The following is a 227,788-nucleotide window of genomic DNA, read 5'->3' on the forward strand; positions in this document are numbered from 1 at the left end:
ATCCACATTGGCACCCAGATCCAGCATGATCGTGGCCCCGCCCTTCTGGTTCGGAATGGACGTGGCAATGGCTGGGCGATCAATCCCATCCAGAGTTTTGAGTACGTAGCGCGAAATTGCCATCCATGCGCCGGTGTTGCCCGCGGAAATGCAGGCATCAGCTATCCCGTCCTTGACGGACTGGGCAGCCACACGCATGGAGGAGTCTTTTTTGCGGCGCAAGGCCACCTCAACCGAATCGGCCATGGTGACAACTTCGGATGCGGGAAGAATGTCGTACCAGGAGGTATCGACATTACCTTGCGCACGCAATGTTTGCTCGATGGCCTGAGGCTCGCCAACCAATAAGCAGTGCACATCCGGATAGCGCTTGGCAAAAAGAAGCGCTGCAGGGACAGTGACGGATAAACCGATATCGCCGCCCATGCAATCGATGGCAATACGTATTTTTTTGTTAGACATCAAGCATGCAACCTATGTTGCTTGCAACGACAAAGAGACTATTACTCGTCGTTCTTTGTTTTCAGCACTTTACGGCCACGATAGATGCCGTTGGGGCTGATGTGGTGACGCAGGTGCAATTCACCGGTCGTAGGCTCGATAGCCGTCGAAGGACCAGTAAGCGCGTCGTGCGAACGACGCATGTTACGCCGGGACGGGCTCTTTTTATTCTGCTGAACAGCCATGATGACTCCTGTAGATGGACAACCCCGAATAAATGGGTGCAGCCCGAAAAAATTAATGAATTAGTAACAACAATCAAGACTTCTTGAGCGAACCCAATACGGCAAACGGTGACGGCCGCTCAAAGGCGGACTCGTCCAGGTCGTCCGATTTGGCTTCCATGGACAGGGACTGAGCCTCGGGACAAACCTCATGGCGCGGCACATAGGGCACGCTGAGAATCAGTTCATCCTCGACCAAGCCCAAGACATCCAGGTGGCCTTCGCACAAGATGCGATCAGGACCTTCGGCATCGTCATCATCCAGCTCAAGCTCGGCCTCGCTTGCCACAATCTGTACTTCGTTAGAAATATCGATGGGCCACTCGAAGGGCTTTACACAGCGCTGGCATTCCAGAATGACACTGCCTTTGGCCTGCACATGCACAAAACGGCGCCGGACAGAATCTTCCCGACCCGACACGCTCCAGTCAATGCGCAAATCGCCTTGATCGGGCAAATCGGACACCAGACGAGACAAATCTTCCACCCGCACCTGGCCCGCCATTTCCTGGGGAGCGCGAGCAAGGTTCAAAGTGTCGATATACAGTGTCGTCATAAGTATGCTCAGGGCATCAAACCGCGGCTTAACCAAGATTTGGATACCGCGTATTTGCTTTGCTTGTTTGCTGCTTGTTTACGGCTTATGTGCATTACGTGCATTTACTGCTTTGGTATCGCCTAAAGCTCTACCATTTTTTCTTGCACTGCTTTTTCCTGCCCTTCGTTATTCAAGCCTGTAAAACATGACCCGCTTATCGCCAAGCCCGCCCACAGCCATTTCAATAACGAAGAAAACATTAGATAATACCGTGCTAAACACAAGGCAGTCAAACCAAAGCACAGCTAAAACACACCATGCGTCTCATCCTTGCATCAAGCTCAGTCTATCGCCGCGCTATGTTAGCGCGTTTGGGCCTGCCTTTCACCTGTCAGTCCCCGGACATTGATGAAACCCCCTTGCCCGGAGAAGATCCGGCTGCGCTCAGCCTGCGGCTGGCACGGGAAAAAGCCGCCCGGGTCAGCCAGCTCAACCCGGGTGCGCTGGTTATTGGCTCCGATCAGGTCGCTACGTCCGGCAAAGATGCCATTGGCAAGCCCGGCGACCATGCTGGCGCGCAAAAGCAGCTACGACGGTTGAGTGGCCAGAACATCGATTTCCATAGTGCCTTGTGCGTCACAGACGGGAAGGAATTTCTCTGCCGCGATATTGTTACCAATTGTCGCTTTCGCGCCTTGAACGATGAGGAGATCGAGTATTACCTGCAACAAGAAAAACCCTATGACACTGCCGGCAGCGCCAAAGCGGAAGGGCTGGGAATTGGCCTGATGGAATCGATGCGTTCCGATGACCCCACCGCTATTATTGGCCTGCCCCTGATCGAGCTGTGTACCTTGCTGCGCCACTTTGGTCTGAACCCCTTGCTCCCCCACCCTTTCCCCCTTTCCGTTTAGGACCGCCCCCTCATGCCCCAAGTCGCCCCTCTGCATCTGATCCCCGTCGGCTTAAGCGAGAGCCCGATCAGTGGCTGGCTGCCTGCCGATGTCAAGGCGCTGACGCGCGAGCTGACCGTCTTTATTGCTGAGAACGCCAAAACTGCCCGCGCTTTCTTGAAGCTGGTCGAGCCCGCCGTGCCCCTGCAGGAAATCACGATCCACACCCTGGACAAGCGGGGCAACAAGCCAGGCGAAATGCGCGAATGGCTGAAACCAGCCCTGCAGGGCCAGGCCATCGGTCTGGTTTCGGAAGCCGGATGCCCCGCGGTGGCCGACCCCGGCGCGCTGGTGGTGGCCATGGCCCACGAGATGAAAATCCCTGTGCGTCCGCATGTCGGCCCCTCCTCCATTCTGCTCAGCCTGATGGCCAGCGGCCTGGACGGCCAGCAGTTTGTCTTTCACGGCTACGCGCCCGTCGATAGCAGCGCACGGGCCAAGCAGCTCAAGCAATGGGAAAGCCAGTCCCAAAGCCTGAAACAAACGCAGATCCTGATCGAAACACCCTATCGCAACCAGGCCATGTACAGCACCTTGCTGCAGTCTTTGAAACCCACAACGCGTTTATGCCTGGCTCGTGACTTGACCGGCTCGCGTGAGCTGATCCAGACCGCCACGATAGAGCAGTGGCGTGAGCGTCAGCCGCCTGATCTGGACAAAACCCCCTGCATCTTCCTGTTCCTGGCGGGCCGTTGACATGAGAGCCCTCTCTCGCGCCCTGCGCATCGGCGTAATCAGTCTGACTGCGTTGCTGGCTGCCTGTGGCAGCAGCGGCCCTTTTAAATTCGACGACAGCTACAGCGCTCAGGGTCAGAACAGTCGTGTTCGCTATCTGGTCCTGCATTACACGGCAGGCGATCACGCCACCTCCCTGAAGGTCCTGACGCAGCGGGATGTCAGCGCCCATTATCTAGTGAGCGACGAACGCCGTCCTACCGTCTACCGTCTGGTTCCCGAAGAGCGGCGCGCCTGGCATGCGGGCGTGGGTTCCTGGTACGGCTTCACAGACCTGAACACCGGCTCGATAGGCATCGAAATCGTCAATATGGGCCGTCTGCCCGACGGCCGTTGGGCGCCCTACACGCGCTCCCAAATCGAGGCTCTGAAGGTACTGATTAAAGATCTGGCCCAACGACATGGCGTCACCCCACGCAATATCATCGGTCACAGTGACGCCGCCCCTCAGCGCAAACTAGACCCGGGCCCTCATTTCCCTTGGAAGGAGCTGGCCCAGGCAGGTATAGGCCGCTGGTACAACGAAGCCCAGGCCCGCGCACTGCAAGCACAGTACGCCACCCGCCCCTTGCCGTCTGCTGCCCAGACCCAGGCCCTGCTGCGCAAGGCAGGTTATGACACCCCGGACAGCGGCGTTTTTGACAAAGCCACGCAGAATGTCATTGCCGCCTTCCAGATGCACTATCGTCCCGCACGCTATGACGGTTTGCTGGACGCAGAGACCGCCGCCATTTTGCAAAGCCTGAACTGATAAAAAAACAGGTAATGAGCACAAAGCCCATTACCTGTTTTTCTGTTGATCTACTTCTTTTACTTCGCAGGCTGATTCAATACAGGCCAACGACGCAAGATCAGCAGCCCCACCAGTATCAGACCGTAGACATACACTTCCACCACGTCATTTTTACCGATCCGAATCAGGTAGAAATGCAAAACGGATAGTGCCGCTGCCAAAAACACCGTCTGATGCAAACGGCCCCAGCCACGACCCAAACGCTTTTGCCAGCCATGGGTGGACGTCAAAGTCAGCAGCAAAAGAATGACGGTAGCGATCAGGCCAATCGCAATCAAGGGCCGCTGCACAATATCCTGCCACATGGACAGCCAATTGCCTGATCGATCCCACCAGGCCCAGGCCAGCGTATGCAAGGCCACATAAAAGAAACTGAACAAGCCCAGCATACGCCGCCAACGCACCAGAGCCGGTTGCGCCAGCAAACGTCGTACCGGGCTTAAGGCAAGCGTCACCAACAGCAGCACAAAGGCCCAGGTTCCACTGGATCGGGTCAGAAACTCGGCTGGATTGGCACTCAGCCCGTTGTTAAAACCAAGCCATACCCAGCGCCCCAACGGAAACAAGCCCAATAGGAACACCAACGGCTTGAGCCTGTCCAACTGCGCGGCTTTCCAGGTCTTCATCAGTAATAACGCCTCAAATCCATATTGGCATACAAACTGGCCACATCCTCGGCATAACCGTTAAAGGGCAACGTCGCTTTCTTGGTGGCAAAAAAACCGGAACCAATCACCCGCTCTGTTGCCTGACTCCATCGCGGGTGAGGAACATCCGGGTTCACATTGGCGTAAAAGCCGTATTCATGCGGCGCAACTTTCATCCAGCTGGACTCGGGCATGGTGTCGGTCAGGGTAATTCGCACCAAGGACTTGGCCGACTTGAAACCATATTTCCACGGCACAATCAGCCGCACCGGCGCCCCGTTCTGTACCGGCAGGCTTTTGCCATACAAGCCGGTCGCCAATAAGGTCAGGGGGTGCATGGCTTCGTCCAATCGCAACGCTTCCACATAGGGCCAGTCCAGAATCCGGGAACGCAGGCCCGGCATGGTTTCCGGCTCCGCTGCCGTTTCAAACCGCACAAAGCGAGCCGACCCCATGGGCGAGGCCTGCTTTAACAGGGCCGACAGGGAATACCCCACCCAGGGCACCACCATGGACCAGGCTTCGACACAGCGCAGGCGATAAATACGCTCTTCCAAAGGAGCCAGCTTCAAGATCTGGTCCATATCCAAAGTCAGCGGTTTGTGCACCAACCCATCAACCTGCACGGTCCAGGGCTCGGTCTTGAACTGACCGGACTGGCGGGAGGGGTCTTCCTTGCCCGTGCCAAATTCATAGAAATTATTGTACGTGGTGACATCGGCCTCGCTGGTGGGCGTTTCATCCAACTTCCAGCGTTGGGAAGGGTTAAACGACAAGGCCTGCCCCACAGGGACAGCCTGGGCCAGCCCGGGCAAACCGGCCGCCAGGGCCAAAGCACCCGGCGCCTGCAAAAACAAGCGACGTCGAGCCCGCCACACCGATTCATCTGTAATTTCAGAGGGCTGTATGGGCTGCGAGCGTGATTTGAACATTTCCATCTCCTGAAACTATCGGGCAAGATGGCTTTCACACCCGCTTGCCGCCTTTTAAGTACGTGCCAACAACCAGTCGCGCATTTGCGCCACATTATCAACCATGACCGTAGGTTCGGCTTTGGCCAGAGTCTGTGGGTCGTGCGCGCCATAGGTCACCGCCACGCTATCCATGCCGGCATTGGCCGCCATGTGAATATCGTGCACGGTATCGCCCACCATCAAGACCTGTTCGGGCTCCAGCATCAATTCCGCCAGCAATTGATGCAGCATTTCCGGATCAGGCTTGCTGCGGGTTTCATCCGCACAACGGGTGGCGTCAAAAAAAGTGCTGAGATTGACCTGCTGCAGCACTCTGTCCAGACCTTGACGACTTTTTCCCGTTGCTACCCCTAAGGCAATCTGACGGCCACGAAGTTCACCCATGAAAGGCAAAATTCCATCAAAAAGTTTGATATGCGGGTCGCGCTGCATAAAGTGATGACGGTAACGCTCCAGAAACAGCGGCATTTGCTCGGCCGTCAGGTCCGGCACGGCGCGGTACAGAGCGCTTTCCAGGGACAAACCAATCACCCAGCTGGCTTGCTGGATCGAGGGCACGGGCAACTCCAGATCCGCACTGGCCAACTGAATGGAGCTGGCTATGGAGTACGTGGAATCCATAACAGTGCCATCCCAATCAAACAGAACGGCGGCATAACGCGTCATAACGACTTCTCCAAACGCTCAAGAACCGCCTGACAGGCGGCAGGTAAAGGAGCCTCCAGAACCAGAGGCTGTCCGGTGACAGGGTGATTGAACTCCAGGCGCCCCGAATGCAGGAACATGCGTTTGAAGCCCTGTCGGGCGAACTGGTCGCGAATGGCATCGTCGCCATACTTATCGTCGCCCACTATCGGAAAGCCCGAATGGGCCAGATGCACCCGAATCTGGTGAGTGCGCCCGGTCTTCAGCTCCGCCTGCACCAAGGAAAAGCGGCCAAAGCGGCGCTGCATGGTGATGATGGTGTGAGCCGGCTTGCCTGTTGGGTCCACCCTGACACGCCGCTCTCCGCTTTCCGTCAGCCAACGCAACAAGGGGAGACGAATATGCTGACGATCATTCACCCAATCGCCTTGCACCAGAGCCCAATAAAACTTGCGGGCCCGGATTTCGCGAAACATGTCGTGCAATCCCACCAATGCTGCCCGACGTTTGGCAATAATCAGCAAACCCGACGTCTCCCGGTCCAGCCGATGGGCCAGCTCCAGAAAAGGCTCCTGGGGTCGTGCGGCGCGCAGTTGCTCAATCACGCCAAAGGACACACCGCTGCCGCCGTGCACGGCCACTCCGGCAGGCTTGTCGATCACCATCAGGTGTTCGTCTTCAAAAACGACCGGAAAGACCGCCGCAGGGACATGGCGTGGCTGCTCGGGCTCGGGCAGCCGCAAGGGCGGAATCCGCACCATATCGCCCTCTTGCAAGCGATAGTCGCTGCTGATGCGGCCTTTATTCACCCGCACCTGACCGCCGCGGATCGCTTTATAAATGTGGCTTTTTGGCACCCCTTTGCATTCGCGTATCAAAAAATTGTCTATACGCTGACCCGCCCGCGTTTCATCAATGCGTAACATTCGCACTTGGGGGACAGATCTTTGTGATTCATGAGGTTTGCACATAACAAAAAGGGGCATATAATCGCTTCAGCCTATGGAAGCTGAGACTGGGTCCAGCGTAGAGATGCAAAGGGTGCGTCTCCGTTGGATGACCAAGGACTGATAATTGTATCCTTGAGTTCCAGCTTCCGGGTCATAAGGTCGCCGGGGTGAGTCCGAAATAGCGAAAGTCGTGTGGCAAGAAGGCCCGCTTTCCAAGAGATGTTTTCCTCCCGCGTGCGGCGCTGAATTCCTGCACAGATTGTCCCGCTCTTTTGCACCAGCCGCGTGATTCATGCGGCTGCCGTTCCCCCAGCAATTTTATATTCGTCAAACACATACCGTGACTCTGACCCCTCTGCTGATTGAACTTCGCGCTCTGGCGCGACTCGTGCCTCCCAGACTATAAGCCGGTAGGCCGATTTTGCCTGCCTGCACCAAACTGATGCAGCTATAGCGCTACACACCTGTGACCCGCGGTCGTGCGCCGATATTTCGGTGCTCCATGACAACGGAGATCCACACTCATGAAACGCATGTTGTTCAATGCGACGCATCAAGAAGAACTACGCGTCGCCATTGTCGACGGTCAAAAACTCATTGACCTCGACATCGAAACAGCCGGGCGCGAACAGCGCAAAGGCAATATTTACAAAGGGGTCATCACCCGCATCGAACCTGGCCTGGAGGCCTGCTTCGTCAGTTACGGCGAAGAGCGTCACGGCTTTCTGCCTTTCAAGGAAGTTGCTCGCAGCTACTTCAAGGAAGGGGTTGATGTACGCAGCGCACGCATCCAGGATGCACTGGTCGAAGGCCAGGAATTAATCATCCAGGTTGAGAAAGAAGAACGCGGCAACAAAGGCGCAGCCCTGACCACGTTCATTTCGCTGGCAGGTCGTTATCTGGTCCTGATGCCCAACAACCCTCGCGGGGGTGGCGTATCGCGTCGCGTAGAAGGCGAAGACCGCCAGGAACTGCGCGAAGCCATGGACCAGCTGGACATCCCGCAGGGCATGAGCATCATTGCCCGCACCGCAGGTATCGGCCGCAGCGTCGAAGAGCTGCAGTGGGACCTGAACTACCTGATGCAGTTGTGGACCGCCATTGACGGCGCGGCCCGCGACAATGCTGCCCCCATCCTGATCTATCTGGAATCCAGCCTGGTCATCCGGGCGATCCGCGATTACTTCTCGCCCGACATTGGCGAAATCCTGATCGATACGGACGAAATTCACGAGCAGGCCGCCGCTTTCATGAGCGTGGTCATGCCCGACAATCTGCATCGCGTGAAGATGTACCGCGATGACATCCCTCTGTTCTCGCGCTTTCAGATTGAGCACCAGATCGAGACCGCCTACTCGCGTACTGTGCAGTTGCCCTCGGGCGGTGCCGTCGTTATCGATCATACGGAAGCGCTGGTAGCCATTGACGTGAACTCGGCGCGCTCCACACGTGGCGCCGATATTGAAGAAACCGCCCTGCGCACCAACCAGGAAGCCGCGGACGAAGTGGCCCGCCAGTTGCGTCTGCGTGACCTGGGCGGCCTGATTGTCATCGACTTCATCGACATGGAAGACAGCAAGAACCAACGTGCTGTCGAGCAACGCCTGCGCGATGCGCTGCACCTGGACCGCGCTCGTGTCCAGATGGGCAAGATCTCACGTTTTGGCCTCATGGAACTGTCGCGTCAGCGCCTGCGCCCAGCACTGAATGAAGGCTCCCACATCACTTGCCCGCGTTGCACCGGCACCGGCGTGATTCGTGATGCCGAATCCAGCGCCCTGCACGTGCTGCGTCTGCTGCAGGAAGAGGCCATGAAAGAAGGCACCGCCGCCCTGCACGCTCAAGTGCCGGTGGATGTCGCGACTTTCCTGCTTAACGAAAAGCGCGCTGACATCACCAAGATCGAGTCGCGTCTGAACATTGCCCTGATCCTGATTCCGAACAAGAATCTGGAAACGCCGCACCACATCATTGAGCGCCTGCGCCATGATGACCCGCGCCTGGACGAACTGCGCAGCAGCTATGAGCTGGTACAGCAGCCAGAACAGCAGGACAGCCTGGTGCCCCACCGCAGCCACGAAATCAAGCCTCGTCCGGAAGCCCTGGTCAAGAGCACAACACATGCCCAGCCTGCTCCCATGAGCAAGCCTGCTGCTGCGGCAGCCGCTGCAACCGCCGCGACTTCCGTTGCCAGCGACGACAAGCCCGGCTTGCTCAAACGCCTGCTCAACTGGCTATCCGGCAAACCCGCCGAGCCTGTGACCGAAACCACCAAAACCGAAAGTGACAAGTCCCCCTCGGGTCGTCGCCAGGGTCGCTCCGGCCAAGCCAATGCCGGCCGAGGCCAAGGTGGACGTGGTCGTCGCCAGGCGAATCGTCCAGAGGCAGCTCAGGAAGAAAAAGTCAGCACGGAAAGCGCCAGCAGCACGACACGCGGTCGCCGCCGTCAGGCATCGGCTGGCACCGAGTCCGCTCTGGAAACGCCTCAAAACACCAACGTCAGCACACCCCCCGCCACTGCCGAAGAAGGCAGCAGCAACAGCCGCAACCCGCGTAACCGACGTGGCCGTGGTCGTCAGCGCCGAGAAGAAGGCAATGCGGAAAACATCGAGCTGAACAAAGATGACAACACCACGGACGCTCAGCCAGAGCAAGCGCTTGCCGCCGCGGCTGTTGCCAGCGTTGCCGCCGTGGCCGCCAGCAAGCAAGAAGCACCAGCCCGCGCTGAACAGCAGATTGAGGTCGACACAAGTGATACGGGCGACAACCCGGATGCTGAAACAGACGAAAGCAGCGAAAACAGCGCCCTGGACCCAGAGCGCAAACGTCGTCGTCGTCGCAGCCGCCGTGGACGTCGCAACACAGACGCGAACGCCGTAGCTGAAAACGAAGAGAACAACGAAGAAGGCAGCACCAGCGCCTACGTTGCTCACGAAACGCCCAGCTTCAATCCCGCAGCTCTGGATGCCCAGGAACAAGCCGCTGCTCAGACTGCAACGGCTGAGCCTGAACAGCCCCAAACAGCGAAAGAAGCACCTGCCGTCCAAGAAGCCGCCCCTGTCGCCGTGGAAGCCGCACAGGAAGCTCCTGTCGCTGCCCAGGCTGCCCAACAAGCTGAAGAGGTCGTCACGACACAAGCTGTCACTGTTGAAACCGCTCCCGCTCAGGAAGAGCTTGCTGCCGCTCAGGCCGAAGTAGCCCCAGAAGTTCCTGCCGCAGCCGAAACCGTTGCTCCTGTGCAAGCAGAAGCCGCTGCCGAAGCTGCTACAGCAGAAGTCGCCCAAGCTCCAGCTGAAGTCGTAGAAACAGCCGCCGCTCCTGCTCAAACCCAAGCCGTGACAGACGCTCCCGCCGTTGACGCTGCTCCGGTAGACACTGCCGCCGCAGAAACTGCTACTGCCCAGGAAGAAACGACTGCTCCAGCCGCCGAAGCAGCTCCAGAAGCTCCTGCAGCTGAAGAGGTCACCGCTCCTGTACAAACAGAAGCTGCTGCCGAACCAGCCAAAGCAGAAGTTACTGAAGCTCCAGCTGAAGCCATGGAAACAGCAGCTATCCCTGCACAGGTTCAGCCCACAGCTGAAACGCCAGTCGTCGAAACCTCTCCAGTGGAATCTGCAGCCGTAGAGACTCGCGTAGAGACTCAAGCTGCTGCAGAAAAAGCCCCTGCTGCTGAGCAAGCGCCGAAACCCGCTGCCGCTCCCCTGGAGGCCGTGCTGAACGCAGCAGGCATCGAACTGGTAGAAACTGCTCGCTCGGCAACACAGGACGACTACCAGCCCGCGCCCGTGCGCCTGGGTCGCCCACGCAAGCAACGTGCTGCAGAAACCGAGAACAGCGAACCGCTGCAACAGGTCGAAACGCAGTAAACAGCAAGACTAAAAACGCCGCCCTCTAGGGCGGCGTTTTTTTATGTCTGTTTGATCTGAAGACGGCAGGCACTCGGCATCCTTCTCCTTCTCCTTCTCCTTCTCCTTCTTCTTCCTGCTACTCCGAGCCGCTCCCGCAACAGCCACTACTCTCTCTCACTCAGGTTCCAGCCCAGGCCCATCTGCCTCAGTCTTGTACTCGACATTCAATCCGCCTTGGCCTTGGCCTCAAGCCCATAACGCTTTCAACTCCAGCGACAAACAACGCCGAAAATAGACGTAAAGAGAGAAAACAAAGCTAAAGCCAACAGCGCAGAAAAACGTACGCAGTTACACAGACGAACGAGGTATATCCCCAAACACGGGCACAGAACGAGACAGGACAGTTGCAGTTGCAGTTGCAGTTGCAGTTGCAGTTGCAGTTGCAGTTGCAGTTGCAGTTGCAGTTGCAGATAGCTTACACAGCCCTCTACTTGAGCCCTCCGCGATACTTCTTTTTTCCTGGGATGGGGGAACACGGCCCTGGTGCGAGTCAGGGCTTTAGCCGCGGTCTATTGAGCGATTCAGGATGCAAGCCCAGTGCTGTTTGGGCCAGGCGCTTGTACTGGGTACGGGGGACCCAGTACCTGGCGAGTTCAGTGGACGCCTGGACTGTTCCATCGCCAAGGGTACCCGTGCGCAGCGCGGGCCAAAGCCCCGCTCCAGGATCGTGCTCCCCCACCCTAAGAAAACCAAACCAATCTCGCCCCGAAGTCTTAACCAAGAAGCCCGAATCCAAAAAAGACAAACTTTTCTACAAAAAATACCAAATCACAGCAGGCAATAAAAAACGCCACCTGACTCCAGATGGCGTTTCCCCCTAAGCTCAAAGCCGTAGCAGTCAAGGATGGCGCGACACAGCCTCCGCCGGCTGACGAGTCAGCAAAGCCAACAACTCCGCCAACTCACGCTGCAATTCGCGTCGATCCACCACCATATCGATAGCGCCCTTTTCCAGCAGGAACTCGGCACGCTGGAAACCCTCTGGCAGCTTCTCACGCACTGTCTGCTCAATCACACGCGGACCCGCGAAACCGATTAAGGCGTTAGGCTCGGCAATCACCACATCGCCCATAAAGGCGAAACTGGCCGACACGCCACCCATGGTAGGATCAGTCAGAATGCTGATGAACGGCAAACCCGCCTCAGACAGTTCCGCCAAAATCGCCGTGGTCTTGGCCATCTGCATTAGCGAGAACAAACTCTCCTGCATTCGCGCACCACCCGAAGCAGCCACACAAATAAAGGGGCTGCGATTGGCTATGGCAGCCTGCACCCCACGCGTGAAGCGCTCGCCAACCACCGAACCCATGGAACCGCCCATGTATTCAAACTCGAAGCAGGCGACCACCGCGGGCACAGACAAGATCGTGCCGCCCATGACTACCATGGCTTCAGTTTCACCCGTTTGCTTGGTCGCCTCGGAAACACGCTCCGTATACTTGCGTGAATCACGGAACTTCAAGGGGTCCATAGGACGAGTATTGGAACCAATCTCGGTCTGGCCTTCGGGGTCCAGCAAGGATTTGATCCGGGCCCGAGCACCAATACGCATGTGATGGCTGCACTTGGGGCAGACATTCAACGTGGCCTGGAGATCTTCCTTATAGAGCACAGACTCGCACGACGGACATTTCACCCACAGCCCTTCGGGCACGCGACGGCTGCTTTCAGGGTTACGGTTAATTCGCGGCGGGAGTATTTTCTCGATCCAGCTCATTGTTAGATCCTGTTTTCGCTTGGCCGGCGCGAGGCCCACCAAGCTCTTTATTCTGAAAAAAAGCGCCTGTTCATCAAGAACAGGCAGATGATTCTATACGCGGAATAGGTATTTGGGCTAATTATCCAGCGCCTGGCGTATCTGCGCGAGCCATTGACCAGCTGCCGCTACTGCTGCCGCATCAATGTCCTTTTGCGCTTTGCCAGCATTTTCCTGCACCGCCTGCTCCATGGTCTGGATCAGCTTGGAACCGATGACCACCGCGTCCGCCGTGCGGGCAATCGCCCGGGCGCTTTCGGCGTCACGAATCCCAAAACCCACCCCGACCGGAATTTTGACGTGCTGACGTATCCGCTGCAAGTGCATTTCCACATCAGCCACATCAATCTGGGCTGAACCGGTCACCCCTTTGAGGGATACATAATACACATAGCCTTGGGCCAACTCCGCCACCTTGGCGATGCGTTCGTCCGTGGAAGTGGGCGAGAGCAGGAAAATGGTATCAACGCCCTGCTCGGTCAGCAAACGGGTGAAATCCTCGGACTCTTCGGGGGGATAATCCACCGTCAGCACCCCGTCCACCCCGGCCTCGCCCGCCATGACGGCAAACTCGGCCTGACCAATGCGCTCAATCGGGTTGGCGTATCCCATCAGCACCACCGGAGTGTCCTGGTCGATCAGACGAAACTGCTGCACGATCTCCAGCACTTTGCGCAGACCCACGCCGCGGCTGATCGCCCGTTCGGCCGCCTGCTGAATCACCGGGCCATCGGCTGTGGGATCAGAAAAGGGCACGCCCAGTTCAATGACGTCCGCACCTGCCTGACGCAAGGCATGCATCAACGCCACCGTCGCAGGCACCGAGGGATCACCGGCCGTAATATAAGGGACCAGGGCGCAGCGCCCGTTCAACCCGTCAAACGTCTTTTTCAGACGCACATTACTCGACATATCAGTTCCCGATTGCTTACAGTGTCAAGCCGCCGTACTCGGCGACCGTGTGCATGTCTTTATCGCCACGACCGGACAAGCTCACCAGGATAATCTTGTCTTTAGGCAGGGTCGGGGCGATACGAGCCGCATGAGCCAAGGCGTGCGAAGACTCGAGCGCCGGCATGATGCCTTCGATGCGGCAGCAATCGTGAAACGCTTTCAGGGCATCTTCATCGGTGCAGGTGGCATATTGGGCACGGCCGCAGTCCTTCAACCACGCGTGCTCAGGACCGACACCGGGGTAATCCAGGCCCGCCGACACCGAGTGCGTGGGCATGACGTTACCGTCATCATCCTGCAGTACATAGGTGCGGTTACCGTGCAACACGCCCACCATGCCCTTGTTCAGGGAGGCCGAATGTTCCAGCGTGTCCAGACCACGCCCAGCCGCTTCCACCCCGATCAGCTCGACATTCTTGTGCTCGATATAAGGGTAGAAAATGCCCATGGCATTGGAGCCACCGCCTACCGAAGCCAGCACATAATCGGGCTGGCGACCGGCATCCTGAGGCATCTGCTCCACACACTCGTTACCAATCACGCACTGGAAGTCGCGCACCATCATCGGATAAGGATGAGGCCCGGCAACCGTGCCAATAATGTAGAAAGTATTGCTGATGTTGGTAACCCAGTCGCGCATGGCTTCGTTCAGCGCATCTTTCAGAGTGCGCGAACCCGATTCCACGGGGACCACGGTCGCACCGAGCAGTTTCATGCGGTACACGTTGGACGCTTGACGACGCACGTCCTCGCTTCCCATATAAACCACGCATTCCAGCCCATAGCGGGCAGCGACCGTCGCCGTTGCCACGCCATGCTGGCCTGCTCCGGTTTCCGCAATAATGCGTGGCTTGCCCATACGGCGGGCCAGCAGAATCTGTCCAATACAGTTGTTGATCTTGTGTGCGCCAGTGTGATTGAGATCTTCGCGCTTGAACCAGATCTGAGCTCCACCTAGTTGCTCCGACCATCGACGGGCATGGTACACGGGGCTGGGACGACCAACAAAGTGCTTGAGCTCATAGTGAAACTCATGCAAAAACTCAGGATCGTTCCGATACTGTTCGTAGGCTGCTTTCAACTCGTCCAGGGCGTGGACCAGCGTTTCAGCGACAAACGAACCTCCAAACTGACCAAAATGTCCATCCGGGTCGGGCAAGGTATAGGTTTTCAAAGCTCGCTCTCTTGATTGACAAGAACAATCGCGGGCACAACGCCCGCGAGGTGTAGGTTGACTGATTTTAGCAGTTCAGGACGAGTAGCGGCGGGCGCTGACCCCCGATAACTCGTTCAAGGCCGCCAACGCCTTTTGAATTTGCTCGCCATCACGCACTTCAATCGTAAATATCATGCGCGTCAACGAGCGACGACTCAAGGTATTAATACCGGTCACGTTCAAACGCAAGCGGGCAAACACTTCCGACAGATCACGCAACAGGCTGGGGTGTTCCTGCGCCTCAATGGCCAGATCCACCGGATATTGCGTATCTCCCGTGTCGCCCCAATCCACACTGATCGCCCGTTCAGGCTGTCGCTCGGCCAGTTCCTGATAGGACTTGCAGTCAGCACGGTGTATGGACACTCCGCGCCCCCGGGTCACAAAGCCAGCAATCAGGTCCGGAGGAGCAGGACGACAGCAACGGGCCAGTTGCGTCATCAGCGAATCGACTCCCACCACCAATACACCGCTTTTTCCGGTTTTCGAGACACTTTCCCGGGCCGCGTCAAACACACGCTGAACAGGTTCCTCTTCCTGCACATCCTCACGGAACAAGGCGTCCACCTGCCGCAGACTGAACTCATCCTTGGCCACCGCAACATACAAGTCATCTGCCTTGGCAAAGCCCAGCTGTTGCGCCATCTGCTCCAGGTTCACGGCAGTGCGGCCCAACCTTTGCAGCTCTTTTTCGACCATGCTCTGGCCTTGGGAGATGCGCTGCTGCAACTCAATCGCATTAAACCAGGCCCGCACTTTGGAGCGCGAGCGTGGGCTGGCCAAAAAGCCCAGTTGCACATTTAGCCAATCACGCGATGGCCCTCCCGACTTGGCGGCCACAATCTCTACGGTTTGCCCTGTCGACAAACGGGTGGATAAAGGCACCATCTGCCCATCAACCCGCGCCCCCCGACAACGGTGACCCAAGTCGGTATGCAAGTAATAGGCAAAATCGACCGGGGTTGCACCCACAGGCAACTCAATGACACGGGCCTGTGGCGTCAACACATAAATATGTTCGTCCTCCTGCGCCTTCAAGGGGCGAGCCAGCGCCTCCTTTTTGCTGACAGGCGCATTGTCTGCCGCAGAGCCAGCTGACTCCGTGCGACTGTCAGGCAGAGACTCCGAGGCACTCGCGTTGGAGGTAGCCGCTTCCCTGTCCCAGGCCAGCAGTTGGCGCATCCAGGCAATCTTGCGGTCATCCTCGCCATCGGCCGTCTGCTGCCCGCCTTGCGCCCCCGCCTCCTTGTAACGCCAGTGAGCCGCCATCCCGTACTCTGCAAACTGATGCATTTCACGCGTGCGGATCTGAATCTCAAAGCAACGGCCCTGCGCGTCCGCAATCACGGTATGCAAGGAGCGGTAACCATTGGGCTTGGGCCGGGAGATGTAGTCGTCAAACTCCTCGGGCACAGGGGTCCACAGGGAATGCACCACCGCCAGGGTGTGATAGCAACTGCGTTCATCCTCGACAATGACGCGCAAGGCACGCAGATCAAACAGCTGCTCGAAATCCAGATGCTTGTTACGCATCTTGTTCCAGATACTGAAGATATGCTTGGGCCGGCCAGACACCTCGGCCACAATATGCTCGCGCTTTAGGGCTGCCAACAATTGGTCTCGCACCTGAGCAATCAAAGTCTCACGCTCTACGCGCTTGTCTTCCAGACGGCCTGCAATGTCCTTGTAGACCTCGGGGTTCAGGAAACGAAAGGCCAGGTCCTCCATTTCCCATTTGATCTGCCAGATACCCAGACGATTGGCCAGCGGCGTATACAGCTCCAGCGTTTCACGGGCAAACCCGACCGGACAAACTGTTTTGGACTGCCGATACCAGCGCAAGGACTGCAGCCGCGAGGCCAGACGCATCAACACAATACGCAAGTCGGCCGCCATCGCCAGCAACATCTTGCGCTTCATTTCTTTCTGATCGCCGCCGCCCGTCTGTTCCTTGGCCTGGCCGGTAATCGAGCCCAGTCGATACAGAGCACGCGAGCCTCGCACCAATGTCATGACTTCGGTGCCAAAGGCTTTTTGAACCGGGTCCTGCTTGACCTCCGGCCCCGGGGCCGGGGTCACGGCCAGCAAGGCACTGGCACGGGTTTGAGCGTCCACGCCCAGACCCGCCAAAATAAGCGCCACCTGAGCGCAATGACTGTCCAAGGGCTCGCCGGTGCTGCCAGTCAGATCCAGCAATACAGGCCCCGCCCAGTCGGCTGCCGCCTGCAAGAGCATGCGCCCTGCCTCATCCAGTCCGTGGCTGGCTTGCGCGAACCATAGCGGGGTAAAGGCCGACTCGGCCGTAGGGGGAGAAGCGGTGTGATTCATGTGGGTTACGTCGATGTGGCCACTCAGCGCGAAGAGGGCTCTCTATACTGTAGCCGCTAGTCTATCACCGCGAGTAAGAGCTTATGAGTCTGAACACATGCCGTCAGCTTCTGATGATCTGGCATTCCCGTACTGGCGCCGCCCGCCAGTTGGCCGAACAGGCCGAAGAAGGCGCGCTGGAGGTGCTCAGGGAGCTGGACATGACCGATCACCTCCGTATCAAACGTGTGCATTGCGATCGCGTGCAGGCACAGGATTTACGCGATTCACAGGCCTACCTGTTCTGCGCCCCCGAGAATCTGGCCAGCCTGAGTGGGGCCATGAAAGAGTGTCTGGACCGGAACTACTACGAGGTGCTGGATCAGCTGAATGGGCGCCCCTATTCCGCCTTCATCAGCGCAGGTAGCGATGGGCAAGGTGCGCAACGACAACTGGAACGGATTTGCACAGGCTGGCGGCTGGAGCTGGTCGCCCCCATCCGTATCTTCAATTTCCACGCCCAGACGCCAGAAAGCATTCTGGCCCCCAAATCTTTGAGTAATGAACAAATTGCCCAAGCCCGTGAAGCCGGCGGGCATCTGGCGGCTTTGCTGTGTCTATGAAAAAAGCCCTCTGCCTGGGCAGAGGGCTTTGATTCGACGGATTCGCTTGGCAGCCTTATCGTCTTGTCGTTCAAGCGCCTTATCGCGTGGTAAGACGCTCGCTACAGGAACCACTCTTTGTACCGCCTTGCCTGCGTTACCGGAGGCACTGTATCCACAGAACCCGCGGCAATCAGCACGCGCTCAAGCCGGTGGCAGTTGGAAAACCTGTCGCAAGTAAGCCAGATAGGCCGGATCATCACACATGGTCTTTTCAGGAGCATCGGACACTTTCGCCACAGGCTGACCATTGCAACGCACCATCTTCATGACGATCTGCAAAGGCTCATGCCCCAGATCATTGGTCAGATTGGTCCCGATCCCGAACGACACTTTGCACCGACCGGCAAAACGCAGGGCCAGTTCAATCGCCTTGGGGATAGTCAAACCATCGGAAAACACCAAGGTCTTGGTGCGCGGATCGGTACGGTTGGCTTGATAGTGCGCCAGCAAACGCTCGCCCCAGATGAAGGGGTCGCCCGAGTCGTGACGGGCACCATCAAACAGTTTGCAGAAATACATATCAAAATCGCGCAGGAAAGCATCCATGCCGTACACGTCCGACAAAGCGATACCCAGGTCACCACGGTACTCTTTCGCCCATACCTCCAGGGCGAACGTCTGCGAGTCCCGCAAGCGCGGACCCAGGGCCTGACAGGCCTGCAAGTACTCGTGACCCATGGTGCCCAGGGGCGTCACCCCGTACTTCATGGCCAGCCAGACATTGCTGGTACCGGCAAAATGCGGCTTCATCTGCTCGATCATGGTGGTGACCACTTCTTCGTGCCACTGCTTGGAAAAGCGGCGGCGCGTGCCATAGTCAGCCACACGAAAATCGCTTAACGCCGGATCATCCACCACCAGACGCATCTTGGATTGCAGGCGCTCGCGCCCTTCTGTCCAAGGCGGTTGCGGACATTCGTTGCGAAAGTAGACCTCGTTCACAATGGCCAGCACGGGGATCTCAAACAGAATTGTGTGCAACCAGGGGCCCTGCACCGAGATCTCGATCTCGCCGGGCACTTCGCCTGCCTGCACCTGAATGCAGCGTTCAGGCAAATGAAACAGACCCAGGAAATCCACAAAATCGCTTTTGATAAAGCGCAGGCTCCGCAAATAGTCCAGCTCAGCGTCTGAAAAACGCAACTGACACAGCGCATGAATTTCCGCCCGGATCTGGTCCAGATACTGGCTCAAATTAATATTGGGAGTACGGCATTTGTAGCGGTACTCCACGTGCGCAGCCGGGAAATGATGCAAAACAACCTGCATCATGGAAAACTTGTACAGGTCCGTATCAAGTAAAGAGGTAATGATCATCACAAACCTACCGATTTTGATTGCGCAACCATAGCACGGGCGCCCGTTCTTGCGTACCGCTATCTAGCGGAACAGCTATTGCGCCATCTCAATAAGCAAGACGCCGAATATTCGTTAAAATCGAAAGATTCGATTTAAATCCCATTTTTATCGTTCAGGCCCTGTGCGTTGTGGCGCACCCAGACACGGACCCTTCCGTGATTAACCGCCTTAGCGATACCGCAGGAGTGTTACTGAAATGACCCACGTCGTCACCGAAAACTGTATCAAGTGCAAATTCACCGACTGTGTGGATGTGTGCCCCGTCGACTGTTTTCGTGAAGGCCCGAACTTTCTGGTGATTGACCCGGACGAGTGCATCGACTGCGCCGTCTGTATTCCCGAATGCCCGGCCAATGCTATTTTTGCCGAAGAAGATGTGCCGCAGGACCAGGTTCCCTTCATTGCGCTGAACGCCGAACTCAGCCCCATTTTTGGCAGCATCAACCGCTCCAAAAAACCACTGGAGGATGCTGACGACTGGAACGGTGTGGAGAACAAACTACAGTATCTGGAGCGTTAAGCCCAGCACGCTCCCTCTACCAGCCTGAGCAGGTGGCTGAGTTCATGTCCAGCCACGCTTGCGCCTAATCCCGCCTTTTGATAAAAATCTTGCTGCATTGCAGCAAGGGGAAAATCCCAAGTCCAGAGGAACGGTAAACATCGTATTGTTTCCCACAGGAAATAAGCATATACATTCCTCTGTATCAAACCTGGCAACACCAAGGCGCACTCTATGCTTTACGATCTGCACGAACTCCAGCGGGCTTTTCTGGCTCCGCTGGCCGCCTTTACCGGCACCAGCTCCCAATGGTTCTCCAATCCCTACAGTCCACTGGCCTATACCCCCCTGTCGCGCCAACTGGCGGCGGCCTCTGAACTGGTACACCGTATCGGCAAGGATTACGAAAAGCCCGCCTGGGGCCTGAGCGAAACCCAGATTGACGGCCAAGCCGTCGCCGTACGCGAAACCGTGCGTCTGGACAAACCTTTTTGCAGACTGATCCATTTCGAGCGCGATCATCCCAAGGCCGATCAGGACCCCATCGTCTTGCTGGTAGCGCCGCTCTCCGGCCACCACGCCACCTTGCTGCGTGAGACTGTACGGGCGCTGCTGCCCGACCATCGCGTGTATGTCACCGACTGGATTGATGCACGCATGGTGCCCCGCTCCGCCGGCCCCTTTCATCTGGACGACTACGTCCTGTATGTGCAGGAGTTCATCCAGACACTGGGGCCGACTGTCCATGTCATGTCCGTCTGTCAGCCCACTGTGCCGGTACTGGCCGCGGTGTCACTGATGGCCAGCCGTCGCTCAGCGGTCATGCCCCGCAGCATGATCATGATGGGCGGTCCCATCGACACCCGTCAGTCCCCCACGGAGGTCAATCGTCTGGCCACCACCAAGTCCTACTCTTGGTTCGAGAACAATCTGATTCATCGCGTGCCGGCTAAATACCCCGGCGCGCATCGTCGTGTGTATCCCGGTTTTCTGCAGCATGCCGGTTTTGTAGCCATGAATCCGGATCGCCATGTCAGTTCCCACTACGACTTCTATCAGCATCTGATCAAGGGCGACGACGATGACGCCCAGGCGCACCGCCGTTTCTACGACGAGTACAATGCGGTGCTGGATATGCCTGCCGAGTTCTATCTGGACACCATACGCATCGTGTTCCAGGAGCACCGCCTGCCTAAAGGTCAATGGCATGTCCATGGCGAACAAGTTCGTCCTCAGGATATTGAAGGCGTGGCTCTGTTCACCATCGAAGGCGAGCTGGACGACATTTCGGGGCAGGGTCAAACCCATTCTGCCCAAGGACTGTGCTCGAAAATCGCGCCTGCCCTCAAGCAACAATTTACTGCGCCCAACTGTGGCCATTACGGGATTTTCTCCGGAAGCCGCTGGCGCACGCTGATCTGTCCTAAAATCAGGGACTTCATCCGTCAGCACAACTGATTATCTGGCTTAAGCCGTTTCCAACGGGGCCGGAAGGCCCCGTTTTTGTATTCATGTCCGACACTTTGATACGGCGCATTGACGCCCTGCTTCCCCAGACCCAGTGCACCCGCTGTGGTTACGACGCCTGTCTGCCCTATGCCCAAGCCATTGCGCTTGAGGGTGAGGCCATCAATCGCTGCCCGCCTGGCGGGCAGGAAGGCGTACAGGCCCTGGCCGAGCTGCTGGGTCGTGCCCCCCTGCCTCTGGACCCGGATTGTGGGGAATTCACCGGGCCCAGCCGGGCGGTGATTATCGAAGAACACTGTATTGGTTGCACGCTTTGCATTCAGGCCTGCCCGGTAGATGCCATTATCGGCGCCAACAAACTGATGCATACCGTACTGGCCGACCGCTGCACCGGTTGTGAGCTGTGCGTCCCTCCCTGCCCGGTAGACTGCATCAGCATGGTGCCTACCGACGAATGGAGCAAGGAGCAGGCTGCCCAGGCCCGCCAGGACACGGAGCAACGTCGCGAACGCCTGCTGGCCCGCCACAAAGAAAGCTCGGACCTGGCCGCCCGTACGTTGGCCAACAAGCCGGTACTGGCCAACCATGCCGACCAGGCCGACAAACGGGAGGCCTCCATCGCCTCTGCGCTAGCCCGTGCCCGTGCCCGGCGCGCCAGCAAAACCGCCGGTGAGACCACTCCATGAATGCCGCCAAGCGCTACGAGATTTTCAGCCGTTTTCAGGCAGCCAACCCCAAACCCACCACCGAACTGGAATACGCTGACACGTTTCAACTGTTGATCGCGGTTATTTTGTCCGCGCAAGCCACAGACCGTTCGGTCAATTTGGCAACCGCCCGCTTTTTTCCGGAACATGGCACACCCGAGGGTATTCTCGCGATGGGCGAGGAAGGGCTACGCGAAGCCATCAAGACGATCGGCCTGTACAAAACCAAGGCTGCCAACGTCATCAAAACCTGCAAGATTTTGCTGGAACAACATCAAGGCCAGGTGCCCTGCGACCGCGCCGCTCTGGAAGCCCTCCCTGGCGTGGGCCGCAAAACCGCGAATGTTGTTCTGAACACTGCTTTTGGCTTGCCCACCATTGCTGTGGATACCCATATTTTCCGCGTCGCGAACCGCACAGGGATTGCACCGGGAAAAAATGTGGTGGAAGTGGAAAAAAAGCTGGAACGACTGATTCCCAAACCTTTTTTGCTGGATGCTCATCACTGGCTGATTCTGCACGGCCGTTATATCTGTGTTGCTCGCAAGCCCAAGTGTCCCCAGTGCGGGATAGCGGATCTGTGCGACTTCAAGCCCAAAACCGTTAACACTTAAGTAACAGATCAGTGGTTTGCCAACATTTGTTTACCAATCTGTGAAATAAAGCAAACCATCCTATGACAAACCCGCATGGTTTTGCGGGGCCAGGGCTCTCATACTGAAACGCATAAAGGACTCTGCCTAGCGTTTGCGAGAAATAACATCACCGCAGTCAAAGGCAAAGGACGCGTAACGGGTTCCTGCGCTGATCAGCCAACGTACAGGCCCATTTTGACGACTCACGACAAGGAGCGTTCTCATGATGCAGGCTGCCCTGGATATTGAGAATCTGTACGCTTGGCACCGAGAGTTTCCGCTCTTGCGCGGATTGAATCTACAGGTTGCCTCCGGCGAGATATGCACCGTCTTGAGCCGCAACCGGGCTGGCCGCAGCGCCATGTTACGTGCCATCGTGGGCTTGACGGACAGCCGTCGAGGCTCCATCCGCATTCAAGGCACCGAATCCATTCATCTGAGCCAACATCAGCTGGTGGATCTGGGGGTGGGCTACAGCCCTTATGAGCAAAGCATTTTTACGGGGCTAAGTTGTGAGGAAAACCTCCTGCTGCCTCCGGCTATCGGCACGACCTTGGGCGGCGGGATGTCGTTGATGCAAATTTATGAGCTGCTGCCCAGCCTGGAGCAGCGTCGGCATCATATGGCCACTCAGCTATCGACGGGCGAACAAAAAATATTGGCGATTGCCCGACTGCTACGCACAGGGGTCAACCTGCTGCTACTGGACAAAGTCTCGGAAGGTCTGGCGCCGGTGCAGGCCCAGACCTTGATCAAACTCATCTGTACCCTGCGCGACGGAGGCTACACCGTCGTACTGGCCGAGCAATGCCCCCAATTCTCTGCTGCCTTCAGCGACCGCTTCTATGTATTGGAGCATGGGCAGATCGTAGAACGATTTACACGTAGCGAGCTGAGCCACAAATACGAAACCTTGCATGCCCTCCTGGGTGACTGAGGCATTGGGCCAGTGTCTTGCCCCATATTGGGCCACCACCGCCGCTTGCCGGCCCTTCTCGCAAGTTGACCGCCCTGCCCCAGCCATGCCCTCAGGCAAAAGCTGAAAAAAAGCACTTAAGCCACGGGGTTTTTTATTTCCAGCGGTTTACCAAGTGATGCAAAAAAAACACACGAGGCTTGAATTGGCCTCAGATGATTTCCGCTTCCTTGATCTACAACAAGGTCAGGCAGTCAACTACTTCTGAAGCTTGCTTTGGATCAAGTCCGGGCCCTCTGGCCTCATGCACTCTGTAGGCTTTACACACACCTACGGAGCTCCTATGAAATCCCGCTACTTGTTTCCCGGTCTGCACCTGTCCTTGCTGGCTGCTGGGCTGGCCGCTGTTCTGTATGCCCCTCAAGGCCAAACACATGAAGCGGGTGATTTCTTGCTCAAGGGCGGCGTGACCTGGGTGTCCCCCAAATCCAACAATGGCACGGTTGCAGATGGCACCGTCAAGCTGGACGTGGGCAACAACGCCCGCCCCAGCTTCTCGCTGACCTACATGGCTACCCGCAATATTGGTGTTGAGCTGCTGGGCGCATTCCCCTTCCAGCACAATATCGACAGCAATCTGGGACGTATTGGCAAAACCAAGCACTTGCCCCCTACCCTGAGCCTGCAATATCACTTTCTGCCTGACAGCGACTTCCAACCCTATGTCGGCGTGGGCGTGAACTACACCATGTTCTTTGACACCGAATCGCGCGGTGCGCTGGCCGGTTCCGACCTGAAACTGAAAAACAGCTGGGGGTTTGCAGCCCAGGTCGGCGTGGATTACAAGCTGGACAAGAACTGGTTCCTGAATGCCGATGTGCGTTACATCAGCATCCGTCCCGACGTGCAACTGAACGGCCAGTCCATTGGCAAAGCCAAGCTGGACCCCGTGGTTGCCACCATCGGGGTCGGCTACCGCTTCTAAGCGTTCGCCTCTTCCTGCTCGCGTTTGCCCTGCCCCAAGCCCAGATAGCTTTCTATCACTCGGGGATTATGAGCCAGGTCAGACGCGGGCCCTTGCAGCACCACATCGCCCGTCTCCAGAACATAACCGTAGTCAGCCACTTGCAAAGCGGCACGCGCATTTTGCTCGACCAGCAAGATGGCCACACCGGTACTACGCAGTCGGGCGATGATCATGAAGATTTCCCGCACCACACGCGGCGCCAAGCCCAGGCTGGGCTCATCGAGCATCAGGACTTTGGGTTGCGCCATCAAGGCACGTCCCACCGCCAGCATTTGTCGCTCACCGCCTGACAAGGTCCCGGCCAGCTGCGTACGACGCTCTTTCAGGCGTGGGAACAAGGTATAGACCTTGTCCATGGTGTCACGCCATCCCGCTTGACGAGCCCGATACAGACGAAAGCCGCCCAGCAGAAGATTGTCCTCGACCGTCATGCTGCCAAACAATTCGCGGCGCTCGGGCACCAGGGAAATACCGGCCGCCACGCGACGCTCCACTTCCCAATGACTGATCTCCTGGCCCTCGTACTGTACCGAACCGGTGCTGCGTCCCACGCTGGGCAAAGAGCCCATCATGGAATTGAGCAAGGTGGACTTGCCCGCGCCATTGGCGCCGATCACCGTCACAATGCTACCTGCCCGCACGTCCAGGCTGGCCCCCGTCACCGCGGTGACCTTGCCGTATTGAGCGGCCAGATTGTCTACTTTCAGGATAATGTCTTTCGATTGTGCCGAACTCATAGCGCTGCTCCTGCCGAGGCGGGCTCATTGACCTGGTCCAGATCCAGGTCGTCATCAATACCACCCAGGTAGGCTTCCAGCACGGCTGGATTTTCCTGAATTTCCTTGGGCAACCCTTCGGCCAGCTTGGTGCCAAAATCCATGACAACCAGCTTGTCCGTCAAATTCATGACAAAGTCCATGTCATGCTCAACCAGCAAAATACTCATGCCTTCACTGCGTAACTGACTCAGCACTTTGGCCAGCTCCTGCTTTTCTTTGTAGCGCAGGCCCGCGGCAGGCTCGTCCAGCAGCAAAAGCAGCGGATCAGAGGCCAGGGCACGCGCAATTTCCAAAATACGCTGTTGACCCAGGGCCAGATTACCCGCCTCTTCGTACAGGTAGTCGCCCAGGCCCACCCGCTGCAGTTGCACCGCCGCTTCATGCAAAAGTTCCGCTTCACTACGACGCTCGGTATGCAGGACAGCGGACACCACGCCCACATTCCGACGCAAGTGAGCGCCCAATGCCACGTTCTCCAGAACCGTCATGGTAGGCAGCAATTGCACATGCTGGAACGTACGGCCCACACCGAGGCGGGAAATCTCGCGTGCAGGCTTGCCATCAATGCGTTGCCCCAGGAAGCTGACCTGTCCACTGGTGGCCGACAGCACGCCGGTAATCAGGTTAAAGGTCGTACTCTTGCCCGCACCGTTAGGACCGATCAGGCCCATGATCTGACCAGCATTCAAGGTGAAGCTGATGTCGTTCACGGCGACCAGACCACCGAACTCCTTGCGGATCTTGTTCACTTCCAGAACTAGCGAACCGGCCTGAGGACGCTCACGCTGAGGCAAAGCTTCGGCTTGTGGAGGAGCTGCCTGATTGCGCTTCTGTGCACCGAAGACCTGTTCCCAGACCTTGTGCAGGATGGGCCACAAACCGTCACGGGCGTACTGCAGAATAAGAACCATCAGGATACCGAAGACGATCAGCTCGAAGTTGATGTCGGTATTGAGCAGTTTAGGCAGCCAGTTCTGCAATTGATCTTTCAGGCTCAGCACCAGGGCCGAACCCAGAACAGCTCCCCAGACACTGCCTGCGCCCCCCAAGACGGCCATGAACAGGTACTCAATGCCGTAGTTCAGGCCAAAGGGGCTGGGCGATACCGCGCGCTGGTAGTGGGCATAGAGCCAACCGGATACGCAAGCCAGCAAGGCGGCATAAACGAACACAATGACCTTGTAGTTGGCCATGTTCACGCCAAAGGACTCGGCCATGCCGCTGCCATGCTTCAAAGCCCGAATGGCACGTCCAGGACGGGAATTGAGCAAGTTGCGTGTGCCCCACATGGCCAGCAAGGCAAAAGCCCAGATCAGGTAGTAAATATCCCGCCCCGAAGACAGGGAAATACCGAAGAACTCCAAAGGAGCAATACCGGAAATACCGTCGTACTGACCCAGAAACTCCAGGTTGCCAAACAGGTAGTACAAGGCCAGACCCCACGCCAAGGTACACAGGGGCAGGAAGTGGCCGGACAAGCGCAGGGTGATCGCGCCCAGAATGTAGGCCACCATCATGGTAATGGCCATGCCAATCAACAGGTTGAACCAGGGCGACCAGCCCAGGCGAGCGGTCAGATAAGCCGTGGTGTACGCGCCCAGACCCACAAACGCAGCCTGACCAAACGAAGTCAGGCCACCCACGCCCGTCAACAGTACCAGACCCAGCACGACCAAGCTGGTCAAGCCAATGTAGTTAAGCTGGGTAATCCAGAATTCGGGCGTTGCGCCCAACTGCGGCAAAATCAACAGAACCGCGATAAACAATAGCGTCAGCAAGTGTCTCATGTGATTTACTCCTCATCATCCACGTGCTTGCTACCGAAGGAGCGCCACAACAACACCGGTATCACCATGGTAAATACAATGACTTCTTTATAGGCACTGGCCCAGAAAGAGGAAAACGCTTCCAGAACCCCCAGGAACAAGGCGCCCAACAGGGTAACGGGATAACTGATCAGACCACCGAAGATCGCGGCCACAAAGCCCTTGAGACCGATCAAAAAGCCGGTGTCGTAGTAAATGGTCGTTACCGGAGCGATCAACATGCCCGAGAACGCACCGATGGCCGCCGCCAGGGTGAAGGTCAGCGAGCCGGACATGTTGGTACTGATCCCCACCAGACGGGCACCGCGACGATTGACGGCCGTGGCACGCAAAGCGCGACCATAAAGGGTCTTGCCAAAAAAACCCCACAAGGCCAGGATCAGCAACACGCAGGCCCCCATCACGAAGAAGGTCTGCGCCGACCAGCTCACCGCCCCCAGGGACACTTCACCTTCCATGAAGGGAGGCGTACGCCAGCCTTCGGGGCCAAAGAACACCAGACCCAGGCCCGTCAAGGCAAAGTGAACGGCTACCGAGGTAATCAGCAGCACCAGCACGCTGGCCTCGGCAATCGGCTGATAAACCAGTCGATACACCATCGGTCCCAGCGGGATCACAACGGCCAGCGAGAACAGCACGGCCACCCACAGGGGCAACTGCGCGCTGACAATGGCAGGAGCGGCAAAATAAACCGCTACGGGAATGACGATATTTACCAGGAATTTGCGCGGCATACCGCTCAGGCTGCGGCTGCGCAAGGCAGAGAGCAGCTCCAGCAAAAACACCAGAGCACCGGCGATCAACAGCAAAATAACGGTTCCCGGCATGCGGCCATTGACCACAAAGGCCAGGGTCAAGGCGCCAAAGGTGACGAATTCACCTTGCGGGATGAAAATGACGCGGGTAACCAGGAAAACCAGAACCAGGGCAAGCCCGAGCAAGGCATAGATGGCACCATTCAATATGCCATCCTGCAACAAAATTAAAGCGATGGTGGTATCCATGTCGGACAACATCCTGTACAACAAAAAGGGCGGAGGGCTTACGCAAACGCAGGCCTGTAGCGGGAACGGGTGCCAGAACCTTCCAGCACCCGCCTCGGAAAAAACCGGCTATTGAGCCGGTTTTTGCCTGTCAGATATTACAGATCAGGCTGATAGGTCCATTTACCGTCGACCACTTTCACAATGACGTGGGCCCGTTTATCCAGACCAGCGTGGTCGGTGGCCGACATATTGAACACACCTTGGGAAGCCGCCAGTTCCTTGGTCTGCTCCAGTGCGTCACGCAGGGCGGCGCGGAACTCGGGGGTGCCGGGCTTGGCACCCGACTGCAAGGCTTGCGGAATGGCTGCGGTCACCAGCAAACCGGCATCCCACAGGTGACCACCAAACGTGTTGATCGAGCCTGCGCCATACTTGGCCTCATATTTTTCCTTGTATTCCATGGCGGTCTTTTTAACCGGGCTGCTGTCAGGCAACTGTTCGGCAACCAGCAAGGGACCGGCGGGCAAGATCATGTCGTTACAGTCTTTGCCGCAGACGCGCAGCACATCACTGTTGGCTGCCCCGTGGGTCTGGTAAATGATGCCGGCATAGCCACGGCCCTTGAGCTCGCGCTGGGGCAAGGCAACCGGCGTGCCCGAGCCGGCAATCAAAATGGCATCGGGCTTGGTGCCCAGCAGCTTGAGCACTTGTCCGGTCACGCTGGTGTCATTGCGACCATAGCGCTCGGCACCCAGCACCTTGATGCCTTTGGCCTGGGCGGCCTCGGTGATCACATTCAGCCAACCATCACCATAGGCGTCGTTGTAGCCGATAAACCCGAGAGTCTTGACGTCCTGCTTGACCATGGCCTCGGCCAGGGCGCCCGCCATCAACTGGTCGTTCTGAGGCGTCTTGAACACCCAGGTGCGAGCGCCTTCAACCGGCTCAACAATCTTGGCGTTGGCAGCCACACTAATCATGGGAGTCTTGGTTTCGCCGGCCACATCCACCATGGCCAAGGAACCCGGTGTCACGGATGTACCGATCACCACGTCCACTTTGTCATCGGTGATGAGCTTGCGCATATTGCGTACAGCCACCGTAGTGTCTGTGGCATCATCCAGCACAATGTATTCGACTTTCTGTCCGGCCACTTCGGTAGGCAGCAGGCTGACCGTATTGCGCTCAGGAATCCCCAGCGAGGCCGCCGGTCCTGTTGCAGCCACCGTCACCCCCACTTTGATCTGCGCGGACACCGCCACGGGCAGACTCAAAGCCAGGGCTGCAGCCAATGTCGTGAGGCGCCCAGTAGTAATGCAGTTCATCCTTTTCTCCCAATATTTGTTCATTGTTGTGGACCGGATTAACGGTCAAAAAATCGTAATACAGATAATCAACAGCACATACCAGAAACGTATCAAGTCACACGGATTTCAGATATTGGTGTTTACCTTAAATATTAAAAGTTTAAATAGTGCACTAACTAAACGGATTGCTGACAGTTCAGGTGGTGCCAACAGGGGTTTTCCTGGTCAGGCAAGCGCAAGACCTTGCACTTTGGAACCCTCTGTTCCAAACACGCTCTAATTGTCGATTACTATGTAGGAATGCGCCTCCTGTAGGCATTGATCTGTTTTTCATAAGGCAGCACACGTGAAAAAAGTACATAAAACCGAGGCTGAGTGGCGCGCCCAGCTCAGCCCTGAAGAATTCTATGTCACCCGTCAGAAAGGCACCGAACGCCCTTTTACAGGCCGCTACTGGGACACCACGACGGCCGGCATCTATCGCTGCGTCGGTTGTGGCACCCCCCTGTTTGCTTCGGACACCAAGTTTGATGCCGGTTGCGGCTGGCCCAGCTACTTTACGCCCCTGAACCCGGACAATGTGCGCGAAGAACTCGACACCAGTCACGGCATGCGTCGTACCGAAGTGCTATGCAATGTCTGCGACGCGCATTTGGGCCACGTCTTTGAAGACGGCCCCCCGCCCACTGGGCTACGATACTGCATCAATTCCCTGTCCCTGACCTTTGAACCTGACGCATGAAGAAGCTTTTATTCGATCTGTTCCCGCTGGTTCTGTTCTTTCTGGCCTTTCGCTTCTCCGATATCTATGTGGCAACGGGTGTGGCCATGGCCGCCTCGATTTTGCAAATCGTATGGCTCAAGCTCACCAGCAAGGCCATCGAGACCTCGCACTGGATCAATCTGGCCGTGATTGTGGTCTTTGGAGGTGCCACCCTGTTTTTCCATAACGATGTCTTCATTCGCTGGAAACCCACGGTGCTGTACTGGATTTTCGCGCTGGTGCTGCTGGGCGGGCGCTACCTGATGCATCGCAACCTGATGCAAAAATTCATGGGCACCCATCTGGTACTGCCAGGCCATGTCTGGGACAAATTAAACCTGGTCTGGGCGAGCTTTTTCGTCGCTATGGGACTGGTCAATCTGTTCGTTGCCTTTTCGGGCCACTTTACCGAGTCCCAGTGGGTCAACTTCAAGGCTTTCGGCCTGCTTGGCTTGATGCTGGTGTTTGTCGTTGCCCAATCCTTGTGGCTGGGTCGCTACCTGCAAGACTCCTCGGACAACTCCACTCCCCCAAAATCCTGATTTCGCCATGACAGACGCACTTGCCTCCCTCATTCACGAACGGCTCCAGGCCCTGGAGCCTTCGGAGCTGGACATCATCAACGAATCCCATCTGCATGCGGGCCACGCTGGCGCACAAGGTGGTGCCAGCCACTTTCGGGTCATCATCGCCTCGAAACAATTTGATGGAATTTCAACACTGGCACGACACAGACTTGTGTATGATCGCGTCCACGATCTAATGCCTTTCCCTATTCACGCATTGGCTATTCAAGCCAAACCCACCGCTTAAGGATGCTCATGAAACGTATTGCCGCATTTGCCTTGACCTGCGCCCTGGCTGCTCCCGTCTATGCACAGACGATTGCCACCGTAAACGGCAAAAACATCACGCAAAAAGACCTGGATCAGTTCGTCGCCGTTCTGGTCGAGCAAGGCGCCAAAGACTCGCCCGAGCTGCGTGAGCAGGTCAAACAGGAAATGGTCAACCGCCTGGCCGTGGTGCAAGCCGCTGAGAAGGCCGGTATCGACAAGACCAACCAAGTCCAGCAAGAGCTGGAACTGGCCCGCCAGAGCATTCTGGTCCGTGCCCTGATGGCGGATTACCTGAAGAAGAACCCCGTCACCGAAGCTGACCTGACCAAGGAATACAACACCATCAAGGCGATGGAAGAGGGTCAGCAGGAATACAAAGTACGCCACATTCTGGTCAAGGACGAAGCCGCTGCCAAGGACTTGCTGGCCAAGATCAAGTCCAAGAAAATCAGCTTTGCGGACGCTGCTAAAAAAGACTCCATTGATACCGGTAGCGGCCAGCAAGGCGGTGATCTGGGCTGGGCACCAAGCTCCACCTACGTGCCCGAGTTTGCCCAGGCTATAGAAAAAATGAAGAAAGGCGAACTGAGCGCAGCCCCCGTGCAGTCTCAGTTTGGCTGGCATATCATTCAGGTGGACGATGCCCGTCCCGTGACCTTCCCGGCGATGGCGGAAGTCAAGCCTCAGCTGGAAGAGATGATGCGTCAGCGCAAGCTGGCCGAATACCAGCAAAAAATCCTTAAAGAAGCCAACATCAAGTAATGGCCTCAACCACCGCTTTGTCTGCTCGATAAAGCGGCTGTCAGGAAAAACAACGATGGCGCCTCCAGGGCGCCATCGTTGTTATTGATCACAGCAAGGCTCACGCGCTTTTTCAGACTTGTAGTCCAGGCTCGCTTGCCCTGGGCTGATCACCGCCAGCTTGAAACAAGGAGTAAGGCATCACGAGGCCTACCTGCGTTTGCCCCGACCCTAGTCCCCAGCCAGTAAAGCCAGGAACTGAGCCTCGTCCAGAATGGTCACGCCCAATTCCTGTGCCTTGGTGAGCTTGGAGCCAGCCTCGGCACCGGCCAGGACAAAGGCGGTCTTTTTGGAGACCGATCCACTGGCCTTGCCGCCGGCCTCCAAGACGCGGCGTGTCGCCTCATCACGGCTCATGCTGGGCAATGTGCCCGTGATGACAACCGTTTTGCCCGCCAAGGGCAAATTGGCACTATTTGCGCGAGCCTGCGCCTGTTGGGGGCTCACTCCCGCTGCCAGCAAGGCGTCCAGCGCCTCACGATTATGCGGCTCCTGAAAAAAATGCCGTACAGAAGCAGCTACGACAGGGCCAACTTCATTGACCTGCAACAGCGCCTCTTCATCGGCCTGCTCCAAGGCCTGCAAGGTGCCAAAATGCTGGGCCAGGTCTCGGGCCGTCGTCTCCCCAACATGGCGGATACCCAAGGCGTAAATCAGACGATTCAAGGCTGGCTCCCGCACCTTGTTGATCGCTTCAATCAGATTCTCGGCAGACTTGCGTCCCATACGCTCGAGCAGGACAAGCTTCTCGACCTTCAATTTGAAAATATCGGCCAAGGTATGGACCAGTCCGGTTTCCACCAACTGATCCACCAGTTTTTCCCCCAGGCCTTCAATATCCAGAGCTTTGCGACTGGCCGCGTGAATCAGGGTCTGCTTGCGTTGAGCGGGGCAAATCAGGCCGCCTGTGCAACGCCAGGCAGACTCACCCTCCAGCCGCTCCAGGGCGGAATGGCATGCCGGACACTCCTTGACCATTTCAAACGGCACACTGTCTTGCGGACGCTGTTCCAGCACCACAGCGACGACCTCCGGAATCACGTCACCGGCTCGGCGTACCACGACCGTATCGCCAGCGCGCACATCTTTGCGACGCACCTCATCTTCGTTATGCAAGGTGGCATTGGTCACCGTAACCCCGCCCACGAAAACCGGTTTCAAACGCGCCACAGGAGTCACCACCCCGGTGCGGCCGACCTGAAACTCAATATTTTCCACGCGCGTCATTTCTTCTTGCGCAGGGAACTTATGAGCGACGGCAAAGCGCGGGGCGCGCGCCACATAACCCAGTACGCGCTGCGCGGCCAGGGAATTGACTTTATAAACCACACCATCAATTTCAAAGGGCAGGCCGGAGCGACGCTCCTGAGTCTGGGTATAAAAATCCAGCAGGCCCTGTACCCCCTTCACAAGCTTACGATCGCGACTCAGGGGCAAGCCCAGACTCTCGAGCCAGTCCATCATGCCTGACTGGGTATCACGAGGCAGCCCGTCTCCCGTCACGTCCGCAAACAAGGTATTTTGCGGCTGATTCGTAAGTGGCAGGGGGCTGATTTCACCCCATCCATAGGCAAAAAAACGCAAAGGCCTTTTCGCCGTGACTTTGGGGTCCAATTGGCGCAGGCTGCCTGCCGCGGCATTGCGCGGGTTGACAAAGACTTTCTCGCCACGCTTGAGCTGACTCTCGTTCAGACGTTCAAAGTCCGCCCGGTTCATCAGGACTTCACCACGCACTTCCAGCACGGCCGGCAATTGCGCAGCATCGCCACGCAAACGCAAGGGAATGGATTTGACGGTGCGAATATTGCTGGTGACGTCCTCGCCTGTGGTGCCATCACCCCGCGTCGATGCCTGCACCAACAAGCCTTGCTCATAGCGCAGACTGATCGCCAGGCCATCAAATTTGTATTCCGCCAGATAATCAACCCGACGATCCAGGCCCACCATACCAGCCTCGACAAGCGTGTCGGCAACCCGTTTGTCAAATGCCTGGACTTCCTCATCCTCAAAGGCGTTGCCTAAAGAGAGCATGGGAACGGCATGCTGGACCGTCGCAAAGCCATCCAAGGGAGCCGCGCCCACGCGCTGCGTGGGAGAATCCGGGGTAATCCACTCCGGGTGCGCGGCCTCCAGCGCCAGCAGCTCGTTCATCAGTGCGTCATATTGCGCATCCGAAATGCTGGGCGCATCCTGAATGTAATAGGCCCAGTTATGCTGGGCCAGTTCTTCACGTAACTGCTGTACTCGCTTCAAACTCACGAAAAAATCCTGCCTGTACGTTCCTGACCTGCTGTGAAGCCTGCTTGCTCCAGACGCTCGTACAAGGTACGTAGTTGTTCATCAATATTCTGATCCGTGCTCTCGGGCAAGGGGCGGCCCTGGTCATCGAGCACCACACCATCCAAACGGCTGGCCAGATCGCGGGCCACGGTTGCCATTCTGCTGAAGGCGTGATCGTCCGCCGGGCTGTTGGGCAAGTCCAGCAGCAGGTCGATGCGCTCGATGCTGGCGGACTGAATATCCTTGGGCTGGACGCCGTCAAACATGGCCGTGAACCGGGGCTGGCCGGAATCGGCCAGCCAGGCCAGCTGCTGGCCAAACGGCAAGAAGCCCGCGTCCTTGACCATTTGAATGACGGACGAGGCCGGCAGGGGCCCAGGCAAACGCACCGACACGCCGACCAGCGCGTCCAGATCGGCGCAGGTATTGTCCAGGGCGGCCGCACGACGCAGCACCTCATCCTGCTCAGGACCCTCTACCGAGCCGTCAAACTGTTGCGCCAGACCCTGCGCAGCCATCCAGACCTGCGACCACTCAATGGCCGACAGGGGGCCGCTGCGATTGGCCAGCAAAACGGCAATCTGCATGCTGGCGTAGGATTCGCCCGCACGCAAACGGGCACGGTGCCCTCCCCCTTCGCATTCGGCAAAATAACGCACTGGTTTGGCGCCAGTACGCGACACAGCCTGTAGGGCCTGGGCCAAATCCTGGGCATCCACGGGCTGACTGAAACTGATGTCAATCACGGCCTCAGTGGTGCAGTCCACTTCGGACGGATCATGGTCCCCCTCGGTAGAGGCAGGATCACTGCCACGTCCCATGCTGGGCTCGCGCCGCTCCAATTCGCTGAGCTGGCTCATCAGAGGATCGGTGTCCCCGTCCGGGAATTGGCTTTGCATCTGCTGGCGCACCCGGCGGTCTTGCCACCAGTTAAAGACCACCACGAGCAAGATGAGCAAAATGCCCAATAAAATCAGTGCGATTTGCAAATCACTCATTGTCAGTTCCGTCGAATCAACACTACCGGATTAAAAAAAACAGGCTTACACATTGCTCATTTGCATGGCCGCGTCCACATCCACCGCCACGATACGGGACACACCTTGTTCTTGCATGGTGACACCAATCAGTTGCTTTGCCATCTGCATGGCAATTTTATTGTGAGAAATAAACAAAAACTGAGTTTGGTCACTCATACTGGCCACCAGATTGGCATAGCGTTCCGTATTGGCATCGTCCAGCGGCGCATCCACTTCGTCCAGCAAGCAAAATGGCGCGGGATTCAGTTTAAAGAAGGCAAAAACCAAGGCCGTCGCGGTCAATGCCTTTTCACCGCCAGAGAGCAAATGAATCGTGCTATTGCGTTTGCCCGGTGGCTGCGCCATCACTTGGACCCCCGCTTCCAGCACTTCGTCGCCCACCATCGTCAGTTTAGCCTCTCCACCACCAAATAGCCGTGGGAAAAGCTCGCCAAAGTGCTGATTAACGATGTTGAATGTTTCCATGAGCAACTGGCGCGTCTCGCGATCGATCTTGCGTATGGCGTCCTCCAGCGTCTCGATGGCATCACTCAGATCCTTGTGCTGCGCATCCAGGTAGGTCTTGCGTTCCTGGGCAGTGGTCAGCTCTTCAAGGGCGGCCAGGTTGACCGGCCCCAGGCTTTCAATCTGGCGTGAAATACGTTGCACTTCCGACTGCAGCCAGCCCACGCGTTGCCATTCTGGTGTTTTTTCCTGTAACAAGCTCCATAGCTCGGAACGGTTTACCTTTCGGCTGTCCAGTTGTTCTGCAAACTGCTCGACCGCCAGGCGCGAGGCTTGTTCCTGCAACTGCAATTCGGTGACCTGCTCACGCAAGGGGCCCAGATTCTTTTCGTGCTCGGCACGGGCCTGCTCATGTTCTCGTAATTGAGCAGCCAGCGTATCGAGCTGGATTTTTGCCAGTCGAACCGCCTCTTCACGCTCGGCGCGCAATTCCAGCGCGTCCTGCAACCCGGCTTGTGCGGCAGAAGCATCCAGATCCAGCAGCTCGCCTTGCAAGCCCTCCAACTGACCGACAGTGCGCTGTGCCTGCTCCTGCGCCAGGGCCAGATTGCGCTCCAACTCGGCCATACGCTGCACCAAGGCGCGCTCGGCAAACTGGGCGTCCTGTACCGCGCGTTCACGCTCATGCACCGTACGCCGGGCCTGCTCGGCCAGCTCCGCGCCCTGCTCGCCATCCATCTGCGCCTGGGCAAACGCCCCCTGATGCTCGGCCAGTTCTTCGTCCAAGGCTTCAAAACGGGCCTCGAATTCCTCACGGTTCGCCTGCAGCTCTTCACGCTGTACCGCCAACTCCTCCAGCTCCTCGTTGATTCGAGAACCTCGCTCCTGCGATTGCTGAGCTTGTTGCGCCAGCTTGGAATACTCCAGTTGCACATCGTGCATGCGGGCCGTCAGCTCACCGACACGGGCCCGGGCGGGAACCAAACCATTGCGAACCTGCTGCAAAGCCATTTCGGCCTGGGTGCTGGCATGCCCAAGCTCATCCACAATCAGTTGGGCACCACGCAGCTCACGCTCCAGATGAGCAATCTCCTGCTGGCGCGCCAACATACCCGCCTGCTCAGAGTCGGGGGCATAAAAGCGAATACTGTAGCGATCCACCACATGACCATCCCGCACCACGATGGCCATTTGATCCGTCAATTGCTCACGCAAGCTCAAGGCCTGCTTCAAATCTGGGCAGACATAAATCTGCTGTAACCAGTTGTCCAGCAAACTGCGTAAACCGCCGTCCTGCTGCCGCAAAACCGAGCTCAACAAGGGCAGGTCCAAGCCCGCCTTGCCTGACACCCCCGCCTCAGGCAACTGATAAAAACTTAAACGGGCCGGAGGGGCATCACTGGCAAACGCTGCGGCCATATCCAGCCGACGCAGCTCCAACGCCGTCATGCGCTCGCGCAGGACCGATTCCAGCGCCGTTTCCCAACCTTTTTCCACGTCCAGGCTTTGCCAGAGCCGCTTCATGCTCTCCAGCCCATGCTTGGCCAGCCAGGGCTCCAACGTTCCCTTGCGAGCCACATCCTCCTGCAGACGGCTCAGGGCCAGATGGCGTGCCTCCAGACGAGCCATATCCTGCCCGCCTTGCAAGGCCTGTTGCTGGGCTTGCTTGCGCTCTTCTTCGAGCCGGGGCAACTGAGCCTCCAGATGCTGCATGTGTTCCTGGGCCTGCTGCAGCTGGCTCTGCAGCATGTTCAGATCACCTTGCAAACGCTCCAGATTGTCCGGGTCCGGGGCATTGAGTTCGCGCAGCTCTTGCCTGAGGCGTTCCTGACGCTGCTCCAGCCCCTGAATCTGCCGGTCGGCATCGCGTTGGGATTGTGCCGCCAGCGCCAGGTTTTGTTCCAGACGAGCCAGGACCATACGCATTTCGTCACGACGCTGAGCCTGCTCGCGTACATGCTGCTCCAGTTCGGGCAAGGCGGCTTGAGCCTCTTCCAGCAGAATCTGCAGCTCTTCCAGCTTTACCGCTGCTTCTTCGCGCTGCTGCTCGCTGTTTTCCAACTCCTGCTGACAGTGCTCCTGCTGCTCGATCCAGTCATGCTGCTGTTGCTCCAGCTGTTCACGACGTTGAGCCATGCGGCTGCGCGAATCGAGCACATGACGGATTTCCGCCTCCAGGCTGGACACTTGGGAACCCGCTTCGTAAAGCTGGCTTTGCGCCAGATGCAAGGCGTCGCCCGCCTGCAAATGAGCCTGTCGTTGCGACTCCAGGGTCGCTTCGGCATGGCGCAAACCGGCAATGGATTGTTCCAACTTGGTCTGAGCCTGCTCAATGGCCAGAAATCGGGCTTTCTGATCGCTCTGCGCGTTGGACTCTTTCAAGAGCCACAATACATTTTGCTTGAGTTCACCGTCTTGCTGCAGATCGCGATATTGACGGGCCACTTCCGCCTGGGCCTGCAGTTTTTCCAACTGCGCATCCAGCTCCCGCTGAATATCCTCAACACGCAGCAGATTTTCACGAGTGTCGCGCAAACGGCTTTCCGTTTCGCGACGGCGCTCCTTGTAGCGCGACACGCCCGCCGCTTCTTCCAGAAATACACGCAGTTCTTCGGGCTTGGCTTCAATCAGGCGGTTAATCATCCCCTGCCCAATGATCGCGTAACCCCGCGCGCCCAGCCCAGTACCCAAAAAGATGTCATGAATGTCACGCCGGCGAACGGCTTGATTATTCAAAAAATAGCTGCTGGTGCCGTCCCGGCTCAGAACACGCCGTACCGAGATTTCGGCATAGGTGCTCCACTGGCCCGAGGCGCGCCCTTCGGAATTATCGAAAACCAGCTCAACCGAAGCTCGCCCAGCCGGTTTGCGTTGCGAGGAGCCATTGAAAATCACGTCCTGCATGGACTCGCCACGCAGTTCTGACGCTTTGCTCTCGCCCAGCACCCAACGCACCGCGTCGATGATATTGGATTTTCCACAGCCGTTGGGCCCGACCACCCCGACCAACTGACTGGGAGTTGGAATGGAAGTCGGGTCCACAAAGGATTTGAAACCGGCTAGTTTGATCTGGGTTAAACGCACAGGGTAGAAATCAGCTCAGAAAAGACCACTTTTGAACAAGCGCACAGGCGCATTTCGATCTGCCTGGCATTGCGAGTCGTATGATACCGCAGCACCTGCCGCCCACAGCAAAGACACGGAAAAAACAAATGAAAACCACCGCAGGATCAGCGAGGTGATAAGGCAGTAAACTAATTGCTGCCGTCAAGACCGGTTTACCCTGCCCGCTCAAGCAGCCAGACGCTGCAGGCCGAGCTCTTACAATGGCGCTTTGCCCGTATCGGCCCGGTCTGAAAATTCGAGCATAGAGACAGGCGCAATGAATTTTCTAATACCACTGCCCCCGCAGTCCCTGTTATTCTTGCTCCCCATCTCTGTTCGTAAATTTCGCACCGGCTCAGGCTTTGTCAAGAAACTCAGGGCGAGCAGCCCACGGCAAGCTTGTTCTGTCTGATAGCTGGCTTTGATTCGTGCCCGTGGTCCGGCGACCGCAGTTTGGCGCACACGCATTCGGGATGTATTTTGAATAAAGGATTTTATCTGGTCATGGCCGCGCAGGCATTGTCGTCAGTTGCCGACAATGCCTTGTTGATTGCCGCCATCGCCCTGATCGCAGACCTTCACGGGCCAATCTGGATGGTCCCCATGATGAAATGGTGGTTTGCGCTGTCCTATGTGCTATTGGCCGCGTTTGTGGGAGCCTTTGCCGACTCGTATCCCAAAGGCCGGGTCATGTTCGCCACCAACGCCATCAAGCTGATAGGGTGCATGCTGATGTTCTGCCATCAGTACTTTGGGATGAGCGACTCCCAGCAACTGGTGCTGGTCTTTGTGTCCTACACCCTGGTTGGCGTGGGAGCGGCCGCCTACTCACCAGCCAAGTATGGCATCGTGACCGAAATGCTCAAGCCTGAACAACTGGTCAAAGGCAACAGCTGGATCGAAGGCCTGACAGTCCTATCCATTATCGCAGGCACCGTACTAGGCGGCATCCTGATCAATCCTTCCATTGCAGGCGCCCTGGCCGAACACCCGTTGATTGCCTCCCTGGCGCAGACCCGTGCCGAAGTTGCCATCCTGCTTATTTCCCTGATTTATCTGGCGGCAGCCCTGTGCAATTTGCTCATTCCCCGCACCAATATCCACTATCCACCACAACAGAAAAATCCCGTCCTGCTGCTCAAGGAATTTCGTACCTATGTACAAATTCTGTGGCGTGACAAGCTGGGCCAGATTTCGCTGGCGGTCACCACCTTGTTCTGGGGCGCTGGCGCAACCTTGCAATTCATTGTGATCGAGTGGGGGGCACAGCATCTGGGCTACCGCCTGGATCAGGCTTCGGTTCTGATGGGGGTGGCGGCATTGGGAACCGTCTTTGGCGCGATTTTTGCCGCTCGGGTTCCCTTGAAAAAATCGCTGGCAGTCCTGCCCGTGGGCGTGGCGATGGGCTTTGTCGTGTTGCTCATGCCGCTGGTCCACGAAAAATGGGCTGTCTATACCCTGCTGATGGCTATTGGCGGTCTATCGGGCTTTTTCGTGGTACCCATGAATGCGCTGTTGCAACATCGTGGTCACGTCATGCTCTCGGCAGGCCACTCGATTGCGGTCCAGAATTTCAACGAACAGCTCAATATTCTGTTCATGCTGGCGCTATACAGCCTGCTGCTATGGCTGCGCTTGCCGATCAATTACATCATTGTGTTTTTTGGCCTGCTGGTGGCATCCCTGATGACCGTCTTTATCATGTGGAAAAACGCTAATCTGCGTGAACATCCTGAGCTGGAAGCCTGCATTGGACAGGAAGGTCATGGCCAAGCCCTGACGGCAAAATAAAGAGGTACAGGCAGAGCGCCCTGGGCCTGCCGCTGCGTGGCGGCGACCCGCTCAGGGCTGAGCCTGCAACTGCCGTAACAAGGACAGATCCCGCCAGGCGTTGGCCTTGTGCTGCGGGCGCAGCAAGAGCGAAGCAGGATGGTAAGTCACCACCAAAGGCACGCTACGGCCCAGCGTGTCGGTGTAACTCAGGATCTGACCGCGCAAAGTTTCCAGATCCTGCTCGCAACCACTAAGCGCCATTGCGGCCACATGACCGACCGCCAGCAAACGTCGCGGCTGCACCAGACGAATCTGCGCATCCAGAAAGGCCCGACATGCAGCCAGCTCCTCCGGGGCGGGAGGACGATTTCCCAGTGGGCGGCACTTGACCAAATGCGCTTTATAAATCGAGGCGTTAGGAATGGCGCTGTTGAGCATGGCCTGCAACAACAGCCCTGCCTTGCCATCAAAAGGCTGTGCGCTACGATCATCGCTGGTCCCTGGTGCTTCGCCCACAATCATCCAGTCGGGTTCGGCCACCAGCTCTGACCCAAAGACGACCTGCGCACGACCAGTATGCAGGCCACACTCCTGGCATGCCTGTGCCTGCTCCAACAAGCTGGCCATATCCCGCGCCTTCTCGGGCTGAATCAGCACGGCAGGGCGCTGAACCACCTCTTCGACTGGCACGGGAGCCGCTGGTCGGGCCCCCGATTTACGCAATACCGCCAAAGCCTGATCACGCGCTGACAGCGCATCGCTGGCTGCGCCGGAAACAGCGGCCACCGGCACAGGGCGGTCAGCAGGTGGAACCGCCCGCTCAAGTGCGGGGGCCGCAGCCGACGTACCGACTGGCGGCGCAGGTGCTAGCGCTTGAACGGCAGGCTGGGCCTGGGGCAAACGGGCCAGAAAGGCGCGCTCCAGCCCCAGCTCCAACAACCAGCTACGCTGTAAGGGGGAGATAGGCTGAAAGTCGATCATGCCTCTGCCTTATCGGCCAGGCTCAAGCTCATCAAGACCGCGTCTTCCCGCACGCCTTCTTTGAAAGGGTAATAGTTTTTACGCACGCCATCGGGCTTGAAACCATACTTCTCATACAAACCGATTGCTGCTGCATTTGAGGCCCGCACTTCCAGAACGAGCCGCTCCACTGCGCGCTGTCGTGCCCATTGGAGACCGTCATCGAGCAACTGGCGCGCCAGACCTTGCCGCTGCTGCTCAGGAGCGACCCCGATCAGCAACAGCTCGATCATGTCCGGGGCCTGCAGCCAAATGGCATAGCCCTGTACCTGCCCCTGCTTATGGATGATCCGGCAGCAATACGCTGTGTTACCCAAGGCATCCGTCACGTTGCCCGCCGTCCAGGGGTGGCTTTCCACGCGCCGTTCTATATCCAGCACGGCCGACACATGCCCGGGCTGCATGGCTTCAATTTGCCAGGGCTGATCCAAAGCGGCCGGGTTGCCGCCCAAGCCCTGCTCGCGCTCCGAAATGGTGTAGGCGACTTTTTCGCGCACATACAACGGCATGGCCAGATCAGGAGCAATACCCTTCCCCTGGTCCAGATCATGCAGGGCCAGGCGTGCAACACTGGCGCTTGTCGCGCGCCATGCCGGCCCGACCTGCCAATCGTGCGCCCGTACAGCCGATGTCAGATCGGGGAACTGCTGCAAGGCATCTCCCACCACCAGAATCTGCTGGTGTCTCGCAATCACGCCCTCGGCCTGCAAACGGGCAATCCAATCAGTAAGCTGGGCGGCATCCAGCAACACCGGGCTTTGCTGCACGGTCCAGGCCGTCTGAGCCGACCAACTGTAGACGGCTGCATACACCTCCTGCATGCGCGCATCCTGCGCCACCACATAGGCTGTATTTTCGACCGGTGAACCACTGGCGGCCGCCGCCAGGAGAGAAGACACGGGCAAGACGGGCAGACCCAGCGCAAAGGCCATGCCCTGAGCGACGCCGCAAGCCACGCGCAGACCGGTAAAACCGCCCGGACCCTGCCCGAACGCAATGGCACTTAAGGCCTGCCGGTCAAGGCCGGCCTGCTCCAGCAACTGCTCGGCCATCGGCAAAAGCCGTTCAGCATGATCACCACTGCCCTCGTGGCTCAGCCCCACAAGCGAGATACCCGCAGGTGTGCGAGACAACAAGGTCAGTTCACAGAGATTGGAGGAAGTCTCCAGGGCAAGAATATGTGCATCCATCACGCTATTTTAGTTTAAGCGGACTGAAAATAGGCGGCTCTGAATACACGGGCAAGGACAAAGCCCGGTTCGAAGCAGTCCGGGACACCTTGTTTGGCGGACGGGCGTTTTATAGACCAGAGCCAAAACGACCAATGAGACTATTTGCTGCCGTACAATCTCGCCGAAGAATGTGCCAAACCTGCCACAAGGCGCATAAATAGTACAAAACACTTAATGTGTAATATTTTTCTACACCCCCCTATACGCGCTTTCTGATGCCTGTTACATTTTCGCTATGAATACGCCGACCCCCCCCCTCACCCGCAAAATCCTTGTCGTTGACGACGATCCACGCTTGCGCGATTTGTTGCGCCGCTATCTGTCTGAACAAGGGTTCAACGTCTTCGTTGCCGAAGACGGTAAAGAAATGGCCAAACTCTGGCAACGCGAGCATTTCGATCTGCTGGTATTGGATCTGATGCTGCCCGGCGAAGATGGCCTGTCCATCTGTCGTCGGCTGCGCGGCGGACACGACAATACTCCAATCATCATGCTCACGGCCAAGGCCGAGGAAATCGACCGCATCGTGGGCCTGGAGATGGGTGCTGATGACTACCTCATCAAACCGTTCAACCCCCGCGAATTGCTGGCCCGTGTCAACGCTATCTTGCGACGCCGTGGTACCGAGGAACACCCCGGCGCACCTAGTCAGGAAAATGAATCGATCGAGTTCGGCCCGTATGTGCTGAACCTGTCCACACGCACACTGACCCGCAACAACGAAGTTGTCCCGATCACCACGGGCGAGTTCTCGGTGCTGAAGGTGTTTGCCCGCCATCCCAAGATCCCCCTGTCACGCGACAAACTGATGGAGCTGGCTCGTGGTCGCGAATATGAAGCCTTTGACCGCAGCCTTGACGTGCAGATTTCGCGTCTGCGCAAGCTGATCGAACCCAATGCCTCCAAACCCGTGTTTATCCAAACGGTGTGGGGCCTGGGCTACGTGTTCGTTCCAGACGGCGGTAACTGACCTTGTCTTCCGGTCAGCAAGAGGGGCGGCCCACCACGGCCGCCCAACGCCGAGCAAGAAAAAACTCGAGTATCCGGCTAGGTTTATTCAGCCGGTCTTTTTTATTGCTTGCCGCGTTAATGCTCGTCAGCCTGGGTGCCTGGCTGCAAGTATTCTTCAGTATGGAAGAAGGACCGCGTGCTGCCCAAATGGCGCAGCGCGTGGCATCCATTGTCAGCATCACCCGCTCGGCTCTGGTGTACGCGCCCCCGGCGGTACGCCCCGCCCTGCTGCTGGATCTGGCCACCAAGGAAAGTCTGCGCGTCCAGCCACGCGAGAACACCGACGAACTTGAACCCTTGCCACGCTCCAATTACTGGCAGCACGTCTCTACCGAAGTGCGTGGCGCACTGGGCAGCCAGACCCTGATCATGTGGTCGGTCAACAGCGTGCCAGGCATCTGGGTTTCCTTTGATATCAATGAAGACCAGTATTGGCTGGTTTTTGACCGCGAACAGTTAAGCCTGACTGCCGGCGTGGAGTGGCTGGGCTGGGGTGCCACCGCCCTGTTGCTGGCCTTGATCGGTGCCGCGGTCAGTGTGCGTTTCGTGAACCGGCCTTTGGCCCAGTTGGCCAAGGTGGCCCAGCAACTGGCCCGTGGCGAGACTCCCAGCACGCTTCCTGAAAAAGGCCCAGTTGAAATCCGCGACATGAATATCGCGTTTAACCGCATGGCTCGGGACATCCGCCAGACAGAGGCGGATAGGGAAATCATGCTGGCCGGTATTTCGCACGACTTGCGCACACCGCTGGCGCGCATGCGTCTGGAAATTGAATTAAGCCAGGTATCGGACGAAACCCGCGCCGCCATTGACGAGGACCTGGCCCAGATCGACCACAGTATTGGTCAATTGATGGAATATGCCCGTCCCGCTACGGCTGTCCCTGAACATGGCATTGATGTTTCGGCCGTGCTCAATGACGTCTACGAACGCGAACGCACGCATACCGAATCGCTGGGTGGGATTTTGACGGCCTCCGTCGAACCCAATCTGTATGCCCGCATCAGCGCCCACGACCTGAAACGTATCGTCTCCAACCTGATCGAAAACGCCCGTCGTTACGGACGCAGTCCCGAAGATGACCGGGCACGCATTGAGCTGTCTGCCCATCAGCACGGCAATATTCTGGTCATTGCCGTCAAGGATCAGGGCGCCGGTATTGCCAAAGGCGACATCCAGCGCCTGCTACGGCCCTTCTCCCGGGGTGTATCCGCGCGTACGGGGGTCAGTGGTGCCGGTTTGGGATTGGCGATTGTGGAACGTCTCTTGGGCCAGGTAGGTGGGCACTTTGAGCTTATCAGCGCCCCCTCTGAAGGCCTGACAGCCCGCATTCAATTGCCCCGCATCCGCGCCAGTCGTAATGCACCAGGAACACAAGGCGATAAAGACACCAAAAACGCCTGAACCCACCGGGCCTTGGGTTGAAGGCCGCCTGCTTTTTGCCCAAGGCTTTCTTCAACCCTAGGTCCGATCAGGCTCGATACAGCAAGGCGACTGAAGTCACCGCGATCCCTTCCTGGCGCCCCACAAAGCCAATGGCCTCGTTTGTTTTACCCTTGATATTCACACTGCCGGGTTCCAGTTGCAGATCGGCCTCGATATTGGCCACCATCGCCGCAGCATGGGGAGCGATCTTGGGTTTTTGCGCATGAATCGTGGCATCCACATTCCCTACCAACCAGCCCGCAGCACGTACCTGTTCATAAGCCTGACGCAGCAGCACGCGGCTATCGGCACCCTTGTATTTCAGATCGGTGTCGGGGAAATGGCGGCCAATATCCCCCAGGCCCGCAGCACCCAGGATGGCATCGGTAATGGCATGCAGCAAGGCATCGGCATCCGAATGCCCCATCAAGCCATGCGTATGCGGGATGGTGACACCGCCCAGAATCAAGGGTCGGCCTTCGCACAGCACATGCACATCAAAACCTTGTCCTACGCGAATCGGCATGCTCATAACCATTTCTCCATCAGTTCAAAATCTTCAGGCCAGGTGACTTTAAAATTCCGCGCCGAACCCAAGATTAATAAGGGTCGGCTACCCGCCAATTCCATGGCGCTGGCTTCATCCGTCACCGCAAAACCCTGTTCTTTAGCCACCTGCAAGGCCTCACGCAAGGCGTGGGCGGGAAACAGCTGGGGAGTCTGCGCTAGCCACAGCCCGTCCCTGTCCACCGTTTCCTGTACCGCGACCGGCTCGGTGGGGGTTGCGCGCTTGACCGTATCAGCAACGGGTAAAGCCAGCAAACCACCGCGTCGCGCTTGCAAGCAGGTATCAATCAGGCGCGCCAGGACTTGCTTGGGCAAACCGGGGCGCGCAGCATCATGAACCAGAACCCAGGCTTGCTCGTCCTTATCCAGGCTCTGCAAGGTATTGAGCACCGTTTCAGCCCGCATTTGCCCACCACAAGGCAGACAGACCGTACGCGGCAAATCTTGCAGTGCGTCGGCGGCCCAGATGTCACCGGGGGCCACAGCCACCCGCACCTGGCTGATACGTTCATCGGCCAGCAAAGCCTGTACCGAGCGGCGCAACATGGGCTGCCCGCCCAGCAAACGGTATTGCTTGGGCAAGCCTTGTGCCTTCGTGGCAGAATCCAGGGCGCGCGAGCCGATGCCGGCAGCTGGAACAATTGCAATCAAGGTAGTCTTCATAGGTGGGTGATTTTATAATGACAATCCTGATGGAAACCGAAAAACAGCACTCCCTGTCCCTGCCCAGCACCCAAGATGTGCTGGCTGCCCTACGTCCTGGTCAACGCTACACGCAACCCATGCCTCCGGGCTCCGGGGATGCCTGCCTGATTGCCGACCTGGCCCGCCAGCATAAAGCGCCTATTCTGGTGCTTTGCGCCGACCCCTTGACTGCCCAAAGGCTGGCCGAGGAAATCCTGTTGTTTGGCCCCGCCCTGCGCGTGCGCCAGTTGCCGGACTGGGAAACGCTGCCCTACGATAGCTTCTCCCCTCATCAGGACCTGATCTCAGAGCGCCTGCGCACCTTGCATGCCTTGACCATGCACGAAGTCGATGTACTGACCGTCCCGGTCACAACCGCCCTGTATCGGCTGGCGCCACCTTCTTTTCTGGCGGCCTATACCTTTTCCTTCCGTCAGGGTGATGAACTGGATGAAGCTCAGCTACGCGCCCAGTTGATGCTGGCCAATTACACGCACATGACCCAAGTCAGTGCCCCGGGCGAATTCAGCATCCGCGGCGGTCTGATTGACCTGTTTCCAATGGGTTCCGTGCTGCCCTACCGTCTGGACCTGTTCGACAACGAGATCGAAAGCATACGCAGCTTTGATATCGATACCCAGCGCAGCCTCTATCCGGTCAAGGAAATTCAGCTATTACCCGGTCGCGAGTTCCCCATGGACGAAGAAGCGCGCACCCAGTTTCGGGCCCGTTTCCGCGAGTTCTTTGAGGGTGATCCGTCGCGCGCCCTGCCCTATAAGGACGTAGGCAACGGCATTGCCTTTGCGGGCATTGAATACTACCTGCCGCTGTTCTTTGAAGAAACGGCGACCTTGATGGACTACGTGCCAGAAGGCAGCCTGGTGATCACGCACGGGGACGCGCAAAACGCCATCGCCCGATTCCAAAGTGATACGCACAGCCGCTTCTCGTTCCTGAAGAACGACCGTGAACGCCCGATCCTGCCACCTGAAAGCCTGTTTCTGTCCGATGAGCAGTTTTTCAATGGCATCAAGCCTTTCTGCCGTCTGAGCCTGAGTGCTCAGGCCGACAATCAGCCGATTGCTCACCCGGACTTTGAAGCCTTGCCCGTCGTGGCGGTCAACCGACGGGATAAAGACCCGCTGGCCCAACTGCGGCAAGAAGTCCTGGACCCGAGAAATCGCACCGTCTTGTGCGCCGACTCGGCTGGCCGGCGGGAAACACTGCTGCAAATGCTGCGCGAGCACAATCTGACGCCCGCGTCAGACTGCCAGAACCTGACGGATTTTCTGCAGTCAGACGCGGCTTTTGCCTTGGTCGTTGCGCCCTTGTCTCGCGGCTTTGCCCTGATTCATGACAATCTGAGCCTGCTCACCGAAAATGATCTCTACCCTACCCAGACACGCACGCAAAGCAGCCGCCGCCGCAACGAACGCAGCAGCGATGTCGAGGCCATGGTGCGGGACTTGTCCGAGCTGCGTGAAGGTGACCCGGTAGTCCATGCCGAGCATGGCATTGGCCGCTATTGCGGCCTGAAAGAAATGGATTTGGGTGAAGGCCCGGTCGAATTTCTGCATCTGGAGTACGCCAAAGGCAGCACACTTTATGTTCCCGTTGCTCAGTTGCATGTGATCGCCCGCTACAGCGGCGCCGATCCCGAGCATGCCCCGCTGCATCAACTGGGCTCGGGTCAATGGGACAAGGCCCGCCGTCGTGCCGCCAAGCAAGCACGCGACAGTGCGGCTGAGCTGCTGGCCCTGTACGCCCAGCGAGCCGCCCGTGAAGGTTTCAAATTCAAGCTGCCCCTCAATGACTACCAGGCCTTCTCCGAAGGTTTTGGTTTTGAAGAAACCCCGGATCAGGCCGCCGCCATCGAAGCGGTCATCAACGATATGACGTCCGGCCAGCCCATGGATCGTCTGGTCTGCGGGGATGTGGGTTTTGGCAAGACCGAGGTTGCGCTGCGCGCTGCCTTCCTGGCGGTAGCCAATGGCAAACAGGTAGCCTTGCTCTGCCCGACCACCTTGTTGGCCGAGCAGCATGCCCAAACCTTCTCGGATCGCTTTGCCGACTGGCCCATCCGGGTTGCCGAGCTGTCCCGCTTTCGTTCCACGAAACAAACCCAGGCCGCCATCGCAGGACTTCAGGACGGCAGTGTGGATATTGTCATTGGAACGCACAAGATCCTGTCGCCCGATGTGCGCTTCAAGCATCTGGGCCTGGTCATCATCGACGAAGAACACCGTTTCGGCGTGCGCCAGAAAGAGGCCTTGAAGCAGCTACGTGCCGAAGTCGATATCCTGACCCTGACCGCAACCCCTATTCCACGCACCCTGGGCATGTCCCTGGAAGGCATACGGGACTTTTCCGTGATTGCCACAGCGCCACAAAAACGTCTGGCAATCAAAACCTTTGTCCGTCGTGAAGATGGCAGCACCATACGCGAAGCGCTGCTGCGCGAACTGAAACGCGGGGGTCAGGTCTACTTCCTGCACAACGAAGTCGAGACCATCCATAACCGTCGTGCCCGGTTGGAGGAATTGGTCCCGGAAGCCAGCATTGCCGTGGCCCATGGTCAAATGCCTGAGCGCGAGCTGGAAGCCGTCATGAAAGGCTTCTATCAAAAGCGCTACAACGTACTGCTATGTACCACCATTATTGAAACCGGCATTGATGTACCCACGGCCAATACCATCGTCATTCACCGTGCCGATCGTCTGGGTCTGGCACAGCTGCACCAGTTGCGTGGCCGCGTTGGCCGCTCCCACCACCAGGCCTATGCCTATTTGCTCACCCCAGGTGAGGACGCCATCACCAGCAATGCGAAAAAACGGCTGGAAGCGATTCAAGCCATGGAAGAGCTGGGTGCAGGCTTTTTCCTGGCCATGCACGATCTGGAAATTCGAGGTGCGGGGGAAGTGTTGGGCGAATCCCAGTCCGGCGACATTCAGGAAGTAGGCTATTCCATGTATGCGGATATGCTCAATACGGCCGTCAAAGCCCTGAAAGCGGGGGAGGAACCTGACCTGGATTCGCCCTTCGCCTTGCAATGCGAGGTCAATCTGCATACCTCCGCCCTGCTGCCCGCCAACTACTGCCCCGATGTCAATGCCCGTCTGGGGCACTACAAGACGCTCTCGCACGCCCGCACTGAGGACGACCTGATCCACATTCATGAAGAGCTGATCGACCGCTACGGCCTGCTGCCGGAGGCCGGCGAGAACCTGCTGGCCGTGCATCGTTTGCGCATCAAGGCCGAGCCCTTAGGTATTGTGAAGATTGATGCCAGTGAATCACAGGCGACGATTCAGTTTTCCTCCAAACCCAATGTAGATGCCGTCAGCATTATTGAACTGGTGCAGAAGAACAAACAGGTTCGACTGGCCGGCCCGGACAAACTGAAGATTGATATCACCAAAGGTGAAGAAATCAAGAATCGCATTCAGGCCGTACGCAATGTCTTGAACAGCTTGCGCCAAGAGAAGTAAGCCTTAATCGTCACGCTGGATGCAAAAAGAGCGCTGGACAAAGACAGCGCTCTTTTATGTTTGACCGTAACGCCCCTGACTGATGCATTTAGGCCTGCGAACCGAAACTTCTCAATACAGCCCCACTCCGGGTGCGGATGGACTGAAGCTAACATCCACCCTCCGATTTTGTAGCGCCAAACCACGCTGACGGTTCGTGTCCCTCACACGTCCAAACGGAACCAGTTCAATACGGCATCCAAGGGAGAATGATTCAAGGCAAAGCGGGCCTGCTCCTGCACGACAGGTTTGGCACGGTAAGCGACCGAGTACTTGGCCTTGGACATCATGGGCAGATCATTGGCCCCATCACCGATTGCAATACACTGCTCGGGGCTTGCCCCCAGATCGGCAGCCAACTCCTGCAAGAAGCGCGCCTTGGCCTGCCCATCCACAATGGCACCCAAGACTTTGCCAGTCAATTTACCGTCCACCACTTCCAAGGTATTGGAGTGGGCAAAACTCAGGCTGAAGCGATCTTTCATGCGCTCCGTAAAGAAAGTGAAGCCGCCCGACACCAGCAAGGTCTTCACGCCGTGCGCATGCGCGGTTGCGATCAGGCGCTCAGCCCCGGGATTGGGCTGCAAACGCTCTTCATAAACACGGCTCAGATCGCTGACCGGCACCCCTTCCAGAAACGCCACTCGACGAACCAGGCTTTCGGAAAAATCCTTGATCTCGCCCCGCATCGCCGCTTCAGTAATCGTGGCAACCTGCTCTTTGCGGCCCGCCATATCGGCAATCTCGTCAATGCATTCGATATTGATCAGCGTGGAATCCATGTCCATAGCCAACACGCGCATATCCTTGAGGCGATCGATCTGCTCCAGAAAGGCAAAGTCCATCGCGCCGCTCTTGCACAGGGTCTGCACGTCAGCACACTGCGAGGCATCCGCACCCAGAACGCGGACTGCAGTGGGGCCCAGTTCCTGCACGCCATCGGCTTGCACCACTGCCGCAATTTTTTCGATGATGGCGCTGTCAAGGCGCGGCCCTTGAAGAATGAGATGAGACATCAGATCGTCCACAAAGCAAAAATACAGCACAGGCACTGTGCCAAAAAACCAGTATTGTAGCCTGCCAACGGTCAGTCACAGCCTGGCCTTCACGCATCCCTGTCAGTTTTCAGTCTGAACTCATCCTGCTACGATAAACGCTATTGCGAAATGACCGAGGACGCCCTCCATGTACATCTGGCCCAACCATAGCTTGCTCGATCTGCTCCACATCGAACACCCCATTGTCCAATCTCCCATGGCCGGTGCCCAAGACAGCGAGTTGGCCATCGCAGTCGCTCGTGCCGGTGGCCTTGGCTCCCTGGCTTGCGCCATGCTCAGCCCGGACCAGATTCGTGAACAAGTGGCGCTATTTCGGCAAGCCGTCTCAGCGCCCATCAATCTGAACTTTTTTTGCCATGAAGATCTGCGTTTGGAGCCAGAGGCCCTGCAGGAATGGCGCTTGCGACTGATGCCCTACTACAAGGAATATGGGCTGGACCCGAACCAGGAGCTGCCCAAGGCGGCACGCGCGCCTTTCTCGCCGGTTCATGCTGAACTGGTGGAAGCGATCCGGCCCGAGGTGGTCAGCTTCCATTTTGGCCTGCCCACCGCTGACCTGGTTGAGCGCGTCAAAAAATCCGGCGCTTTGGTCATGTCCAGTGCCACTACCACCGCCGAAGCTGTCTGGCTGCAAGAACACGGTGCCGATATCATCATCGCCCAAGGCGTCGAAGCAGGCGGCCACCGCGGCATGTTTCTTGATAATAAAGTTCATACTCAAGTGGGCACCCTGTCTTTGGTTCCTCAGATTGCCGACGCCGTAAGCATTCCTGTCATCGCGGCTGGCGGCATTGCCGACGGACGGGGCATTGCGGCAGCGCTGGCCTTAGGAGCCTGTGCCGCCCAGATTGGGACCGCCTACCTGTTCTGCCCTGAGTCCAAGATCAGCCCACTACACCGTGAGGCCTTGGGACAGAGCCGCTCGGATGGAACAGCGCTGACCAATCTATTCTCCGGCCGCCCCGCCCGCAGTATCCGCACTCGTCTGATGGACGAAATCGGCCCATTAAGTGACAGCGCTCCTGTGTTTCCTCATGCTGGTTCCGCGCTGAGCCCCTTGCGTATCGAAGCGGAGAAACAAGGCCGCAGCGAGTTCACCTCTCTGTGGAGCGGTCAAAGCGCAGCATTGGGCCGCGCACTGCCTGCTGAGCAATTAACCTTGGTACTGGCTCAAGAAGCTCAGGGCGTATGTAAACGTCTGGGTTTGGCCGGCGCGACTCATGCCCCCCTGGATCAGCCCTGATTAAGGCCAGACCTTGCGACCTGAAGGGCCAGGCCCCCGTCCACACTGGCCGACAGACGGACTAAGTCACACATCCGAGACCTCCCAAAAAAAAACCTCGCAAATAGTTTTGCGAGGTTTTTTTTTACACGTGCCAGTCTTAGTCAAATTTACCCTTGGGATGACGCATCAAGTAGCGATACACAAAGCCGGGGTAGGCCATGACCAAAAACAAAGCGAAAGTAATGGTGTAAAACACCCAGGTCTGCTTGAACGGATTACCAATGCTGGCTTCAAAGGCAAAACCAAATGCCCCCACGATACCGTACAAGGCGCACACCTCCAGAAGGCGGGACAGAAAGCCCTTGGAGATCTTTTGATGACGAGCACGCCACGCGGGAAAGAAAAACAAAGCAGCCGCTAACGCTAAGCCTAGAAGCAGCTTGCCTACCATGAGCGGCAAGGAATTCAGACCCGAGCTGGACGCAATCAAGGTGTAAATGCCCAGTCCCAAAGCCGCCAGGACAAGCAGATACACCAGACCGACTATCAGTTGCAGCCAGGGCGAAAGACCAGACCGTTCGCCCGGCAAGGACCAAGGCAATACCAGCAAGGGCTTTTCCACGAGAAACGGCAGATTAGCCGTTATCACGGAAAGAACAATCAAGACCCAGATGGAAAGGCTTTGGTCCATGGGGCTACCTATTTAAAACTGCAAGGAAGACTGGATCACGCGGATGCAGGTATCCATCAGACCGCCGGGCAACAAACCCAGGCCGATAATCAGCACACCATTTACCAGCATGACCAGCTTGGTCAACAAACCGGTTGCCACCGGATGCTCTTCCCCTTCGGGCTCGTCGAAGTAAACCACCTTCACAACGCGCAAATAGTAGAAGGCGCCGATCAAGGACATGATCACGGCAAACACGGCCAGCCAGATATAACCTGCGCCCACCACCGCCTGCAGCACACTGAGCTTGGCGGCAAAACCGGCCAGCGGAGGAATGCCAGCCAGGGAGAACATGGACAACAGCCAGACCAATGCCAGGCCGGGATTGCGACGGTTCAGACCTTTGAGATCGCTGATGTTTTCACATTCAAAACCGCGACGGCTCAGGATCAGAATCAGACCGAAGGTGCTCAGCGTGGTCAGCACGTAGATCACCACGTAGAACAGCGAGGCACCATAGGCTTGAGAGTGAGTCTCGCCGTCAAACACGCCTGCCAGCAAGCCCAGGAAAATGAAACCCATGTGCGAAATGGTCGAATACGCAAGCATACGCTTGAGATTCTTTTGCATGATCGCAGTCAGGTTACCCAAGGCCAGCGACAGCACAGCCATGATCAGCAACATAGGCTGCCAATCCACGGCAATACCGTGCAGGGCTTCAACCAGGAAACGCATGGTTACCGCAAACGCAGCCAGTTTGGGAGCAGCACCGATAATCAGGGTGACCGTGGTCGGAGCGCCTTGATAGACGTCCGGTGTCCACATGTGGAAAGGAGCGGCCGTCAATTTGAAAGCCAGACCTGCCACCACAAACACCACACCGAAGACCAGCGCCAGACGCTCGGCCTGACCATTGGCAATCACTTCAGCAATGCGTGGGAACTCCAGATGACCGGTAGCGCCAAAAATCATGGACATACCGTACAGCAAGATACCCGATGCCAACGCACCCAGAACGAAGTACTTGAGCGCTGCTTCGATGGACTGACGATGTTCGCGACGCAAGGCAACCAGTGCGTACAGCGCGAAGGACATCAACTCCACACCCAGATAGGCGGTCAACATGCTGTTGGCCGAAATCATGATCATCTGGCCCAGCAGAGCCATCAGAGTCAGGGTATAGAGCTCACCGCCACGCTCCATCATGTCACGCTGTTCAGCGTACTCACGACCGTAAATCAGGGTAGCGGCCACAGCGGCACACGAGAGCAGCTTCAGGAAGTGCGCCATTTCGTCAACGACGAACAGACCACCGAACGAGACGCCGTTCACACCCTTGGACCATTGCCAGGCCACACTGGCCGCAACCACGGCAAGCGTCAGCAGGCTAAGAACAAAGGTCGAGTGGCGCTGTTTGTGTGTGCTGAACGCATCAAAAATCAGCACACACGAAGCCAGAACCAGGAGCAGGATCTCGGGCAAAGCCAGAGAAAAGTTAAAGGTAGTATCCATAGTGATTCGGCCTACAGTTTCGAGATGGAGACGTGTTGCAGCAACGCTTCAACCGAAACGTGCATGACCTCGGTGAATGGCTTGGGATACACACCCATGCCCAACACCGCAATCGCCATTACGCCAAGAACGAAGAACTCACGGCCGCTCAGATCGCTCATGCCAGCCACCTTGTCATTACCCACGGGGCCAAAAGCCACGCGCTTGAGCATCCACAACGAGTAGGATGCACCGGTAATCAAAGCAGTGGCTGTCAACAAACCGATCCAGAAGTTGTATTCGACCGCACCCATGATGACGGTGAACTCACCGATAAACCCGCTGGTGCCAGGCAAACCACTATTGGCCATGGAGAACAGCACGAAGAAGGTGACAAAGCGCGGCATAACCTTGACCACACCACCGTAATCGGCAATCTGGCGGCTATGCAGGCGGTCGTACAAGACACCAATACACAGGAACATGGCGCCAGAGACAAAACCGTGCGAGATCATTTGCATGATCGCACCTTCCATCCCCGTGGTGTTGAACACGAAAAAGCCCAGCGTGACAAAACCCATGTGAGCCACAGAGGAATACGCCACCAGCTTTTTCATGTCGTCCTGAACAATGGCAACCAGACCGATATAGATCACCGCGACCAGGGACAGGGCAATGATGATGCCGGCCAGACCTTGGGAGGCATCAGGCGCAATCGGCAGGGAAAAGCGCAGGAAGCCGTAAGCACCCAGTTTCAGCATGATGGCAGCCAGAACCACGGAACCGCCCGTGGGCGCCTCCACGTGAGCATCGGGCAACCAGGTGTGAACGGGCCACATAGGCACTTTCACGGCAAACGCCATGAACAGCGCAGCAAAGATCATCACCTGCGTGGTGTAATCCAGCGGCACTTTGTGCCAGGTCAGGATATCGAAGGTACCGCCAGACACATTCCACAAATAGATGAATGCAATCAGCGTCAGCAAGGAACCCAGCAGGGTGTACAGGAAGAACTTGACCGAGGCATAAACGCGGTTGGGGCCACCCCAGATACCGATGATCAGATACATCGGGATCAGCGTGGCTTCAAAGAACACGTAAAACAGCAAGCCATCCAGAGCCGCGAACACACCTACCATCAGACCCGACAGGATCAGGAAGGCGCCCATGTACTGGGCCACACGGCTGGTGATCACCTGCCAGCCCGCCAGCACCACAATCACAGTGATGAAGGCGGTCAGCAGAACAAACCACATGGAAATCCCGTCCACGCCAAGGTGGTAATTCACCTTGAAGGCGTCAATCCAGGGAGCCAGTTCGACAAACTGCATGTCAGCCGTGGCGGGATTAAAGCCCGTGTACAGAGGAATCGTGACAATCAGACCGGCAATCGAACCCAGCAGCGCCAGCCAGCGGGTGAAGGTGGGACGATCATCACGCCCCAGAGCCAGCACCAACAGGCCAGCGACGATAGGTACGAAAATCGCCAGCGTTAACCAAGGAAGAGTAGAAGACGCCATATCGCTAGCCATTTACCGAACTCGCCAGTACAAAAAAGGTTAAGAGCGCCAGAATCCCGAGGATCATGGCAAAGGCATAGTGGTAGACATAGCCGGACTGGATATGACGGCTGATTGCAGCCACCCAGCCCACCACGCGCGCACTACCATTGACCACCAGGCCGTCGATCAGGCCGCGGTCAGCACCTTTCCAAAGGCCCGTACCCAGGCAGCGAACGCCGCGAGACAGCACCTGCTCGTTGAACCAGTCAACGTAGTACTTGTTCTCCAGGATACGGTAGATAAAAGAGCAGTTCTTCTTGATGGCTGCAGGCAAGGCAGGATTGACCAGGTACATGTACCAGGCCACCACCGCACCAGCCACAACCAGCCAGAATGGCAAGGTCACAAAGCCGTGCAGAGCGTAAGCCATCCAGTCAGTCCAATGGCTGGCCAGGGTCGCCATGGCAGGATGATCCGGCAGAACCGTCACAATACCGTCAAAGTAGCCACCGAACAGCAAAGGTTCAACGAACCAGATACCGGCGAAAATGGACGGAATGGCCAGCAGAACCAAAGGCAGTGTCACCACCCAAGGCGACTCGTGCGGATCACCACCATGAGCGTGATGATCGTCATGACCATGATGCTCATCGTGCTTGACGTCACGGAAGCGCTCTTTGCCGTGGAAAACCAGGAAGTACAGACGGAAGGAGTACAGCGAAGTGACGAACACACCGATCAGTGTGGCGTAGTAAGCGTAGGTCGAACCCCAGATACCGGCGTCGCCTGCCGCTTCGATGATGTGCTCTTTCGAGTAGAAGCCCGAGAAGAACGGCGTGCCCACCAGAGCCAGCGTACCGATCAGGAACGTCAGCCAGGTGATTGGCATGTACTTGCGCAGACCACCCATGTTGCGGATGTCCTGATCGTGATGCATGCCAATGATGACCGAACCAGCACCCAGGAACAGCAAGGCTTTGAAGAACGCGTGCGTCATCAGGTGGAACACCGCCGCCGAGTAGGCCGACGCCCCCAGAGCCACGGTCATGTAACCCAGCTGGGACAAGGTGGAGTAAGCCACAACACGCTTGACGTCGTTCTGGATAATACCCAGCAGGCCCAGGAACAAGGCACCCGTAGCACCGATCACGATAATGAAGGACAAGGCGGTCGTCGACTGCTCAAAGACAGGCGAGAAACGGGCCACCATGAAGATACCGGCCGTCACCATGGTCGCGGCGTGAATCAGCGCCGAGATAGGAGTGGGACCTTCCATGGAATCTGGCAACCAGCTGTGCAAAGGCACCTGAGCCGACTTACCCATGGCACCCACAAACAGGGCCAGGGCGGCCACCGTCAGCAATTGCCAGTCAGTACCGGGGAATGTCAGGGTACTCAGTTCCTGAACCTTGGCGAACACGTCGCTGTAGTTCATCGAACCGGTGTAGGCATAGAGCAGACCGATACCCAGGGCAAAGCCGAAGTCACCCACACGGTTGACCAGAAAGGCCTTCATGTTGGCAAAAATAGCGGTCTTGCGCTCGTACCAGAAACCGATCAGCAGGTAGGACACCAGACCCACTGCTTCCCAACCGAAGAACAGCTGCAGCATGTTGTTGGACATGACCAGCATCAGCATCGAGAAGGTAAACAGCGAGATGTAGGAGAAAAAGCGCTGATAGCCCGGATCGTCCTTCATGTAGCCAATGGTGTAGATGTGAACCATCAGCGACACGGACGTCACCACGACCATCATCAGGGCGGTGAGCTTGTCGATCAGAAAACCGATATCCCACTGGATGCTGCCAATGGTGATCCAGGTGTAGACCGGACCATTGAACGTCTGGCCTTCCAGGACCTGCAGCAAGACCATGACCGAGCCGATAAAGGAAATCAGCACGCCCGCGATCGTGATCAGGTGAGCGCCTGTCTTGCCGACAAATCGACCCAGAAAGCCGGTACCGAACAAACCGGCTAGCGCCGAGCCCACCAGGGGAGCAAGCGCAATCGTTAAGTAAAGATTTATGGAGTTCATTAGTGTGCTATCCCATCAACCCTTGAGCTGGTCGAGATCCTGGACATTGATCGAATTAAGGTTACGGAACAACAGAACCAGAATTGCAAGACCAATGGCCGCCTCGGCCGCAGCGACCGTCAGGACGAAAAAGACAAACACCTGACCTGCCTCATTGCCCATCCACGTGGAGAAGGCCACGAAATTCATGTTGGCCGACAAAAGAATCAGCTCAACAGACATGAGCAAAACAATCAGGTTGCGACGGTTCAGGAAAAAGCCAAACAGGCCAATCGTGAACAGCACAGCGCCCAGGACCAAATAGTGCGCAAGCGTCAGCGTCATCATCATTTGTCTCCTGGCACGACAGCGTCAGCCGAACTGGACACCGACGGCTTTTCGGTTTGAGAAGGAATGGAAACCATGCGCAGACGGTCTTTCGAGCGAACCTTGACCTGTTCGCTGGAAACGGTGCGTTTGACGCCTTCACGTTTACGCATCGTCAGTGCAATGGCCGAGATCATGCCAACCAGCAGCACAATACCGCCCAGCAAAACAGCCAGGACGTACTGGGAATACATCAGCTCGCCAATAACGCGCGTGTTGTTGTAATCCGCAGCCACGGCTGCAGCAGGGGCAGTGGTGAACCACAGCTTGGTCAGCACAAAGCCCATTTCCAGAACCATGATGGCGCCGATCAACAGCCCCATAGGCACGTAAGCCTTGAATTTCTGGGCAGCGGACTCCTGACGCACATCCAGCATCATGATGACGAACAGGAACATCACCATCACGGCACCCACGTAGACCACAACCAGCAGCAGGCCCAGGAACTCGGCCCCCATCGTGATCCACATCATGGCAGCGGTGAAGAACACCAGAATCAAATGCAATACGGCTGTAACCGGGTTCTTGGCGGCGATCACGCGATACGCGGCCACCACCATCACCAGCGCCAGCACATAAAACAGAACAGTAGTAAATAACATGAGTGTAGAGCTCCGGCCTTAGCGATAAGGTGCATCTGCGGCACGACGACGAGCGATCTCGTCTTCGTAGCGGTCACCGATAGCCAGCAGCATGTCCTTGGTGTAGTACAAATCGCCGCGTTTTTCACCGTGGTATTCGTGAATATGCGTTTCCACGATCGAATCGACCGGGCAGCTTTCCTCACAGAAACCACAGAAAATACACTTGGCCAGATCGATGTCATAACGTGTGGTGCGGCGGGTGCCGTCCTCGCGCTCTGCCGATTCGATGGAGATGGCCATGGCGGGACAGACGGCCTCGCACAGTTTGCAGGCGATGCAGCGCTCCTCGCCGTTCTCGTAGCGACGCAAAGCGTGCAGACCGCGAAAACGTGGCGAAGCGGGCGTGGTCTCAACGGGGTAACGCAGCGTCACTTTACGCTTGAAAAAATACTTCCCCGTCAGGCGCATGCCTTTGAGCATCTCGGACAGCATCAGGCTGCCGAAGAAATCTTTGATTGCTTCCATAATCTTGCCCCTTAGCCTTAATGCCAGATGTTCCATGGCGTCTGCATCCAGATCGCCACAATAACCAGCCAAACACCGGTCAGCGGGATAAATACTTTCCAGCCCAAACGCATGATCTGGTCATAGCGGTAACGTGGGAACGTCGCACGGAACCAGATGAACATGGAGACGACGACAAAAGTCTTCAGCCCCAGCCACAACCACCCCGGAACCCAGGTGAAGGGAGCGAACTCGACAATCGGAGTCCAGCCACCCAAGAACATGATGGACGCCAGCGCCGACAGGAAAATCATGTTGGCGTACTCACCCAGGAAGAACAGAGCGAAACCCGTACCGGAGTACTCCACCATGGGACCGGCCACAATTTCCGATTCGCCTTCCACCACGTCAAAGGGGTGACGGTTGGTTTCAGCAACAGCGGAAATCACGTAGATCACAAACAGTGGCAGCAAGGGCAGCCAGTTCCAGGACAGGAAGTTCAAGCCCTTGTCCGCAAAATAACCCTGGGTCTGACCGACCACGATGCCCGACAGATTCAAGGTGCCGGAAACCAGCAACACCGTGATCAACACAAAACCGATGGCCAGTTCGTAGGACAGCACCTGAGCAGCTGCACGCAGACCACCCAGCAAGGCGTACTTGGAGTTGGATGCCCAACCCGCCACGATCACACCATACACACCCAGCGAGGTGATCGCCAGAATGTAGAGCAGACCGGCGTTCACGTCAGACAGCACCACATCGGGGCTAAAAGGAATCACAGCCCAGGCGGCCAGAGCGGGCATCAGCGTCACGACGGGTGCCAGCAGGTACAGGACCTTGTTGGACTTCGCAGGAACGATCAGCTCTTTGGTCAGAAGTTTGAAAACGTCAGCAAAAGGCTGCAGCAGGCCGCGGTAACCGACACGGGTCGGTCCCAGACGAACGTGCATGAAGCCAATCATCTTGCGTTCCCAGTAGGTCAGGTAGGCAACACACAGAATGACGGGCACCGCAATAGCGACAACCTTCAGCAGCGTCCACACCACATACCATGCGTCCGGACCCAGCAGGTCCGTACCGTAGCTATTGATGGCAGAGAGAAAATCCATGTTATGCACGCTCCACTGTCAATTGACCGAATGCACTACCCAAAGCGGCAGTTTCAGAAAAAGCGGTGGCAACACGCACCGAGTTCAATGCCACGGTGTCATCCAGTTGAGCAGGCAAGCTGACTTCGCCTTGCGACGAACGAACCTTCACCAGATCACCGTCAACCAGACCCAACTGAGCCAGGGTGGCAGCAGCCATACGAGCTGTGGGCGGTGCCGAAGCCGGTGTTTGCTGAAGCGGAGCCGAACGACGTACCAGCGCATCGCTACGGTAAATAGGCACATCAGCCACACGCTCCAGGCCACTGCCTTCAGGCAGAACGCTGGCAGCCAGATTGATCTGATTGGACAGACGCGATTCCACACCGGCAGCCATGACAGAGTCACGCACCGACTCGGAGGTTTCGTCATCGAAACCGTCCAGCTGGAACAGATTGCCCAACACACGCAAAACTTTCCAGGCAGGACGTGTATCACCCACGGGAGCGGCTGCCCCCTTGAAGCTTTGTACACGGCCTTCGGCGTTGACAAAGGTGCCAGAGGTTTCAGTGAAGGGAGACACGGGCAACATTACATCGGCCCACTGCTCGGCAGCGGAACGATACGATGTCAGCGCCACCGAGAACGTAGCGGACTTCAATGTCTCGACAGCACGTTCGCCCAGATCGCTGTCCAGAGCAGGCTCAACGTTCAGAACCAGATAAGCACGCAAGGTTTGAGCCAGCATTTGCTCGGCGGTCAAGCCACCCTTGCCCGGTACGGCGTTAGCCAGATAACCACCCACGGTATTACCACCCGCAGTCAGGAAACCCAGCTTGGCACCGCTAGCCTGTGCAATCGCATGAGCGTTGGCCGCAATCACGCTGGCCTGATCCGAGTTGACCGCCATATTGCCCAGCAGGACAGCGACACGCTCGCCAGACACCAGGCTGTCAGCGATCTGCTGAGCCTCAGCAGACACCTGCACGCTTTCCAGACCAGCAGGAACCGCAGTCTCCTTGGCCTTGGCAACCGCAACCAGCACTTGAGCCAGAGAATTGGCCAACTGGCTTGGAGCCACGGTCATACGACCAGCAATCGCGTTGAACAATGGATTATCGGCAGCCGAATCGATAAAAGAAACCTGTGCCCCCCGTTTGACAGCCTGGCGCAGACGCTGAGCCATCAAGGGATGATCTTTACGCAGGAAGGAGCCCACAACAAGAACGCGATCCAGCTCGTTCAAGGCAGTCAGAGGCATACCCAACCAAGGTACACCGGCCAAGGCGCCATCCAGACGGGCATCGGTCTGACGCAGACGGAAGTCTACGTTTTCAGTACCCAGAGCACGGCCCAGACGAGCCAGCAAAGCCAGTTCTTCAGTGGTGGAAGTCGCCGAACCAATACAGCCCAACTGATCCGCACCAAACTTCTCGCGCACAGCGTTCATGCCAGCCACAATGGTCTGCATGGCGTCGTTCCAGGAGGCCTCGCGCCACTGGCCGTCATCACCACGCACCATGGGACGGGTCAGACGATCTTCGGTATACAGGCCTTCGTACGAGAAACGGTCACGGTCGCTGATCCAGCATTCGTTGACTTCCTCGTTCTCGAAAGGAACGACACGCAGCACTTTGTCCATCTTGGCCTGCAGCACCAGGTTGGCACCCACGCTGTCGTGCGGGCTAACGCTGCGACGACGGGCCAATTCCCAGGTACGGGCATTGAAGCGGAACGGCTTGGACAGCAAGGCGCCAACGGGGCAAACGTCAATCATGTTGCCCGACAGCTCGGACTCCACTGCGCGACCCACAAAGGTCGTGATCTCGGCGTGTTCGCCTCGGTTGAGCATGCCAACCTCTTGCACACCGGCGATTTCTTCGCCTGTACGAACACAACGCGTGCAATGAATGCAACGCTGCATGGCATCCGTGGAGATCAGCGGGCCCATGGACTTGGCAGCCACAACGCGCTTCTCTTCCTTGTAGCGCGACTCGGAGCCACCGTAACCCACGGCCAGATCCTGCAGTTGACACTCTCCCCCCTGGTCGCAGACAGGGCAATCCAGAGGGTGATTGATCAACAGAAACTCCATGACGCTCTTTTGAGCGGCAATGGCTTTTTCCGAACGAGTACGCACAACCATGCCGTTGGTGACGGGAGTGGCACAAGCAGGCAAAGGCTTGGGCGCTTTTTCCACATCCACCAAACACATGCGGCAGTTGGCGGCAATACTCAGTTTTTTGTGATAACAGAAGTGCGGCACGTAGACCCCGGCGTCATGGGCAGCCTGAATGACCATGCTGCCTTCCGGGGCGTCAACTTTAATGCCATCGATGGTGAGTTCTACCATTACGTTGTCCTGGCCTACAAATATTGAGGCACCACACAGCCTTTATGCTCGATGTGGTGTGCGAACTCGTCGCGGAAATGCTTAACGAAACTGCGCACCGGCATGGCAGCAGCATCACCCAGGGCGCAAATGGTGCGCCCCATGATGTTATGTGCGATGTCGTCGAGCATGTCCAGATCTTCCGGACGACCTTGACCGTTCTCGATACGATGCACCATACGCCACAACCAGCCTGTGCCTTCCCGGCACGGCGTACACTGGCCGCAACTTTCGTGATAGTAAAAATAGGACAGACGCAGCAGGGACTTGACCATGCAACGTGTCTCATCCATCACAATGACGGCACCCGATCCCAACATGGAACCCGCCTTGGCAATCGAGTCGTAGTCCAGATTGGTGGCCATCATGATGTCAGCCGGCAAAACAGGCGAACTGGACCCACCCGGGATCACCGCCTTCAGTTTGCGACCATCACGCATGCCGCCAGCCAATTCCAGCAAGGTGGCAAACGGTGTCCCCAGAGGCACTTCGTAGTTACCGGGACGCTCTACGTCACCGGTAATGGAGAAGATCTTGGTACCGCCAGCGTTGGGGATACCTACTTCCAGGTATTCCTGACCACTGTTGCGCAAAATCCAGGGAACGGCCGCAAAGGTTTCGGTGTTATTGATGGTCGTTGGCTTGCCATACAGACCAAAGCTGGCGGGAAAGGGAGGTTTGAAACGGGGCTGACCCTTCTTGCCTTCCAGAGACTCCAGCAAAGCGGTTTCTTCACCGCAAATGTAGGCGCCATAACCGTGGAACGCATGCAGCTGAAAGCTGAAGTCCGAACCCAGGATCTTGTCACCCAGGAAACCGGCCGCACGGGCCTGCTCCAGCGCTTCTTCAAAACGCTGATAAATTTCGAAGACCTCACCGTGGATGTAGTTATAGCCAACGGTAATGCCCATGGCATAAGCCGCAATAGCCATGCCTTCGATCACGATATGCGGGTTGAAACGCAAAATGTCGCGGTCTTTGAAAGTACCTGGCTCGCCCTCGTCCGAGTTGCAGACCAGGTACTTCTGGCCTGGCAGGCTGCGGGGCATGAAGCTCCACTTCAGACCCGACGGGAAACCTGCGCCACCACGACCGCGCAAGGCCGAGGTCTTGACCTCTGCGATCACGTCTTCAGGCTTCATGCCGGTGGTCAGCACCTTGCGCAAGGCTTCGTAGCCACCGCGCTTGACGTAATCTTCCAGGCCCCAGTTATCGCCATTCAAGCCAGCCAGAATCTGCGGCTGGATGTGACGATCATGAAAAATCATGCTGCGCGACAGGTCGCCACCAGGGTTGGGTTCCAGTCCCTGTGCGAACTTGCGCAGAATGTCCGGTGCAATCATGCCGATTCTCCGTATGTCTTCAATTCTTCGAGCATGGCATCAATGCGCTCGGCTTCCATGCGCACGCACATGTGCTGATTGTTCAGCAACATGACGGGCGAATCACCACATGAACCCATGCACTCCCCCATGATCAGGGAGAACTGGCCATCTGCCGTGGTTTCACCGTAATCGATACCCAGCTTCTCTTTCAGGTACTCGCCGGCCTTGACGCCATCACGCAGCGCACAGGGCAAGTTGGTGCAAACGGAAATGGTGACGCGGCCAACGGGTTTGGTGTGGAACATGTTGTAGAAGGTCGCAACCTCCTGCACGGCAATAGGCTCCACGCCAATGTATTGGGCAACATCCTCGATAATTTCTGGCGATACCCAGCCTTTTTCCTGCTGGGCGATGGCCAGAGAGGCCATGATGGCAGAGCGACGTTGATCTGCCGGGAACTTGCTCAGTTCCTTATCTATCTGTTGGTAGGCTTTTTCGGAAAGCAACATAATTCGGTTCCGTTTTTCCAGGCGCGACCTTAACGGTCGATCTCGCCAAACACAATGTCCTGCGTGCCGATGATCGTGACCGCGTCGGCAATCATGTGACCGCGGCTCATTTCATCGAGGGCCTGCAAGTGGACGAAGCCCGGAGCACGGATCTTCATGCGGTAAGGCTTGTTACCACCGTCAGATACCAGATAAATGCCAAACTCGCCCTTGGGATGCTCCACACCGGCATACACTTCGCCAGTAGGCACGTGCATACCTTCGGAGAACAGTTTGAAATGGTGGATCAAATCCTCCATCCCGGTTTTCATGCGTTCGCGCGAGGGTGGCGCCACTTTGTGGTTATCCGTGATGACAGGGCCGGGATTGTTGCGCAGCCACTGGACACACTGACGGATGATGCGATTGCTCTCGCGCATTTCAGCGATACGAACCAGATAGCGGTCGTAAGAGTCACCGTTGCGACCCACGGGAATATCAAATTCGACGCGATCGTACACTTCATAGGGCTGCATCTTGCGCAGATCCCACTCCACGCCCGAACCACGCAGCATGGGGCCGGTAAAGCCCAGCGCCTTGGCACGATCGGGATCGACCACGCCCACACCCACCAGCCGCTGCTTCCAGATACGGTTATCCGTCAGCAGGGTCTCGTACTCGTCCACACAGGCTGGGAAGCGATTGGTGAAGTCCTCAATGAAGTCCAGCAGCGAACCCGAACGGGCTTCGTTCATGGCCTTCAATTCTTTGTCGGAACGGTACTTATTGGCCTTGTACTGAGGCATCGTGCCGGGCAAGTCGCGGTACACACCACCTGGACGGTAGTAAGCGGCGTGCAACCGAGCGCCAGAGACTGCTTCATAGCAGTCCATCAGATCTTCGCGTTCGCGGAAAGCGTACAGGAACACCGCCATCGCACCCACGTCCAGCGCATGCGAACCGACCGACATCAGGTGGTTCAGAATGCGGGTGATTTCGTCAAACATGACGCGGATGTACTGAGCGCGCAAAGGAACCTCTACGCCCACCAGACGTTCCACGGCCATGCAGTAGGCGTGTTCGTTAACCATCATGGACACGTAGTCCAGACGATCCATGTAAGGCAGGGTTTGCAGGAAAGTGCGGTGCTCGGCCAGCTTCTCGGTGGCGCGGTGCAACAGACCAATATGGGGGTCGGCACGCTGAATAACTTCGCCGTCCAACTCGAGCACCAAACGCAACACGCCGTGCGCAGCCGGGTGCTGAGGACCAAAGTTCAGGGTGTAGTTTTGAATTTCTGCCATGATGCTTATCGCCCAATTCCGTAATCATCCTCGCGCACCACTCGCGGCGTGATCTCACGCGGCTCAATGGTGACGGGCTGGTAAATGACCCGCTTCTGCTCGGTGTCATAGCGCATTTCGACGTAACCGGAGATGGGGAAGTCTTTGCGGAACGGGTGACCGATAAAACCATAGTCGGTCAGAATGCGACGCAGATCAGGGTGGTTCTCGAAAATAATGCCGTACAGGTCGAACGCCTCGCGCTCGAACCAGTTCACCGAAGGCCAGACCTCGAACAGGGTCGGCAATGTTGGAAAATCATCGTTGGGCACAAAGCAGCGCACACGCAGGCGCCAATTGTGCTTCAAGGACATCAGGTGCAGCACAACGGCAAAGCGATGAGGGAACTGACCCGCAGCCGCCTGATAGGTAGGCGCTTTCCAGGCGGAGTAATCAATCCCGCACAGGTCAATACAGGTTTCAAAGCGCAAATCAGCATGGTCGCGCAGCAAGGTGCAGGTATCAACCCACGCATCAGCCGGCACTTCCAAAGTGAGCTCATTGCGCGCTTGCGTCAACGCAGCCTGCTCGCCCAGGATGGAGAGCAGGTTGGTTTTTAAAGTTTCTAGCCGTGTCATAGTCTTGTTTAGCCTGTTCTAACCGTTCAGCGTGCGATGGTATTGGTCAAGCGGATCTTGTTCTGCATTTGCAGCAAGCCGTAAACCAAGGCTTCAGCGGTCGGAGGACAGCCCGGCACATACACGTCCACCGGAACGATGCGATCACAACCGCGCACAACCGAATAGGAGTAGTGGTAGTAGCCGCCACCATTGGCACAGGAGCCCATGGATACGACCCAGCGTGGCTCGGCCATCTGGTCGTACACCTTGCGCAAGGCAGGCGCCATCTTGTTGCACAGGGTACCCGCCACAATCATCAAGTCAGACTGACGTGGGCTGGGACGGAAAATAATGCCAAATTGGTCCAGGTCATAACGAGCCGCACCAGCGTGCATCATTTCCACTGCACAACAGGCCAGACCAAATGTCATGGGCCACATAGACCCTGTTTTTGCCCAGTTCAGAAACTTGTCTGCACTGGTCGTCACAAAACCTTCTTTGAGAATGCCGTCGATAGCCATAGTAGTTGCCTTTTGCCGGATCAGAGCCAGGGAAGACCCGGCCTGTCCTGTTGCTGACCAAACCCGCTGTCATCAAGACGCATCCTCGTGCCCCTTATGCCCAGCAGCAGACGCGAAAACCCTCAGGCGGGTTCTCTGTGGATGGGTTACTCCCAGTCCAGAGCGCCTTTTTTCCATTCGTAGATAAAACCGACCGTCAAAACGGCCAGAAACGCCATAACGGTCCAGAAACCAACCAGGCCTACTGTTCCATTGGCCATGGCCCAGGGAAACAGAAAAGCGATTTCCAGATCGAACATGATGAACAGAATCGCGATCAGGTAGTAACGGATATCCACCTTCATGCGCGAATCGCCGAATGCTTCAAAACCGCATTCGTAAGGAGAGAGCTTTTCAGCATCGGGCCGGTTGGGACCGAGCACTCGACCGACCAAAAGTAGCGCCAGGCCAATCCCAGTGGCAACGATGATAAATAGCAAAACGGGAAAGTACTCTTGCAGGTTCATGCAAAGCATCCAATCGCAGTAAATAAACTCTTGGATTGTAGCATTTTGAGAGCACAGTTTTGGGGGATAACCCCAAAGCATTACATCTATGCGCGGGTGTTGCACCCACGCCGCAAAAACCGTCAGCTACCTGACCAAAAACCCTTCAACTATTGATTATTTATTCTATTAAGGGTTGCGATTTAAGATCATGATTACCCATCTTACTCCGTTTTGTAAGGAAAATGTCAGCAATTAGGCATTAGAAAACAAATTTTCCTTATTAATTTGTAAGCAAGAAGAACACAGCAGATGCCTGTCGGCCCCAAAAGCTCCACTCCAACATCCAGCACAAAATACACTCAAGCCCGATATAGCCCGGCATGCACACCCAAAGCTTTCGGCCAGCCCAAAACCTGCCGTCTACGCATATCCTTCCACACATCCAAACTCGCAGCCGCAGCTCAAACCTACCGCAGCCGGCAACCGACTTCCCATGCGCGCACCCTCCTACAAACCAGCAATAAAAAAGCCATCCCGAAGGATGGCTTTTTTTACTTCTGCAGTTCAGGCAAGTCCTAAGACCTGCCCTTCGCAACGCGTAGACATGCTACGCGAAACGATTAGAACTGGTGACGCAGACCAACGCCGACCAGAGTCGACTTGCCGTCTGGCAAGAAGTGAACGTTCTTGGCGTAGGAACCAATTGCGTACACGTTGGTGCGCTTGCTCAGTGGGTGGCTGTAACCCAGGCTGAAAGTGTGCTGTTTCTTCATTTCCCACGAAGCACCGGTGTTAGCCAATGCGTCTGGAGCCGAACGAGGATCAGCCATCGTCCAGGAACCCATCACAGTACCGGCACCAACTGGAGCGGACAAGCCGACCAGGTAGGTGTTAACTTTCAGGCCTTTCAGGTTGCTGGTGTCAATGCCAACACCGCTGAAGGACTGAGCTTCGAACAGACCGTCACGAGTTTGACCGAAAGCCAAGTGAGCTTTCACAACTTCAAAGTCGTAGCTACCGCCGATGTTCCAGGACTTGACAGTGTCGCCGCCAGTCACAGGAGCACCAACTGCAGCGCGGTTTTCACGAGTCTTGTACTGATCGTATGTCAGAGCAACACCGATAGGGCCGTTAGCGTAACGCAGACCGGTAGTGATACCGCGCTGGTTGCGCTCCAGACCATCTTCAGGGCTTACGCTGTTGGTGATCTTGTACTCTTCAGGACCATTGGTGTTGAAGGAGTAACCAACGCCGAACTGGAAGCCGGAGAAGTTAGGGGTTTGGTACATGACCATGTTGTCGTAACGAACGGTGTTAGCAGCTGTGAAAGCAGCACCGATGTTAGCTTGGTCGAAACCACCGCCGAATGGATCGGCTACGCCTGGCAGGTACTTGGAGGCGATGTTAGTTTGACGACCGAAGTCCAGTTGACCCCAGCTGTCACCAGCCAGACCCAAAGTGGCTTGACGACCGAACAGACGGTCACCTTGCTTGTGGGTACCGGTACCCAGATCGAAACCGCTTTCCAGAACGAACACAGCACGCAGGCCATCACCCAGATCTTCAGAACCCTTCAGGCCCCAACGGTTGCCGGACTGGATGCCATTGATCATGCCGGTTTTCTTCTGGCTGATAGACTCCATACCATCACGGTTAGAAGCATAAGAATCAACACCTTTGAACTTCTGGTAACCGATACCACCGTCCAGAATACCGTACAGGGTGACAGACGTTTCTGCGTGTGCGACGCCAGCGAAGCCGGCCATCAGAGCAGCAGCGAGCAGAGTCTTTTTCATGTAAGAAATCTCCGTAGATTTGAGTAAATCAGAGCAGCCCAACTACAACAGTGCTGCTGCTCTTTCTAACTCCGCGATGGGAAGTTAACGTTATTGCATCAAAATTCCCGTCGCTTGACTACGAAAGCCTTCGGAAACGTGAATCTTTGTGCACAGGCTGTTGGCTATACACAACAAAAACCTGTTTAAAGAGGCTTTCCTGGCCGCTTTGAGTGAAGGCGACAATTAGCGGGCTAAGCCGGAAATCATCTTAAGAACTTGCTTTAAGTCCTTACAGCAATGCATCGCCAATACTGGATTCTGACAAAATAGAGCCGACCCCGCCAGAAAGCGCAACCACCCACCCACGCCCCCATCACCTCTCCAGCAAAGCCTCCATCCAAGACATCGGGTTTTCAGCTTTTCCATAATGCGGGAATTTTTACGAGGGCCAGCCTGACCGCTATCAAATGAGCCAGGAAAGCGGTGAGACGAGTCCAAATCGCTCCACATTCCACACCCTCACCCCCACCGCACCGACAGCCTGGCGTCAAAAAAAGCAAAAAAAAACCTGTCCTTTTCAGGATCAGGTTTTATTTCAAAGCCGCACAAGCGCACAGCTTTTTGTTTGGTGCCGACGACGAGACTCGAACTCGTACAGCTTTCGCCACTACCCCCTCAAGATAGCGTGTCTACCAATTCCACCACGTCGGCAAGCAATCAAGACAGCGATATTAGCACGATAAAAGTGAGACTGTCAGCACAAAACAGCCTAAAACACTTAAAAAACCCGGTACTGGGGCATATTTCACACAATCAGCCATAAACAACAAAGCCCGCCTTGAGGGCGGGCTTTGTCTGCTTACTTTTCAAACTGCCTTGTGATCTTTCCAGCCTCTTATAGAGAGAGACCAAATGCTCACAAGCCAGTCGCATTTACTTGGCCGCAGGAGTCGCGGGCACTTCCTGACTTTCCGAAGCTGCTGGAGGCACAGCCGCCGGTACGGAGGCTGCAGGCGCGGGCGCTGGAACTGAGGCTGCCCCCGTTGGAGCCGCACCCGGCACAGAGGATTCGTAACCTTGCATCACACCTGCGTCTGCCTTTTGCGCAGGATGGTGAGCCACCCATGCCAAACCGCCAGTAGAAGCAAAAAAGACGATAGCCGCCCATTTCGTCATACGCGACAGGAAGTTGGCCGCACCCGCAGCGCCAAAAACGCTACCTGCGGAACCACCACCAAAAGCAGATCCCATATCTGCGCCCTTACCCTGCTGCAACAGAACCAGACCAATAATCAACAGCGAGGAGATAACCTGCACCGCCATCAGAACGGAAGACATCCAATCTTGCATTTAAAGACTCCAGACCCTTTAAGCGGCCACAATACGTAAAAATTCTTGCGCATCCAAAGATGCACCACCCACCAAGGCACCATCAATATCCGGCATGGCAAATAGCTCAGCGGCGTTATCCGCCTTCACACTGCCACCATACAAAATGCGCACCTGATCCGATTCCATATAGGCACGAATCTGTTGGTGCATTTGCTGCGCTTGCTGCGGCGAAGCCGTCAGACCCGTGCCAATAGCCCACACGGGCTCATAAGCCAACACCAGACGAGACACGATCTGCGCGCCCAGCGCTTTAATCGGTTCGAGCTGGTCTTGTACCACGCAGACCTCCTGCCCTGCCTGGCGATCAGCTAACTGCTCACCAACACAGACTATCGGCGTCACGCCCGCATCCAAGGCAGCCAACACCTTGGCCGCAACCTGAGCGCTACTTTCCTGATGATACTGCCGACGCTCAGAATGCCCGACAATGACCCAGCGGCAACCGATATCGGCCAGCATCGCTGCCGAAATTTCCCCGGTGTAAGCTCCCTTGGCATGAACACTCACATCCTGAGCACCGACAGCAATAGCCGATCCTTTCAGGATACTCACCGCCTGAGGCAAATACACGTAAGGAACGCATACAAGCACATCACACTCTGCCTGCATCTCAGGCCGAACAAGCAGTTCTTGCAGCAGACGGCTGTTGCCATCAAGCGAGCCATTTAATTTCCAATTGCCCGCAACCAGTCGTTTACGCGAAGAATGTACGCTCATTGCTCCCTTGATGCCAGTCAGAAAGTTACACCAACGCCTACAAATCAAGGCGCAGCTAACCGGCTATTGTAGCGCGAGCCAATCCTTTACGCGCATCTTTAGCTGAAAATTCCTTTCTTCAGCGCTAGAAAACGGGTGGCCGTGCCACCCTTTGCTGCTTTTAGGGAACAAGAATGATCTTGCCAACCTGCTCACCCGCCTCCATCATGGCGTGCGCCTCACTGGCTTTCTCCAGGGGGAAAGTAGCGTGAATCAACGGTCGTACCCGCCCGGCCTCGAGCAAAGGCCAGACATGCGTCCTCAGGGCCCGCGCCAACTGGGCCTTGAACGTAACGGGCCGAGAACGCAGGGTAGAGCCGGTAATCGTCAGGCGTCGGCGCAAAATCTCACCACAATTAATGGTCGCCTTCACGCCACCCAACATCGCAATAATGACGATGCGGCCATCGTCCGCCAAGCAAGCCAGATCGCGATTGATATAGTCACCGGCGACCATATCCAAAATCACATCTACGCCACGGCCTTCTGTTTTGCCTTTAATGACTTCTTCGTAAACCTGTGTTTTGTAGTTGATACCAATTCCGCCGAGACGATTGATGGCTTGCACACGCTCATCGCTGCCCGCCGTGGCATAAACCTTATGCCCTAGCGCCACAGCAAGCTGAATGGCGGTGGTTCCAATACCACTTGCTCCACCGTGAACCAGCAAGGTTTCGCCTGCGCTTAACTGCCCACGCTCAAATACATTGCTCCAGACTGTAAAAAAGGTCTCGGGCAAACCGGCCGCCTCCAGCACACTGAAGCCGGCGGGCACCGGCAAACACTGCTCTACCGGGACCACGCAGTACTCGGCATAGCCGCCACCGCTTACCAGCGCACACACCCGATCACCTATCTTGAACTCACTACCCTGCAGATCGCCGGACACGATTTCACCCGCTACTTCAAGCCCTGGAATATCAGAAGCCCCAGCAGGTGGCGGATAGGCGCCGGCACGTTGCAACACATCAGGCCGATTGACACCCGCCGCCAACACCTTGACCAATACCTCCCCGGCACCCGCCTGCGGCATCGGTCGCTCGCCAATTCGCAATACTTCTGGTTTTCCAAACTCGGTAATTTCCACTGCTCGCATGCCTGCTCCCTGTGATATCTCTACTATTTGCTTATCGCGGCCCGGATAGAAAACACCATGCGGCCACCATACCTGCTGCAATCTATCATATGCGCCGCTACAGGTGCCCGGCTTCGTAGAGGAAAACCGATTATTTCCATGACGTTGGCGAATTTATACGTTACACTTTAAGGCTTTCCTGGCCGCGGTGCTTAAAGGCACTAGTATGCGTCCAGTAAAAGTGCGATTGATAGGAAGCGTGCCAGAGCGGTTGAATGGACCGGTCTTGAAAACCGGCGATGGGGTAACCCATCCGTGAGTTCGAATCTCACCGCTTCCGCCATCAACTCCCGCTGCATCCATGGCGGAATTGGTAGACGCAAGGGACTTAAAATCCCTCGATCCTTGATCGTGCCGGTTCGATTCCGGCTGGATGCACCATATATTCTCGATAGTGGCGGATATCTTCGCCCGCGATAAAAGCATCCGTTTTTATTCGCTCATGGCCTCTGTCCAGTCATAAAAAACCCGCCCTAAAGCGGGTTTTTTTATGTCGACTCCCGGCCGAAAGCCAAGCCTGCGATGCAGGCACTTAGCAAGCACTACTTCAAGCAGCAGCCGCTCACCCCCAATGTCCTCCCCTGCCCGCATCGTACACACCAAGGCTGGCCCTTGCTAAGCCCCATGCAATACAGGCACAACAAAAAGCAGGGATGCCGCCAGCAACCTCCCACTAACTGCTACTGCTACTGCATCAATAATGTAGTCACCCAGACTTCCGGCACTGCACAGCACGTGCTGCCTTTGCTCTGTCTTACAGATGGCCGGGCACAAAAAAACCCGCCTTTGAGCGGGTTTTTCTTTCACCAAACAGCAGACTCTATCAAGAAGCAGCAGGAGCAGCCGGGCCGCCTTGAGCTTCAATGCCACCAATAGCCTTGATCGACAGACGCAGACGACCTTTCTCATCAGCCTCAATGATCTTGACCTTCACAATCTGGCCGACTTTCAGTACGTCATTGATATTGGCAATACGGTAGTTGGCAATCTCAGAGATATGCAGCAAACCGTCACGACCTGGCAGAACCTGAACGATCGCACCAAAATCCAGCAAGCGCATCACTGGGCCTTCGTATTCCTGACCCACTTCAACTTCAGCCGTCAGTTCTTTGATACGACGCTCCGCTTCGCGAGCCTTGTCCAGATCAGCGCTGGCGATGGTAATCGTACCGTCGTCCGAAATATCGATCTGCGTGCCCGTCTCTTCGGTCAGAGCGCGGATGGTGGCACCACCCTTACCAATCACGTCACGAATCTTCTCGGGGTTGATCTTCACGGTCAACATGCGAGGAGCAAATTCGGACATCTCGGTACGGGAACCGTCGATGGACTCTTTCATCTTGCCCAGGATGTGCATACGGCCTTCATGGGCCTGAGCCAATGCAACCTGCATGATTTCCTTGGTAATGCCCTGGATCTTGATGTCCATCTGCAAAGCAGTAATACCTTTCTCGGTACCGGCCACCTTGAAGTCCATATCACCCAGGTGATCCTCGTCGCCCAGAATGTCGGTCAGTACGGCAAACTTGTTGCCTTCCTTGATCAGACCCATGGCCACACCCGCCACGTGATCTTGCACCGGAACACCCGCATCCATCATGGACAGAGAGCCACCGCACACGGACGCCATAGAAGACGAACCGTTGGATTCGGTGATCTCGGACACCACGCGGATGGAGTACTGGAAATCCTCAGCTGCTGGCAGCAAAGGGGTCAGAGCACGTTTGGCCAGACGACCGTGACCAATCTCACGACGCTTGGGGGCACCGAAACGGCCGGCTTCGCCGGTAGCGAAAGGAGGCATGTTGTAGTGCATCATGAAGCGATCGCGGTACTCACCCATGATCGAGTCAATAATTTGCTCATCTTGCTTGGTGCCCAGCGTCGTCACCACCAAAGCCTGGGTTTCGCCACGCGTAAACAAGGCGCTACCGTGAGCACGAGGCAATACGCCCAAACGGATGCTGATAGGACGAACAGTGCGGGTATCGCGACCGTCAATACGGGACTCGCCACTCAAGATGCGCGAGCGCACAATCTTGCTTTCCAGATCAAACAGCATGTTTTCAACAGCCACCATGTCAGGCTGTTCCTGACCGTTAGCCTCTGCTTGAGCCAGAACGGTTTCTTTGGCGTGGGCGTATACCGCGCGAAGCTGCTCCGTGCGAGCCTGTTTTTCACGCGTTTGATACGCTTGCTTCAAACCTTCCTCGGCAGCGGCGCTAACCGAAGCCAATAGGCTTTCGTTGACAGCAGCCGGCTGCCAATCCCACTCGGGCTTACCTGCTTCCTCAACCAACTCATGAATGCAGTTGATGGCAGCTTGCATTTGCTCATGAGCAAACACCACACCGCCCAGCATGACTTCCTCAGACAATTGCTTGGCTTCGGACTCAACCATCAAGACAGCTTGTTCGGTACCGGCAACCACCAGATCCAGATCCGAAGACTTCAGCTGAGTGGCCGATGGATTCAGCACATACTGACCATCGATGTAACCAACGCGCGCCGCGCCCACCGGACCATTGAAAGGAATACCCGAGATGGCCAGAGCAGCGGACGCGCCAATCATGGCAGCGATGTCTGGGTCAATTTCAGGGTTGACCGATACGGTGTGAATGATGACCTGAACTTCGTTGTAGAAGCCCTCGGGGAAAAGAGGACGCAAGGGGCGATCGATCAGGCGGGAGATCAGGATCTCGCGCTCGGACTGACGACCTTCACGCTTGAAAAAACCACCGGGAATTTTGCCGGCAGAGTAGGTTTTTTCAACGTAATCCACGGTCAAAGGAAAAAAGTCCTGACCGGCTTTCGCTTTGCTGGCGCCCACAACGGTGGCCAGCACAACAGTATCTTCGATGGAAACCAGCACGGCACCTGACGCCTGACGTGCGATTTCTCCGGTTTCCAGCACAACGGTGTGCTCACCGTACTGGAAAGACTTGGTGACTTTATTGAACATTAGGAGAATCCTTACAATAAAAAAACCGTGCACACAGCGAAACCAGTTCGCCGAATGCACGGTTGTTTAGCGGGGAGCCAGCCCCGGTATCACTTACGCAGACCGAGTTTTTCGATCAAAGCACGGTAAGCGTCTGGATTACGACCTTTCAGGTAATCCAGCAATTTGCGACGACGGCTAACCATGCGCAACAGACCACGACGGGAGTGGTGATCTTTGTTGTGAGCCTTGAAGTGGCCGGTCAATTCGTTGATGCGAGCGGTCAGCAAAGCCACTTGCACTTCTGGGGAGCCTGTATCGCCTTGTTTACGCTGAAACTCGGAAACGATATCGACTTTTTTGATATCTGCAACTGCCATTTTATATAGCCTCTAAGACTTGCGTTAGGACCGAGGTGCCCTAACGTGTTGAAAATGAAATTGAGTACACCGGCCCAACGGGCCCGTGCAAGCAAACGATTATAACGAAAAACCAGGATCAGCGTTAAGCATTTCGCCTTGCGCCTCCACTGAAGCCGACAACTTTAGTTGTTTCCACGCCGTAGTCGCGCCAAGGCACGGGCACGACGCCAACGCCAGGCCATCACAAACCATCCCGACAGCCCGTACAGGCAGAACAGACCAAACAGAAAGACGGGCGGATCGGTCGACACAAATACAAAGACCAGCACAAACAGCAACATGCCCCAAAATGGAACGCTGCGGCTGATGGCAAAGGACTTGCCGCTATAAAACGGCGCGTTGGATACCATGGCCAGGCCGGCGTAAATAGTCAGACCAAAGGCTACCCAGGGGATCACATTGACTTGCAGCGACAATTTATTGTCCACGGCCAGCCAGACAAAACCGGCTACCAGCGCGGCGGCGGCCGGACTGGGTAGACCTTGAAAGAAACGCTTGTCGACCACTTCAATATTGGTGTTGAAACGAGCCAGACGCAAGGCGCCACCCGCCACATAGATAAAGGCGGCCAACCATCCCCAGCGTCCCAAGCCCTGCATGGCCCAAACATACATGACCAGCGCAGGAGCCGCACCAAAAGAGATCATGTCTGCCATGGAGTCATACTGCTCGCCAAAAGCAGACTGCGTATTGGTCAGCCGAGCAACCCGCCCATCCATCCCATCGAACACCAAGGCCAGGAAAATGGCGATGGCCGCCGCTTCAAAGCGACCGTTCATCGCTTGCACAACGGCATAAAAGCCCGCAAACAAATTGGCGGTGGTAAAGGCGTTGGGCAAAAGATAGATGCTACGCCGACGACGGGTTTCATCATTGAGCAAATTGGGCATAATTTATGCTTTAAGAGTTGTTGCTAAAGACTGAACACTCGAATGTAGCATTGTCCACAAGGCTACAGAGCGCAAATAGTTCAAGCAAATATAAGCCAGGACAAGCAAAAAAGACCGAGAGGCCTGCGACCAGGGCGTTCGCGAAGAACGAGTAGATTTTATCGAACTCGCTTGCGCAGCACGCTGACAAGGACGCGATGCTCACAGCAAGAGCACTGCATTTTATCGCGCAGTCATCAATACAGCCACAAGACAAGGACACAACGCGGGTATGCCTCCCTTGGCCTGGGCAGCCGCGCTGCGCGCCCAACGCGTCCTGCAATAAAAAAACCGGCTGACGCCGCGAGACGTCAGCCGGTTCAGGTTCAAGACCAGAGCAGACTAGGCGCCTGCCCCGATATCAAACTTAGTTCTTGGACTTATCGACCAATTTGTTGGCCGCAATCCAAGGCATCATGGAGCGCAGCTTGCTACCCACTTGCTCAATCTGCGATTCGGCATTGATACGACGACGCGAGATCAAGGTAGGAGCGCCGGCGGCGTTTTCCAGGATGAAGTTCTTGGCATAAACGCCGGTCTGGATGTCTTCCAGGCACTTGCGCATAGCCTTGCGGGTTTCTTCGGTAACAATCTTCGGACCGGTCTCGTACTCGCCGTATTCAGCGTTGTTGGAGATCGAGTAGTTCATGTTGGCGATACCGCCTTCGTAGATCAGGTCCACGATCAGCTTGAGCTCGTGCAAGCACTCGAAGTAAGCCATTTCAGGCGCGTAACCCGCTTCTACCAGCGTATCGAAGCCTGCTTTGATCAGCTCAACTGCACCGCCGCACAGAACAGCCTGTTCACCGAACAAGTCGGTTTCGGTTTCTTCGCGGAAGTTGGTTTCGATGATACCGGCACGACCACCGCCGTTAGCCGATGCGTAGGACAGAGCCACGTCGCGAGCAGCGCCGGTCTTGTCCTGGTAAACAGCGATCAGGTGAGGAACGCCGCCGCCTTGGCTGTAGGTGCCACGAACCGTGTGACCAGGAGCCTTGGGAGCAATCATGATGACGTCGATATCGTCACGGGGCACAACCTGGCCGTAGTGAACGTTAAAGCCGTGAGCAAATGCCAGAGCGGCGCCAGGCTTGATGTTCTCGGCAACCTGGTTGCGGTAAACCTCAGCAATGTTTTCGTCGGGCAACAAGATCATGACGACGTCAGCGCTCTTGACGGCTTCGGCCACTTCCTGAACTTTCAGGCCAGCGTTCTCGGCTTTGCTCCAGGAAGCGCCGCCTTTGCGCAGACCCACAACCACATTCACGCCGGACTCGTGCAGGTTCAGGGCGTGGGCGTGGCCTTGCGAACCGTAGCCGATGATGGCAACGGTCTTGCCTTTGATCAGGGAAAGATCACAATCCTTGTCGTAGAAAACTTTCATTTCAGGTGCTCCAAATTTAATAATTTCGCTTAAACAGCAATTCGAGAATGGCCGCTCATGCAGCAGCGGCACAAAAAGGACCTTGACTCATTACTTTCAGAACGGGGACACCGGCGTCTACACAGCACCAAACTGTGCATACCCTTTATAAGGCGCTGCCGTGAACGGCAGCCCCTTGAATAAAAGCGGTCATTCTGTCCTGAAAGAGCCTTGGCTTACAGCTTTAAGACACGCTCGCCACGGCTGACACCAGAGACCCCGGTGCGCACTGTTTCAAGAATGGCCGTGCGATCCAGCGCATTAATGAAAGCAGCAATTTTGTCTTGAACACCGGTCAGTTCGATGGTGTATGTCTTGTCCGTCACATCGATGATGCGGCCACGGAAAATATCCGCCATGCGCTTCATCTCTTCACGTTCCTTGCCGACAGCCCGCACCTTGATGAGCATCAGTTCACGCTCGATGTGAGGGCCTTCGGACAGATCCACCACCTTGACCACGTCAACCAGACGGTTCAAGTGCTTGGTGATCTGCTCGATGACGTCGTCCGCCCCTCGCGTCACGATGGTCATGCGAGACAGGGTGTCGTCCTCGGTAGGAGCAACTGTCAAGGTCTCGATGTTATAGCCACGAGCCGAAAACAGGCCAACCACACGGGACAGTGCGCCGGGCTCGTTTTCCAGAAGGATAGAAATGACGTGTTTCATGATTCTCTCCTTACAGATCGTCAGGGCCCAAGAGCATTTCTGTCAGGCCACGGCCTGCTTTCACCATCGGGAACACGTTTTCGGTTTGGTCCGTGATGAAGTTCAGAAATACCAGGCGGTCTTTGTGCGTGGTGAAGGCTTCGCGAATAGCGGGGACCACATCGGCTGGCTTGTCGATTTCCAGACCCACGTGACCGTAGCTTTCCACCAGTTTGACAAAGTCAGGCAATGCATCCACGTAGGACTCGGAATAGCGCGAGCCGTAATCGATCTGTTGCCACTGGCGCACCATGCCCAGATAACGATTGTTCAGACAAAGAATCTTGGGACTCAAGCGGTACTGTTTACACGTAGACAGTTCCTGGATATTCATCTGGATGGAGCCTTCACCGGTAATGACGGCAACATCCTGGCCTGGATTGGCCATCTGCACACCCATTGCGTAAGGCAAGCCCACGCCCATCGTGCCCAGGCCACCGGAATTGATCCAGCGACGAGGCTTATTGAATTTGTAGTACTGCGCCGCCCACATCTGGTGCTGACCCACATCGGAAGTCACGAATGCGTTGCCGCCCGTCACTTCCCACAGGGATTCCACCACAAATTGCGGCTTGATCAGTTCGTCCGACTTGGCGTAGGCCAGCGAGTTCTTGCCCCGCCAGACATTGATCTGCTTCCACCAGTCGTTCAGGGAAGGCTGGTGCTGCGATTCCTGACGGCTTTGCGCATACAGCTCATTGAACTCGGTCAGCACGTCTTTGACACAGCCCACAATCGGCACATCCACTTTCACGCGCTTGGAGATCACGGAAGGATCAATATCGATATGAATGATCTTGCGCGGATTCTGACCGAAATGACGGGTATTGCCGATCACGCGGTCATCAAACCGCGCACCGACAGCGACCAGCACGTCGCAATGCTGCATGGTCATGTTGGCTTCATAGGTACCGTGCATGCCGGGCATGCCGATGTACTGGTCGGCCGTGCCGGGATAGGCACCCAGACCCATCAAGGTCGTGGTGCAGGGTGCGCCACTGAGCTTGACCAGGTCATTGAGTTCGCTTTCTGCATTACCCAGCACCACGCCACCACCCACGTAGATCAGCGGGCGCTCGGCGCTGTTGAGAATCTGGACAGCCTTTTTGATTTGCCCCTGATGGCCCTTGGTCACCGGCGCATAGGAGCGCATCTTGACCTCGCCACGCTTGGGCGTGTACTTGCACGTTGCGGTCGTAATATCTTTGGGGATATCAATCAGCACGGGGCCTGGACGGCCGGTAGTGGCAATAAAGAATGCCTTGCGAATGGTATCGGCCAGATCACGGACATCGCGCACCAGAAAGTTGTGCTTGACGCAGGGACGGGTAATGCCAATGGCATCACATTCCTGGAAAGCATCTTCGCCAATGGCCTGCGTGCTGACCTGACCACTGATGATGACCATCGGAATGGAATCCAGGTACGCGGTCGCAATACCGGTCACGGCATTGGTGACGCCCGGGCCACTGGTTACCAGTGCCACGCCAACTTTCTGGGACGAACGGGAATAGGCATCCGCAGCATGAACAGCGGCCTGTTCATGACGCACAAGAATGTGCTGGAAGCGGTCCTGCTTGAAGATTGCGTCGTAAATATAGAGAACGGCACCACCCGGGTATCCGAAAACGTGTTCTACGCCTTCGTCCGCGAGCGTGCGCACAACAATATCTGCGCCATTTAATTCAGACATGAGTTTTCCTTTCAGTCTTGCTCTGCAATATCGATCGACCACGACGGTCCGAGCTTGAACCGATGTCAGCAACATGATCTGGCGCTTCATGGTCCACAGGACCACACCACCCAGACACATTACCGTCCGGCCTGCACTCTTCGACACCCAGTGCGTGCACACAAAAACGTATGCGTTAGCTTGAAACGGAAGTCCTGGCATCCCACGCTTGTGACGCGGCCAGCAACAAAGTTTTTAGGCGCAAAAAACCGGGCGGATGGCCCGGTTAACAGTGCCTCGCTACAATTTGCTCGGATACGGAGCAAAAACACCTGGTTACTTTACCTTGCCTGCACAAAGCGAGCAACTGTGATTGTTGGTAAAGTGCAAAAAAACAGGCTTAAAGCGGGCATACGTAAAACGATATACTGTCTACCTATGACGAGCTGTCCGGGTATTTTATGGCATCGCCCATTCCACAATTAAAACAATTCCTGTATAGCCACTACTTTTTCGGTGGACTGCGCCAGTCCATCGGGGTACTGCTGCCGGTCATTATTTTGGGCCGGTTTTTTGGTCACTATGACATCGGGGTCATTGCGTCCATGGGCGCGACCTGCGTTGCCATCATTGACCAGCCCGGCGGCCCGCGCCGCTACCGCAACAATGAAATGCTCGGCGGTATTGCCTTGGGCACGGTCACCGTGGGCCTGACCGGCTTAGCCTCCAGTTCCCCTTTGCTGCTGGTGCTGTGCGTCCCCTTGCTCTGCTTTCTGTACAGCATGTTTTCTGTCTTTGGTCGCCGCGGCGGGCTGATCGGTTTTGCTGCCCTGCTGCTGATGACCTTGACGATGCGCTTTCCCATGCAGCCTCATGAAGTGCTGGCGCACACCCTTTACTCGTTTGCCGGCGGCCTGTCCTATTATCTGTTCAGCACGCTGTTTCGACGCTTGTTCTGGTATCGGGAAGAACGTCAGACTCTGGCTGTTGCACTGTTTGCCACCGCTGAGTACATGGAAGCCCGATCACAGTTCTATGACTCCAGCTCGGATCTGGACGCTTGCTATCGGCGGCTGATCAACCTTCAATCCAATATGACCGAAAAGCATCAGGCGGCCCGCGATGTGGTACTGCGCGAACTGCCACGCGGTCATGGGCGGGGAGATCATCACCGCAAGGCGTTGCTGACCATCTTTCTGAACATGGTCAGCATTCTGGACTCGCTGGTTGCCACGTACACCGACTACACCGTCCTGCGCCGCCAGCTTTCCGACAGCGATTTTATGGTTTTTGCGCGTGACGGCTTGCACAAGCTGTCGCTGGATATTGGCCGCATCGCCATGAATGTTTCACGCAGCGCTCGCACAACCCGTCGCTCCAGCGTCAAAGCGGAAATCCGCGCCATGGAATACGAGCTGGAGAAATACAAACGTCAGGGTATGTCTCAATCCGACCCCGAAACGTATGCCCTGTTAGTCCAGGTGCTGCGCCGCATGCGCAACCTGAACCGGATCGTCGACAGCATGGCCAGCCTGTCACACAGAGCCAGCCAGAATCTTCCGGTCGACCAGTACCTGAACAAATCACTCAGCCGCATGCTGTCGCGCGAAGAGCTGCGTCTGGGCATGCTGACCAGTAATCTCAAGCTGAAGTCCTCGCACTTCCGCTATGCAGCACGCGTCAGCATCGCCTCCATCGTGGCCCTGGGAATTGGTGCTCTTAGCGCTCACTTCCAAAGCGAACTGGGCCTGGTCAGTGCCCTGACCGCTCACAGTTACTGGATCATCCTGACAATTCTGGTGATCATGAAACCGGGCTTTGCCATCACCCGTCAACGTAATGGCTGGCGGCTGTTTGGCACGATACTGGGCTGTGCGGCGGCCTTTCTGCTGCTCAAGCTCACCGATAACCGTGAGCTGTATCTGATTGCCATGTTGCTGGCCTATCTGCTTGGCAACAGTCTGGTTCAATTGAACTTCTTGTTATCCGCCCTGTTCAATACCATTTTTGTCATTCTGTCCTTCCAGTTCCTGTCTACAGGCGGCTCTTTCATTATTGGAGAGCGCCTGGTCGATACGCTGATCGGTTGCGGCATTGCCATGGCGGCCAGTTACTTGCTCCCGAACTGGGAATCCACGGCTATGACGGGCCTGGCACGCGCAGCCTTGGCCGCCAATAAAGAGTTCTGGCGGGCCGGTCTGGAGTTCGCTCGCCTGAGTCGTCTGCACAACCAGAACCTCAGAAATGATAAAGCGGGCGAACCCACGATGACAGAGGCTCAGAAAGCTCAGGTGGATCTGGATTTGATGGAAGCCGACACCGCCTGGCAGGTGGCGAACAAGAATGTTCACATTGCCTTCAGCAACTTTGCCTCAGCCTTCTATCGCATGATGGACGAACCTGTCAGCCGACAAGCCAATGTGTCCCTGCTGAACAATCTGCTGATTCAGAACCATGTGCTGGCCTCGCAGATCAGCGCCGCGGCCCCGCTTCTGGCTAATTTGAGCCAGATTCCGCCAGGCATCCAAAACGCTCTGGATGCGATTGGTGCACTCATCAACGATCAGGATGCAGACCCGCCCGCCTCCATCGAAACGGAAGGCGAACTGGCCATGCTGGCCTACCCAATCCGTCAAATGAGCAAGGCAGCCCAGTTGATTCGCCAGGATATGAGAGGGCTGGAATACAGTGCTGGCCCACAGCTGCCACCCGAGCGCAAGCAGGAGCTGAACCAGCAAGGGGCTTGATGACCATGCCCCGCTTACCTAAGGAACTCACTGTCAGAGCCGAATAAACAAAAGCACAGAGCACAAAGCACAAAGCACAAAGCACAAAGCACAAGAGCATAGGGCGCGAAGCCCTCATCTGGTCGCAGCACTAAAAAGAAAAAGGCAAGGCGCAATACATGGCCTTGCCTTTCCTTTTCATCTCTGCAACACCGCTGATCCGCTAACGAGCTGCCCCTACGGCGCAAGCCATAAATCTATCTGCGCATCAAGCCTTGGCGTCCTGCTCGGAGCGACGAAACACCAGCTTGTCCTCGCTGGAGAGCTCAGGCTGGAACACATAGCCTTCACGATCAAAGGCCTTCAAAGCCTCTACCGTTTGAACACGATTATCAATCACAAAGCGGGCCATCAAACCACGCGCTTTCTTGGCATAAAAACTGATGATCTTCCAGACGCCATTCTTCTCGTCCTGGAAAACACACTGCACCACGCGAGCTCGCAGGGATTTTTGATCCACCGCCTTGAAATACTCTTCCGACGCAAGGTTCAAGACAACAGGATCAGCATCACCTTCCTGACGCTCGTTCAGATAATTGGCAATACGGCTTCCCCAATAAGCGTACAAATTCGCACCACCGGGATTCTTCAAACGAGTGCCCATTTCCAAACGATAGGGCCGCATCAAGTCCAAAGGACGCAAGGCTCCATAAAGCCCACTCAAGATCACGATGTGATCCTGAGCCCACTTGAGTTCCTTGTCCGACAAATCCGTGGCAGCCAAGCCCTCATACACATCGCCGTTAAACGCCAAAATAGCCTGTCGTGCGTTGGAGCGGTCAAACTTGGGCTCCCACTCCTGATAGCGCTGAACGTTCAGGCGTGCCAGATCGTCACTCAGCTTCATCAGGCCCGCTATATCCTCTTCGGACTGAGTGCGCAAAATATCAATCAAGCCTTGCGCCTGCTCCACAAACAAGGGTTGGGTTTCCAGCTGTGTACGTACAGGAGAATCGTAATCCAGCTTCTTGGCTGGCGAGAGCAATAACAACATGCGCCTATATCCTTTCTAACCAAACAGATAAAGGGAGCCCCCTTTATCTGCCATGAACAAAAAACGCGCTGACCGCGATTAACGCGCCGTCCAGCCACCATCCAGGCTGAGCGTCGTCCCCGTCATCTGATCTGCAGCAGCCGAACACAGGAACACCGCCGCCCCACCCAATTGCTCGGGCGTCACAAACTGCAGGGAAGGCTGCTTCTCTGCCAGCAACTCGCGAGCAGCGGCTTCAATATCCATGCCTTTTTGCTGACTGATGGCCTCAATCTGCTTTTCCACCAGCGGTGTGCGGACCCACCCGGGACAAATCGCATTGCACGTAATGCCCTTGCCGGCATTTTCCAGCGCCGTCACTTTGGTCAGCCCAACAACGCCATGCTTGGCCGCCACATACGCCGACTTATTCACCGAGGCCACCAAACCATGGGCCGAAGCGATATTGATGATACGTCCCCACCCCTGCTTTTGCATGATGGGCAAGGCAGCAGCCGTACCATGAAAGACAGCAGACAGGTTCAGCGCAATAATGGCGTTCCATTTGTCGACAGGAAAGTCCTCAATGGTTGCTGTGTACTGGATGCCAGCGTTATTGACCAGAATATCCAGGCCACCCAGGGCTTGCGCGGCCTTGGCAACAAAGTCACGTGTCGCCTGGGCGTCACTCAGGTCCGCATTCAGATAATAGGCGTGGATGCCGAATCTGGACTCCAGAGAACTGCGCTCGCGCTCGATATCTTCAGGCTGACCAAAACCGTTGATCACCACATCCGCACCTGCTTTTGCCAATTCGGTGGCCATGGCCAGACCAATACCACTGGTCGATCCCGTTACGATCGCTTTTTTACCTTTCAGCATAGATACCTCGTGAGTATGGACAACAGAGAACTGAAACCTCAAGTGTACTCGCCGCTCTGCATGGCCGGACAAGACGTCAGGAGAGTTTTGTCCGAGCTGAGCGCCCACCCCGCGGGGCGACAGATAGCCCCGTAACACCGGAGTAATCTGTGCTCACGTGGGCATCGACACAGGTCATGTCTGCCCAATCGGAACGGAGAACCCGCGTTTCGGCAGGCAATTGCCCGTCAGACAGCCATACGTTTCCCACTTTAACGCCGCAACATGACAGGCAACTGGCCAACAAAACCGACAAGGCAAATAGAAAACAAAAAAGCCCTTGAATAATCAAGGGCTTTTAAAATTCTAAGTGGCGGACAGGGTGGGATTCGAACCCACGGTACGCTTGCACGTACGCCTGATTTCGAGTCTTGCCACATATAAAGCCAAGCAAATAAATCCCTTATTTATCAATACCCTCTGGCGCCATCCGTTTTCCATTTACTAGCAAATGCCTTGGTTTTATGCCTCTTATAGTCACAAAAAAGTCACAACCACTAAGCTCCCACACGACTCATATATAGCCCGCCCTAGAGCGGGCTTTTTTGCGTCCGCGCTCTTTACGCGAGGACGGCCCTTTTCTATTTCCGACACAGCCGCACCCACGTCTCGGCCTCCGTCTCAACATATCGCAGCACCCGAATCGGCGTGACATCAATCTCAGCATCTGAGCGCCACTGAAACGGACGCTGTGCAGCAGCGCAATAACTACCGCCCTTTGGTGTCGCGCATCCGCTGACGAGCGCGATTACGCACAGCATCATCATCCAGGCGCTCAATCGTTTCAGCTGCATCACGTCCTACCTCCACGGCAGACAGATCCGCCTTTGTTTGTTGCTGCCTTGCCTGTGCCCTGCCCTGGCGCCGTCCGACCTGCAGCAGCGCCAGTGCGGCCAAGATCAGGCCGCCCAGTAGACCCAGCCAGCCTGCCACCTTTCCCCATAGTGCTTTAAACAATGGCGGCTCCTGTCTTAATGGCTTCCGCTCCAGATGCGCCTAAGAATCGCGCACGGTCTGCAGCACGACGACGACGCAGGCCCAGCAGTACCTTGCCGCCTGACTTGTTCCAGCGCGGGAATTGCTCAGCAGCACCGGCCTGGTCGCCGGCATTGAACAAGCGGACCAGCGTGGAACCTTGAAATGCTTCCACGCCGATGTTGTAGGCCAGATCCACCATGGCATCGAGCTGGGCCTGGGTCGCAGGACGGGTCAGTGCGTTCAGAACACCAGGCACGAACTCATGGGCCAGCCGGCGCTGCAGACGTTGGTCGGCCTCAGCCTGAGTGATGCGCAGGCCCTGACCGACGTCAGGCCCGGTGTCGCCCCAGCCGATGGTCCACACCTTGCCGTCGGCATCCCAGTAGGCTTCCAGCCGGCAGCTCTCGAAATACCGCAGGATGGCCAGGCCGTCGGCGGACATGCCCGTCGGTGAAGCCTTCTGTGGCTCTGGTGTGGCCTGCTCTGCTTTCTGTGGCCGAAAAAAAAGGGCCAGAAGGCCCGAGATAAGACTCAACAACAATTTCATTCTGTTTTTCCTCCAATGGCGCCTTCGCGCAGTTCAGTCATTACTTCGAACAGGTCAGCCTTGCGCCGCTTGTCGAAAAAGTTAAAAGCCCAGCGCACAACAGCCCAGCCCGGCAGCCCACATGCGAACGCTAATCCAAGCATGGCCACCAGACCTACCGGGTTGTTCGCCCAGTGGTGCAGCTCGTAGTGCTGAATCACCGCGGCCCCGCCTGAGATCGAGGCCACCACCGTGCTGATCACCCCCACAATCCATTCGGACTGCGTGCGCGGCCGCAGAATACACATCACCACCAGCGTAGCCAAGCCTGCCCCGATGGCACCCATGCCTGCTATTCCTCCCATCGCCTTCCAGACGGCCAAACCAGCCGCCGATGTTCCCGTGCTTGTCGGTTCCAAGTCCTTCCCCTTGTGTAATACGGTCGGCATGGCTGTCTCCCGTGAAGCGCCGCGATTGCGGCAGACGTAAAAAAGGCCGCCCTGCTGGCGACTGTAAAAATCCACAGTTGAAACAATTGTCTGTACGGCCTACAACGCAGATTTACCTATGAACGCCACCCGCCAGCGCCGTCTATCCCGCTCCTGCCCCACCCTCGCCGAGGCCATGGAACGCTATCTGCTGGAGGTGTCGACCCTAAAAAAATCCGCCTATCAGGAACGATCCCTGGTTCGCGCCTGGACCGGCACGCTGCTGGCCGGCCGCAACATAGCCAGAATCACGCAGCAAGATCTGCAACGCATCCGCGATGACTGGATGCAAGAGCGGGCGCCGGCAACCGTTAACCGTCGTATGGCGCTGCTATCACATCTATTCACCGTGGCGCGCAAAGACTGGGGCTACAGCTGGCTGGCCAACCCCGTCCAGCTCGTGCGGCGGCCGGCAGTCAATGACGCGCGCGACCGCCGCCTATTCACCCAGATCCGTCTATATGGTGTGAGTCCCGACGAATGCCCACGTTCTGAAATCGACTGGATCCTGAAACACACCCGCTCTGAGTGCCTGCCCACCATAGTGGCGCTGGCCGTAGAGACCGGCATGCGCCGCTCGGAAATCGTCACGCTGACCCGCGAACAGATCGACCTGACCCACGGCGTCATCACCCTGCAGGACACCAAAAACGGCGACACTCGGTACGTGCCGCTGACGCCATTCGCCCGCGACGCGCTGCGTAAATGGCTGGTCGGCAAACCGCTGCGCGGCCGCATATTCGACGTGTCAGCCGGATCCGTCAGCCGGGCATTTGCCCGCGCCCGTGAGCGCGCGCGCCGCGCCTATGACGCCCTATGCCGACAGTACGGCCGCCGCCCCGTGCGCGCCTATTTCCTGGATCTGCGCCTGCACGATCTGCGGCATGAAGCCACGTCCAGGCTGGCCGACGTATTCCCAGCGCATGAGCTGGCCAAGGTGACCGGCCACCGAGACACCCGCATGCTGCAGCGGTATTTCCATCCGCGCGGGCGAGATCTCGCGCAGAAACTCATGCGTAGCAAGCTCGGCCGCGCGCAGGCCGAGCAACTACGCTTGGCCGCCTGATTCCGGCCAGACGACCGCTTTAACGGCTTTGGCGGTCTTTGCGGCATAGATCTGGTCCCGCAGCCGCTGGCGCGTACCGACCAGTTGCTGGCTCGACCGCAGGAACAGTTGCGCCTGATCCAGAGTTTTCTGTCGCATATCCTCGACAGCGATGCCCCGGGCAGCGGCTAGGCCATCCAGATAGGGAGTGGGCGCGGTCTGGTCTGCGGCCCACGCCAGTGCCTCGGCCTGCTGGACTGGCCAAGTCAAGCGCTCGGCCTCGGGGTAACCCGTGGTCAGGGCGACGGCCGCCTGCTCAAACCCTGCATTCACCAGGGCCAACTGCAGCTCGCGCAGATCACTCAGTGTGGGTTCTGGCGCCGCCGGTGCATCGGTGCTGAGCCAGGCAGGCAGCGGGCCCAGGCCGTCGTATTCCTGCCCGTTGTGCACTGTGCCCAGGCTGTATTCGCCGTCGGCCGTGTACAGCGTTGCCTGCCGGTTGTCATCCACCAGCTCCCAGGAACCAGTGCCAGCATCACCATATTCGAGTGCATGCAGGTCAACAATTGAGACCCAGCGCGCCACCTGGCCTACTGGGACGTCGGCAGGCGGTGCTACGGCCACGTCGCCAAAGCCCTTGTCGGCATAGAGGGACTGGCCGTTGAGCACGCCCAGGGCATCAGTTTGAAAATTCGGCATACAAAAACTCCTGGCCACATGCGTGGCTGATTGAAAAAAGAAAAGTGGTTATGGGACTGCAAATGCGCGAGCATTGGGCAGTTTGCAAGACGACGCTATCCGAAACATTAAAGGTACTTACGGCAATGCTGCATGGAGAGATCAAAGCAACTCTTTGGGGGGGCGCTGACACGGGAGGCTCCCTTGGACCATTATCAGCAGCGATGTTCCCAGCCCAGGGGCACAGAAACTCGTTCCACAGCAAATGGGCACACCCGCGCATTCAAATCTGCTGCGCGAGTTGTTCCAAATCGACTGACGTTGATGGGCCGTGTTTCAGCCGCGCTTCACCCACGATTCAGATTTGAATGCCCGGGGGATCAATGCCACTGTGTTGAGGATCCCGAGTTTCGGCTCCCCAGTAGTAGGCCGGAGTAATTACCTGCTGTACCAGTTTTTAAAACGTCATGAATGCCCCCGACGACGCCGCCGTTCGCCCGGAAATAAACGCTGTGACCATGCCTGCGTTTTAGCGCGTCATTTGGACTGCTACCCGAGTCCCCGTGCATTTGCAGAGGGATGGCCACTTCGCTGCAAATGCGAGGGGCTTGGGCTCAGTCACAGAGCGATGCGCTTTCCGATCACACACTCATGACACGGTCGGCCTATGCAGGCTCAACGTTGCTCGTAAATATGGCGTTCCCGGCAAAACGCGCATTACAGGAATCGGAGCAGCTGCAAGCACTGGATCGACGGGGGTCGAAACACGTCCCAGCAATGTTGCTTACACCCGCGCATTCAAATTTGAATGCGCGGGTAAAAAGCTACGTTAATTGGACGTGTTTCGGTGCCGCCTGTGATCTGTTGTTGCCAGCGCGATCCGATGCCTGTAATGACCGGGATCGCCGTGTGACTGTGATAGCCCGGTTCCACTGCATTGTTGCGACCGTGCATGAGTGTGTGATCGGAATGCGTCGCCTGGCGCTTCCCAAGCCCCTCGCATTTGCAGCGAGTGGCCTCCCTCTGCAAATGCGAGGAGTCATTTTGCAGGCAAATCCCTCGCAGTTTAAAACGGGACGTGGCCACCTCGCAGGCAAATGGGTTGACATCAGGGCTTTCAACGCTGCACGGCCCGCGACGCGTCGTCGTTGCATTCATGACGTTTTAAAACACTGGTACAAGGGATCCATTACTTACTCCGGCCCTATGTGCATGTTGATCAGGGCATGGAGCCGAAACTGGCTCGCGCTCGGCACAAGTTCGGCGACAAAGCGATTCAAATCTGAATCGTGGGTGAAGCGCGCGGTGTTGACAGGGCGATTTCAGATTTCGCATGGGTGCAACGCCGTATTTTGTGGTCGAGCATTTTTCAGTGCCCTGGGCTGGGAACATCGCTGCTGATAATGGTCCGTGGAGCCTCCGTGTCAGCTGCCCACCTGCCACAGCTGCTGCTGCGCTGAACGCGCTGTTGCACCCACGAGTTGCTTTGATCGACGTCATGATAAATTGCCCCAAAGTCTGAATCGAAAGCATCTTTGTCGCTCCAGACTGCGCACTGCCTAGTGCTCTCGCATTTGCAGTGTCAGCGTCAGTTCCAGTCGCGCGGATGAACTGATCGCGCAAATCGGGCATGCGCACATTGCTGCCGGAGATCACTGAAAACCGGAACGCGCCCTTGGTCCACGCGCCCGAGGCGACCATGTGACCGTTGGACTCTGCCCACGCAATCAGGGCTTGGAACCGGGGATTGGTGCGGTCCACGGTCTGGCCGATTGCATCCACCTCGTCCGGACGCGGGCTGGTGGACGTGCCCCAGACGAATCGGCCCACGTTCGGGCTGACATACCCCGTGAACGTGCCCACCGTCTGCCAGTGCAGGATCTGCTGGCGGTCGATCACGTAGACCAGCGGGCCGACGTTGTCGGCCGGCGCTGTCAGGTAAATCGGCATTGCCAGAGCACGAATGGCTTTGAGCACCTGGCCGTTATCTACCTCACTCGGCGTAAAGCCTGCAGCATCAATTATCCCCAGCAACTCGTCCATCAGGCTATTTGCCCACGCTGCAGAAATCCACGAACCAGGCGTTCCGGTCACGGGGTTCGCGTCAGCAAACTTCCCGCCTACCAGTCCGATGCCGGGCAGGCTTTTTGGATAATCCATGTACGTCTTCCTCAAGAATAATCAAAAAACACGACGGTATGCGCCGGCGCGTAGCGTCGAATCACGCACTCAACAATGTCGGTCTCATTGGCCCCAAAACGGTCTCCAAATTGAGCGCTACCGAACAAAGGCTCTTTGGCGCGCAGAGCCCCCAACCGAACAACCCACACAAACTGACAACCCCAGCCGCCAAACTGGCTGCTGCCAAACCGCGACAGCCCAAACCGCGGGGTGCGCCACTCTTCGATCTGGGTATCGGGATAGCCCAATCGCTGCGCCATTTCCTGAAAATAAAGAGGATCCTGTCGCCCGACGTCCGAGAAACGCCGCAGCACCTCGCGCAGCCGCCCGCTCGGAGAGGCAGTATTTCCCTGGCACTCGTCGGGCAAACCCATGACGCGCTCCCAATCGGAGAGCAGCTCGCGCAGCGTGCCAGGGAACATTTCAGACAGCAAATCAGCCGCCCGTGCATCGACCCGCGCCAACTCGGCGGCAATGGCATCAGCCACAATCGCGGGCATCGGATATAACTCAGGATCCCAAGCCGGGCCAGGCGGGAGCAGCTGTAGCAGCTGCTCCCGGTAATCCTGCGCAGTCCTCACACCCATGTCAGCCCTCCGAATACCGGCAGCTCCTGCGGCTGGGGCACAACGTCGGCAGCCGGAGACAGCAGTTTGTGATCTGTTTCCCCTGGAACGTTGCTGATGGTGGCGGCCACATGTGTACGATACAAACGCGTTCCTAGATCGGCCTCCGCCATATGCAGTTCGCGCAGCGCCTCTTCGACTTTGCCGCGCAGCGCATCGCCATCGGGAAACAGTTGGATTTGGTAATGCACTGGCAACAACGTGGGCGCCAACACATGAATCTCTGCTGTCACCGGACGCTTACTTTGAATGTGGGCCAGCACCGCCGCCAGCTCGGCCGCATCTGGAACAATGTTGTCGTCGTCATCACGAACAACGAACACGCCGACCGTCCCCGGCCCGAGCCATGCTCGCCGCACCCATGCCCGTGTGATTCCCGGAACCTCCGTCGCCCAGGTGACATAATCGTCCGGATCACCGCCGTGAGGCTGAATGCGAAATGCCCGTACAACTCGCCGCCGCCAGCGCTCCAGCAGCTCCAGATCCGTCCCGCCGGCCAGGCCAGGCGCCTCGACCACCGCACGATCAATGACGCCAGGCGCCGGGGAGATGGCCACCAGCTGCGTGCCCGCCGCCAAATTGCCTGCAGCGCCTGGAATGATGGCCTCAACGGGCACACGCGTGACGCCAGACAGCAGCGTGTCCTGCGTCACGCGCACCTGCACGCCGGCCCGCGTTTGCCAGAGCATGCCTGTCGGGACAAAAACGCCATCAGCCCCAGTTGCTTCGATCGCTCCCTGCGCCGACGTTGCGGGCGTGCGCGGCACGCCCTTGAGGTCAGCCCAGCGCGCCAGCATGTCTTCATCGCAACTATCGGGCAGGATCTGCTTGGACTGCCAGGCCAGCAGGCCGTACAGCCCGAATGCGCCGGCCGCCATCACGCGGGCCAGGACTGCACTATCAGAACGGCGCAGCACCCCGTCCACCCCTGCCCGTGCAAGGTCTTCGCCAGCACGCTGCACCAGGGCCGGCAGTGTTGGAATTTCAAACGGCATTGATCACCCCCACCACATCGTCAAATTGCATTTGCCGTTGCCCATCGTCCAGGGTCAACGTCACGAATAGATCAAGGCGCGATACGCCTTGGCGCTCAAAGCGGGCCACTACCCGCTGCGCGACGCCATCCTCTACCATCCATGCCAGCGCCTCGTCGGCATACCGCTGGGCATCCTGCATGGTCTGTGCTGTGAGCGAGCGGCGCCGCAGCAACCAGAGCCTGGAACCGATACGATCCTGCGGCCGATCCGGGTAGGCGTCCCCCCAATAGCCATGGCGTTCATCGTCATCGACTGGATCTGACGGCTCAGCGCGCCGCCAGGTGAACAGGCTGATCACGACGGCACGCTCCAACTGATCTGCCGAGGCCAATAAATCGCGAATGTTCATTCCATCCTCTGATTGGGTTTATCGGTCGGCCCGCCGTTGTCGTTCTCGGGGTGATCGTGCCCGTTGAACGTGTCCCGCATCGCGCTCATCGTGCCGACGCCGTCGCGGATCTCGCCAGTTGCCTCAATGTCCCCGGTGACGATCACCTTGGGGGCATTGAGCGTGACGCTGGTGGAACAATTAAAAACCGCCTCTGGGGCGGTGACTTCAATCTTGGTGCCGGCAGTGATGCTGATCACCCTGCCCTGCTGGAGACGGATCTCGTCCCCCTCATGGCTGAACAAACAAACCTCGCCGCGCTGCAGGCCGACAGGCCGGTATCGCCGGTCCGTCACGATAAACGCCACACAATGAGAGCGGTTGCCGCCAATAAACCCCAACACGGCCTCGGCACCCGGCAGCGGGTGCGAGGTGAATCCGTACGGCTCCACATGCTCCACGGCATCCTTCACCTCGCCGGCTGTCAGGCGCACCTGTAGCCCCTGCAGCTTGCGGGCCGCATCGACCAGAGACAGCGTCCCACGCGCAATAAAGTTCAGAATTTTCATGATTTATCCCAGTCAGCCGGCAACAGGTACTCGAACGAATCGCCACCCCTCTTGCCCTTCTTCTGCTTTTTCGGCGCCTTAGGCTCAGGCGAATACGCACCAGGCGGCGCCACCCGCAACGAGACGCGTCTGCCGCGCTCATCAAGCGTGTAAACCACCTTGCCAATCAGCATCTCCCTGTCGAACCCGATCATGGCGTCGCGCACCGGCACGAACATATTGGGCAGCCAGAGCCGCCCGTCGCTTTGACGCCAGCCCTGCAGCTCATAGTCCGTTGCCAAGGCTCGCCCCATCCGGCTCTCGCGCTCCCAGGCGGCGCGCTTGGCGGCGATGGCAGCGCTGACCTGGCCTTGCGGTTGCACGGTCAGATTCCGATAGCGGTCTACACGATCATCCCCCGCCACGCTCTGCACCTCGGCCGCCTCGACACCGAACGCCTCATCGGTGCCGGCCTGCTGACCAATGCACTCGTACGTTGAATACACGCCTGAAAAGTCCAGCGGCGCCGATGCTCCCAACACATTCACGCCCAGTTCAATCGCATCGGTCGCTCGGCCCGCCGATCCCAGCGCCGCCAGCACTACGCGCCCGTGGGCATCGTCCGTAGAAAGCAGCGCCGACTGTTCCAGCAGCCGGTCAATCGAGGCAAAAACTGTCTCCCCCGGCTCCGTTTGATGGTCCGCTATCGTCAGCCCATCCCCGGCCTGGTCAACCACGCTCAGTCCGTAGGGCGCTGCCAGAGCGGCGACAACCGCCGCCACGGTCTGGCCGCGCCACTGGCCACGAGCCGCGCTGCAATCGACTAGGTCCGAGGTCAGGGAGCGGCCAGCAACGCCAACCGTGATATGTCGTGCGTCGTACTCGATAGGGGTGGCATAGGCATAGCCCGTCAACACCAAGTCCGGGCCTATCCTGACCTCGCAGCGTGAGCCGTGGCGAATCCGCGCGGGTGCCTCGCCGCTGCCGGGCCAGCGCCAGGTCACTCCCAGCCTGAAATCCCGTGCCTGCTGCTCGATGCCGGCTGTAATCTCAACCGATTTCCAGCCCCCGTACTCCATGCCGTCCGCCACCAGAGTCACGCGGTCCATGTCCTCTGCTGTCATCTCAGCCCCTTGGCAATAGCAATTCAGTGGCAGGCACAAACCCAGGATGACGTACGCCGTTACGTGCAACGATGTCCCCCACCCTGGCCGCGTCCCCATAACGTCGATACGCCAGCACCAGCGCCGGTATAGGCTCCGGATTGCTGTAGCGCGTCAACACATCGCCTTGACGCGCCACGGCAGTCAAATGCCGGGTAGCGGCCACGCGGGCCTGGGCGATCACCTCGTAATGCGTCGTTGGCGACTGCTCGGCCAAGGCCCAGAGCGATTCCGATATGCCATCGCGCACCTGCAGCACATCGTCTGCCACCGGCAGCTCCACGCGATCACCGCCCGTCAGCCCATCCACCACCTGACCCAGCGTCCCCGAGTCCACCGCAACTCCGCCCTGTTTCATCCCGTCCACGGCCACCTGCCCGGCACGGGTGACGCTGATGGTCTTGGACGGCAACGCAGCCGTACCGCGCACGGCATCAACCGCCACCGCATCCTGCACGAGCGAGCGCACGGCTGCCACAAACACCCGATTGGCCGCGCCGCTGGGCAGGAGCGTGCCGCCCAGGCGCTGCGCCGCATCAGCACGGTCAGCCAGTCCGAACAGCGACATGACGCCCTGGGCTCGTGAGTAGAACCCGCCAAACAGCGAACGCGCACCACCGATAATGCCGAACACCGCATCGGCGAACGCCCCAGGCCCTGCCATGACCGAATCGAAAACACGCTGGGCAGATCCCAGCACGCCGGACACCGAGCCATACACGTCCTGAACAACCTCCAGCACCTGCCCGATGGGCGTCAATACCGCGTCCAGGCTGATCTGCGACAGGTCGATGCTCTCCAGCGCCGCCGTGAAACGCTCCAGTGCAGACGTCTGCACAGCATCGGCGGCACTGTTCAGTGTGGACGCCGCATCAGCACCGGCCACCGGATACGATGGCTCGGCCTCGCCTTCCACAAACACCAGCTCAAACTGCACCATTCCTTGCGTGCGCCGGTCGTGCGAATAGGTGCAGTCGATGCACGTGGCGGTGATGCTGCCGGTCCAGGGCAGGATCAGCTCGCCCGAACCCGGCTGCTCGATCACCTCCAGCAGCGCGTCACGCTGGCTCAGGCAGTCATCGCCCGCGACAAACGCCGTGATGCGAACCTCTTTGGTGCGCTTGCCCAGCGCCTCCACCAGCGGGGTATCGCGCTGGGGGTACTCATGCACCTGCGTGCGCTGCCCAGCGGGCGCCGAGTCCCGCAACACCTCGAACGCCACCCCACGAAATGAGGCGGCCTGTTTTTGATCTCGCCAGCTCATCCGCTCGCTCCTGCCATTGACCGCAGGCCAATGTCCTGACGGACGTTCAGGCCTGGTTGATTGGTGCGCGCTGGCTCTGCCCTCATGCCAGCCGGCGCATTCTCAAACCGGATTACCATTTCCCCATCCAGGCGCGTCTCTCGACCTGGCGCTGCCAGCGCCGGCGCTGGTTTTGCCGGCGCCTCATCACCCAGACCAACGGCATTTTTCAACCAGCCCACGCCGCTATCCCAGGTGTTTGAAACCGACTCGCCGACGGAGGCGGCCGCGCCCTTGGCGGCATCGACCCCCTTCATGATGGGCTCTATAAACCCCGATACCCGATCCCACAAATCCTTGAACCAGGCCACAATCGGCTCCCAGTTCTTGATGATGATTCCCAGTGGGCTCCAGTTCAGGAATGCGCCCTGCATCCAGTCCCAGATCGCCTGGGCTGGCGCCTGGACTTGCGCCCACAGCCCAACAAACCAGGCTGTGATGGGCTCCCAGTTTTTGATCACCAGGCCCAACGGCGTCCAGTTCAGGAACGTGTTTTTCATCCAGTCCCACACTGCTTGGGCTGGGGCTTGAACCTTCGCCCACAGGTTTTTAAACCACGCGCTGACTGGCTCCCAGTTGGCGATCAGGAACCCTGCTGCCAGGGCTATACCCCGTATGAGCATGCCCAGCGGCGACATCGTCATGACACCGGACATGATTTTGATTGCCCAGGTCACACCGACCACGGCCAACCGCATGCCCACGAATGCCGCCGCCGCACCGACCAACCCTTTAATCAACCAGGGATTGGCCTGCGCCAACGCGGTAACCTGATCAATCATCGGCCCAACGTAGGCAATGAACAAATTGATCGGCGGCAACAAGACATTACCAATCGCCATGCCCAGCGCTGTGACGCGATTCCACAGCAGCTGGATGCTGTTGGCCGTCGTTTTTGATCGGGCCTCGTATTCCTTTTCCATGGAGCCGGCGTATTCGGTTGCATCCGCCACCATCTCAAAGTTCTTTTTGAGCAGCCCCAAGTTATCCAGCATCGGCGCAATAGCCGTGATCGACTCCTTGCCGAACAACTGTTGCAAAACGCCGGCCTGCTTGGACGCATCGACTTTACTGATGGCCGTCAACACCTTGAGCATCGTGCCCTTTGCGTCCTTTTGCATTCCCACCGAGATCTGCTCAGCATTCAGCCGCAGTGCCTTGAACACCTGCTGCTGCGTCTTGGTGGCCGCCCGTCCCGAGGTCATGGCCAGCATGAAGTTTTTAATGCCGGTCGCCGCCTCTTCCTGGCCGACACCCACACCGGCCAGCGTCGAACCCATGGCGGCAATCTCGCCAGCGGCTAGGCCAGCGACCGCACCCAGCGGCCCGATGCGCGTCACGATATTGCTGATCTGCTGGGCCGTCGCTGCCCCGTTGTTGGAGAGGTGATTGATTTTGTCGGCCAGCGCCACCACTTCGACCTGTCCTAGCTTGAAAGACGTGCGCCACTTGGCCATGGTGTCGCCAGATTCCTCCGCCGTCTGGTCGAACGCGATACCCATCTTGACGGCGTCCTGGGCGAAGGCCTGCAGCTCGTCCCGCGCAATCCCAGACTGCCCACCTGCCGCCACGATGGCGGCAATGTCTTTGGCCGCCATCGGCAGCTTGGTCGACATTTTGGTGATGTCCTGCCCCATCTGAGCGAACTGTTCAGGCGTGTCAAAATCGACCACCTTGCGCACATCGGCCATCGAGGATTCAAACTCGATAGCCGCGCGCGTAGCCGCAAAAAAAGGGGCCGCAATGGCCCCCCCTTTCACAACGTCCATCAGGTTGATGGGTTGCCCCAAACCGCTGTTGAGCAGCCCGCGCCGGAAATTCATAGCATTGGCACGGGCCTTTTGCAGAGTGGGCGAGAGTTTATCGACCCCCGTGATCAAGGCCTTTAATTGAAACTCGCGGGCCATAGCTACTCCTTCATTTCGTTCGCAACCCGATGCGCCTGGTCGGTCATTTCAAACACATCGGACAGCGGCCGATCCATGACCGCAAAGGGATCCAGCCGCCAGAAATAGGCGGCCGAGTAGGCGTAATCAATCAGGCCTGAGACTGTGCTGCCGGGTCCGAGTCCTGACTGATAAAAAAACCGACTACCGCCCATGCCAGCTCGTGAAAGTCCCGCATCTCCAACTGATCCACCGCCGACTCAGGCACCTCGCCCAGACGCGCGATGTACCGCGCGCACACATCCAGCAGCGGACGCGGCACGGGGTCTTCAGAGGCAAACGAATAGGGCAACGACTTCAGCGCCCGTACATCGGCCACCGTCGGCTCACGTAGCCGCAGCTCCGTGTGCTCTTTGCCGTAGGCATTGATAGGGGTGGACAATGTCTGCACCGTCAGCAATTTCACATCGCTCATTGCCAGACCCCCTTAACACCGTTGAATTCCAACGTGACTTTGCCGTCGTCCCCGGTGCTGGTCGTCTCGCCGACCATGTAGGCCCCCGTCAGCACGTAGGTTTTGCCGTTGCGGAACTCAGCCTGGACGGTCATGTCCGTGCCGTTGGCGATCACATCGACCGGGAAATCCGCCGTGTGCAATGCCTCGACCTTCACGTACGGCACGCGGTCGCGCTCGGTGAAATAGCCTGGCGCGCCCTCGATGGTCTCGCGGACCACATCGCCAATGGGGCATTCCACGCCGCCAGTGATCACCAACTGTTGGCCGTCCACCTTGACGTAGACGGTCCCTGCTACTTTCTGGCCCATGTCCAGCTCCCAAAGAAAAGGCCCGCTCAATGGCGGGCCTGGGTTCAATCAAAGGTGACGCGGTGGCTATGCCGCCATCGTGTCGGGATACTGCAGGCGGAACTCGTTGCGCAGCGCGACGATGCGCAGCTGGTTCACGTAGTCAGGCGGGAACAGAACATTGACCCGGTTCGGGTTTGTTTCGTCGCGCTCCACGATCAGATAACGTGCGAACAGTTGCAGGTTCTCCACCAGGCCCAAGCGCTCCATGCGCTCGTACTCGGCGATCAGTTCGCCGCGGATGGTTTTAGGTGTGACAATCGACTGGCCAGGCCCGAAGCGGGTGCCGTCGTCGGCCAGTTTGTGACGCGCAAACTTGCTGGTTATGACCGCCTCCAGGCGGCGCAGAATCGCCGCAGACTGGTGCATCGTCTCACTGTCCAGATAGCTGTCATCGGGCTGGCCGAACGCATTTTTCTGGTACAGGGTGACTGCACGCTGGATCCGCTGATACCCGCCCTCGTAATACGACGTGGCCACACCCGCCCACAGCAACGAGTTATTCTCCAGCAGGCCAAAACGGCGACCCTCTGGCGCCGGCATGCAGCTGAGCAGCGCACCCGTCTGCGTGGGCCGCGCCGGATCCGCTGCAATGAACACAGCTGTTCGCCCGGCAAAGTCAGCCACCCACCGCCACACTGAGGTGGGGGCCTCGGGCTCGACAGCGGCGACCGTCATATGCTGGTCATTGGTAGCACCGCGACCGAAAGCCACCAACTGCCCCATCGTGCCGCGCCGAGCCGAATACACGTGCCCGTAGATCTTTTTGAGCCACGCCCAGCGGCCAGAGGTGTCATCCATCAACGCCTGGAAGGCCGCCAGCGAACCGGCGTCGGTGAACGGATGGGTGATGAACTCGAACGGCTCATCGCCCAGCAACGCCAGCGCGACGTCCAGATCTGGCACCCCTACACCACCTGCCATGGCAGTAACCGTGACGGTCAGACCCGACGGCACAACCTCTCCGCCCGCCGAGCCGCGCAGATTGACTGCCAGGCGCAAATCATTGCCCAGCTCGCCGGAAAATTTCGAAGTGACGGTCACAACACCAGCAGCAGCTGCAGCCGTTACAGGCAGCGCCGCCGCGTTGATAGCCGCAGCCAGGGCCGTAGCTACATCTGCGGCGGCCTGGCCGCTGGCTACCGTCACCGCCACCCGCGCGTCACCCACATAGGCCGACAGCACGCCGGCAGCCGACGCGGTGCCCGTGACGGTAAATTTACCAGTCGCCTTGGCTCCTGCGACCTTGACCGGCAGGATCCAGATTTCCCCCATCGCATCGACGCGCCGGCTGGCCACGTGCATTTCATGCAGCATCGAGCCACGGCCCGCAATCGCGGCAACCTCGTCGGACGAAGACGGCAATTGCAGAGCCGACACGGTGGTCACGTCGTCATTGACCGCCCCGATGAGCAGGCGCCGCAGTTGCGTCGCGCCGCTGTTTGCCTGGCTGTTGTCCATCTCCGCGTAGAAAAGCGGCGCGCGCAGGTCATTGGGGATTTGATTCATGCTGACCGCCATGTCAACGCTCCTTTTTGCCCGCTGCTGGGGCATCGTCTTGCTTGGCCATCACGTCGCCATCAAACAGGCGCCGCATCCAATACTGCGTTTTGGGAACTTCCCAGCCTGCGCCAGTCAGCACCACCCCGCGCTCGGGGTCCAGCACCATCCGGCCCTCCACCGGCACCACGTGCATTTTTTTCATCACACATCCTCTTGAAGTTTGAATTCAGTCCGGCCATCCGGCCCTGGCTTTTGCAGATTGGGATCTGCGATGGGATCAATCACATCCACGCTGATGTTCAAGCGTTTCAGTGACGGGAGCTGCGCCAGTTCATACTCCTGCCAGGTTTGAGGGAGGGTGTCCGCCGGCAGCCCGTTTGCATACCCCACGGTCAGCTCAGCGGAAAACGTCATGCCGTAATAGGTCACAGCGCGGTTCATGTCGATAATTTCGCCGCCCTCGTACTCGATAGGCTCGTACTCATCGCCAGGCCGCCAACCCAGCAAGGACCGCCAGACCTCGGCACGTAGGTCATGCAGCGCATCTGCGGTTGCATCACCCCGTTCGTTGCTCGCCGTCGCCATCATCAGCACAACCGTGAAGCGGTCGATAACCTCCTGCACGGCCAGGTTCTGGGCAATTGGAGGCCTGGCCTCGTCGTCGGCCGGCATCACCACCAAAGCCGGCACAACGACCTTGACCTGCTCACGGTCAGGCTTGAAATCGATGGCGACAAACACCCTCCTGTCGAAAGACGGGCAGTAGTTGCGCAAATGACCTACAACATCGGACAGTTTCATTTCAACGCCTCGTTCAGTGAGGCCCGCAGGCGCTGCATAATGGCGCCCTCCTGCTCAGCCAGTGCATCAGCAATCCAGTTGCCCCTGGAGCGCAGACCGCGCTTTGTGCCGTAGTGCAGGAAGGCCGGATAGAAACCTTCCCCGCGCGGATCCTTCTCCCACTTACTGGCGGGTGCCGGCATCTGGTGCTGGACTTTTGCGTAGAACCCGCCCGAACCCAGACGTACCTTGATCGACTTGGCCATCCGCCCCGTGCGCCGGCCCGGATACTCATTGCTACCGCCGCGCTTGGAAATTTTCTTTCGGGAAGCCTTTGCGACCATACGGCCAGAATCGCGGAACGCCTTACGCATAGGACCGCGCTTGAACTGCATCTGGCTAATGTTTTCAAACCCTTGCAGGCCGAGCATCGCTTGCATCGCAGACGTTTTCATATCAACTCTCCATCACCCATCTCTTCCAGATCCAGCACCAAGAACTTTCGTTTTCCACGAAGCGGTGCTGCGCGGCGCACAAAGTACACGCGGCCCGAATGGTAGATTTCATGCTGATTTGTGATTCCGTCGATATAGCGCACAAGACAGCGGTGGGTTATACGCTCATCGGTCTGCACGGTGGCGGCCCAGACGGCTGTTCCCACGGGCACAAGGGAGGCCCAGCGCCGAATGGGGTCCAACCGCTGCTCAACCACCCCCGCATACCCCACTGGAATGTCCAAACGCCATCGGATCTGAACACGTTTATCCAGCTCGCCTACCAAGGGGTCGGGGAATACGGGCGCACCTATTCGAGATCCTGTTCTCATGCGCCTAGCCCCACTCGATAGAAATGCAAGAACTGCGACACAGCCGGGTTGTCGTATATGCGCGCATCAACCATGGCGCCTTCCCTGTTTTCAAACAAATCGGCCACAACCATCAGCAGCGCCGCCACTACTGACGCAGGGACTTCGGCCACTGTGCCGTCGGGGTTTAACCAGGGGACAGGTCGCCCCAGATAGTTGCTGGCATAATCAACGGCTGAATGGCTCATTTGAATTAACCGCTGGTCCTGTGCGTCCTCGTCCGGCTCCATGTAGAGATGCTGCTTGATCAGCTCCAAGGGTAAAAAGTCTAGTTCCCGCATTTGCGCCCCCTTCCTTTTCTCACTTTTGATCGGCACCAGCGGCTGCAGCGGAAGTCCGCTTTCCGCGTCGGGGAGAGCCAGCATTCGGCGCAGCGCCCGCCTCGGCATCATCGTCAACAGCGACAGCTAAGCCCTTATCGACCAACTGGTTGCCAATCCGATCAGATACGTCGAACACATCGCCCCGGCGCTTGGTGCCGTCATGCTCAAACGAGAAAATCGCTTTTACTTTCATATCGATTCCTTGAAGGCTGTGGCGGCCTGATAAAGCGCCGCCCCGCGCTTATCAGCCGCCCGCACCCGGAACTGCGTCAATTCCCTCAAAGCTGCCCTTCACGAACGCCTGAGGGCGGCGCACTTCCAAGCCGACGCGCTCCTCGCAAAGAATGGTCACCATGTTCTTGATCACGTTGTCGCGGTCCTCCAGCGACACCATGATGCTGACATCCTCGCGGTCCCAGCCCTGAACAGCGAGGCCGCCGCCGAAGGCACCCACCAGAAACTCGCTCACCTCCATGGCCTGGGTGGGTACGACGTTGCGACCCCACAGGCCCGGCAGGTTTTGAGCGCGCGGATTGGCGAACAGATAGCCGTTGTCATCGGTCTTGGTCAGCTCGATGGCTGCCCAGTCCAGGGGGCTAATCACGATGGCATCGGCCCAATACTCGGACAGCTCTACCTGCAAAAGCGCGAGGCGCAGACGGTCGATTCGCGTCTCTGCCTGTACCAGAACACCAGGATTCGCATAGGACGAAGCCTGGGTGTAAATGCCGTCGATGTTCAGGCCTACGCCGCTGCCCTTGAGCAGTTGCCCTTCTTCCTTAAGCTTCAAGCCGTAGCGAAGGCGGCCGTCCACGTAGGATTGCAACATCGGAGCATCAGCAAACACCTGGCGGGAAGCGTGAATCCAGTGAGCGATGGTCGTCACCGGCGCCTGGTAGGGCTCAAAGGTGATATTCGACTCGGGCTTACCGCCGCTCGGGTTCTCGCCCACTGGCGCCGCATTGTTAGTGAACACGAGCTCACGCACAGCTTCAATACTGTTGGAGCTGGTCCGCCCCCAGCTGATGAGGTCGCGCACGACCAGCCGCTGCAGAGCGGGAGATTGGATGCCGGGCTGGCGGTCGGGCACGATGAGGCCGCCCGCCGAACCAGCGCCCGAACCGATGGCGGCTTGCACCGGCATACGGAACGACCCTCGCGGGTTGCCGGCGAATGCCCGGAAATCCTCGCTCGCGGCGATCTGCTCGCCCATGGATTGCGGGCCGGCGGTCACGCCGCCACCGTTCTGAACCTTTGCAAGCAGTTGCTCGGCGGTGGCCAGGCGGGCCTGCAGCTCGCCCTGGGTCGTCAGGGTCTTGTCGATGTCGGCACGCAGCTGCTGGTCGAGCGCACCGCGCGCCTTCATATCAGCGTCGGCTTTCTCGGCCATCGCCTTGAGCTGGTCGCCAACAGTTTTCAGGCTAGCGTTGATCTGTTCGATCTGATGTTCGGGGTTCGCCATTGTTGGCTCCTATTTCAAAATGTTGGTTAGAGATGCGGCCAAAGCGGCCGTCGTGCTGAGGGCGGCTGAATCGCTCAAGCCGCGTCCGGTGGCATCAGGCGCACCGCCGCCAGTCGAATCTCTCAGACTGGACTTGAAATCAGAAATAAGGCGCTGAGCCTCGCTACGGGGCAGCCCTGATGCACGCATAGCTGCCTCGATGCGTCGTACAGCACTGGCCTGGGCGGCTCCTTCGCCTTTGCCCACCTGGTCAGCAGCCAGCATTTCATCGGCATAGCCCTGCTCGATGGCCTGCGTGCCGCCGAACCACGTTTCGCCATCCATCTGGCGGCGCACGTCGGCAACATCCTGGCCAGTGCGCGAGGCGTAGATGTCCGCCATGGCTGCGTCGAATGGCTCCATCCAGTCGGCAATCTCGCGCAGGTCTAGGCGATTTCCCTGGGCAATCAGCCAGCCGTTGTGGACCATGAAGAACCCAGCGCGCGCAATCTGGATGGTGTCACCAGCCATCGCAATGACAGACGCCGAAGACGCCGCCAGCCCCACCACCTTGGTAGTAATGTGGCCCTGGTGTTCCCGCAGAAGGTTGTAGATGGCCAAGCCCTCGAATAGGTCGCCCCCGGGACTGTTGATATTGACCGTCACCGGCCCCGCCCCCATGGAGCGCAGCGCTCCTGCAATGCGCTTGGCGGTTACGCCTTCGCCGGTCCACCAGTCATAGCCAATTACGTCATAGACACTGATAGTTCGGTCTCCCTGGTCCTCCACCGCCGCCCGCACACCAGCGTCCCAGCGATCAAGCGCACGAGGCGACAAATAGGAATTGACGGCAGCAGAAGGCCGCCCAGCCGGCGCTGCCGGCAGGTTCTTGATACTCATAAGGGATACCTCAGGTGTCGGCCGTCGCGGCCATCATGTCTTTCAACCAGGCCGCCATCGCATTACGGGCGTTCTGATCTGCTGTATTGCTGCCCAGCGAGTCAAGCGGGGCTAACGCCGTCTGAACGGTCAGCACGGCAGCATTACCTCCCATCGGAGGCCGGTCCTCAAGAGCCCGCACCTCGTCGCGGGTCAGGATGCCGTTATTAACCATGACACTGTAGAACGCTGCGCGCGCGGCGCTGTCAGCCCGCAACAGGCCTTCTACATTGAACTTCGGGTAATAACGAAGGCGCTCCGCGGGCGTCAGCAGGTCCTTCATGATGGACTGCTCGATTCGCTTGAGCCAAGGCCCCAGCGTGAAAACCAGGAAGCCGATCATCTGCTGCTCAATGCCGGTCCCCCAACTGGTGGACTTCTCGCTATGCCCAACCATGAACGGCGGCACACGAAACCAGCGGCATATTTCCTCGACGCTGAAGGCGCGAGACTCAAGCATCTGCGCATCCTTCGGATTAATGCCCAGCGTACCCACTTCCATATCGGCTTCAAGGATCGCCGGCTTGCCCGCGTTGATTGCGCCGGACAAACGACCCTCGATGGTTTCCCGAGCCTCTTTTCTCTGTTCAGGCTTCAGTACCTTTGGGTACTTAAACCACGTCGTAGGCATCAGGCCGCGCTTAAACGTGCCCGCCGCAGCCTCATCGGTAGCCAGAGCTGCGCCGAACACTTGCGCGCCGTACTGAATAACAGAGACTCCCGTCTTGCCATCCAAGGACCAGCCAGGAACGGTCCAAATGCGAGAGGCTGGAATCACCCTCTGCTTGCCTGTTTCTTCGGTGTAGCGGTACTCCTTCGTGCCGTCTATCTTGCGGGCTGTCGACAGACGCGCTGGATCCAGGAACTGCAGGCCGACCACGCGATCGCCCACCATCAGCTTTTCGCAACGGGCATTGCCGCGAAGTAGCATTGCCGCCACCACCGCCTCCCAAAACACGGATGAGATCGTGTCTGCATTCGGCTGGCTACCGATGATGAAGTTCAGCGGATGCTGGGGAGCAGGTCGCTTGCCGGAGCTGGTGCGCTCGTGCATACCAAGCGGCAGCGTGCCGATGGTCTCGGAGATTAGGCGAGCGCAGGCCCATACTGCCGACAACTGCAGGATATTCCGGTCATTGACATTCACCCCCGCCGAGCTGCTAGCCCCGAGTCGCGCCCAAGCGTCTACGTCGGTGAGGCCGAACGGGGCGCCCAGCCAGCCGAGCACTGCCGCCCGTACCCGGCCAATCTTTTGCGCTTTCTGTTTCATCCAATCACCGCGTCATTGAAAAAGTCAGAGAGGTCTTCGCCCTCATCCACCGCCGTCGCCAGACCTATAGCCATCAGCAACGCCGCCATGTCGTCAATCTTGTCTGCCGACCGCTTCCGATCCGGAGCCATGCTCAGGTTCACATCGCGGCGCGCAACCAGGTTGGATGCGCACCAGGCCAGAACCGGGTCTCCGCCATGTGCCAACTTGCCGCTGACATACGCCCGCTCCAATGCCTGCATGGCCGGGTGGTAGCTCTTTGTCCCCTGGACAAACTGCACCATAGGCACCTGAGCCGCCACCAGTCGGTTCACCAAATCCGCGGCGTTCCAGTTGTCGTAGGCAATGGCTTCAACTTGAAACCGCTCCACCGCAGCCAGAACATCGCGCTCGATCACCGAGTAATCAGTGACGTCACCCTCGGTTTGAATCAGGTGCCCTGCCTCAACCCAGCCAGCATATGGAACGGTGGCCCGCTCAGTGCGCTGCGCCACCGCATCGGCCGGAACCCAGCGCCAGCCATGCGTGTACCAGACGCCTTCAACGAGCCACACCAGGCGAAATGCAGCAATGTCGATGGTACTGGCCAAGTCCAAACCGCCCCAGCAGGGGTAGCCCTCCAGCCACTCCAAGTCCACCGATCCGCCGCACTTGGCCCACTTCGTGAGGTCGATCCAGCCGTTTGCCGTCGACGCGGGCCGGTTCAATCGCTTAATGCGAAATTCGGCCAGTTTGGACGGCATCTGCTTGGCCTCGACCGCCTCCTTTCGAATTGCCGCCTTCAAATGCGGGTTCACATCGAGCAGCGGATTAGCCTTGATCCACTTGGACTCATCGAACTCATCGTCCTGCTTGATGCGCGCCGATTTGTCTTCGTTGTCCAGGGCGTAGTACAGCGCCAAGAAGTGGTCCGCCTGGTTGCCCAGCAGCCCTCGAAGCAACGAGAACACAAAGGCGCGGATTTCTGCCCACGGCCCCGCATTCGTATATCCCTCTGTGGTCGTGAAAAGCCACAGCGGATTGGCGCGGGCGCCGGCTGCCGACTGCAACACGTTCAGCAGGTCCGGCGTCTTATGAGCGTGGATTTCGTCCAAGCCTACGTGTGAAGGATTCAAGCCGTCTTGCGTGGACGCTTTCGCATGTAACGCCTTATAGCTGCTCCCCGTCTCCACCCGGCTGATTGACTTCGCCCAGGTCTGCAACCCAAACGCCTCGGCCAAGTCCGGCGTCTTTTCCACCATGCGCTTGGACACGCGAAAAATAATGCTGGCCTGGTCGAACGTCGTGGCCGCGCTTATCACCTGAGCGCCGTCCTCCGGCTCGCAACACAGGCAATACAGCAAAATGGCCGACGCAAGCGTCGACTTCGCGTTCTTGCGTGCCACCGCAAACAGCGCTGACGTAAAACGGCGGGGATAGAACTTGTCGGCATCGCCCCAGCCTTCAACGAAAACCGCGTCGCGTCGCCGAAAGCCGAAGAGCTGCACCACGAAGAAAATGTGGCTTGGGTGCAGAATGATGGTCGGCGCCTCCCATTTGCCTTCGACGTGCGGCAGCTTCTCGATGAAATCGCAGGCGTCATTGGCATGCCATTCGTCAAAGAAAAATGGAGTGCTTTTACGCTTGGAGCGTTTCAGGTCATCCAGAAAGCGTTGCGCAGCGGCCCGAATCCAGCGCCCATGCTTCTTGCGCGCCTTGTCGGCCACAGCGGCCTTTGCATAGTCGATGGCAATGGCGACGTAATCACGATGCGCGCTTTCTGCCATTGCTAGCAAACTTATTGCCTGCAGCTTCGCGCTCTGCCGGCTTGACCTTCCCCTGAGCAACAGGAGTCAGGCCAAACTCGCCAACCAGCGCCCGATACTGCGCCAGCATGTGGCCGGTGGGCGTCTCGCCCGCCATCCAGAGCTGGACCAGCTTGCCATGCAGCGCGCACAGCATACCCAGAGGGCCTAGCCCCGCCTCCGTCAACAAACGATTGGAATGCAAGATCTGCGCCAGCCGGGCCCATTCAGCCTCGGCATGTCGATTCGGCAGCCATTCAGGCGCCGGAGGAATATCCGACACCAGAGGCAGATCGACCGGATCGCCCCCTTTTCTGTCGGGGCGGTCCGTGCCCGCCACCACCTTCAGCGCGGCGGGCTTTCTCGGATTCGCCATGATTGTGTTCCTCAAAAAAACCAGTTTTTCTCAACTGACGGCGTAAAAAAAAGGCTGGGCGTCGGGTGTCCAGCAAAATCGCTCAAACTTTCGACCCACCCCTCCTATTCCCAGCTCGCCGGAGCACCGTCACGGCGTCCGCTCCCGGAGGCGGGCAGCCATGGACAGTCCCGTCGGGCCACAGCACGCGCTCGCCTTCCCGTCTTGGCGAGGGGCGCAAGAACTCTCCAACAGGCATCTGCGTAGGCGTAAACCGGAGGTGGCTCTGGCGTCTAATCTTCATCGCTTCTTTCCCCTCAATGCTTCGGCCTGCGTCTTGGTCTTGTGGCAATCTCGATTGATGGCCTGCAGGTTCTCCGGGTCATCAGTCCCGCCCTCTGCTACTGGCTTGATATGGTCCACCTCATGGGCAAGGCGTGGAACCAGCCGACGCGCACAATCACTGCATTGGCATAGATACCCATCACGCTCCAGTATCTGTGCTCGGAGCCGACGCCATGGGCGCCCGCCACGGCCTTGCCCATAGGTCGGCGTTACCGGCTCATGTCGCGGCGTCGCCTGTTTTCGCTTAAGCGTCGGCGGCTTGGTTGCCATCGCAACTCCAGACGAAAAAGCCCCACCGTTTCCGGTAGGGCTTAGTTCCTAATTTCTTCAGGCTGAGCAATATCCAGCCTACGGGATTTATAGTACTTGCGTCCCCACACTTAAACAATGTGTGGGGACAAAATAGTTCTGCTCATAGCCCTGGCTATAAGCCCCACCCAGAGTAGACGCAAGCTGCTTATGAGCGAACTCAATGTGGCGATAGTAAACCGTGCGAGATATTCCCAGGCGGTCTGCCTTGACCTTGACCAGTCCCTGCCAGATGTAATGAGCAATGACAACGACTTTCATATCAGGGTGCAAAGCATCTACTGCTCGATCCACCCGCATAAGATCGTCATCCACCAGCAACACGTTCGGCTCCACCATCTGCGCCCCATCCACACGCTCCCGCGTATACACAGAGCCAGGTGGCAGGCCAAGCGCCCGCACATTCTCCTTCTGCTTCCAGCAGCCCCATTCCCCCAGCAGGATCTCAAGCCTCGTCTTCATACACCCCCCACTTCAATCTTTAGATACCCGCGCTTGGCTGGGTCCAGTCCATCATCAACAATCAGCGGTCGAAACCGTTTGTCATCCACTCCAAGGGCTTTGGCAATGCCATCGATCTGCGGCTTGATGCAGGCCAGCAGGTTATCCAGGTCGCGCCCCCTGCGGTCCGGAGACATGAAAGTCACTTTCACTGGGATGCGATCACCGCCAATGAATCGCCGCCGCCCGAGCCCTACGACTGCCGCCACACGCCCATCGCGCCTTGCCTGCTCCTTGGCTGACTGGACGCCTCCCCAGTGCCGACCGTTCTTGCGATTAGGCATCAGCCGCATATCAGGCCAAGGCAGCACCAGAGTTAACCCGGTCGCCTCGGTCATGCTGACTCTCCTACCGCCGCTTGGGCCATGCGAACGATTGCGGGAGACCGGCTCTTGGGATTAGCCATGATCCCCTTTGCCCACGCCTTGTGGTCCTTCCCTTTGCGGCTTATTGCTCGTTGAGCCATTTCACGCATAGCCTTGGTCCCCTGCTCAGTCTGGGCTGAGCCTGAAGGCGCTGGCAGTGCTGGTGCTGGGTCGGGAATGTCGGACCACGCCCCCAGGGCCAGCTGGGCATGGAGTGCTTTCTTCCAGCGCCCTTCCATCTGCTGGTAGGCTTGGTTGAGCAAATCAAACCGGCCTACAGCTGCCGCGGCGTGAAATATCGCAGGGTGAGACCACTCGCCACGTTCACCCCGCTCTCGCGCTTGCATGCCCCTCACCGCCTCGAAAAACGCCACATCCGGCTCCAGGTAGGGACGGCAGGCCCGCAAAAACTCGGTCAAGCTGGGAGGCCAGTCGTACATGCGTCGGCTGTTCTGAATGCCCAAGGCAACATCCACCGGACGAATCCCTTCCTCATCAAACGCCTCAGCCCAAGCCTGCTCCCAGTTCGACATGGCTGCCTCGCCCACAAAGTTTGACTTCCACTTGCCGGGGTACAGGCCATCCATCCGGGCGTACAAGTGCTCCATCAGCGTTTTGCCACCCAGCTTGGGCACTGGCTTCAACCAGGCGCTCTCACGCTCAAACGTCGACAACATCACCACCTCCTTGGCAACCCTTCATCCGATCTTTGCGTCGCTGCTCCAGAAACGCATTCGGGTCAAACTTTCCACCCCGAGCCGCTTGCCCGCCCCCTTGCTGGTCCTGCAACATCCCCCGCGTTAGCCAGTCGGCTTTCCCTCCTCGCCAGCCGCGCAGCATGCACTCGGCCAGAAAGTCGTCAACACTGAACCCGGCAGCCTGGGCTTTATGCGCTTCCGCCCCCAAGCGATTTACAGCGGTCTGGGTCAGCGGTGCTTTGATCGCTTTGCGGTGCTGCAGGTAATCCGCCCAGACTTCTGGCGACGGATTGACAGGCCAGTGCTCAAAGCTGAATGAGGGCGAGTTTTCTTTTTTGGTATTTTTTTCTTTTGTAGTCTCTGTAGTAATCTCTGTCTTTATTAACGAACTGCCGTTTGGGGAGTTCGGGAGTTCCGCTTTGGGGGTTTCGGTAATTGCCTTTTCGCTGTTCCCCAATTGCCTTTTGGCGTTTCGGGAATCGCCGTTTTGGCGTTCGGGGTTTCCACTGTTTTGCGCCCCCTCGACGGCCTCGGAAACCAGACTGTCAAACGCATCTCGGTCGAGTTTGAAGTACAGCTTGTGCTCGATACGCTTGTGCGTTTCGGTGATAAGACCACGGGCACGGAGCTGACGACGCGCTGTGGCCTGCTCTTTAGCGGACAAGCCCGTTTCTGCCTCCCACTGTTCTGCGGTCTTGTATACACCCAGCTCGGCGTCTTCCATGCGCTCGTCCCAGTAGATGAGCTGAGACAAGAAGATGGCAGCATTCACGCCCCCTACCATTCGTGCCAAGGCGGGGTGATAGGCTATCGGGCGCCCTATCGTACGCATCAGGTCTGATGCACTTAGCATGTCACCTGCCTCCTCAAATACGCCCCCACGAACGTCTCTACGTCGCGGTCGGCTTCCTCGGGCCATTGGCCCAGTCGTTTCAATTCATCGCGGGTTTGGTGCAGCCAGGTGATCTGCAGTCCCACTGCGGTGGCTTTGTCGTAGACGCCCCCTTGGTCCAGCATGCTGTGGCAGCCGCGTCCCCAGGCGTTATCGGTACACAATGGGAACATCAAAGCGTCAGATACCTTCAGGCCCAGCCCTTTGCCGAACTCAATGCCGTTCATGTGGGCAGCCTGGGAGCGGTGCCAGCGACCGCAATGGGCACATGGCAGTGCCGCGACGTTGCGACGGTGATGCTCAGAGCGGAAAACAGCTGGCGGTTTAGGCTGGTGCTTGAAAAGGGTGCCTACGAGCTTGGCGACGACCATGGGCATGCTGGGGCCCTTCTTTTGCTTTGGCTTTGCCTTGAATGCACTGCGCTTGAGTGCTTGTCGGCGCTGCAGCTGGGTACGCAGGGGCAGATCAGTCTTTTTCATCGATCTTCCCCAAGGCAATCCACAGTGATGCGCCCATGACGATGCTTGTTGCTGTCAATGCTGCCCACAAAGGCATGGGGTAGCCGCTATACAGCGCTATCAGTGTTTCTAATGTCTTCATCGCAATTGGTCCTTGAGGGACGTCGGCAGCGTGAAGAACAGACCCATGCCGTCTAGCGTGCGCACGAAGTGCTGTGGGTTCACCTTGGCCAGGCTGTCAGTACCGAACTCGGCGTATAGCTTTTCTTTGATCTGGCGCTGGCGCTCATGGGGTTCTTGGTCAAAAGCGACGTTCAGGGCTTTGCATACCTGGGGGCTGTTGAACCAGCCAAGCTTGTACAGGTCGGTGTAGTAGGTCCCGTAGGGTGCTTTGGTCATACTGATGCCTCCTTGCGGTGCCAGCGGGTCACGTTGCGGATGATGCGAAAGCACAGGCGGATCAGATCCAAGGCTTTGGCCACCACACGCTCACGCTCTTCATGGGTCACACGACCGTCTGCGGTTGTGCCGGTGATGGCGCTGCACATCTCGCCAAGCTCAGCGGCTGCTTTGAGTGCCTTTTCATTTAAAGCAGTGGCCTCGTTCTCGAATCCCCCTACCGGCTCTGGTGGCAAGTCAACGACATGCAGGCCACCCTGATGGGCTGCAGCGATGAGCCAGTCACGGGCGCTTTCTCGGCAGTCGGCCAGTTCCTCCAGCCACTCGGTCAGCAAGAAGGCCATGTCAATGTCCAGTTGCTCACCACCGGTCAGTTTCCGGCGCAGTGACTCGGGGTGGATGGAGACGGCGCGACGGTCAGAGAGAAACACGGCAGCCGCGCCAACGCCGCCTGGGGCCTGGCGGACGGCACTGTAGAGCGCGTCTCGCCAGTTCAAGGAAGAAAAACGTCTTGTCATTGGGCTGAACTCCTGTGTATTTCAGCGTTTCGCCCTCTCCCGACAATCGCTACAGTAAAAGTGTGAAAAGTACGTAGTGATTAATCAGGGACGGGAACTACAAATGGAAAAAATAGGTGTTGGATCTGAAAATGCAGGGATGGATAAAAAAGAACTTCCCCGCTTTGAAATCATTGATAGAGCTACTGAGCTGGCGTACCAGGTCTTCAACTGCCCTACCGATGACCACATCACCGGCATCTATGACCGGCTTGTTTGGAATGAACTGCATGGTCTGGGTGAACTCGGGGCCGTGACCCTTCATTGAGGTGGTCAATCCCGATCAGCTATGCTTAGGAATGCCGGTAACTGAACTTTTCTCAAAGGAATCGACCGTGAAGCAATCAAAGAGTCTGCTTGTAGCCCAATGCTGGTACCGCGCCGGGGACTATGAAAAGATCAACGCCGCAATGGAAGACGGTTACCGGTTGCCAAGTAGGTACGAGGATTGGCTCGCTGGTGCCGAGCAGCGCGAAGATCAAGCCCGCAGCCAAGGTGCTACTCCCGTCAGGATTCCGTTTGATCTGGCCGAGTTCCTGCGTTTTTGTGCCCACTTTGGCGTTGCCATCAATGCCGACAGTCGCAGTAAGTTCGCCGCGCTCAAAGCGCAAATGGATGCAGACGCTGCAATCGCCCCCGCCAGCGGCAAGCACTGACGGGGCCTCACACATGTGCGCCCCCTTTCGTAATGCAGTCAGGGGGACCGATGGGGATACGGTCGTCAGGTTTGGGGTCGGTGGTGTTGGGCATGTGTAGCTCCTCAAAATCGAGTGGGCCGACATCAAGCGGGCTCTCCTGCGACGGCTTGCAGTTCAGGCGGTACAACGAAATGAGTCGGTTACCGCTTTCCCATCTCATGTCGCGTTGCGCCCCCGACAACAATCCCGAAATTGTGGGCTGTGCAACACCAACCGCTTTAGCAATTTGCGTTTGAGTCCACCCATCTGACAGAAGGCTATGAATGATGTTTTTCCAGTTCATGGCCAAATATTATAGGAATTCCTATTTATCATCAATAGGCATTCCTATGGGCTTCTATATCAGAATACCTATATGAATACGTTCGGTGCACGCCTAAAATTCGCTCGAAAGAAAGCAAGACTTAGTCAGCAAGAGGTTGCTGCTAGGATCGGTACGAAGCAGCCTCTAATTTCAGAGCTAGAGAATGACGAGTACCAGACATCTGGATTTACCCCTCGCCTGGCGCACCTCTATAAGGTGAACGCACGCTGGCTTGCTGAGGGCAAAGGCCCGATGGATGTAACAGCGACCGAATTATTAGACGATGAGGAGCTTATAAGCCTGCTGCATCGCTACATCGCACAGGACGATGCCACTAAGGCTCTCGTTCAGCACTTGCTGCGTGAGGATGGGCACCCAATGCCCACTTGGATGACTACTGGCACTGCCGCGGCAATCGAGAATGCCCGTCAACTGGTTCAAGAGAGGATGAAGGCATCCTCAAAAGAACTAGACCAGCAGCAGTAACCAGGTCTTTGCTTTATTAGTAAATGTGAGGTTAGTGTGGGTTGGTTTAATGACGCTCTTGCGGGCTCTAACAGAGAGCCTAGGGATGAAGACGGCCAGCCCGTTGTTTCCCAATATCGCAATCAAGCCGTGCAAGGACGGCAAATAGACGAACTAATCGGCTTAGTAAAAGGCGTTTTAGCCGACGGCGCCATCTGCCAACAAGAGGTGGAGTTTTTGCTTCGATGGTTAGAATCCAACCGAAGCGTTATAGATGTATGGCCAGCAAACGTGTTGTACCGTCGCATTGACAGCGCATTGGCGGACGGGCATATGGACGCTGACGAAGAAGCGGAAATAATGGCTTTGCTTCTAGATGCTGTAGGTGGAAAGCAGTCAGCCTCCTCGCATAAAGAAACAGCTAACCGCAGCACATCTCTGCCTCTTTGCAAGCCCGCTCCTGCTGTTTCGCTCGTTGGCAGCACATTCTGCTTTACTGGAAAGTTTGTCAGCGGCACCAGGGCATGGTGTGAGGGCCAGATTCAGGCGCGTGGCGGACTCATCTTGCCCAATATTACTAAGAAACTGAATTTCTTAGTAATCGGCAATCTCGGCAGTAGGGACTGGCTACACAGCACACATGGCCTGAAAATCAAAAAGGCAGTGGAGTATCGCGACAACGGTCTTCCACTGCATATTATTAGCGAACAATATTGGCATGAGAGTTTAGGACTTTAAAGTGAGAATCACGCGACCTATAAGCGCAGATATTCGCCGGGGTCTCACATTTGAGCACCGTTGGGAGGGCGAGGATCTGGGCTTGATCACAAGCTGGGAGCGGGGCCGGGACATGGCCTGCGGAAACCATCAGCTCGCAGCAGCCGCCATAGCCGGAGAGCTGGTTATGCTCCCATTTAAAGGGGGGGTGGATAAAACTCTTAAAGCAGGTCGCAAATATGGATCCTTGCATTATCTGGCTATGTGGCAAGGCTTACGCGGCGAAGACCTGGATATAGACACTGCCACCGAGCCTTTTAAGGTATGCAAAAAATATGGTGTGATGGTTATGTTTACTTTGGATGCCTCAAAAACCGAGCCCTGATGGGCTAGCCAAGTATAGAACTCACTATCGTATATTTTGATGTAGAAAACCGCCTATCAGGCGGTTTTTTGGTTCTTGCCTCTCCCCAAGAGCGTGGCAGTCAAAGTACACAGATCCCTGCTCCCCTTAAAACCGGAGCCGCAAAGTCATCAATCGCCTTGACCAAAAACACTGTACAGATATACAGTACATGTACCCCACTACCCCGCTATCTTGATGCGCTCCGCGAGTCTCAGCCACTCAGAGCGTAGATCCAAAAACGTTCAATCTAAAGAGAAAAGCATTGCGGTATGTCGAGTAGCCACAAGGATCATCCCCCACAAGAACATGAACTGAGCGCCCAAATCGCTGCGCTAGCCGACGCGATCAGCCTCGCCCCGCTTGGCGTGCTTTCCAGTCACGCTGTGATACAGCTCACAATAATCCGGGACAGACTCATAGCCCTGAGCCTCACGCAATATTAAAACCAACAATTAGGCCGCCCTTTCCAACATCTTAAAAACAAATATAGGAATTCCTATTGACATTAAATATAGGAATTCCTATTATTCATCCAACGCTCTTTAACAACCCACCTGCCGATGTTGCTCACCCCGCCTATGTGAGGGTGTTCGTCCGGCTCAATAGCACCCACAAGCATGGTTGTGGCTCTGCGCGGTATCCCTGCCGTCTCCAGTCCGCCAAGCGCGGTTCACGGAGAAAGAGGGTGAGGCGTAGACGGCCAAAAACGGAAATGGTCATGCTGGTTGGAATCCCAGCAACGGCCTGGAGACAGGCCGCTTTGGTAAGCATCAATGGTGGTGCTTACTGAAGCGAGGAAATATGGATAACCAACACAAGCACATCAAGGGCTACCGCGATTTGTCGGAGTCCGAGATTGCGGCAATGAACGAAGGCAAGGAGCTGGCTGAGAAAGTCGGTGCTTGGATGGAAAAGCTGCAGGCTGATGGTTCTCTGGATCAACGTGCGGTTGCCCTGGGTAAAACTAACCTGCAACAGGGTTTCATGTGGGCCATCCGCGGCATTGCCCAGCCAACCACCTTTTGATCTCCAGGCCCCCGGATCGGGGCCGCATCTGAAAGAGCCCTCAATAGGGCGGTTTCAGATGCAAAATGATTATTTTGATTTACGACCAAGTGATGGAAGCCCCCCGCTAAGCACCGTTATTCGTCCTGAGCGAAAGTTATTTTGACCGCGCTCCCACGCTGTTGGCGTCTTTTTTTGATTTTTAATGCCAACCGGTTTTAATTCCGAAGCGTTCATTTTCAATAAAATGAAATGCCTAACAAAAGCGTCTGCGGTCTTATATTGACGGATATACGCCAGCAGATTTTCAGTAGCTATCGGATCTTCACTCTGCGATTCATACCAAAGAGAACGGACTCTACGAATCTCAGCCAGAGCCGTTTTTCTTGGGCTTTTCCTATTGCTCATATGCCTTTAGTCCAAGTAGTCGTTACTGAACGAGTGTAGCCGTACAGAAGAATTAGTCAAAACAATTGTGATCAATAGCCGCCCCACCTTCAAACGAAGCGTGGGGCTTTTTCGTTTTTCAACAGGAGGCGCTATGACTGCGCTCGCAAATCTGTTTATGTGGGCTGGCGTGCTTTCCATCGCACTGCTAGCTGACAAGTTCTGGGTGCGCTCTGTGCGCCCACCCCTGGCCGCTCACTTTGGGTGGGAGCCTTTGCCTGCTGAAAGCGAGACCCCGGCCAGTTGGTGCCTGGGAATGCCCACTGCGTTCTTTGTTATCGCAGTGATCCTGAAATTCATCGCCCCCGCAGCGGGCTTTTAAATATGGCATCAGTCAACAAAGTCATTCTGGTGGGCAACCTGGGGCGAGATCCCGAAGTCCGATACCAGGCCAGTGGCGCCCCCGTGTGCAATATCTCGATTGCTACTACTTCCAGCTGGAAGGATAAGCAGACTAGCGAACCCCGAGAGGAAACCGAATGGCACCGTGTGGTGTTCTACAACCGTTTGGCTGAAATTGCAGGTGAGTACCTGCGTAAAGGCCGCCCCGTCTACGTAGAAGGTCGTCTGCGTACCCGTAAATGGACGGGCCAGGACGGCCAGGAGCGCTTTACGACCGAAATCATCGCCGAGCAAATGCAAATGCTGGGTGGCCGTGACGGTGGTGGCGAGGGATATGGCAATTCACCCCAGCCAGAGCAGCGGCAACCGCAGGGCCAGCAGCACAATAACTACGCAGAGGCCACGGGGCGCGGCCAACAACAGCGACAAGCGCCGCCGCCGTCAGACAATCTCGCCGATATGGACGACGACATACCTTTTAACTGAGGCGACACGGCCTTGAGCGCCGGTTTACCCGGTGCCGTGCCGCCTACCATCGCCCTTCGGGGCAACTTCCCGACAAGGAAACCAAACCAATGAACACAGTCCAATTCGATTTGGGTGGCGGAGCCGTGCTCGCGCTGCCTACCTCTACCGTAGCTGAGAAGCTGATCGGTAGCCTGAAACAAGCAACTGCGCCCGTAATAGGGCGTCACAAGATCGGCGAGTACCTTTCCGGCCAAGGCGGAATCTATATAGGCGACATCCGTGGTGATGACGGGGTGCTGTACGGCCTGATCATCGCCGAGCCAGCGGATGTAGGCACCGCAGCCTGGGGGCCAGAAGGCGATCTCGATATGAGCGCATGGGATGGCCTGAGCAATGCCAACGCCCTGAGCGACAAATACCCTGCCGCCAAGCTGGCTCGTGGTTATGAGGCAGACGGGCATTGCGATTTCTATCTGCCATCCCGGCGCGAAATGATGGTCGCCCTGGCCAACGTCCCGGACTTGTTCGAGAAATCGAGCTGGTACTGGACCAGCAGCCTACGCGGTTCTTATCCCTGGGCGGTCGTTTTCGAGCACGGAGACGTGAACTACCACCTTCGTAGCGGCGAGTTCCGTGTCCGCCCTTTCCGCAGATTCGCCCTTTAACGCTTTACCCCTTTACTTCGGCACAGGAGCCACCCAATGAGCACCACTGAAACCATTTCCCGCGTCCCAACAATCGGGCAAATCTGGCCCGAGCAAGGCGGCATCTACATCGGCCAGCGCCTGATTGACGGCGCGGCCCACCACATCATCGTCGCCGCTGGCATTGAATCCGACATTGAAAAGGTCGAGTTCAAGAACGTGGACAAGGCAGTAGCTGGCGTTGGCGAGATTAACGGTCACGCTGACTGGCGAGCGCCAGAACAAGAGGATCTGATGCTGGCCTACATCAATGCACCAGAGCAGTTCGTGCGCGAGGGCTGGGACAGCGTTTACTGGTCCCGCTCTGAACACCATGACTGGCCCTGGGCGGTCGATTTCGAGCACGGACACGTGACCATCACCAATCGTGGCGGCGAGTTCCGTGTCCGCCCTTTCCGCAGCATTGTCGCTTCATCCATTTAATCATTTAGCGGGCCTCAGCCCGCAGTAAAGGCATGGCACTCCACACAGACACCGCAATATATAAAGCCACTTACTCACTGTGCCAGCTAGTCACGCAGCTGGTCTCCAACATGCCCAGGAACTACAAAGCGGATTTCGGCTCGGAACTGCGCCGCCGCTGCATGGATCTGGTCATGCGGGTTTATGAGGCAAACACCTCAGACGAGCGGGCCGACATTCTGCGCAAAATGCGCCAGGAGGTTGAAGCGGTGAATCTGTCATTGCGGCTGTCCGTGGACCTGCGCCTTATTTCACGCGGGCAGTATGCCCAAGCCATCGCCCTCACGGATAGCGTAGGCAAGCAAGCTACCGGATGGCAGAAACACTCGGAACGTGCGCTTGACGCCGGTTTGCCACGGCAGACCGGACAACGCGCCTCTCAATCTGGTCGAGCCGCTGGTTCACAAGCCCACCGCCAGGCGCAACAAGGATATCGACGGCAGCAGTCGGAGTGATCCTGCGCAGTCTGCCCAATGAGCCAAAGTCTCGCTGGGCTGATGTGAATAGCTCGAATGAACCTGGGCGGTCGATTTCGAGAACGGAAACGTGAACAACAACAATCGTAACAACGAGTTCCGTGTCCGCCCTTTCCGCAAACTGAACCGAGAGCTTCTATGGGTACTGGCTATTCGTTCGAGTTGCTGGTGCAGGCGTATTTCTCCTGCCGACGCTTAAAACGCAACACAGCAAGCGCCCTTATGTTTGAACAGGATCTAGAGCGCAACTTGCTGGCCCTGCATGATGATCTGGTGACTGGGGCTTACAGTCCAGGCCGGTCCATCTGCTTTGTGATTACGCGGCCCAAGCCCCGCGAGGTCTGGGCGGCTGATTTCCGTGATCGGATTGTGCACCACCTGCTCTATAACCAAATCTCCGAGCGGTTTTACCGGCGCTTTATTGCTGACTCCAGCGCCTGCATCCCTGGCCGTGGCACCCTGTACGCCGCCCAACGGCTGGAAACCAAGATCAGGAGCCAGACGCAGAACTGGAGTAAGCCGGGTTTTTACCTGAAATGCGACCTGGCCAACTTCTTTGTCAGCATCGACAAACGTGTGGTCTGGCCAATGCTCGCCAAACATATTCCGGAACGCTGGTGGCGCATGCTGGCGAAGCTGATCCTGTTCCACGACCCACGCAACAACGTGGAGATACGCGGGGAGCAAGCGCTCCTACAGCTCGTACCGCCACACAAACGCTTGATGACTGCCCCACAGTATCACGGCCTACCCATCGGCAACTTGAGCAGCCAGTTCTTTGCGAACGTGCTACTCGATGGCCTGGACCAGCATGTCAAACACCGCATTCGATGCAAACACTATGTGCGTTATGTCGATGACTTCATTCTGCTGCACGACTCGCCGCAGTGGCTGAATGGCGCACTGGCAAGCATCATTGAGTATCTGCCCACCCTGGGCCTGAAACTCAACCCAACAAAGACAATCCTTCAGCCCATCGCCAGAGGCGTGGACTTCGCTGGACACGTAATCAAGCCCTGGCGGCGGCAGGTGCGCCGTCGCTCGGTGCGTACCGCGCTAAACCGGATAGAAACCGTGCCAGTTGATAAGTCACTGGAAACAATCAACAGCTATCTGGGGCTCATGCGCCACACCAATGGATACCGGGACCGAGCAATAGTGAGCGCCGCCGCTCGGAAGCGCGGGCACTCAATCGCCTGGGATGCAACCAAGGCATATCAAAAACATGGAGAAAACAATGTGGTTTAAAAACTTGCGTATCTTCCGCCTGGACCGTCAATTTGAGGTCTCAGCCCAAGCACTGGCCGCGATGTTGGCCAAGCATCAGTTTGCCCCTGGCGGTAGCCAAGAACCGCTGAGCCTTGGCTGGGTGCCGCCGCGTGAAGGTGGTGAGCTGGTGCATGAAGTGAATGGGCAGTATCTGATCTGCCTACGCGCTGAAAAGAAATTGCTGCCGAGCGCTGTGGTCAACCAGGCGGCCCGCGAAAAGGCCCGCGAAATCGAAGAACAGCAAGGCTACAAGCCAGGCCGAAAGCAAATGAAGGAAATCAAAGAGCAGATCATCATCGACTTGATGCCCCGCTCTCATGCTGTGCAGCGCGACACAATGGTGTGGATCGAAACACGAAACCATTGGTTTGTAATTGATGCGGCTGCCGTGGCTAAGAGTGATGAGGTGCTGGGTCTGTTTGCCAAGAGCGTGGAGCCCTTCCCCGTGCAGCCTCTGTACACCGAGCAATCGCCCGGTGCCGCCATGACCTCCTGGCTGGTGGACGAGGAGCAACTAACCAACTTTACCGTGGACCAGGATACCGAACTGCGCTCTACCGGCGACAGCGGTGCTGTTGTGCGCTACATGAAGCAAAGCGCCGACATTGACGAAGTGCGCAAGCACGTTGAAGCCGGCAAGCAATGCACCCGTTTGGCCATGACCTGGGCAGATCGCATCAGCTTTGTGCTGACCGATGCGCTGGACGTCAAACGCGTTGCCCCGCTGGATATCTTGACTGAAAAGCAGGACGTGGCAGCCGTCAACGATGACGAAATCTTTGATGCTGACATGACCTTGATGACCTCCGAGCTGGCCAAGATGATCAGCGATCTGGTCGTGACGCTGGGTGGTGAGCGGTCATCATGAGCCGCGCCTACTGCAACAAACCCCTGCCCCGCCTTCGACACATCGCACCGGGGCAATTTTTTACCCTTCGCCATGACCCCACGCCTCGGATTCTGCTGCACAAATCCAAGCATCACGGTCATTTCAATAACGGATATGCATCCCTGTGCCATGAGCTTGATTTCAGCTGTGTGGCCTGGGGTGAGAACGGATGGGAGGCCAGACAGTGCCCGACTACATCGTAATCAGCGTAATGCACACATTGCGCGAGCACCGGTATATCACCCTTTGGGCAGAAGATGACAAGGGCTACCGCTGGCGTTTGTCCCGCGCAGGCCGGTACTCGAATGATCGGATCATGGCGCATCTCGATTACTACAACACAGGAAGCAACATTGCCGTGCCCGTTGCAATTGTTGAATCACTGGCCCGCCCAGGAAACCCAAGAGACTTTGATGGAGTGACCTTAGATATGCCGGTGTCGGAGCTGCTTGCGGTGCCCAACACCAAGGACGTATGGAAAACGCTGCTTGCGAATGTGATCACTCCCACCAAGTACAAGCCTCACCCCGAGTATCCAGGGGCACGCCGACGCAAGGAGGCTGCATGAACCCCCACCCACACAACCAGGCGCGGTCCACCCCGCAAGAAGCGTTCAACCTCGACCGAGCCGCCCAGGTATACGGCACACGCGCATTCATCCCGGTGACATCAAAAGCCGCCCCCAACCCGAACTACCCGCAATTGAAGGAGAAACATCGATGAGTGAAGCAGCCAAGCCATGGGCGCCAGAGAAATGCCCCATCACTCAGCGCCCGTTATTCATGTGGATTGAGCATCACAAAACCGGGGAAATGGTTCCCACCTACGGCGGCCCATACGACAGTTACACGCTGGCTGAGTTTGACGGTGAGGATTTCGTCTGCGAGCGATTCGACCACGACGCCGGAGGCTGGTTGGTCGATTGCGTGGAGGGGCTGGGTGTCAAGCTGGTTGATGACCAATCCCTAGTTATTGATCCGAATAACACGCGCTACGACGAAATCGAAGCATTCGCAGCCGCCCCCGTTGCCGCCCAGCCAGACCTCACACAACAAACGCTCGATGATGTGATGGCAGGTATCCCAGCAAGGGATGCAGAGATTGAAGCGCTGCGTAAGGTGATTGAAGCCCTACAGGCGCAGCAGGACACCGACAAGGTAGATGCGGAGCGATACCAGGCATGGCGCGACGCGCTGATCACGGGGAAAACCGCTGAGGACGACTTTATCCGCTTGGTGGCTGACAACCTACCAACAAGCGTAGGAGTGAGCAGGCGCCCGACCGCTGCAGAATGGGACGCCGCTATAGACGCAGCCCGTAGGGAGCAGGCATGAAAAGAGCAGCCCCCGCTGATCTGCGGAAATCGTTGATTACGGCGCAGGATCTGGCGAAGGCGGGCGTCGATTTCGTGGTAATGCCCGTTTTAAATGAGCAGGACAGAGTGGCTCTACTGGCCCAACAGGTCAGCAGGCTGGCAGGGCTATTGTGTGACTTTGACTGCCAGGAGCAAGACCAATGATTCAAATCACCGACATGAACGGGCGGCGTCATTACCTGCACCTAGACGCAATTGCCCGGGTCGCTCAGGCAGGCCCAAACTGGCACAAGATAGGGGCCTATGTGAAGACGTTCGACGGAAGAACGATTGAGGCCCAAGAAAGCGCGGAAGAAATCGCCAGCGCAGTCAGAACAGCACATAAGGAGGCTGCCCATGGATGACCTCACCCACCGCTTGCGTTGCAAGTATCCAATGGGACCGATCCAGGCCAATGGAGAGCCAGAGTTTGGATGGCGGGACTTTAGTGGGCCTGCCGAGGGTGTGGTCCTGCCTACAGCAATCATGCTCGAAGCTGCGAACCGGATCGACCAACACCAAAGAACCTTGGCCAACATTGAGGCCTTCGTCGCCTGCGATGCGTCCGCTATCTCGTACCAAAGCCTGGGGCAGTACCGCACTGCCCTGCTGCGGATGCTGCGCCAGGCGCCGGCAGCCAAGGAGCCTGGCGCATGAGCATTTCGCCCGAGGCTGCTGAAGCCGGACGCAAAACACTCTGGGAGCTGTTCCTCAAATGGCTGGACAGCCTGCCCCTTTAATTTTTTGATCAGGAAAAAGACATGAACTACAGCTGTGAGAAACACAGTGAAGCCCAGGTGCATCGCGGTCGAACCTGCGTGGCGTGCGAAATCGAGAGCCTGCAAAAGCAGATCACGGCAGCCCAGCTACTCAGTACCGCCATGTGGAATTGGATGAACAACCCAGAGAACACTGCAGTACGTAACACAGAGCTGGATACAGAGCAGTTCCGCCAGCGGTTCCTACGGGAGTTTCGACAGGCCCGCTAATGCAAGATCGAATTATGGAAGTCCTGGCCAAAACGGCCAAAGATTGGAATCTACCCGCCCCCGTGGCGGGTTTTTCATGGGAGGTCGCATGAATGAATCAGCGATTTCATTAAAGGAAGCAGCCGAGAGACTTGGCGTTTCATATCAAACGATTTGGCAGCGACGACACAAACTTGCCTTCCGGCTACCAGATAGCCGGATCTGGCGGGTCTGGCCATCTCAACTTGCAAAGATCACCCAACCGAATTACAACGTCACTCGGATAGCGTCGGTCGGTGACAGGAGAACACAATGTCAATCCGACAACGTCAAGGTATCTGGCACGTCGATTTCTATGCGCCGAGCGGAGAGAGAATTAGACACTCTACTGGCACAGCGGACAAAAAGGCCGCGCAGGAATACCACGACCGCCTGAAAGCCCAGCTCTGGCGACAACATAAACTTGGTGAACAAAAGCCTCGCTCATATAGCGAGGCAGCGTTGCGCTTTCTGTCAGCCCATGAGGACCAATCTGACTATGACTCGAAAGTCCGATACATAGCCTATTGGCGTCAGTACCTGGGGCATTTGACGGTAAGTGAAATAACGGCAGACCTCATATTTGACGGCCTGCCTACACACAAGACCTACAAGCATCAAGGAGCGCAGCCCCTTTCGCCTGCCACCAAGAATCGTTACTTGGCCACCATCCGCAGCATGCTCAACATGTGCGTTACCTGGGGCTGGATTCACCACGCACCGAAACTCCCGAACTTTGTGGAGCCAAAGAAGCGAATCCGATGGATTACGCGCCCAGAGGCAATGATGCTCATTAGCCGCATACCTCAACCATGGCTACAAGATGCATGCATACTTGGTTTTGCGACCGGCATGCGTGAAGCTGAATTGTATGGGATGGAATGGACTCAGGTGAACGAGCGGGCGCATACAGCTTGGGTCGGCAACGATCAAACGAAATCTGGCCGTGCCCGAAGTATCCCGCTTAACGATGATGCCCTGACAGTAATTCGTCGCAGGAAAGGCAGCCATCCGCGCTATGTACTGTCACGCAACGGCAAACAAATTCGTGGTGGTGATGACCGGATGTTTATCAGGGCATGCACTGAAGCTGGGATTGAAGACTTCCGCTTTCACGACATTCGTCACACTTGGGCCAGCTGGCACGTACAAGGCGGGACTCCGCTTATGGTGCTGAAAGAATTGGGAGGATGGGAGACCATTGAGATGGTGCAGAAGTATGCACACCTGGCCCCAAGTCACTTGGCAGCCCACGCGAGCACAGTCACGTTTTGGTCACAAGCGCAGGAAGAAGAAAAAGAAAACGGCAACAAGGATTGCGCCCTAGTTGCCGTAAACTATTGATCTTCAAAGAAGAAGTGGCGGACAGGGTGGGATTCGAACCCACGGTACGCTTGCACGTACGCCTGATTTCGAGTCAGGTACATTCGACCACTCTGCCACCTGTCCGCGATTGCTTATATGGTTACAAGCAAGCCCATAAATATAGATGAAAGAATGCGTTTTGACAAGCACTAACCGTGTAGAGTGCCTCGTTCCACGCGCACGGTCAGTCGGCGGAACCTGCCTCAGAACCCAAAGTATTCTTTTCGATCAAGGGTTTACCCTTTATTTTCGACTGTTTTGCTTGTTTGCTCTGGTAGGCGGGCCTATATTGGAATCACACATTGATGCATCGCAGCCCTGCCTTTTCTCCGGCAGTCCTTGTAATTCCAGTGCAAAACACTGGACTTGATAAAAGGAATTGTCATGCAAACCTTCCAATGGATTATTGATGCCAACGGCGATGGCCTGTACAGCCTGAATGAAATCCTCCAGACCTTGCGCTGGGCTTTCCGAATTCCAGGCAGTCTAGTAGTGGAGACATTGGGCTCTGTTCCATATCTGTCAGACGTACTTCGTATCCAGGCCTCGGAAGCGACGGGCTACGCCTCCTTGCGAGGTGGGCTGGTCAATATCCTATCGCTATTTTTCTGGGCCGGCCTGTGCCTCTGGTTTCTGGAGATCAACTCCAAGCCCCGTGCGGAACCCCCACAGCGTAAAACTCGCCTGACCCCGCATCTGCATAAACAGAGTGATTCCGCGCACGCTCAACAACTGCACGCGAACCACAATCGCCGCCCGGTCCGTCACCGTCAGGTTGAACGGCACACCTTCTGACCCGACTGCATGGCTCCCCTGTCCATCCGGACAGGGGAAATAGTTGTTAAGAAAGGTAAATCCTGAGCATAGCTCATACGAGTCATGTTGCTTTTGGAAGTGCTTTGGCAGGTTTGCCTAACGTTTGAGCCTGCAAATCCGGGCAACAATCGCTGCAGCTAGAGTCACGTGAGGTGCAGCATATGAAAAAACTACTGTTCGCCAGTTTGATGGCCTTGAGCACCAGCACCGCCTTTGCGGGCGGTGTGAATGTGGACATCAATGTTGGTATTCCCGGGATTGGCTACGGGCCCATCTTCTACCCACCCGCACGTGTTGTGGAGCGCCCGGTTTATGTCGCGCCCCCGCCAGTGGTTTACCATCCACCCCGTTACGTCTATCGTCCCGGCTACGTGGAGTATGGACGCGGCAGCAAAGAGTGGCGCAAAGAACAACGGCGGGCTCACAAACGCTGGCGCAAGCATCAGGAGCGCTACTGGGATGATGACTGACCCATCTGAACGGAGCCAAGCATAAAAAAGGGCTGAGGACCACAACGGTCATCAGCCCTTTCTCTTTTAAGACAGCCGCTTTACTGCGCAGGCACCAGACGTTCCAGACCACCCATGTAGGGGCGCAGAACCTTGGGCACAATCACGCTGCCATCTTCTTGCTGGTGATTTTCCAGCACCGCCACCAAGGCGCGTCCCACCGCCAGACCCGACCCGTTCAATGTGTGCACAAACTCGGGGCGAGCCTTGCTGTCAGCACGAAAACGCGCTTGCAAGCGACGAGCCTGGAAAGCTTCGCAGTTCGAGACCGAAGAAATCTCGCGGAACGTATCCTGTGCGGGCAACCACACCTCCAGATCATAGGTTTTGGCCGCCGAAAAGCCCATGTCGCCCGTACAGAGCTGCACCACACGGTAAGGCAGCTCCAGAGCCTGCAGCACGTGTTCAGCGTGGCCGACCATAGCCTCCAGCGCCTCGTAAGATTTTTCAGGGTGGACAATCTGCACCATTTCTACTTTGTCGAACTGGTGCTGACGAATCACACCGCGGGTGTCCCGGCCACCGCTACCGGCCTCCGAACGGAAGCAAGGCGAGTGAGCAGTCAGACGCATGGGCAACGCATCACCAGCCAGAATCTCGTCGCGCACCATGCCCGTCAAACTGATCTCGGAGGTGGAGATCAAGTACAGGTCTTCGGGCTTGGATTCGGCCGGCTCGGCTGGCTCATTGTCCTGACCACCCTTGGTGACCCAGAACATATCATCCTTGAACTTGGGCAACTGGCCAGTACCGTACAAGGTGGAGGCGTTCACGATGTAGGGGGTATAGCATTCGGTGTAACCATGCTCTTGCACTTGCGTGTCCAGCATGAACTGAGCCAGCGCACGGTGCAAACGGGCCAGAGGGCCACGCAAGACCATGAAACGGGCACCCGCCAGCTTACGAGCCGACTCAAAATCCAGGCCCAGCTTTTCACCCAGATCCACGTGATCGCGCGGCTCAAAGGTGATGTGCGCGGGCTTGCCCTGTTCATCTTTAGGGCCGGGAATCCAACGGCGCACTTCGACGTTGTCTTCTTCGGACTCGCCCACCGGCACGCTTTCGTGCGGCAGGTTGGGAATTGTGGCGAACCAGGAGGACAGCTCGGCCTGTACTTGGGACAGATCCTGCTCCAGCTGCTTCAAACGCACTGGGATTTGCTGGGATTGAGCCAATGCCTCGCTAGCGTCTTCGCCCTTGGACTTGAGCTGACCAATACGTTTGGCCAGTGCATTGCGCTCGGCCTGCAGAGTTTCTGTTTCCACCTGCACCGCTTTGCGGCGGGCTTCCAGCTGCTGGAAACGCTCGGTGTCAAATTGCACGCCACGTTTCGCCAAGCCCTGTACCAGCGGCTCCAAGTCTTTGCGTAATTGGTTCAGATCTAACATTTAATAGCCATATAGGTGATGGTTCAATCCCGATTGATGTGGTGATTTTAACCGCAAGCCACCACAAGCGCAGCACAGCGCACGCAGTAGCGGGATATCGGGAAATACGGGGGTGACATGCCCAGCAAGCGCCCGTCCTGTCTTAAGTGTCTTTTTTACCGGCCTGCTCGTCCAGTTGACGCAGGCGTTCCATTTTTTCAGCAATCTTGATTTCCAGACCGCGAGGTACTGGCTGATACCAATGGGGGTCGGGAATGCCGTCCGGCAGGTAGGTCTCGCCCGCCGCGTAGGCATTGGGCTCGTCGTGAGCATAGCGATACGCATGACCGTGGCCCAGCTCTTTCATCAGCTTGGTCGGCGCGTTGCGCAAATGCACGGGTACTTCACGGCTCTTATCCTGCTTTACAAAGGCGCGAGCCTGGTTGTAGGCCTTATACCCCGCATTGCTCTTGGGAGCGATGGCCAGATAGATGACTGCCTGTCCCAGGGCCAGTTCGCCTTCGGGGCTGCCCAGCCGCTCGAAGGTCAAGGCAGCATCGTTAGCAATTTGCATGGCGCGCGGATCGGCCAGACCGATATCCTCCCAAGCCATGCGAATGATACGACGCGACAAATAACGGGCATCCGCCCCGCCGTCCAGCATCCGAGTGAGCCAATACAAAGCCGCATCCGGGTTGGAACCACGCACCGATTTATGCAAAGCAGAAATCTGGTCATAGAAATTATCGCCGCCCTTGTCAAAGCGTCGGGAGTTCAAGGTCAAGGCGTTTTGCAAAAAGTCTGTGGTAACCAGCTCGGTGCCCGAGGTCTTGGCAGCTGTATTGGTCTGCTCGAGCAGGTTCAAAAAACGTCGCGCATCGCCGTCGGCATAGCCGATCAAGGTATCAACAGCTTGATCCTCAAACTCCAGACCCTCCAGCGCGTTTTGCTCCTGTACGCGGCGCAGCAGCCGTTTAAGTTCATCATCCGTCAGGGATTTAAGTACATACACTTGCGCCCGCGACAGCAAGGCCGAATTGACCTCAAACGAGGGGTTTTCCGTCGTGGCACCAATAAAGGTCACCAAGCCGCTCTCGGCATAGGGTAGCAGTGCATCCTGCTGGGACTTGTTGAAGCGATGAATCTCGTCCACAAACAGGATGGTGTGCTTGCCCATGGTCAGGTTGTGCTGGGCTTGCTCCATGGCGGCACGAATATCCTTCACGCCCGAAAAAACGGCCGACAAGGCAATGAACTCGCACTCAAACGCACTGGCCGTCAAACGAGCCAAAGTGGTTTTACCAACACCCGGTGGCCCCCAGAAAATCATGGAGTGGGGTTTGCCAGACTGAAACGCCAAGCGCAAGGGCTTGCCCTCGCCCAGCAAATGGGACTGCCCTACTACTTGATCCAGTGTTTTGGGGCGCAGTGCTTCGGCCAAGGGTGCGGCGGGTTCCTGAGCGAACAAATCACGCATGGCGATCGCCCTTCCTAAAATGGCAAGACCTGGCCAAGCAGACCAGGTCTATATTGAAAACGTGTGGTACTAAAGCGAACGGCACGCTGGCTCTGACTGTCTTGGCACCAGAGCCACAACGCCTTAGGGCATGGACACCACATCCACGCCGGCGGGAGCTTTGAAAGTAAACGTGCTGGCGCTAATACGGGGGTTGGGTTCCAGAGCGGTGAAATCAATATAGGTGGTCTGCCCAAATGAGTCCTGCAACTCAAGACGACGAGGCTCACTGCCCTTGAAGCCAATATCCACATAGGAAAAGCCAGCATCAGTTTGCAAAGGCGTGGCTCGTATCCACTCCATCCCATCCCGCGACGCCTGCTCGACCAGTCGGAACGAATCTTCCAGATTGCCAGTACCAAACAATATAGCGGCAGGCGAAGCGCCAATAGACTGATCCACTCCACGCTCGGTGACCTGTGCCAGATCCGGGTCGTATTGATACAGTACCTTGCCGTCCGACACGATCAACTGCTCATAAGGGCGCTGCACATGCCACTTGAACTGGCCCGGACGCTGAAACACGAACTGCCCTGACTGCGGCGCACCTTTGGATTGGCCGTTGCTGTCTACGGTGCGCTGAGAGAACTCTCCCTTGGCGGCACGTACATCCTGCACAAAGGAGCGCAATTGCTCGCCGCCCGATGCGGCCAGGGTCAAGGCAGGTGTGGCAGCCAGCAACATGCTGGCCAACAATGTCTTAATCTTCATCTTTGGCACCTCCTGCGGGGACCAGAATTTCACGGTTACCATTGGGCTGCATGGCCGATACCAGCCCCGCCTGCTCCATTTGTTCCAGCAGCCGTGCTGCCCGGTTATAACCGATACGTAAATGACGCTGTACCGAGGAAATCGAAGCGCGACGATTTTTGATAATGACCTGAACAGCCTGGTCGTACAAGGGATCGGCTTCCGCATCCGCCATGCCCGTTATGGGATTGACGCCCTCGCCCGACTCTCCTTCGATGGCGCCTTCCAGCAAACCTTCAATGTAATCGGGCTCACCATGTTCTTTCAGATGCTCGACCACCCGGTGAACCTCGTCATCGCTGACAAATGCACCGTGTACACGTTTGGGCAAACCGGTGCCAGGAGGCAGATACAGCATATCGCCCTGTCCAAGCAAGGTTTCCGCACCCATCTGATCCAAAATGGTGCGCGAGTCGATCTTGGAGGACACCTGAAAAGCGATACGGGTAGGAATGTTCGCCTTAATCAGACCCGTAATCACATCCACACTAGGACGCTGTGTAGCCAGAATCAAGTGAATACCGGCCGCACGGGCCTTCTGAGCCAAACGGGCAATCAACTCTTCGATCTTCTTGCCTTGCACCATCATCAGGTCAGCCAGCTCGTCAATAATGACGACAATCATGGGCAGAACGGACAGTGGCTCGGGAGCATCCGGCGTCAAGGAGAAAGGATTGGGGATAGGCTCTTCACGCTTTTGCGCTTCGCGTATCTTGGCGTTGTAACCGGCCAGATTGCGCACGCCCAGCTTGCTCATCAAGCGGTAGCGTTTTTCCATCTCCGCCACACACCAGTTCAAGGCGTTGGACGCCAGACGCATATCCGTGACCACCGGCGCCAGCAAATGAGGAATCCCTTCATAGACACTCATTTCCAGCATCTTGGGATCGATCAGGATCAGGCGCACATCGGCCGGGTCTGCCTTGTACAGCAACGACAAAATCATGGCATTAATCCCGACAGACTTACCGGAGCCCGTCGTACCCGCCACCAGCAGGTGAGGCATTTTGGCCAAATCTGCCACCACAGGCTTGCCGGCAATATCCTTGCCCAACGCCATGGTCAGCAGGGATGCACTGCTGTGATAGGTCTGCGATCCGACGATTTCCTCCAGACGCACCATTTGACGACGAGGGTTGGGTAGCTCCAGCCCCATCAGGTTCTTACCGGGAATGGTTTCCACCACCCGGATGCTGACCAGACTCAAGGCGCGGGCCAGGTCTTTGGCCAGATTCACGATCTGGCTGCCCTTCACGCCCGTGGCTGGCTCGATCTCGTAGCGTGTAATAACCGGACCGGCCTGGGCAGCCACCACCGTTACTGCCACGCCAAAATCCGACAGCTTCTTTTCGATCAGCCGCGAAGTGAACTCAATGGTCTCTGGCGATACGGTCTCCACATTGTCAGCGGCCGGGTCCAATAAGGACAGTGGGGGTAAATCACTCACCTCGCCCGCCTGACGGGGTGCCTTGAACAAGGTTTGCTGCTTTTCTTTCTCGACACGTTCGGATTTGGGCACGGCTACAAAAGCGGGCTCGATCCGAACAGGCTGCTCATGAACCAGTTGTTCCTGCTTGGCCACGACGCTTTCCGTACGCTCGGCACGTTTGACCTCGCCCACACGCCGATCCTGACGGGCCGACCAAAATGTCATGAGCCGGGCAATCGCCCCTTCAATCAAGCCGCCCAGACGTTCCGCCAGCGTCAACCAGGAAAAACCGAAGAACAAACTGGCCCCGCCGGCAAGCAGGCCCATCAGCACCAACGTAGCACCACCAAAGCCTATCGACGTTACCAACAGTTGCGATAATAATTGGCCCAACTGCCCGCCAGCGCCAGCCGGAAGCTGCCACTGCTGGCCTAGCTCTTTAAAAAAGAGTGATTCCAGGCCCATGCTGCCCAGAAACAGAAAGAAAAACCCGATACCCGTTTCCCATCGCACTCGGGGCAACACGTCCTCGTTCTTGGTGCTGGGCAAAAGTAACGCAGTCAGCCGGTAAAAACCCACGGCAACGCGTTGCACCAGCAGCACAACCCAAAGCCAGGACGTCAGCCCGAAAAGAAACAATAGAAAATCGGCGATGTGGGCACCAAAGATGCCCCCGCCATTTTGTGTAAGGCCGGAATGCACAGAGTGCGACCAGCCGGGATCACCCGGGTCCCAGGTTGCCAGTACCAGACCTAGCCAGGCTGCCAGTGCAGCGAAGATGATCCACCGTGCTTCGCGCAGCAATCCTGTCAGGCGCTGCTGCAAGGCAGAAGGCCCATTGCGCACATTTTTGGATGACCGGGACGAACGAGGGGATGTTGCAGGTATTCTTGCCATGGACTCATTATAATTGGAGATCGTCTTTTTCGGATTTTCTGTGATGTCGACTACTAAGCACGCAAAAGTACTCATTCTGGGCTCAGGCCCGGCCGGCTATACCGCAGCGATCTACGCCGCCCGCGCCAACCTCAAGCCTGTCTTGGTCACTGGCATGGAGCAAGGTGGCCAACTGATGACCACCACGGATGTAGACAACTGGCCGGCCGATGCCCAGGGCGTCCAGGGACCTGATCTTATGGCACGTTTCCAGGCTCATGCAGAACGATTCGAAACAGAATTAATCTTTGACATGGTGTCCTCGGTCGATCTCTCCACCCGCCCCCTGACCCTGCACGGCGATAGTGGCACAGTCTACACCTGCGATGCGCTGATCATTGCGACAGGCGCATCGGCTCAGTACCTGGGCTTGCCAACAGAACAGGAGTTCATGGGCCGTGGTGTGTCCGGTTGCGCAACCTGTGACGGTTTCTTCTACAAGAATCAGGACGTGGCTGTGGTCGGAGGTGGTAACACGGCCGTTGAAGAGGCTCTGTACCTGTCCAATATCTGCAAAACCGTGACGCTGATTCACCGTCGCGATACCTTCCGCTCCGAACCCATCCTGACCGACAAGCTGATGGATCGCGTCCAGAACGGCAACATCCGTCTGAAACTGCACAGCGAACTGCAGGAAGTACTGGGTGATGCATCCGGCGTGACAGGTGCTCGCATCATCAACAATCAGACTCAAGCCACGGAAGACCTGGCAGTGACCGGCGTATTCATCGCCATTGGCCACAAGCCCAATACCGGTATCTTCGAAGGCAAGCTGGATATGCACGACGGCTACATCACTACGCGCAGTGGTCTGCAAGGCATGGCAACCATGACTTCCGTTCCGGGCGTATTTGCAGCGGGTGATGTACAAGACAATATCTATCGTCAGGCCATTACCAGTGCAGCCAGCGGTTGCATGGCCGCCCTGGACGCACAGCGCTGGTTGGATGAAAACCAATAAACCCAAAGCCGTGGGCCGTAGCCTGGCAGACCTGAAGAAGTTGCAAGGTCAGGTCCGCCAGGATCTCAATCCGCCTCCAGCCCCCGCCCGTCCTCAAGCCCGCAAGCGCCCGCGCCCGCCCGACCCGGGTGGCAAGCCAGCCCGACGAGCAGCCCTTGCCAGCACGGGAGTCCAAGATCAAGTTTCTTTACTGGACCCCAGCGACAGAGCCTGGCTGCGCCAGTCCCTGCGCGATGTGGCGCCCTTGAAAAAGCGCGGCCAACGCCTGATCGCCAATCGCCCCGCAGCCAGCCCGGAGCAATTGGAGCAGCGTCGCCGCCACGCAGTGGGCGCGCCCGCTTCTACCCCTGCCCTGCCGCAGGCCTCTGACCTGTATGTCAGCGCACAGGTTGAGAGCAATGATATCCGGCACCTGCGTGCGGGCTGTGGCCCCGATGTCTTGCGCGATCTGGAACGCAATCGTTGGCCCATCGAATCCAGTCTGGATTTGCATGGCTCGGATGTAGAGCAGGCCCGCGAACGACTGGACAATTTCTTGCGTTCCTGTCTGGAACATGGCCTGCGCTGTGTACGCATTGTCCATGGCACGGGCTATGGCTCGCGCAATGGGGAACCCGTTTTACGCCATGCGGTGCGTCGCTGGCTGACCCAATTGCCCGACGTTCTGGCTTATGTTGAATGTGCCCCCAATGAAGGGGGGCAGGGCGCTGTCAAACTCCTGCTGCAGGCTGTGACTGAGCCCGGCGTTTGATTGTCCTGCGTGGGATAGAGACGTAAAAAAGGCCAGCTTTCGCTGGCCTTTTTTTTGTTGTTGTTATGTTGTACTGCCTATTGCTTTTATAGTAGTGACCGTTTTGCTTCGGTCTTTATTGCCCAGCTTTGCGGGCTATGTCTCCTCACCTGCATGGAACGTATTGTGCCCCATTTATAAAAGTGTCACACTTAGGGAATGCACTGATACCCGCATGGTAAGAAAATATCAGCCACTACCTTCGGCGCTTCTTATTGGGTTGCCGGGCCCTGCCCCTTCACAGCCCGTTTCAAAAACACCTGCATTTCTTTCTCTGCCTGTTTGTCGCCCTGCTCCTGGGCAATCACCAGACCTTGCTCCAGAACGTGCTGCGCCTGCGTAAATTGCCCCAGGTTGACCAGTACCCGCCCCAACAACTTCCAGGCTGCGGTGTAACGCGGATTCATTTCTACGGCTTTAGAAAAATGCTCGCGAGCCGCCTCCAGATCGCCCTCGCCCATACATGCGTTACCCAGGCCAAAGCGCAGCAAAGCGTTATCCTTGCCAGCAACCAGCAATTTTTCCAGTCCTTCACGCATAATCCGTACCCTTGAAAACAAAGCAAGTCGTGGTTGCGCTGTCTTCGTACAAAACACAATAGCGACTCGCACAAGCCTAAATAGCTTGATAGCTCTTGAACGGTCCGGCCATCAAGCATTAAGCCTGGTTTTGTACCACGGAATATCAAAAGGCGGCCTCAGCAGGCCAGGCTCTGTAGGTCCATTCTCCGGCGAGTGCCGCCTTTAGGCCAGATCGCCTTGCAAAACTCCCTTGCTGACGACCTCACGCCCATCCAGACTCACGGTGCAATTGCGCATGGGGTAGTCAAAATGGCAATCAGAAAAACGGCCTGCAGCGGGATTCGCTCCGGTAGAGAAAAGGAAGTTACCGGCAAAGGCACGCAACTCGGTTCCGTTGGTATCGCGCTTGTCGTACATGGCCATGGAATCCCAGCGAGCCGCCGGTGCCATGCCCCAGCCCACATGACTGACGGCATAGGCATCCTTGTCGTTCCAGCTGGCGTAATAAGAACGGATCAAATCAGCGTCTACACCCTTGCCCTCAATCGCCACGACATAATCATTTTCGATACGCAGGGTCACGGCCGACTCCAGATAGCGCTTGAAGGTCAAGTTCACATCTCCGCTATCGAGCACCAACGTCCCATTCACACTACCATTGCTGGGGTAGCAAATGCACAGACCTGCCGGCCAGTATCCAAAACTGCCCGGCTTGTCGGCAATTCCGGCGCTGCCGCGTCCAATCACCCCCTCCAGGCTGACTGTCAGATCCGTGCCGGCCTCGGAGCTAATGTGCATGACACTCGCATCGGTAATCAGCTTGCCGCCAAGATCGCACTTGCCTTGCAGGTAAGGACTGGGTTTGACCCGCTCCAGAATCTCGGGGTGCTCGTCGCTAATCATCATGATGCGGGCCCCTTTGGCCAGCAGTGCGGCACGCTCGGGCGAATGCAGCAGCCCTTCTACGGTGCAGTCCACGATGAACTGGCTGCCTGCCAAAGCCTGGACTATCGGGTCCATGCCTTCCAGAGCCAAGGAAGTCCCAGTCGAGCGCAGGGCAATATTGCTTTTCAGTCGTGGCGAGACCAGTTTCACATGACAAACCCGCGCCCCCATTTGCGTCAGGGCCAACTCGGCCAGCTCGGCCAGCACAGAGCGCGATTGCGTCTCGGACAGCACGACTGCCATTTCGCCGGGCTGCACCTTGCACAGTCCAAACACTTCTACAAAATCAGCAATCCACTTGCCTTCAATATGCTCACGCAACATCTCACTACTCCTTGAAAATTCAAAAAAGGCGCTGCGCGGCTTTTTCAGCCGGGCGGCGCCTCTGCACATCAGTCGTGCAAATCCTTGCCCCTGGTTTCAGGCGAGGCAATCGTGGCCCACAAAGCCAGAACACACAGGCCGATCAAATACCAGTCAAAAACCTGCTTTTGATTGATCGAATGCAGCCAGGCTTGCAAATAGGGAGCAGTCCCGCCCGTCAAGGCACCGGCAACCGAATACGGCAGCCCCATGGCGACCGCACGGATGCGTGTCGGGAACTGCTCAGGAAAAAAAGCGGGCATGATGGCGGTAGGCGCCGAGATCAGAAGCATGCCGCCCATCATGAATACCACCAGACGCCAGATCTCGCCCTGTCCGCCGGTCAGCACCATCGTCAATGGAATGATGCTGATGATTGAACCGATGGAAAAAAAATACCAGTTCACCTTGCGACCGAAACGATCGGAGAACGCCCCCCAGAAGATCAGGCACAAGATCAAAAATATATTTGCTCCTACGCCCACCCACATCACCTTGGCAGCAGGCATGCCCAGGGAGGTGATGGCAAAGGTCGGCGCCATGATGGCCCAGACGTAATACAAGACGGTGCCGCCTGCCGACAAAGCGAATACACGCAAGCAGGCGCTGCGGTACTTCCAGACCTCGGCCCAGAACACGCGCGCGCCAGGGCGTGCCGTTTTGCCCGAGGCTTGTGCTGCAGCCTGACGGGCTTTGAACATGGGGGTTTCATCGAGCTTTCTGCGCAGATACAGCGCATACACTCCCAAGGCACCCCCCAATACAAAGGGAACACGCCATGCCCAGGCTCGAACGACCTCCTCCCCCAGCAGACTGGTCAGGCAGGCACTGAGCAAGACCGCGGCCAGCACGCCAATTGTGACAAACACAAAAACAGAGGACGACCACAGCCCGCGTTTATGAGCGGGCGCCATTTCCGTGACATAAGTGAAGGAAGAAACCACCTCACCACCATGACCAATCCCTTGTAACAAGCGCCCCATCAACAAGAACAAAGCGGCAATCGGCCCCACCATGTCATAGGTGGGCGCAATGCCGATCACCAGACTGCCCAACGCGGTAATCAACATGGACAAGGTCATGGTGAACCGTCGTCCCTTGCGGTCGGCCAGCCAGCCAAAAAAGATGCCTCCCAGAGGACGCATGAAAAAACCAACGGCAAATACTGCCAGCGTGCCCAGCAATGCGGCCAGCGGGTCCTCGCTATGGAAAAACTGCTTGGCAAAATAGGCGGCAAAAATCGAATAAGCCGTCCAGTCATACCACTCCAGGGCGTTGCCCGCCCCAACCCCCAAAATAACGCGTCGACGCTGCGCGGCAGTCATGGGCTGCTCGCGCAAAGATGATGTAGGTGCGTCCAAGAGATGTCCCCTTCACTGTGATAGTTATGCTTCTTGTTTTTTGTTGTTGATCCGGCGGCTTAGGCCACCAACTGCGTGAAACGAGAGCGATGGAAGATCAATGGCGAGACTTCGCGCTCGATCTGCACATCGTGGATAAGCAATTGCACGGCATCGTGGTCCCCAGCCGGATGCACTTGAAAAACACTGCAGTCAAACCAGACTGATACCCCTTTTATATGGACGGCCCCCTCCTCGGTCAGCTCGACCTCGACATCGCTGAAGCGGCTGTCCTTATCAGGCCCGGCCAGCTGACGACAAATAGCCGCATGTTCAGCACTCAAAATGGATACCCCCAGACGCGAGGCGCGAGACAGCAGCGCCCAGGTCGAGGAACTTTTCTGCACAAAAAAGGCAGCCAAAGGCGGGGCTAGCGAGACCCCTACGGAAAAACTGGACGCAACAATGACGTGCGGCTTGCCATCGAGCACGGCTGCAATGGCTGCAACCCCCGACGGAAAATGCCCGAAGGCTTCGCGTACCGCCCTGGCCCCCAACCCACTTATGCTTTCTTTCATGACGATGACCCTGCTCAGGCGTTAAAGAACCAGAACCCAATAGGTGAAGAGCGTTCCTAGCGCTCACTCACCTGAACTCAATTCTGTTTCGATCGTCATTTATTTGCAATAACAAATTTGCTTTTACTAGGGTTTGTTTATTGATTTTAGGTATTAACCCTATGAAAAAACGTCATTTTAAAAGCTATAGACCTATACAATTTATATAAATTTTATTGCGTATTATCTTTCTTGATAATTTATTTGCAACAAAACAAGTTTTTCTGCAAAGGACAATATGTACCTGCATATCGTTTTGATGGCGCCCCACGCCCCCATTAAGCCCGAGCTGGCATCTACACTGGATCACGCTTTTATCCGCATACGGCAAGAGTGCCCAGGGATAGAACGCTTTGAGTGGGTGCCAAATCTGTCACGCAGCTCCGCACGCTACAGCCATGCTCTGCTATCGGTATTCCGCTCCCAGGAAGCGCTGGACGCTTATAGAGAAAGCGACGCTCATCAGGCCATGCTGGAGGCCATCACCCCGCACATTCAGGACATTGTGGTGCTCGATAGCGTGCTGGAGGAAAGCTTGCCCTAAAACGCCTGAGCGCCCGCTCAGGTACATAGCCCCCCCCCCTGCAAGTCCCAATCCGACAACGCTAGCGCCGCTGGGGTACGCACGGTAAAATGGCTCGCTGCAAACCTACTATCAAAAATGGGTAGCCATCCGCCCCACCACCGGAAAACAGAATGAAAGCAAGCATCGCGATTGATGAGTTCATCGCCAGCCGCGACCATGGCGAACACGAACAACTTGCCCCGCATCATTACATTCTGACGCTTTATGGTTTGTTCGCCCGCCCCGCCGGCATCACCATCCCCGTGGCCAGCGTCGTTCAGTTGCTGTCCGATCTGGGCGCAGAGTCCTCCAGCGTGCGCTCTGCCATCTCACGACTCAAGAAAAAAGGCGTGCTGATCAGCCAGCCGGCCGCCTCAGGAAAAGGCTATGCCTTGGCCGCCGAGCTTGAGCCTCACATGCAAGCGGGCGACGAACGGATTTTCTCCTCGCCCTCCATGAATATCCGCGACCCTTGGCTCCTGGTCTCTTTCTCCGTTCCCGAAAGTGAGCGTCAGAATCGCCACAAGATTCGAACGGGCCTGTCACGGATGGGGTTCGGCACGGTAAATGCTGGCTTGTATATAGGCCCGGCTCGCTTGCAGGCCGAAGCCGTGGAGTACATCCGCGAGCACCAACTGTGGCCTTATATTGAGCTGTTCACCTGTGAGCCTAGCGGCCTGAGCGATATTCAGGAAAAAATCTCCCGCTGGTGGAATTGGGACAAGCTGGCTAATGAGTACCAGTCTTTTTTGAACGCGTATCAGGACGAGGTTGAAGTCTGGCAAACCGCTTTGCGCCAAGGCACGGGCGACCCTCTGCAAGCCTTCCGCCTCTATATGCCCATGGTGACCCGCTGGCGCCGACTGCCCTTTCTGGACCCCGGCCTGGCACCCGAGCTGTTGCCAGACAACTGGGTAGGCAATTCGGCCCGCAAACTGTTTGGTGACTTGCATCGACTGCTGAGCCCCTTGAGCTCGCAACACGTGCAGCAGGCCATTCCAAACTGGAAGGCCCGCGGGACGGACTAAGTCCACTCCTTTCGTTACGCCCCTGCAAAGCGAGCGATGTCACCCATCAAGTCCTGGGCGACACGCTCAAACCGCTCCAGCGTCACCCCCTGCATCATGGGTGCATCCTGCCAGGCCTGGAAGTTGCCAAACTGGAACGGCAAATCAAAACAATGCCCGCTGAACACAGCCTCCAGCGGGCTTTGTTCCGTGAAGTCACTCCAAATCACAGAATGCCCCGCTGCCTTCAAACTGGCCGCATAGTGCGTGGGAAAACGCTGAAATTGCAACCATGACGAGGCTGCAACAACTTGCCGATACGGCGTCAGGCCCGACCCCGCTCCCTGATACATCCCATTTCGTAACAGAATGGCGGGCAAATCCCCCACAGGCCATTCACCCAACGCCTGATCCACCTGCTCTTGCGTCGCCTGCCGATGAAAAGGCACGTCAAAAAAGAACACCGAGGACTCTTGGGCAGTACAGCGCAGATACACCGCCTGTGCATGGCAGGCGTGCGCCGCCCAGTCAGGATTCCATAAATCCGGTGGCATCCCGGCACTGATCACAGGCAAGAATGCTGACGGAGCATGAGCCAAACGTGGCGGTTCTTTGTCCAAAGCCATCATGCCGTGCTGCATCACGATATCCACATCCGCGGTCAGCCACTGATCGCCCAGGCTTTGTCGCACGCGTTCCGTGGTTTTTCTTTGCTGCTCGGGCGACCATGGCGTGCGCGTTCCCATGCTGAGCAAGGCCACACGATCAATCCAGCCTCGTGTGGACTCCAGCACGCTAAGCAAATGCGCGTACCAGCCACCCGCCGACTGCCCCATCAAGGTGATCTTGTCCGGATCGCCACCAAAGGCGTGGATGCAATCCTTCACCCATTGGAGCGCCAAGCGCAAATCGGCTGCCGGCAAGGGCAAGTCGTCCGCTTGTGCATCACCCAAGTGCCCCAAGGCACCGAGGCGATAATTCACATTGACCACCACCATGCCCTGCGCTGCCAGACGGGTGCCGTCATACCAGTCCAAAGAAGCGCCGCCACTCATCCAGGCACCGCCGTGGATAAAGAACAGCACGGGCAGACCTTGCGCTTGGGCAGGTGCCCACACATTCAGAAAATATGCGTCTTCAGATTGCGGATTGGCACTGCCTGCGCCCATGACCGCAGCAAGACGGCTAGGGCGCTGCGGAAAGACAGGCACCTGATCCAGCGATGTCGCTGCCATCCGCCCGATCGCCGCCTGCGCCGCTTCAAAACGGCGCGTGCCTTGGGCGTAACGCAGGCCATACCAGGCCTGCACTTTCACGCCATCGGCACGACAACGACGCGAGGGGGCATGGATCCGCAATGTCGCCGTCATGGCTTAAAGCTTGTTGGAAATATAAGGCGTACCGGTCATGCCGTTACCGTGAAGCTCGTAGCCCATCGGTGCCGTAATCGAAGCATGGCGAGTGCCTGTATTGATATCGCGCCACATGCGGCCCAGCAGACTGTTTTCCGCAAAGGAGGCAGTGCCATGCAACCAGCACAGATTATTCACCGCATCCACCAGTTCATGCCCAGCATGACCGATCCCGGCGCGGTGGCGGGCACGCAGCGCCAAGGGCATGGGCACTATGCCAGAAGCAGCCGCATCAATCTGCGCTGCAGCGCGCTCCAACAATAAACGCGCGCTATCAATCTGAATACTGGCTGCCCCCAGGTTCTGAACGAACGCCCCTGAGTCCGACTGTTTCGTGTAATGGGTGTAGGTAATGCCACGCTTGCCACTGACGCCGCTGGTGAAATCCATCGCGGCCTGAGCCGCACCTAACGATGGCGCTTGAATGCAGGTCGACATGGTCAAATGCGGGGTCAAACGACGGCCAAATGTGGCCAGAGGGTCTTGCTCCTGTACATCCCCCATCAATTGCTGAAAGGTAATCAGTCGCTCTTTAGGCACCCACAGGTTTTCAGCCACCATCGTGTTGGAGCCCGAACCGCGCATACCGATGGTGTACCAGGTATCCTGAATTTCAAACTCATCACGACGCATTAACACAAAGCCCACGGTGGGCTCGGCCTGCTCGCTTTCTTTAATGAACAAAATCCCAAGCGCCCAGTCCGAGTGATTGCTGTTCGAGGCGAAGGGCCACTTGCCTGTGATACGCCAGCCTTCGCCGTCGGGCCTTGCTGTGCCTTGGGGCTGGGCAAAGATAGACGCAGCGCGGATGGGGCCATCCGCAAACACTTCATCCAGCATGGCATCGCTGAAACGATTGGCAAGCATCACCGAACCATTTGAAATCACCACACACCAGGCGGCCGCCGGATCGTAATAGCCCACCGCGCTGGCGCACTGTAACAGCATCTCGGCCCCACCCTCGTAACCACCGTAACGCTTCAAGGCTGAAATACGCCAGGCTCCGGTGGACTCCAAAGCTTGAACCGTCTCGTCTGACAACACGCGATTACGGTCAGCCTGAGGGGCCAACTCGCGTAGCAGCGGGCCGATGTCGTGGATACGTTCCAGAATCTCCTCTGTCTCCTGACGGGACGGGGCCTGCGTGACGATCGTCCGCTCACGCTCGACAAGCAATGGTGCTCCTGTGATAGCCATAACCGCTCCTTAGAATTATTTGATATTTCAAATTTATAGCCATCGTTAAATAATCGCAATATCAATTGCCAGAAAAATATACAAAACCCCTTGTTTTATTGGGTTTATAGGGGTATTTACCTAGTAAAAATTACAATTCATCCGCAGTTTAAATTGCATAAAACTAACGATCAAAAATAGTTTGAGTACAAAAGCAGAAATAAAAAAGGCGCAGAACAGCCTGCCAAAGCATGGGGCGAAAAAAAACCGCCGACCCGAAGGTCGGCGGTTTGTCATGTAGAAAACTGGCTTAAAAGCCTGTTTTCATTACATGTTTTCGATCATCACGTCACCGAAGCCGGAGCAGGACACTTGGGTCGCACCTTCCATCAGACGGGCAAAGTCATACGTAACTTTGCGCGAGGTGATGGATTTTTCCATGCTGGAGATGATCAGATCAGCAGCTTCTGTCCAACCCATGTGACGCAGCATCATTTCAGCAGACAGGATCAGCGAACCTGGGTTCACGTAGTCTTTGCCAGCGTACTTGGGAGCCGTACCGTGGGTAGCTTCGAACATGGCTACGGAGTCGGACAGGTTGGCGCCAGGAGCGATACCAATACCACCCACTTGTGCAGCCAACGCGTCGGAGATGTAGTCGCCGTTCAGGTTCAGTGTGGCGATAACGTCGTACTCGGCAGGGCGCAGCAGAATCTGTTGCAAGAAGGCGTCAGCAATCGAATCCTTGACGATGATCTCACGACCGGTCTTGGGATTCTTGAATTTGCACCATGGGCCGCCGTCGATCAGCTCGGCGCCGAATTCTTTTTGAGCCAGTTCGTAAGCCCAATCACGGAAGCCACCTTCGGTGAACTTCATGATGTTGCCCTTGTGAACGATCGTCACGGAAGAGCGATCATTGTCGATGGCGTACTGGATGGCCTTGCGCACCAGGCGCTCGGTACCTTCGCGGGACACGGGCTTGACACCAATGCCGGAGGTATTGGGGAAGCGAATCTTGTTCACGCCCAGGGTGTTTTGCAGGAAGTCGATCAGCTTCTTGGCGTTTTCGGACTCGGCAGCAAACTCGATACCAGCGTAAATGTCTTCGGAGTTTTCGCGGAAAATGACCATTTCGGTCTTTTCTGGCTCACGCACAGGCGAAGGAACGCCCTTGAAGTAGCGCACAGGGCGCAGGCAGACGTACAGGTCCAGTTGTTGACGCAGGGCCACGTTCAAGGAACGGATGCCACCGCCAACGGGAGTGGTCAGAGGGCCTTTGATGGAAACAACGTAGTCTTTAACGGCATCCAGGGTTTCTTCTGGCAGCCACACGTCGGAACCGTATACCTTGGTGGATTTCTCGCCGGCGTACACTTCCATCCATTCGATCTTGCGCTTGCCACCGTAAGCTTTGGCAACGGCAGCATCGACCACTTTGATCATGACTGGCGAAATATCCACACCCGTACCATCACCCTCGATGTAAGGAATAATGGGTTGATCGGGAACATTCAGGGAAAAATCCGCGTTAACTGTAATTTTCTGCCCCGACGCGGGGATCTTGATATGCTGATAGGACATGGATGCTCCAGTTGTGCTCCAATATTAGGGATAGCTAAACACGGAACGCTTTCGCGTTTCCGAAGTCTTATATAAGAGTTTAACTTAATTCGCGCGTATTCAGGCACCTGTAAACTCAAAGCTTGCCAAAAATGCTTGCATTCTTGACAACTTATCTATTCTACACGGCCCCGTTTGCCGCTTGTATGGGCCTATCGCCTACACAACTGGACGCCACTGACGCAGCATCCGTACCGATTTCCTGACCCTTTTTTCTTGATTCCACCATGTTCAACCCCTCTCGCGAACAGGTTCGCCAATTTTTCATCGAAGCCTGGGATAAGCACCAGAGCGGTCATCTGTTGACGGCTCTGGAGACCATGGCGGTGGATCTGGTGCAACAGCACCCCGAATACCACGAAGATTTGCGCAACGCCGATGCCCTCAACCAGGACTACTCGATCGAGCAAGGACGCAGCAACCCCTTCTTGCATCTGTCCATGCATCTGGCCATTAATGAGCAGCTATCCATTGATCAGCCACCCGGCATCAAAAACGCCTACCAGCGCCTATTGGCCGCGCACGACCCACATGCCGCAGCCCATATCATCATGGAAGCGCTGGGCGAAGTCATCTGGGAGGCACAACGGCTGGGCACACCGCTGAACAACGAACGCTACATCGAACTCATCTTGCGCCACAGCACGCGCGATTAACATCGCCACGCCTCTGCGCCGGGTAATGCTTACTTGCGGGTGCTCAAGGGACCAGGCTGGCGCGAGAGCCAGACTGACACGCTGTCAATGTCGGCCTGACTCATGGTGTTGGCCATGGCGCCCATGACGGCATTTTTGCGAATGTTAGAGCTGGCCGGCGCCCCCTTTTGTCCACGCTGATAAGCCATCAAGGCCTGACGCAGGTAATCTGCATGCTGACCGGCCAACACAGGGTATTCAGGGTTCAAGGGGGTTTTCGCGTCCTCTCCGTGACAGGATGCGCAATTGAGTCTCTTCCAGGCTTGCCCACCTGCCGTAACCAGATCGTCGGCCGCCATGGCTTGAGCGCCCGCACCGGCCATCAATCCCACCAGCACCAGCACGACTGCTTTTTTCATATCCACCTCCCCGTCCTTAAGGTTTGATGGCCGCGTAGTACGCGGCAATATCGGCCATGTCCTGCTCTGACAAACTCTGGGCAATGGCCTGCATGGTGGGGAAGGTTCGGGCACCACTGGCGTACTCTTTAAGCGCTGCTTCGATGTACGCGGCTCCTTGCCCGGCAATCATGGGGACGTGATAGACCTCGGGAAAGCTGGCCTTGTAACCGGGCAAGCCATGACAGCCTATACACATGGAAATCTTGTCGCGCGCCGCCTCGGGATCGGCCTTGATCGGCGCGGAATCCTGCGCCTTGGCTGCCCAGGGCAGGCAGGCGCTTGAGGCCAGAAGAAAGAAAGAGACATACCGCTTCATTTGCAACTTCATCATCGCTATTCGCTTTGTTGTGGAGTTGAAAACGGTCTGGGTCAGGCTCTGCGTCCATTGCAGCAAAAGGTGAAACAACGCGACACCTGGCTCTGTGATGCTGACCGACGAGTACTGAGTCGATTGTATGATAATTGCCAAGGATGACTGATACTAGTATTTATACCCGAGTTTCTATTCTTGACAGATCAACATTTTAAGTACAAGTTTGAGCCGCTTTATGACTACTACGACCCGTTTTGAAGGCACCGATCAATACGTTGCCACCGATGATCTGAAGCTGGCCGTCAACGCCGCGTTGACGCTGCAGCGTCCGTTGTTGATCAAAGGTGAACCTGGCACCGGCAAGACGCTGCTGGCCCTGGAAGTGGCCCGCGCCTTGGGCCGCCCGCTACTGCAGTGGCACATCAAGTCCACCACCAAGGCACATCAAGGCCTGTATGAATACGATGCGGTCTCGCGTCTGCGCGATTCGCAACTGGGCGATGAAAAAGTCCGCGATATTGGCAACTACATTGTGCAGGGCACACTGTGGCAAGCCTTTGAGTCCGAAGAGCCGGCCGTCGTATTGATCGACGAGATCGACAAGGCCGACATCGAGTTCCCCAACGATTTGCTGCAGGAGCTGGATCGCATGGAGTTTCATGTTTACGAAACTCGCCAGACCGTCAAGGCACGCCATCGCCCTTTAATCATCATTACGTCCAATAACGAAAAAGATCTGCCCGACGCGTTCCTGCGCCGCTGTTTCTTTCACTACATCCGTTTCCCCGAGCGCGAGACCATGGAACAGATTGTGGCCGTGCATTACCCCAATCTGCGCAGCGACATCCTGGCTAGCGCCTTGGATACTTTTTTTGCCTTGCGCGAGGTACCGGGGCTGAAGAAAAAGCCCTCCACCTCGGAGTTTCTGGATTGGCTGCGTCTGCTGCTGGCCAACGACATTCCTGCCGAGGCCCTGCACGAACTGGACGAAGGTCTGCCCCCGATGGCCGGTGCCCTGTTGAAAAACGAACAGGATCTGTCCTTGATGCAACGCCTGGCCGCCATGAGCCAACGCAGCCAGCGCAGGAGCTGATATGCAAGCGAGCGCTTTCTCCCAGCCGCTTGCCCCCCTGACACTGGAAGGATGGGGAGTGCGACTTGAGCCTTTGCAGCTGGCGCATGCGGAACTGCTGGAAGCCGCCGCGGCCGACGGCGAGCTCTGGAATGTACGGGTGACCAGCGTGCCCGCCCCCGGCCAGGCCCAGGACTATGTCAAAAAGGCATTGGACGGTCTGGAGCAAGGCCATATGCTGCCCTTTCTGGTACGCGATCTGACGACGGCACGCGCCGTCGGCACCACTCGCTACCATGACATTGTCGCGCCAGTGGCCCGGCTGGAAATTGGCTACACCTGGTACGCACGCAGCGCGCAGCGCAGCCATGTCAATACAGCGGCCAAGCTACTTTTGCTGCAACACGCCTTCGAGACCTTAGGGGCTGGCGTCGTGGGCTGGCGTACCGATCATCTGAACCTCAAATCCCAACAAGCCATCACTCGCCTGGGAGCGCGTTTTGATGGGCGGGTTCGCCACCATGCCCTCCGCCGCGACGGTACCATCCGCGACACGATGTTCTACAGCCTGATGGCAGGCGAGTGGCCCGACACACGCGCCCACTTGCTCGACAAACTAAGGCAGCACAGCCATGTTGCTTGATTTTTTCTACCACCTGCGCGAGCGCGGACTACCGGTTTCGATCCAGGAGCACCTGACCCTGCTGGACGCCCTGTGCAAAGGCATCATGCCGCCCACCCTGGACGATTTCTATCATCTGTCCAGGTTGGTGCTGATTAAAGACGAAACGCTGTACGATCGCTTTGATCTGGCCTTTGGCGAGTTTTACCAGCCACAACTGGAAGCGCTGGCCAAAGACAAAACCTTGCCGGAAGATTGGCTGCGCAAAACGCTGACGCGTCATCTCAGCCCCGAGCAAAAAGCCGCTCTGGAAAAGCATGGCCTGGACAAACTGCTGGAGATGTTCAAGGAACGTCTGAAAGAGCAGCAGGGACGTCACGCGGGGGGCAGCAAGTGGATTGGCACCGGCGGCTCCTCGCCCTTTGGCCACGGGGGCTACCATCCCGAAGGTATCCGTATCGGTGGCCCATCGGCCGGCAATCGCACCGCCATCAAGGTCTGGGAAAAACGCGAATTCGTGGATTACGATGACCAGCAGGAGCTGGGCACTCGCAACTTCAAGATGGCCTTGCGTCGACTGCGACGCTTCGCACGGCAAGGTGCCGCCACCGAACTGGATCTGGAGAGCACCATACGCGAGACCGCCCGTAATGCGGGCATGCTGGATCTACACATGCAGGCGGAGCGGCAAAACCGCGTCAATGTGCTGATGTTGCTGGATGTGGGCGGCAGCATGGATGACCACATCGCTCAGGTGGAATCTCTCTTCTCGGCGGCCCGCTCGGAGTTCAAGCACCTGGAAGCGTATTACTTCCATAACTGCGTGTATGAGTCGGTATGGCGACACAATTCACGACGGCAAAGTGAACGACTGGATACCTGGGATTTGCTGCGCAAGTACAACGAGGACTGGCGCATCATCATTGTGGGCGATGCCACCATGAGCCCCTATGAAATCATGGCGCCTGGCGGCTCGGTCGAGCACTACAACAAGGAGACCGGCGCGGCCTGGCTGCAAAGGCTCAACGACCACTGGCCCCGCATCGTCTGGCTCAACCCCGAGCCGAAGGCTTACTGGCCTTACCGCCAGTCCATCGCCATCATCCAGAACCTGATGTCCGATCACATGTACCCCGTTACCAGCGCAGGGCTGGAAGAGGCGATGCGGTACTTGTCACGCTAGCGTCAGCCTTCTATCAAGCAGGAAACAAAAAGACCCGGGTTTCGGGTCTTTTCAATCAGCTGTAAAAAACCCGCAGAGCCATGAAACCATGCGGGTTTTTCTTCACATTTTTAAAATGGAGCCATCAGCGCCCTTTCTGCCGCTGCAACATCCCTGCCCGTTGCTGCTCCAGTTCCTTGATCTGCCGCTGCAATTCACGCAGTTGCTCACGCGCCTCCCGTTCCTGCTCGGCCAGGGCCTGTGCCTCACGGCGCGACTCCTCACGCTGGGCAATGGCCAAGGCTTCCTGCTGGCGCTGCAAAGCCAGATCGTTTTGCAAAACCGTCAATTGGTCTGCGCTTTCATTGAGTTTCTTTTCTGCATTGGCCACTTCTGCCTGCAGCTTGATGCGTTCCAGATCGGCGGCAGCAAAATCAACCGTATCCTGACGGTACTGGGTGTACATGCGTTCAGCCAGGGATTCGTCCGTGGTCTTGAAGACACGCCAGAACTCACGCTGCTGGAACAGAGCCACGTAGTAGGTCATGGTTTCGGCCGAGAACAAGAGACTGGCTCCAAAGCGACCGTTGTAGGCCGTGCGCAGCTCCTGTACCCCACGCGCCTGGATCAACTGCTGCAACTGGGCCACGGTGGTGTTCTGATAAGCTGGTGCTGCTGGCGCAGAGGCAGGCTCGGCTGCCGCGACCGGGGCCACTTCCTGGACTTCCTGCTCTTGGGTTTGCGCCACCACGGGACGCTCCGGCTCCTGGACCAAAGACACCGAGCTGCACGCCGACAATAAAAGAAGTCCGCCCACGGACAGCAACATAGCCGTCTTCTGACTAAGGTTCACCATACCCATCCCTTGTTAATCAATTTTTTGTGTTTAGCTTGATACACAGAATCAGCCCCGTATTCTAAACGCGCGATGTCGCGTCTTGTGCCTTTATGTTGAATTTGCGCATCTTTTCCCACAACACTTTACGGGAAATGCCTAAAACAGCCGCCGTGTCCTGGCGCCGCCAGTTCTGCGTGTCCAGCACAGCGATAATGCGGGCGCGTTCTTCCTGCTCCTGAGCACTGAGGCTGATGGCCGGCTCGGGCCGTTCCAGAATGGTCGCGCCTTCGGGCAGGGCCGTCGCCGGGGTCCTGACCGGCGCATTAAAGCGTTCGAGCACCTGCCGCAACTGCACGGACTCCCAGGCTCCGAACTGCTTGCTCATGACCGCCACGCGCTCCACCAGATTGGCCAGCTCACGCACATTCCCGTTAAAGCGCATGCTGCCTACGGCATCCAGGACCCACTGGGGAATGTCCTCGACATCACACTCCAGAGCCTGCTCCAGCAGGGCACAGAAAATAGCAATTTTTTCTTGCGGGCCCCGCTGCTCCAGGTTCGGGACCAATAGTTCCACCACCGCCAGACGGTAATACAGGTCCGCACGGAACTGACCCTGCTGTACCAGTCCCAACAGGTTCTTGTTGGTGGCGGCCACCATCCGGAAATCCACCGGAATCACTTGCGTTGATCCGAGGCGCGTCACAGAACGCTGCTCCAGTACACGCAGCAGCTTGACCTGCTGATGCAAGGGCAAATCTCCGATCTCATCCAGAAACAAGGTTCCCTGGTCGGCTTGTTCAAAATAGCCCTTGTGAGCCCCGATTGCGCCGGTGAAAGCCCCTTTTGCGTGACCGAAGAAATGCGCTTCGAACAAGCCTTCTGGCACCGCTCCGCAGTTCACGGGAACAAAAGGGCCTTGGGCACGCGAGGAGCGCTCATGCAGCAATTGGGCAATGCGCTCCTTTCCCACCCCGGTTTCCCCATGGATCAGCACGCTGGCCCCGCTGTCAGCATACATATCCGCCTCGGCAATCAGGGCCCGCATCACAGGCGAGACGGCCACCAAAGGCTGTGGCCCACCCCGCCCTTCCCGCTCGAGCTGTGCAGTCAGTCCGGCCAGTTTGGCCACTAGCGTACGCAACTCGGCTGGACTGAAGGACAAGGGTAATGTGTAGGAATACGCCGAGGGATAAAAGCGAGGGTCGTAGCCCCGCTCCTCCGACGCCACCCAGATAACCGGAATCGCATGCTCCACCAGCCACTGATGCTGCTCGAACCGGCCCTGCGCCATCACACTGACCGACACCAGCGCGACCGCATGGCGCGTGGGATGGCGCTCGGCGTCCAGTACCAGGGACGGCTCCACGCGCATGACCGCGACCGAGCTGGGCTCCATGGCGCGCTCAGCGCGGGTCACCAGGTCAGAACTCCCCTCCCAGACATACAAAACAGGCTCATTACCCATAAAGCTGACACTCATTGCCGTGCTCGCCTCCCGCCTTATTGCACCAGATAGGCAGTACCACACTGCACATCATGAAGTTTCACATCGGCCTCGACCAGACTGAGGCCCAGCAGTTTAAGCAACTCCTCCAGCAACAGGCTCAAGCCCTGCAAGACTGGGTCCAGCAAGGCAACGACCAGGCTCAATACCGCGCCGACCAGGTTGGAATCCTTGAAAACCAACAGTTCCACGGCGCCGGTACGGCACTCACGCATGGCTGTCTGGCCCCCGATTCCACCAATCACACAGGCCAGATCACTTAAGGGGGCCCCTAATAACGTGGTGAGCAAATTATCGACAAAACCCAGGGTCCCGCCCAGTACACCAATCAAGCCGTTCTGACTCATGGTCCGGGCCAGTTGGTCCATGCGTTCCTTGGACCAGTTCATCTCGTTGACGACCTCAGACACGGAGCGCCCCGCCCCATCCCCGACCAGACTCTCGGCCATCTGGCGCTTGCCAGAGGCGCCACTCCAGGGCGTGTTGAGCAAATCGCCCAAAATGCCCGACAAGACCGCGTCCGAGAGCAAACGCACGCTGCGGGACAGATCCAGTTGAGTGGCGTTCACGGTCTTTTCGGAGGGTTCGCCCGGCGGCGCGGTCAGTGTTACCTGAACGGGATTCTTGGTATCAATCAAGGGCAGGGTCACTTTGGCGGTCAAGGGCAAAATACCGAGCACATTAATGACGCGATGACGCTGAATCTGCCCGAAAGAGTCATCCTTGCAACTGTTGCTGGTAGAGAAAAAGTCCGAATGCGGGAACTTGCCCAGACACACGTTCACCAGCGAGGAACTGACCGCGATCGTGGCTTGATTTTCAGCAATCGGGGCGCGGCAGACATTCACCAGTTCCCCGGTTGCTTGGGACAGTTCGATAATAATAGGCAGACTCACTTCGGTGCCCAGCACTTTCAGGATCGGGCCCGCCAGTGGAATCTTGGAGCTGTCCAGATTCACATACACCCGCACTCCCGCCGAGTTTGCCTTGGTGCCTACGCCACCCATGGCAATGCTGGGCGGCTCCACCACCCGCACCCGCAAGTCCAGGGCGTTATTAAACATATTGGTCAGGCTCGAGGGCAAGGCCGTCAGATTCAAATCAATCAGATTCTGTCCATTGGCCACCACCAGCCCGGTATTGACCAGTTGCAGCACATCCAGATTCACATTCAACGCTGACAAGGGGTCCACCCCGTTGATCAGGGCCAAGATGCCGCCCTCGCCCAGCAATTTGACTGGCAAATCCAACGGCCCCACCCCAAGCAGCAGCCTGATGTAATCCTGCAAAGCGCCCACATCCAGGCCCAATGTCTTTTGCTGATCCAGCAAATCCAGACTGGCACTGAGCAAATCAGCCAGAGTCAGCCGCTCCAGACGGGCCAGCTCCTCAGGCGTACCCACACCGGCAATCACCGTTGCCGGCAGGCCCAGTGCCTTCAACAGTCCCGACGGGGTGATCTTGGCATTGACCAGTCCGGCCGAATCCAGCACCGTCAACTGATCGGGACGCAGGCCCACGCCACGTAGCAGGTTATAGACCAAGCCGTTGCGTTTTAAGGACAACAGACGACTGCCCACCGAAAACGTGGCCACCGGCTCACTGTTCCTGGCCGTGGCCACAGCCTCAATCACCGGAGAAGTATAAAAAGGGAATAAGGAAGGCGGCTGATAGCTCAACTTCACTCGCACCGCGTCCGCCGGCAAGGTGGGAACAAAGCGTTGTGCCGGCTCGCTATGGCTGCTATTCCATTTCCCACACAGAACGATGACCCCGTCCCCTTTCAAGGCGGCAGCCGGTGAATCTGGCTGGCTACGCAGGCTGAATCGGGCCATGCCCTCACCCTGCTGGCAACCAGCCTGATCCCCGGAGCCCAGGGCCTGTGCTCCCGCGAGGGCTGCCAGATCCGCGGCATTTTGCAGACTGCGCTTCACGTAGAAACTGTGTCCCACATGGGCCGCCCCCAGCAGCACCACCCCGACCAGCAGTGCAGCGGCCGCGGGCACAATAATTGAGCCTTGCTGCTTGTGCGCCGGTTCACCCTGGGTTCGCGTTCTTCCCCATTTCATCTCGCTCTCCTGACCCGCCCTGGCCTCGCAGGCCTTAATCGCCACTGTTGGTTTTGATGCGCTCTGTCATGTACTCAGGGATGGGATGCTTAAAGCTGTTCAAATAGCGCTCCCAGGCCAGATTGGCGGCGGCTCCATGCACAGGCAGCACCTGACCTTCACGCTCAGGGTCCGCCTGCATACTGAGCAGGCTGCGAGTATCCGGCCCCACTTCCAGACGCGGTGGAATATGACGACGTTCGTTCTGTACATGCACGGGCAACCCTTCTACTTCTGGCCAAGGATGCACCTCCTTGTCAGTCAAACGGTACGTTCCGTAAGGCTGTCGTGGCGCTGACGTGGCCGCGGGCGGCTCATCGGCAGGCACTGCCGGCGTGTGAACGCCCTGATTGCCGGCGGCGACCGCAGGGGCATTGAGCGGATAAGTCCTTGTGCCAGAGCCCATGGTGCCGGTGAGCGGCGCTTGTGTCTGCGCCCACGCGCCCGTGGCCATCAACAAAGTGCAGCAGGCCAAAATTCGGGATCGATTCATTGCGATATCCTTGAAAAAACGGCAATCAATTCATTGAAGAAGGCACAGAGCCCAGGCTCTCGAGCAAGGGCCGGTTCAGGCCCGCTTGGGACGAAGAAACCACGGCCGGGACTACACGCGATGCCGCCTGCGGCGGTGACGGCACAGCGCGATTACCCCCCTGAACCGGCCTGATCGAGGCGGACGGACGCAATGCCACCGCCTGGACACGAGCCTGTTCATCCCGGGTCGCCTCGGCCAGATACTGCTCCTGCTGTTTTTGCTGCTGCTGACGCGCGTGCAGTTGTTCGAGCTCCTGCCCGATTTGCTCGGCCATTTGAACCACCGCCTGTTGGGTCGCGGCATCCATACCGGCTTGCTGCATGACAAAACCAGCGCGTTGCGTCTCCTGACTGACCAGTAGATACAAAGCCATATTGCTCAGAATCTTCGGGTTCTCCGGAGCCAGCTCGGCCGCCTTGCCCAAGGCCAGGCGCGCTTCCTGAGGTCGGCCGGAACGCAGATAGGCGTAAGCCAGGTCACTTTGCAAAATCGCATTGGTCGGATCTCGCCCGGCAGCCTGTTTGAGAAAATGGGCGGCCTGTTCAAAGTGCTGTTGTGAGCCGGCAATCAGCCCCAAACCTTGATATGCCCTGGCGGCAACCGGTGTGTTGAGCAGCGCGTTAAAGGTGTGCGCGGCTTGCTCAAGCTGGCCGGTTTGACGCTGGGCCTCCGCTCGCAACACCATGATCTCAGGGTCGGCCCCATACTCTTTTTCCATGGCCTCGGCATAAGCCAACGAGGCAAAATACCGCCCTTGCGTCTGCGTCTCTTGCAGCATGCGCACGGCCATCTGTCTGTCGGTAGGCTTGCGCTTTTCCCAGTGCTCAATTTCCTTGCTCTGCAAAAAGGCCTCCTGTTCCTGTTGCTGACGCACCAGTTCGTAGGCAGAGTCCGTGGTAGAGCACGCCACCAGCCAGGTGCTGCTCAAGCCCAGTGCAGCCCAGCGCAGCACGGGACGAATCCAAGTCGATATCTTCATCACAATCATCCTCCGGCCACTTGGCTCAAGCCACGGAACAAAGCCAGAAAGCCTGACCCTGCCGTAATAATCAATAAAGCAGGCAGCAAGGTCAGGACCATGACACCTGTCATCTTCACGGTTAATTTGCCTACCTTGGCTTTCAGCTCCAGACGTCGTTGCTCGCGCAAACGCACACCAAAACGGTGCAAAGGTTCCTGCATGGCGCCACCATGCTGATCCACCTGCACAATCAAGCGGCAGATCACGGCCAGATCCTCGTTGGTAAAGCCGTTGGCAATCCGCTCCAATGACTGCTCGCGGGTACGGCCGCGGGCATATTGTTCGACAGCGATGGTCAGCTCTGAACCCATAACCGGGATCACATCGTGAAATTCGCGCTCAATGGTATGCAAGGTCTGGTCCATCGACAGGCCCACTCCCTGCAGCAAACGCAGCAGGTCTACAAACAAGGGCAGCTCGGTCGCGATACGCTGGCGGCGTTGTGACACACGGCGCAACAACCACCATTTGGGCAGCATCCAACCCAGTGCAAAACCGATGAACACCGACACAAAGGGCACGAAGTCATTGAGTTGGCGGGTCATCGGCAGCAAGCTGAATACAAGGATCAACACGACGCTCAAGCCCACTCGACTCAAGACAAAATATTGACGCGCCACATCCAGCTGCCTGAAACCCGCATTGGCGATCAACAAGCGGTCTTCCTCGCTCAGCAAACTGGAGCCGAAGCGGCCTTTGAGCCAGCGCTCCCCCAGACTGCCCGCCTGCATCTTGATTTGTTCCACCGTCTGGCGAGACTGACTGGGCGTATGCCCCCCCTGTGGTGCCCCTTTCAGTCGCTCATCGACCACCTGGCTCAAGCGCAGAGCCTGCTGGCGCTGCTGCCAATAGTGATGCAACCACAAAGCCAACAGGATCAGGCCGGCCAACGCACACGCCACCGCGGCCCAGACCAAAACAGTTTGTGCTTCCAAGGCCATCATGTCTTGCTCCTAGACATTACGCGCCATCCAATACAGCCAATAACAGCCCACACACTGCAGGACCGCTGCAAACAACAACATGCGAAACCCCACCGGGTCATTCCACATGGTCAGAAAAAGCTCGTTATTGAACATCAGGATGTAGACGCCGATCAGGATCGGCAATAAAGCCAGTATCCAGGCCGACAACCGCACTTCCGCCGACAGGGCCACCAGTTCGCTGCGGGCGTTTTCCCGGTCACGCATGAAGCCGGCCATCCGTTCCATGGTCTGATCACTGCGCCCCCCAAAACGCATCGCCACACTAATGACTGCAGCCACCAGAAAAAGCTCATGCAAGCCGTGCTGACGCGAGACCGTACGCAAGGCCACATCCAGATCCTGCCCGGAGCGATGTAAGGAGTTGGCATCTTGCAGCACCTGACCCAAAGGCTGTGGCGTGTTGTCGGCTGCATTCAGAAATGCCGCTCCCATGCTGTTACCGATGGTGATCAGGCGCACCATCAAGTCCAGAAAATCCGGGATCTGGGAGACGATCTTGCGGTGACGCTTGTCACTTCGAAACCAGAGGTAGGTGTAGGCGCCCAAAACGGTCGCAATCAGCATGGCCAGGCCAGCCACCGGGCCGACCAGAGCCAAAAGAAGCGCGGGCGGGACCAGTGTCCCGAGCAGAAGGATCAGATAGAAACGACGCGAGGGCTGAATCCCTGTGCGCAACATGAACTCGCGCCAGCCTTTGGGCGCAGCCAGCCAGGCATCCTGAGCGGCAGGCTGGGCCCGTACGCTGCTTTGAACGGCAGGACGCAATGCCAACTGCTGTTCCAGCACTTGTGCCGAGCGCCGGGCCTGCTGGCGCTGAGCGCCTTTGGCCCAGAGCAACAAAGCGACCAGCATCAAGATGACCGCCGCCAAGGCGCTATACAAAGCCATCATTTAGCGTCTCCAATCCCAGAATCCGCCACCCTCCTTGGGCGCATTTTCCTGAGCCTGAACCTGCTCATTGGCCAGTTGATCGCGATACTGCATCAGCTTGCGCGTATGTGGGTGAATGCCCAGGCTGACCCAGCGATCCTGTTCGGTGCCGTCATCGAGCACATAGGACTCGTGGCGATACAGCTCTTGCATGGCGATGACACCATCGCCCATGCCGGTGATTTCCGTGATGGACAAGACCCGGCGTTTACCGTTGGGCAAACGACCGATTTGAATGATGAAGTCCAGCGCACTGGCAATCTGCCGACGCAAACTGTCCTCACTGCCCTGAAAGCCGGCAAAACCGGCCAGCATTTCGACTCGGTAGACACATTCGCGCGGCGAGTTGGCATGGATTGTTGCCATGGAGCCTTCGTGGCCGGTGTTCATGGCCTGCAACATATCGATTACCTCGGCCCCTCGCACCTCGCCCACGACGACCCGATCCGGGCGCATACGCAAGCTGTTGCGCAACAGTTCACGAATCGAGATTTCACCACTGCCGTCATACCCGGCCTGACGCGCCTCCAGCCGCACCACATGGGGATGGTTCAAGGCCAGCTCGGCGGTATCTTCCACCGTCACCACCCGTTCTGTTTTGGGGATGTAAAACGCCAGTGCATTTAACAAGGAGGTTTTGCCCGAGCTGGTGCCACCCGAAATCAGGATGTTGCAGCGCGAGGCTACGGCGGCCTGCAACAGACGGTCCACCGGCTCATCAAACGCCCCCAGTCGCAGCAAGTCTTCTGGTTTGAGCGGGTCCTTGCGAAACTTGCGGATAGACACCATGGGGCCATCGACCGCCAAAGGATGAATCACCACATTAAGGCGACCACCATCGGGCAAACGGGCATCGACCATGGGCACGGATTCATCCAGCCTGCGCCCCAAAGGGGCCAGAATACGGCGCACAATGCGCAGCACATGCTGATCATCGGTAAAGCCACTGGGTTCACGCTGCAGAACGCCACCGCGCGAGACGAACAACTTGTCATGACCGTTGATCAGAATGTCTTCAACGCTAGGATCTTCCAGCAAGTCCTCCAGCGGCCCCAGCCCTGCCAGTTCGCGGGTCAAGGCCTGGACGATCTCCCGAACCTCCTGTTCGTTGACCGGCACCCGTTTCAAACGAACAAAGCTGGCCAGTTCAATGCCAACAAAATCCTGAATGGCCTGCCGTGTCCAGCGACCAAACTCGGCTCCCAACTCCTCGATACGAGCCAGCAAATGTTCATGGGCCTGTTCCCGGACCTGAATCAGGTCGGGACGCCCACCGAGCAATGAAGTATTGTTCATGCCTTACTTTTCCATGCTTGGGCCTGTTCAGCCCCCGAACCTGAATTTCAACCGTCCCAAAACCGTACTGACCTTGTTTTGCGACAGCCCCTGCCTGCGTCCCGTCAACCCCGATGCCAGATTCTGCAACGCGCGGGTATACGGGTCCCTCTCATCGACCTGCACTAAAATCTTGCCCAGGCCCGCGCTGCGCATATGCCCCAGACGCCGGTCCGGCAGCACGGCAGCCAGCTCCAGATCAAAACGCTCGGCAATCGCCTGACCGGAAAAGCCATAGGCGGGATCGAACTGATTGACCACCAGGCGCACATTGGCCAGCGCATCAAACTGGGTCCTTAGCGCCAGGAACTCGGCCAGCGAGACCAGCGCACCCATGCTCTGATCCGTGACAATCAACACCTCATCGACCAATGACTCCAGCTCCACCAGAAAACGCGGGTTGGGAAAGCCACCGGCATCAATGACCAGACATCCCATGCGTTCGCGCAGGTAACTGCACAGACTCAGGGAGTCCTCCAGGCTGATCTGATTGAGCGTATTGACATCAGCCGGCAAGGACAGCAGGTTCAATCCGCTGATGTGCTGGGCCAGCGCCGAGTGCAGCATGGTGTCGTCCATGCGATGACGCTGCGCGGCAGCCTGAATAAAGTCAAAATCCGACCGCAAGCCCATGTAGAGCGCACAGTCTCCCGTCGGAGCCCCCAGATCCAGCAGACCCACACGTTCACTCAAGGGCACCAGCTCGACAGGCAAGGGCTTGGCCGATGACACTCCCCGCATCTCTTTGCCCAAACGGTTCATTTCCTGCTGCAACAACCAGGCCAGACTGCTGGCTGCCGTACTGCAGCCAACGCCGATACGGGCACTCATCAGCAAAATGCTGCGAAAAGGTTTGTCCAACAAAGGGCTGTGCTGGGTCTGGCCCAGCTTTTCTATCAACACCTGCAATTGATGATGCAGGTCCTCCCTGGCATCCAGATCCAGAAATTCATTCGCTCCGGCTCGCAGGGCATTGACCGGACCTTGCGGAACCGACGCCCGGCCCACTGCCACACGCTGCACGCTGGCATCGAGTCGGGCCAGGCTGCGCACCAGCGCCACCACCTGCCCGTTCTCGTCCCCATGCTGCCCATGAACGAAATCAAAAAACACCAAAGGCTCTGCCTGCTGGGCCAGCTCCCGGCGCAAACTCTCGGTCGTGGGTTCAATGGCCCGCACCGTCAGCAGCCCCGCGGCGGCCGCGTTAATCATCACGGCCAGCTCGGGGTGCTCTGTACACAAGAGATATTCCCGGTATCGTTGCACGTCACCACTCCACGCGCTTAGCGCGAAAACCCTGGCATCTGCTCATAGCCGTGTCGGCCCAGCAAGAAATAGCCCCAGGCATTCGGCGCGTCATCCAGCTTTTCCTGACGCCCTCCCGGCAGGGCTATCGTTGCCCCCTTCTGGATCGGTTTAATCAGACGAGGGGTGACGACAATGACCAGCTCCAGCTCGCTCTGGCTGTACTGCACATTGCGGAAAAAACTGCCCAGAATCGGCAAGTCACCCAAGAAAGGAATCTTTTTGACCGCTGCGGCAGTCTGACGGGACACCAGGCCACTGATGATGTAGCTCTGGCCATCACCCAGCTCGATCGTGGTGTCGGCTCGTCGGGTACGCAAAGACGGCATCACGCCCCCGCCCGGCATTTCCACAACGCGCGAGTAATCCAGCTCGCTGGCTTCTGGCGCGACTTTCAAGGCAATACGTTCGGCTGAGAGCACCGTCGGCGTGACCGTCAACCCAATACCAAAAGGTTTGTACTCCACCGTGGTGGTTCCCAGGCCCCCTGAGCTGGGGATGGGAATCTCACCACCGGACAGGAAGCTGGCGCTATGACCGGACATGGCGACCAAGGTTGGCTCGGCCAGAATCCGGGCCAGTCCGTTTTGCTCAAGCAGATTCAACGCCGCACTGAAGTTGCGGGAGTTATACGCCAGACTCAATCCGCCCGAAATCGCCTGGGGCAGCAAGTTCACCCCGCCTGTCCAGGGCTTGCCACCGATGGCATTGGCACTGAGGCCAATGTCTTTCATGACTTCGCGGGAAACTTCCACCACTTTGACTTCCACCTGGACCATGCCGCTGGTACTGACCTCGGACAGGTCCAGCACGGGCGCATCCGGGCTTGCGCCGGAACGCGCGGCCGCCATGGCATCCTGATGGTCCAGCAAAGACGGGCTGCTGCCGGTAATCAAAGCCTGTTGTCCGGCGCTGGAGACTTGCGCCGACATGGGACGACCGGCCTGCGCCAGTTGCTGTTGCACCTGACTGCTCACTTCAATCGTCCACCGATCCGGATTCGTGCGGCCCGGCATCCAGACACGCAGATCCGCCGTGCCCGCGCGTTTACCAATCAGCAGCACCTCGCCGCGTTGCCCGGCCGATGCGGACAGAATTTGCACATCCGCCACGCTTTCATCGCTAATCGCCACACGCAGCGGGACTTGCGACAAACGTAAAATATCCTGATCGTTGGCCACCAGGCGTATCACCTTCTGGCTGGCGCTGGTTTGAGCCGTTTGCGCCATGACAGGCACCGGTGCCAAAACCGACAAGCAGAGCGCATACCAGCACCCCAAACCCAGACCTGCTTTTCTGATTTTCTGTCTCATGTGTTTAATCCATGCTGCCTTGCGTCGCTTCTCGTCAACCGCCTCTGGCAGGCTGACCCGTCCCCACAACAAGCTCCTTGCTGCTTAATGCTGAATAAGCTCTAAACGCCCACCGCGAATCACCTCTGTGCGCCGTGGCGGCGCGGCATTCGGCTGCCCGCTGGCCTGAGCTCGCGCCTGAACCTGCTCTTTCTCGCTCTGGCTGATCGTGAACTCCCGTAAGCCCAGACCTGCCATGGCACGGTTATCGGGTAGCTTCAAGGCCTCCCGCTGCTCCGCATCCAGCCCGGTGCGCGCTGGGATCAGCCCCGCAAACTCGGGAAACAAGGAGGGATCAGGCAGGCTCTCGTCCTTGGGTGCACGCAAGACAACTTGCAAACTGCCACTGCGACTGGCCAGCAAAAGCTCGTTTACCGACTCCAGAGGGACTGCCAGCATGGCATGGCGAACCTGCGTGTCAGCACGATTGCCCGAGGTGTTTTCGGCGGGGTCCGGCCCGGACAGGGAGGCACTGCCATAGGCCAGCACCCGTACCCGTGGCATCAGCAAGCGAGCCTGGGTGTCCTTGACCTCGTTGCCATTGTTGAAGGTCATGAAGATATCGACCAGGTCGCCGGGTTCGACCCGGTTGCTGGCGCCCGAGATCACATCAACCGGAATCGTGACCGCGCGCTCGCCTGCGTCCAGATAGCTGGCCAGACTTTTGGCGATGAAGCTGCTCAATACCGGCTGCCCCTGCCCCAGATCAAAACGTAGCGTCTTGCCCGTCAAGGATTCCAGCGTATCGAAAGACTGTGCCGGCGCGGCAGGCCACTGGGCCAGCTCCAGCGCGTCGGCCTGCAAGGCCTCTCCCGCTTTAACATCCCGTTTAGCGACTACAACCGGGTAAAGCGTCGCCGCTGGCTCGGCGCTGTGCGTGCTCACTACAGGCTGGACCACTTCAGGGTTGGGCTGCATGCCCAGGTACAAAGCAACTGCAACCAATACGGCTGCGACCAGCAATAAAAGGACTGCTGCCCCCTTCATCATGCCGCTCATGAATGTGGTCTCCTGAGTACAAGTAATGTCTTGGCGCTTAAGCTGCGCAATGGATCCGCCCCTTCCTTTTCAGGGGTGAGCAGGTCCAGGGTTTGAGAAAGAATGCCGGGCTCGAGATCCAGCTTCAACGAAAGTTGCGCGCAGTCGTACAGGGGCTCGGACGTGCAGGCCTGGGACTGGACCTCGGCGCTGAGATCACCGAACCAGTTCAAAAATGCGTCGCTCTTTGCTTGGCCCTTGCCATAGTTCTCGACCAGCTGCTCATTGACAAAGGACTCTATCCCGTCAGCCGCCTTGACCTGCATGCTTACTTGGCGAGAAAGGTCGCCCAGCAAATGGTTCATCTTTTGCTGGGCCAGAAAGAATGAGCTGAAGGTAAGGATGCCGCTGAAAATCACCAGCAACAGCCCCACCATCAATGCAAACTCGATGGCGGCCACGCCATGCTGACGCTGGGCAACGGCAATGGACGCGCGGGCATGAGTCATGGCGTGCCCCCCTCTGAGCCCACCTCACCCGCAACCAGCAGATTGATGCGGGCATGCCCTTTTAGCTGTTCGGGCACGACCAGTGAAAACAGGGTATCGGGTGCAAAACGCGGAATCAGCGGTGCCTGCACGTAGTCGTAAACAATCCCGACGCTGATTTCCTCGCGTGACAAATCGGCGCTGACGCGCACATGCTCACTTCCCACCCAATGGCTTAACCATTGAACGTGATCGGCAGCTACTTGCCGGGCCCGGTCCGCCCGTGCCTGCAAGCGAGCCGGGCTGCTCATCGGATCGCTGTTTCCTGCCGCTGGCTCAATCAACGCCGCCCGCGCACCGGATTCGGCGGCAAAATTCAGAGACTGCTGCGCGGTCATAATCAAACCGAAAGTCAGCAAGCCGTACATAAAAAGAAACAACAATGGAAAAACCAATGCAAATTCCAGCGCGTAGGCTCCGTATTGATAGTTTTTATCGACGCCACGCCGCTTTGGTAATTGACCCTGTCGTGGGAGCATTATTGATTTTGCATCCATACCCACCCCATTGTTGCGAGGGATAACCAGGCCCCCAAGGGGACACTGCGCGCCTTGACCCGGGTACCCGGCAAGGCGAATCCGTACTTGCGCTCCAATGATGGAATCAGCACCAACGCCAAGGCATGCAAACCCGCCAGCACTGTGCCGAACAACACCACCATGCCTGCCTCTTTCCACCCCAGCGCCAACCCCAACACGGCCATCAGTTTCACATCGGCCGCGCCCATCAGGCGTGCGAGCCAAATGGGATAAAACACGAGCAAGGCAGCGGCAAAACCGATCAGCGAATCTCCCCACCCCACCACCGATCCCCAGGGAAGGCCATAGAACACACTGACCAGGATCTTGTGCAGCAGAAGCGCCAAACCATAGAAAACTAGTAAGGTATTAGGGATTTTCCGGAATTTCAGATCGCAATAAATAATCTGAATGGAAAAGAAAAGCAGAAAAAAAACAAAAGAAATTTTTATTAAAACAAACATAAGCATCAGCCATTCAAACTTAAAGGCTCAGCCATTGTTTAATTGGCTGATGCTCAAACAATCGCCCTACTCGGCTTCTGCAGCAGAAGTCAGCTCAGTAGATATCCTTGTAAACAAACCCTTCAAATCTCCACTTAGGGTGCTCAAAACACCAATGATCGCCACAGCGATCAGGCCAGCGATCAAGCCATACTCGATAGCGGTCGCACCGTCTTCGTCTTTCCAGAATTGCTGAAGTTGAGTCTTCATGACTGTCCCCATGTAAAAAGAAAAAAGCACCCTCAAGCGCGAGGGTCAGATACCCCTGAAGGCACAAAACGTTGCCAAATCCGGCAACAACCACTGCGAACTGTTATCAATTTTTGTATTTTTCCGTTGAAATCATCTTAAACCTTCGTATGTCTATGTTTTTACTAGGGTTTACGTGTAACAGCCGTCAAATACACAAACGAATTCTAGCCTAAAGATACGAAAAACGCATGATTGTGTATTTACAACAGCCAAAATCCCATGAAAAAAGGCTAAAAAACCGCTAATTTGAAACCTTTTCTTACCTGAAATGTGTCTAAATTTGATAATGTTACCGTTTTTATCATTTCAAAATGCAACAGAAAATGCTGCTCCTGTTCCCTGACAGGACACGCTGATGACACTTTAATTACTTGGAAGAAAGTAACTTTTTCTTTTGGGCTTGCGGCGGAAGTGAGCCATTTTGCAGCGCCGCAAGTAGACGTGAATACAGCCATAAAGGACTGTTTGCCAACACCCTAAATCAGGCCTATTTTTTTTACGTTTCAAAATGTAATATTTGCGGTCTTTTAAATCACTATGTGGAAATAGATTGTTTTCAAACAGCAAAAAGTGACAGCGAAGTTAAACTACGGCACAGTAGAAAAAAGCGCCCGATTTTCAGCGAATAATGATTAATGCAAATGAATGACAAGCACCCCGTATCACTGGCCTTCCTTAGAAAAAAAAATCCCAGCCTGATTGCGAGCGTGGGATGCATGATGGGCCTGGCAGCGACAAGTCCGGCTAGCTGGGCAGACGCGCCCCTGCGGGGTAACCCCGTCGACGCGTTGCCGCCCATCAGCGCACCAGCCCCCAGGACGACTACGCCGTCTTTAAGCATCCCCCCCGCCGCGGCACAAAACCAACTTCAACAACAACTCCAGCAGCAAGTGCTCGTTCGCAGCTTTGACGTCAGTGGCAGTCGCAGCATCCCCTTTGAACAGATCACGGCCATTCTGGAGCCGCTGGCGGGCAAAACACTGACCATTGCCCAGTTGATCAACGAAGTGAACAAGATCACTGCGCTTTATCAACAAAAAGGCTACCCGCTGTCCTTTGCTGTCTTGCAGCAACAAGACTTCGCGCAAGGTCACATCAAGGTTACGGTCGTGGAAGGCCATGTTGGCAGTGTCCGCATTGAAGGCGATCCGGGCCGCAGCCGGGCGCGGATCGAACGCATTGCCCAGGCGATGGTGGACGAAAAGCCGCTGACCCAACGCACGCTGGAGCGCACCATGAACTTGCTGCGCACCGTGCCTGGCCTGAAGATCGACCCCAAGCTGGACATGCCTGTGCGCACGGATGGCGCCTCCGAGCTGCTGATAGAGGCTCAACACAAATCATTTAGCGCAAATGCCAGTATCGCGGAGATGGGGTCCAGCAAACAGGCGCTGGTGCAACTGAGCGCCAACAGCCTGACCCCCTTGGGAGAAGAGCTCAAGCTGACCGCCGCCATTCCCACCGGCCCCGAAGACGTCAAATACGTCAGCGGCAATCTGACCATCCCTCTTAACGGCAACGGTCTGAACCTGGAAATAGACGGCTACCACTATCGCTCCGAGCCACGCGACGAAGTCCTGGAAAGACAGGGCTGGAATCGCAAGGTTATCAACGAGCGCATCGGCGCAGCCATCAGCTACCCCTTCATTCTGAACAATCAGCGCAGCCTCAAAGGTACGGCCGGCTTTTATGCCAGCCGGTCTCTGGACGATTACACCCACAAAACGCTGGACAATGTCTGGATCGAAAACACCACCGATGTACGCGCATTGAAGGCCGAGCTGCGCTATACCGATGCCTCGGCCCGACAGTCGCGGGAACTGAACCTGGGGGTATACAAGGGCTTGGACGCCATGGGCGCTCGTAAATCCTTGAACACGTACTTGCAGCGTGACGCCGAATCCGATCTGGACCTGGATTTCACCCGCTGGACCGCTTCCTTCAGACAGAATCTGGCCTTGCCGGGACAATTTGGCATGAGCTTTTCTGCCAGTGGCCAATACAGCTCCAATGTCCTGCCCAATTCCGAACAGATCTCGTTTGGCGCATGGCGACACGGCTACGGGTATCCCCAAGGTGAACTGGCCGGTGACAAAGGCCTGGGCGCGACCTTGGAAATCAATCGTCGTTTTACCAACTCCTCGCGCTGGCTCAATAGCATCCAACCCTATATCGCTTATGACTGGGCACGCGCCTGGTATAACCTGGATCGCCTGAACAGCTACAACAACCGTGAATTGCGATCGGCAGCCATTGGGGTACGGCTGTCCAATAACAAGCATTACTTGTTTGATATCAACGTGGCAAAACCGCTGGGAGATTTGCCGGTCAATTCCGACCAACGAAAACTACGGTTGAACACGAATTTCCTGTTCTTCTACGACGGCTTTTAAAGTCGAGCCGTTGGCCGGACACATGTTTTTTCTCAGGCCATCGCAAGATGGCCTTTTTTTGTATTCCATCGAGCCATTTTTTAGGCTCAGGTGTTACGAAAAACGTTACGTAACAGGAACAGAACAAAGCGTTAAAACCGGGCTACCCCCCTCTTATCCAGGCTTAAAAACCACACACCAGCGTGCCTGAAAACACAAAAACCAAGCACAAGCCAATGATTTAAAACCAAAAAACAAAAAACAAAACCATACACAATAAATTGGCACTATTTTTGCTTAAAGACTGACAACAGCCCTTGAAGGGCGTGCTTACACTTCAAACCGGAGTCAGTCATGAAAGCAAGGAATTCAGCAAGAAACGCCTCAAGCCAACGCAACTTGCAACGTGCGCTTGTCGCGACATTGATCATCAGCGCTACCGTTCTGGCCGGATGCTCCTCACGCGGCGGCGTGCGTGATGGTCTGGACCTGTCGGCTCGCCCGCCGGCTATCGATCCCAACCTGCCCACACCCGGCGACGGGGGCACAGGAGGCGGCGGCGATGGTGGTGGTGGCAACAACGGCGGAGGGGACAACGGCGGTGGTAACAACGGCGGCGGCAAAGACAACAGCCTGACCCAAAATGCGTTGGGTAATCTGGGCCAGGCAGTCGACAACGTGGTTCCCCTGAATCTGAGCAAGACAGGCAATCAACTGGGCGAAACACTCGATGGCGCATTGAAACCGGTTACGGATATCGTGACCGACACAAGCCGTACTGTCGGTAGTGTGACCGGACTGGGTCAGCCTGTTAATGGACTGACTCAACAAGTCGGCGGAGTAGTGACCAATCTGGGCGACCAATTGGGCAAGACCGACCTGCCGCTGAATCTGGGTGAAGGTGCAGGCGGCCTGCTCTCTCATCTGGGTCAAGCCGTCGGATCGGTTGGCGGGTTGCTGGTAAATGACCCGCAAAATCTCAACCCGCTGGGCAACACACTGCACCACGCCACCAAGGGCGTAGAAGTCCTGACCGGTTCTTTGCTGGGTGAGGGCAGTCTCCTGCATCCCCTGACCGCTCAACTGGGACTGGGTGGTCTCTTGCTGGCAGAAGAAGGGGAACCGGTGCTCAAACCGGCCTTGGGCAATGTCGGACAAACCGTAGATAACATTTTGCCTCTGGGCCTGAACCCCATTTTAGGTGACGTGGGCGGCGCTCTGGACAATACCGTTGCACCGGTGGTCGCTACCGTCACCAATGTGACTCAGCAAGTCGGCGACGGTCTGGGCGTCGGGCAGCCTATCAATGCCCTGCTTGGCGGCGTGGGTAGTGCTTTGGGGAATGTAGGCAGCCAATTGGACCATGCTGCGCCGTTGGGGCTGGGTGGTGTGGTAGGTCATCTGGGCCAGGCCGTGGCTTCAGCAGGTGGTTTGCTACACCACACAGACAGCAACACCAATCCCTTGGGTAACACCCTGAATCACGCTACCCAGGCGGTTGCCTCCCTGACAGGCGGGCTGGGCGGACTTACGGGTGGAGACGGAGGTGGCCTACTAGCTCCTGTAACTGGCCTGCTGGGCGGGCTGGGTGGCGGCGAAGCTGCTAATGGCGGTTTGCTCGCACCCGTGACCAACCTGGTCGGCGGGCTGACGGGCGGACTGGCCGGCGGTGACGCAGCCAACGGCGGTTTGCTCGCGCCAGTGACCAACCTGGTCGGCGGGCTGACGGGCGGACTGGCCGGCGGTGACGCAGCCAACGGCGGTTTGCTCGCACCCGTGACCAACCTGGTCGGCGGGCTGACGGGCGGACTGGCTGGCGGTGACGCAGCCAACGGCGGTTTGCTCGCACCCGTGACCAACCTGGTCGGCGGGCTGACGGGCGGACTGGCTGGCGGTGACGCAGCCAACGGCGGTTTGCTCGCGCCAGTGACCGGTTTGGTCGGTGGGCTGGTTGGTGGCCTGACAGGCTCGGTCAGTGCCCCGGCCAATACTGGCGAGAGCGGCGCTCAAGCCAATGGAGGATTGCTCTCACCCGTCACCGGCCTGGTCGGTGGCTTGCTCGGAGGTGGCCGCAAATGATGAATAAAGTCATGAATCCGGTAAGTTTGCCGGTCAACTTTCACCCAGGTACATCAGGCGCAGGCAGCCGTTCCAACTGGTCCTCCCACGATGAACAGCAACACATGCTGTCAGAAAAGATGTTGATGGATCTGGGCAAAATGCTGGGCCGTCAGTTCACCATTTATGCAGAGGCCCTGAAAGCCAGTCTGGCCGAACAGGCCAATATGCCCCTGAATGATTTCAAGGCCTTGGAATACATCATGGAGTTCGATGCCCTGCCAACAGGACAACTGGCACACCTGATGGACTTAAGCGCCAGTGGCGTCAGCGCCCTGATTAATCGCCTGGAGCACAAAGGATACATCACCCGCGGTCGCCACCCCTTGGACAAGCGGGTCATTGCCCTGCACCCGGTCATGGACAAATGTCGCGAAGTCCTTGCCGTGAAAGAGCGTGCCATCAATCAAGCGATCAACACGGCGGCCAGCCAGAATCCCGCCCAACTGATCGCCATGTATGACTTTTTGGTCGACAGCATGAGCACCTTCCGACAAAACACCAAAGCATGGCTGGATGCGAAGGCACTGGTACCGCGGTCCTCCTGAACCTGTTGCCACGCCTTTAAGAACCGCTGCTTGTCAGCGGTTCTTTTTTTGTTACGTAACACGTTCCTCCCAAGCGCCGAAACCCGTAACAAATAGCCCTCTTTTTTTCTCGTACTTTGCACCAAACCGAGCATCGATGCGGGTTTCATAAAACCAAGAAAATTGGCATGCGAATTGCTTGAACCTCAACCAAGAAGCAAGCAGGTACCCCGATCATTTATTGGAGCAAGCAATGCATAACAATACAGACAGCAAGAAACCAGGCCTTCGCCTGACCATCCTAGCCACCTTGATGGCCAGTACTCTGGCTTTAACCGCCTGCGGCAGCCTAAGCGGCGGCGGTTCTTCGGGAGGCTCTGACAATTCCATCCCAACCAATCCAGACACAGGCAACGGAGGTGGTACAGGCGGCGGTGGTGACAACGGCGGTGGTGACAACGGCGGTGGCGACAACGGCGGTGGTGATAACGGCGGTGGTGATAACGGCGGCGGTGACAACGGCGGTGGCGACAACGGCGGTGGTGACAACGGCGGCGGTAATCCTCGCACTCCCGGACCACTGGAAACCACGCTCAACAATGTCGGTGAAGCAGTCGATAACGTGCTGCCGGTAGGCTTGCAAGATACAGGAGCAGGCTTGGGCCAAGCACTGGATACCGTCGTCGCCCCGGTTGTGGATACTGCCACAGGCCTGACCCAACAAGTTGGAGGTGCCACAGGTTTGGGCGAGCCCGTCAATAATCTGCTGGGGCAGACGGGCGGCGTGGTCGTCAATCTAGGCGAGCAACTGGGTAATACCGGCCTGCCACTAAACCTGGGTCAAGGTGTGGGCGGTCTGTTGACCGGGCTGGGCAATGCGGTGGGCAGCGCGGGTGGTTTGCTGCATGCAGACGCCAGCAACCCGAAGCCATTGACCGCCGTGCTAGGTCATGCGACAGGAGGGGTTGCCGCATTGACCGACTCCTTGTTGGGTGAAGGCAGCCTGCTCTATCCATTGACGGGTCAGTTGGGTTTGGGTGGCCTGCTGGACGGCACAGACGCCGCTCCCATTCTTGAGCCATCACTGGCGAATGTAGGCCAGACGGTAGACAACATCCTGCCCCTTGGACTGAACCCCATTCTGGGCAATGTCGGCCAGACTCTGGATACCGTCGTTGCTCCAGTCGGCGCAACGGTCACTCATGTGACGCAACAAGTCGGTGACGGCCTGGGCGTGGGCCAACCCATCAACGCCCTGCTAGGCGGCGTGGGCAGCGCCCTGGCTAATGTGGGCACGCAGCTAGATGGCGCTGCCCCTGTGGGGCTGGGCGGTGTTGTGGGTCATCTGGGCCAGGCAGTCGCCTCGGTGGGCGGACTGGTTCACCAAACCGATAGCAACACGAACCCCCTGGGTAATACCCTCAACCACGCGACACAAGCCGTTGCCTCTTTAACCGGTGGTCTGACTGGCAATGGTGACGGCGGCTTGCTTTCGCCTGTAACCGGCTTGCTGGGCGGGCTGACGGGCGGTTTGGGTGGCGGTGATGCCGCCAATGGTGGCTTGCTCGCCCCTGTCACCAATCTGGTCGGTGGCCTGACGGGCGGTTTGGCCGGTGGTGATGCCGCCAATGGTGGCTTGCTCGCCCCTGTCACCAATCTGGTCGGCGGGCTGACCGGCGGTTTGGCCGGTGGTGATGCCGCCAATGGTGGCTTGCTCGCCCCTGTCACCAATCTGGTCGGCGGCCTGACGGGCGGTTTGGCCGGTGGTGATGCCGCCAATGGTGGCTTGCTCGCCCCTGTCACCAATCTGGTCGGGGGCCTGACGGGCGGTTTGGCCGGTGGTGATGCCGCCAATGGTGGCTTGCTCGCCCCTGTCACCAATCTGGTCGGCGGGCTGACCGGCGGTTTGGCCGGTGGCGATGCTGCCAATGGTGGCTTGCTCGCTCCTGTGACAGGCTTGGTCGGTGGCTTGACGGGAGGACTGCTGGGTGGGACAAGCGTCTCGGTTGACGTGGGAGCTTCGGGCAGCGTGGACGCGGGCGGTCCCGCTACTGCAGGCAACAACAATGGCGGCCTGCTGGCACCGGTAACCGGTTTGCTGGGCGGCTTGCTCGGTAGCGGGCCTCGCTAAACCAGAGGAAGGGGCGCATCCCGCCCCTTCCTTCAAAAGCTCATCCATTTCTCATGGAGTAAGTCATGACTCGCAGAAGACACAGGCATTATGAATCTGGCAGACTTGGCTTACTCAGCCCAAGGATTACCTTCTTGACAGCATTTGCCAGCTTGGCAAGACAGGCTGCCAAGTCATCACTCACACCCGGCACGGTGAGCATGACAACGGCTGTCACAACGCTCCGTACAGGGGCCGCTTCCCCCTCTTTCGCACACACTAAACAAACCTGGTCCATCAGGGGCCAGCTCATGGTCGCCCCAGCATCCAGTCCCCAGCAGTCCGCTGCTCTTGCCCACTCTGTCCGCTGCGTATCGGGCGCTCCTGACGGCGACCCTGCTCTTTACCACAAGCGTCTGACACCCTTTACCGGTTTGCTGGGTGCGCCCCCACGCTAAGGATATATGCGTATGCCCAATAAACAGCCCCTGACAACCGTGTGGACCGAGCCAGAAGCAAGGGACGAAGTTTTGTCAGGGCATATGCAAAACGATATCGTGCGCATGATGTTGCGCCAGTTTGATGTCTACCTGGAAGCAAACAAGCACCAGTTGGCACGAGCCGCTGGTTTGAGTCTGAATGAGTACAAGGCCCTGGAGTTTGTGCTGGAACTCAAACCCCTGTCTCCGGGGAGGCTGGCCCAATTACTGGATCTGAGCCCCAGCGGCACTCAAGCCTTGATTACCCGACTGGAAAACGCAGGTTACTTGCTGCGCAAGCCCCATCCGCGCGACGGACGCATGACCAGCCTGTATCCCAACCAGGAACGCTGCAAGCGCTTGATGGGCGACATGGATTTACCCGCGCAGCAGGTCATGCAGGCCGCGGCACACTACAACCCTAAACAAATCACCGCTCTTTACGAATTTCTTCTTAAAAGTCTTGAGCATCTGCGTCAGGATGCCCTGGACAGGCTCAAGCACAAAACCACCTAGGGGTGCCGTTTTCTTGCTGTTTTGCCCACCAGCCACCACTGGTGGGCTTTTTTTTTGACAGAACAAACTTTTTGCAGGGATTGCCGCCTACCCAGCTAAACGGCCCCATGCTACAAAAGACACTGGTCGGCCTGGCTGGCTTATTTCTCGCTAAAACCGTAAGGATGTGTTCATGAAACTCTCTGTACTGATTGCCGCCCTGCGCCTGCGCCATCTTGCAGGAGCTGCGCTGCTGTCAAGTTCACTGGCCGCTTATGCGCTACCCCCTGGCCTGGCCCAAGGCCCCTCTGTCGAAGGCGTTACGCAATATACGCTGGACAATGGTCTGCGCCTTGTTCTGGCCCCTGACGATTCCAAACCTACGACCACCGTCAACATGACCTATCTGGTCGGCTCACGGCACGAGAATTATGGGCAGACCGGCATGGCGCACTTGCTCGAGCACATGCTGTTTCGCGGCACGCCCACCTTGCGCAATGCGTTAGGGGAGTTCTCCAAGCGTGGTCTGGAGGCCAATGGCACCACCTCCAGTGACCGTACCAATTACTTTGCCAGTTTCGCTGCCGATCCTGAAACCTTGAAATGGTATCTGGACTGGCAGGCCGATGTCATGGTCAACGCCCTGATCGACAAGCAGGATCTGGAAGCAGAAATGCCCGTGGTGCGCAATGAAATGGAAAGCGGCGAGAACAGTCCTTTCCGGGTGCTGATGCAAAAGCTCACTGCCGCCGCTTATCAATGGCATAGCTATGGCAAGACCACCATTGGCGCACGATCGGACGTAGAGAACGTAGACGTAGAACAACTGCGCAAGTTCTATCACGACTACTATCAGCCTGATAACGCCGTACTCTTTGTAACCGGGCAGTTCGATACGGACCAGACCCTGGAGAACATCGCCAAGGCCTTTGGCTCCATCCCCAAACCCACCCGCCACTTGCGCCCGGAATACACGGTCGAACCCGTGCAAGATGGCACGCGTACGGTGACCTTGCGTCGCCAGGGCGGCACGCCGCTGATCATGTCGCTCTATCATCTGCCCAGCGCCGCCAGCCCGGACTATATGAACCTGAGCCTGGGCATCAGTGCCTTGGGTGACACACCTAGTGGCCAGCTTTACAAGAACCTGGTCAACAACAATCTGGCTACCAGCGTATTTAGCTTTGACTCCGAAAATCACGATCCAGGCTACGCCCTGTTTGGTGCGGAACTCAAGTCCGATATGGACCCGCAAAAAGCCTTAAAGGTCATGAATGAAACGGTGGAAGGTGTCGCCAAGTCCCCACTGAAAGAGGCGGACCTGGAACGCGTGCGCAGCCAGTGGCTGACGGGCTGGACGCAAACCTACGCCAATCCCTCACGCCTGGCCAGCGCCTTGTCCGAGGCAGCGGCCAGCGGCGACTGGCGTTTGTTCTTTCTACAGCGTGATCGGGTAGAAGACGCTAAGCTACCACAAGTGCAAAAGGCCTTGGAAACCTGGCTGGTGGCCAGCAACCGCAGCAATGGCTTGTACATTCCCACCGACAAACCGGTACGTGCTCCTGAGGCCACACCAGTGGATGTCGCCAGGCTGGTGCAGGATTACACCGGCAAGGACAGCGGCAAAGCCGTCGAAGCGTTTGATCCCAGCCCAGCAAACATCATGGCTCGCACTGATTTGCAGCCCCTGTCCTTAGGCAAGGATCTGGGCGAAGTCAAAATGGCACTGCTTCCCAAAGCGACCCGCGCCGAGCGTGTCGAGGCCCGAATGTCCTTCAAGTTTGGCTCGCCTGAGCAACTGAAAAACCAGAGCGCCACAGCCGCGGCAGTGGCCAGTCTGCTAAGCACCGGCACCAAAAAGCTCAACCGGGAACAGATTTCCGACCAGTTTACGGCCATGCAAACCCAGTTCAGCACTAGCGGCTCCAATGGCCGTCTGTATCTGAGCCTGTCGTCCAACCGCGAAAATCTGCCCAAGGCCATTGCGCTGGCACTGGACGTGCTGCGCGAGGCAAACTTCCCGGAGGACGAACTGAAGAAATACCAGCAGGCCGTCGTTACGGACCTGAAATCGGCCAGCACCGAGCCGGCTGCCCTGGCAAGCCAAACCATTGAACGCTACACCAACCCCTGGCCCAAAGACGATATCCGCTACACCCCTACTTTTGAAGAAGGGATAGAGCGGGTGCAGGCCGTCACCCTCAAACAGGTACGGGATTTCCATCAGAAATTTTATGGAACAGGCGATGTCGCCTTTAGCGCCGTGGGTGACTTTGACGAGGAGCAGGTTCGCAAGGCTCTGTCGGACGGTTTGAAAGGATGGCGTAAAGCGCCGACGTATCAACGGCCGGACGACCCGCTGCACCCTGTCCCGCCCAAGGTATTCGATATCAATACGCCGGACAAAGCCAACGCCTTTTATCTGGCTGAACTGGGCCTGAAGCTGCAAGATACCGACGCTGACTTCCCGGCCGTCTATCTGGCGAATTACTTGCTGGGCCTGTCGGAAACCTCGCGTCTGTGGAATCGTGTGCGGGTGGAGGATGGCCTGTCCTACAACGTACGCAGCCAGCTCGATGCGTCCAGCTATGAGCCCCATGGCTCCTGGACGGTCTACGCCATCCACGCTCCCACCAACAGCGAAAAACTGGGCAACACCATTAATGAGGTGCTGAACCAGACACTGAAGGACGGTTTTAGCGAACAAGAGGTCAAGGAAGGCATCACTGCCCTGTTGAACTATCGCCGCCTCTCGCGCAGTCAGGATGCTGTGGTTAGCAGTGCCTGGTTGAACTACCTGGATCTGGGCCGCAGCTTTGAATGGTCCGAGAAAATGGATCAGGACCTGCAAAAACTCGATGCTCAACAGGTCAACGCAGCCTTGCGCAAATATCTGAAACCTCAGGACATGGTGGTTGCCATTGCCGCCGACCATGAGCGTCAGAAAGACGATGTTGCACCTGCAACAAAGACGGCGACAGACGTCCCGGACAACACTGCTGAACCGGCCCTGATGGAGGCCCAACCCTAAGAGGCAGGATGGGTCCTGAAGCCGTCCTGAACAGAAAGAAAAAAGCCCGGTACAGCAGTACCGGGCTTTTTATTTCGCTATGCCTTGGAGGACTCAGGAAAAGAAACTTTTTACCTTGTCCGTCCAGGACTCACTTTTGGGCGAGTGCTTGACACCTCCATCATTGAGAGCCTGTTCAAACTGACGCAGCAATTTCTTTTGCTCTTCGTTCAGGCGTACAGGCGTCTCGATCTGAATGTGACAATACAAGTCACCGGGGTAACTGGAACGCAGGCCCTTGATCCCCTTGCCACGCAAGCGGAAGGTCTTGCCCACCTGAGTACCTTCAGGGATGGTGATTTCACCTCGTCCAGTCAGCGTAGGCACCTCAACGGTGCCGCCCAAGGCGGCGGTCGTAAAGGGGATGGTCAGCTCGCAATGCAGATCCTCGCCGTCACGCTGGAAGATTCCGTGCGGCTTGATGCGGATTTCCACATACAAGTCACCGGGTGGCCCACCGTTCACGCCCGGTTCGCCATTGCCGCTGGAACGGATGCGCATACCGTCATCAATACCGGCAGGAATCTTGACCTGCAAGGTTTTGGTCTTCTTGACCTTGCCCTCGCCGTGGCACACCACGCAGGGATCAGGAATTTCCTTGCCGCTACCGTGACAGGTTGGGCAGGTTTGCTGCATGCTGAAAATACCCTGCTGCATACGAACCGCGCCACTGCCCTGGCAGGTGCGACACGTCTGTGCCGACGTCCCAGGCTTGGCACCCGTACCCGAGCAAGTATCGCAGTTTTCCCAGCTTGGTACTCGAATTTCCGTATCAAAACCGGCAGCCGCCTGCTCCAGGCTGATATCGAGCGAATAGCGCAAATCCGCGCCGCGGTAAACCTGAGGGCCACCGCCACGGCGCCCACCGCCACCACCGAAGATCTCGCCAAAAATATCACCAAAGGCGTCTGCAAATCCGGCCCCGCCCATGCCGCCACCCATACCGCCCATGCCAGCGTTGGGATCGACTCCGGCATGACCATAGCGGTCATAGGCTTCGCGCTTCTGTTCATCGGACAGGATTTCGTACGCTTCCTTGGCTTCCTTGAACTTTTCCTCGGCGTCCTTGCTATCCGGATTACGGTCAGGGTGGAACTTCATGGCCAGCTTGCGATACGCCTTGCGGATTTCATCCTGCGTCGCATTTTTGGCCACACCGAGAATTTCGTATAAATCGCGTTTTGCCATGATTGATTAACGACGTCCAAACGCCGCTGTTTGAATAATAATGCCCGATCTCCAGCGTAAGCCGCCAAAGATCGGGCCAGGGAACCTTACTCAGGCTCGCAATTACTGATCGCGTTTGACTTCTTTAAAGTCAGCGTCGACCACGTTCTCGTCGGCGGGCTGCTGAGCCGTCGCTTCCGCACCTTGTTGTGCAGCGGCTTGGGCCTGCATGTCGGCGTACATCTTCTCGCCCAGTTTCTGCGAGGCCACGCCCAGCGCTTCCACCTTGGCGTCGATCGCTTCCTTGTCACCGTCTTTCAGCGTTTCTTCCAGATCGGCGATCGCCTTTTCGATGGCTTCTTTCTCTGCAGCTTCCAACTTGTCGCCGTAGTCCGTCAAGGACTTGCGGGTCGAGTGGATCAGGGCTTCAGCCTGGTTGCGCGCCACTGCCAGTTCCGCGATGCGGTGGTCTTCTGCCGCGTTGATCTCGGCATCTTTCACCATGCGCTCGATCTCCTCATCGGACAAACCGGAGTTCGCCTTGATGGTGATCTTGTTTTCCTTGCCCGTACCCTTGTCTTTGGCGGATACATGCAAGATACCGTTGGCGTCGATGTCGAAGGTCACTTCAATCTGTGGCAGGCCACGTGCTGCTGGTGGAATGCCTTCCAGGTTGAACTCGCCCAATGCCTTGTTACCAGCAGCGATTTCACGCTCACCCTGGAACACCTTGATGGTCACGGCAGGCTGGTTATCATCAGCCGTGGAGAACACCTGCGAATGACGCGTAGGAATCGTGGTGTTCTTCTGGATCATCTTGGTCATGACACCACCCAGGGTTTCAATCCCCAGGGACAGCGGGGTCACGTCCAGCAGCAGAACGTCAGTGCGGTCGCCCGACAGCACAGAACCTTGAATCGCGGCACCGGCAGCAACCGCCTCATCTGGGTTGATGTCTTTGCGAGGATCGCGGCCAAAGAACTCTTTAACACGTTCCTGTACCTTGGGCATGCGGCTCATGCCACCGACCAGGATCACGTCGTCGATTTCCGAAACCTTCACACCAGCATCCTTAATGGCTACGCGGCAAGGCTCGATCGTGCGTTCGATCAGGTCCTCAACCAGCGCTTCCAGCTTGGCGCGGGTGATCTTCAGGTTCAAGTGCTTAGGACCGGAAGCATCAGCCGTGATGTAAGGCAGGTTGATTTCGGTCTGCTGCGTCGAAGACAGCTCGATCTTGGCTTTCTCAGCGGACTCTTTCAGGCGCTGCAAGGCCAGCACGTCTTTGGACAGATCAACGCCGCTTTCCTTCTTGAACTCGGCAATGATGTAGTCAATGATGCGCTTGTCAAAGTCCTCGCCACCCAGGAAGGTGTCACCGTTGGTCGAGAGCACTTCAAACTGCTTCTCACCGTCGATGTCGGCGATTTCGATGATGGACACGTCAAACGTGCCGCCACCCAAGTCGTAAACAGCGATCTTGCGGTCACCTTTGTCAGCCTTGTCCAGACCGAAAGCCAAGGCAGCAGCAGTAGGCTCGTTGATGATGCGCTTGACGTCCAGGCCAGCAATACGGCCGGCGTCCTTGGTTGCCTGACGCTGGCTGTCGTTAAAGTAAGCAGGCACGGTAATGACGGCCTCGGTTACTTCTTCGCCCAGGTAGTCTTCGGCGGTTTTCTTCATTTTGCGCAAGATGTCGGCAGACACTTGCTGAGGAGCCATCTTCTTGCCTTGAGCTTCCACCCAGGCGTCACCGTTGTCGGCAGCGACAATGGTGTAAGGCACGTGTTCAATATCTGTTTGAACTGCCTTTTCAGTGAACTTACGACCGATCAAACGCTTGACCGCGAAGATGGTGTTGGCAGGGTTGGTAACCGCCTGGCGTTTGGCTGGAGCGCCAACCAGGATTTCGCCATCCTGCATGTAAGCCACGATGGAAGGCGTTGTGCGACCGCCTTCGGCATTTTCGATAATACGAACCTGGTCGCCATCCAACACCGATACACAGCTATTGGTGGTTCCAAGGTCAATACCAATGATTTTGCCCATGATTTTTTACCTGACTAAAAGATTGATTGCGAAAGCAAATTATTCGATGAAATGCATATGGGGAAAGGTACGTGCATTTCAAGAGCCACTGCCTTAATTTTTTTCACTGGGCAAGCGGCAGGTCCGAAGCAAGCACGCAAATGCGTCTATATTCTGGACGGCCTGCCGGCCCAGTTTGCCAGGCGCGATTACTTGGGCGCCGACACCATCACCAAGGCAGGACGCAAAACCCGGTCCGAAATGGTGTAGCCTTTTTGCAGCAGCTGGGCCACCGCGCCTTCTTCAAACTCCGAGGGCACAGCCGAAATGGCCTGATGCAGGTGTGGATCAAACTTGTCCCCGGCTTGCGGTGCCACTTCTTTCAAGCTATTGCGCTCGAAGGCCTTGTTCAACTGGCGCAACGTGGTTTCCACGCCTTCCTTCCAGGCCTCCGGGGTTTGCTCGGTCTGGGCCAGAGCGGCTTCCAGACTGTCGCGCACCGGAATCAGGCTTTCAGCGAAAGACTCGGTACCGAACTTGCGGGCTTTGGCCACATCGTCGTCCGCACGGCGGCGGATGTTTTCCACTTCGGCCTTGGCACGCAACAACTGGTCGTAGTACTGCGACACTTTTTCCTGAGCCTGGGCCAACTCGGTCGCCAGATCAGCTGGGTTTTCCTCGGGCTGCTGGGCCAAAATCTCTGGCTGGTCCTGCTCGACAGCGCCCTGTTGTGCCTGTTCAGGCGTGTTTTCCGTCACTTCCCCGTCCAGAGGCTTATTGGGATCGGCATGTGTAGCCATTCGATGTATCTCCACTACAGAATTCGTTGATCGCATAAAAATGGGGGCATCTGCCCCCAGTTCAAGACCCGCGTTCGTATTTTGCTGAGCTGAGCCTGAAACACTGCCTCATCCTAACGGGCGGGCACCAGACGACTGGGCAGCCAGCCGCCCAAGTGCTGCACGGCCAGCCGTCCCAGGCCCTCTATCCACTGGGGATCGTCATTCAGACAAGGGATGTAATGAAACTGGCCGCCCCCTTCTTGCAGAAAGGCGTCTCGACACTCCACCTGGATCTCCTCCAGGGTTTCCAGGCAGTCGGCCACAAAGCCGGGGCAAACCGCATCCACGCGCCCCACACCCTGCTTGCCCCATTCACGCAAAGTCGGCTCGGTGTACGGCTCGAGCCAACGCTCCGCACCAAAGCGGCTTTGAAACGCCATATGCACCTCTACGCCGGGCTCATCGAGCGCGGCACGCAAGGCATTGGTCGTTTCACGACAATCCCGGTAATACGGGTCACCCAGTTCCACGCAACGGCGCGGCAAGCCATGAAAGCTCAACAACAAGCGCTCGGGCTTGCCGTGCTCATCCCAGTAACGACGGATCTTGGCCGCCAGCGGGCCGATATAATCCGGATGGGTGTGGTAGCGCTTGATAAAGCGCAATTCAGGCTGATTGCGCTGTTTGGCCAGATGCCCGGCCACGCAATCCACGGCGGTCGCGGTGGTGCTGGCGGCATATTGGGGATACAGCGGCAGGCCCAAGATGCGTTCGCAACCGGCCGCTTTCAACTTATCCAGCCCACTGGCAATGGACGGGTTGCCATAACGCATGCCCAGCTCCACCTTGACATCATGGCCTTGCGCCTGCAGCAGCGCCTGCAATCCATCGGCCTGCGCCTGGCTGTAAACCAGCAACGGCGCGCCCTGCGGCAACCAGATATCCTGATAACGCGGGACCAGCTTGCGCGGGCGCAGCGGCAAAATGAACAGGCGCAGAATAATTTGCCAAAGAGGCTGAGGGATTTCGATCACCCGGGGGTCCGACAGGAACTCGCCCAGATAACGGCGGATGGACGCAGCATCAGGCTGATCGGGCGTACCCAGGTTAAGCAGCAAAATACCGACAGGCCCGGCCGGTCTGACCGGAGCCTGGGCATTGAACATATCGGCATCCTTTGCTTCGGGCAAATAAGGAGAGGCAAACAACTTGGGCATGATTTGATTAATACCTTAGACAGCCAGCGAACCTTGCGCCTACCAACAGGTTAAAGGTCTATCCATTAACTGGCCGAGTGATGGCTCAGGGCATTGGACAATAGCCGGGCTGTAATGTCTACGATCGGAATCACACGATCATACGCCATCCGTGACGGCCCGATCACACCCAGCGTGCCCACGACTTTACCGTCCACCCCATACGGTGCGGTAATCACGGAGACATCGTCCAGCGGCAGGAGCTGGGAGTCGCCACCAATATAAATCTGCACCCCTTCAGCCTGGCTGGACACATCCAGCAGATGCAGCAGATCGGTTTTTTTCTCGAACAGGGAAAACAGGCGGCGAAGCCTGTCCATATCCGCCACCATTTCAGTGACGTTCAGCAACTTGCTCTCGCCTGCAATCACCACCGCTTCCTCGCTGTCGGGTTGGTGACTGCCAACATCCACGGCTTGTTGCATGAGGCGCGAGATATCCAGCTGCAAAGAGCTGAGCTCTTTTGACAAAGCCAGCTTGACGGCCTCAAAGGACATGCCCGAAAAATGCTGGTTGAAAAAATTGCTGGCCTCGATCAGTTCCTGTTCCAGATAGTCGCGCGGCACAAACAGGATACGGTTTTGCACATCCCCATCCGGGGTGACGATAATCAGCAACACCCGCTTGTCGGACAAACGGATAAATTCAATTTGCCGAAAGGTCTGTGCTTTTTTGGGTGCCAGAACCACGCCGGCGAATTGCGACAGGTTCGATAGCAGGGACGCGGCGGAACTGACCGCACGGTTGGGTTCATCAAAGGGCAGGTACTGGCTGAGATTGCGGGCATCGGGGCGCTCAAAACGCTCGGCTGCCAGCAGACGGTCCACAAACAAGCGGTAGCCTTTAGGCGTGGGGATGCGCCCCGCCGAGGTGTGAGGACTGTGAATCAGGCCCAGACCCTCCAGTTCCGCCATCACATTACGAATCGTGGCCGGAGAAAAATCAAAAACGGTCGATAAGGTGCGAGACCCCACCGGCTGACCATCGGCGATGTAACGCTCGATCAGCACCTTCAACAAGGCATTTGCTCTGTCATCCATGTCGCGTACGTCACTTAAAAACACCAGCTCTGCATGATAAAGGGGAGAATCTTACAGCCAAGCCTAGAGTGGCAACTCTATAATCCACTGATCGCCATTATTTCATTAATCATAAGGTTTTCGCCCCATGCATTTCAAAACGGTTGCCATTGTTGGTAGATACCAGGACTGTGGCTTGGATGCGCCCATCCGGTCGCTGGCCAACACCCTGGTCAACACGGGCTGCTCAGTACTAATTGAGGCTACAACCGCCCAAAATGCCGGTATAACCGAATTTCCCATCGGCGATTATGCCCAGATCGGCCAGCGCGCCGATCTGGCGATCGTGATGGGCGGGGATGGCACCATGATAGGCGCTGCACGCGAATTAGCCCACAGCAAGGTCCCCCTGATCGGCATTAACCATGGCCGCCTGGGCTTTATTACCGACATTCCCTTGAATGATGCCAACGAGGCCTTGCTCAGTGTTCTGAAAGGCGAGTACGACATTGAAGAACGCTCCATGCTGGAAGGCCGCGTGGTGCGTGACGGAGAAGTGCTGTACTCGGGCGTGGCCCTGAACGATGTGGTCATCAACCGCGCCGGACGTGGCGGCATGATCGAGCTGCGTGTGGAGCTGGATGGCGTTTTCATGTACCGACAGCGATCGGACGGCCTGATCATTTCCACCCCCACCGGCTCAACCGCTTATGCCCTGGCGGCCAGTGGCCCCTTGCTGCACCCGTCGCTGAAAGCCTTTCTGCTGGTGCCGGTCGCCCCGCAAACCCTGTCGAACCGCCCCATTGTGCTGCCCGATACCGGCACCCTGAATTTGACCATTACGGCCCTGGGTCGGGTGGAAACCGGCGGCAGCGTGCACTTTGATATGCAAACCTGGTCGGACTGCCAGCAGGGAGACCGGATTGATGTGCGCCGCTCCCAGGACACCAGCCGCTTTATCCACCCCAAGGGCTACAGCTTTTTTTCCACCTTGCGCCAGAAGCTGGGCTGGAATCACATCCCTTTGCCTAACGACGAAAACGACTGAACCCCTATGCTCCGTACCTTGCACGTTCGAGACTTTGTAATCGTGGATCAAGCCACGATTGATTTCGACTCCGGCTTCACGGTTTTTTCCGGGGAGACCGGCGCTGGCAAATCCATCCTGATTGACGCCCTCTCACTGGTACTGGGAGCTCGCGGTGACGCCAAAGCCATACGCGAGGGCTGCACCCGTACCGAGGTCAGCGCGCATTTCGATTGCCCGCCCGATATTCAAGGCTGGCTAAGCGAGCGCGACTTCGATGTCTCTGATGAGCTGATACTGCGCCGCCTGATCGACCAGCAGGGTCGCAACCGCAGTTACATCAATGGTGGCGCAGCCACCTTGACCCAGTTGCGTGAACTGGGCGAACTACTGGTCGATATTCATGGCCAGCACGCGCACCAAAGCCTGATGAATCCCCAAAGCCAGTACGACCTGCTCGACAGCCAGGGTGGCCATTTGCCACTGGCACGACAAGTCGCCCAGGCCTGGCAACAACTGAGCCAGGCCCGCAAGGCCGTCGAACAGGCCAGCCAGAGCGCAGAACAGGGCAAACGCGAACAGGAACGCCTGGAATGGCAGATCAATGAGCTCTCCAGCCTGAATCTGCGCCCCGGGGAATGGGATCAGCTGCAGCAGGAACACACTCGCCTGTCCCATGCCCAAGCCCTGATTGATGGCAGTGCCCTGGCCTTGAACGCGCTGGACGGCGAAGAGACCTCGGTACAACAATTGCTGGGCAAAGCCAGTCATGAAATGAGCGCTCTGCTGCGCCACGACCCTGGTCTGCAGGCCATTGTCGATGCCCTGGAGTCGGCGCAAATTGCCGTGACCGAGGCGGCGTCAGACTTGAACAGTTATTTAAGCGATATGGAGCTGGACCCGGAACGCCTGGCTCAGGCGGAGGAACGGGTATCGGCCATTTTCAGTGCCGCTCGCAAACTGAAAGTCGAGCCGCAAGACCTGCCCAGTCTGCTGGAAACCTGGCAAGAACAGCTCGCTCAGCTACAGCAATCTTTTGATTTGCACGCCTTGCAAGCCAGGGCTCGGCAGGCTGAACAGCACTATCAGGAGCTGGGCGGAAAACTGAGCGCGGCACGGCGCAAAACCAGTGTGCAGCTGAGCAAGCAGGTCAGCCAGGCGATGCAGTCCATGGCCATGCAAGGCGGCCGTTTTGAGGTTGCCCTGACCGCCTGCGCCCCGCAGGTTCACGGTCTTGAACAGGTGGAGTTTCTGGTGGCTGGCCATGAAGGGGTCACCCCTCGACCGCTGGCCAAAGTAGCCTCCGGCGGTGAGCTGGCCCGGATATCCCTGGCACTGTCCGTCATCGCCAGCCAGGCGGCTCGTGTGCCCACCTTGATTTTTGACGAAGTAGATACCGGTGTGGGCGGCGCCGTGGCCGAAGTGGTAGGACGATTGCTGCAAGAACTGGGGGCACGCCATCAGGTCTTGTGTGTGACCCACCTGCCCCAGGTCGCTGCTTGCGGCAATCATCATTTAAAGGTCGAAAAAACAAGCGAGCAAGGCCAGACTTTTTCCTCCATCCGCCCCTTGTCTGAACAGGAGCGGGTAGATGAAATTGCCCGTATGCTCGGAGGACTGGAAATTACCCAGACCACGCGTGAACACGCACGAGAAATGCTGGCACGCCAGCGTTGAATTCGTCTTGTCGTTCAATGACAATTTGAACCACCAGCGCCAAAAGCCACTGGTGGTTTTTTTTGTGCCGTCCTGAGCAGCCCTGCAGCCCCGATCTGATTATTCTTTGAATTTTCAGGATGCCTGCCTGGCTATCCTGCCCCCAATCATCAGATTACACGCCTGCGGTCACTATCAAAACGGATTAACCGCGCAAGATAGGCTTGGCCTGTTTGCCCGCTTCCGAACATTTAGGGCAAATGCCATACAACAGCATCGTATGGCTTTCCAGCACAAAACCGTGGTCCTTGGCGACCTGGTGCTGGCGAGCCTCGATATTGCTGTCGGTAAACTCTTCAACCACACCACAATTGGTGCAGATCAGGTGATCGTGATGATCGCCGTCATTGAGTTCAAAGACGGCTTTGCCACCGTCAAACTGGCTGCGCACCAAAATGCCGGCTTGCTCGAACTGGGTAAGCACACGATACACCGTGGCAAGACCAATATCGACTTCTTCGGCGATGAGCAGGCGGTAGACGTCTTCCGCGCTCAGGTGTCGTTGTCCGTCCTGATCGGAGCGGCGAAAAATATCCAGAATCTTCAGGCGCGGAAAAGTCGCCTTAAGCCCCATGTTCTTCAGTTCATTTTGATCGTTCATGGCTAAATTATCGCATCTTGATGGGGATGGATCTCAAGTCCGCCCTGATTAAAAACCAGCTCGTCTTGAGGCGGTTCAATGCGCAATTCATGCGCTTTTTCCTAAACCCTTATATGATAACGATTTTATTCCTACTGGGGCATTTCGTGCAGAAGAAGGCCAATTCATTCACTCCTGTCATCCGCGCCATACTCGCAGCCAGTCTGGCTGCCGCCGCCCTGAGCGCTTGCGGATCTTCCAAATGGGGCTTCCCATACCGCGCCGACATTCAGCAGGGGAACTGGATCACTGCCGAGCAGGTGGCGCGCCTGCAACCCGGGATGACGCGCGAACAGGTTCGCTACCTGCTGGGCTCTCCCACTTTGCAGGACATTTTCAACGCCGACCGCTGGGACTACCCCTACCTGAACAAGCCAGGCTATGGCAAGAGCGAACAACGCAAGTTCACGGTCTGGTTTGAAGGCGATACGCTGGTTCGCTGGCAGGGCGATGAGCAGCCGGATCGCCAGCCTTTCGAGCGCAGCGACACCGGCAAAAAACAGACGCCGCCTCCCGCAGACAGCGATAGTGCCGCCCCCACCCCCAGCGTGAGCGGCTCCCAGCCCACGCTTTAAGCTTTACGTTAAGGACACAGGATTCATGCGCATTGCCATTGCTGGCGCAGACGGCCGTATGGGCCGTATGCTGATTGAAGCTGTCTTGAACAGCACCGACCTGACCCTGGCCGCTGCCTTGGACCACCGCGGCTCCCAAGCAATCGGTCTGGACGCTGGCGCTTTTCTGGGCAAAGAAACGGGCATCATGGTCACGGACGACCTGAACGTTCTGGCCCAGGCCGACTGCCTGATCGACTTCACCCGTCCCGAAGGCACCCTGGCCCATCTGGACGCCTGCCTGCAACACGGCACCCGTCTGGTCATTGGCACCACCGGTTTTTCCGAAACCGAGAAACAGCAGATTCAGGCGGCTGGCCGCGAAATTGCCATTGTCTTTGCGCCCAACATGAGCGTTGGTGTCAATGCCACCCTGAAATTGATCGAAATGGCCGCTGCTTTGCTCCGCCAGGGCTACGACGCCGAGGTATTTGAAGCCCACCACCGCAACAAGGTCGATGCCCCTTCGGGGACCGCACTGGCAATGGGCGAGGCCATCGCCAAGACTTGGGGAGAATCCCTGAATGACGTAGCTGACTGGGCCCGTCACGGCCACACCGGCGTGCGTCAGGACGGCCGCATTGGTTTTTCCGTGGTGCGCGGTGGCGATATTGTGGGCGACCACACCGTATTTTTTTGCGGTGAAGGCGAACGCATCGAGATCTCGCATCGCTCCAGCAGCCGTGCCGGATACGCCAATGGCAGCCTGCGTGCGGCCCGTTTCCTGGGTGATAAAAGCACCGGTCTGTACAACATGCAGGACGTGCTGGGCCTGTAAGTGCCTCACTTGCAAACGCGCTCATAACAAGCCGGCTTTCGAGCCGGCTTTTTTTTCCCTCAAGCGGCGTCTGCCCGGCAAACAGTGTATTGAAAGACGCTTCTTTTCTCACTGATCTGCGCCCCCTTACGGTCTCTTTCTCCCACCCTAAACACGTTTCCAGGCAGGCGCCCACAAGGGCGTGCGCGTTTCAAACGCACTGCGCTGGTGCACCCCCCCTATTTTCCCTGCTTGACGTAAAGAAAAATATCACTAATATGTCAGTTGGATATTCAAAGAATAAACTTTTCTGCAGGAGACAGACAAGATGATGAGCGAACGCCAACGCAAGTTCCGCGAGGAATACAAATCCAATATCAGCCCCGCCTATAACGGTATTGTTCATGTCCTCGTAACGTATGTCGTGGGGCTGGCAGCGATTTACTACAGCATCAGTCAGTTGCAGTCGGTAGGCTGGGAATGGCTGATCATCATCCCCGTCTTTCTGGCGGGCAATTTTGTGGAATGGGCCATGCACCGCTATGTCATGCATCGGCGCATCAACATTATTGGTTTACGGGAAATTTATGAGCGTCACACCCGCCAGCACCACCAATACTTCACCGATAACGAAGCAACCATTGATTCGAGCAAGGAGTTCCGGATCGTCTTTTTCCCTTGGCGAGTCCTGCTCACCCTGGGTATCGGGGGTGGCATCCTGGGCTGGCTGGCCGCTACCCTTATCAACCCCAATGCGGGCTACTTTGTGTTCATGACCATGGTGGCGCAATACCTGGTGTACGAGGCTTTTCACTATTGCTGTCACGTCCATGAAAACAGCTTTGTGCGCAACATGCCCTTTATCAACACCATTCGCCGCCACCATACCGCTCATCACAACCAGGGCATCATGATGAAGTACAACATGAACCTGACCTTCCCCATCGCCGACTGGGCCATGGGCACCACCGATCTGCGCCGTGGTCTGCTGGGCCACCTGTTCAATGGCTACAGCGAAAAACACGTCAAGGAAGAGCTCAAGCCCATTATTCGCCGCTTCCGCTTTGAAGACACGGGTGACACCACCGATGGCCCCGCCCTGAAACAGGAAGAGGCACACGCGCTGGAGCGCGGTCTGGCTAACTAAGACCCCGACCTTGTTTACAAGCTGGAGATCAGCGTCGTGCGAGCGAGCTCTTCAATGTAATCCATCAACCGGTCCAGGCTTTTTCCGGCCTGGTCCACATCACCGCCCGCGATAGTCATGGCCAGATCGGCATGCAGTCTGCCCATTTCCGTCAAGTCCGGGTTTTGCTGATAGTGGCAAAACCAGAATCGGCGGGAAAGGCCGTGAGTCAGGCGCATGGCCCCTTCCGCGAACTCGTTGCGTGCGGCCTCGATTTCCAGCTCATTTAACCGTCGATCTGCCCGGATGAAACTGACTTCATCATTCTGGGCAGCCGCTTCCAGGAAAGCGTCATGCAAGCCCTTGAACTGCTCGCGTTGGTCCCGTGTCGCCCGCTTTGCCGCACTGCGGCAGATCAAGCGTTCGATTTCCCGCCGTGTCTCGATCAGACGCAACTGCTTGGGCATATCCAGCTCGGGAATCAACAGGCCGCGTTGCGGCAACACCAACATCAAGTGTTCACGTGCCAGGCGCTGAATGGCTTCCCGAATGGGGGTGCGGCCAATCTCGAACATCTGGCTCAAGGTCAGCTCCGACACAATGCTGCCCGGCGGCAACTTCAAGGTAATGATGGCTTCTTCCAAGCGCTCGTAAGCAATGTCCGTGAGCTTGGGCTTGGGTTCTGTCAAGGCCTTGATTTCCCGCGTCTCGTCCTGAGACCGCTCCTTTCCCGCTACCTTCCGCTTGCTTGTGACCATGCTAACCCTGCCTTAAAAACGCAGCGTTCGCTGCTGAAACCTGATACCTGAGGTCTGCTGCCCCCCCGGTGCACGCACTGAGCAGAGCCAGACAACAATCTCATATCTTAGTTGTATTTCTTTACTCCAGGAAGCCACATGAGCATTGCCTGCCCTTCAACTGCCCCGGCCATCCTTGCTGTTCATGGCATTCAAGGCACTCAACGCAGCTGGCTGCCAGTCGTCCAGGCCAGTTCACTTTCACCGCATTGGCAGACTCCGGATTTACGAGGCCGGGGGGACGCCCACTACGGTACCTGCCAGCAGGATTATGAGCTGAGCCAATTTGTCCACGATCTGCGCATCCCTATTGCCGCCTTGCCGGCCACGACACCCTATGTTCTGGCTGGCTGGAGCCTGGGCGTATCGATTGTGCTGCAAACCTGCCTGACGCTACTGGAAGAACAGGCTGTGCTCCCTCAGGCCCTGGTGCTGATATCGGGTACCCCCAGCCTGAATCAAACCCGCTGGTTCAAGTCTGAGCACACCCCCGCCTTGCTGCAGGAAATTGCAGAACGCGAGCAACGCCTGGGCCTGAGCCAGGCGGCCGGCCATCAAGATGTGGCCTGGACCTGGCTGGCCAACCGACATCACGACCAGTACGCACAGTTGCCTCGCATTTCCATCCCCTCATTGATTATTCATGGCGATCAAGACCAGGACTGCCCCATTGAACATGCCCGCCTGTTAGCGCAGGCACTGCCGCAAGCCAGCTTGCACAGTTTGCCTGGTGCGGGCCACAGCCTTTTAAGCTCGCATCCCGACCGGATCGCTTCTTTGATCGACTCTTTTTGCACTGCAAGGACTACCACATGAACACGCACGTTTTCTTTTGCCCGCCCCCCCGTACCTTGATGGGGCGCGGCTGCCGCCATGAGCTTCCTGCCTTGATCGCCCATTTGGGCTGGCGCCGCGGCTTAGTGATTACTGACCGTTTTTTCACCACCCAGACCCGCTGGGTTCAGGACCATATTGACGCCTGTAAGGAACAGGGCATTGAGATTGTGGTGTTTGATGGTGGCCAGCCCGATCCTTCCACCACTTTGTGCGATCAGGCCACGCAGCACGTGCGGGCTCATCTGGCCGAGCAGCCCATCGACTATGTATTGGCTATGGGAGGCGGCAGCAATATCGATCTGGCCAAAGCGCTGTGCCTGACCGTGCCAACTGGCCAAACCATACGAGCGTACAGCGGTACCTGGCCTGCCCACACCCGCCCCCTGCCTCTGATCGCCTTGCCCACCACCTCCGGCACAGGCTCGGAAGCCACACCAGGGGCGATTCTGGTCGATCCCGACAACGCCACCAAGATCGCCGTGATGGGCAACGCCCTACGCCCCGCCATTGCCGTCATCGACCCTGAACTGAGCGATAGCTGCCCGCCCCGCGTCACCGCCGATGCCGGTATTGACGCCCTAACCCATGCAATTGAATCATTTGTCACACAAGACGCCAGCCTGTTTGACCGCGGCGGCAGCCCTGACCCGGGCTATAGCGGCCGCTCCGGCCTGACGATGATGTTTGCACGCGAAGCGATACGGCTGTGCGGACACTACATGCTGCGAGCCTATCGCGACGGCACCGACACCGAAGCCAGGGACGGCATGGCCAGCGCCAGCTACTATGCAGCCCTGTCCTATGGCACGGCGGGCTTAAATGCCGTGCATGGCATCGCCTACGCTCTGGCCGGCTTGACGCATCAGTCTCACGGCACCACCAATGCCGTCTTGCTGCCCTATGTTCTGGACGAACTGCGTGAGAACCGTGCCCCAGAGTTGCGGGAAGTCGCCCAGCTTCTGGGCATGCCAACCGACCAGACAGAAGACGCCGTGCTGGCACTGCCCGCCTATGTGCGTTCATTAATCGAACAATTGGGCATCCCCACCGATCTACGCCAATGCGGCGTGCAGGAACACCAACTGGAAGGCCTGCTGCACGATGCGCTGCAAGTCACCCGTCTTGCCAAAGCCTTCCCGGTGGCTGATCGTACCAGCGCCTATCAGCGCATTATCCGACACGCTTTTGAGGGCTCATTGGCCACTCATTTCATCCTTAATTAATTAGCCAGCTAAGTACATACCAGTATTTAACCCTGGGCCAGATACCACTAGTATCCATGTAATATATCAGCAAAAGAACAAAGACCTGTCCTGGCCTGACGACAGGTCACCTAGTCATAAAACCCGCCACAAGAGCGGACCTACAGGAGACACCTATGACAGCCGTATCCCCCAATGTGGCCAATCGTCTGGAGCGATTGCCCATGACTCGCTATCAACGCATGCTGTTCGGTATTATTGCGACCGCCTGGTTCTTTGACTCCATGGACCTGGGCATCATGACTTTTGTATTGGGTTCCATCAAGGCAGAAATGGGACTGAGCACGGCACAGGCAGGTCTGCTGGCCAGCTCCAGCTTTTTAGGCATGTTTTTAGGTGCGGCCATTGCAGGCATGCTGGCAGACAAGTACGGCCGCAAGCCCGTCTTTCAATGGAGCATGATTTTTTGGGGAGTGGGGAGTCTGGCCTGTGGGCTGGCCCAAAACGTCGAGCAACTGATGGCCTTTCGGGTACTGCTCGGGTTTGGCATGGGGATGGAATTCCCTATCGGCCTGGCGATGGTCTCGGAAATTGTGCCCGCCAAAAGCCGTGGTCGCTATATTGCAATTCTGGAAGGTTTCTGGCCGCTGGGCTTTATCAGTGCCGGGATTCTGACCTATCTCAGCCTGGACTATATAGGCTGGCGTGGAATCTTCATTGCCTTGTCCATCCCTGCCCTGTTTGTATTCGTAATTCGCCGCTGGGTACCGGAGTCACCCCGCTGGCTGGAAGAAGCAGGACATAACGAACGCGCCGAGCAGGTGACCAGCGCTTTTGAGCATAAAGTCATTCAGGCCAATGGTGGTCAGGCACTGCCCTTGCCCCTGCCTCCCAGCCCTTGTGAAAAACTCAAGCGCGGCGCCTTGTTTGCCCAACTCTGGCAAGGCCAATATGCACGCCGCACCTTGATGCTGTGGATGCTGTGGTTTTTCTCCCTGCTCGGTTACTACGGCTTGACCACCTGGCTGGGTGCGCTGTTGCAACAGGCAGGATACGCGGTCACCAAGTCCGTGACCTATACCATCTATATTTCCCTGGCAGGCATTCCGGGCTTCATTTTCTCGGCCTGGTTGCTCGAAAAATGGGGGCGCAAGGCTACCATGGTACTCATGTTATTCGGTAGCGCAGGCTGCGCCTTTATTTATGGGCACGTCGCCACCAGTCAGGCGCCGGTCGCACAATTGATCGGTGCCGGGCTATGCATGCAGTTCTTCATGTTTGGCATGTGGTCGGTCTTGTATGCCTATACACCTGAGCTCTATCCCACGCGGACACGCAGTACCGGAGCCGGGTTTGCATCGTCTATTGGTCGCCTCGGTTCCCTGCTCGGCCCTCTGCTGGTTGGCATTATCTTGCCGTGGACCGGGCATACCGGCGTATTTACGCTGGGCGCCATCTCTTTTTCGATTGCCGCCTTAGTGGTCGTCGCCCTCGGGGTGGAAACCAAAGGTCGTTCTCTGGAAGAAGTATCAGCCTGACGAACAAGAGCCGGACGGGCTGCCAGGCCTTTTGAACAAGCAGCAACGTCACCAGCAAAAACCCCGTGTCAGTGCAACGCGCCGACACGGGGTTTCCCTTTATCGGTCTGCCTCATCCCTGAGTTGACCGGGCTTGCCCGACGCAACGTAGCTACGAGCCACGATTCGCCAAACCCTAGAGAGCCGCCAGGCCTAAGCCACCACAACGGGTTCTTGCTCCAGCTCGACGCCGAAGCGCTCCCGCACCGAGGCTCGGATCGCTGTTGCCAGCCGCCCAATATCCGCAGCGGTTCCACCACCATGATTGACCAGCACCAAAGCCTGCCTGTCGTGCACCCCCACAGCGCCATCCGTCCGCCCTTTCCAGCCGCACTGCTCAATCAACCAGCCCGCTGCCAGCTTGCACCGCCCCTGTCCCACGTCGTAAGACACCAGATCAGGCCATTGCTGTTTTAGCGCATCGCGCTGCGCGGTCTGCACCACCGGATTCTTGAAAAAGCTACCTGCATTAGCCAGAACCTTGGGGTCTGGCAGCTTTTGACGACGAATATCGCAGACGGCCTGAAAAATCGTTTCCGGGTCCGGCTTACCTGCCAGGTGGGCTTGTTTGTTCAGGTCGGGATACTCCAGCACGGGCATCCAGGGACGAGGCAGCATGAAACGTACCGCCACAATCAACCAACTACCGGCAGGATCGCGTTTGAAACGGCTGTCTCTATAAGCGAAACCACATTCTGGTGCTGACAGTTCCAGCAATCGGCCCTCTTTAAAACTCCAGGCCAGCACACTGTGAACTCGTTGCTCCAACTCCAGACCATAAGCACCGATATTCTGAACCGGAGCGGCGCCCACTGTGCCGGGGATCAGCGCCAGATTTTCCAAACCGGGCCAACCCTGTTGCAAACAGTACTGCACAAAGTCATGCCAGCATTCGCCTGCCTGCGCTTCCACTATAAAGCCATCGTCATGCTGGGCCAGCAAGCGAATTCCTTTGCTTTGCACTTTGATCACCAAGGCATCGAGTTGCTCGGCCAGCACGACATTGCTTCCCCCGCCGAGGACGAAAACACGTTCGCCCTGCTCCACCGCAGCCTGCAACTCCGGTAGCTGGCCAAGCTGTTCGTACACCACCAGATCACGTGCACAGCTATCCAGACCCAAGGTGTTAAAAGCGCTCAAATCAACATTATGCTGCCTGTCCACGACCCAGTCCCACGATCCAAGAAAGCAATAAGCATAGCTCGGACAGACAATTTTCCGGAAAAAATTACAGAATCTCTTGACAGGGATACGTCTTGCAGACTACAGTTACGTTCTTGCTTGACGCAGCGTCCGTTTGGCAGCAAAAAGCAGTTTGCAGGCAGTAAAGTTTGTTCAGCAGTTTTGATGAAAGCGTGTGCAAATTATCAAAAAAACTTGACAAACAAAAACAGCCACTTTAAACTAGCTTTCTTTACTTAATCAGCACCAGCTAATAAGTAAAACGCTGAAAACAGATTCAATCTGCACAGCAAAATGCGGGAGTAGCTCAGTTGGTAGAGCGCAACCTTGCCAAGGTTGAGGTCGCGAGTTCGAGACTCGTCTCCCGCTCCAGATTCCTAAGGGAAGCCTAGGCTTCCCTTTTTAATCGACCACGGCGCAATGGCAGAGTGGTTATGCAGCGGATTGCAAATCCGTCTAGGTCGGTTCGATTCCGGCTTGCGCCTCCAGTAATGCTGGTCACAAGTCGGTAATGCAGTAAAAATGCGGGAGTAGCTCAGTTGGTAGAGCGCAACCTTGCCAAGGTTGAGGTCGCGAGTTCGAGACTCGTCTCCCGCTCCAAATTCAAAAAGCCCAAACTTCGGTTTGGGCTTTTTTTCGTCCTGCCATTTCCCTCTCCTCCCAAGAACATCCGTACCAAACCCGGCTCGTCCCTGTCTGAGGCGCATCACCGCTAGCGTCTCAATAAGGCAACGTGCCCCGCCCCGAGGTATAAATACCGCTAAGCTGTCATGACGTGGAACAAACGGAAATCATCATCGTCCGCCAGCGTCACTTTATCGAGATGGGCCCCATTACTGATTGTTTTTTACAGCCGACCCTATGGAGCACTGGACAACCATGAGCGCCCCCTCCTACCCGGTATCTGTCGAAGAAGATCGTCGCCTACGCGCCCTGGCGGAGTACAAACTGCTCGATGCCCCTCCCACCGAGGAGTTTGACCGACTCGCCAACCTGGCGGCCAGGCTATTCAAGGTTCCCATCGTTCTGATCACACTGATCGATAAAGATCGACAGTTTTTCAAGGCGCGCGTGGGTACGGACCTGAACGAGATCAGTCGCGCTGATTCCTTGTGCGCACATGCCATCCTGTCCAATGACATTCTACTGATCCCCGATGCCCTGCAAGATCCACGCTTTGCTTCGAACCCTTTAGTTACGGGCCCGCCCTTCGTTCGCTTTTATGCCGGAAAGCCGCTGCTGGCCCCAACAGGAGAACGATTAGGCACCGTGTGCCTGATTGATACCAAGCCACGACAAGCCTTTAGCGATGACGAGCGAGCCAATCTGTCCGATCTGGCCAGCCTGATCATGGAACGTATGCAAGCCCGTCGTCTGGAACAGACTCCATCAGTCAGCAAAGCCCGATTTGAAAATATCGCGACCGCCTCTCCCGATGCCATCATCGGCTCGGATGAGCATGGCCGCATTACCTTATGGAATCATTCTGCCGAAAAGATCTTTGGCTATGTAGCGGAAGAAATTCTGGGGCAACCCGGCTCGATCATTGTGCCTGACAACTGGCGCAAGGTTTACGAGCACGAACTTGTCCGACTCCAGCAGGGCGAACAGATGAAACTGCCTGACCGCAGGATCGAACTGTCCGCTTTGCGCAAGGATGGCACCGAATTCCCGGCAGAGTTCTCCCTATCGACCTGGACTGAGGCCGGCTCACGCCATATCGGCGCCATTGTTCGAGACACCACGGCGCGGCGGCACCATGAAGAAAGACTGTTCCAGCTGGCTTCGCTCGATGCCCTGACAGGGCTTGCCAACCGGGGAATGTGGCAGGCACGCCTTGCCCAGACACTTGCCGAAGAAGCGCCCGCCACCATCTTGCTGATCGATCTGGATGACTTCAAGGAGATTAACGACACCTTCGGACATTCCGCCGGCGATGCCGTCCTCAAACATATTGCACAGCAAATGAAGTCCGCCTTTCCTGACGCGATCATGCTTGCTCGACTGGGCGGCGACGAGTTTGTGGCCTTGCTACCCGGCAATCAGGAGCAGGCCGCCCGCATCGCGGCTCAAACGCTGCTCAATACCTTGGCGACACCCTGCAACTTTGCTGGCCAGGTTATTGAAACCAGTGCCAGCATGGGAGTGGCGCTGACGCTGATGCACGGCACCAGCGCCGAGGAGGTTCTGAACGCTGCCGATCTGGCGCTGTACAAAGCCAAATCCTCCGGGAAACGACACTACGTGATGTTCTCTTCACTCTTGCGTGAAGTGGCGGTCGCACGCAGATCGTTCGAGCGGGAGCTACGCCTGGCTTTTGAACACGGGGAGTTTGAGCTTTTCTACCAACCCCAGGTCTCTACCCGCAGCGGATTGCTGACCGGCGCGGAGGCGCTGCTCCGATGGAATCATCCAACACGAGGCTTGTTATCCCCGGTCTCTTTTATTGATGTGCTCAACGAAAAGCAGTCTGCCCCTGCCATAGGGGCGTGGATAATACGCACGGCATGCCGTCAGGCCGCGCACTGGCACGCGACCATCCCCACTTTTCGGATTGGCGTGAACCTGTTCGAGGCACAGCTACGAACCAATCGTCTGCGCTCCACGATCAGCACCATCCTGGCTGAAACAGGCCTGCCAGCGCACTGTCTGGAACTGGAGATTGTGGAAACATCCTTGTTCCGCAACGACATGGTGACCAAGAACCTGCTCCACAGTTTACGTGACCTCGGCATTGGCCTGGCCTTCGACGACTACGGGACGGGCTATGCATCATTGAGCCTGCTCAAAACCTACCCAGTCAGCCGACTGAAAATTGACCGCTCTTTTATCCGCAATGTCCACGAAGATACCGGGAACGCCGCCCTGGTCAAGGCGATTATCTACTTGGCTAAAAACTTTGGTCTGGATGTCATTGCAGAAGGCGTGGAAACCGAGGAGCAACTTCAGTTCCTGAGAAGTAATGAATGCCCCGAAGTACAAGGTTATTTGTATGGCAAGCCGGTTTGTGCCGACACATTCACAACACAATTCATCCAGCACAAAGGCCCACTCAAACCTTGCCTACTCGATAGAAAACCCATTATCGGTCCCTAGCATCGGCACAAGCGGGCTTCACAGAAGGGCGAGCCCGCCCTTGGCCCAGTCTCAATATTGCGCTTTCAGGGACAGCATTACGTTCTGAGGCGCGCCATACCAGCCCTGATTATAAAAACCGATCTGCGAGTAGTACTTCTTGTCGAACAGGTTGTTCACGTTCAAGGTGGCAGACATACGCTTGTTAAAGTTATAGCGGGCCATCACGTTGACGATGGCATAGCTGCCCTGCTCTACCTTGACCACGTTGCGCCCCGGCGCGGTCGCATCCTGGTACATGCGGTTTTGCCAATCGATGCCACCGCCCACTGTCAGTCCTTGCCAATCTCCCTGCATGCGGTACGTGGTAAAGAGCTTGAACAAGGTACGCGGCTTGTTTGTGTTAATAGGCTTGCCCTGTGCATCCTTGGCGGTAAACGTAGTCAGGCTGCTGGCCACGTTCCAACCGGGCATCACTTCACCGCCCAGTTCCAGTTCAATCCCCTCCACCTTGGCACCCGAGACCGGGCGATAAGCAGGGGTGTTGGGCGGCGCGCCCATCACCTGCTTGCCAGTGGCCTGAGCCAGGTTGTCCTGTCGCGTCTGAAAGACAGACACCGCAGCATTTAACCGTCCGTCCAGCCAGGCCGCTTTCAGCCCGAGTTCGTAACTTGTACCCGTGATCGGCGCAAGAATCTCACCTTGCTCATCGCGTGCATTTTGTGGTTTGAAAATCGCTGTATAGCTGGCGTAGGCCGTATAGCTGTCATCGAAGTCATAAGTCAGGCCAGCATAAGGAATCAATTCATTCCGATGACGATACTGACGTTTAGCACCAAAGTAGGTCTGGTCCGTTTCCCAATTGCTCAACCGCCCGCCCACCATCAAGCGCAGACTATCCCGCAGGCTCAGACGGGCCACGGCATAAGCTCCCGATTGTCGGTTATCCGTATCATCCGCCTGGGAAGGATTGGCGGACCAGACCGGCTCGGACACAAGCCCGGGCTGATAAAAGCTGCCCGCATCCGGCAACGGCGCCATGGCACGATACTGGGGAAAGGAGACTCGATCCCGAGATGTCGTCCACCCCACCGAAAACTCGTGCTCTTTGCCAAACAGCTCCACAGGCCCCGACAAAGCAGCATTGAAAGCCTGGCGACGCACTTCCCCCTTATAAAACGAATAGGAGTTGGACATCCCGAGACCCGTGTCCCGGTCCGGATAGCCCCCGCGGAAAATCTGTTTCATGGACGCATCCGTATGCGACTGGTTATAGCTCAGGCGCAGTTTCAAGTGATTGGCAAACTGGTGGCTGACATCCACAAAGCCAGTGAGTGTGTCGTTCTCGATACGTGACCAATCACTGTTGTTAGAAACCGAGCGCTTGAAGTCCGTACGCGAGCCGTCGCTATAAAACAGCGGGAAACCGCTGCCAAAGCCATTATTGGCGCTGGACTGATAGGCCACCCCGCCGCTCAGCTCCATCCCCGGGATCAGATCAGCCGTCATCACGCCATACAGCGTACGCGTCTGCGTATCCTGCCAATCCGTGTAGCTATTACCCTTGCCATAAGCGCCCACGAGACGCCCGCGCACACGACCATCCAGGCTAATCGGTGCAGAAACGTCTGCGTAGCCTCGTGCGAAATCCCAACTACCGGTCTGCACCCCGGCCGAGAACGCCAAGTCCCGTAAAGGCCGTTTGCGCACATAGTTGACCGCTGCAGAAGGGTTACCCGCGCCTGTCATCAAACCGGTGGCACCGCGCACCACCTCCACCCGGTCAAATACCACCAAATCCAGATTACTCTCTCCGAACGCCCACGGAGACAGAACAGGCTGGGTCCAGCCGTCGAATTGGTAGTTATCTATGGCAAAGCCACGGGACGAGAACGAATAGCGGTTGGTGTCGCTGCGCGTCACCGAAACACCCGGCGCGCTTTGCAGCGCATCTGCCGTCGTTTGCATACCCCTGTCATCCATCATCTGACGGCTGACCACGCTGACCGACTGTGGCGTTTCCCGAATGGACAGTGACAAACCAGTGGCCGTGCTCATGGCCTTGGCGGTGTAGGACCCGCTGGTTTCTGTCACACCCGGGTCCCGACTGCCTTGAATGGTAATTACGGATAACTCCACCGGCGAGGGTTCAGGCGCACTGCCTTGCGCCCAGACGGGGCTGGCGGCCGTCGCCAACCACAGGGCTGACCGGGAAAGGGACGTCAGTAGACGGACACGCAAGCAGGCAGAGCTGGAAAAAACAGCAGACATGAAGGTCAATCTCGGCATAGGTTTTAGATGCGAATAATTATCATCTACATATTTGGTAGTGATGTATTCATAAACGCAAAAACGCTATGCCAAACACCCTTCCTGGCTGTACTGGCGCCCAGCTCGCCACCGCCGCCGGATCGCATCGGCCAGCACATCTATCAAGCTTGGCTCAACTCGCTAGGCGATATGCCGTAGCGCTCGCGAAATGCCGTCGCAAAGTTGGTGGCATGGCGGTATCCGACAGAGTGCGCCGCCTGCTGCACGCTCCCCCCTTGCATCAGATATTCACGCGCCAGTTCCAACCTGCGTTCACGCAGCCAGCTAAAAACCGAGCATCCATAGACAGCCTGAAACTTCAAGCGCAAGGTGCTGGGGCTCATGCAGGCCAGCCGCGCCAGTTCAGCCAGAGTGTGATCCTCGCCGGGGGCCTGATAGAGACATTCTTTAACGCGTTCGAGCAATTGCCGATCACGGATCGAGACAGGGGAATTTTTTTCTGTGCTTCGAGCCAGTCCATCCAGCGCGTGGGCCAACACTTGCAGGCTGATCCCCTCCAGCAACAGGTGATGCAATGCTCCTTGCAAGGGGCTGTCGATCAATTGATCGATAGCGGTCAGCAAGTGAGGGGGTACGGCCCAGGGTCGCAACCATATTTGCGTTGAAGCCATGACGCCAGCCAGGGCTTCGCCCAGCGGCGAATCAGCCAGACTGTCTGGGGTGCTCATGGTGATATTAAGGCCCCGCAGGCGCTGCCCGGCAGGGTGGATTCCTGTCACGGTCAAGGCATCAGCATGGGCAATTGTGGCTCCCCGTTGGGCCGTCATGCTAAGCGAACTCTGCTTGGCAAGCTGCGCGTGTGCCCGCCCCCGCACAATGACAATTGCTGAAAACTGCGGGGCGGCCAGTGAGGTCGCTGCGTATTGATGATGAGTGATGATGTCCGACAGCACCATCTTCATGCCTGGCCGAAGCTCATAGTCCTGCACCTTGCCCTGAGCAATGCACAGCTGCTCCATGTCCTGCTTCGGGCCGGTGTACTCCGGCAAGCAATAGCGGAAACCCATTGGACTACCGAGCCGGTTAAAGTCCGATACCGTAAATCTGATCATAGCAATCGAGAGGGGGAAATGCTCAAGCCAGACCCGCAGCTCCTTCTCTTTACCAGAGCAGGCCACGACGGCAAGGGGAAACAGCATAATTGAGAATAACACACATTCTCAATTATATGGTGGCTTTATGTCTCCCTCGTGCCCGTCAACCGCGTTGGGCTTATCAAAAGGGACGGGAAAACAAAATGGGTTTACTCTTCCTGAAGCCCTGAGATGTAATAATAATCATTAGCAATTAATTTTCCCGTTTCACACCTTGATAATGACTTTCCTGCCCCGCTTTCTGCTCAATGCCGTCACGCTCTGCTTGACCCTCACCCTTGCCGCTCATACTCACGCCCAGCAAAGCACCCGCCCCTGGGACGAGCCAGTAGGTCCTACCATCGTGGACCAGCAACAAAGCCTGTACCGCTTTGAGACGCTGTTCATGAACTCGCAGGACGGCCAGCGGCGCTACAAAATCCAGATCGGTACGCCAAACCGCCCTGCTCCTGCACGCGGTCATCCCGTGATTTACATGCTGGATGGCAATGCCGCCATGGCCAGTATCGAGGTGGACGACTTGAAAGCCATCAGTGCCCTATCTGCCCCGGTTCTGGTCGCCATTGGCTATGACACCGATGCCCGCCACGATGTGCTTGCCCGTTCTTTTGACTACACGCCTCCCGTCACAGACAACGGCCCGAACAAAACGGTGGAAGTCCGGGGCCGTTTGGGTGGCGGCGCAGATGTTTTTCTGGACTATATCGAAACGCAGATCAAGCCGATGGTCGAAAACCGCGAACTGATTGACCGCTCGCGCCAGACGCTATGGGGCCACTCGTACGGCGGCTTGTTCACCTTGTACACCCTGTTCAACCGTCCCGATCGATACCATCGCTACGTCGCGGGGGATCCCTCCTTATGGTGGCACGATGGCATTCTGGTCAAGACTGCCCTGGCCTTTGATATGTCGCTGGCGAAGGACAAGCACATCGCCATCCTGGTTGGCGGGCAGCGCAGAAATACCTCCATGAGCAATGCCGCAGCACACTGGTCTACCCAGGATCTGGCCACGTATCTGCGGGATGCGGGGCTGAATGTCAGTTACGAAAACTTTAGCGAACTGAATCATGGGCAAATGCTGGCCGCCTCCTTGAAACCAGCGCTGAGAATGGCCGCACAATAATAATGCCCACCCAAAGCCTCCTCCTGAGCCGGTCAGCCCCTATTCCCAACGGCACTGGACGACGCCGCCTTGAGTAGAAAACAGCCCTAGTCCTCGTCGCGCAGCTGACGCAGCAGCACAGCGGGCTGACACCGAGGCCAAAGAAAAAAAGAAAGGCAAAGCAGACGACGTGAGCAACACCCTACCTTAGTCTGCAGACTCGCAAGAACAGCAAGTACCCGCTTGGCTACCCCTTCCTGCCCTACTCGTTGAGGCTTGCTTTTCCTAGAACAAAAAAAACCTGAGCCGGCACAGCACCAGACTCAGGCAAAACGGTTTCCGCTGTAAGCGGTCTATCAGAACGCGGCGCTGTAAATAGCGAAAGCGTCGTCTTCGGTCACGTCGCGGGGGTTGTTGCCCAGCAGACGGGTTTGTTTCATGGCTTCCTGGGCCATACGACGCAAGTCGCTTTCCTTGATACCCACGTCGCGCAGTTGGCGCTCGATGCCGGTATCAATGGCGATCTGTTCCATGAAGTTGATGAAGGCTTCGGTCTTGGAGGCCTCATCACCCTGGATGCCGGGAATCAGCACTTCAGCCAGCTCGGCATACAACGGGGCCGCAGCCGGAGCGTTAAAGCGCAGAACGTGCGGCAGAACCAGCGAGTTCGACAAGCCATGTGGCACGTGGAAAATACCGCCGATCGGGTAAGCCAATGCGTGTACGGCACCCACGGGGGCGTTCGCAAAAGCCTGACCAGCCAGCGTGGCGCCCAGCAGGATGTCCTGACGTGCAGCGGCATCCTGGCCGTTGCGACAAACGTGTACCAGCTTGCCGCCAATCAGACGCAGGGCTTGTTTGGCCAGGTTGTCCGAGAGCGGGTTTTTCAGGATACGGCTGGTGTAGGCCTCGATGGCGTGGACCATGGCGTCGATACCGGTCGCCGCCGTAATACGGGGAGGCAGACCTAATGTCAGTTCCGAGTCCAGAATGGCCAGGTCGGCGTACAGCTCGGGAGCGACCACACCGGATTTGGTGGTCTCGCCGGTGGTCACGATGGAAATAGGCGTCACTTCCGACCCTGTTCCCGCTGTGGTCGGAATCTGCACCAAGGGCAGGCGTGAGCCGCGCACCTTATCAATGCCATACATCTCTTGCAGGGGCTGGTCCGACGCCAGCAACACAGCCAGCAGCTTGGCCACGTCCATCGACGAGCCGCCCCCCAAACCAACCACGATTTCCGTCTTGGCCTGACGGGCGCGCTCGGTCGCCTGCAGGACAATATGCTCGGGCGGATCGGCAATCACATCATCAATCACTTGCACGCTCCAGCCGTTGGCTTTCAGATCAGCCAGTGCAGGGTCCAGCAGACCGCTTTCGTGCAGGAATCGGTCAGTCACCAGACAAACACGCTCTTGCGAGTAGCGCTTGCGCAGGATCTGGCCGAGCCGGGCAGCGGCTCCGCTTTCAACGTAAATAGCGGGGGTGGTTCTGAACTCGAATGCCGACATGGGCTTTCTCCTTATGGTATGGCGGGCTGCGGTACTTCGATACGGCCGCGGTCCATCCGGTAGGTGTAATCAATCACATTGCCGGCGTGCTGCAAGTCGGCACCCGACAACAAAGCACTGAAGCCTTCTTTGCTCAGCTCGCCCACCACTTCCGCAATACGCTTGGACAGCGCAGGCGCGACGCCTTCAAAAGGCTCGTCCAGCAACAGCAGCTTGTCGGCAGTCATCAAGGCGCGCCCAATGGCAACCAGCTTTTGTTGCCCTCCGGACAACTGCAAGGCACGGCGCGGGCCAAACACCTTCAATTCCGGGATGATGCGCCAGACACGGTCCAGACGCGCTTCGATATCCTGAGATTTCAGTGCCCAGGCGGGCAGGCGGATGTTCTCTTCCACGCTCAGCTCAGGGATCAATTTGCGATCCTCCGGGGCAAAACCCATGCCCAGGCTGGTGCGACGGTAAGCGGGCATCTTGGCCAGCTCCTGCCCATCGAACTGAATCGAGCCGTTTTCCACGGCCAGCAAGCCCATTACCGTACGCATCAGCGTGGTTTTACCTGCCCCATTACGGCCGGCCAGACCCACGATCTGGCCTTGGCGCACTTGCAGGTTTACCTGGCGCAAGATGCTGGTCGGGCCAATACGTACATCCAGATTTTTGACATCAAGCAGCATGATCGGCCTCCTGTTTATTGCGTCCCACCGGCTCGCCGATGATGTATTCACGAACCTGCTCATGGGCCAGCACTTCGTCTGGAGTGCCGTTGGCCAAAATGGTGCCGTCGTAGAAAGCCAGCACGCGATCACTGTAGCGACGCACGATTTCCATATCGTGCTCCACAAACAGAACCGTCACGCCCGCATCACGGACCACTTTCATGACGCGGTCCATCACTTCAAATTTCTCGTCACTGGCAACGCCACTGGTGGGCTCGTCCAGCAAGAGCACTTTAGGCTGGGCCACCATGGCCAGCGCAATGTCCAGCAACTTGCGAATCCCTTCGGGCAAGGTGCCTGCCTGGGACTGGGCGAAAGCGCTCAGGCCGAAACGCTCCAGAATTGCACTGGCTTCGGACAAGGACTGTTTGGCCACGCCCAGGGCAATTTCCACGTTTTCCAGGGCGTTCAGCGAGGTAAACAGCTGCGGAATCTGGAAAGAACGGGCGATACCCATGCGGGTCACTTCCCGTGGTGGCAAACCCGTAATCTCGCGACCGGCAAAAAAGATATTGCCCGAGTCCGGCTTCATGTAGCCGGTCAACATGTTCACGAAGGTGGTTTTACCTGCGCCATTGGTGCCAATCAGGCCCGTAATGGTTTGCGCATGGATATCAACGGTCATATCGCGTGCAGCGTGGACAGCGCCAAACTGCTTGCACAAACCTTTAGCGGAAATCAAGGGTGACTGACTCATGAGCGGGCCCCTGTCGGTGAAGAAGAATCGTTGGAGGTAGCAGCCGCATTGCGACGGTTCAAAATACTGATCAGGCCACCGGGCAAAAACACAATCAGGGCCAACATGCTGACACCCATGACAATCTGCCAGGTGTTAGGGGCATATTGGTAGGCCAGTGTGCGGATCAGTTCCAGGCTCAAGGCACCCAGGAAAGGCGCGTAAGCATTACGAGTACCGCCCAGCACAGCAATGAAGATGAACTCGCCCGAGGTGGTCCAGAACGCCAGTTCAGGGTCTACGTGACCGATGCTCAGCGAGGACAGGGCACCGCCCAGACCGGCCAGCGCGGCAGCCAGCACGTAGCTCAGGTGAATATTGCGGTAGGCCGAAGCCCCCAGGTATTCAACGCGGATTTCATTGTCCTTGATCGCTGGGCCGAGACGACCGGCGCGGCTGCGCAAGAAGCCTTGCATGGCCCACAGCACCACACCGACCAGCACCACGGTCAGGACAAACACACCCGGACGCGACAACGTATCGGCGAACGTTCCCCACAGAAAAGAGGGAGCATGAACATTAAAACCGTCACTGCCGCCCAGGCTGGGGTTACGCACCAGCAGGCCGTACATAATCATGGACAGCGCCAGACTGAGCATGGCAAAGAAAATATCGCGGTAGCGAGCCAGCAGAAAACCCAGTACCCAGGCAAGCAACGCGGCACAAGCGGCGGCAAAAGGCAGCAGGATGACGGTTTCGCGCCAGTCCAGATAGTTCATGGCCATGCCGACGCCATAGGCGCCAATGCAGTAGTACAGACCCTGACCGAAAGAGGCCAGGCCCGAGCGCAGCAACAGCACCACGCCCAGGGCAACCAACCCCTTGGCCAGCGCCACTGTAATCAGAAACTGCCAGGATGGCAGGCCAAAGCCCACAATAAGGGCAGCCACCGTAATGGTCAGGGCAATCATGCCCTGCTTAAGCGTAATGTTGGTCTTGTTCATATCTTTCGGGCCTCGGCAGCAGCAAACAGTCCTTTAGGACGGACGGCCAGCACCAAGGCCATTACCGCGTAGATGGAGAAAAGTTCGATTTCGGGCCAGTAGTGAACAGCAAAAGAGCGCACCAGGCCAACAATCACTGCGCCAAGCGCAGCGCCGGGCAAGGAGCCCAGACCGCCAATCACGACCACGGCGAAAGCCATCACAATGACCTCCACCCCCATGCCGGGCGCCACAGAAATTGTGGGGGCCGTCAGCGCGCCACCCAGCGCAGCCAGTGTGGCACCGGCAATAAAGGTCAGCAGGAAGTAGCGTTGCACATTGATGCCCATGGCCTGACTGACTTCACGGTCATGAATCACGGCCAGCAAGATGCGGCCCTGACGCGAATACTTCAGGAACAAGGTCAGGCACAAGCCAGCCAGAATGGCCGCCACGACAATCACAAAGCTGTAGGTGGGGTAGAACAGATCACCGAATTCGACGTTACCCAGCAAACCGTAAGGCTCGGCGATCACGTAAGGATCGACACCCCAGACCAGTTTGACGGTATCTTCCAGGATCAGGAATACCGCATAGGTAATCAGCAAAGAGACAACCGGCTCTTCCTGGTAGAAAAAGCGCAGCAGGCCGTATTCAATGACAAGACCCAGCACCAGACCGGCAATGACCGCGGCCAGGATCAGCATCAGATAGCTGCCGTACGGGCTGTGATCGGTAGAGAGCCACTGCGTCACCATGGTGACAGCGGTGTAAGCGCCAATGGTATAGAGGCTGCCGTGGGCCATGTTCAGGATCTTCATCACACCATAGATCAGCGTGAGTCCGACCGCGACCAGAAACAGCCAGGCGGCGTACATGATGCCATCTATTAAGGCAGCAGAAAGAAGAGACATAGTCGGTTTCTGTGGAAATGGAATAAAAAATGCCACCACGCCGCAGCGTGGGTGTGCCTCCCCCAAACGGGGGAGCTTTTACCTGGGGAACAGCCCGGCGGTAAACATGCGCCCTGGCTACGCCTTCGGCTTGCTTCCCCCCGAGGGGGCCTTTACCCTGGGAGCGTCCCCGTGGTAAAGACCGGACATACAAAACAAGGTCTTGCAGGCCCTCAGGTTCAGAGCAGCGTCCTTGTCAGGACGCCTGTCCGTATCAGTGCTTCAAGCCGCCCTTGATCCAGTCGATGGATTTCACGCCTTCGGGCGGTGTCACTTCTTCAGGTTTGAAGTGACGCAGATCGGTGTAGCTGATCACGCCCTTGTCGTTTTTCACCACGCCCAAGGTCGTACCTTGAACAGCCTGGTGGCCTTTGCCCAAGGACATGCTGACATCACCCGATGGGCTCTCGAAGGTCAGATGCTCGAAAGCACTGATCACTTGTTCGGTGGACGGTGTTTTACCGTCGTTGGCAGCCTGGGCTTTTTCATAAGCGGCTTTCAAACCCAGCAACGTCTGTGTCATCTTGTAGGAAGGGTAGCTGGGGTCCGCATTGAACTGCTCGCGGTAGCTGGCACGCAACCACCGGTTCAATTCATTGTCAGGGGCAAACGCAGCGTGTGGACCGCGAGCGCCAATGATGGTGCCTGTGGGGATCTGGTTGTTTGCTCGGTGCGTTGCTGTTTCGCCAGCAGTCAGCACGGTCAGGGTGTTGCGGAACAAACCACGTGGCAGAGCCTGCACCACAAAGCCTTCCAGATCGCCACCCCAGAAGCTGGAGTGAATCACTTCTGGACGGGCCGCCATCAGGGAAGAGATCTCGGCATTGTACTGGCCCGCGCCCAGTTTGGGCATTTGCGAGGTCTTGGCTTCTACGCCGGGCTTGAGCGCTTGCAATGTGCCTTCAAAGTCGTGCCAAGCATCCTGACCCCAGGCGTAGTTCTGGTTGATACCGGCGTAGCTCTTGAGTTCGGGGTTGCGCTCCAGCACAAAGCGGGCAGCGGCCACGTTGTCCATCGTGGCGTGGGCCACCGGACGGAACACGTATTTGTAGCTGGCATCTTCAAACAGACGCGGTGTGCCGCAGTCGAAAATCAGGGTCAGTTTTTTCAGTTCTTCAGCAACGGGGGCCACGGCCAGACAATCGCCCGAAGAGATGTAGCCGACCACGATGTCCACGTTTTGTTGCTGAACCAGGTTGCGGTATTCGCTGACCTGCTTAGCAGTACCACCGTTCTCGTCAATGAAAACCAGTTCAATCGGTGCACCGCCCAGACCCTTGGTGTTGTAAGGGGCGGGGACCTTGCCTTCGTTCAACTGGGCAGCCGTCAGTTCAGCGGCATTCTTGGCAGGCACGCCAAAAGGACCGGAGGCCGCGCCGGACAAGAAGGTGACCACACCAATCTTGATGGGTTTGACCTCTTCTGCCAGGGCAGTCGTGCCGGACAAAAGGCCAGCCGTGGCCAACGTCAGGGCCAGGGTCAGTTTGCGTGGGGTTGCAGACAGGATAGACATAACGTCTCCTTATTTAGCTTATTGTGGGGTTCTGCTGATGGGGCGCTCTGCGCTATCGGCAAAGCGTCCCCCTTCGCTGCGCGGGGCGCGGGTATGTATCAACTTACAGCTGCTGGCACATGTATTTGATTTCCAGGTACTCGTCGATCCCATAACGGGAGCCTTCACGACCCAGACCGGATTGCTTGACGCCGCCAAACGGGGCGACTTCGTTGGAAATCAAACCGGTATTGACGCCGACCATGCCGTATTCCAGCGCTTCGCCCATGCGCCAGGCACGGGCGTTGTCACGCGTGAACAAATAGGCAGCCAGACCATACTCGGTGTCATTGGCCATCGCGATGGCTTCGGCTTCATCTTTGAAGCGGAACAAAGGTGCCACAGGGCCAAACAATTCTTCACGGGCCACGCGCATGGCGGGTGTCGCCTCACCCAGCACGGTGGGTGCAAAGTAGGTACCGCCCAAAGGATGGGGCTGGCCGCCTTGCAAAACGCGGGCCCCCTTCTGAACGGCATCATCAATCAGTTCGCGCAGGCGATTGACGGCCTTTTGCTCGATCAGCGGACCTTGCTCTACGCCTTCGTCCATACCGTTGCCCACTTTCAGGGCAGCCACACGTTCGCCCAGGGCTTTGGCAAAGCGGTCATAAATACCGTCCTGCACCAAAAAGCGGTTGGCGCACACACATGTCTGACCGCTGTTGCGGTACTTGGACGCCATCGCGCCTTCAACGGCCGCATCCAGATCCGCATCGTCAAATACGATGAAGGGCGCATTGCCACCCAGTTCCAGCGACAAGCGCTTGATGGTGGGAGCACACTGTGCCATCAGCAAGCGACCCACCTCGGTGGAACCGGTAAAGGACAACTTGCGCACGATAGGGCTTTCCGTCAGGGCGGCACCCACCACGCGGGACTGGCCAGTTACCAGCTGGAACACACCCGCGGGAATACCCACGCGCTCGGCCAGGACGGCCAGCGCCAGGGCGGTCAGGGGAGTCAGGTCGGCAGGACGAACAATAATGCTGCAACCAGCCGCTAAAGCGGGTGCAACCTTGCGGGTAATCATGGCCGCCGGGAAGTTCCAGGGGGTGATGGCCGCGCATACGCCCACGGGCTGCTTGACCACCACAATGCGTTTGTCCGCCTGGGGGTGGCCGACCACGTCGCCATACACGCGCTTGGCCTCTTCGCTGAACCATTCCACAAAGGAAGCCGCGTACAGCACTTCGCCACGAGCCTCGGCCCAGGGCTTGCCCTGTTCCATGGTCATGATGGTGGCCAGGTCATCCGCATTGGCCACCAGCGCATCGAACCAGGCGCGCAACAGCTTGGCGCGCTCGTGCCCGCTGCGTGCCTTCCACTCGCGCTGGGCCACTTCAGCATCGCTGATGACCGCTTCAATCTCTTTCGTGGCCAGGCTGGCGACATTGGCCAGGCACTCACCCGTGGCCGGATTCAGAACGGCAAACGTGTTGCCATCCCCCGCGCTGACCCAACCCTGAGCGGTCCAGGACTGATCTTTGGCCAGGCTGGGGTCCTTCAGTTTGCTAATCAATGATGCCGCGATATTGTTCATTATGCTGAACCTGTTTCTCTTATAGTGAACTTGGTAGAATTATAGGAGCCGAAAAAACGCGTCGTCAACGAATCGGCTTACGGGTTTACCCGTATAAGATCAGTCGCCGTATTTTTTGTTTTAGGGCGTTTGAGGGCACAATGGAGCGCTGGCATCAAAGCGGCAAATCTGGCCTAATGCAGGACCTGTACGTCTGGTCCGGCCGGCTCGATTATGGGATGCTGCACCTTGTACGGACGGTCCCTTACCCCTGTTTCCAGAGTTCAGCACCCGTGCATCCGGGCTCACTGGACTTCCTGTGTGTTGTTATGGAGTTAGTCGTAGTGGAAGAGAAGAAACTGGTTCCGGCTGTAGTACGCGCAGTCACCGTACTGGACGAATTGGCGGCCTCACCGGAGCCCCTGTCATTTACGGACCTGGTCAAACGTCTGGGTATGCCCAAAAGTTCCCTGTATGGTCTGTGCACCACGCTACTGGATCTGCACCTGATCCGTAAGCTGGAAAATGGCAGTTTCACCTTGGGCACACACGTCATGGGCTGGGCCAATGCGTTCCTGTCCCAGCTGGATCTGACACAGGAATTTTTTGCCGCCTGGGACGACATGCGCGTCCTGCCGGAAGAGACGATTACCCTGTCCATTCTGGATGGTGAAGATGTGGTCTACATTGCCTGTCGAAACGGGACCCGGCCGCTGGGTTTCACCTTCCGCGCCGGCATGCGCCTGCCGGCGGTCTACACCGCCACCGGTAAAGCCATGCTCAGCACGTTGCCAGCGCCGGAACTGGACCAGGCCCTGAATCATCCCTGGCCCGACCCTTTGACGGCGCACGGCCCGCGCAACAAGGAAGAATTGATGGTGGAGCTCAGCGACGTGCAGCGCCTGGGCTATTCGGTGGATGCCTGTGGCGTACGGGATGGCATGCACTGTTTTGGAGCCGCGGTGTTCGACTCCAATAACCGTGCTGCCGTGGCCGGGGTCGCGGTCAGTTTGCTCACCCAGGAAGCGGACGAGGCAGCCCAGCGCCGTGCAGGGGAAGCCATGCGTAAACTGGCCAATCGCCTCTCGGAGCGTCTGGGCGCATCGCGCAAAGCATAAGCGCATCCAGATCTGTACGACGCGCTGCAAAAAGGGGCCGCTTCTGCCGCCCCTTTTTGTTTGAATCATGATCGGCAACTGTCCCCGCTCGGACTGCCTTCTATTATTTCCCAGCCATCGGTCCGCAAACGGTAAACTGTCGCTAAATCCTTTATTTTGCAGTTCTTTTTGATGTCTCCCATCGTGCCACATACCTCTTTCAGTACCCTTCCCCTTCTGCCCGCCTTGCTTGAAACCCTCGACAGTCTGGGTTTTGAAAACATGACGGCGATTCAGGAGCAAAGCCTGCCGCTGATTCTGCAAGGCCGTGACCTGATCGCCCAAGCCAAGACCGGCAGCGGCAAAACGGCCGCCTTTGGCCTGGGTCTGTTGCAAACCCTCAACCCCAGCAAACTGACACCACAAGCCTTGGTGATCTGCCCCACGCGCGAACTGGCCGATCAGGTCACCACCGAGTTGCGCCGTCTGGCTCGCCAGATTCCTAACGTGCGCATGCTGACCTTGTGTGGGGGCGTGCCCTCGCGTCCGCAGACAGAAGCCTTGCGCAATGGCGCTCACGTGGTAGTGGGAACACCAGGCCGGATTCAGGATCATCTGGAGCGAGGCAATCTGGACTTGTCGACCCTGAAAACACTGGTTCTGGACGAAGCCGACCGCATGGTGGACATGGGTTTTCATGATGATATTGTGGCGATTGCTTCACACTGCCCTCCCCGCCGTCAGACACTGCTGTTCTCGGCCACCTACCCCGAGAACATCCGTAAGCTCAGCGCCCGCTTTTTGCATAAACCTGCAGAAGTCAAGGTGGAGGCGCTGCACGATGCCAGTCAGATCGAGCAGATCTTTTATGAAGTCCACCCCGAGCAACGCCTGTCTGCCGTGGTGACCTTGCTGGAGCACTTCCGCCCCGCCTCTACCCTGATTTTCTGCAACACCAAAATGCGGTGTCAGGAAGTAGTGGAAGAGCTGCAATCCGAAGGCATCCAGGCCCTGGCGCTGACCGGCGATCTGGAGCAGCGTGACCGCGACGAAATTCTGGTGCAGTTCTCCAACCAGAGCTGCGCTGTACTGGTAGCCACCGACGTGGCCTCGCGCGGTCTGGATATTCAGAATCTAGGCGCTGTCATCAACGTGGACGTTACCAAAGACAGCGAAGTGCATATCCACCGTGTGGGCCGTGTGGGTCGTGGTGATCAGAAAGGCCTGGCCCTGAATCTGGTCTCGCGCAGCGAACAGCGCTGGGTGAAGTTGATCGAGGAGTTTCAGGGCAGCGAAGTCAAATGGAGCAACCTGAAAGGCTTGCGCCCTCAGTCCAAAGAGCCGTTACGCGCGCCCATGATGACGCTGGAAATTCAGGGCGGCAAAAAAGACAAGTTGCGCCCCGGCGACCTGCTCGGTGCCTTGACCCGCGATGTGGGGCTGAAAGGTGAGCAAGTCGGCAAGATTGCGATTACCGATGCCCGTTCCTACGTGGCGCTGGATCGCCGGATTGCCCGACAATACTTTGATCGGATCGCCGAAACGAATATCAAGGGCCGCCGCTTCCGCATGCGCTTTGTGGAAGATAAGTAAGTCGTCCCTTCTCTGCGATCCCGCCACACTGAGGCAGCCCCCGAATGGGGGCTGTTTTCATGCCCAAAGCCATGCTGGGAAGGCTGTGCCGCCCCGCCACAGCCAGACAGAAAACCGGCCCCTCCAGGCCTTTCACAGACAGGCGATCTTGCTGGGTGCCTGTTTCAAATGACTGGCGGCTGACGGTCCCGAACCATGCCAGCGTGCCAGCTCCCGTATGCGTTCTATCAGGCTGACAGCCGCCTCGCTCATGCAGCCTGTCTCACGAGGGTAAGCCATAAAAAGTTCACACCGCGGCCCGCCACCAATCAAGGGGCGTGACACCACGTTCTTGGGCATGAAGTATTCCGCGTACGTGGGCAACAAGGTATAACCCAGCCCGGCCGCCACCAGATTAATGCTCATCAAGGGGTTGGCCGAGTTGTAGGTATGCTCGGGCACCACTTTATGGTGAGCCAGGTAGCGGGCCAGCACATCATGCATGGACCGACCGTAAGAGCGGTCAACGGCGATCATGGGCAGACGATTCAAGCGGGCGGGAGGTATCAGGCTGTAGGCTTCCAGGCGGTGCCCTTTGGGCAAATAGACCCGCAAGGGCTCATCCAGAACGACCTCGCTACAGACATTGGTGGCGCGCACCGGCCCGCGCATAAAACCCAGATCCAGCTCTCCCCGGGCCAGGGCTCCTTCCTGCTCATTGGAGGTCAGGCTGCGCAACACCACATCCACTTGTGGAAAGGCGGCACGAAAGGCAGGGAGAACAGAGGGGAAGATACGCACCTCTGCAGCAGGCACAAAGCCTATCGTCAGCACTTCCCGAGCCTGTGAAGCCACCCTGCCCGCACGTACCAGAGCCTGCTCCACTTTATGCAAGATCTCGCGCGCATCCTCCAGGAAAACCACCCCGGCTTCTGTCAACTCAACTTTGCGCCGCGTACGGTTCAGCAAGGGGTAACCGATCTCCTCTTCCAGATTGCGGATCTGCTCACTCAAAGAGGGCTGAGAAGTGTAGAGCCGTTCCGCAGCACGGGTGAAATTCAACTCTTCCGCGACGGCAACGAAATAACGCAAGTGTCGCAATTCCAAGTTTGTCTCCTGTCAAATTGATCACGCCTGCCCGGCTCAAACCCGAACAGGGTCTGGTCCGGCCAGCAGTTCTCCCACCGGGTCAGCCCGTCTTGCAAGCCCTATTGTCGCTGCTCTACGGCCTTCAAAATCAGCCCCCAGGTTGAATGCTGCATCGCAGCATTCATGCCTATCGTAAACCCTAACCCCTATCAAACCCGCATCAATACTGGACTTCGCCCTTAGACCCTACCCAAACCAGGGTCTTAAGCCGGACTTATCGGCTTTGCCGATCACCCGATCTAAAGCAAGTATTGGTCGGATTCATTTCAAGCTTCTACATTTTGCCCTTGGCGACAAAAACCTGTTTTGCAAAAGCACGCATTGCAATAGCGAGGAGCAAGCGATGGGAATCAACCCTGAAAAAATCGAAGCCTTGGTCGATGCGCGTAATGGACGCGTTACCCCTTCCATTTACACCGACCCGGATATTTATGAGCTGGAGCTGGAACGCATCTTTGGCCGTACCTGGCTGTTTTTGTGTCATACCAGCCAGATTCCCAAAGCGGGAGATTTCTTCAATACCTATATGGGTGAAGACCCGATTATCGTGGTCCGTCAAAAAGACGGCTCGATCAAGGCCTTCCTGAACCAATGCCGACACCGCTCGATGCGCGTGTCCTATGCCGACTCGGGCAATACCAAAGCCTTTACCTGTCCCTACCACGGCTGGAGCTATGGCACCAACGGCGATCTGGTGGATGTACCGCTGGAGCCGCGCGCCTATCCGCAAGGCTTGTGCAAGGAAAAGTGGGGTCTGCAGGAAGTGACCCGCGTCAAAGTATACAAAGGCCTGGTCTTTGGCAATTGGGACGCCACCGCTCCCGATCTGGAAGAGTACATGGGCGACATTGCCTGGTACCTGGACGGAGTTCTGGACCGGCGCGAAGGCGGTACCGAAATCATCGGTGGTGTTCAGAAATGGACCATCGAGTGCAACTGGAAGTTCCCCGCTGAACAGTTCGCATCCGACCAGTATCACGCCTTGTTCTCGCACGCTTCTGCCGTGCAAGTGCTGGGCCAGAAACCGGGTGACGAGGATAAAGCGCTGGGTGCCGGCCAAACCGCACGCCCTGTGTGGGAAACCGCCAAGGACGCCGTTCAATATGGCCAACGCGGCCATGGCAGTGGCTTTTTCTTTACCGAGCAGCCCGATGCCAACGTATGGGTGGACGGTGAAGTGTCGCAGTACTTTCGCGACACTTATGCCGAAGCCCACGAGCGCCTGGGCGAGGTGCGTGCCCTGCGTCTGGCCGGTCACAACAATATGTTCCCCACCCTGAGCTGGCTGAACGGCACGGCGACGCTGCGCGTCTGGCATCCACGTGGCCCGAACCAGGTGGAAGTCTGGGCATTTTGCATTGCCGATGCCGCTGCACCCGACGATGTGAAGGCCGCCTTTGAGCGCAGCGCCACCCGCGCCTTTGGCCCCGCCGGTTTCCTGGAGCAGGACGACTCCGAGAACTGGGCTGAAATTCAGAAAATCCTGCGCGGCAAGCGCGCACGCAACACCCAGCTGTGCATGGAAATGGGCCTGGGCAACGAAGGTCTGCGCAGCGATGGCGTGCCGGGCGTCACCAACTACATCTTCTCCGAAACAGCCGCTCGCGGTCTGTACAAGTACTGGGCCGACCTGATGGTGTCCGAGACCTGGGATGAAGTGCTGGAGCGCAGCCGTGTCTATGAAGAGGAGCTGGTGAAATGAGCGCCGTCATTGAAGAACCGACCCAAACCGCCATCGTCGACATGCACGTGCATCACGAAATTGCCGACTTCCTTTACATGGAAGCCGAACTGCTGGACGACTGGCAATTTCGCGACTGGCTGGATCTGCTGTCCGAGGACGTGCATTACCACATGCGCAGCACCACCAATGCGCAAACCCGTGACCGCCGTCGCAGCGTACAGCCGCCCACCACCTGGATTTTCAACGACAACAAATTCCAGCTGGAACGCCGCGTCGCTCGTCTGGAAACCGGGATGGCCTGGGCGGAGGAGCCGCCCTCGCGCACCCGCCACTTTGTCAGCAATCTGCGTATCCGGCCCACCGCTGACGGGCAGGGTTACCAGATCCGCAGCAACTACATCCTGTACCGCGCCCAGAAAGAAAAGGACGAAACCTGGTACGCCGGCAAGCGCCTGGATTATGTACGTCGCGCAGACAACCGCTTTGGCTGGGAACTGTATGAACGCGAGATCGTTCTGGATCAAGTCGTCATCACATCCCACAACCTGAGCGTGCTGTTCTGACCCCGCTCACCTTCCGATGTTGATTGATATGACACGCATTACCGCATGTGAAACCGGTGCCCTGGCCGATGGCGAGGCACTGAAGATAGACACCCCCGACCGCCAGATTGCCTTGTTCAATATTAATGGCACCTTCTATGCGACGGATGACCGTTGCACACACGGCAACGCGTCCATGTCCGAAGGCTATATCGAGGACGACGGCACCGTGGAGTGCCCGCTGCACGCTGCCCGTTTCTGTCTGAAAACGGGCGCTGCCCTGTGCCAGCCGGCCACCGAAGCATTACGCACTTATCCGGTGATCATCAGCGAAGGCATGGTTTATATCGATCTGGAGGCCCAGGCATGAACGGCTGGCTGCAAAACGAGGTGGCCCTGATCACCGGCGGCGGCTCCGGCCTGGGTCTGGCATTGGTAGAGCGCTTTCTGAAAGAAGGCGCATCCGTGGCCGTGCTGGAGCGCTCGGCAGAAAAATGCGCCGATCTGGAACAGAAATTCGGCGGCAAGGTGCTGGCCGTCCAGGGTGATGTGTGCAGCGCAGCCGACAACCAGAACGCCGTGAAGGCCACGGTGGCCCGCTTTGGCAAGCTGGACTGCTTTATTGGCAATGCTGCGGTCTGGGACCACGGCGCACGGCTGATCAACACCAGTATGGAGCAACTGGACAAAGGCTTTGACGAGCTCTTTGCCATCAACGTCAAAGGCTATCTGCTCGGTGCCAAGGCCGCTGCCGACGAACTGGTCAAATCCTGCGGCAGCATGATTTTCACCTTGAGCAATTCGGCCTTTTACGCCGAAGGCGGTGGCCCGCTTTATACCGCCAGCAAACATGCCGCGGTCGGTCTGATCCGCGAACTGGCTTTTGAACTGGCCCCTAAAGTTCGTGTGAATGGCGTAGGCCCTTGCGGTATGAAAACCGATCTGCGTGGCCCCCAAGCCTTGGGCCAGCAAGATACCCGCATCATGGACTCGCGCTCGCCCGAGGCCATCAAAGCGATCCTGCCCCTGCAATTCTTTCCTGAACCTGAAGAATTTACCGGCCCCTTTGTGCTACTGGCCTCGCGCCAGAACAACCAGACACTGACCGGCGTCATGATCAATGCCGACGCAGGTCTGGGAGTACGCGGCATACGCAATGTGGCCGGTGGACTGGAGCTGTGATGCAGACACCTCATATTGTAATTGTGGGCGGGGGACAGGCCGGTGCCACGGCTGCTGCTGAACTGCGCCGCCGAGAATTTGCCGGACAGATCACCCTGGTCGGTGAGGAACCTCACTTACCTTACGAGCGCCCACCCCTGTCAAAAGACGCCTTGCTGGACCCGGACAATGTGCAGCTGAACCTGCATCCGGCCAGCTTTTACAGCGAACAGAACATCAGCCTGAAATTGGGTATCCGTGCCGAAGCGATTGACGCTCAGCAAGGCTGCATCACCCTGTCCAACGGCGAAACCCTGCGATACGACAGCCTCTTGCTGGCGACTGGGGCACAAGCCCGACGCCTGCCCGAACTGGACGCGTTGGGGTCGGTGTCGCATGTTCTGCGCACCCTGGACGATGCCCACCGCATTCGCGCTCAGCTCAAACCTGGCAGCCATGTGCTGGTGGTCGGTGCCGGTGTCATTGGCCTGGAACTGGCATCCAGCCTGGTCGCTTTGGGTGCCACGGTGGAACTGATCGATCCGGCCAGCCGCATCATGTCGCGCAACGCGCCCGAAGTCCTCAGTCAGTATCTACAGTCCGTGCATGAGGCTCGCGGCGTGCGCTTTCACCTCGGTGCCCGCGTCCACAACGCCCGACTGAACGATCAGCAGCGCGTGGTACTGACGCTGGACAATGGCGAACAACTGCAAGGTGAGCTGCTGATTTATGGCGTGGGCGTGAGCATTGACACCCGTCTGGCCGACAGTGCGCGATTGCACACCGAGCAGGGTGCAATCGTGATTGACGAGCATGGTCGAAGCTCTCAGCCCAATATCTATGCGGCGGGCGACACTACGGTGCAAATCGGTCTGGATGGCCGCTGGCAAAGACAGGAGACCTGGGAAAACGCCAATCGGCAGGCCAGCATGGCCGTTTGCCACATGCTGAACCAGGAACACGCCAAGCCCTGCCCTGCCTGGTTCTGGACCGATCAATGCGACCTGAACATTCAGTTTGCCGGAGACATGGCCGCTGCCCACTGGGTGTTGCGCGGCACACTGGACATGCCCCCCTTTGTCCTGATTGGCCTGGACCCGGAAGGTGCCATCTGCGGCGCCATCACCGTCAACCAAGGCCGCGACATGCGCCCGCTCAAAGAGCTGATCGAACACCGCGCCGTCCTCCCATTGGAGGTCTGGAACGACACTGCCCAGAACCTGCGCAATCTGGCCAAACAAATCACGCAGACCACACGCAGCCAAGCCACCAATGCCGCCTTGACGGACGAGGCGGCTGCCCCTGCACACCCATAATCAGAATCAGGAGACTGACATGCTGGCACACCTGGAGTGTCTTTCACACACGCCTTTGCTGGGTCATCACGATCCGGCCCAAGCCGTCCTGGACGAAGTGTTTGCGGTACAAAAAGCGGCCCGCGAACGGGTCGCTGCCTTCAAGCCTGATCTGATCGTGTTGTTCACCCCTGATCATTTCAACGGCTTTTTCTACAACGTCATGCCCAGCTTTTGCATCGGCACCGGCGCGCATGCGATTGGCGACTTTGACAGCCTGGCCGGACGCCTGGACGTGCCCTTCGAGCTGGCCACGGAATGTGCCACCCATGTCATCCATAGCGGCGTGGACGTAGCCATTTCACACGATATGCAGTTGGATCATGGTGCCGCCTACCCGCTGGAACATCTGGTGGGCAGTCTGGACCATTACCCGGTCATTCCCGTTTTCATTAACGCGGTGGCAGCCCCCTTGCCCACCTTCAAACGTGCCCGTTTGCTGGGCGAGGCCATCGGCCAATGGGCCCGCTCCACGGGCAAGCGTGTGCTGTGGATCGGTTCGGGCGGCTTGTCGCATCAACCTCCCGTCCCCGTCTACGCCGAAGCCCCCGATGCCGTGCGACGCTCGCTGGATGGCGAAGGCTACACGCTCTCGCCCGAAGCCCGTGCCGCCCGCACACAACGCACGATCGATGCTGGCAGAGCCTTCACCCGGGACCCTTCTGTTCTGCATCCGCTCAACCCCGAATGGGACCAGAAATTTCTGGATCTGCTGCAAACGCAAAGCTATGCCCAGCTCGATGAGGTCGCCAACGACGACGTGTCCGCCCTGGCAGGCCGCAGCGCCCACGAAGTCAAGACCTGGGTGGCTGCTTTCGCGGGTCTGTCGGCCTATGGCCCCTATGAAGCGGCGCACCGCTATTACCGAGAAATTCCCGAGTGGATTGCCGGCTTTGGCGGCTTGTCCGCCCATCCGCGCAAGAACTGAAATCCACCACCCAAAAATACCAGGAGATTGTCATGAGTCTGAATGAATCTGATTACAGCCGTTTCGCGACCGTGGTCGAGGAAGGCAAGGAACTGCGCATCCATTACAACGATCTGGGTCAGGGCGAACAGACGGTTGTCATGCTGCACGGCTCGGGCCCCGGTGCTACCGGCTGGGCCAACTTCAATCGCAATATTGAGCCGCTGACCCAGGCTGGCTACCGCGTTTTGCTGATCGACTGTCCTGGTTGGGGCAAGAGCGATTCCATCGTCAACAGCGGCTCGCGCTCCGACCTGAACGCCCGTGTGGTGAAAAGTATTATTGACCAGCTGGGCATAGACAAAATTCACATGCTGGGCAATTCCATGGGTGGCCATAGCTCGGTGGCCTTTGCCCTGACCTGGCCCGAGCGCGTGGCCAAGCTGGTTCTGATGGGCGGCGGCACAGGTGGCATGAGCCTGTTTACCCCCATGCCCAGCGAGGGCATCAAGCTGCTGAACGGTCTGTACCGCGAACCCACGCTGGAGAACCTGAAGCGCTTTAACAATGTGTTCGTATTCGACGCCAGCGTGCTGACCGACGAGCTGCTGCAGGCCCGTCTGAACAATATGCTCAGCCGCAAGGACCACCTGGACAACTTCCTGAAGTCCCTGGAAGCCAATCCCCGCCAGTTCCCCGACTTCAGCCCTCGTCTACCCAGCATCACCGCCCCTACCCTGATCATCTGGGGCCGTCAGGACCGGGTTGTACCTTTCGATACCGGCCTGCGTCTGCTGGCAGGCATTCCCAACTCCGAGCTGCACGTCTACAACCAGTGCGGTCACTGGGCGCAGTGGGAGCATGCCGAGAAATTCAACCAGCTGGTTCTGGATTTCCTGGAGCGTTGAGATGAACAAGGCATCCAGCGATCTGCTCGATACCCTGGCCAGCCGTCTGCGCCAGGCCGAGAGCAGCAATCAGTCCATAGACCCGATTCGCAGCCTGATTGGTGAAGATAATGCCGAGGCAGCCTACACCATACAGCGCATCAACATTGCCCGTGGACTAGCCCAAGGTCGTCGCCTGACGGGCCGCAAGATCGGCCTGACCAACCCCAAGGTCCAGCAGCAACTAGGCGTGTCGCAACCCGACTTTGGCGCCCTGTTTGCCGACATGGCCTATGGCGATGGCGAGACTGTCCCCATTGAACGTGTGCTGCAACCCAAGATTGAAGCCGAAATTGCTCTGGTGCTGGAGCGCGATCTGCCCCACGCCGACACCGGCTTTGGCGATGTCGCCGCGGCCGTAGGCTGGGTCATGCCCTCCCTGGAGATCGTGGGCAGCCGCATTGCCAACTGGGATATCCGCTTTGTGGATACCGTGGCCGACAACGCCTCCAGCGGCCTGTACGTGCTGGGCGGCCCTGCCCGTCGCCTGAACGGTCTGGACCTGCGCGCCGCGCGCATGAGCCTGCATCGCAATGGCGAGCTGGCCTCCAGCGGCAGTGGCGCCGAGTGTCTGGGGCATCCCTTCAACGCCGCCGCCTGGCTGGCCCGCACCATGGCCAAGCTGGGCGAACCGCTACGAGCCGGCGATCTGATTCTGACCGGAGCCCTGGGCCCGATGGCCCCCGTCGCCCCCGGTGATCACATTGAAGCCGTGATCGAGGGCCTGGGCTCGGTATCCGTCACCTTCAGCGCAGGCTAAGTCCTCTTTGTACGGAGTAACACACATGACAAACCCCAACGGCATTGCCGTCGCCATCATTGGCTCGGGCAATATCGGCACCGACCTGATGATCAAGGTGATGCGCCAAAGCAAACACCTGAAAATGGGCGCGATGGTCGGAATCGACCCCGCCTCCGATGGTCTGGCCCGTGCGGCCCGCCTGGGCGTGCCCACCACCCACGAAGGACTGGATGGGCTGTTGAAGCTGCCCAACTTCAAGGACATTCGCATCGTATTTGATGCGACCAGCGCGGGGGCACACGCCCGTCACAATGCCGTCCTGCAGGCGCACGGCATTCAGGTCATTGACCTGACACCAGCGGCTATCGGCCCCTACACCATCCCGGTGGTGAACCTGGACGACAATCTGGACGCCTCCAACATCAATATGGTCACCTGTGGCGGACAAGCCACCGTGCCCATTATTGCGGCAGTCTCGCAGGTCACCCCCGTGCACTATGCCGAGATCATTGCCTCGATCTCATCCAAATCAGCCGGTCCCGGAACCCGTGCCAATATTGACGAATTTACCGAGACCACCAGCAAAGCCATGCAGGTGGTGGGCGGCGCCACCGTGGGCAAGGCCATCATTGTGCTCAACCCGGCCGAGCCACCTTTGCTGATGCGCGATACCGTCTACACCCTCAGCGATCCGGGCAAAGAAGCGGAAATCGAACAGTCCATTGAGCGCATGGCCGCCAAGGTTCAGGCCTATGTGCCTGGCTACCGCCTCAAGCAAAAAGTGCAGTTCGATGTGATCCCCGAGGACAAGCCCATCAATGTGCCTGGCCTCGGATGGCGTTCGGGTCTGAAAACCTCGGTGTTTATCGAGGTAGAAGGCGCGGCCCACTATCTGCCCGCCTATGCCGGCAACCTGGACATCATGACCAGCGCCGCGCTGGCCTGCGCCGAGCGTCTGGCTCAAACCCGCCTGCTGACGCAAACCGCATGACACGCAAGGACATCACAATGGCACACGATCCCAACAAAAAGCTTTTTATTTCCGACGTGACGCTGCGCGACGGCAGCCACGCCGTACGTCACCAATACAGCGTGCAAAACGCCATGGATATTGCCCGTGCCCTGGATCAGGCCAAGGTCGATTCCATCGAGGTCGCCCACGGCGATGGGCTGTGTGGCTCCAGCTTCAACTATGGTTTTGGCGCACACACCGATCTGGAATGGATTGAGGCGGTGGCCTCGGTTGTCACCCATGCCAGGATTGCCACCTTGCTGCTGCCAGGCATTGGCACCATCCACGATCTGAAAGCCGCTTATGACGCCGGTGCCCGCATTGTGCGGGTGGCCACACACTGTACCGAGGCTGACGTCAGCAAGCAGTACATCGAATATGCCCGCAATCTGGGGATGGATACGGTGGGCTTTCTGATGATGAGCCACATGACCACGCCTCAACATCTGGCCGAACAAGCCAAGCTGATGGAAAGCTACGGGGCCACCTGCTGCTACGTGGTCGACTCGGGCGGGGCCTTGAACATGAATGATGTGCGCGACCGTTTCCGCGCTTTCAAGGATGTGCTCAAGCCCGAAACCGAAACCGGCATTCACGCCCACCACAATCTGTCTCTGGGTGTGGCCAACAGCATTGTGGCCGTGGAGGAAGGCTGCGACCGCATTGATGCCAGCCTGGCGGGCATGGGTGCCGGAGCCGGCAATGCGCCGCTGGAAGTGTTTATTGCTGCCGCCGCACGCATGGGCTGGAACCATGGCACGGATCTGTACACCCTGATGGACGCAGCGGACGACATTGTGCGCCCCTTGCAGGATCGCCCGGTGCGCGTAGACCGCGAAACCCTGGCCCTGGGCTATGCCGGTGTGTACAGCAGCTTCTTGCGTCACAGCGAAGTAGCCGCCCAGAAATACGGTCTGAAAACCGTGGACATTCTGGTCGAGCTGGGCAAGCGTCGCATGGTTGGCGGCCAGGAAGACATGATTGTGGACGTGGCTCTGGACTTGCTGCAACGACAAGCCGCGACGGCCTGATTCCAAAAAATCGAAAAAAAAACTCTACCCCGACTCACCGCCGCTTTAGCGCGCGGTGAGCGGATTTCTGCGCCCTGAATTCGGGGCGGGCAGGTCGCAGAAGCAATAAAAAAACGTCCCGGTCAACCGAGGAGACATTGCAATGACACAAACCCATGGCCGCAAGCATGCGGTCCTTACCGTAGCGATCTGCTTTCTGATCGCTGTTATCGAAGGCATGGACATTCAGGCCGCCGGCATCGCCGTGAAAGGCGTGGCAGCGGAGTTCGGACTGGATAAAACCTATCAGGGCTACTTTCTGAGTGCAGGCATTCTGGGGCTGCTGCCCGGTTCACTGATGGGCGGGCGCTGGGCAGATAAATACGGGCGCAAAGCCGTGCTGATTGCCTCGGTCGCCGTATTTGCCCTGTTTACCCTGTTCACTGCCTGGGTCAACAGCCTGGCTATCCTCCTGATGGTACGTTTTCTGGCCGGGGCTGGCCTGGGCGCAGCCATGCCCAACCTGATCACTCTGGCCGCCGAGTCGGTCAAGCCCGAACACCGTGCCCGTGCGGTAGGCATGATGTATGCGGGCATGCCGGTGGGGGCAGCCATTTTGTCGCTGGTCGCTGCCTCCAACTTCGGGGAAAACTGGAAAAACATCTTTTATCTGGGCGGTCTGCTGCCCCTGCTGGTCATCCCTGTCATGGTGTGGCTGTTGCCTGAATCACGCGAGTTTCTGCAGGCACGAGAAAGCCGAACCGCAGTTCAGGGACGCTTCCAAGATCTGTTCAGCAATGGTTTGGCCACCCGCACCCTGCTCTTGTGGGTCAGCTATTTTTTCACGCTGATGGTGGTGTATCTGATGCTGAGCTGGCTGCCTTCGCTGTTTCAGGAGCTGGGCTTTAGCCGCAAACAAGGCAGCACCGCCCAATTCTGGTTCATGGTCAGCGCAACCTTGGGTACGGTCCTGCTGGGCTATCTGACCGACCGCTGGAAAAAGGCGCTGGTCATTGCGCTGATGTACGGTGGCATTCTGGCTGGCCTGTTAAGTCTGAACGGAGCATCGGGCTTGGGACAGATGTATTGGGCCGCCGCCTTGACGGGTGCGTTTGTCATTGGTTGCCAAGGCGTCCTGTATGCTTTTGGCGGCATTGTCTACCCCACCGCCGTGCGTGCCACAGGGGTCGGCACCGCCGCTGCAGTAGGCCGCATCGGTGCCACCTTGGGTCCGACCATTGCAGGCATGCTGCTCAGCCAGGGCTATGGTGCTGCGGGCGTAATCAGCTCGGCCATTCCCTGCATTATCGTCTCGGCGCTGTGCATGTTGCTGGTGGTGCGTCAGATCAATCAGGAGCAGGCGCAGTCAATCAAGCGCCCAGCCCTGTCAGCCGTCAGCAAGGCCTGAACACAAACAGGACGGCCTCAGGGCAGAAGTGCAATCAGCAGGCAGCATCAGCCTCATTACCGGCCTGCGTGACTACAGATCTCTGACAGCAATACCACAAAGCGCCCCCTATCAATGAGGGCGCTTTTTTATGAGGCCAAGCGGGACGAACCAAGCTCTTATCCTGGCCTTTACTCTGGTCAATCCTCAGAGAATGGAAACAAGGATAAAGAATGACGATATACAATGGCCGACTCTTCTTGGCAGAAGTTTTCTATAGACCAGGCTTTCCCACCGCCAGGAAACGCAACAAGACGCCTGGCTCTGAACGGACACTCTAAAGATGGACACGGTATTACTTCTTCTGGCCGCCGCCATTGCTTTGCACTTGCTGCGGGCACGCTATCAACGCGGGCGCATTATCTTGCTGGGCCGCCACTTGAGCAGTTTCCAGCTGGAGCGTCACATGGAAACGCTGACAGAAGGCTATGCCCGCGCCATCGGTGAACAGGACCCCTCGCGCCAGCGTCAGGTTCTGGAAATGTTTGCGCAGACGGAAAATGCCGTAGCAAGCCAGGTTCAATCGTTGGCAGATCTACTGCAAAAGGAACCGGCCGAAAGCACCCGAATGGGCATGCTGCCTTTCTGTGTGCCTTATGTCGAACGCCTTCTCCCCTCCATGACACGGGACTTTCGTCAGCTTTTGCAGATTCATGCCGCCGGACTGCGCCATGTGGCAGACAATGGGGAGCAGTGGGACCCCAAAAGCCGGGCATTTCATCTGTCCGCAGAACTGTACCTGTTCCAACACAGTTGCCACTGGTTCTGCAAATCTCGCACAGTGGCCGATGCGCGTTTGCTGGCACGCCATAAAGTCACGCATCAAAAGGTTCTGGAGTCCGTCTGTGCACAGACCCGTAATGCGTATCTGCGCTGGCAGCAAAACACGAGCACGCCATAAACCCTCTTCTGTCCGCTGGAAAACCCTAGTGTTTTTCACGGCCGGGATTTTGTAGATTAAATAAGCAGACACCTGAGTCTGCCAAAACAGATGCATGCGCTGCCAAAGTTGCCAGCGACATGCAGGCAATAAAGCCTCACTCCCTTTGCACAAGGGGTGGGGCTTTTTTTGTGCGCGTCATTTGCGCATGCACGGTTTTGACAACGATAAGGAGAGGACAAATGACTGTAAGTGTCAAAGACACCCTGGCTGCAAAAGGGATACACCCAAGCCCCGAGCATCTGGCCAAGCTGGAGACCAAATGGCGTGAAATTCAGGCCATGAAGGGCAATCTGGAAGGGATCGCCATCGACGATGCCGACCTCGCGATCAAGCATCTGGCCGGAGGGGACCACCATGAATAAGGAACTGCTTGAACTCAGCGTGATTGAACTGGCGGATAAACTGCGCACCAAGGCGGTCTCCCCTGTCGAAGTCACTGACAACCTGCTGGCCTACATCGATCAGTCGAACCCGCAGACCAACGCCTACATTTCCATCACCGCCGAGCAGGCGCGCCAAAGCGCGCGTCAAGCCGAGCAAGACATCATGGCCGGCAAGTACAAGGGCGTATTTCATGGCGTGCCGCTGGCCCTGAAAGACAATATCTACTTTGCCAACGAGGTCACCACCATGGCCTCCAAAATCCACAAGGATTTCGTCTCCAAGGACGACGCAACAGTTGCCACCAAGCTGCGCGATGCCGGCGTAATTTTTACCGGCAAGCTGAACATGCACGAATACGCCTGGGGCATCGACAACAACAACCCTCACTTTGGCCCCGTGCATAACCCCTGGAATCCAGACCGTGTGCCCGGTGGCTCCAGCGGTGGTTCGGGCGCTGCCGTGGCCTCACACAGTTCCTACAACACCCTGGGCACTGATACGGCCGGCTCCATCCGTATCCCCTCCGCCGCATGCGGTATCGTCGGTCTGAAGCCCACCCACGGGCGTGTGAGCAAGTTCGGCGTCTACCCGCTGGCCTGGACCCTGGACCACGTCGGCCCCATGTCCAAAACCGTGGCCGACGCCGCTGCCATGCTGGAAGTGATTGCTGGCTTTGATCCGCGCGACCCAACCTGCGCCAACGTCCCGGTCGGCTCCTACCTGAGCGCCCTGAACGGTGAGGTCAAAGGCCTGCGCATCGGTATCATTGAGGACTACTTCTTCAAAAACGTCGACTCGGGCATTGAAAAAGTCATCCGCGAGCGCCTGGCCGACCTGGAAAAACAGGGCGCCAAAGTCATCCCTCTGACCGTGCCTGCCCTGCGTTATTCCGAATGGGCCGAGCTGGCCGTCAGCCTGACCGAGGCTGCGACCATCCACCACCAGGACCTGATCAAACGTCCCAACGATTTCGGCGGTGACATTCGCTTCCTGTTTGAACTCGGTGAGCTGTTTAGCGGCATCGATTATTTGCAAGCCCAGCAAGTACGCCGCGCCCTTAAACAGCAATTTACCGGCACCTTCAGCGACGTAGACGTCATCATCGCTCCCACCCTGCCTTGCCAGGTGCCCGACATTGGCGTCGATACCGTCAACATTAATGGAAAAACGCTGGACTTCATCGACGAAGGCATCCGCTTTACCGGCCCCAGCAACCTGACTGGTCTACCGGCCGTCACGGTGCCCGCCGGTATTGCCAACGGTATGCCCGTAGGACTGCAAATCATCGGCCCCGCCTTTGAAGAAGCACGCATCCTGAATGTTGCCTACGCCGTGGAATCGATGAAACCCATGGCCGGACACCAGCCCGTTCTGAAGCCTTAAGCTGCCCCCTGCCCCCTCTATACGCCTGGTCAGACGGGGCAGGGTTTTCACACCAGCACGCCGGTATCAGCAGACCCCCTGTGCTCTCCAGCCGCTGAATGACGCCGGTCAACTCCGGCAGATCTGGATGTCGCCATCCTGACCAGCAAGACCCTCCTAAGCGGCCGGCCTGCAGGCCCAAAAGAAAGACCGGCGCCCAGTCACGGGCGCCGGTCTTTCTTTCATCAGCAAACATTGTTTTGCGCCACCTAACACACCGTGGCAGCGATAACACGCAACGCCGCACCCCTCATCCACACAGCACGGCCAGAGCATGAATGTTTCATACTCGGCACTCCGTCACAATGTCATGCGCACCCAGTTTCAGGATTTGCGCGTCCGTCCTTTGGCCGTGCTGCGACCCGTGGCAGCGGACTTGCCCGCCACCTTTCCGGGTGCTGCGGTCCGGGTAGCACGGCTGGCAGTTTGCGGCGTCGTTTTGGTCGCGCTCCTGGGGGCCGCGGAAGCTCTCGCTTCAGGCGCGGGTTTGGCGACAACTGCAGCAGCCACTTCAGGACCAGACTGGGCAGCCGCGGGCGCAGCCACTTCAGGCGCCAGTTTGGTGCCCGCTGCGGTCTTTTTCACCGGAATACCTGCCCCAGTTTGAGCCAGTGGTGTCGACATAGCACCGGGCGGGGACCCGGGCACTGTCTCGCTCGTCGCCTTCGCTACCGGCGTGGCTGCTGTCCTTGCAAGCGGTGTGCTTTCAAGCGGTACGGACTGTTCTGCCTGCTCCCGCTGCCGGGCCGCCGTCTCGAACAAATCCAGCACCTCTTGCGAGGCCTTGGCCACCGCCGCAGGTGCCGCATCCTGCTCATCAATCGCACTGATCAGCTTCTTGATCAGGGACGCCACCAGACGAATTTCCTCCGGCGTATGTCTGCTCAGCAAGTGCGGAATCGCTTCCACCGCCTTATGGCCATGATGGGCCAGCACCAAGGCCTGCTCGCGAATCGCGGCACGCATTTTTTCAATATCAAACTTGCCGGCATCGTACTGCTCGCGCAAGCGCATGGCGGCATGGTGATAACGCTCGTCCACACTATTGCGCTGTTTGGCAATATGGAACAAACCGCGCAGCGCGGCTTCCAGCAAACCGCCTTCATTGAGCAGACCGTCCAGTCTGTGCATTTGCTCACGGACAAAAGCCAGATGCTCGGGTGAACTACCCGGATGCGGGCGCGCCGGCGTCGAATCACCGGGGGCGTGACCGGCCAGGGCCAGCAGCAAAGGCGAACCATACACCGTGTCAAACCAGATCTGATAGATGCTGTCACGACGATCGCGGTAGTTATCCAGAGCCCGTTCCATGGCCTGCGAGAAATTCTCTTGCGCTTGCAGCAGGGGGTTGTCCTGGTCCACCGCCTGACGCTGCTGGGCAATATTCTCGGCCCATTTATGAATCGTGTCCGCCCAAGGGTGAGCGCTGGTCCAGGACTCGTAAGACAGGCGCATAGGATGCAAGGCCTCCAGCAAGGCGGCGCTATACGGCGTGGACAGAGCCTTGACCCAAGGCTGCAAGGTGCTCTTGTAGAAAGCCAGATTAATCTCGGACAGACGCGCAGCAGCGGCAAAACGACGGTCCGACTCGGGGTCCGGCTGCACAATCTGCGCGATTTCAGCCAGACCACTCTGGCGCACTGACATCAGATACGGATCATTCAGCAAGGTGTCGTCGCCCGGAGTTTCCTCTACCGTGGCCCGGTAAATGCCAGCGGGCAACAGATCAATCTGATCGATGGTGCTGGCAAACTTGCGGTGTTCTTTGCTGCCCACACTGCCCGATACAAAAATGCCCAGGTGGCCGATACGATCATGCGTGGTGAACACGATGGTCTGGTCATGGCTGCGCACATCGTCATCGTCCAGATACAGGTCCGTGATCCAGCCCAGTGCCTGGGCCGGTGGCGTGATGTTGTCGCCAAAGGAGCTGAACACCACAATGGGCGAACGGATATTGCGCAGATCGATGCGAATGCCGTCCGAGGTCAGAAGCTGAGCCGTGGACAGTTTGTTGCCGATAAACAAGTTGTCCACGATGTACTGCATTTCCACATCATTCAGAAACACATAACCGCCCCAGTATTTCTCAAAGCCGATGTAGCGCTCAGCCTCCGTGTCCGCCTTGGCGTAAACGTGGTACTGCTTGGTCCACAAGGTATTGGCAGGGTCCAGATTCTCAAAATTCTTGACCAGCCACGCACCATCAAAACGGCCATGCCCCACATCACTGGTCAGGGCGGTCAGCCAACTGCCCCCGAGCAAACCGCCGGCATAGCGCATGGGATTGCGCCCCGCCCAATAAGACAGCGGGGCGCCAGCCAGAATCAACGGTCCAAACAGATCCGGCCAGACCGCGGCGGCCATCATGACCTGCCATCCAGCCTGACAATTGCCAATGACCACCGGCTTACCCTGGCTGTCGGGGTGCAGCTCGGCTGCCTTGCTGACGAAGGCGGCGTGTGCGCGCATCACATCCTCGACCGTCTGGCCAGGGACAGGGTCAGGTAAAAAGCCCACAAAATAGCAAGGGTGCCCCGCTTTGAGCGCAGCACCAATTTCGCTGTCGGATTTGAATCCACCGATACCCGGCCCATGCCCGGCCCGGGGGTCCACCACCAGAAACGGGCGCTTGCCAGGGACGGTAGGCTGATCGTCGGGCGGCACAATCCGTACCATCAGATAGTTGACGGGTCGGGGAAGCGTCAGCCCCGACATGACCAGTTCCGCCGGAAAATTCAGCACATTGGGCACGTTCATCTTACGTTGGGCCTGGTACTGGTCCCCGACCTGACGTTCGATATCGGCATACAAAATGGCGCGCTGCCAGGCATCCACCCAGTACGAGGAGACGGTCTGACCCAGGTTCCAGGGATTCATCATCCAAGGGGACCACGCCGTGCTGTCGTCACGAGACTTATCTGTCATCATCTTCTCCCTTCATTCTGCTACCGGTTCATGCGGCCTCAATAGCGATAGCCACACCTTGACCGCCGCCAATGCACAAGGTGGCAAGCCCCTTACGCGCACCGCGACGACGCATTTCATGAACCAAGGTGACCAGCACACGGGCGCCCGATGCACCAATGGGGTGACCTAAAGCGATGGCCCCACCATTGACATTGACCTTGTTCATGTCCCACTGCAAATCCTTGGCCACGGCGAGCGATTGGGCGGCAAAGGCTTCATTGGCCTCGATCAGGTCCAGCTCGTTCAGGTCCCAGCCTACCTGCTTCAAGACCTTGCGGCTGGCCGACACAGGGCCAATCCCCATGATGGCTGGATCTACCCCGGTGCTGGCCCA

The 227,788-nt window shown here is 57.4% G+C and carries 220 protein-coding genes and 7 tRNA genes (2 of these 227 only partly in view); 89 read left to right on the forward strand and 138 right to left on the reverse strand.

Annotated features, from left to right (window positions below; genetic code table 11):
• From plsX to RSQ48_RS11860, 3 genes are all read right to left on the reverse strand, one after another.
• Positions 1–462, reverse strand: the beginning of a protein-coding gene (gene plsX, locus RSQ48_RS11850) for a phosphate acyltransferase PlsX (protein ID WP_003800967.1). The gene continues 627 nt to the left of window position 1, outside the view; only the first 462 of its 1,089 coding nucleotides appear in the window; the start codon lies at positions 460–462; its stop codon lies off the left edge, out of view.
• Positions 463–503: 41 nt separating this feature from the next.
• Entirely contained in the window at positions 504–686 is a 183-nt protein-coding gene (gene rpmF / locus RSQ48_RS11855; protein WP_003800968.1) for a 50S ribosomal protein L32, read from the reverse strand.
• Positions 687–759: 73 nt separating this feature from the next.
• A complete protein-coding gene (locus tag RSQ48_RS11860) occupies positions 760–1,281 on the reverse strand; it encodes a YceD family protein (protein WP_003800969.1) in 522 nt (173 codons plus the stop codon).
• Positions 1,282–1,622: 341 nt separating this feature from the next.
• On the opposite strand from RSQ48_RS11860, the gene RSQ48_RS11865 reads away from it, so the two are divergent.
• The 3 genes from RSQ48_RS11865 to RSQ48_RS11875 are packed head-to-tail and all read left to right on the forward strand — an operon-like array spanning position 1,623 to position 3,702.
• Positions 1,623–2,177 carry a Maf family protein gene (locus RSQ48_RS11865; protein ID WP_003800970.1) on the forward strand — a complete coding sequence of 185 codons (555 nt, stop codon included), beginning with the start codon at positions 1,623–1,625 and terminating at the stop codon, positions 2,175–2,177.
• A 12-nt stretch (positions 2,178–2,189) separates the two neighbouring features.
• Positions 2,190–2,912, forward strand: a complete 723-nt coding sequence (locus RSQ48_RS11870; RefSeq protein WP_415301824.1) for an SAM-dependent methyltransferase — start codon at positions 2,190–2,192, stop codon at positions 2,910–2,912.
• A gap of 1 nt (position 2,913) precedes the next feature.
• Positions 2,914–3,702 carry an N-acetylmuramoyl-L-alanine amidase gene (locus RSQ48_RS11875; RefSeq protein WP_003800972.1) on the forward strand — a complete coding sequence of 263 codons (789 nt, stop codon included), beginning with the start codon at positions 2,914–2,916 and terminating at the stop codon, positions 3,700–3,702.
• A 59-nt stretch (positions 3,703–3,761) separates the two neighbouring features.
• On the opposite strand, the gene RSQ48_RS11880 is transcribed toward RSQ48_RS11875, so the two are convergent.
• The 4 genes from RSQ48_RS11880 to RSQ48_RS11895 are packed head-to-tail and all read right to left on the reverse strand — an operon-like array spanning position 3,762 to position 6,996.
• Positions 3,762–4,370 (reverse strand): sulfite oxidase heme-binding subunit YedZ, encoded by a 609-nt coding sequence (locus RSQ48_RS11880; RefSeq protein WP_415301825.1) that lies wholly within the window; start codon positions 4,368–4,370, stop codon positions 3,762–3,764.
• A complete protein-coding gene (gene msrP, locus RSQ48_RS11885; protein WP_003800975.1) occupies positions 4,370–5,323 on the reverse strand; it encodes a protein-methionine-sulfoxide reductase catalytic subunit MsrP in 954 nt (317 codons plus the stop codon). The genes RSQ48_RS11880 and msrP overlap by 1 nt, the downstream gene beginning before the upstream one ends.
• Positions 5,324–5,377: 54 nt before the next feature.
• The gene (locus tag RSQ48_RS11890) at positions 5,378–6,031 is read right to left on the reverse strand and encodes an HAD family hydrolase (protein ID WP_415301826.1); all 654 of its coding nucleotides are present in this window, start codon (positions 6,029–6,031) and stop codon (positions 5,378–5,380) included.
• Positions 6,028–6,996 carry an RluA family pseudouridine synthase gene (locus RSQ48_RS11895; RefSeq protein WP_415301827.1) on the reverse strand — a complete coding sequence of 323 codons (969 nt, stop codon included), beginning with the start codon at positions 6,994–6,996 and terminating at the stop codon, positions 6,028–6,030. Before RSQ48_RS11895 ends, RSQ48_RS11890 begins: the two co-directional genes overlap by 4 nt.
• Positions 6,997–7,484: 488 nt before the next feature.
• Between RSQ48_RS11895 and RSQ48_RS11900 the strand changes: the two genes are divergently transcribed.
• Positions 7,485–10,826 (forward strand): Rne/Rng family ribonuclease, encoded by a 3,342-nt coding sequence (locus tag RSQ48_RS11900; RefSeq protein WP_415301828.1) that lies wholly within the window; start codon positions 7,485–7,487, stop codon positions 10,824–10,826.
• Positions 10,827–11,706: 880 nt separating this feature from the next.
• Here the strand turns inward: RSQ48_RS11900 and accD are convergent.
• The 4 genes from accD to RSQ48_RS11920 form a co-directional block, all read right to left on the reverse strand.
• Positions 11,707–12,585 (reverse strand): acetyl-CoA carboxylase, carboxyltransferase subunit beta, encoded by an 879-nt coding sequence (gene accD / locus RSQ48_RS11905; RefSeq protein ID WP_415301829.1) that lies wholly within the window; start codon positions 12,583–12,585, stop codon positions 11,707–11,709.
• A 117-nt stretch (positions 12,586–12,702) separates the two neighbouring features.
• Complete coding sequence (gene trpA, locus RSQ48_RS11910) at positions 12,703–13,536, reverse strand: tryptophan synthase subunit alpha (protein ID WP_003800981.1); 834 nt, start codon at positions 13,534–13,536, stop codon at positions 12,703–12,705.
• 16 nt (positions 13,537–13,552) lie between these two features.
• Complete coding sequence (gene trpB / locus RSQ48_RS11915; RefSeq protein WP_003800983.1) at positions 13,553–14,752, reverse strand: tryptophan synthase subunit beta; 1,200 nt, start codon at positions 14,750–14,752, stop codon at positions 13,553–13,555.
• Positions 14,753–14,827: 75 nt separating this feature from the next.
• Complete coding sequence (locus RSQ48_RS11920; RefSeq protein ID WP_415301830.1) at positions 14,828–17,122, reverse strand: RelA/SpoT family protein; 2,295 nt, start codon at positions 17,120–17,122, stop codon at positions 14,828–14,830.
• Between the two features lie 83 nt (positions 17,123–17,205).
• Here RSQ48_RS11920 and RSQ48_RS11925 point away from each other — a divergent pair, with 83 nt between their 5' ends.
• Positions 17,206–17,724 (forward strand): flavodoxin family protein, encoded by a 519-nt coding sequence (locus tag RSQ48_RS11925; protein ID WP_003800987.1) that lies wholly within the window; start codon positions 17,206–17,208, stop codon positions 17,722–17,724.
• A gap of 183 nt (positions 17,725–17,907) precedes the next feature.
• Here the strand turns inward: RSQ48_RS11925 and pncB are convergent, their stop codons facing one another.
• Positions 17,908–19,083 (reverse strand): nicotinate phosphoribosyltransferase, encoded by a 1,176-nt coding sequence (gene pncB / locus RSQ48_RS11930; protein WP_003800989.1) that lies wholly within the window; start codon positions 19,081–19,083, stop codon positions 17,908–17,910.
• Positions 19,084–19,321: 238 nt separating this feature from the next.
• Here pncB and fdxA point away from each other — a divergent pair, with 238 nt between their 5' ends.
• The 6 genes from fdxA to RSQ48_RS11960 all read left to right on the forward strand — a co-directional run bounded on the left by fdxA (position 19,322) and on the right by RSQ48_RS11960 (position 24,334).
• Complete coding sequence (fdxA, locus tag RSQ48_RS11935; protein WP_003800991.1) at positions 19,322–19,645, forward strand: ferredoxin FdxA; 324 nt, start codon at positions 19,322–19,324, stop codon at positions 19,643–19,645.
• A gap of 213 nt (positions 19,646–19,858) precedes the next feature.
• Positions 19,859–21,082: a polyhydroxyalkanoate depolymerase gene (locus RSQ48_RS11940; RefSeq protein WP_240209435.1), complete on the forward strand. Its 1,224-nt coding sequence runs from the start codon at positions 19,859–19,861 to the stop codon at positions 21,080–21,082.
• A 53-nt stretch (positions 21,083–21,135) separates the two neighbouring features.
• Complete coding sequence (locus RSQ48_RS11945; RefSeq protein WP_059318012.1) at positions 21,136–21,777, forward strand: RnfABCDGE type electron transport complex subunit B; 642 nt, start codon at positions 21,136–21,138, stop codon at positions 21,775–21,777.
• The gene (gene nth, locus RSQ48_RS11950; protein ID WP_003800998.1) at positions 21,774–22,412 is read left to right on the forward strand and encodes an endonuclease III; all 639 of its coding nucleotides are present in this window, start codon (positions 21,774–21,776) and stop codon (positions 22,410–22,412) included. Before RSQ48_RS11945 ends, nth begins: the two co-directional genes overlap by 4 nt.
• Positions 22,413–22,656: 244 nt before the next feature.
• On the forward strand, positions 22,657–23,370 hold the full coding sequence (locus RSQ48_RS11955) for an ABC transporter ATP-binding protein (protein WP_131070736.1): 714 nt from the start codon (positions 22,657–22,659) through the stop codon (positions 23,368–23,370).
• 322 nt (positions 23,371–23,692) lie between these two features.
• Entirely contained in the window at positions 23,693–24,334 is a 642-nt protein-coding gene (locus RSQ48_RS11960; protein ID WP_003801001.1) for an OmpW/AlkL family protein, read from the forward strand.
• Here RSQ48_RS11960 and RSQ48_RS11965 read toward each other — a convergent pair.
• From RSQ48_RS11965 to RSQ48_RS11980, 4 genes are all read right to left on the reverse strand, one after another.
• Entirely contained in the window at positions 24,331–25,113 is a 783-nt protein-coding gene (locus RSQ48_RS11965; protein ID WP_003801003.1) for an ABC transporter ATP-binding protein, read from the reverse strand. The genes RSQ48_RS11960 and RSQ48_RS11965 overlap by 4 nt on opposite strands.
• Complete coding sequence (locus RSQ48_RS11970) at positions 25,110–26,942, reverse strand: ABC transporter permease subunit (protein ID WP_003801006.1); 1,833 nt, start codon at positions 26,940–26,942, stop codon at positions 25,110–25,112. Before RSQ48_RS11970 ends, RSQ48_RS11965 begins: the two co-directional genes overlap by 4 nt.
• 5 nt (positions 26,943–26,947) lie before the next feature.
• Entirely contained in the window at positions 26,948–27,985 is a 1,038-nt protein-coding gene (locus RSQ48_RS11975) for a branched-chain amino acid ABC transporter permease (protein ID WP_003801008.1), read from the reverse strand.
• Positions 27,986–28,122: 137 nt separating this feature from the next.
• Positions 28,123–29,292 (reverse strand): ABC transporter substrate-binding protein, encoded by a 1,170-nt coding sequence (locus tag RSQ48_RS11980; protein WP_415301831.1) that lies wholly within the window; start codon positions 29,290–29,292, stop codon positions 28,123–28,125.
• A 328-nt stretch (positions 29,293–29,620) separates the two neighbouring features.
• On the opposite strand from RSQ48_RS11980, the gene msrB reads away from it, so the two are divergent.
• From msrB to RSQ48_RS12000, 4 genes are read left to right on the forward strand one after another with little or no spacing between them, the layout of a single operon-like run.
• A complete protein-coding gene (gene msrB / locus RSQ48_RS11985; protein WP_003801011.1) occupies positions 29,621–30,016 on the forward strand; it encodes a peptide-methionine (R)-S-oxide reductase MsrB in 396 nt (131 codons plus the stop codon).
• The gene (locus tag RSQ48_RS11990; protein ID WP_003801013.1) at positions 30,013–30,579 is read left to right on the forward strand and encodes a septation protein A; all 567 of its coding nucleotides are present in this window, start codon (positions 30,013–30,015) and stop codon (positions 30,577–30,579) included. The genes msrB and RSQ48_RS11990 overlap by 4 nt, the downstream gene beginning before the upstream one ends.
• Before the next feature lie 7 nt (positions 30,580–30,586).
• Positions 30,587–30,850: a BolA family protein gene (locus RSQ48_RS11995; protein WP_131070738.1), complete on the forward strand. Its 264-nt coding sequence runs from the start codon at positions 30,587–30,589 to the stop codon at positions 30,848–30,850.
• An 8-nt stretch (positions 30,851–30,858) separates the two neighbouring features.
• Positions 30,859–31,635, forward strand: a complete 777-nt coding sequence (locus tag RSQ48_RS12000; RefSeq protein WP_415301832.1) for a peptidylprolyl isomerase — start codon at positions 30,859–30,861, stop codon at positions 31,633–31,635.
• 210 nt (positions 31,636–31,845) lie between these two features.
• Here the strand turns inward: RSQ48_RS12000 and ligA are convergent, their stop codons facing one another.
• From ligA to smc, 3 genes are read right to left on the reverse strand one after another with little or no spacing between them, the layout of a single operon-like run.
• Positions 31,846–33,933 carry an NAD-dependent DNA ligase LigA gene (gene ligA, locus RSQ48_RS12005; RefSeq protein ID WP_003801017.1) on the reverse strand — a complete coding sequence of 696 codons (2,088 nt, stop codon included), beginning with the start codon at positions 33,931–33,933 and terminating at the stop codon, positions 31,846–31,848.
• On the reverse strand, positions 33,930–34,952 hold the full coding sequence (locus RSQ48_RS12010) for a cell division protein ZipA C-terminal FtsZ-binding domain-containing protein (protein ID WP_059318013.1): 1,023 nt from the start codon (positions 34,950–34,952) through the stop codon (positions 33,930–33,932). The genes ligA and RSQ48_RS12010 overlap by 4 nt, the downstream gene beginning before the upstream one ends.
• Before the next feature lie 45 nt (positions 34,953–34,997).
• Positions 34,998–38,522 (reverse strand): chromosome segregation protein SMC, encoded by a 3,525-nt coding sequence (smc, locus tag RSQ48_RS12015; protein ID WP_240209439.1) that lies wholly within the window; start codon positions 38,520–38,522, stop codon positions 34,998–35,000.
• Between the two features lie 501 nt (positions 38,523–39,023).
• Between smc and lplT the strand changes: the two genes are divergently transcribed.
• The gene (gene lplT / locus RSQ48_RS12020; protein ID WP_003801020.1) at positions 39,024–40,334 is read left to right on the forward strand and encodes a lysophospholipid transporter LplT; all 1,311 of its coding nucleotides are present in this window, start codon (positions 39,024–39,026) and stop codon (positions 40,332–40,334) included.
• A 51-nt stretch (positions 40,335–40,385) separates the two neighbouring features.
• Here the strand turns inward: lplT and RSQ48_RS12025 are convergent, their stop codons facing one another.
• Positions 40,386–41,297 (reverse strand): uracil-DNA glycosylase, encoded by a 912-nt coding sequence (locus RSQ48_RS12025; protein WP_059318014.1) that lies wholly within the window; start codon positions 41,295–41,297, stop codon positions 40,386–40,388.
• The gene (gene tsaB / locus RSQ48_RS12030; protein WP_131070742.1) at positions 41,294–42,526 is read right to left on the reverse strand and encodes a tRNA (adenosine(37)-N6)-threonylcarbamoyltransferase complex dimerization subunit type 1 TsaB; all 1,233 of its coding nucleotides are present in this window, start codon (positions 42,524–42,526) and stop codon (positions 41,294–41,296) included. The genes RSQ48_RS12025 and tsaB overlap by 4 nt, the downstream gene beginning before the upstream one ends.
• A 277-nt stretch (positions 42,527–42,803) precedes the next feature.
• Here tsaB and ompR point away from each other — a divergent pair, with 277 nt between their 5' ends.
• Together ompR and RSQ48_RS12040 are read left to right on the forward strand one after the other, a co-directional pair.
• Positions 42,804–43,538 (forward strand): two-component system response regulator OmpR, encoded by a 735-nt coding sequence (gene ompR / locus RSQ48_RS12035; RefSeq protein ID WP_003801024.1) that lies wholly within the window; start codon positions 42,804–42,806, stop codon positions 43,536–43,538.
• Between the two features lie 2 nt (positions 43,539–43,540).
• Positions 43,541–44,983 (forward strand): ATP-binding protein, encoded by a 1,443-nt coding sequence (locus RSQ48_RS12040; protein ID WP_407927701.1) that lies wholly within the window; start codon positions 43,541–43,543, stop codon positions 44,981–44,983.
• Positions 44,984–45,050: 67 nt separating this feature from the next.
• Here RSQ48_RS12040 and ispF read toward each other — a convergent pair whose 3' ends face one another.
• Together ispF and ispD are read right to left on the reverse strand one after the other, a co-directional pair.
• Complete coding sequence (gene ispF / locus RSQ48_RS12045) at positions 45,051–45,536, reverse strand: 2-C-methyl-D-erythritol 2,4-cyclodiphosphate synthase (protein WP_415301833.1); 486 nt, start codon at positions 45,534–45,536, stop codon at positions 45,051–45,053.
• A complete protein-coding gene (gene ispD, locus RSQ48_RS12050) occupies positions 45,533–46,234 on the reverse strand; it encodes a 2-C-methyl-D-erythritol 4-phosphate cytidylyltransferase (RefSeq protein WP_415301834.1) in 702 nt (233 codons plus the stop codon). The genes ispF and ispD overlap by 4 nt, the downstream gene beginning before the upstream one ends.
• Before the next feature lie 29 nt (positions 46,235–46,263).
• Here ispD and mfd point away from each other — a divergent pair, with 29 nt between their 5' ends.
• Entirely contained in the window at positions 46,264–49,743 is a 3,480-nt protein-coding gene (mfd, locus tag RSQ48_RS12055) for a transcription-repair coupling factor (protein WP_039943202.1), read from the forward strand.
• Between the two features lie 203 nt (positions 49,744–49,946).
• Here mfd and serB read toward each other — a convergent pair whose 3' ends face one another.
• Complete coding sequence (serB, locus tag RSQ48_RS12060; protein ID WP_039943217.1) at positions 49,947–50,798, reverse strand: phosphoserine phosphatase SerB; 852 nt, start codon at positions 50,796–50,798, stop codon at positions 49,947–49,949.
• 169 nt (positions 50,799–50,967) lie between these two features.
• Here serB and RSQ48_RS12065 point away from each other — a divergent pair, with 169 nt between their 5' ends.
• Positions 50,968–52,083: an NAD(P)H-dependent flavin oxidoreductase gene (locus RSQ48_RS12065; RefSeq protein ID WP_415301835.1), complete on the forward strand. Its 1,116-nt coding sequence runs from the start codon at positions 50,968–50,970 to the stop codon at positions 52,081–52,083.
• Between the two features lie 139 nt (positions 52,084–52,222).
• On the opposite strand, the gene RSQ48_RS12070 is transcribed toward RSQ48_RS12065, so the two are convergent.
• The 20 genes from RSQ48_RS12070 to RSQ48_RS12165 form a co-directional block, all read right to left on the reverse strand.
• On the reverse strand, positions 52,223–52,756 hold the full coding sequence (locus tag RSQ48_RS12070) for a DUF2818 family protein (protein WP_240209444.1): 534 nt from the start codon (positions 52,754–52,756) through the stop codon (positions 52,223–52,225).
• Positions 52,757–52,768: 12 nt separating this feature from the next.
• Positions 52,769–54,247: an NADH-quinone oxidoreductase subunit NuoN gene (gene nuoN / locus RSQ48_RS12075; protein WP_003801040.1), complete on the reverse strand. Its 1,479-nt coding sequence runs from the start codon at positions 54,245–54,247 to the stop codon at positions 52,769–52,771.
• A gap of 11 nt (positions 54,248–54,258) precedes the next feature.
• Positions 54,259–55,746: an NADH-quinone oxidoreductase subunit M gene (locus tag RSQ48_RS12080; protein WP_003801041.1), complete on the reverse strand. Its 1,488-nt coding sequence runs from the start codon at positions 55,744–55,746 to the stop codon at positions 54,259–54,261.
• Positions 55,747–55,750: 4 nt separating this feature from the next.
• Positions 55,751–57,763, reverse strand: coding sequence for an NADH-quinone oxidoreductase subunit L (gene nuoL / locus RSQ48_RS12085; RefSeq protein WP_003801044.1), 2,013 nt, complete (start codon positions 57,761–57,763; stop codon positions 55,751–55,753).
• A 15-nt stretch (positions 57,764–57,778) separates the two neighbouring features.
• Positions 57,779–58,087, reverse strand: a complete 309-nt coding sequence (gene nuoK / locus RSQ48_RS12090; protein ID WP_003801046.1) for an NADH-quinone oxidoreductase subunit NuoK — start codon at positions 58,085–58,087, stop codon at positions 57,779–57,781.
• 2 nt (positions 58,088–58,089) lie between these two features.
• Complete coding sequence (locus RSQ48_RS12095) at positions 58,090–58,731, reverse strand: NADH-quinone oxidoreductase subunit J (protein WP_003801048.1); 642 nt, start codon at positions 58,729–58,731, stop codon at positions 58,090–58,092.
• A gap of 18 nt (positions 58,732–58,749) precedes the next feature.
• Positions 58,750–59,238 carry an NADH-quinone oxidoreductase subunit NuoI gene (gene nuoI / locus RSQ48_RS12100; RefSeq protein ID WP_003801051.1) on the reverse strand — a complete coding sequence of 163 codons (489 nt, stop codon included), beginning with the start codon at positions 59,236–59,238 and terminating at the stop codon, positions 58,750–58,752.
• Between the two features lie 17 nt (positions 59,239–59,255).
• The gene (gene nuoH, locus RSQ48_RS12105) at positions 59,256–60,329 is read right to left on the reverse strand and encodes an NADH-quinone oxidoreductase subunit NuoH (protein ID WP_059318017.1); all 1,074 of its coding nucleotides are present in this window, start codon (positions 60,327–60,329) and stop codon (positions 59,256–59,258) included.
• 1 nt (position 60,330) lies between these two features.
• Complete coding sequence (gene nuoG, locus RSQ48_RS12110) at positions 60,331–62,661, reverse strand: NADH-quinone oxidoreductase subunit NuoG (RefSeq protein WP_003801053.1); 2,331 nt, start codon at positions 62,659–62,661, stop codon at positions 60,331–60,333.
• A gap of 14 nt (positions 62,662–62,675) precedes the next feature.
• Positions 62,676–64,043: an NADH-quinone oxidoreductase subunit NuoF gene (gene nuoF / locus RSQ48_RS12115; protein ID WP_003801054.1), complete on the reverse strand. Its 1,368-nt coding sequence runs from the start codon at positions 64,041–64,043 to the stop codon at positions 62,676–62,678.
• A complete protein-coding gene (gene nuoE / locus RSQ48_RS12120; protein ID WP_003801055.1) occupies positions 64,040–64,534 on the reverse strand; it encodes an NADH-quinone oxidoreductase subunit NuoE in 495 nt (164 codons plus the stop codon). Before nuoE ends, nuoF begins: the two co-directional genes overlap by 4 nt.
• Positions 64,535–64,563: 29 nt before the next feature.
• A complete protein-coding gene (locus tag RSQ48_RS12125; RefSeq protein WP_003801056.1) occupies positions 64,564–65,817 on the reverse strand; it encodes an NADH-quinone oxidoreductase subunit D in 1,254 nt (417 codons plus the stop codon).
• A 5-nt stretch (positions 65,818–65,822) separates the two neighbouring features.
• Entirely contained in the window at positions 65,823–66,434 is a 612-nt protein-coding gene (locus RSQ48_RS12130; protein WP_003801057.1) for an NADH-quinone oxidoreductase subunit C, read from the reverse strand.
• Between the two features lie 26 nt (positions 66,435–66,460).
• On the reverse strand, positions 66,461–66,937 hold the full coding sequence (locus tag RSQ48_RS12135) for a NuoB/complex I 20 kDa subunit family protein (protein WP_003801059.1): 477 nt from the start codon (positions 66,935–66,937) through the stop codon (positions 66,461–66,463).
• A 146-nt stretch (positions 66,938–67,083) separates the two neighbouring features.
• The gene (locus tag RSQ48_RS12140; protein ID WP_003801061.1) at positions 67,084–67,443 is read right to left on the reverse strand and encodes an NADH-quinone oxidoreductase subunit A; all 360 of its coding nucleotides are present in this window, start codon (positions 67,441–67,443) and stop codon (positions 67,084–67,086) included.
• A 602-nt stretch (positions 67,444–68,045) separates the two neighbouring features.
• Positions 68,046–69,221, reverse strand: coding sequence for a porin (locus RSQ48_RS12145; RefSeq protein WP_059318018.1), 1,176 nt, complete (start codon positions 69,219–69,221; stop codon positions 68,046–68,048).
• Positions 69,222–69,829: 608 nt separating this feature from the next.
• Positions 69,830–69,914 (reverse strand) — tRNA-Leu (locus RSQ48_RS12150).
• A 222-nt stretch (positions 69,915–70,136) separates the two neighbouring features.
• A complete protein-coding gene (secG, locus tag RSQ48_RS12155) occupies positions 70,137–70,553 on the reverse strand; it encodes a preprotein translocase subunit SecG (protein WP_003801063.1) in 417 nt (138 codons plus the stop codon).
• A gap of 18 nt (positions 70,554–70,571) precedes the next feature.
• A complete protein-coding gene (gene tpiA / locus RSQ48_RS12160; RefSeq protein WP_059318019.1) occupies positions 70,572–71,312 on the reverse strand; it encodes a triose-phosphate isomerase in 741 nt (246 codons plus the stop codon).
• 160 nt (positions 71,313–71,472) lie between these two features.
• The gene (locus RSQ48_RS12165) at positions 71,473–72,447 is read right to left on the reverse strand and encodes an NAD(P)H-quinone oxidoreductase (RefSeq protein ID WP_003801065.1); all 975 of its coding nucleotides are present in this window, start codon (positions 72,445–72,447) and stop codon (positions 71,473–71,475) included.
• A gap of 232 nt (positions 72,448–72,679) precedes the next feature.
• Between RSQ48_RS12165 and RSQ48_RS12170 the strand changes: the two genes are divergently transcribed.
• Positions 72,680–72,769: transfer RNA gene (locus RSQ48_RS12170), tRNA-Ser, on the forward strand.
• 12 nt (positions 72,770–72,781) lie between these two features.
• Positions 72,782–72,867: transfer RNA gene (locus tag RSQ48_RS12175), tRNA-Leu, on the forward strand.
• 442 nt (positions 72,868–73,309) lie between these two features.
• Here RSQ48_RS12175 and pnp read toward each other — a convergent pair.
• From pnp to ilvB, 6 genes are all read right to left on the reverse strand, one after another.
• Positions 73,310–75,448 (reverse strand): polyribonucleotide nucleotidyltransferase, encoded by a 2,139-nt coding sequence (pnp, locus tag RSQ48_RS12180; RefSeq protein WP_003801066.1) that lies wholly within the window; start codon positions 75,446–75,448, stop codon positions 73,310–73,312.
• Positions 75,449–75,537: 89 nt separating this feature from the next.
• On the reverse strand, positions 75,538–75,807 hold the full coding sequence (gene rpsO, locus RSQ48_RS12185; protein ID WP_003801068.1) for a 30S ribosomal protein S15: 270 nt from the start codon (positions 75,805–75,807) through the stop codon (positions 75,538–75,540).
• A 164-nt stretch (positions 75,808–75,971) separates the two neighbouring features.
• Positions 75,972–76,739, reverse strand: coding sequence for a CDP-diacylglycerol--serine O-phosphatidyltransferase (gene pssA, locus RSQ48_RS12190; protein ID WP_003801070.1), 768 nt, complete (start codon positions 76,737–76,739; stop codon positions 75,972–75,974).
• Positions 76,740–77,145: 406 nt separating this feature from the next.
• A complete protein-coding gene (gene ilvC, locus RSQ48_RS12195) occupies positions 77,146–78,162 on the reverse strand; it encodes a ketol-acid reductoisomerase (protein ID WP_003801073.1) in 1,017 nt (338 codons plus the stop codon).
• A 215-nt stretch (positions 78,163–78,377) separates the two neighbouring features.
• On the reverse strand, positions 78,378–78,869 hold the full coding sequence (gene ilvN / locus RSQ48_RS12200; RefSeq protein WP_003801075.1) for an acetolactate synthase small subunit: 492 nt from the start codon (positions 78,867–78,869) through the stop codon (positions 78,378–78,380).
• Between the two features lie 10 nt (positions 78,870–78,879).
• Positions 78,880–80,601, reverse strand: coding sequence for a biosynthetic-type acetolactate synthase large subunit (ilvB, locus tag RSQ48_RS12205; RefSeq protein ID WP_003801077.1), 1,722 nt, complete (start codon positions 80,599–80,601; stop codon positions 78,880–78,882).
• 440 nt (positions 80,602–81,041) lie between these two features.
• On the opposite strand from ilvB, the gene RSQ48_RS12210 reads away from it, so the two are divergent.
• Positions 81,042–83,327: an FUSC family protein gene (locus tag RSQ48_RS12210; protein ID WP_003801079.1), complete on the forward strand. Its 2,286-nt coding sequence runs from the start codon at positions 81,042–81,044 to the stop codon at positions 83,325–83,327.
• Between the two features lie 247 nt (positions 83,328–83,574).
• Here the strand turns inward: RSQ48_RS12210 and yaaA are convergent, their stop codons facing one another.
• From yaaA to RSQ48_RS12235, 5 genes are all read right to left on the reverse strand, one after another.
• Entirely contained in the window at positions 83,575–84,360 is a 786-nt protein-coding gene (gene yaaA / locus RSQ48_RS12215) for a peroxide stress protein YaaA (protein ID WP_003801081.1), read from the reverse strand.
• A 78-nt stretch (positions 84,361–84,438) separates the two neighbouring features.
• Positions 84,439–85,221 (reverse strand): 3-hydroxybutyrate dehydrogenase, encoded by a 783-nt coding sequence (locus RSQ48_RS12220; RefSeq protein ID WP_003801083.1) that lies wholly within the window; start codon positions 85,219–85,221, stop codon positions 84,439–84,441.
• A 747-nt stretch (positions 85,222–85,968) separates the two neighbouring features.
• On the reverse strand, positions 85,969–86,217 hold the full coding sequence (locus RSQ48_RS12225) for a hypothetical protein (protein WP_240209450.1): 249 nt from the start codon (positions 86,215–86,217) through the stop codon (positions 85,969–85,971).
• On the reverse strand, positions 86,210–86,785 hold the full coding sequence (locus RSQ48_RS12230) for a lysozyme (protein WP_240209451.1): 576 nt from the start codon (positions 86,783–86,785) through the stop codon (positions 86,210–86,212). The genes RSQ48_RS12225 and RSQ48_RS12230 overlap by 8 nt, the downstream gene beginning before the upstream one ends.
• Positions 86,782–87,213, reverse strand: coding sequence for a hypothetical protein (locus RSQ48_RS12235; RefSeq protein WP_415301836.1), 432 nt, complete (start codon positions 87,211–87,213; stop codon positions 86,782–86,784). The genes RSQ48_RS12230 and RSQ48_RS12235 overlap by 4 nt, the downstream gene beginning before the upstream one ends.
• A 118-nt stretch (positions 87,214–87,331) precedes the next feature.
• On the opposite strand from RSQ48_RS12235, the gene RSQ48_RS12240 reads away from it, so the two are divergent.
• Complete coding sequence (locus RSQ48_RS12240) at positions 87,332–88,318, forward strand: tyrosine-type recombinase/integrase (protein ID WP_240209611.1); 987 nt, start codon at positions 87,332–87,334, stop codon at positions 88,316–88,318.
• Here RSQ48_RS12240 and RSQ48_RS12245 read toward each other — a convergent pair.
• The 32 genes from RSQ48_RS12245 to RSQ48_RS12400 all read right to left on the reverse strand — a co-directional run bounded on the left by RSQ48_RS12245 (position 88,301) and on the right by RSQ48_RS12400 (position 112,656).
• The gene (locus RSQ48_RS12245; protein WP_240209612.1) at positions 88,301–88,996 is read right to left on the reverse strand and encodes a hypothetical protein; all 696 of its coding nucleotides are present in this window, start codon (positions 88,994–88,996) and stop codon (positions 88,301–88,303) included. The two genes, RSQ48_RS12240 and RSQ48_RS12245, sit on opposite strands and share 18 nt — an antisense overlap.
• A 1,143-nt stretch (positions 88,997–90,139) precedes the next feature.
• Entirely contained in the window at positions 90,140–91,135 is a 996-nt protein-coding gene (locus RSQ48_RS12250) for a hypothetical protein (protein WP_415301837.1), read from the reverse strand.
• An 11-nt stretch (positions 91,136–91,146) separates the two neighbouring features.
• Positions 91,147–91,743, reverse strand: coding sequence for a YmfQ family protein (locus RSQ48_RS12255; RefSeq protein ID WP_275694154.1), 597 nt, complete (start codon positions 91,741–91,743; stop codon positions 91,147–91,149).
• The gene (locus tag RSQ48_RS12260) at positions 91,734–92,744 is read right to left on the reverse strand and encodes a baseplate J/gp47 family protein (RefSeq protein ID WP_240209580.1); all 1,011 of its coding nucleotides are present in this window, start codon (positions 92,742–92,744) and stop codon (positions 91,734–91,736) included. Before RSQ48_RS12260 ends, RSQ48_RS12255 begins: the two co-directional genes overlap by 10 nt.
• Before the next feature lie 22 nt (positions 92,745–92,766).
• Positions 92,767–93,168, reverse strand: coding sequence for a phage GP46 family protein (locus tag RSQ48_RS12265; protein WP_240209579.1), 402 nt, complete (start codon positions 93,166–93,168; stop codon positions 92,767–92,769).
• A complete protein-coding gene (locus RSQ48_RS12270) occupies positions 93,165–93,716 on the reverse strand; it encodes a phage baseplate assembly protein V (RefSeq protein WP_240209578.1) in 552 nt (183 codons plus the stop codon). Before RSQ48_RS12270 ends, RSQ48_RS12265 begins: the two co-directional genes overlap by 4 nt.
• Complete coding sequence (locus RSQ48_RS12275) at positions 93,713–94,804, reverse strand: phage baseplate assembly protein (RefSeq protein WP_240209577.1); 1,092 nt, start codon at positions 94,802–94,804, stop codon at positions 93,713–93,715. Before RSQ48_RS12275 ends, RSQ48_RS12270 begins: the two co-directional genes overlap by 4 nt.
• Before the next feature lie 16 nt (positions 94,805–94,820).
• Entirely contained in the window at positions 94,821–96,122 is a 1,302-nt protein-coding gene (locus RSQ48_RS12280) for a DNA circularization protein (RefSeq protein WP_240209576.1), read from the reverse strand.
• Positions 96,119–98,068, reverse strand: a complete 1,950-nt coding sequence (locus tag RSQ48_RS12285) for a phage tail tape measure protein (protein WP_240209575.1) — start codon at positions 98,066–98,068, stop codon at positions 96,119–96,121. Before RSQ48_RS12285 ends, RSQ48_RS12280 begins: the two co-directional genes overlap by 4 nt.
• A 130-nt stretch (positions 98,069–98,198) precedes the next feature.
• Positions 98,199–98,522, reverse strand: a complete 324-nt coding sequence (locus RSQ48_RS12290) for a phage tail assembly protein (RefSeq protein ID WP_240209574.1) — start codon at positions 98,520–98,522, stop codon at positions 98,199–98,201.
• The gene (locus tag RSQ48_RS12295) at positions 98,519–98,872 is read right to left on the reverse strand and encodes a phage tail tube protein (protein ID WP_240209573.1); all 354 of its coding nucleotides are present in this window, start codon (positions 98,870–98,872) and stop codon (positions 98,519–98,521) included. The genes RSQ48_RS12290 and RSQ48_RS12295 overlap by 4 nt, the downstream gene beginning before the upstream one ends.
• Before the next feature lie 66 nt (positions 98,873–98,938).
• On the reverse strand, positions 98,939–100,432 hold the full coding sequence (locus tag RSQ48_RS12300; protein ID WP_240209572.1) for a phage tail sheath C-terminal domain-containing protein: 1,494 nt from the start codon (positions 100,430–100,432) through the stop codon (positions 98,939–98,941).
• A 1-nt stretch (position 100,433) separates the two neighbouring features.
• Entirely contained in the window at positions 100,434–100,616 is a 183-nt protein-coding gene (locus RSQ48_RS12305; RefSeq protein WP_240209571.1) for a DUF2635 domain-containing protein, read from the reverse strand.
• On the reverse strand, positions 100,616–101,215 hold the full coding sequence (locus RSQ48_RS12310; RefSeq protein ID WP_240209570.1) for a hypothetical protein: 600 nt from the start codon (positions 101,213–101,215) through the stop codon (positions 100,616–100,618). Before RSQ48_RS12310 ends, RSQ48_RS12305 begins: the two co-directional genes overlap by 1 nt.
• On the reverse strand, positions 101,212–101,649 hold the full coding sequence (locus RSQ48_RS12315) for a hypothetical protein (RefSeq protein WP_131071520.1): 438 nt from the start codon (positions 101,647–101,649) through the stop codon (positions 101,212–101,214). The genes RSQ48_RS12310 and RSQ48_RS12315 overlap by 4 nt, the downstream gene beginning before the upstream one ends.
• Entirely contained in the window at positions 101,646–102,020 is a 375-nt protein-coding gene (locus RSQ48_RS12320) for a head-tail adaptor protein (protein ID WP_131071519.1), read from the reverse strand. The genes RSQ48_RS12315 and RSQ48_RS12320 overlap by 4 nt, the downstream gene beginning before the upstream one ends.
• Positions 102,017–102,340 (reverse strand): head-tail connector protein, encoded by a 324-nt coding sequence (locus RSQ48_RS12325; protein WP_240209569.1) that lies wholly within the window; start codon positions 102,338–102,340, stop codon positions 102,017–102,019. The genes RSQ48_RS12320 and RSQ48_RS12325 overlap by 4 nt, the downstream gene beginning before the upstream one ends.
• A gap of 19 nt (positions 102,341–102,359) precedes the next feature.
• Positions 102,360–102,575, reverse strand: a complete 216-nt coding sequence (locus RSQ48_RS12330; RefSeq protein ID WP_240209568.1) for a hypothetical protein — start codon at positions 102,573–102,575, stop codon at positions 102,360–102,362.
• A gap of 51 nt (positions 102,576–102,626) precedes the next feature.
• Positions 102,627–103,844 carry a phage major capsid protein gene (locus tag RSQ48_RS12335; protein ID WP_240209567.1) on the reverse strand — a complete coding sequence of 406 codons (1,218 nt, stop codon included), beginning with the start codon at positions 103,842–103,844 and terminating at the stop codon, positions 102,627–102,629.
• Between the two features lie 9 nt (positions 103,845–103,853).
• Positions 103,854–104,723, reverse strand: coding sequence for a head maturation protease, ClpP-related (locus RSQ48_RS12340; protein WP_240209566.1), 870 nt, complete (start codon positions 104,721–104,723; stop codon positions 103,854–103,856).
• 10 nt (positions 104,724–104,733) lie between these two features.
• On the reverse strand, positions 104,734–106,032 hold the full coding sequence (locus RSQ48_RS12345) for a phage portal protein (RefSeq protein ID WP_240209565.1): 1,299 nt from the start codon (positions 106,030–106,032) through the stop codon (positions 104,734–104,736).
• Positions 106,029–107,798, reverse strand: coding sequence for a terminase large subunit (locus tag RSQ48_RS12350; RefSeq protein WP_240209564.1), 1,770 nt, complete (start codon positions 107,796–107,798; stop codon positions 106,029–106,031). The genes RSQ48_RS12345 and RSQ48_RS12350 overlap by 4 nt, the downstream gene beginning before the upstream one ends.
• Entirely contained in the window at positions 107,776–108,192 is a 417-nt protein-coding gene (locus tag RSQ48_RS12355; RefSeq protein WP_131071513.1) for a hypothetical protein, read from the reverse strand. The genes RSQ48_RS12350 and RSQ48_RS12355 overlap by 23 nt, the downstream gene beginning before the upstream one ends.
• A 279-nt stretch (positions 108,193–108,471) precedes the next feature.
• Positions 108,472–108,786 (reverse strand): HNH endonuclease, encoded by a 315-nt coding sequence (locus RSQ48_RS12360; RefSeq protein ID WP_415301838.1) that lies wholly within the window; start codon positions 108,784–108,786, stop codon positions 108,472–108,474.
• Between the two features lie 87 nt (positions 108,787–108,873).
• Complete coding sequence (locus tag RSQ48_RS12365) at positions 108,874–109,287, reverse strand: hypothetical protein (protein WP_240209563.1); 414 nt, start codon at positions 109,285–109,287, stop codon at positions 108,874–108,876.
• Positions 109,284–109,664: a hypothetical protein gene (locus RSQ48_RS12370; protein ID WP_240209562.1), complete on the reverse strand. Its 381-nt coding sequence runs from the start codon at positions 109,662–109,664 to the stop codon at positions 109,284–109,286. The genes RSQ48_RS12365 and RSQ48_RS12370 overlap by 4 nt, the downstream gene beginning before the upstream one ends.
• On the reverse strand, positions 109,661–110,368 hold the full coding sequence (locus RSQ48_RS12375) for a hypothetical protein (RefSeq protein ID WP_415301839.1): 708 nt from the start codon (positions 110,366–110,368) through the stop codon (positions 109,661–109,663). Before RSQ48_RS12375 ends, RSQ48_RS12370 begins: the two co-directional genes overlap by 4 nt.
• Positions 110,352–111,161, reverse strand: coding sequence for a hypothetical protein (locus RSQ48_RS12380; RefSeq protein ID WP_415301840.1), 810 nt, complete (start codon positions 111,159–111,161; stop codon positions 110,352–110,354). Before RSQ48_RS12380 ends, RSQ48_RS12375 begins: the two co-directional genes overlap by 17 nt.
• 74 nt (positions 111,162–111,235) lie before the next feature.
• A complete protein-coding gene (locus RSQ48_RS12385; RefSeq protein WP_415301841.1) occupies positions 111,236–111,760 on the reverse strand; it encodes a hypothetical protein in 525 nt (174 codons plus the stop codon).
• On the reverse strand, positions 111,747–111,881 hold the full coding sequence (locus RSQ48_RS12390) for a hypothetical protein (RefSeq protein ID WP_257723247.1): 135 nt from the start codon (positions 111,879–111,881) through the stop codon (positions 111,747–111,749). Before RSQ48_RS12390 ends, RSQ48_RS12385 begins: the two co-directional genes overlap by 14 nt.
• Positions 111,878–112,138: a hypothetical protein gene (locus tag RSQ48_RS12395; RefSeq protein ID WP_121739333.1), complete on the reverse strand. Its 261-nt coding sequence runs from the start codon at positions 112,136–112,138 to the stop codon at positions 111,878–111,880. The genes RSQ48_RS12390 and RSQ48_RS12395 overlap by 4 nt, the downstream gene beginning before the upstream one ends.
• Positions 112,135–112,656, reverse strand: coding sequence for a phage regulatory CII family protein (locus RSQ48_RS12400; protein WP_240209597.1), 522 nt, complete (start codon positions 112,654–112,656; stop codon positions 112,135–112,137). Before RSQ48_RS12400 ends, RSQ48_RS12395 begins: the two co-directional genes overlap by 4 nt.
• A 103-nt stretch (positions 112,657–112,759) precedes the next feature.
• On the opposite strand from RSQ48_RS12400, the gene RSQ48_RS12405 reads away from it, so the two are divergent.
• Both RSQ48_RS12405 and RSQ48_RS12410 read left to right on the forward strand, forming a co-directional pair.
• Entirely contained in the window at positions 112,760–112,963 is a 204-nt protein-coding gene (locus RSQ48_RS12405; protein WP_240209598.1) for a hypothetical protein, read from the forward strand.
• 67 nt (positions 112,964–113,030) lie between these two features.
• The gene (locus RSQ48_RS12410) at positions 113,031–113,351 is read left to right on the forward strand and encodes a hypothetical protein (protein WP_240209599.1); all 321 of its coding nucleotides are present in this window, start codon (positions 113,031–113,033) and stop codon (positions 113,349–113,351) included.
• A gap of 7 nt (positions 113,352–113,358) precedes the next feature.
• Here the strand turns inward: RSQ48_RS12410 and RSQ48_RS12415 are convergent, their stop codons facing one another.
• Complete coding sequence (locus RSQ48_RS12415; protein ID WP_415301842.1) at positions 113,359–113,676, reverse strand: helix-turn-helix domain-containing protein; 318 nt, start codon at positions 113,674–113,676, stop codon at positions 113,359–113,361.
• 72 nt (positions 113,677–113,748) lie between these two features.
• On the opposite strand from RSQ48_RS12415, the gene RSQ48_RS12420 reads away from it, so the two are divergent.
• The 4 genes from RSQ48_RS12420 (at position 113,749) to RSQ48_RS12435 (ending at position 116,311) form a co-directional block, all read left to right on the forward strand.
• The gene (locus RSQ48_RS12420; protein ID WP_240209600.1) at positions 113,749–114,183 is read left to right on the forward strand and encodes a helix-turn-helix domain-containing protein; all 435 of its coding nucleotides are present in this window, start codon (positions 113,749–113,751) and stop codon (positions 114,181–114,183) included.
• Positions 114,184–114,219: 36 nt separating this feature from the next.
• Positions 114,220–114,900 (forward strand): BRCT domain-containing protein, encoded by a 681-nt coding sequence (locus RSQ48_RS12425; protein ID WP_240209601.1) that lies wholly within the window; start codon positions 114,220–114,222, stop codon positions 114,898–114,900.
• An 82-nt stretch (positions 114,901–114,982) separates the two neighbouring features.
• Entirely contained in the window at positions 114,983–115,264 is a 282-nt protein-coding gene (locus tag RSQ48_RS12430; RefSeq protein WP_240209602.1) for a hypothetical protein, read from the forward strand.
• An 822-nt stretch (positions 115,265–116,086) separates the two neighbouring features.
• Entirely contained in the window at positions 116,087–116,311 is a 225-nt protein-coding gene (locus tag RSQ48_RS12435) for a hypothetical protein (RefSeq protein WP_240209603.1), read from the forward strand.
• Positions 116,312–116,380: 69 nt separating this feature from the next.
• Here the strand turns inward: RSQ48_RS12435 and RSQ48_RS12440 are convergent, their stop codons facing one another.
• On the reverse strand, positions 116,381–116,698 hold the full coding sequence (locus RSQ48_RS12440; RefSeq protein ID WP_131071500.1) for a hypothetical protein: 318 nt from the start codon (positions 116,696–116,698) through the stop codon (positions 116,381–116,383).
• 133 nt (positions 116,699–116,831) lie between these two features.
• Between RSQ48_RS12440 and RSQ48_RS12445 the strand changes: the two genes are divergently transcribed.
• The 13 genes from RSQ48_RS12445 to RSQ48_RS12505 all read left to right on the forward strand — a co-directional run bounded on the left by RSQ48_RS12445 (position 116,832) and on the right by RSQ48_RS12505 (position 125,052).
• On the forward strand, positions 116,832–117,059 hold the full coding sequence (locus RSQ48_RS12445; RefSeq protein ID WP_153229607.1) for a hypothetical protein: 228 nt from the start codon (positions 116,832–116,834) through the stop codon (positions 117,057–117,059).
• Between the two features lie 2 nt (positions 117,060–117,061).
• Positions 117,062–117,565 carry a single-stranded DNA-binding protein gene (gene ssb / locus RSQ48_RS12450; protein WP_240209609.1) on the forward strand — a complete coding sequence of 168 codons (504 nt, stop codon included), beginning with the start codon at positions 117,062–117,064 and terminating at the stop codon, positions 117,563–117,565.
• An 89-nt stretch (positions 117,566–117,654) separates the two neighbouring features.
• Positions 117,655–118,212 (forward strand): hypothetical protein, encoded by a 558-nt coding sequence (locus RSQ48_RS12455; protein ID WP_415301843.1) that lies wholly within the window; start codon positions 117,655–117,657, stop codon positions 118,210–118,212.
• A gap of 36 nt (positions 118,213–118,248) precedes the next feature.
• A complete protein-coding gene (locus RSQ48_RS12460) occupies positions 118,249–118,674 on the forward strand; it encodes a DUF1566 domain-containing protein (RefSeq protein WP_415301844.1) in 426 nt (141 codons plus the stop codon).
• Between the two features lie 32 nt (positions 118,675–118,706).
• Entirely contained in the window at positions 118,707–119,168 is a 462-nt protein-coding gene (locus RSQ48_RS12465) for a four helix bundle protein (protein WP_240209606.1), read from the forward strand.
• Positions 119,169–119,327: 159 nt separating this feature from the next.
• Positions 119,328–120,437: an RNA-directed DNA polymerase gene (locus RSQ48_RS12470; RefSeq protein ID WP_240209605.1), complete on the forward strand. Its 1,110-nt coding sequence runs from the start codon at positions 119,328–119,330 to the stop codon at positions 120,435–120,437.
• Positions 120,427–121,326, forward strand: coding sequence for a recombination-associated protein RdgC (locus RSQ48_RS12475; RefSeq protein ID WP_240209604.1), 900 nt, complete (start codon positions 120,427–120,429; stop codon positions 121,324–121,326). The genes RSQ48_RS12470 and RSQ48_RS12475 overlap by 11 nt, the downstream gene beginning before the upstream one ends.
• Positions 121,327–121,531: 205 nt before the next feature.
• Positions 121,532–121,915 (forward strand): hypothetical protein, encoded by a 384-nt coding sequence (locus tag RSQ48_RS12480; RefSeq protein ID WP_415301845.1) that lies wholly within the window; start codon positions 121,532–121,534, stop codon positions 121,913–121,915.
• A 151-nt stretch (positions 121,916–122,066) separates the two neighbouring features.
• Positions 122,067–122,681, forward strand: a complete 615-nt coding sequence (locus tag RSQ48_RS12485) for a hypothetical protein (RefSeq protein ID WP_240209367.1) — start codon at positions 122,067–122,069, stop codon at positions 122,679–122,681.
• Between the two features lie 181 nt (positions 122,682–122,862).
• Positions 122,863–123,066, forward strand: coding sequence for a hypothetical protein (locus RSQ48_RS12490; protein WP_240209368.1), 204 nt, complete (start codon positions 122,863–122,865; stop codon positions 123,064–123,066).
• A complete protein-coding gene (locus RSQ48_RS12495) occupies positions 123,059–123,358 on the forward strand; it encodes a hypothetical protein (protein WP_240209369.1) in 300 nt (99 codons plus the stop codon). The genes RSQ48_RS12490 and RSQ48_RS12495 overlap by 8 nt, the downstream gene beginning before the upstream one ends.
• Positions 123,359–123,462: 104 nt before the next feature.
• The gene (locus tag RSQ48_RS12500) at positions 123,463–123,690 is read left to right on the forward strand and encodes a hypothetical protein (RefSeq protein ID WP_125277579.1); all 228 of its coding nucleotides are present in this window, start codon (positions 123,463–123,465) and stop codon (positions 123,688–123,690) included.
• Positions 123,691–123,981: 291 nt separating this feature from the next.
• Positions 123,982–125,052, forward strand: coding sequence for a tyrosine-type recombinase/integrase (locus RSQ48_RS12505; protein WP_240209370.1), 1,071 nt, complete (start codon positions 123,982–123,984; stop codon positions 125,050–125,052).
• Positions 125,053–125,067: 15 nt separating this feature from the next.
• Here the strand turns inward: RSQ48_RS12505 and RSQ48_RS12510 are convergent.
• Positions 125,068–125,157: transfer RNA gene (locus RSQ48_RS12510), tRNA-Ser, on the reverse strand.
• A gap of 300 nt (positions 125,158–125,457) precedes the next feature.
• Here RSQ48_RS12510 and RSQ48_RS12515 point away from each other — a divergent pair.
• Both RSQ48_RS12515 and RSQ48_RS12520 read left to right on the forward strand, forming a co-directional pair.
• Positions 125,458–125,868 (forward strand): hypothetical protein, encoded by a 411-nt coding sequence (locus RSQ48_RS12515; RefSeq protein WP_003801086.1) that lies wholly within the window; start codon positions 125,458–125,460, stop codon positions 125,866–125,868.
• Positions 125,869–126,050: 182 nt separating this feature from the next.
• The gene (locus RSQ48_RS12520; protein WP_003801088.1) at positions 126,051–126,359 is read left to right on the forward strand and encodes a hypothetical protein; all 309 of its coding nucleotides are present in this window, start codon (positions 126,051–126,053) and stop codon (positions 126,357–126,359) included.
• An 80-nt stretch (positions 126,360–126,439) separates the two neighbouring features.
• Here RSQ48_RS12520 and serS read toward each other — a convergent pair whose 3' ends face one another.
• From serS to RSQ48_RS12540, 4 genes are all read right to left on the reverse strand, one after another.
• On the reverse strand, positions 126,440–127,786 hold the full coding sequence (gene serS, locus RSQ48_RS12525) for a serine--tRNA ligase (protein ID WP_415301846.1): 1,347 nt from the start codon (positions 127,784–127,786) through the stop codon (positions 126,440–126,442).
• Between the two features lie 142 nt (positions 127,787–127,928).
• Positions 127,929–129,242, reverse strand: coding sequence for a replication-associated recombination protein A (locus RSQ48_RS12530; RefSeq protein WP_003801092.1), 1,314 nt, complete (start codon positions 129,240–129,242; stop codon positions 127,929–127,931).
• A 123-nt stretch (positions 129,243–129,365) separates the two neighbouring features.
• Positions 129,366–129,992: an outer membrane lipoprotein chaperone LolA gene (gene lolA, locus RSQ48_RS12535; RefSeq protein WP_003801094.1), complete on the reverse strand. Its 627-nt coding sequence runs from the start codon at positions 129,990–129,992 to the stop codon at positions 129,366–129,368.
• Entirely contained in the window at positions 129,982–132,357 is a 2,376-nt protein-coding gene (locus RSQ48_RS12540) for a DNA translocase FtsK (RefSeq protein WP_039943203.1), read from the reverse strand. Before RSQ48_RS12540 ends, lolA begins: the two co-directional genes overlap by 11 nt.
• A gap of 43 nt (positions 132,358–132,400) precedes the next feature.
• Here RSQ48_RS12540 and trxB point away from each other — a divergent pair, with 43 nt between their 5' ends.
• Complete coding sequence (trxB, locus tag RSQ48_RS12545; protein ID WP_003801097.1) at positions 132,401–133,357, forward strand: thioredoxin-disulfide reductase; 957 nt, start codon at positions 132,401–132,403, stop codon at positions 133,355–133,357.
• Entirely contained in the window at positions 133,344–134,108 is a 765-nt protein-coding gene (locus tag RSQ48_RS12550) for a Smr/MutS family protein (protein WP_131070793.1), read from the forward strand. The genes trxB and RSQ48_RS12550 overlap by 14 nt, the downstream gene beginning before the upstream one ends.
• A gap of 251 nt (positions 134,109–134,359) precedes the next feature.
• On the opposite strand, the gene RSQ48_RS12555 is transcribed toward RSQ48_RS12550, so the two are convergent.
• The 4 genes from RSQ48_RS12555 to RSQ48_RS12570 all read right to left on the reverse strand — a co-directional run bounded on the left by RSQ48_RS12555 (position 134,360) and on the right by RSQ48_RS12570 (position 137,894).
• Positions 134,360–134,686, reverse strand: a complete 327-nt coding sequence (locus tag RSQ48_RS12555) for a tetratricopeptide repeat protein (protein WP_003801101.1) — start codon at positions 134,684–134,686, stop codon at positions 134,360–134,362.
• A gap of 204 nt (positions 134,687–134,890) precedes the next feature.
• Entirely contained in the window at positions 134,891–135,937 is a 1,047-nt protein-coding gene (locus tag RSQ48_RS12560; RefSeq protein WP_131070794.1) for a peptidase M29, read from the reverse strand.
• Positions 135,938–136,005: 68 nt separating this feature from the next.
• Positions 136,006–137,337, reverse strand: a complete 1,332-nt coding sequence (locus tag RSQ48_RS12565; RefSeq protein ID WP_301605909.1) for an MFS transporter — start codon at positions 137,335–137,337, stop codon at positions 136,006–136,008.
• Between the two features lie 59 nt (positions 137,338–137,396).
• Entirely contained in the window at positions 137,397–137,894 is a 498-nt protein-coding gene (locus RSQ48_RS12570; protein WP_415301847.1) for a flavin reductase family protein, read from the reverse strand.
• A gap of 277 nt (positions 137,895–138,171) precedes the next feature.
• Here RSQ48_RS12570 and RSQ48_RS12575 point away from each other — a divergent pair, with 277 nt between their 5' ends.
• Together RSQ48_RS12575 and RSQ48_RS12580 are read left to right on the forward strand one after the other, a co-directional pair.
• Entirely contained in the window at positions 138,172–138,477 is a 306-nt protein-coding gene (locus tag RSQ48_RS12575; RefSeq protein WP_003801105.1) for a Dabb family protein, read from the forward strand.
• A 152-nt stretch (positions 138,478–138,629) separates the two neighbouring features.
• Positions 138,630–139,526, forward strand: coding sequence for a PaaX family transcriptional regulator C-terminal domain-containing protein (locus RSQ48_RS12580; protein WP_415301848.1), 897 nt, complete (start codon positions 138,630–138,632; stop codon positions 139,524–139,526).
• A gap of 14 nt (positions 139,527–139,540) precedes the next feature.
• Here RSQ48_RS12580 and RSQ48_RS12585 read toward each other — a convergent pair whose 3' ends face one another.
• The 3 genes from RSQ48_RS12585 to icd form a co-directional block, all read right to left on the reverse strand.
• Positions 139,541–140,875: a carboxylesterase family protein gene (locus RSQ48_RS12585; protein ID WP_415301849.1), complete on the reverse strand. Its 1,335-nt coding sequence runs from the start codon at positions 140,873–140,875 to the stop codon at positions 139,541–139,543.
• Between the two features lie 3 nt (positions 140,876–140,878).
• Positions 140,879–142,114: an acyl-Coa dehydrogenase type 2 domain-containing protein gene (locus tag RSQ48_RS12590; protein WP_003801110.1), complete on the reverse strand. Its 1,236-nt coding sequence runs from the start codon at positions 142,112–142,114 to the stop codon at positions 140,879–140,881.
• Between the two features lie 306 nt (positions 142,115–142,420).
• A complete protein-coding gene (gene icd / locus RSQ48_RS12595) occupies positions 142,421–143,677 on the reverse strand; it encodes an NADP-dependent isocitrate dehydrogenase (RefSeq protein ID WP_003801112.1) in 1,257 nt (418 codons plus the stop codon).
• A 266-nt stretch (positions 143,678–143,943) separates the two neighbouring features.
• Between icd and RSQ48_RS12600 the strand changes: the two genes are divergently transcribed.
• The gene (locus tag RSQ48_RS12600) at positions 143,944–144,372 is read left to right on the forward strand and encodes a DUF1841 family protein (RefSeq protein WP_415301850.1); all 429 of its coding nucleotides are present in this window, start codon (positions 143,944–143,946) and stop codon (positions 144,370–144,372) included.
• Between the two features lie 29 nt (positions 144,373–144,401).
• Here RSQ48_RS12600 and RSQ48_RS12605 read toward each other — a convergent pair whose 3' ends face one another.
• Positions 144,402–144,770, reverse strand: a complete 369-nt coding sequence (locus RSQ48_RS12605; RefSeq protein ID WP_003801116.1) for a c-type cytochrome — start codon at positions 144,768–144,770, stop codon at positions 144,402–144,404.
• 16 nt (positions 144,771–144,786) lie between these two features.
• On the reverse strand, positions 144,787–145,128 hold the full coding sequence (locus tag RSQ48_RS12610) for a c-type cytochrome (protein WP_193353488.1): 342 nt from the start codon (positions 145,126–145,128) through the stop codon (positions 144,787–144,789).
• Between the two features lie 232 nt (positions 145,129–145,360).
• On the opposite strand from RSQ48_RS12610, the gene RSQ48_RS12615 reads away from it, so the two are divergent.
• The 3 genes from RSQ48_RS12615 to RSQ48_RS12625 are packed head-to-tail and all read left to right on the forward strand — an operon-like array spanning position 145,361 to position 148,002.
• Complete coding sequence (locus RSQ48_RS12615; RefSeq protein ID WP_003801120.1) at positions 145,361–146,218, forward strand: AAA family ATPase; 858 nt, start codon at positions 145,361–145,363, stop codon at positions 146,216–146,218.
• 1 nt (position 146,219) lies between these two features.
• The gene (locus tag RSQ48_RS12620; protein ID WP_131070798.1) at positions 146,220–146,840 is read left to right on the forward strand and encodes a GNAT family N-acetyltransferase; all 621 of its coding nucleotides are present in this window, start codon (positions 146,220–146,222) and stop codon (positions 146,838–146,840) included.
• Positions 146,830–148,002, forward strand: a complete 1,173-nt coding sequence (locus RSQ48_RS12625; RefSeq protein ID WP_059318026.1) for a vWA domain-containing protein — start codon at positions 146,830–146,832, stop codon at positions 148,000–148,002. Before RSQ48_RS12620 ends, RSQ48_RS12625 begins: the two co-directional genes overlap by 11 nt.
• Positions 148,003–148,126: 124 nt before the next feature.
• Here the strand turns inward: RSQ48_RS12625 and RSQ48_RS12630 are convergent, their stop codons facing one another.
• The 15 genes from RSQ48_RS12630 to RSQ48_RS12700 all read right to left on the reverse strand — a co-directional run bounded on the left by RSQ48_RS12630 (position 148,127) and on the right by RSQ48_RS12700 (position 162,655).
• Positions 148,127–148,810 (reverse strand): DUF2968 domain-containing protein, encoded by a 684-nt coding sequence (locus RSQ48_RS12630; RefSeq protein ID WP_219234983.1) that lies wholly within the window; start codon positions 148,808–148,810, stop codon positions 148,127–148,129.
• Between the two features lie 88 nt (positions 148,811–148,898).
• On the reverse strand, positions 148,899–150,302 hold the full coding sequence (locus tag RSQ48_RS12635) for a sigma 54-interacting transcriptional regulator (protein ID WP_003801127.1): 1,404 nt from the start codon (positions 150,300–150,302) through the stop codon (positions 148,899–148,901).
• 20 nt (positions 150,303–150,322) lie between these two features.
• Positions 150,323–152,395, reverse strand: coding sequence for a pilus assembly protein TadG-related protein (locus RSQ48_RS12640; RefSeq protein WP_219234985.1), 2,073 nt, complete (start codon positions 152,393–152,395; stop codon positions 150,323–150,325).
• 34 nt (positions 152,396–152,429) lie between these two features.
• A complete protein-coding gene (locus tag RSQ48_RS12645) occupies positions 152,430–152,927 on the reverse strand; it encodes a DUF3613 domain-containing protein (protein WP_415301851.1) in 498 nt (165 codons plus the stop codon).
• Between the two features lie 25 nt (positions 152,928–152,952).
• The gene (locus tag RSQ48_RS12650; protein WP_059318062.1) at positions 152,953–153,948 is read right to left on the reverse strand and encodes a tetratricopeptide repeat protein; all 996 of its coding nucleotides are present in this window, start codon (positions 153,946–153,948) and stop codon (positions 152,953–152,955) included.
• Positions 153,949–153,953: 5 nt separating this feature from the next.
• Positions 153,954–154,934 carry a type II secretion system F family protein gene (locus RSQ48_RS12655; RefSeq protein WP_003801131.1) on the reverse strand — a complete coding sequence of 327 codons (981 nt, stop codon included), beginning with the start codon at positions 154,932–154,934 and terminating at the stop codon, positions 153,954–153,956.
• A gap of 9 nt (positions 154,935–154,943) precedes the next feature.
• The gene (locus RSQ48_RS12660; RefSeq protein ID WP_003801132.1) at positions 154,944–155,867 is read right to left on the reverse strand and encodes a type II secretion system F family protein; all 924 of its coding nucleotides are present in this window, start codon (positions 155,865–155,867) and stop codon (positions 154,944–154,946) included.
• Positions 155,868–157,202, reverse strand: coding sequence for a CpaF family protein (locus tag RSQ48_RS12665; RefSeq protein ID WP_059318031.1), 1,335 nt, complete (start codon positions 157,200–157,202; stop codon positions 155,868–155,870).
• Positions 157,203–157,229: 27 nt separating this feature from the next.
• Positions 157,230–158,483 carry an AAA family ATPase gene (locus RSQ48_RS12670; RefSeq protein WP_415301852.1) on the reverse strand — a complete coding sequence of 418 codons (1,254 nt, stop codon included), beginning with the start codon at positions 158,481–158,483 and terminating at the stop codon, positions 157,230–157,232.
• Between the two features lie 41 nt (positions 158,484–158,524).
• Positions 158,525–159,859: a type II and III secretion system protein family protein gene (locus RSQ48_RS12675; protein WP_059318032.1), complete on the reverse strand. Its 1,335-nt coding sequence runs from the start codon at positions 159,857–159,859 to the stop codon at positions 158,525–158,527.
• 84 nt (positions 159,860–159,943) lie between these two features.
• Positions 159,944–160,897 carry a Flp pilus assembly protein CpaB gene (gene cpaB / locus RSQ48_RS12680; RefSeq protein ID WP_240209378.1) on the reverse strand — a complete coding sequence of 318 codons (954 nt, stop codon included), beginning with the start codon at positions 160,895–160,897 and terminating at the stop codon, positions 159,944–159,946.
• Positions 160,894–161,385 carry a TadE/TadG family type IV pilus assembly protein gene (locus RSQ48_RS12685; RefSeq protein ID WP_301605914.1) on the reverse strand — a complete coding sequence of 164 codons (492 nt, stop codon included), beginning with the start codon at positions 161,383–161,385 and terminating at the stop codon, positions 160,894–160,896. The genes cpaB and RSQ48_RS12685 overlap by 4 nt, the downstream gene beginning before the upstream one ends.
• The gene (locus RSQ48_RS12690) at positions 161,382–161,903 is read right to left on the reverse strand and encodes a TadE family protein (RefSeq protein ID WP_003801142.1); all 522 of its coding nucleotides are present in this window, start codon (positions 161,901–161,903) and stop codon (positions 161,382–161,384) included. Before RSQ48_RS12690 ends, RSQ48_RS12685 begins: the two co-directional genes overlap by 4 nt.
• Positions 161,903–162,412, reverse strand: coding sequence for an A24 family peptidase (locus RSQ48_RS12695; protein WP_415301853.1), 510 nt, complete (start codon positions 162,410–162,412; stop codon positions 161,903–161,905). Before RSQ48_RS12695 ends, RSQ48_RS12690 begins: the two co-directional genes overlap by 1 nt.
• 60 nt (positions 162,413–162,472) lie before the next feature.
• Entirely contained in the window at positions 162,473–162,655 is a 183-nt protein-coding gene (locus tag RSQ48_RS12700; protein WP_059318064.1) for a Flp family type IVb pilin, read from the reverse strand.
• 683 nt (positions 162,656–163,338) lie between these two features.
• Here RSQ48_RS12700 and RSQ48_RS12705 point away from each other — a divergent pair.
• From RSQ48_RS12705 to RSQ48_RS12735, 7 genes are all read left to right on the forward strand, one after another.
• Complete coding sequence (locus tag RSQ48_RS12705; protein ID WP_230406185.1) at positions 163,339–165,090, forward strand: ShlB/FhaC/HecB family hemolysin secretion/activation protein; 1,752 nt, start codon at positions 163,339–163,341, stop codon at positions 165,088–165,090.
• A 333-nt stretch (positions 165,091–165,423) separates the two neighbouring features.
• Positions 165,424–167,148: a collagen-like triple helix repeat-containing protein gene (locus tag RSQ48_RS12710; protein ID WP_415301854.1), complete on the forward strand. Its 1,725-nt coding sequence runs from the start codon at positions 165,424–165,426 to the stop codon at positions 167,146–167,148.
• A complete protein-coding gene (locus RSQ48_RS12715) occupies positions 167,145–167,735 on the forward strand; it encodes a MarR family winged helix-turn-helix transcriptional regulator (protein ID WP_003801147.1) in 591 nt (196 codons plus the stop codon). The genes RSQ48_RS12710 and RSQ48_RS12715 overlap by 4 nt, the downstream gene beginning before the upstream one ends.
• A 232-nt stretch (positions 167,736–167,967) precedes the next feature.
• A complete protein-coding gene (locus tag RSQ48_RS12720; RefSeq protein WP_415301855.1) occupies positions 167,968–169,845 on the forward strand; it encodes a collagen-like triple helix repeat-containing protein in 1,878 nt (625 codons plus the stop codon).
• 290 nt (positions 169,846–170,135) lie between these two features.
• On the forward strand, positions 170,136–170,282 hold the full coding sequence (locus tag RSQ48_RS12725; RefSeq protein ID WP_157784354.1) for a hypothetical protein: 147 nt from the start codon (positions 170,136–170,138) through the stop codon (positions 170,280–170,282).
• A 12-nt stretch (positions 170,283–170,294) separates the two neighbouring features.
• A complete protein-coding gene (locus RSQ48_RS12730) occupies positions 170,295–170,819 on the forward strand; it encodes a MarR family winged helix-turn-helix transcriptional regulator (RefSeq protein ID WP_003803326.1) in 525 nt (174 codons plus the stop codon).
• A 172-nt stretch (positions 170,820–170,991) separates the two neighbouring features.
• On the forward strand, positions 170,992–173,829 hold the full coding sequence (locus RSQ48_RS12735; RefSeq protein WP_415301856.1) for a M16 family metallopeptidase: 2,838 nt from the start codon (positions 170,992–170,994) through the stop codon (positions 173,827–173,829).
• A gap of 93 nt (positions 173,830–173,922) precedes the next feature.
• Here RSQ48_RS12735 and dnaJ read toward each other — a convergent pair whose 3' ends face one another.
• From dnaJ to hrcA, 5 genes are all read right to left on the reverse strand, one after another.
• The gene (gene dnaJ / locus RSQ48_RS12740; RefSeq protein ID WP_003803324.1) at positions 173,923–175,056 is read right to left on the reverse strand and encodes a molecular chaperone DnaJ; all 1,134 of its coding nucleotides are present in this window, start codon (positions 175,054–175,056) and stop codon (positions 173,923–173,925) included.
• Positions 175,057–175,158: 102 nt separating this feature from the next.
• Positions 175,159–177,084 carry a molecular chaperone DnaK gene (gene dnaK / locus RSQ48_RS12745; RefSeq protein WP_003803323.1) on the reverse strand — a complete coding sequence of 642 codons (1,926 nt, stop codon included), beginning with the start codon at positions 177,082–177,084 and terminating at the stop codon, positions 175,159–175,161.
• Between the two features lie 188 nt (positions 177,085–177,272).
• A complete protein-coding gene (grpE, locus tag RSQ48_RS12750) occupies positions 177,273–177,863 on the reverse strand; it encodes a nucleotide exchange factor GrpE (protein WP_003803322.1) in 591 nt (196 codons plus the stop codon).
• Between the two features lie 113 nt (positions 177,864–177,976).
• Complete coding sequence (hemH, locus tag RSQ48_RS12755; RefSeq protein WP_240209382.1) at positions 177,977–179,062, reverse strand: ferrochelatase; 1,086 nt, start codon at positions 179,060–179,062, stop codon at positions 177,977–177,979.
• A gap of 65 nt (positions 179,063–179,127) precedes the next feature.
• A complete protein-coding gene (gene hrcA, locus RSQ48_RS12760; protein WP_003803319.1) occupies positions 179,128–180,141 on the reverse strand; it encodes a heat-inducible transcriptional repressor HrcA in 1,014 nt (337 codons plus the stop codon).
• Positions 180,142–180,268: 127 nt separating this feature from the next.
• Here hrcA and RSQ48_RS12765 point away from each other — a divergent pair, with 127 nt between their 5' ends.
• Entirely contained in the window at positions 180,269–181,168 is a 900-nt protein-coding gene (locus tag RSQ48_RS12765; RefSeq protein ID WP_003803315.1) for an NAD kinase, read from the forward strand.
• A 6-nt stretch (positions 181,169–181,174) separates the two neighbouring features.
• Positions 181,175–182,824 (forward strand): DNA repair protein RecN, encoded by a 1,650-nt coding sequence (recN, locus tag RSQ48_RS12770; protein ID WP_003803314.1) that lies wholly within the window; start codon positions 181,175–181,177, stop codon positions 182,822–182,824.
• A gap of 184 nt (positions 182,825–183,008) precedes the next feature.
• On the opposite strand, the gene fur is transcribed toward recN, so the two are convergent.
• Positions 183,009–183,464 (reverse strand): ferric iron uptake transcriptional regulator, encoded by a 456-nt coding sequence (gene fur / locus RSQ48_RS12775; protein ID WP_003803312.1) that lies wholly within the window; start codon positions 183,462–183,464, stop codon positions 183,009–183,011.
• A 146-nt stretch (positions 183,465–183,610) separates the two neighbouring features.
• Between fur and RSQ48_RS12780 the strand changes: the two genes are divergently transcribed.
• From RSQ48_RS12780 to RSQ48_RS12790, 3 genes are all read left to right on the forward strand, one after another.
• Entirely contained in the window at positions 183,611–184,078 is a 468-nt protein-coding gene (locus RSQ48_RS12780; protein ID WP_230406187.1) for an outer membrane protein assembly factor BamE, read from the forward strand.
• A 25-nt stretch (positions 184,079–184,103) separates the two neighbouring features.
• Positions 184,104–184,895 (forward strand): 4-hydroxy-tetrahydrodipicolinate reductase, encoded by a 792-nt coding sequence (dapB, locus tag RSQ48_RS12785; protein ID WP_415301857.1) that lies wholly within the window; start codon positions 184,104–184,106, stop codon positions 184,893–184,895.
• A 307-nt stretch (positions 184,896–185,202) separates the two neighbouring features.
• Positions 185,203–186,021 carry a sterol desaturase family protein gene (locus RSQ48_RS12790; protein WP_003803307.1) on the forward strand — a complete coding sequence of 273 codons (819 nt, stop codon included), beginning with the start codon at positions 185,203–185,205 and terminating at the stop codon, positions 186,019–186,021.
• 14 nt (positions 186,022–186,035) lie between these two features.
• On the opposite strand, the gene RSQ48_RS12795 is transcribed toward RSQ48_RS12790, so the two are convergent.
• A complete protein-coding gene (locus RSQ48_RS12795; protein ID WP_003803305.1) occupies positions 186,036–186,758 on the reverse strand; it encodes a GntR family transcriptional regulator in 723 nt (240 codons plus the stop codon).
• A gap of 138 nt (positions 186,759–186,896) precedes the next feature.
• On the opposite strand from RSQ48_RS12795, the gene RSQ48_RS12800 reads away from it, so the two are divergent.
• From RSQ48_RS12800 to RSQ48_RS12810, 3 genes are all read left to right on the forward strand, one after another.
• Positions 186,897–187,613 (forward strand): alpha/beta fold hydrolase, encoded by a 717-nt coding sequence (locus RSQ48_RS12800; RefSeq protein WP_059318037.1) that lies wholly within the window; start codon positions 186,897–186,899, stop codon positions 187,611–187,613.
• Positions 187,610–188,857 carry an iron-containing alcohol dehydrogenase gene (locus RSQ48_RS12805; protein ID WP_415301858.1) on the forward strand — a complete coding sequence of 416 codons (1,248 nt, stop codon included), beginning with the start codon at positions 187,610–187,612 and terminating at the stop codon, positions 188,855–188,857. Before RSQ48_RS12800 ends, RSQ48_RS12805 begins: the two co-directional genes overlap by 4 nt.
• Positions 188,858–189,012: 155 nt before the next feature.
• A complete protein-coding gene (locus RSQ48_RS12810; protein ID WP_003803299.1) occupies positions 189,013–190,374 on the forward strand; it encodes an MFS transporter in 1,362 nt (453 codons plus the stop codon).
• A 192-nt stretch (positions 190,375–190,566) separates the two neighbouring features.
• Here the strand turns inward: RSQ48_RS12810 and murB are convergent, their stop codons facing one another.
• Positions 190,567–191,577 (reverse strand): UDP-N-acetylmuramate dehydrogenase, encoded by a 1,011-nt coding sequence (murB, locus tag RSQ48_RS12815; protein WP_062946408.1) that lies wholly within the window; start codon positions 191,575–191,577, stop codon positions 190,567–190,569.
• A 314-nt stretch (positions 191,578–191,891) separates the two neighbouring features.
• On the opposite strand from murB, the gene RSQ48_RS12820 reads away from it, so the two are divergent.
• From RSQ48_RS12820 to RSQ48_RS12835, 4 genes are all read left to right on the forward strand, one after another.
• Positions 191,892–191,967 (forward strand) — tRNA-Gly (locus RSQ48_RS12820).
• 42 nt (positions 191,968–192,009) lie between these two features.
• Positions 192,010–192,083, forward strand: a tRNA-Cys gene (locus tag RSQ48_RS12825).
• A gap of 36 nt (positions 192,084–192,119) precedes the next feature.
• Positions 192,120–192,195 (forward strand) — tRNA-Gly (locus RSQ48_RS12830).
• Between the two features lie 279 nt (positions 192,196–192,474).
• A complete protein-coding gene (locus RSQ48_RS12835; RefSeq protein ID WP_415301859.1) occupies positions 192,475–194,691 on the forward strand; it encodes a putative bifunctional diguanylate cyclase/phosphodiesterase in 2,217 nt (738 codons plus the stop codon).
• A gap of 51 nt (positions 194,692–194,742) precedes the next feature.
• Here the strand turns inward: RSQ48_RS12835 and RSQ48_RS12840 are convergent, their stop codons facing one another.
• Complete coding sequence (locus tag RSQ48_RS12840) at positions 194,743–196,941, reverse strand: TonB-dependent siderophore receptor (protein WP_415301860.1); 2,199 nt, start codon at positions 196,939–196,941, stop codon at positions 194,743–194,745.
• Between the two features lie 161 nt (positions 196,942–197,102).
• Entirely contained in the window at positions 197,103–198,053 is a 951-nt protein-coding gene (locus tag RSQ48_RS12845; RefSeq protein ID WP_415301861.1) for a helix-turn-helix transcriptional regulator, read from the reverse strand.
• A gap of 262 nt (positions 198,054–198,315) precedes the next feature.
• Between RSQ48_RS12845 and RSQ48_RS12850 the strand changes: the two genes are divergently transcribed.
• On the forward strand, positions 198,316–199,221 hold the full coding sequence (locus RSQ48_RS12850) for an alpha/beta hydrolase (protein ID WP_415301862.1): 906 nt from the start codon (positions 198,316–198,318) through the stop codon (positions 199,219–199,221).
• A 335-nt stretch (positions 199,222–199,556) separates the two neighbouring features.
• Here the strand turns inward: RSQ48_RS12850 and RSQ48_RS12855 are convergent, their stop codons facing one another.
• The 7 genes from RSQ48_RS12855 to RSQ48_RS12885 form a co-directional block, all read right to left on the reverse strand.
• On the reverse strand, positions 199,557–200,711 hold the full coding sequence (locus RSQ48_RS12855) for an iron-containing alcohol dehydrogenase (RefSeq protein ID WP_415301863.1): 1,155 nt from the start codon (positions 200,709–200,711) through the stop codon (positions 199,557–199,559).
• Between the two features lie 11 nt (positions 200,712–200,722).
• Positions 200,723–201,385 (reverse strand): ABC transporter ATP-binding protein, encoded by a 663-nt coding sequence (locus RSQ48_RS12860; RefSeq protein WP_003803284.1) that lies wholly within the window; start codon positions 201,383–201,385, stop codon positions 200,723–200,725.
• On the reverse strand, positions 201,375–202,124 hold the full coding sequence (locus RSQ48_RS12865) for an ABC transporter ATP-binding protein (protein WP_059318043.1): 750 nt from the start codon (positions 202,122–202,124) through the stop codon (positions 201,375–201,377). Before RSQ48_RS12865 ends, RSQ48_RS12860 begins: the two co-directional genes overlap by 11 nt.
• Entirely contained in the window at positions 202,121–203,107 is a 987-nt protein-coding gene (locus RSQ48_RS12870) for a branched-chain amino acid ABC transporter permease (RefSeq protein WP_003803280.1), read from the reverse strand. Before RSQ48_RS12870 ends, RSQ48_RS12865 begins: the two co-directional genes overlap by 4 nt.
• Positions 203,104–204,000 carry a branched-chain amino acid ABC transporter permease gene (locus RSQ48_RS12875; protein WP_039943692.1) on the reverse strand — a complete coding sequence of 299 codons (897 nt, stop codon included), beginning with the start codon at positions 203,998–204,000 and terminating at the stop codon, positions 203,104–203,106. Before RSQ48_RS12875 ends, RSQ48_RS12870 begins: the two co-directional genes overlap by 4 nt.
• Before the next feature lie 253 nt (positions 204,001–204,253).
• The gene (locus tag RSQ48_RS12880) at positions 204,254–205,552 is read right to left on the reverse strand and encodes an ABC transporter substrate-binding protein (RefSeq protein ID WP_131070808.1); all 1,299 of its coding nucleotides are present in this window, start codon (positions 205,550–205,552) and stop codon (positions 204,254–204,256) included.
• Between the two features lie 103 nt (positions 205,553–205,655).
• Positions 205,656–207,131 (reverse strand): NAD-dependent succinate-semialdehyde dehydrogenase, encoded by a 1,476-nt coding sequence (locus RSQ48_RS12885; RefSeq protein ID WP_003803274.1) that lies wholly within the window; start codon positions 207,129–207,131, stop codon positions 205,656–205,658.
• A 308-nt stretch (positions 207,132–207,439) separates the two neighbouring features.
• On the opposite strand from RSQ48_RS12885, the gene RSQ48_RS12890 reads away from it, so the two are divergent.
• Both RSQ48_RS12890 and dbpA read left to right on the forward strand, forming a co-directional pair.
• Positions 207,440–208,228: an IclR family transcriptional regulator gene (locus RSQ48_RS12890; protein ID WP_230406188.1), complete on the forward strand. Its 789-nt coding sequence runs from the start codon at positions 207,440–207,442 to the stop codon at positions 208,226–208,228.
• A gap of 171 nt (positions 208,229–208,399) precedes the next feature.
• The gene (gene dbpA / locus RSQ48_RS12895; protein ID WP_415301864.1) at positions 208,400–209,800 is read left to right on the forward strand and encodes an ATP-dependent RNA helicase DbpA; all 1,401 of its coding nucleotides are present in this window, start codon (positions 208,400–208,402) and stop codon (positions 209,798–209,800) included.
• 132 nt (positions 209,801–209,932) lie between these two features.
• Here the strand turns inward: dbpA and RSQ48_RS12900 are convergent, their stop codons facing one another.
• Positions 209,933–210,886 carry a LysR substrate-binding domain-containing protein gene (locus RSQ48_RS12900; protein ID WP_003803266.1) on the reverse strand — a complete coding sequence of 318 codons (954 nt, stop codon included), beginning with the start codon at positions 210,884–210,886 and terminating at the stop codon, positions 209,933–209,935.
• Between the two features lie 385 nt (positions 210,887–211,271).
• Between RSQ48_RS12900 and hcaE the strand changes: the two genes are divergently transcribed.
• The 14 genes from hcaE to RSQ48_RS12970 all read left to right on the forward strand — a co-directional run bounded on the left by hcaE (position 211,272) and on the right by RSQ48_RS12970 (position 224,445).
• The gene (gene hcaE / locus RSQ48_RS12905; RefSeq protein ID WP_003803265.1) at positions 211,272–212,630 is read left to right on the forward strand and encodes a 3-phenylpropionate/cinnamic acid dioxygenase subunit alpha; all 1,359 of its coding nucleotides are present in this window, start codon (positions 211,272–211,274) and stop codon (positions 212,628–212,630) included.
• The gene (hcaF, locus tag RSQ48_RS12910; RefSeq protein WP_003803263.1) at positions 212,627–213,175 is read left to right on the forward strand and encodes a 3-phenylpropionate/cinnamic acid dioxygenase subunit beta; all 549 of its coding nucleotides are present in this window, start codon (positions 212,627–212,629) and stop codon (positions 213,173–213,175) included. Before hcaE ends, hcaF begins: the two co-directional genes overlap by 4 nt.
• A gap of 28 nt (positions 213,176–213,203) precedes the next feature.
• A complete protein-coding gene (gene hcaC, locus RSQ48_RS12915; protein WP_003803262.1) occupies positions 213,204–213,524 on the forward strand; it encodes a 3-phenylpropionate/cinnamic acid dioxygenase ferredoxin subunit in 321 nt (106 codons plus the stop codon).
• Positions 213,521–214,336: a 3-phenylpropionate-dihydrodiol/cinnamic acid-dihydrodiol dehydrogenase gene (gene hcaB / locus RSQ48_RS12920; RefSeq protein ID WP_003803259.1), complete on the forward strand. Its 816-nt coding sequence runs from the start codon at positions 213,521–213,523 to the stop codon at positions 214,334–214,336. Before hcaC ends, hcaB begins: the two co-directional genes overlap by 4 nt.
• The gene (gene hcaD / locus RSQ48_RS12925) at positions 214,336–215,631 is read left to right on the forward strand and encodes a 3-phenylpropionate/cinnamic acid dioxygenase ferredoxin--NAD(+) reductase subunit (RefSeq protein WP_415301865.1); all 1,296 of its coding nucleotides are present in this window, start codon (positions 214,336–214,338) and stop codon (positions 215,629–215,631) included. Before hcaB ends, hcaD begins: the two co-directional genes overlap by 1 nt.
• Positions 215,632–215,650: 19 nt before the next feature.
• Entirely contained in the window at positions 215,651–216,598 is a 948-nt protein-coding gene (locus tag RSQ48_RS12930; protein ID WP_415301866.1) for a 3-carboxyethylcatechol 2,3-dioxygenase, read from the forward strand.
• A 32-nt stretch (positions 216,599–216,630) separates the two neighbouring features.
• Complete coding sequence (locus RSQ48_RS12935) at positions 216,631–217,485, forward strand: alpha/beta fold hydrolase (protein ID WP_003803253.1); 855 nt, start codon at positions 216,631–216,633, stop codon at positions 217,483–217,485.
• Between the two features lies 1 nt (position 217,486).
• Positions 217,487–218,284, forward strand: coding sequence for a 2-keto-4-pentenoate hydratase (gene mhpD, locus RSQ48_RS12940; RefSeq protein ID WP_219235018.1), 798 nt, complete (start codon positions 217,487–217,489; stop codon positions 218,282–218,284).
• 25 nt (positions 218,285–218,309) lie between these two features.
• The gene (locus RSQ48_RS12945; RefSeq protein ID WP_003803250.1) at positions 218,310–219,257 is read left to right on the forward strand and encodes an acetaldehyde dehydrogenase (acetylating); all 948 of its coding nucleotides are present in this window, start codon (positions 218,310–218,312) and stop codon (positions 219,255–219,257) included.
• Positions 219,258–219,274: 17 nt separating this feature from the next.
• On the forward strand, positions 219,275–220,309 hold the full coding sequence (gene dmpG, locus RSQ48_RS12950; protein WP_003803248.1) for a 4-hydroxy-2-oxovalerate aldolase: 1,035 nt from the start codon (positions 219,275–219,277) through the stop codon (positions 220,307–220,309).
• Positions 220,310–220,451: 142 nt separating this feature from the next.
• Complete coding sequence (gene mhpT / locus RSQ48_RS12955) at positions 220,452–221,696, forward strand: 3-(3-hydroxy-phenyl)propionate transporter MhpT (RefSeq protein ID WP_003803244.1); 1,245 nt, start codon at positions 220,452–220,454, stop codon at positions 221,694–221,696.
• 322 nt (positions 221,697–222,018) lie between these two features.
• Positions 222,019–222,636 (forward strand): hypothetical protein, encoded by a 618-nt coding sequence (locus RSQ48_RS12960; protein ID WP_003803243.1) that lies wholly within the window; start codon positions 222,019–222,021, stop codon positions 222,634–222,636.
• Between the two features lie 221 nt (positions 222,637–222,857).
• On the forward strand, positions 222,858–223,040 hold the full coding sequence (locus RSQ48_RS12965) for a hypothetical protein (RefSeq protein ID WP_003803240.1): 183 nt from the start codon (positions 222,858–222,860) through the stop codon (positions 223,038–223,040).
• Positions 223,033–224,445 carry an Asp-tRNA(Asn)/Glu-tRNA(Gln) amidotransferase GatCAB subunit A gene (locus tag RSQ48_RS12970; protein WP_003803238.1) on the forward strand — a complete coding sequence of 471 codons (1,413 nt, stop codon included), beginning with the start codon at positions 223,033–223,035 and terminating at the stop codon, positions 224,443–224,445. Before RSQ48_RS12965 ends, RSQ48_RS12970 begins: the two co-directional genes overlap by 8 nt.
• 363 nt (positions 224,446–224,808) lie before the next feature.
• Here RSQ48_RS12970 and RSQ48_RS12975 read toward each other — a convergent pair whose 3' ends face one another.
• Both RSQ48_RS12975 and RSQ48_RS12980 read right to left on the reverse strand, forming a co-directional pair.
• On the reverse strand, positions 224,809–227,412 hold the full coding sequence (locus tag RSQ48_RS12975) for a DUF3141 domain-containing protein (protein WP_131070817.1): 2,604 nt from the start codon (positions 227,410–227,412) through the stop codon (positions 224,809–224,811).
• Positions 227,413–227,440: 28 nt separating this feature from the next.
• On the reverse strand, positions 227,441–227,788 hold the 3' end of the coding sequence (locus RSQ48_RS12980) for an acetyl-CoA C-acetyltransferase (RefSeq protein WP_003803235.1). The gene runs 837 nt beyond the window's last position; 348 of the gene's 1,185 nt are visible here — the last part of the coding sequence; its start codon lies beyond the right edge, outside the window — the gene reads right to left on this strand; it ends in the stop codon at positions 227,441–227,443.

Source organism: Alcaligenes sp. SJTW-7 (assembly GCF_047716895.1).
Lineage (GTDB): Bacteria > Pseudomonadota > Gammaproteobacteria > Burkholderiales > Burkholderiaceae_B > Alcaligenes > Alcaligenes ammonioxydans.

What these genes read in the sequence shown, in the direction of transcription:
- RSQ48_RS12860 (WP_003803284.1), bottom strand. Translation starts at nt 201,385, where the DNA reads ATGCTGCTTGATGTCAAAAATCTGGATGTACGTATTGGCCCGACCAGC.
- ssb (WP_240209609.1), top strand. Translation starts at nt 117,062, where the DNA reads ATGGCATCAGTCAACAAAGTCATTCTGGTGGGCAACCTGGGGCGAGAT.
- ilvN (WP_003801075.1), bottom strand. Translation starts at nt 78,869, where the DNA reads ATGAAACACGTCATTTCTATCCTTCTGGAAAACGAGCCCGGCGCACTG.
- RSQ48_RS11995 (WP_131070738.1), top strand. Translation starts at nt 30,587, where the DNA reads ATGACAGACGCACTTGCCTCCCTCATTCACGAACGGCTCCAGGCCCTG.
- RSQ48_RS12640 (WP_219234985.1), bottom strand. Translation starts at nt 152,395, where the DNA reads ATGAAATGGGGAAGAACGCGAACCCAGGGTGAACCGGCGCACAAGCAG.
- RSQ48_RS12530 (WP_003801092.1), bottom strand. Translation starts at nt 129,242, where the DNA reads ATGCGTGATTTGTTCGCTCAGGAACCCGCCGCACCCTTGGCCGAAGCA.
- RSQ48_RS12440 (WP_131071500.1), bottom strand. Translation starts at nt 116,698, where the DNA reads ATGAGCAATAGGAAAAGCCCAAGAAAAACGGCTCTGGCTGAGATTCGT.
- RSQ48_RS12865 (WP_059318043.1), bottom strand. Translation starts at nt 202,124, where the DNA reads ATGAGTCAGTCACCCTTGATTTCCGCTAAAGGTTTGTGCAAGCAGTTT.
- RSQ48_RS12885 (WP_003803274.1), bottom strand. Translation starts at nt 207,131, where the DNA reads ATGAACAATATCGCGGCATCATTGATTAGCAAACTGAAGGACCCCAGC.
- RSQ48_RS12840 (WP_415301860.1), bottom strand. Translation starts at nt 196,941, where the DNA reads ATGTCTGCTGTTTTTTCCAGCTCTGCCTGCTTGCGTGTCCGTCTACTG.
- nth (WP_003800998.1), top strand. Translation starts at nt 21,774, where the DNA reads ATGAATGCCGCCAAGCGCTACGAGATTTTCAGCCGTTTTCAGGCAGCC.
- RSQ48_RS12560 (WP_131070794.1), bottom strand. Translation starts at nt 135,937, where the DNA reads ATGTTGCGTGAGCATATTGAAGGCAAGTGGATTGCTGATTTTGTAGAA.
- hcaE (WP_003803265.1), top strand. Translation starts at nt 211,272, where the DNA reads ATGGGAATCAACCCTGAAAAAATCGAAGCCTTGGTCGATGCGCGTAAT.
- RSQ48_RS12325 (WP_240209569.1), bottom strand. Translation starts at nt 102,340, where the DNA reads ATGCGGGAACTAGACTTTTTACCCTTGGAGCTGATCAAGCAGCATCTC.
- RSQ48_RS12250 (WP_415301837.1), bottom strand. Translation starts at nt 91,135, where the DNA reads ATGGATTATCCAAAAAGCCTGCCCGGCATCGGACTGGTAGGCGGGAAG.
- RSQ48_RS12570 (WP_415301847.1), bottom strand. Translation starts at nt 137,894, where the DNA reads ATGAAAGAAAGCATAAGTGGGTTGGGGGCCAGGGCGGTACGCGAAGCC.
- tpiA (WP_059318019.1), bottom strand. Translation starts at nt 71,312, where the DNA reads ATGAGCGTACATTCTTCGCGTAAACGACTGGTTGCGGGCAATTGGAAA.
- RSQ48_RS12445 (WP_153229607.1), top strand. Translation starts at nt 116,832, where the DNA reads ATGACTGCGCTCGCAAATCTGTTTATGTGGGCTGGCGTGCTTTCCATC.
- accD (WP_415301829.1), bottom strand. Translation starts at nt 12,585, where the DNA reads ATGAGCTGGATCGAGAAAATACTCCCGCCGCGAATTAACCGTAACCCT.
- RSQ48_RS12580 (WP_415301848.1), top strand. Translation starts at nt 138,630, where the DNA reads ATGAAAGCAAGCATCGCGATTGATGAGTTCATCGCCAGCCGCGACCAT.
- RSQ48_RS11970 (WP_003801006.1), bottom strand. Translation starts at nt 26,942, where the DNA reads ATGAGACACTTGCTGACGCTATTGTTTATCGCGGTTCTGTTGATTTTG.
- RSQ48_RS12485 (WP_240209367.1), top strand. Translation starts at nt 122,067, where the DNA reads ATGAGTGAAGCAGCCAAGCCATGGGCGCCAGAGAAATGCCCCATCACT.
- RSQ48_RS12975 (WP_131070817.1), bottom strand. Translation starts at nt 227,412, where the DNA reads ATGACAGATAAGTCTCGTGACGACAGCACGGCGTGGTCCCCTTGGATG.
- RSQ48_RS12615 (WP_003801120.1), top strand. Translation starts at nt 145,361, where the DNA reads ATGACTACTACGACCCGTTTTGAAGGCACCGATCAATACGTTGCCACC.
- RSQ48_RS11920 (WP_415301830.1), bottom strand. Translation starts at nt 17,122, where the DNA reads ATGAATCACACCGCTTCTCCCCCTACGGCCGAGTCGGCCTTTACCCCG.
- RSQ48_RS12465 (WP_240209606.1), top strand. Translation starts at nt 118,707, where the DNA reads ATGGCACTCCACACAGACACCGCAATATATAAAGCCACTTACTCACTG.
- RSQ48_RS12370 (WP_240209562.1), bottom strand. Translation starts at nt 109,664, where the DNA reads ATGACCGAGGCGACCGGGTTAACTCTGGTGCTGCCTTGGCCTGATATG.
- RSQ48_RS12805 (WP_415301858.1), top strand. Translation starts at nt 187,610, where the DNA reads ATGAACACGCACGTTTTCTTTTGCCCGCCCCCCCGTACCTTGATGGGG.
- RSQ48_RS12790 (WP_003803307.1), top strand. Translation starts at nt 185,203, where the DNA reads ATGATGAGCGAACGCCAACGCAAGTTCCGCGAGGAATACAAATCCAAT.
- RSQ48_RS12340 (WP_240209566.1), bottom strand. Translation starts at nt 104,723, where the DNA reads ATGAGTATCAAGAACCTGCCGGCAGCGCCGGCTGGGCGGCCTTCTGCT.
- RSQ48_RS12500 (WP_125277579.1), top strand. Translation starts at nt 123,463, where the DNA reads ATGAACTACAGCTGTGAGAAACACAGTGAAGCCCAGGTGCATCGCGGT.
- mfd (WP_039943202.1), top strand. Translation starts at nt 46,264, where the DNA reads ATGGAAACCGAAAAACAGCACTCCCTGTCCCTGCCCAGCACCCAAGAT.
- RSQ48_RS12880 (WP_131070808.1), bottom strand. Translation starts at nt 205,552, where the DNA reads ATGTCTATCCTGTCTGCAACCCCACGCAAACTGACCCTGGCCCTGACG.
- RSQ48_RS12965 (WP_003803240.1), top strand. Translation starts at nt 222,858, where the DNA reads ATGACTGTAAGTGTCAAAGACACCCTGGCTGCAAAAGGGATACACCCA.
- RSQ48_RS12625 (WP_059318026.1), top strand. Translation starts at nt 146,830, where the DNA reads ATGTTGCTTGATTTTTTCTACCACCTGCGCGAGCGCGGACTACCGGTT.
- RSQ48_RS12125 (WP_003801056.1), bottom strand. Translation starts at nt 65,817, where the DNA reads ATGGCAGAAATTCAAAACTACACCCTGAACTTTGGTCCTCAGCACCCG.
- RSQ48_RS12675 (WP_059318032.1), bottom strand. Translation starts at nt 159,859, where the DNA reads ATGAGACAGAAAATCAGAAAAGCAGGTCTGGGTTTGGGGTGCTGGTAT.
- RSQ48_RS12220 (WP_003801083.1), bottom strand. Translation starts at nt 85,221, where the DNA reads ATGCTGAAAGGTAAAAAAGCGATCGTAACGGGATCGACCAGTGGTATT.
- mhpT (WP_003803244.1), top strand. Translation starts at nt 220,452, where the DNA reads ATGACACAAACCCATGGCCGCAAGCATGCGGTCCTTACCGTAGCGATC.
- RSQ48_RS12255 (WP_275694154.1), bottom strand. Translation starts at nt 91,743, where the DNA reads ATGGGTGTGAGGACTGCGCAGGATTACCGGGAGCAGCTGCTACAGCTG.
- serS (WP_415301846.1), bottom strand. Translation starts at nt 127,786, where the DNA reads ATGTTAGATCTGAACCAATTACGCAAAGACTTGGAGCCGCTGGTACAG.
- RSQ48_RS12605 (WP_003801116.1), bottom strand. Translation starts at nt 144,770, where the DNA reads ATGAAAAAAGCAGTCGTGCTGGTGCTGGTGGGATTGATGGCCGGTGCG.
- ispD (WP_415301834.1), bottom strand. Translation starts at nt 46,234, where the DNA reads ATGAAGACTACCTTGATTGCAATTGTTCCAGCTGCCGGCATCGGCTCG.
- hcaD (WP_415301865.1), top strand. Translation starts at nt 214,336, where the DNA reads ATGCAGACACCTCATATTGTAATTGTGGGCGGGGGACAGGCCGGTGCC.
- RSQ48_RS12585 (WP_415301849.1), bottom strand. Translation starts at nt 140,875, where the DNA reads ATGACGGCGACATTGCGGATCCATGCCCCCTCGCGTCGTTGTCGTGCC.
- RSQ48_RS12700 (WP_059318064.1), bottom strand. Translation starts at nt 162,655, where the DNA reads ATGAAGACTCAACTTCAGCAATTCTGGAAAGACGAAGACGGTGCGACC.
- RSQ48_RS12930 (WP_415301866.1), top strand. Translation starts at nt 215,651, where the DNA reads ATGCTGGCACACCTGGAGTGTCTTTCACACACGCCTTTGCTGGGTCAT.
- RSQ48_RS12850 (WP_415301862.1), top strand. Translation starts at nt 198,316, where the DNA reads ATGACTTTCCTGCCCCGCTTTCTGCTCAATGCCGTCACGCTCTGCTTG.
- nuoE (WP_003801055.1), bottom strand. Translation starts at nt 64,534, where the DNA reads ATGTTGCTTTCCGAAAAAGCCTACCAACAGATAGATAAGGAACTGAGC.
- RSQ48_RS11990 (WP_003801013.1), top strand. Translation starts at nt 30,013, where the DNA reads ATGAAGAAGCTTTTATTCGATCTGTTCCCGCTGGTTCTGTTCTTTCTG.
- RSQ48_RS12360 (WP_415301838.1), bottom strand. Translation starts at nt 108,786, where the DNA reads ATGGCAACCAAGCCGCCGACGCTTAAGCGAAAACAGGCGACGCCGCGA.
- RSQ48_RS12275 (WP_240209577.1), bottom strand. Translation starts at nt 94,804, where the DNA reads ATGGACCGCGTGACTCTGGTGGCGGACGGCATGGAGTACGGGGGCTGG.
- RSQ48_RS12280 (WP_240209576.1), bottom strand. Translation starts at nt 96,122, where the DNA reads ATGAGCTGGCGAGATCAAAAACAGGCCGCCTCATTTCGTGGGGTGGCG.
- RSQ48_RS11975 (WP_003801008.1), bottom strand. Translation starts at nt 27,985, where the DNA reads ATGGATACCACCATCGCTTTAATTTTGTTGCAGGATGGCATATTGAAT.
- RSQ48_RS11860 (WP_003800969.1), bottom strand. Translation starts at nt 1,281, where the DNA reads ATGACGACACTGTATATCGACACTTTGAACCTTGCTCGCGCTCCCCAG.
- nuoI (WP_003801051.1), bottom strand. Translation starts at nt 59,238, where the DNA reads ATGGAAGCAATCAAAGATTTCTTCGGCAGCCTGATGCTGTCCGAGATG.
- pnp (WP_003801066.1), bottom strand. Translation starts at nt 75,448, where the DNA reads ATGTTCAATAAAGTCACCAAGTCTTTCCAGTACGGTGAGCACACCGTT.
- RSQ48_RS12470 (WP_240209605.1), top strand. Translation starts at nt 119,328, where the DNA reads ATGGGTACTGGCTATTCGTTCGAGTTGCTGGTGCAGGCGTATTTCTCC.
- ilvC (WP_003801073.1), bottom strand. Translation starts at nt 78,162, where the DNA reads ATGAAAGTTTTCTACGACAAGGATTGTGATCTTTCCCTGATCAAAGGC.
- RSQ48_RS12335 (WP_240209567.1), bottom strand. Translation starts at nt 103,844, where the DNA reads ATGGCGAACCCCGAACATCAGATCGAACAGATCAACGCTAGCCTGAAA.
- RSQ48_RS11880 (WP_415301825.1), bottom strand. Translation starts at nt 4,370, where the DNA reads ATGAAGACCTGGAAAGCCGCGCAGTTGGACAGGCTCAAGCCGTTGGTG.
- RSQ48_RS12715 (WP_003801147.1), top strand. Translation starts at nt 167,145, where the DNA reads ATGATGAATAAAGTCATGAATCCGGTAAGTTTGCCGGTCAACTTTCAC.
- RSQ48_RS12080 (WP_003801041.1), bottom strand. Translation starts at nt 55,746, where the DNA reads ATGGCGTCTTCTACTCTTCCTTGGTTAACGCTGGCGATTTTCGTACCT.
- RSQ48_RS12620 (WP_131070798.1), top strand. Translation starts at nt 146,220, where the DNA reads ATGCAAGCGAGCGCTTTCTCCCAGCCGCTTGCCCCCCTGACACTGGAA.
- cpaB (WP_240209378.1), bottom strand. Translation starts at nt 160,897, where the DNA reads ATGAGCGGCATGATGAAGGGGGCAGCAGTCCTTTTATTGCTGGTCGCA.
- RSQ48_RS12400 (WP_240209597.1), bottom strand. Translation starts at nt 112,656, where the DNA reads ATGACAAGACGTTTTTCTTCCTTGAACTGGCGAGACGCGCTCTACAGT.
- RSQ48_RS12145 (WP_059318018.1), bottom strand. Translation starts at nt 69,221, where the DNA reads ATGAAAAAGACTCTGCTCGCTGCTGCTCTGATGGCCGGCTTCGCTGGC.
- RSQ48_RS12010 (WP_059318013.1), bottom strand. Translation starts at nt 34,952, where the DNA reads ATGAGTGATTTGCAAATCGCACTGATTTTATTGGGCATTTTGCTCATC.
- RSQ48_RS12735 (WP_415301856.1), top strand. Translation starts at nt 170,992, where the DNA reads ATGAAACTCTCTGTACTGATTGCCGCCCTGCGCCTGCGCCATCTTGCA.
- RSQ48_RS12590 (WP_003801110.1), bottom strand. Translation starts at nt 142,114, where the DNA reads ATGGCTATCACAGGAGCACCATTGCTTGTCGAGCGTGAGCGGACGATC.
- fur (WP_003803312.1), bottom strand. Translation starts at nt 183,464, where the DNA reads ATGAACGATCAAAATGAACTGAAGAACATGGGGCTTAAGGCGACTTTT.
- RSQ48_RS12725 (WP_157784354.1), top strand. Translation starts at nt 170,136, where the DNA reads ATGGTCGCCCCAGCATCCAGTCCCCAGCAGTCCGCTGCTCTTGCCCAC.
- RSQ48_RS12765 (WP_003803315.1), top strand. Translation starts at nt 180,269, where the DNA reads ATGCATTTCAAAACGGTTGCCATTGTTGGTAGATACCAGGACTGTGGC.
- RSQ48_RS12695 (WP_415301853.1), bottom strand. Translation starts at nt 162,412, where the DNA reads ATGCTTATGTTTGTTTTAATAAAAATTTCTTTTGTTTTTTTTCTGCTT.
- RSQ48_RS12285 (WP_240209575.1), bottom strand. Translation starts at nt 98,068, where the DNA reads ATGGCCCGCGAGTTTCAATTAAAGGCCTTGATCACGGGGGTCGATAAA.
- RSQ48_RS11965 (WP_003801003.1), bottom strand. Translation starts at nt 25,113, where the DNA reads ATGAGTTCGGCACAATCGAAAGACATTATCCTGAAAGTAGACAATCTG.
- RSQ48_RS12300 (WP_240209572.1), bottom strand. Translation starts at nt 100,432, where the DNA reads ATGGCGGTCAGCATGAATCAAATCCCCAATGACCTGCGCGCGCCGCTT.
- yaaA (WP_003801081.1), bottom strand. Translation starts at nt 84,360, where the DNA reads ATGTTGTTATTGCTCTCGCCAGCCAAGAAGCTGGATTACGATTCTCCT.
- RSQ48_RS12475 (WP_240209604.1), top strand. Translation starts at nt 120,427, where the DNA reads ATGTGGTTTAAAAACTTGCGTATCTTCCGCCTGGACCGTCAATTTGAG.
- trxB (WP_003801097.1), top strand. Translation starts at nt 132,401, where the DNA reads ATGTCGACTACTAAGCACGCAAAAGTACTCATTCTGGGCTCAGGCCCG.
- lolA (WP_003801094.1), bottom strand. Translation starts at nt 129,992, where the DNA reads ATGAAGATTAAGACATTGTTGGCCAGCATGTTGCTGGCTGCCACACCT.
- RSQ48_RS12960 (WP_003803243.1), top strand. Translation starts at nt 222,019, where the DNA reads ATGGACACGGTATTACTTCTTCTGGCCGCCGCCATTGCTTTGCACTTG.
- RSQ48_RS12660 (WP_003801132.1), bottom strand. Translation starts at nt 155,867, where the DNA reads ATGATGGCTTTGTATAGCGCCTTGGCGGCGGTCATCTTGATGCTGGTC.
- nuoL (WP_003801044.1), bottom strand. Translation starts at nt 57,763, where the DNA reads ATGAACTCCATAAATCTTTACTTAACGATTGCGCTTGCTCCCCTGGTG.
- dbpA (WP_415301864.1), top strand. Translation starts at nt 208,400, where the DNA reads ATGTCTCCCATCGTGCCACATACCTCTTTCAGTACCCTTCCCCTTCTG.
- RSQ48_RS12245 (WP_240209612.1), bottom strand. Translation starts at nt 88,996, where the DNA reads ATGCCGAATTTTCAAACTGATGCCCTGGGCGTGCTCAACGGCCAGTCC.
- RSQ48_RS12665 (WP_059318031.1), bottom strand. Translation starts at nt 157,202, where the DNA reads ATGAACAATACTTCATTGCTCGGTGGGCGTCCCGACCTGATTCAGGTC.
- RSQ48_RS12540 (WP_039943203.1), bottom strand. Translation starts at nt 132,357, where the DNA reads ATGGCAAGAATACCTGCAACATCCCCTCGTTCGTCCCGGTCATCCAAA.
- RSQ48_RS12435 (WP_240209603.1), top strand. Translation starts at nt 116,087, where the DNA reads ATGGATAACCAACACAAGCACATCAAGGGCTACCGCGATTTGTCGGAG.
- RSQ48_RS12630 (WP_219234983.1), bottom strand. Translation starts at nt 148,810, where the DNA reads ATGTTGCTGTCCGTGGGCGGACTTCTTTTATTGTCGGCGTGCAGCTCG.
- RSQ48_RS12210 (WP_003801079.1), top strand. Translation starts at nt 81,042, where the DNA reads ATGGCATCGCCCATTCCACAATTAAAACAATTCCTGTATAGCCACTAC.
- RSQ48_RS12405 (WP_240209598.1), top strand. Translation starts at nt 112,760, where the DNA reads ATGGAAAAAATAGGTGTTGGATCTGAAAATGCAGGGATGGATAAAAAA.
- RSQ48_RS12345 (WP_240209565.1), bottom strand. Translation starts at nt 106,032, where the DNA reads ATGAAACAGAAAGCGCAAAAGATTGGCCGGGTACGGGCGGCAGTGCTC.
- dnaJ (WP_003803324.1), bottom strand. Translation starts at nt 175,056, where the DNA reads ATGGCAAAACGCGATTTATACGAAATTCTCGGTGTGGCCAAAAATGCG.
- RSQ48_RS12130 (WP_003801057.1), bottom strand. Translation starts at nt 66,434, where the DNA reads ATGACACGGCTAGAAACTTTAAAAACCAACCTGCTCTCCATCCTGGGC.
- RSQ48_RS12265 (WP_240209579.1), bottom strand. Translation starts at nt 93,168, where the DNA reads ATGAACATTCGCGATTTATTGGCCTCGGCAGATCAGTTGGAGCGTGCC.
- RSQ48_RS12870 (WP_003803280.1), bottom strand. Translation starts at nt 203,107, where the DNA reads ATGAACAAGACCAACATTACGCTTAAGCAGGGCATGATTGCCCTGACC.
- serB (WP_039943217.1), bottom strand. Translation starts at nt 50,798, where the DNA reads ATGTCTCATCTCATTCTTCAAGGGCCGCGCCTTGACAGCGCCATCATC.
- RSQ48_RS12690 (WP_003801142.1), bottom strand. Translation starts at nt 161,903, where the DNA reads ATGCTCCCACGACAGGGTCAATTACCAAAGCGGCGTGGCGTCGATAAA.
- secG (WP_003801063.1), bottom strand. Translation starts at nt 70,553, where the DNA reads ATGCAAGATTGGATGTCTTCCGTTCTGATGGCGGTGCAGGTTATCTCC.
- RSQ48_RS12710 (WP_415301854.1), top strand. Translation starts at nt 165,424, where the DNA reads ATGAAAGCAAGGAATTCAGCAAGAAACGCCTCAAGCCAACGCAACTTG.
- RSQ48_RS11870 (WP_415301824.1), top strand. Translation starts at nt 2,190, where the DNA reads ATGCCCCAAGTCGCCCCTCTGCATCTGATCCCCGTCGGCTTAAGCGAG.
- RSQ48_RS11875 (WP_003800972.1), top strand. Translation starts at nt 2,914, where the DNA reads ATGAGAGCCCTCTCTCGCGCCCTGCGCATCGGCGTAATCAGTCTGACT.
- nuoK (WP_003801046.1), bottom strand. Translation starts at nt 58,087, where the DNA reads ATGACGCTGACGCTTGCGCACTATTTGGTCCTGGGCGCTGTGCTGTTC.
- rpmF (WP_003800968.1), bottom strand. Translation starts at nt 686, where the DNA reads ATGGCTGTTCAGCAGAATAAAAAGAGCCCGTCCCGGCGTAACATGCGT.
- RSQ48_RS12835 (WP_415301859.1), top strand. Translation starts at nt 192,475, where the DNA reads ATGAGCGCCCCCTCCTACCCGGTATCTGTCGAAGAAGATCGTCGCCTA.
- RSQ48_RS12375 (WP_415301839.1), bottom strand. Translation starts at nt 110,368, where the DNA reads ATGTTGTCGACGTTTGAGCGTGAGAGCGCCTGGTTGAAGCCAGTGCCC.
- grpE (WP_003803322.1), bottom strand. Translation starts at nt 177,863, where the DNA reads ATGGCTACACATGCCGATCCCAATAAGCCTCTGGACGGGGAAGTGACG.
- RSQ48_RS12945 (WP_003803250.1), top strand. Translation starts at nt 218,310, where the DNA reads ATGACAAACCCCAACGGCATTGCCGTCGCCATCATTGGCTCGGGCAAT.
- RSQ48_RS12635 (WP_003801127.1), bottom strand. Translation starts at nt 150,302, where the DNA reads ATGAGTGTCAGCTTTATGGGTAATGAGCCTGTTTTGTATGTCTGGGAG.
- trpA (WP_003800981.1), bottom strand. Translation starts at nt 13,536, where the DNA reads ATGTCGAGTAATGTGCGTCTGAAAAAGACGTTTGACGGGTTGAACGGG.
- RSQ48_RS12065 (WP_415301835.1), top strand. Translation starts at nt 50,968, where the DNA reads ATGTACATCTGGCCCAACCATAGCTTGCTCGATCTGCTCCACATCGAA.
- RSQ48_RS11865 (WP_003800970.1), top strand. Translation starts at nt 1,623, where the DNA reads ATGTTAGCGCGTTTGGGCCTGCCTTTCACCTGTCAGTCCCCGGACATT.
- RSQ48_RS12230 (WP_240209451.1), bottom strand. Translation starts at nt 86,785, where the DNA reads ATGAAATTGTTGTTGAGTCTTATCTCGGGCCTTCTGGCCCTTTTTTTT.
- dapB (WP_415301857.1), top strand. Translation starts at nt 184,104, where the DNA reads ATGCGCATTGCCATTGCTGGCGCAGACGGCCGTATGGGCCGTATGCTG.
- nuoF (WP_003801054.1), bottom strand. Translation starts at nt 64,043, where the DNA reads ATGATTGCACCGGACATTCTGCGCAAGTTCGCACAGGGACTGGAACCC.
- RSQ48_RS12890 (WP_230406188.1), top strand. Translation starts at nt 207,440, where the DNA reads ATGGAGTTAGTCGTAGTGGAAGAGAAGAAACTGGTTCCGGCTGTAGTA.
- RSQ48_RS12070 (WP_240209444.1), bottom strand. Translation starts at nt 52,756, where the DNA reads ATGGACCAAAGCCTTTCCATCTGGGTCTTGATTGTTCTTTCCGTGATA.
- RSQ48_RS12800 (WP_059318037.1), top strand. Translation starts at nt 186,897, where the DNA reads ATGAGCATTGCCTGCCCTTCAACTGCCCCGGCCATCCTTGCTGTTCAT.
- RSQ48_RS12970 (WP_003803238.1), top strand. Translation starts at nt 223,033, where the DNA reads ATGAATAAGGAACTGCTTGAACTCAGCGTGATTGAACTGGCGGATAAA.
- RSQ48_RS12395 (WP_121739333.1), bottom strand. Translation starts at nt 112,138, where the DNA reads ATGACCAAAGCACCCTACGGGACCTACTACACCGACCTGTACAAGCTT.
- RSQ48_RS12000 (WP_415301832.1), top strand. Translation starts at nt 30,859, where the DNA reads ATGAAACGTATTGCCGCATTTGCCTTGACCTGCGCCCTGGCTGCTCCC.
- RSQ48_RS12355 (WP_131071513.1), bottom strand. Translation starts at nt 108,192, where the DNA reads ATGGCGAATCCGAGAAAGCCCGCCGCGCTGAAGGTGGTGGCGGGCACG.
- RSQ48_RS11895 (WP_415301827.1), bottom strand. Translation starts at nt 6,996, where the DNA reads ATGCCCCTTTTTGTTATGTGCAAACCTCATGAATCACAAAGATCTGTC.
- RSQ48_RS12315 (WP_131071520.1), bottom strand. Translation starts at nt 101,649, where the DNA reads ATGAAAACGTCTGCGATGCAAGCGATGCTCGGCCTGCAAGGGTTTGAA.
- RSQ48_RS12310 (WP_240209570.1), bottom strand. Translation starts at nt 101,215, where the DNA reads ATGAAACTGTCCGATGTTGTAGGTCATTTGCGCAACTACTGCCCGTCT.
- RSQ48_RS12935 (WP_003803253.1), top strand. Translation starts at nt 216,631, where the DNA reads ATGAGTCTGAATGAATCTGATTACAGCCGTTTCGCGACCGTGGTCGAG.
- RSQ48_RS12495 (WP_240209369.1), top strand. Translation starts at nt 123,059, where the DNA reads ATGGATGACCTCACCCACCGCTTGCGTTGCAAGTATCCAATGGGACCG.
- RSQ48_RS12505 (WP_240209370.1), top strand. Translation starts at nt 123,982, where the DNA reads ATGTCAATCCGACAACGTCAAGGTATCTGGCACGTCGATTTCTATGCG.
- RSQ48_RS12600 (WP_415301850.1), top strand. Translation starts at nt 143,944, where the DNA reads ATGTTCAACCCCTCTCGCGAACAGGTTCGCCAATTTTTCATCGAAGCC.
- nuoN (WP_003801040.1), bottom strand. Translation starts at nt 54,247, where the DNA reads ATGGATACTACCTTTAACTTTTCTCTGGCTTTGCCCGAGATCCTGCTC.
- hrcA (WP_003803319.1), bottom strand. Translation starts at nt 180,141, where the DNA reads ATGGATGACAGAGCAAATGCCTTGTTGAAGGTGCTGATCGAGCGTTAC.
- RSQ48_RS12390 (WP_257723247.1), bottom strand. Translation starts at nt 111,881, where the DNA reads ATGAAGACATTAGAAACACTGATAGCGCTGTATAGCGGCTACCCCATG.
- hemH (WP_240209382.1), bottom strand. Translation starts at nt 179,062, where the DNA reads ATGCCCAAGTTGTTTGCCTCTCCTTATTTGCCCGAAGCAAAGGATGCC.
- rpsO (WP_003801068.1), bottom strand. Translation starts at nt 75,807, where the DNA reads ATGGCAGTTGCAGATATCAAAAAAGTCGATATCGTTTCCGAGTTTCAG.
- RSQ48_RS12575 (WP_003801105.1), top strand. Translation starts at nt 138,172, where the DNA reads ATGTACCTGCATATCGTTTTGATGGCGCCCCACGCCCCCATTAAGCCC.
- pncB (WP_003800989.1), bottom strand. Translation starts at nt 19,083, where the DNA reads ATGATCATTACCTCTTTACTTGATACGGACCTGTACAAGTTTTCCATG.
- RSQ48_RS12455 (WP_415301843.1), top strand. Translation starts at nt 117,655, where the DNA reads ATGAACACAGTCCAATTCGATTTGGGTGGCGGAGCCGTGCTCGCGCTG.
- RSQ48_RS12290 (WP_240209574.1), bottom strand. Translation starts at nt 98,522, where the DNA reads ATGAGCGATGTGAAATTGCTGACGGTGCAGACATTGTCCACCCCTATC.
- nuoH (WP_059318017.1), bottom strand. Translation starts at nt 60,329, where the DNA reads ATGGATTTTCTCTCTGCCATCAATAGCTACGGTACGGACCTGCTGGGT.
- RSQ48_RS12650 (WP_059318062.1), bottom strand. Translation starts at nt 153,948, where the DNA reads ATGAAGATATCGACTTGGATTCGTCCCGTGCTGCGCTGGGCTGCACTG.
- nuoG (WP_003801053.1), bottom strand. Translation starts at nt 62,661, where the DNA reads ATGGTAGAACTCACCATCGATGGCATTAAAGTTGACGCCCCGGAAGGC.
- tsaB (WP_131070742.1), bottom strand. Translation starts at nt 42,526, where the DNA reads ATGGATGCACATATTCTTGCCCTGGAGACTTCCTCCAATCTCTGTGAA.
- fdxA (WP_003800991.1), top strand. Translation starts at nt 19,322, where the DNA reads ATGACCCACGTCGTCACCGAAAACTGTATCAAGTGCAAATTCACCGAC.
- ispF (WP_415301833.1), bottom strand. Translation starts at nt 45,536, where the DNA reads ATGAGCATGCCGATTCGCGTAGGACAAGGTTTTGATGTGCATGTGCTG.
- RSQ48_RS12240 (WP_240209611.1), top strand. Translation starts at nt 87,332, where the DNA reads ATGAACGCCACCCGCCAGCGCCGTCTATCCCGCTCCTGCCCCACCCTC.
- hcaB (WP_003803259.1), top strand. Translation starts at nt 213,521, where the DNA reads ATGAACGGCTGGCTGCAAAACGAGGTGGCCCTGATCACCGGCGGCGGC.
- ompR (WP_003801024.1), top strand. Translation starts at nt 42,804, where the DNA reads ATGAATACGCCGACCCCCCCCCTCACCCGCAAAATCCTTGTCGTTGAC.
- RSQ48_RS11890 (WP_415301826.1), bottom strand. Translation starts at nt 6,031, where the DNA reads ATGACGCGTTATGCCGCCGTTCTGTTTGATTGGGATGGCACTGTTATG.
- RSQ48_RS12855 (WP_415301863.1), bottom strand. Translation starts at nt 200,711, where the DNA reads ATGTCGGCATTCGAGTTCAGAACCACCCCCGCTATTTACGTTGAAAGC.
- RSQ48_RS12235 (WP_415301836.1), bottom strand. Translation starts at nt 87,213, where the DNA reads ATGCCGACCGTATTACACAAGGGGAAGGACTTGGAACCGACAAGCACG.
- RSQ48_RS12520 (WP_003801088.1), top strand. Translation starts at nt 126,051, where the DNA reads ATGAAAAAACTACTGTTCGCCAGTTTGATGGCCTTGAGCACCAGCACC.
- msrP (WP_003800975.1), bottom strand. Translation starts at nt 5,323, where the DNA reads ATGTTCAAATCACGCTCGCAGCCCATACAGCCCTCTGAAATTACAGAT.
- RSQ48_RS12365 (WP_240209563.1), bottom strand. Translation starts at nt 109,287, where the DNA reads ATGAAGACGAGGCTTGAGATCCTGCTGGGGGAATGGGGCTGCTGGAAG.
- RSQ48_RS12875 (WP_039943692.1), bottom strand. Translation starts at nt 204,000, where the DNA reads ATGTCTCTTCTTTCTGCTGCCTTAATAGATGGCATCATGTACGCCGCC.
- RSQ48_RS12795 (WP_003803305.1), bottom strand. Translation starts at nt 186,758, where the DNA reads ATGGTCACAAGCAAGCGGAAGGTAGCGGGAAAGGAGCGGTCTCAGGAC.
- RSQ48_RS12350 (WP_240209564.1), bottom strand. Translation starts at nt 107,798, where the DNA reads ATGGCAGAAAGCGCGCATCGTGATTACGTCGCCATTGCCATCGACTAT.
- RSQ48_RS12025 (WP_059318014.1), bottom strand. Translation starts at nt 41,297, where the DNA reads ATGATCGACTTTCAGCCTATCTCCCCCTTACAGCGTAGCTGGTTGTTG.
- RSQ48_RS12645 (WP_415301851.1), bottom strand. Translation starts at nt 152,927, where the DNA reads ATGAATCGATCCCGAATTTTGGCCTGCTGCACTTTGTTGATGGCCACG.
- RSQ48_RS12705 (WP_230406185.1), top strand. Translation starts at nt 163,339, where the DNA reads ATGAATGACAAGCACCCCGTATCACTGGCCTTCCTTAGAAAAAAAAAT.
- RSQ48_RS12550 (WP_131070793.1), top strand. Translation starts at nt 133,344, where the DNA reads ATGAAAACCAATAAACCCAAAGCCGTGGGCCGTAGCCTGGCAGACCTG.
- RSQ48_RS12165 (WP_003801065.1), bottom strand. Translation starts at nt 72,447, where the DNA reads ATGCGAGCAGTGGAAATTACCGAGTTTGGAAAACCAGAAGTATTGCGA.
- RSQ48_RS12810 (WP_003803299.1), top strand. Translation starts at nt 189,013, where the DNA reads ATGACAGCCGTATCCCCCAATGTGGCCAATCGTCTGGAGCGATTGCCC.
- RSQ48_RS12655 (WP_003801131.1), bottom strand. Translation starts at nt 154,934, where the DNA reads ATGATGGCCTTGGAAGCACAAACTGTTTTGGTCTGGGCCGCGGTGGCG.
- RSQ48_RS11945 (WP_059318012.1), top strand. Translation starts at nt 21,136, where the DNA reads ATGTCCGACACTTTGATACGGCGCATTGACGCCCTGCTTCCCCAGACC.
- pssA (WP_003801070.1), bottom strand. Translation starts at nt 76,739, where the DNA reads ATGCCCAATTTGCTCAATGATGAAACCCGTCGTCGGCGTAGCATCTAT.
- hcaF (WP_003803263.1), top strand. Translation starts at nt 212,627, where the DNA reads ATGAGCGCCGTCATTGAAGAACCGACCCAAACCGCCATCGTCGACATG.
- RSQ48_RS12270 (WP_240209578.1), bottom strand. Translation starts at nt 93,716, where the DNA reads ATGAAAATTCTGAACTTTATTGCGCGTGGGACGCTGTCTCTGGTCGAT.
- icd (WP_003801112.1), bottom strand. Translation starts at nt 143,677, where the DNA reads ATGTCCTATCAGCATATCAAGATCCCCGCGTCGGGGCAGAAAATTACA.
- RSQ48_RS12320 (WP_131071519.1), bottom strand. Translation starts at nt 102,020, where the DNA reads ATGAGAACAGGATCTCGAATAGGTGCGCCCGTATTCCCCGACCCCTTG.
- RSQ48_RS12685 (WP_301605914.1), bottom strand. Translation starts at nt 161,385, where the DNA reads ATGACTCATGCCCGCGCGTCCATTGCCGTTGCCCAGCGTCAGCATGGC.
- RSQ48_RS12490 (WP_240209368.1), top strand. Translation starts at nt 122,863, where the DNA reads ATGATTCAAATCACCGACATGAACGGGCGGCGTCATTACCTGCACCTA.
- RSQ48_RS11925 (WP_003800987.1), top strand. Translation starts at nt 17,206, where the DNA reads ATGAGTCTGAACACATGCCGTCAGCTTCTGATGATCTGGCATTCCCGT.
- recN (WP_003803314.1), top strand. Translation starts at nt 181,175, where the DNA reads ATGCTCCGTACCTTGCACGTTCGAGACTTTGTAATCGTGGATCAAGCC.
- RSQ48_RS11955 (WP_131070736.1), top strand. Translation starts at nt 22,657, where the DNA reads ATGATGCAGGCTGCCCTGGATATTGAGAATCTGTACGCTTGGCACCGA.
- RSQ48_RS11900 (WP_415301828.1), top strand. Translation starts at nt 7,485, where the DNA reads ATGAAACGCATGTTGTTCAATGCGACGCATCAAGAAGAACTACGCGTC.
- RSQ48_RS12135 (WP_003801059.1), bottom strand. Translation starts at nt 66,937, where the DNA reads ATGGCTATCGACGGCATTCTCAAAGAAGGTTTTGTGACGACCAGTGCA.
- RSQ48_RS12555 (WP_003801101.1), bottom strand. Translation starts at nt 134,686, where the DNA reads ATGCGTGAAGGACTGGAAAAATTGCTGGTTGCTGGCAAGGATAACGCT.
- RSQ48_RS12720 (WP_415301855.1), top strand. Translation starts at nt 167,968, where the DNA reads ATGCATAACAATACAGACAGCAAGAAACCAGGCCTTCGCCTGACCATC.
- dmpG (WP_003803248.1), top strand. Translation starts at nt 219,275, where the DNA reads ATGGCACACGATCCCAACAAAAAGCTTTTTATTTCCGACGTGACGCTG.
- ilvB (WP_003801077.1), bottom strand. Translation starts at nt 80,601, where the DNA reads ATGTCTGAATTAAATGGCGCAGATATTGTTGTGCGCACGCTCGCGGAC.
- RSQ48_RS12295 (WP_240209573.1), bottom strand. Translation starts at nt 98,872, where the DNA reads ATGGGCCAGAAAGTAGCAGGGACCGTCTACGTCAAGGTGGACGGCCAA.
- mhpD (WP_219235018.1), top strand. Translation starts at nt 217,487, where the DNA reads ATGAACAAGGCATCCAGCGATCTGCTCGATACCCTGGCCAGCCGTCTG.
- RSQ48_RS12140 (WP_003801061.1), bottom strand. Translation starts at nt 67,443, where the DNA reads ATGAACCTGCAAGAGTACTTTCCCGTTTTGCTATTTATCATCGTTGCC.
- RSQ48_RS12730 (WP_003803326.1), top strand. Translation starts at nt 170,295, where the DNA reads ATGCCCAATAAACAGCCCCTGACAACCGTGTGGACCGAGCCAGAAGCA.
- RSQ48_RS12420 (WP_240209600.1), top strand. Translation starts at nt 113,749, where the DNA reads ATGAATACGTTCGGTGCACGCCTAAAATTCGCTCGAAAGAAAGCAAGA.
- RSQ48_RS12305 (WP_240209571.1), bottom strand. Translation starts at nt 100,616, where the DNA reads ATGAAAAAAATGCACGTGGTGCCGGTGGAGGGCCGGATGGTGCTGGAC.
- RSQ48_RS12415 (WP_415301842.1), bottom strand. Translation starts at nt 113,676, where the DNA reads ATGAACTGGAAAAACATCATTCATAGCCTTCTGTCAGATGGGTGGACT.
- RSQ48_RS11940 (WP_240209435.1), top strand. Translation starts at nt 19,859, where the DNA reads ATGCTTTACGATCTGCACGAACTCCAGCGGGCTTTTCTGGCTCCGCTG.
- RSQ48_RS12515 (WP_003801086.1), top strand. Translation starts at nt 125,458, where the DNA reads ATGCAAACCTTCCAATGGATTATTGATGCCAACGGCGATGGCCTGTAC.
- RSQ48_RS11960 (WP_003801001.1), top strand. Translation starts at nt 23,693, where the DNA reads ATGAAATCCCGCTACTTGTTTCCCGGTCTGCACCTGTCCTTGCTGGCT.
- dnaK (WP_003803323.1), bottom strand. Translation starts at nt 177,084, where the DNA reads ATGGGCAAAATCATTGGTATTGACCTTGGAACCACCAATAGCTGTGTA.
- RSQ48_RS12460 (WP_415301844.1), top strand. Translation starts at nt 118,249, where the DNA reads ATGAGCACCACTGAAACCATTTCCCGCGTCCCAACAATCGGGCAAATC.
- hcaC (WP_003803262.1), top strand. Translation starts at nt 213,204, where the DNA reads ATGACACGCATTACCGCATGTGAAACCGGTGCCCTGGCCGATGGCGAG.
- RSQ48_RS11980 (WP_415301831.1), bottom strand. Translation starts at nt 29,292, where the DNA reads ATGAACTGCATTACTACTGGGCGCCTCACGACATTGGCTGCAGCCCTG.
- RSQ48_RS12330 (WP_240209568.1), bottom strand. Translation starts at nt 102,575, where the DNA reads ATGAAAGTAAAAGCGATTTTCTCGTTTGAGCATGACGGCACCAAGCGC.
- RSQ48_RS12845 (WP_415301861.1), bottom strand. Translation starts at nt 198,053, where the DNA reads ATGATCAGATTTACGGTATCGGACTTTAACCGGCTCGGTAGTCCAATG.
- RSQ48_RS12095 (WP_003801048.1), bottom strand. Translation starts at nt 58,731, where the DNA reads ATGTTATTTACTACTGTTCTGTTTTATGTGCTGGCGCTGGTGATGGTG.
- RSQ48_RS12610 (WP_193353488.1), bottom strand. Translation starts at nt 145,128, where the DNA reads ATGAAGCGGTATGTCTCTTTCTTTCTTCTGGCCTCAAGCGCCTGCCTG.
- RSQ48_RS12385 (WP_415301841.1), bottom strand. Translation starts at nt 111,760, where the DNA reads ATGAAAAAGACTGATCTGCCCCTGCGTACCCAGCTGCAGCGCCGACAA.